Below are 219540 nucleotides of genomic sequence, written 5' to 3'. Positions count from 1 at the left end.
TCTTCAGGAAGGCCTTCGGCGACAGCTTGCCGGTCCGCTTCCAGTTCTTCAGGAGCGGGCCGACGGGACGCTCCCACTTCTTGGGCAGCCAGGCGGGTCCGAGGCGGGCGTCGCCGTGGAATTTTCCGGTGCACGGCTCGTGCGCCGCGCCGGCGGTGGCCGCCGGAGGCACGGGGGCGGCCGAGGCCGTGGCACTCGCGGCGGGTGCGGCCGTCATGGCGCCCGCGACGCCGAGCGCGGCAAGGACGGTACGAATCCGGATCATTCGGCTGTGGTCCACTCAACAACTCCCGGGGCATGTGTGTGCAGTCGACAGCAATCGCTCGCACAACGTATAGGAGTCGTGGCTCTCCGTTGTTCACCGTGGTCAACTCGCCGTGATGTGCGCCCCCGTTGGCCGATTCCCGGCGGTCTCCCCCCCCCTCTCCGCGCCGCCCCTCCCCGCCCGGTCGCCGCGCCGACGTGTGCGGCTCTTGTCCGCCGGCTCGTCCACACGGCACTGTGTGTCTGCCACATCCGTCACCACCGACGCACGAGGTGCAGGCATGACCAGCGGAACAGAGCGGGGCACGGGTTCGGAGAGCGGTCCCGGGCGGCGGCGGTTCATCGGTGCCCTGGTGGGGGCGGCGACCGCCGGAGCGCTTGCCTCCACCTCCGCCTGTGGCTCGCCGGGTCAGGCGAACCGGGAGCGTTCCGAGCTCACCCGCCGCAGTACCGCCTCCTCCGCGGCGCACCACCGGCGCCGCGAGGGACAGTTGTTCCTGGGGACGTACACCTCGCAGGCAGGGGGCGGCAAGGGCATCGGTCTGGCGACGTACGACGAAACGACGGGCCGCGTCAAGAGCACCGGCACGCTCACCGGCGTCCCCGACCCCTCCTATCTCGCGGTGCATCCGTCCGGCCGCACCCTCTACACCGTCAACGAGCGGGAGAAGGGCGGCGTGACCGCCATCGCGCTCTCCCACGACGGCGAGCACGACGTCCTCGGCACGCGCGACACCGGCGGCAACGGTCCTTGCCATCTCTCCGTGCATCCGAGCGGCCGTTGGCTGCTCAGCGCCAACTACGGGTCGGGCAGCGTGGCCGTCCATCCCGTCGAGGCGTCGGGCGCGCTCGGCGAGCGGACGGACCTGGTCACGCACTCCTCGCCACCGCCGGGCCCCGGCCAGCAGGGGCCGCACGCCCATCAGATCGTCACGAGCCCGGACGGCCGCCACGTCCTGGCCGTCGACCTCGGCAACGACACGCTCTACACGTACCGCCTCGACGAGAAGGCGGGCACGCTCCGCCGCGTGGCGCAGGCGAGCCTGCGGCCGGGCGCGGGCCCGCGCCATCTCACCTTCCACCCTTCGGGCCGCTTCGCGTACGTCGCCGACGAGCTCGACAACACGGTCGTCGTCTGCGCGTACGACCCCGCCACCGGCCGCCTCACACCCGGCGAGCCGCAGTCGACCGGCACGGGCGAGGGCACCAGTTATCCGGCGCAGATCGTGGTGACACGCGAGGGCCGCTTCGCCTTCCTCGCCAATCGCGGGCACAACAGCATCACGCGGTACGCGATCGAGGGCGACGGCGCGCGGCTGCGGCTCCTCGACACGGTGCCGGTCGGCGGGGACTTCCCTCGGCAGCTGTCGTTTTCCCCGTCCCAGCGGCTGCTGTTCGCCGCGAACCAGAAGTCGAGCTCGGTGAGCGTCTTCCGGGTCGACGCGGGCAGCGGCGCACTCCGCCTCGCGGGCAAGCCGTTCGCCTCCCCGATCGCGGTGTGCGCGCTGCCTCTCTGACGTCGCGTAGTCCCTGGCGGGTCAGTTGGACGTCAGACCGCCGTCCACGGCAAGCGCCGTCCCGGTGGAGAACGAAGCGCGGTCGCTGCACAGCCACAGGGCGGCCTGGGCGATCTCGACCGGGTCGGCCATGCGCTTCTGCATCTGCCGGGCGACGAAGGCCTGTTCCAGCTCCGGGTGCGCCTCGACGGCGTGGCTGATCATCTCCGTGCGTGTGGTGCCGACGACGAGCGTGTTGATGCGGATGTCGTGCGCGGCGTACTCGGCCGCGGCGGCCCGGGTCATGCCGAGCACCGCGTGCTTCGCGGCGACGTAGGGCACGGGTGCTCCGGTGGCCACCATCGCCGCCGTGCTGGCGGTGTTGACGATCGCGCCCTTGCCCGCTTCGAGCATGACGGGGATCTGCGAGCGCAGGCAGTTCCAGGTGCCGCGCACGTTGACGTCCATCGTCCGCTCGAAGACGTCCTGGTCGAGTTCGTGCAGCGGCAGCATCTGCGATCCGGCGTAGCCCGCGTTGTTGAAGGCCGCGTCCAGGGCGCCGAAGTGTTCGCGTGTCGCGTCGACGGCGCGCCGCACGTCCTCGGCGTTCGCGACGTCGCCGACGCTGACGGCCGCGCGGCCGCCCGAGTCGTTGATCTCCTGGGCGAGTTGCTTCAGTGTGTCCTCGCGGCGGGCCATCAGCAGGACGGCCGCGCCCTCGGCGGCGAAGAGCCGTGCGGCGGCCTCGCCGATCCCGCTCGAAGCCCCCGTGATCATGACGGCCTTGCCGGCCAGCATTCCATTCGTGTCGGTCATGCCGCGAGTAAAACCCGTACGGGGCCGGACCACACCCCTCGAAGATCATGAGATGCCCCACAGTTGCCGGGTTGCGGCAGGAGCGTTCCCTGCACACCCGCACGCGTGGCTGGATATCGCGCGAACCCTCCCCAAAGCCTTGGCCAGAGGCAGCACGGCCCGTACTTGACGATGTACTGTCACGCGCGAGCGAGCATCGGAACCGATCCCCCACGCACGCGAAAGGACAACGATGCAGCACTTCAGACGCCTTGTCACAGCCATCGCGGCCACGGCGGCCGCCCTGACCGCGGCGCCCGCCGCGAACGCCGTGTCCACGCATGACACGGTCGCGGCCGAGAACGCATCCGCCGTGGTGACACTCCGGTACGACGACAGCCAGGCCAGGGGCTGGGAGACGGCGATCGCCGCCGGAGTCGCCTCGTGGAACAACAACGTGGACAACGTCAAGCTGACCAAGGCCCAGCCCGGCACCCGGGCCGAGATCCAGATCGTCGCCACCAGCGGCTGGCCGCAGGCGACGATCGGCCCGGTCAGGCCGGGCGGCCGAGGCCGCGTCGAATTGGGCAGCCAGGCGGTCGGCCAGGGGTATGACAAGACCCGCATCGCAGCCCACGAGATCGGGCACAACCTGGGGCTGCCCGACACCAAGCCCGGCCCGTGCTCCCAGTTGATGTCGGGCTCCACCGGCGGCGTCAGCTGCAAGAACGCCGTGCCGAACGCGGCCGAGCAGGCGCGCGTCGAGGGCTTCTACGCCAACGGCGCCGCAACACGCGTACCGGCGAGCGGCCAGCTGGTGGTGGACGCGCCCTAGGGCCTGTGTCGGAGGTCCCGTAAATCCCCTGCGGTCCGGTGCCCGGCCGTGACACCCTCGGCCGGGCATCTGCGACGGGTGATACGGAGTCCTGGCTGGTGGAAGAGAACGGCGGACCGGAGGTGCGGCTTCTCGCGGCGGTGCGGGCCGGGGATGTGGAGAGGGTGCAGGACCTGCTCGGCGCAGGGGCGGATCCGGACGCCGTTGACGAGGACGGGCTGCCCGCGTTGTGCGTCGCGGTCGCGGCCTACGACGCGCCGGTCGCCCGCGCCCTCGTGGACGGTGGCGCCGCTCCGGACCGTGTGCTGCCCGACGGGACGACGCCGCTGTGGCGTGCGGTTGACGGTGGTTCACACGCGGTCTTCGAGGCCGTGCTCGGTGAGGAGACCTCGCTGTGGCTGTCGGCGTCCCGAGGCGCGGCGCTCATCGCTCTGGCCACGGACTGGTACGAGACAGGCGCCGCCGAGGTCTTGCGGCGCAGGACCGGTGCGACGGGGCCCGTCACCACCTCCCGGGTCGAGGACGACGAGTACGACTGGGTGGACGAGGTCGCACTCGGCGGTCTCGTCGTGCGCGCCGGGCACGGCGCCATCCTCAGCACCCTCGAGGTCGCCTGCCGCACTCCGGCCCCCGTCGACGAACTGATCGCCCGTGCCGTCCGGCAGCCGGACGGCAAGCACGTCGACTGGTCGGCGGTCCACTGGCTCCTCGTGCGGCGACGTGACGACGCGTCATGGTCAGCCGTTGTCGCCCACCGCCACCACCCGGACCCGGCCCACCGCAGGTTCGTCGCCGACTGTCTGCGGACGCGCTCGTTCTGCGACGTCGACCACCCTCAGTACGGAAAGCGCGAGACGGAGGTCCTCGCGGCCTGGTCCGCCGAGGAGACGGACAGCGGCGTTCTCGCCAAGGTGCTGGGCGCGTTCACGGAGTTCGAGCATCCCGGCCTGGAGGCCGCGGGGCTGCGCCACGTCGGGCACCCGGATGCGCGCGTGCGACGCGAAGTGCCGTACGCGTTCCTGACACACGGCGGCCCACTCTCCCCTGCGGGCCGGGAGGCCCTGCTCTCCCTCGTCCGCGACCCGGACACGGAAGTGCGGCTCAGGGCCTGCTGGGTGAGCGGGGGCGACGCGACGCTCCGCCCCGAGGTCACCCGGGCGCTGCTCCCCATGACCGAGGACCCGGACCCCGCCGTGCGCCGCCGGGCGACCGAGATCCTGGCCGCTTCCCCGGACCGCACACCGGCCGTCGCGGACGCGCTGACGGCGATGCTGGACGCCGACGACCAACTCGTCCGTCTGGAGGCCGCGTGGGGTCTCGCCCGCCGCGACGATCCGCGCACCGAGGAGGCGTACGAGCGCGTGGGTCCGCTCGGTCCGGGGTTCGAGCACGATCACCGGCCCGGTGAACTCCTGCACTACCGGTGGCGCAGGCAGGACGCCGGGGCGGGGGCCTCCGCTACGGCTTCGTGAAGACCACGTCCGCCGCCCGCGGCACGATCTCGACCTCGTCCCCGAGCGTCCACTCCGCGACACGCGACACCGTCGCCGCGGGCACCACGTCGCTGATGCCCTCGGCGGCCGGAATGTCATAGGTCGCGTGGGCGTCGTGCGGCAGGACCACACGGAAGCCGAGCTCCAGCGCGGTGCTCGCCGTCGCCCTGACGCACATCTCCGACATCACGCCGCAGACGGCGATTTCCCGCACGCCCGCGTCCCGCAGCAGCGATGCGAGCGGACTGTCCTCGAAGCCGTCGTCGACGGTCTTGCGCAGGACGACCTCGCCCCGGTCCGTGTCGGCGGGCAGGTGGATCTCCCAGCCGGGGGTGCCCGGCTCGTCGGAGGTGCCGGGCTCCCCGTCGTTCTGCAGCTGCACGACGACCGCGCCGCTCTCACGTGCACGCGCCAACAGGCCCCGCACGCGGTCCAGGAGGCGCTCCGCGTCGGGCACGGCTCCGTCGCCCCCGACGAACGCGGTCTGCATGTCGATGATGATCAGTGCCTGGACGGGTGCGATGGTCCCGTCGGGGGCGAGGGGCGAAGTGGAGTGCGTGGGCTTCGGCTGGTTCGTCACCCCGCCATCATCCCTACGAGACGTAAGACCTCAACTTGATTAATGTACGGGGGTATGAGCACGGACCTGACCGTTCTCCTCGTCGTCGCCGCCGTTCTGGCCGCCGCGACTCTGGCCGTCGCGGTCGCTCTGCTCGTACGACTCGTCCGGACCCGCCGCGCCCTGCGCAGAGCCGGCCTGCCCGTCGAGCGGCAGTGGGTGTTCTGGGCCGCGGTCGCCTACCTCGTGCTGCCGACCGACCTGGTGCCCGACCCCGTGTATCTGGACGACATCGGGGTGCTGCTGCTCGCGCTGCGGTCGATGCGGTCAGCCTCCGACGGGCCGCCCGCGCCGCGCGGTTGAGAGGCGTGCCTTCATGAGGAGGGCGTGCATGCACTCCGTCACCTGCGTGACGTCCTCCACGAGCTGGTGGAACGGGAGGCGTACGTCGGCCTGGCCGCGTGCGCGCTCCAGACGCAGGGAGATCCCGTGCCGGTCGAGGGCGAGCGGGCGGACCCGCACCACCCCTTGCAGGCTGTCCGGGCTGATGAGGCGGGTGAGCTGCTCGACGGCCTCCGGGTGGGCGTCGGCGAGATGCGTGAGCAGCCGCGACTCCGCCTCGGCCAGCGGATCGGGCACCGTCAGGGCGAACTCGTCGAGCTCCACGCCCTGACGCTCCCCGGTGGAGTCGTGCAGCACGGCGCACGTCGGCTCGAAGACGAGGTGCTCGCCGTCGTACCCCAGCGTCCCGGAGAGCCACAGCCGGGCGCGGATCCGGTCCCGCAGCGGCACCGGGGAGACGTCCGCGAACTCGATCAGGGTGGACGGTTCGCCGCGCGGCGCGCAGATGACGGCGGCGGCGAGCGCGCTGTCCTCGGGCGGTGACAGCAGAATCCTGCCATCCTCGGTCACCGTGTGCGCGCCCACGAGTTCGTCCCTGCCGATCTCCGTGGTCACCGCGCAGGACCACGCGGTGGCGAGCACGGAACGAGCGCGTGCCGCCGCTGTGGGCACGGTCGTGCTGCTGTGACGGACACCCATCCTCAACCTCCATTAGGTAAGCCTTGCCTAACTTATCGAAGATTGCTGAACAGGGCCAGTACGCGTCTCGGCCCCGCGCGGCGAACCACGCGGGGCCGAGAAACGTACGGAGAGGCGGGTGAACAGGAGGTCAGTGCCCCCTGGCGAGCCACTCCTCCAGATGCGGCGCCTCCGCGCCGACCGTCGTGCTGTCACCGTGTCCGGTGCGCACCACCGTCGCGGGCGGCAGCGTCAGGAGCCGCTCCTTGATGGACTTCACGATCGTCGGGAAGTCGCTGAACGAACGGCCCGTGGCACCCGGGCCGCCCGCGAACAGCGTGTCGCCGGTGAAGACCGTGCCGAGCGCGGGCGCGTGCAGGCTGACCGCGCCGTGGCAGTGGCCCGGCGTGTGCAGCACCTTCAGGACCGCGCCCGCGACGGCCAGTTCCTGTCCGTCGGAGAGCTCGCCGTCCGGGGCGCGGTCGGGGTGCGTCCGCTTCCACAGCTCCATGTCCGCCGGGTGCAGCAGGATCGGCGCGCCCGTGCGGGCCGCGAGCGCCGGCGCCGCGTCGATGTGGTCGTCGTGGGCGTGCGTGCAGACGATCGCGACCAGGCGCCGGTCTCCCACCGCGGCCGCGATGGCGTCCGCGTCGTGCGCGGCGTCGATGACGACGCACTCGTCGTCGTCGCCCACGATCCACACGTTGTTGTCGACGTCCCACGTGCCGCCGTCCAGGGAGAACGTCCCCGACGTGACGACGTGGTCGATGCGCACGCCGGACGCGTCGCTCTTGGTCTCGGCCGCCATCAGAACATCACCACCGAGCGGAGGACGTCGCCGTGGTGCATGCGCTCGAAGGCCTTCTCCACGTCTTCCAGGGCGATGGTCTCCGTGACGAACGCGTCCAGGTCCAGGCGGCCCTGCCGGTACAGGTCGATGAGCATCGGGAAGTCGCGGGACGGCAGGCAGTCGCCGTACCAGCTCGACTTGAGGGCCCCGCCCCGCCCGAACACGTCGAGCAGCGGCAGCTCGATCTTCATCTCCGGCGTCGGGACGCCGACCAGGACGACCGTGCCGGCCAGATCACGGGCGTAGAAGGCCTGCTCGTACGTCTCCGGGCGGCCGACCGCCTCGATGACGACGTCGGCTCCGTTGCCTCCGGTCAGCTCACGGATCGCCTCGACGGGGTCGGCGGAGCGGGAGTTGACGGTGTGCGTGGCGCCGAGGCCCTTCGCCGTCTCCAGCTTCTTGTCGTCGATGTCCACGGCGATGATCCGCGCGGCACCCGCGAGGCGGGCGCCCACGACCGCGGCATTGCCGACGCCGCCGCAGCCGATGACGGCGACCGAGTCGCCACGGCCCACGTTGCCGGTGTTGATGGCGGCGCCGATGCCCGCCATGACGCCGCAGCCGAGGAGACCGGCCGCGGCGGGCGACGCCTCCGGGTCCACCTTGGTGCACTGCCCGGCGGCGACGAGGGTCTTCTCGGCGAAGGCGCCGATGCCGAGCGCGGGCGACAGCTCGGTGCCGTCCGTCAGGGTCATCTTCTGCTTCGCGTTGTGCGTGTCGAAGCAGTACTGGGGGCGGCCGCGCAGACACGCACGGCACTGCCCGCACACCGCGCGCCAGTTCAGGATCACGAAGTCGCCGACCGCGACCTCGGTGACGCCCTCGCCGACCGACTCGACGACGCCGGCGGCCTCGTGCCCGAGCAGGAACGGGAAGTCGTCGTTGATGCCGCCCTCGCGGTAGTGCAGGTCGGTGTGGCAGACCCCGCACGCCTGGATCCTCACGACGGCCTCTCCCGGCCCCGGATCCGGGACGACGATCGTCTCGATCCGCACCGGCTCGCCCTTCGTGCGTGCGATCACGCCCTGCACCTGCTGCGCCATGACTTCAGCCCTTCTCTGTCTGCACGTCTTACCCCCACATCGTTACAGGTCGAACACGTCGGCACAGCACTCCCTCCGCTCCTTTCGGAGACCGCGGGCCCCGCGATCTAGGGTGTGGCCGTGCGCAACCTCGCCGCCCAGACCCTGCTGCCGGTCGACACGGCACTCGCCGTCGCCCTGCTCGTGCTGCTCCTGGCCGCCGCGACGGCGGCGGCCGTCTTCCGGCTCGCCCCCGACGGCTCGCGCGGCCGGGCGCGGGAGATCGTGGTCGCGGGCATCCGCGCCACCGCGCAGCTCGCCGCCGCGTCCCTCGTCATCGCCTGGGTCGTGCACCACACGGCCGCGCTCTACGCCTTCCTCCTCCTCATGTTCGCCGTGGCGACGCGCACCGCGGGCCGCCGCGTCACGCCGAATTCCACCTGGTGGTGGGCGGCGCTGCCCGTCGCGGGGCCCGTCGTCCCGGTCGTCGCCGGACTGACCCTCGCGGGCCTGCTCCCGGTACGAGGCGTCGCGATCATCCCCGTGACGGGCATCCTCATCGGCGGCGCGCTCACCGCGACGGTCCTCGCGGGCCGCCGCGCCCTCGACGAACTGCACACGCGGTACGGCGAGTTCGAGGCCGGCATCGCCCTCGGCCTGCCCGACCACGACGCACGCATCGAGGTCATCCGCCCCGCCGCGTCGGACGCGCTGCTGCCCGGCCTCGACCAGACCCGCACGGTGGGCCTGGTCACCCTGCCCGGCGCGTTCGTCGGCATGCTCCTGGGCGGCGCGTCCCCGGCGATGGCCGGAGCGGTGCAGCTCTTCGTGCTCATCGCCCTGATGGCGGTCCAGGCGAGCGCGGTGGCGCTGACGGTGGAACTGGTCGCGCGCGGCCGCCTGCACCGGGCCGCCCCGCCCTCTGCTCCCCCTGCTCCCGCTGCTCCCACGAGAGGAACCTCGCCGCGGCCGCGGTGACCCGCCCCGCCCTGCGCGACGCGTCCGCGGCGCGGTCCCGGTCCTCGGCTCCCCCGGCATCCGTCCCGGGCTCCGCGCGTCGACGCGCGTTCGTGCGCCTGCTCAGCCGGACGGTACGACGCGTCACGAACGCCACCCCCTCCGCAGCCCCCTCCGCACGCCCTTGCGCACTCCTTTCCGCAGGCACACGAACGCCGGGACCACACTGTCCGCGTCGGCGTCGTGCAGCAGATGCCGCATCTCGGCCGCCTCACCGTCCCGGATGCGCCGTTCCCGTTCGTCCTTCGCCAGGTCCAGTTCTGCGACGGTCGCCACGTCTCCCCCTCCAGCGGTACCCGAATACGCACTCCCCCAGGATTCGGAGCTCCGGGGGCCGGGGATTGGGCGGAGGCCGAAGCGTATGCTCCGGATCATGTCTGTCTACGAAGCGGTGGAAATCGAGAATCTGCAGGGCGGCGCCGCCGACCTGCGCCAGTACGAGGGCAAGGCCGTGCTGGTCGTCAACGTCGCCTCCAAGTGCGGGCTCACTCCGCAGTACGCGGGTCTGGAGCGCCTGCACGAGCAGTACGCGGCGCGTGGCTTCAGCGTGCTCGGCGTGCCCTGCAACCAGTTCATGGGCCAGGAGCCCGGCACCTCGGAGGAGATCGCCGAGTTCTGCTCGGCGACGTACGGCGTGACCTTCCCGATGACGGAGAAGGTCGACGTCAACGGCGAGAACCGGCATCCGCTGTACGCGCGGCTCGTCGACACGGCGGACGCGGAAGGGCACACGGGCGACATCCGCTGGAACTTCGAGAAGTTCCTCGTCGACCCGTCCGGCAACGTCGTCGCCCGCTTCTCCCCGCAGACCGAGCCCGACGCCCCCGAGCTCGTCGCCGCCGTCGAGAAGCACCTGCCCGCCTGACGAGGCCGACGCGTCGAGCGGGGCCCGCCTCCGGGGGCGAAGCACCACTTCCTCCCGGCGGCTCGGCCCCGCCCCGGACTCAGCGCCCCTTCCGCGCAAGCGAAGTGACGGCGCGACACCTCCGGCCGGAGCAGCGATACCTCCTACCGGTCCAAGCAGATCTGCGGACTCCGGGCAGCGCTCATACGGTGACTGAATGGTCATCAGGTACCTTTCGCGCCCCTCCTCCGTCCGCACCGCGGCCCTCGCCCTCGGTGCTCTGGTCCTCCTGTCCTCACCGGCCGCCGCGACCGAGGCCCCGGCCGAACCCGCGCCGCCGCGGCCCGTCCCGGCGTACTCCTCGACCCTCCTCGACCGGCCGGGCACCCAGGTCCGGCTCGGTCCGGGCGCCCCCGCCGTTCCCGGCAACGTGTCCGCGCTCGCGTGGGTGGTGGCCGACGCCCATACGGGCGAGGTGCTCGGCGCGCGGAACGCGCACCGCAGGCTGCCGCCCGCCTCGACGCTCAAGTCGCTCTTCGCCCTGGCGACGCTCCCCCGGCTCGACGCGGACGCACGGCACGTCGTCGCGCAGCACGAGCTCGACCAGGTCGGCGAGGGGAGCAGCATGGTGGGGGTCGCGGAGGGGCGCGCCTACCGGGTCGCCGACCTGTGGCGCGGCGTGTTCCTCAGCTCCGGGAACGACGCCGTGCACGTCCTCGCACGCCTCAACGGCGGTCTGGACAAGACCGTTCGGGAGATGCGCGCCAAGGCCCGTGAGCTGGGGGCGCGCGACACACACGTGGTGTCGCCCGACGGCTACGACGCCGCGGGGCAGGTCTCGTCGGCGTACGACCTGGCGGTCTTCGGCAGGGCGGGGCTCGCGGATCCGGAGTTCGCCCGGTACTGCTCGACCCGTGTCGCACAGTTTCCGGCGGGCGGCTGGTCGTATCCGATCCAGAACACCAACCGGCTGCTGACCGGCGCGGACGGTGTGGCGGCGTACCCGGGGCTGCTCGGCGTCAAGAACGGCTACACGAGCCATGCGGGCTCCACCCTCATCAGCGCGGCCCAGCGCGGTGGGCGCACGCTCGTCGTGACGGTGATGAACCCGCAGGCGGGCGGCGGGCGGGCGGTGTACGAGGAGGCCCGGTCGCTGCTCGACTGGGGGTTCGGGGCGGCAGGGAAGGTACAACCGGTGGGTTCGCTGGTGCCGCCGGAGGAGAGCGGGCCCGCTCCCAGCCCGGCGCACGCGGGCGGACAGGCCGCGTTGGCCGTGGGGCCCGACGACTCCGAATGGCCCGCGGTCCTGATGGTCGCCGCGGGCTCGGCCGTCCTGCTCGCGGGCTGCGTCATGGCCGTGCGGCGACGGAGGGCTACGGTGGCCCGACGCAGGGACGTGCGGCGCGTCGGCGACTGAGACATGCGGGGAGGTCGTGCGGTGAGTGATCTGCTGGGGGTGGCCGTACTCGGGGCGGGCCACATGGGCGCCGACCACGTACGGCGGATCGGCGGAACGGTGGGCGGAGCCCGCGTGGTGGCGGTCGCGGACCCGGACTCGGAGCGGGCCGAGGCGGCGGTGGCGGGGCGCGCGGGGGTGTCCGTGCACCGGGAGGCGCAGGACGCGCTGCGTGCGCCCGGGGTGGAGGCGGTCCTGGTGGCCTCGCCGGAGGCGGCGCACGAGGAGGCCCTGTTGGCGGCCTGCGCGCGCGGCCTCCCGATCCTCTGCGAAAAGCCGCTGACCCCCGATTCGGCCTCGGCCCTCCGGGTCGTGGGGGCGGAGGCGCGCCTCGGTCGCCGACTGATCCAGGTGGGGTTCATGCGCCGGTACGACGCCGAGTACGCGGCGCTGAAGGCGCTCCTCGACTCGCGTGACCTGGGGCGGCCCCTGCTGCTGCACTGCCGCCACCGGAACGTGTCCTCGCCCGCTCACTTCACGTCGTCGATGCTGATCAGCAGCTCCGTCTCCCATGAGATCGACGCGACGCGGTGGCTGCTGGGGCAGGAGATCACCGCGGTGACGGTGATGCGCCCCGCACCGTCGGCGGGTGCCCCGGAGGGTCTGCTCGATCCGCAACTGGTGCTCTTCGAGACGTCCGGAGGCGCGGTCGTCGACGTGGAGATCTTCGTCAACAGCGGATTCGGCTACGAGGTGCGGTGCGAGGCGGTCTGCGAGCGGGGCAGCGCGCAGATCGGGGACGCGCACACGATGGTCGTCAGGACGCCGGGGCGGGCGTACGAGGACGTGGCGCAGGACTATCTGGTGCGGTTCGCCGACGCGTACGACCGGGAGGTGCGGGCGTGGGTGGCCGCCGCCCGGCGGGGCAGGGCCACCGGGCCGAGCGCGTGGGACGGATACGCGGCGGCGGCCGTCGCCGAGGCAGGGGTGGCCGCGCTGCGGACGGGTGCGCGGGTGTGCGTGGAGATGGCCGAGCGGCCCGCGTTGTACGGCTGAGGAGTCGGCCCTTGCCTCGGTCGTCCTCAGACGCCGCCGAGGAGGCGTGAGAGTCCTTGGTCGAGTTCGAGGCTCTCCTCCTCGCCGCCCGCGGGCACGACGGCGTACGACCGCACGAGGAACCGGCGCAGCACGATCTTGTCGAACTGCACCAGGGCAAGCCCTTGGTGCGAGTGGAACTCCAGGACCGTCCGGGCCCGCCCGCACGGCCAGATGTGCACGTCGCCGCTGCCCGCGGGCGCGCTCATCCCCTCCTCCAGGAGCTCACGGGCGAAGATCCAGGTGACCTCCGCGCCGTCGAGCGACGCCTGCGAGGGGAAGACCATCTGGATGGCCAGGGGGTCCTCCGCGGAGTAGCGCAGGACGACGGGCAGAGCGCGTTCGCGACCCTCGGGGGTGATGAGACGGGCACGTGCGGGCTGTTCGAGGGTGACGGCCATGAGCGGGGCTCCACTTCTGGTTCTTCTGCGCTCGGTATGCGGTTGCGGGGACTCCTGTGCCCTTATGACCCCTGGCGAAGGGGTGTTATTACGCCAACTTGTCGAGATATGCATGTGACCTGCGTCACTCGTCTTCCTTCGCCCAGAACCCTCACGCCCGCCCGTGTGCCCACCACAGACGAATGCACGCGTGTCCGCGGGAAACATGCACCCCACCCGCCCCCGATGGAGGATGGCCTCATGCTGCTCGCCCGGCTCGCCCACGTGTCCAAGGAAGTGGCCGCCACCTCGGCGCGGTCCCGGAAGATCGCGCTGCTCGCCGAGTTGTTCCGGGCCGCCGAGCCGGACGACGTGCCGATCGCCATTCCCTATCTCTCGGGGCGGCTGCCCCAGGGGCGGCTCGGCATCGGATGGAGCACGCTGAAGCACGCGGTGCCGCCCGCCGACGAGCCCACGCTGACGGTGCGCGGTGTGGACGAGGCGCTGACGGCGATCGGGGCGGTCGGCGGCGCGGGGGCACAGGGGGAACGGAAACGGCTGGTCGGCGCGTTGATGGGCGCGGCCACCGAGGACGAACAGCGGTTCCTGATCGGCCTCCTGACCGGCGAGGTCCGTCAGGGTGCCCTGGACGCCGTGGCGGTCGAGGGGCTCGCCGTGGCCACGGAGATCCCGGCGGACGCGGTACGGCGTGCGGTGATGCTCGCCGGGTCCGTGAGCCCCGTCGCCCAGGCGCTGCTCGCGGACGGCGCGGAGGCCCTGGACGAGTTCCGGCTGACCGTGGGCCGTCCGATCCTGCCGATGCTCGCGCACAGCGCCGGTTCGGTCGCGGAGGGCATCGACAAGCTGGGGGCGTGCGCGGTCGAGGAGAAGCTGGACGGCATCCGCGTGCAGGTGCACAGGGACGGGGACGACGTACGCGTCTACACCCGCACCCTGGACGACATCACCGACCGCCTGCCCGAGCTGACCGCGGCCGCGCTCGGCCTGGAGGGCTCGCGCTTCATCCTGGACGGCGAGGTCATCGCGCTGGACGCGGACGGGCGGCCCCGGCCGTTCCAGGAGGTCGCGGGGCGTGTCGGGTCCCGCGTCGACGTGTCGGCGGCGGCGGCCGGGCTGCCGCTCTCCCCCGTCTTCTTCGACGCACTCTCCGTGTCCGGGCGGGACCTTCTCGACCTGCCGTTCGGTGAGCGCCACGCGGCACTGGCGGAGCTGGTGCCCGAGCCCATGCGCGTGCGGCGCACGCTCGTCACCGACCCGGACGACGAGCGGCAGCGCGGTGAGGCCCAGGAGTTCTTCGAGGCGACGCTGGGGCGCGGCCACGAGGGTGTCGTGCTGAAGGGGCTCGACGCTCCCTACAGCGCGGGGCGCCGGGGCGCGTCCTGGCTGAAGCTCAAGCCCGTGCACACTCTGGACCTGGTGGTGCTCGCCGCCGAGTGGGGGCACGGCCGCCGCACCGGGAAGCTGTCCAACCTGCATCTGGGCGCGCGGCGACCCGACGGCACGTTCGCCATGCTGGGCAAGACCTTCAAGGGCATGACGGACGCCATGCTCGCCTGGCAGACCGAGCACCTGCAGGGCCTCGCGGTCGAGGAGAACGGCTACGTGGTGAAGGTGCGCCCCGAACTCGTCGTGGAGATCGCCTACGACGGCCTCCAGAAATCCACGCGCTACCCGGCGGGCGTCACCCTCCGCTTCGCCAGGGTCCTGCGCTACCGCGAGGACAAGTCCCCGGAGGAGGCGGACACCGTGGAGACGGTGTTGCGGAACGCTCCGGGCGGAGCCTGACGACCCCACTGGATGGATTTTGCCAATCCTTGGCCCCGATAGGGTGACAGGCCGGGGGAGATCCATCCATTACGCAAGGGGAGAAGCTGTGCCCGCCTCACGCCTCAGCCGTACGCCGCTTCCTGGCATCGGCATCCGGTACGACCTCACGACCCGAGAACAGCAGCGCCTCTCGGTGATCGCGCACCGGGACGGAGCACGGACGCTGAGCGCCTACCGGTCCGACGACCCGGACGAGTGCGCGCTGTCGACGCGACTGAGCTCCGGCGAGGCCGACGCGCTCATCGACGCCCTCATGCCCTCGCACCACAGCCCGACCCTCCTGCACACCACGGACCTGGGCCTGGTCGCCGAGCGCGTCCTGCTCTCGGCGACCTCGCACTGGAACGGCCGGCTCCTCGGCGAGACCCGGATGCGGACCGAGACGGGCGTGTCGATCGTGGCCGTCCTGCGCAGGGCCGACGCCATTCCGTCGCCCGCGCCCGACTTCCGCCTCGCGGGCGGGGACACGCTGATCGTCATCGGCACACGCGAAGGCGTCGAGACCGCCGCGACGATACTCGGGCGGGAGTGACCGCATGCATTCCGCTGTCTTTCTGATCGAGTTCGGCGCGATCATCCTCGCCCTCGGCCTGCTCGGCCGGTTCGCGGGCCGCTTCCAGTTCTCGCCGATCCCGCTGTACCTGCTCGCCGGACTCGCGTTCGGCGAGGGCGGACTGCTGCCGCTGGGTGCCAGCGAGGAGTTCGTCGCCATCGGCGCCGAGATCGGCGTCATCCTCCTGCTGCTGATGCTCGGCCTCGAATACACGGCCAACGACCTGGTCAGCAACCTCAAGACGCAGTACCCGGCCGGTCTGGTCGACTGCACCCTCAACGCGCTGCCAGGCGCCATCGCCGCGCTGCTCATGGGCTGGGGCCCGGTCGCCGCCGTGGTGCTCGCCGGCGTCACCTGGATCTCGTCGTCCGGCGTCATCGCCAAGGTCCTCGGCGACCTCGGCCGCCTCGGCAACCGCGAGACGCCCGTCATCCTCAGCGTGCTGGTCCTCGAAGACCTGGCGATGGCCGTCTATCTGCCCATCATCACCGCCCTGCTGGCGGGCGTCGGCCTGGCGGCCGGCAGCCTCACCCTCGCGATCGCGCTGGGCGCCGCCGGAATCGTCCTCTTCATCGCGGTGCGCTACGGACGGCTCATCTCGCGGTTCGTCTCCAGCGACGACCCCGAGAAGCTGCTCCTGGTGGTGCTTGGTCTGACCATCCTCGTCGCGGGGATCGCGCAGCAGCTCCAGGTGTCCGCCGCCGTCGGCGCGTTCCTGGTCGGCATCGCGCTGTCCGGTGAGGTCGCCGAGGGTGCGCACTCGCTGCTCGCGCCGCTGCGCGACCTCTTCGCGGCCGTCTTCTTCGTCTTCTTCGGGCTGCACACCGATCCGTCGAGCATCCCGCCGGTGCTGCTGCCCGCGCTCGCGCTCGCCGTCGTCACCGCCCTGACGAAGATCGCCACCGGTTACTGGGCGGCCCGCAGGGCGGGCGTCTCGGTCAAGGGCCGCTGGCGTGCGGGCGGTGCGCTGGTGGCGCGCGGCGAGTTCTCGATCGTCATCGCGGGACTCGCGGTCGCGGCGGGCATCGAGCCCTCGCTCGGGCCGCTGGCCACGGCGTACGTCCTGATCCTCGTGATCGTCGGACCGCTGACCGCCCGCTACACGCAGCCCATCGCGGGATACGTGGGCGGCGTGCTGGCACGGCGTCGCACGCCGGCCGCCGAGTCCGTCCAGGTTCCCGCTCCCCGGGACACGGCCGAGGCCCTGGACGGGCAGGACGCGGCCGACCGTTCGTAGGGTCGGCCGACGCCTTGCCGCGACGGGCGGCACACGGGGGACTCCTCCGCGTGCCGCCCGAGGCGTCGACCGGCTACCAGCCGATGCATCTGGGCCGGAAGGCCGCGTCGGCGGGGCCCTCCCGGTCCAGCGCGTTCAGCACCCACTGCGCGACGACGGGGTCCTTCGTCGCCTGATCGTGCATGAACGGGTCCAAGGGGCACCGGTCCTGCAGCACCACGTTCGTGACGTATTCCCCGGGACCGTTCAACAGGGCGCTGGTGTACGGGACGACCACCTCGTCGTACCGCGTGGTGACGACCGTGTAGTCGGGCCCGGCCGGTGCCTCTGTCCCTTCGTTGAGCTCGGCGAGGAGCTCGGACCCTGTCATCTGGTCGAGGCAGGCCGGGCAGGCGATGTCGCCGAGCGGCTTCGCCAGGGGGTTCGACGTGCCGTGGTTGGACGGCACGATGCCGATCAGGTCGTCGACCTTGTCCGCGCCGTCGAGAAACTTCACGTAGTAGCGGGGCATCATGCCGCCCTGGCTGTGCCCGACGAGGTCGACCTTCGCCGCCCCCGTGGCGGCGCGGACGGCCTCGACGAAGTCCTTGAGCTCCGCGGCGGACCGCGGGACCGGAGCGGTCGCCATCTTCCCGTAGTTGAACGCGAAGACGCAGTAGCCCGCTCTCTTCAGCTTGGGCGAGAGCGTGGCCCAGTTCTCCGCCATCAGTTTGAACGTGCCGTTGACCAGGACGACGGGCTGCGGGTGCGCCGCGTCCGGCTTGCAGGACCAGTCGTTGGCGCCGCGGGGCGGGACATCCAGGACCGAGGCGGGCGCGGAGGCGGGGGCTGAGGAGGCGTGGGCCGGGGCGGCGAGCGCTGCGCAGGCGAGGACGAGGGCGGCCGCGCCGGTCAGCAGGGACCGTACGGCGTGACGGAGATGCATCGGCGTTCCCAACGGTGAAGGGGGAGATGGAGAGATCGGCGACGAACGTCGTTCGACAATGCCGACCGTTGGACGAGATCATTTTCGATGCGCACAGGCTGCGTCAAGGGGGTTACCGACCGGTACGTATTTTTCGTGCGCGGAACGAAACCTTCCGATCCCGGGGCGGCACAAGGGCAGTTCGGGCAGTTCACGGACTCGCCTCCCGCAGGCCCACCCCGGCCTGGCACGATGCTCTCCATGACCACTGGGCCGGCGTTCCGCCTCGCACGAGCCGCGATGTTCGCGGCCGTGTGCGTGGTGACCACGGCCCTCGGTCACACGGTCATGTCCGGTGCCACGCTGCCCTGGTGGGCCGTGGGGTACGCGTTCACCGCGACCGTCGCCGCCGCGTGGTGGCTGACGGGGCGCGAGCGCGGGGCGGCCGCCGTCATCGGCGCGACGGTCGCGGCGCAGCTCTGTCTGCACGAACTGTTCGGCCTGGCGCAACGGATGGCCGGTCCGTCGGGCGGGGGCGCGCCGGCCGGCACACGGGGTCACCCCGACGACGGCATGAACCACCTGAACCATCCGATGCCCATGAACGCGCCGTCATCCAGCGGCGGTTCGGGCGGATCCGGCTCGCCCGCTCCCTTTTCCGCGCACTCCGCCGCCATGCCCGACGACGGCCTGTCCCACTGGGTCATGTCCGTCTTCGGGCACAGCGGCTCCGGCATGTTCCTGGCCCACGTCGTCGCCGCGCTGATCTGCGCCCTGTGGCTGTGGCGCGGCGAGGCCGCCGTCTTCCGTACGGGACGTGCGCTCGCCGCGGCCGTGTTCGTGCCGCTGCGGCTCGTCCTCGCGGTCGTCGTCGCGGCCCTTCCGCCGACGCCGTCGCACGTCGCCACGCGTGTGCCCGTGCCGCGGCTGCGCGGGGTCCTTCTCCAGCACGTCGTATCGCGCAGAGGTCCACCGGTCCTTCCGGTCAGTTCCTGACACCGCCCGCACCCCTCGGTGCCGGTCGGATCTTCGGCGTCCGCGCCGTTCTCAGAACTCCCTTCACCGAAGGACCTTTTGTGATGACACCTGCCCTTTTGCGGTCCCGGCCCGGCACCGACCCGACCCGCGACGAGCTGACCACGCAGTGGGCGCTCGCGGCCCGTGACGGCGACGCCCACGCGTTCGAGCAGTTCGTGCGGGCCACGCGCCGCGACGTCTGGCGCTTCGTCGCCCATCTCAGCGGTGACCTGCACGGCGCCGACGACCTGACCCAGGAGACGTACCTCCGTGCCCTGACCGCACTGCCCGGCTTCGCCGCGCGGTCGAGCGCCCGCACCTGGCTGCTCGCCATCGCGCGCCGGGTCGTCGCCGACCGCTTCCGCTCGGCGGCGGCCCGGCCCCGCATCGCCGACACCGGCGACTGGCAGGCGGCCGCGGAACGTGCGCAGCCGCATGGCCTGCCGGGCTTCGACGAGGGCGTGGCCCTGCTCGACCTCCTGGAGACCCTGGACGCCCCGCGCCGCGAGGCGTTCGTCCTGACGCAGCTCGCCGGGCTGCCGTACGCGGACGCGGCGGATGCCGTCGGCTGCCCGATCGGCACGGTGCGGTCACGCGTGGCGCGGGCCAGGGAACGGGTGAGCGAGCTGCTGCTCGCGGCGGACGACGCGGCATAGCGGCCCGTGCCGCGACCGGGGCGCTCTCCACGGGCGGGCCCCGGTCGCGGCCCCCGAGCAGGGCGTTTAGCGTGGTGCGGGGGTGTCTGGAGGGCGTCGCCATGGACCGTGGACCCATACCCACGCCGGAACCCGCGCCGGAGTCCGCTCCGGTGACCAGCCCACCCGCGCACCGTGCCGGAGCATCCGTGCCGCACACGGGAGGCGGGCGGCACGAACACCGCTGGCTGATCCTCGCGGTGATCGGCATCGCCCAGCTCATGGTGGTGCTCGACGCGACGATCGTGAACATCGCGCTGCCCTCGGCCCAGAGGGACCTGGGCTTCTCCGACGGCAACCGCCAGTGGGTCGTCACCGCGTACGCGCTCGCCTTCGGCTCCCTGCTGCTGCTCGGCGGGCGCATCGCCGACCTGGTGGGCCGCAAGGTCGTCTTCCTCGCCGGGCTCGCCGGGTTCGCGGTGGCGTCCGCGCTCGGCGGCGCGGCGACGAGCTTCTCGATGCTGGTGGCCGCCCGTGCGCTGCAGGGCGTGTTCGGCGCGCTGCTCGCGCCCGCGGCCCTGTCGCTGCTCACGACGACGTTCACCGATCCGCGGGAGCGTGCCAAGGCGTTCGGCATCTACGGCGCGATCGCGGGTGCGGGCGGCGCGGTGGGACTGCTGCTCGGCGGCGTCCTCACCGAGTACCTGAACTGGCGCTGGTGCCTGTACGTGAACCTCGCGTTCGCCCTGGTCGCCATGGTCGGCGGCGCTCGGCTGCTGCACGCGGGCGCTCCCCCGGACCGGCCCAAGCTCGACGTGCCGGGCACGGTGCTGGTGTCGGCGGGTCTCTTCTGCATCGTGTACGGCTTCTCCAACGCCGAGACGCACGCCTGGAGTGATGTGTTGACCTGGGGGTTCCTGGTCGTCGGCGCGGTGCTCCTGGTGGCGTTCGCGTGGTGGCAGACGCGTGCCGCGCATCCCCTGCTGCCGTTGCGGGTCGTCCTCGACCGCGACCGCGGGGCGTCGTTCCTGGCGATGTTCATCTCGGGCGCCGGCATGTTCGGCGTGTTCCTGTTCCTGACGTACTACTTGCAGCAGATCCTCGCGTACACGCCCGTCAAGACGGGCCTGGCCTTCCTGCCCATGGTGGCGGTGATGGTGGTGGCCTCGGTGGTAACCACCAACAACCTGGTGCCGCGGGTGGGCGCGAAGCCGATCGTGCCGCTGGGCATGGGGCTCTCGGCGGCCGGTATGGCCTGGCTCACCGCCCTGGACGTGACCAGCGGTTACGCCGCGCACGTCCTGCCGCCGCTGCTGGTCGCCGGGCTCGGTCTCGGTCTGATCTTCGCGCCGGCGATGAGCATGGCGACGGCCGGTGTCGCGGCGCACGACGCGGGCGTGGCCTCGGCGATGGTCAACACCAGCCAGCAGGTGGGCGGTTCCATCGGCACGGCCCTGCTGAACACCCTCGCGACGACGGCCGCCTCGAACTACCTGGTGGGCAGGAAGCCGAGCCCCGAGGTGGAGGCGCAGGCGGCGATGCAGTCGTACTCGACCGCGTACTGGTGGTCGGCCCTCTTCTTCGCGATCGGCCTCGTCGTTACCGTGATCCTGTATCGCAGAGGGGCGCCGAGACCGACGGAGACGGGCGACGGCGCGGTCCACATGTAGGGCGGAGGCGCGATGGGTTCGGGCCCTGGCACGGAGCAGGCGGGCGGCGGGGTCGCCCTCGCCTCGGCCCGCGGCCGCTGGGTGCTGTTGTGCGCGGTGCTCGCGTCGGGCATGGCATTGCTGGACGGCACGGTCGTGAACGTCGCCCTCCCGACACTCGGCAAGGACCTCGGCGCGTCCCTCTCCGCCCTGCAATGGGTCGTCAACGCCTATATGCTCACGCTCTCCGCGCTGCTGCTCCTCGGCGGGGCGCTCGGCGACCGCATCGGGCGACGGCGCACGCTCGTGATCGGTGTGGTGTGGTTCGCGGCGGCCTCCGCGCTGTGCGGGCTCGCGCAGGACGCCGGGACGCTCATCGCGGCCCGTGCGCTCCAGGGCGTCGGCGGGGCGCTGCTGACGCCGGGTTCGCTGGCGCTGGTGCGCGCCTCGTACCGCCCGGACGACCAGGGCCGCGCGGTGGGCGCGTGGTCGGGGCTCGGCGGGGTGGCCGGGGCGGTCGGGCCGTTCCTTGGCGGCTGGCTCATCGACGGGCCCGGCTGGCGGTGGATCTTCCTGATCAACGTGCCGCTGGCGGCGCTGGTCCTCGTCGCGGTGCGGCACGTGCCGGAGAGCCGCGACGAGGCGGCGGCGCGGCAGCCGTTCGACGTGCCGGGCGCGTGCCTCGCCGCACTGTTCCTCGCGGGCGTCAGCTTCGCGCTGATCGGTGCGTCCGGGGACGCGTCGGCGGCCGGGGTGCTCCTGCCCGCGGTGCTCGGTCTCGCGGCCGGAGCGGTCTTCGTCCTGGTCGAACACCGCGTACGGAACCCGATGCTGCCGCTCGAACTGTTCCGCTCCCGGCTGTTCTCCGCGGCGAACGTGATGACGCTCTGCCTGTACGCGGCCATCGGCGGCATCCTGTTCATGCTGCCGGTGCAGTTGCAGACGACACTCGGCTACGACGCGTTGCAGGCGGGCACGGCGACGCTGCCGATCACCGTCCTGATGCTGCTCCTGTCCGCGTCGGCGGGCGACCTGGCACGGCGCCTCGGCCCGCGGCTCCCGCTCGTCGCGGGGCCGTTGGTGGCGGCCGCGGGGGTGCTCCTGATGCTGCGGGTACGGCCCGGCGCGGCGTACGTCACCGACGTCCTGCCCGCGGTGGTCGTCCTCGGCCTCGGCATGAGCCTCTTCGTGGCCCCGCTCACGGCGACCGTGCTGGCCTCGGTCGACGCGAGCCGCGCGGGGCTCGCCAGCGGCGTCAACAACACGGCGGCGCGCATCGCGCAGCTGCTGGTCGTCGCCGGGCTGCCGCTCGCGGTCGGCCTGTCGGGCACGGCGTACGCGGATCCGGACGCGATGAACGCGTCCTTCGGTGAGGCGGCGGTGGGCTGCGCGGCGCTGTTCGCCCTCGCGGCGGTCGCGGCCGCGGTGTTCGTCCGACCGGGCCGGACGGCGGCCTGGCACGAGGCGCAGGGCAGCGAGCCGCAGTGCAGGACGTGCTGCGGGGTCGAGGCTCCACCGCTGGAGCCCGGCGGGGAACGCGGACAACGGTGACGCTCCCGTGCACACGCGACCGGGCGGCGCGCCGGCGAAGGCGCACCGCCCGGTGCCTGGCGTCAGGGTCCCGCAGGTTCCGTCAGGTTCCGTCCCCGCGGGACACGGCTACGGATTTCAGTAGCTGTCGGCCATCCGCTTGAAGGCGGCCTTGGTCCCCGGCCCGGCGATCCCGTCGATCTCGCCCCGGTATTTCCAGTGCTTCTTCAGGTTGCGCTGCAACGCCTTGATCGTGTTGGGACCGACGACACCGTCGATGCGGTCGTTGTAGTCCCAGTGCTTCTCGAGGAAGCGCTGCATCGCCTTCCAGCTCTCGGTGCCGAGCTTTCCGTCGATGGAACCGTTGTAGCCGTACCCCCGCAGGCCGCCCTGGAGCTTCTTCGCCTGGGTGGTGCTCAGCCCGAGATTGTTCACCGCGAGCGGGGTGACCGCCTCGCTGCTCACCGTGGTCTTCGCGGCCGGCGCGTCCGCGGCGAAGGCGGCGCCCGCGCCCGCCACGCCACCGGCGGCGATGGCGACGGCAGCGGTGACGCTCACGAGCGTCCTCGTAGCAATGGTGGGTCGCATCCTGTTCCCCCTGGAGGTTGTTGACGTCGTGCGTGGAGTGACGCCGGCGGTGGTCGACCCGCCCGCGTCGGTGCACGGCCAGAAAGCTATCCCCGGGGCGCTCCCTCCTTCATCAACCCGCGAGTTGACATCGGCTCAACCGGGAGTTGACGGTCGTCTCCATCCACCGCGGTAGTGGCCACAGACGTACAACCACCGCGGTACCCGGCAGGTGATCGCTACGGTTCGGACCGCCGTACGAACAGCGTCACCGACACGGTCGCCTCGAACCCGTTGCTCCGCATCAGCGCCGCCGACGCCGTGTTGCGGGACTCGACGTCGGTGACGACGGCGCTCGCACCCGCCTCCGTGAGCGTCGCGCAGCAGGCCTTCACGAGGCGGCTCGCGATGCCCTTCCCCTGATACTCGGGAGCGCTCGCGATCCACTCCAGGTTGCCCCAGTCGGTGCGCTGGTCGAAGCCCATCGAGCCGAGGACGTATCCGGCGAGACGGTCTCCGGCGAGCGCGACCCAGCAGGCGGACGCCTCGCCGTCCATGTGCCGGGCGACGGCGGAGAGGGACCAGGAGGTGTACGGCTTCACCGAGGTGTCGTAGACGCGGCGGCCCAGCGCGAGCACGTCGGCCAGATGGGTGGCCCGCATCGGTTCGAGGACGATCTCCGGTTCGCGCTCCGGCGCGGTGGGGCTGGTCATGGGGCCTCCCAGGGGCGGTGCGGCGCCGGGGCCGCAGCTGCGTGCCTCCCCACGCTATGAGGCGGCGGGGGTGCGCGCATGCCGACGGCCACCCGAGCCGCGGCAGAGGCCCGTCTCCTGGGCGGCGAACGAAACGCCGACCGCGACGCGCCGGTCGGGCGCTCCCCCGCTCCTCGCGCGCCAACTCGCCCATGGATATGAGACTTTGATCGGTTGGACGTGTGTCCGAGGCACCCCTCCGGAACCCTTATCGTGGACGGCATGTCCGTTCCTGAGCTCATCCGCATCGTCTCCCGCTCCTCCCCCATGGCCCTCGCCCAGGTGGAGCGCGTCCGCACCGAACTCGCCGAACTGCACCCCGGCATCCGTACCGAGGTCGTGCCGGTCACCACCTCGGGGGACCGCTGGATGGGCGATCTCGCGGCGCTCGGCGGCAAGGGGGCGTTCACCAAGGAGGTCGACGCGGCGCTGCTCGCCGGTGAGGCGGACCTCGCGGTGCACTGCGTCAAGGACGTACCCGCGGACCGGCCGCTCCCCGCGGGCACCACGTTCGCGGCCTTCCTCAAGCGGGACGACATCAGGGACGCGCTCATCCACCCGGGCGGGCTCACCCTCGACGAGCTGCCCGCCGGCACCCGCATCGGCACGTCGTCGGTACGTCGCGTGGCACAACTGGCCGCTTCGCAACCGGAGTTGGAGTGCGTTCCGATGCGCGGAAACGCGGGCCGCCGCCTCGAGAAGCTCGCGGCCGGTGACGCCGACGCGCTGCTGCTCGCCCAGTCGGGCCTCGACCGCATCGGCCGCCCCGAGCTGGCCAGCGAGATCCTGCCGGTGGAGACGATGTGCCCGCCGATCGGTGCGGGCATCCTCGCCCTGCAGTGCCGTGAGGACGACACCGCGACCATCGACGCCGTGTCGGATCTCGGCGACAAGGACGCCTGGCGCGAGGCGACCGCGGAGCGCATGTTCCTGCACGTCCTGCAGGGGCACTGCAATTCGCCGATCGCCGGGTACGCACGTTCGGAGCGGGGCGGCGACCTGTCGCTGCGCGCCTGCGTGTTCACGCCCGACGGCAAGACGGTGCTGAACGCCCACGAGTGGGCGGGCCCGCTCGACCCCGCGACGCTCGGCACGTCCGTCGCCGTGGCGCTGCTCCGGCAGGGCGCGCGCGAGCTGATCGACGGCATCGCCCACTGAACGGCGCCGCCCACGGACGCGACGCCGCCCGACGGGTATGGCCCCGCCTCTCGCCGCGTATGCCCGCCGCGCGATGAGACGATGGACAACTCCGGGACGCGCCGCGGGTCCTCTGGACGGGCGATTCCATCGCGGGCGCCGAGGCCCCGGCGCTCGGCGTGCCCCTGTGGACCGGCGCCGTCCCCTTCAAGTCGATGGCTGCCGACGGCGGTGACGTCGTCGGCGAGGTGGCCGAGCGGCCCTGGTCCCGCTGGCGCTCATGGGCGGCCCTGGCCCTGGCCTGCGAGTGGGGCCTCTACGGTCTGCGCGCCACCACCCGCCCGACCCATCGGCATCCGTTTCCACGAGAACCTCGGCCGTCCCCCGGTGGACCGTGCGGTGCGACGCCGACGGCAACGTGCCTCCGCTCACGAACGTGCCTCCGCTCACGAAGGACGCGCCGCGGTGACGACTACGGCGCCGCGCCGGTGTTCTTCCGCTGGTTGGCGTTGGCGTTGGCGTTGAAGCGCGCCTTTTTCTGGCGGTTCCCGCACGTGTTCATGTCACACCATTTGCGGGTGCGGCTCTGACTGGTGTCGAAGAAGGCGGCGCGGCAGGTCGGTGACGCGCACAGGGCCAGTTTTCCGTCGCGTTCGCCCGCGATGACGCTGATCGCGTCAGCGGCGATCACGCTGAGGGCGTCCTCCACGCAGGATGTCGAGCCGAGCCGCCAGCGCCGCTCGCCCTCGGCCGTCAGAACGGCGGCGGCCCGTCCCTGGGCGCTGCGGTCGTTGATGACCTGAACGGCGGCCGCGGGGAGAGCTTCCTGGAGCGCGGCAGCCGTCGCGGCGGCGTGGATCGACTCCCTCAGCTCACGGGCGAGGTCGAGCTGGGCGGCGGTGCAGGAGTCCACGGCGAGGCCGCTCACCGCGAGCCAGTCGACGAGTCGGCGCGGCACGGGAATGCGCTCCACCGGGTCGCCCTGACGCTCCGTGAGGGTTGCCGTGAAGCTGGTGGCCAGCACCTTGCCGAGGCGGAAGGCGGGGAACTCAGCGCGCATGGAACCACCTTAGCGGGTTGCGGCACGGCTCCGAGTACTGCTAGAACCGGCTTAGCCGGTTCGCGTTGGAGCGCGGTCGGTCCGCGACGGCCAGGAGGTCTTATGTCCCGTCCCGCCACCGACGGCGTACGAGCGGACGTGCACGCGTTTCAAGCCCGCGCGACCGACGCCGAGCTCGACGACCTGCGCGCGCGGCTGGCCGCGGCGCGGCTCCCCGAGGCCGAGACGGTCCATGGCGCCGCACCCGGCCCGCGCCGCTGGGATCAGGGCGTTCCGCTCGCCGACCTCGTCGAAGTCGTCGACTACTGGCGCACCGAGTACGACTGGCGGGCATTCGAGGAGCGCCTCGACCGGATCGGCCAGTTCCGCACGACCGTCGACGGCCTGGGCATCCACTTCCTGCACCGCCGGTCCCCGCACACGGACGCCACTCCCCTGCTGATGACGCACGGCTGGCCGGGCAGCGTCGCCGAGTTCGTCGACGTGGTGGACGAACTGGCGGATCCGGGCGACGCGACCGCGCCGGCGTTCCACGTCGTGGTCCCGTCGCTCCCGGGCTTCGGTTACAGCGACAAGCCGGCCACCACCGGCTGGGGCACCGAGAAGATCGCCGCCGCGTGGGTGGAGCTGATGCGAAGGCTCGGCCACGACAGGTTCCTGGCCCACGGCGGTGACTGGGGCGGCAACATCACCACGGTCCTCGGCGGCAGGTTCCCGGCGCACGTCCTCGGCGTCCACACGCTGTTCGCGGAGGCGCCGCCCGGTCTGACGACGGAGGGGCTGACGGAGACCGAGCGCGCGTGGACGGAGGAGACCCGCGACTTCTGGCGTCACCGCGCGGCGTACGCGAAGCAGCAGGCGACCCGGCCGCAGACCGTCGGCTACGCGCTCGTCGACTCACCGGTCGGGCTCCTCGCCTGGATCCTCGACAAGTTCGCCGAATGGACGGACACCGAGGACAGCCCGTTCGAGACGCTTTCCCTGGACAGGGTCCTCGACGACGTCACCCTGTACTGGCTGACGCGGACCGGCGCGTCGGCGGCCCGCATCTATTACGAGAGCCACAACTCCCTCGACCCCGGACTCCGGGTGGACGTCCCGTCGGCCATCACGATGTATCCGCGCGACATCGAGAAGACGCCGCGCCCCTGGGCCCAGAAGCGGTACCGGAAGATCGTGCGGTGGAACGCGCCCGAACGCGGGGGTCACTTTCCGTCGTTGGAGATGCCCGAGTACTTCGTCGCGGACCTGCGGGCGGGTCTCGCGGCGGTACTGGCGGCATGTGACGGGTGACGTCCCGGCATCACCGCATGGTCAGGCCGCGCTCTTCTTGCCGCCGCGGCGGCCCGCGCGGGACAGAGCGTCGATGAGGTCGTCCCTGTTCATCTTGGAGCGGCCCTCGATGTTCTCATCCGTGGCTCGTTGGTAGAGCTCGGCCTTGCTCAGCTCCTGCAGCTCGCTCTTGGTCGCGGCCTTGCTCTTGGTCGCGGCTTTGTTGTCCTTACCGGTCTTGGCGCTCTTGCCGCTCCTGCCGTCCTTGCCGTCCTTGCCGCCCCGGGCGCGGTCGAGGCTGCCCTGAAGGACTTCCATCAGGTCGACGACGTTGGTGGCCTCCGGCGCCTCCTCGGCGGCCGTGATCTCCTGCCCCTCCGCCTTCGCGCGCACCAGCTCCCGCACCTTCTCCTGATACGTGTCGTGGTACTTGGCCGGCTCCCACGGCGCGTCCAACGCGTGGATCAGCTGGATCGCCATGTCCCGCTCCTTGCCCTTGCCCGCCCGCGCCGAGGGCAGCTCGGGGAGCTCGTGTCCCGGGTCGCGGACCTCGTCCGCCCAGTGCAGGGTCTGCAGCACGAGCACCTTGTCGTCGGCGCGCAGCGCGGTCAGATACTGCTTGCCGCGCATCACGAACGTCGCGATGCCCGCCTTGCCGACCTCCGCGAGCGCCTCCCTCAGCAGCCCGTACACCTTGGTGTGGTCCTTGCCGCGGGGAGCGATGTAGTACGTGCGGTCGAAGTAGACCGGATCGATCTCGTCCAGGTCGACGAAGTCGCTGATGTCGATGGTCCGTGACCGGCCCGGCGCCACCTCGTCCAGCTCGTCGGGCTCGATGACGACGTACTCGCCCTCGGCGGCCTCGTACCCCTTGACGATGTCGTCGGTCCGCACTTCCTTGCCGGTGCGTTCGTTGACGCGCCGGTTGCGGATCCGGTCGGAGGTGCCGCGCTGGAGCTGGTGGAAGTGGACCGTGTGGTTCTCGACGGCGGTGTACAGGCCGACCGGCACACTGACCAGCCCGAAGGTGATCACGCCGGTCCAGATCGCGCGTGCCATGTACGCCCACTCCCGTCGCCGTACCCAACTGATCCCTGCTGGCCCCGACTGATCACAACTGATCCCTGCCGGTCCCTACCGGTTCCTCGCGACCACGCTGGCACTCCCCGGCGCGTGCCGCGCGCTGGGCGCGTCCGAGCGGCGGAGACGGCGCGCGACGGGGGAACGTCGCAGCTAGTCGAGTTCTTCGCGGAGGCGTTCCGACTCCTCCGCGGCCTTCCGCGCCGCCTGTTCGGCCTCCGCCACGGCGTCCGCTGCCGCGCGGCCCCGCTTCTCGGCCTCTTTCTGCTCGCGCTCGGCGTCCTTCTGGTCCCGCCGGGCCCGCTGGAGCTCGTCCTCCGCGTCGGAGACCCGACGGCGGGCCTGATCGTGCCGGTCGCGTGCCTGCCGGAGCGAGGCGTCGGCCTCTTCTTGCTCGGCGCGCCGCTCTCCGAGCCGCCGATCCGCCGCTTCGGCCGCCTCGCGGGCCTCCCTGGCGCGCTTCTCCTGCTTCTGGCGGCGACGCTCGGCGAGTTCGTCCTTGAGTTCCTCCTCGGGGCCCGAGCGCTCGCGCGGCGTTCGTCTCACCGCGGTGGCCGCTGCCCGCGCCTTTGGTGCAGCGTCCGTGCCGGACGGGAAGTCCGAGGGCGGGGTGAGCGTGCTCTCCAGGCGGCCGGTCGCCCACTGGTCCGCTGCCTCCTCGTCCGCGAGTACCGCGCGCAGGGTGGATGCGACGTCCTGCTGCGCCGCGTCCGACAGCCGGTGGCCGGCGTCCCTGGCGAGCGTGGCGGCCTGCCGGGAGAGGGCAGAGACGACGCTGGTGCGCTGTCCGGACAGTTCCTTGATCTCCGCGGCGTCCAGGGTCCGGTACGCCTCGCGCAGTTCCCGCCCGAGCTCCAGGAACCGGCGGCTCTCGGTCGGCTGCGAGTGCAGCAGCAGGTTCGCCGCCCACGCCGCGAGGGTGGGGCGGCGGGCGGCACGGATCCGCCGGGCGTCCTCCGCGCGCCCGTCCGTCCTGGCCCGGGCGGCGAGTTCTTCGCGGCGGGAGACGAACTGGGGCGGCGCCGTGGCGTAGAGCTCGTCGAGAAGTCTCTCCACGTCGCGTTCCTGGCTGCTGTCCCGTCCATCCTTGCGCGGCATCAACTACAGAGTCCCCCGGACCGGGCGGTGACGCACGCCGAGCGGGCACGACGCCTGCGGATACGTCTCGTCGTGCACCGGAGTGACCATGTGGCAGACCGCCGCCCCATCGGCCGACTACTGTACGGGCACGGCCTGTTGCCCTCCGTGGTGACTCGAGGAGGAACCTGTGTCATCTCCCTGCGACCCCGAACACGCTCCTGTCGGAGATGTGGGCACGGCGCTCATGATGATCGACTCACGGCTCAAGACCATCCACGCCGGCAAGACCGAGGTCGACCCCGAACAGCAGGAGATGGTCCGGCAGTTCGCGGCCTCACTGGGTCCGAGAGGCGCCGACGACCTGCTGAACGGGGCCTGCACGCTCATCTACATGTTCATGTCGTGGCTGCGGAAGGCGCACGAGGACCACGGCAAGGACGTCATCGAGTACGTGGTGCCGACGCTCGTGGCGACGATGCGCATGATGCCCAAGAGCATTCCTTCCGAGGCGATCCCGACCATGGCCGGTCTGGTCATCGCCGCGGGCACCGGCCTGAGCCCCAACCTCTGGCGTCAGCAGTACGGGGACTGGACCGAGGCCGAGATGAACCCCCTGGAGGCCACGGCCTTCCTCCTCGCGGAGCACATCAACCGCATCACCGACGACCCCGACTTCGCCACCCGCATGGTCGCCGAAACCCTTGCGGGCGCGGACGAGGCGGCCGGTGTGACCGACACGTACGACGAGTACGACGAAGACTGAGACGGAAGAGAGACCACCGCGCAGGCCGCCGGCGCGTCACGCCTCCGGCGCCAGGTCCGGACGCAACCGGTGCCACACCGGGTGACGCAGGAGACCGGCCCGCGTGCGGGTCGTGTACCGCACCTCGGCGACCAGCCGCGGCAGCACCCACCTGGCGCCGGGTGCGGCGGGCGGGGGCGTGAAGGGGCAGTCGCCGACGGCGGCGACGTCCAACAGGCGGGCCATGTCGGCCCGTTCACGTTCGTTCCATCCCGTGCCCACGCTCCCCCGGTAGACCAGGACCCCGTCCACGTACTCACCCACGAGCACCGCCCCCGGCAGGCCGCCGAGCCGTCCCTGACCGGGCATCCAGCCACCGATGACGACATCCGCGGTGTGCACGTTCCTGACCTTGATCCAGGACGGGGAGCGCCTGCCGGGCTCGTACACGGAGTCGAGCCGTTTCAGCACCAGCCCTTCCAGACCCTGCGCTCGGGCGAGTTCGAGCGCCTGGCGGCAGTGTCCCGTCACCGCCGTGGGGACCGACCACTCCGGGCCCGACTCGACGAGACTCTTCAGGGTGTCGCGGCGCCGGGTGTACGGCAGCCGGGTCAGGGGGCGGCCCTCCAGGTGGAGGGCGTCGAAGAGGATCAGGTGCGCGGGGGTCCGCGCGGCGAGGCGGGCCGCCTTCGCCGGGGAGCCGGCGAGGCCCATCCGCGGCTGGAGACGTTCGAAGCTGGAGCGGCCCGCCTCGTCCAGCACGACGATCTCCCCGTCCAGCACGGCCGACACCTCGCCCAACGCCGCTGCCAGACCCCGGAGTTCCGGGTACGCCGTGGTGATGTCCGCGCCCGAGCGGGAGCGGATGACCATGGTGCGGTCCCCGGGCAGGTACACCAGCGCGCGCTGTCCGTCGTGTTTGGTCTCGGTGCTCCACAGGTGCTCGTCGGCCGGGGACGGCAGGGCTCCCGGCGTGGCGAGCATGGGGGCGATGCGCGGCAGGACGGTCATTGGGCGAGGGCCCACAGCTCGAGGTAGGCGCGCTGGATGAACGCACCGGACAGTGTGGGACCGGTGTTGGCCAGGGCCACCAGGGCCACGTCCGCCTGGGGGCTGAAGCCCGCGAAGGCGGTGAAGCCGCGGGTGCCTCCGGAGTGGTGGTAGAGGTCGCGGTCGGGGCGGCGCCTGATGTTCCAGACGAGGGCGATGCGTTCGTCGGTGCGGGGCAGCGCGATGCGGGGGCGGGTGACGTCGGCGACGGCGGTGCGCAGCGTGCCGGGGGCGGTGGCGGGCGCCGTGGACGGGTCGCGGAGGGCGTCGAGCGTGGTGAGGAGGTCGCGTGCGGTGGAGCGGACCATGCCCGCCGCGGGGAGGGCGGCCATCTGCCAGGCGGGGCGGGCCCTGCCGTGCCAGTAGCCGGTGGCCTGCGGCTGGTCCGTGGTGGTGCTGGTGTGCGTGAGGCGGAGTGGGTGCAGGACGCGGTCGGCAAGGAGCGTGGCGAAGTCGCCTGCGCCGGCGGCGCGGGTGAGGAGTTCGCCGAGGAGGCCGACGCCGAAGTTGGAGTAGCGGACGCGGGTGCCGGGGGCGGTTCGGGGCCGGGTGCGGGACAGGGCGCGGTGCATGTCCGTGGCGGAGTAGCCCGCGTACGGGTTGCTGAGCCAGGAAGGCACCGCCGTGCGCAGGAAGCCGGGCGGCAGCCGGGGCAGGCCGGAGGTGTGGGTGGCCAGGTGGAGGAGAGTGATGGGCGCGCCTCGCGGGCGGGGAGCCGCGGTGCGCGGCAGGAAGCGGGTGATCGGGTCGTCGTACGCGACCTCGCCGCGCGCCACCATCTCCGCCAGGAGGAGCGCGGTGAACGTCTTGGTGAGAGAGCCGATCTCGAACCGCGTGTCGGGGTCGGCGGGCGCTCCGCCGTCGCACGTGGTGGTGCCCGCGGCCAGCAGGGCGCGGTCGGGGCCGCGCCGAACGGCCAGGGCCACCGCGCTCGCGCCGGGTGCGGTGGCCCGCACGCCGTCGAGCATGCGTGCCGCCCAGGCGGGCTTTCCCGCCGCCGGCCCGGTCGTACGCGTCACCCGGTCGCCCCGCCCAGCGTCCGCGACACGGCGAGTGTTCCCGCGACCGCGGCGACGACGGCGGTGTGCTGGTGGTCGGTGAAGCGCTGCTCGGGATCGTCGTCGACGGGTTCCCCGTCGCGCGGCATCAGCCCGTCCGGGTGCTGGACCGCGGCGAACCGCTCCCAGTCCGCGGGCTCGCAGTACGGCTCCTCCAGGCAGCAGCCCACGATCAGCAGCTCGCCCACCAGGTCCCACTGTTCGATCTCGGCCCAGATGTCGATCCAGACCGGCAGCCAGGTGGTCACGTACGCGGCGAGGCCTGCGGGCAGACCGGAGGGTGTGCCGCCCCAGTCGGTGAGGTGGAAGACCGTGTGGGTGAGACAGTAGGCGGTCATCCAGTCGATGAGCCAGGGCTCCGGTGTCGCGCCCAGCCAAGTGGCGCGGGTCAACGTACCCCAGTCGTACGCGCGTTCCCCGCGGTCCAGCCCGACGATCCGGGCCGCGTTGGCCACCGCGAGCCGTCGGTTGGGAAGGTATTCGGAACTGCGGACGGAGCGCAGCGCGCTGGTGTGGCGGAGCAGCCGTTCCAGGGGTTCGTTGCGCAGGCCGCCGCGCACGAACGGTGCGTACGTCTCCAGCGGGTCGGTCATCATCGGGTAGCGCAGCAGCCGTTCGTACAGCATGTTGCCCTCGCCGAACTGTTTCCAGCAGAAGTCGAGGAGCTCGCCCGCCATGCGCTGCTCGGTACTGCCCGCGATGGACTCGCGCAACACGAGGGAGGCGGCGGCGGCGCTCTCCCCGAGGGGTTTGTAGACGCTGTTGGGGTCGCCGAGGTCGGCGGTGGTGTCGGGCGGCAGCGCGCCGAGCTCGCGGTGCGCGTGGAGCCAGGCGAGGGCCTGTGAGCCCACCTGGTGGGCCGTGCGCGTCACGGGCGCGGTCATACGTCCTCCAGTCCGAGCAGTCGCCGGGCGATCGCGACGTCGAGGGCGAGCCGTGGCCCGGCGCCGTACAGGCCGAGGTGTTCGACGAGAGGTGCCGGGTCGAGAGGCACGGGCACGCCTTCGGTGTGCAGCAGGACGAGCCAGCGCGCGATGCGGGCGGCGGTCGGGAAGTCGCGGCGGAGCGTGGCGCGGGTGACGCCACGGGCGAGGGCCAGCGGCGCGGCTCCGGTGCGGGCCGCGGAGTGGACGGGACTGTCGAGGCCGGGGAGGGCGAGCGGTGAGAGCTGGCCCATGCGGACGGACCAGTGCTGCCAGTCGGTGTCGGCAGGCCCGTCGGACGGGTGCGACGGTTCCGCGAGGACCGGGGCGCCCACGGGCTGCGGCGCGAGAGGCTCACCGCCCGGCTGCGTGTCGGTCCCTTCTGCGAACCGGGCGAGCAGGGCTGCCGTGGCCCAGTCGCGCCACGCCACGAGCCACGGTTCGGCGGGGCCTTCGGGCGGCGGGGCGGGGGTGCTCACCGCGGTCGGGAACAGCGCGAAGGACTGGGTGACGGCGGCGGCGTCCTGCGGGTGGAAGGTCGCCCCGCTCAGCACGTAGGGGGCGAAGCCGTCGGCTCCGACGACGCGGAGGGCGGCCAGCGCCGCCTTGGGGTCGACCGCGCGCTCGACGTGCTCCGCGAGCATGGCCGTGCCCCCGACGCCACGCAGGGCGTCGAGAGCACGGAGAGCCAGGTCAGCCGCTGACGCGGCGAACGCGGTCTGCGACTGATCAGGACTCACTTGCCTTTCGGCTCCTTCGGCTGCTTCGGCGAGAGAAGGATCAGCGCGAGGAGGGTGCCTTCCGCTCGCGGCGAGTAGATCGGTGCGTCGCTCAGAATCGCCTCTGGCTCCACCATGGCCGTACTGAGCGCCTCGGTGTCCGTCGGAGTGAAAAGAAGCGGTGTGTGCTGAGCAAGCATCAGTGCCTCCTCATAGATACGTCGTCACCCATTCCAGTGACGCCCACCCTCGGACCAGTCTAAGGCCATTAGCCCTATATGTCTGTTTTGCGAGCTCATGGGATCATCGCACGGGTCAACTTGCCCGCGGCTTACGGGAGTTCGTCCAGCAGAGCCAGGAAAGCGGCAGCCGGAGGTGACGGCGCGAAGCGGCTCCACACGAGGCGCTCCACCCGTACAGGCCCATCCCTGATCGGCACGCACCGCACCCCGTGCAGTTCCGCCGCGAACGGCGCGGGCAGCAGGGCGACGCCCAGGCCATGGCGGACCATCCGGGACATGAGCTCGACGCCGGACACCTCGAAGGCGACCTCGCGCGGCACCCCGGCAGCCGCGAACGCGTCGTCCGACTGGGAGCGTGCGGCGCTGCCCTCGGCGAAGTCCACGAACGTCTCGTCGGCGAGGCGGCGGAGGTCGGCCTCCTCCTCCCCGGCCAGCGGGTGGTCCGGCGCGACCACGGCGACGTGCTGCCCGTGCGCGAGTTCGCGGTCCCGGACTCCCTGCGGCCGGAATCCGGGCTGCACGCCGAGGAACGCCGCGTCGACGACGCCCTCGCGCACCTGCTCCACGAGCCGCTCGCTGGAGCCGGCCCGCAGCGCTATCCGCACGTGCGGATGGCGCAGGCGGTAGTCCCGCAGCACCGCCGGGAGATCGACGGCCGCCACCGTGGGAATCGACCCCACCGTCAGCTTGCCCCGCACCTCGCCGGTTGCCGCGGCCACCTCGGCGCGGGCCCGCTCGGCCGCCTCCAGGGCCTGGCGGGCGGAGGGCAGGAACGCCTCTCCCGCCCTGGTCAGCCACACCTTGCGGCTGGTCCGCTCGAACAGCCGGGCACCCAGCTCCTTCTCCAGCTTCGCGACTTGGTGACTGAGTGCGGACTGAACGACATGGCATCTCTCCGCCGCGCGGGTGAAGCTCGCGGTCTCCGCCACCGCGACGACGTACCGCATCTGCTGAAGGTCCATTGATCCATCGTGAAACACGATGGATCGGATGACAAACATGCGCTGGACCGATGGATCACGCGTCGGACATCCTGAAGTCAGTTCGGAGAAACCACTTCAGCCCACCTCGAACCACGGAGACAGCCATGCGCGTCATCGCCTTCGACCACCTCGTCCTGAACGTCGCCGACATCGAGCGCTCCCTCGCCTTCTACACCGGCCCGCTGGGGCTCGACCCGGTGCGGGTGGACGAGTGGCGGGCCGGCGAGGTCCCCTTCCCCTCCGTGCGGGTGAGTCCCACCACGATCATCGACCTCATCGAGGGGCCCGACGGCGAACCGGCGGGCTCCAACGTCGACCACATCTGCCTGGTCGTCGAGCCCCTCGACTGGCAAGAGGTCATCGATTCCGGGGAGTTCACCGTGGTGGACGGCCCCGGCAAGCGCTTCGGCGCCCGGGGCACCGCGCTCTCCCTCTATGTCAAGGACCCCGACGGCAACACGGTGGAGCTCCGCTGGTACCCGCAGGACTCCTGACCTGAAGGGATTCGCCCTCAGTTCCCGAAGGGGACGTCGTCCGTAGTGGCCATGCGGCGGGTCTCGCCGTGCGAGCGGACGAACTCCTGGATGTGGGCCAGTGCCTGCTTCGCGTCGGACTCGTCCTTGCCGCAGCCCCGCGCGCCGGAGACGCCGTCGGGGTAGCAGGAGGCCCGATGGCCGTAGATCAGGCCGTCGGCGTTGCCGCCGGACTCGTCCAGGAGGCGGCTGGTGGCCTCGCCGTCAGCGGCGGCCGTCGTCCAGCCGAAGACGCGGGCCAGTTCGCCGCGGTCCCGCGCCTGAGAGCCGAGGCGGACCTGTTCGGTCACCTTCCCGAGGACGGTCGGCAGGTTCAGGTTGAACAGCCCCTTGTCCATGACCCGTTGGTTGTGCGCGACGGCTCCGCCGAACTTGTCGTACTGCCCCCGTACGTCCTCGGAGTCACCGCTGATGTCCACGCCCTCCAGATCGGTGAGGCCGCGGCTGACGTCCTTCCAGCCGGTTCCGCCCGCGGTGCCGTAGAAGCCGTACAAGACCCGCACCCCGGCGCTCTCCAGCTTGGTGCGGGCCAGGTCGCGCAGGGCGGCCACCGAGCAGTGCCGCCACTTCGAGTCGCCGCCGGCGCAGTGGTCGGGGTTCTTGATGTCCAGCCAGACGAACCCGATGTTCTTGCCCGCGCGGCGCTGCTGCGCGATCCGGTCGAACATGTCCGACATGGTGTCGCCGGAACTCGTGGGGAGCCCGTCGTGATCGGCCCACCAGCCCTTCTTCCAGGCGGTGGCGTCGATCTCCACCGCGTTGGCGCCGTGGTCGAGTGCCTTGTCGACGCCGTCGACGGTCAGCACCCGGTGCGCGATCGCCCAGACCGGCCGCTTGTCCGCCGGGCCGGGGGCGGCGCTTGCCTGAGGTGCGGTCAAACCCATGACCAGGGCACCGCTCGCGGCGGTGAGCGTCGCCGTCCGGGCGGTCGAGCGGGTACGGGCTCCACGTATCACGGTTGTCTTCTCCGTCCGTTCCTGTGCTGCGCTCGTCCGGGCGCGGCCCAGGAAGGTGACGGCACCGCGGAATGAGCGTGCCGGACGCGTGTGTCCGCGTCCGGCCTCAGCTGCCGCACCTGCCCACACCGTCACATGCGAAACATTCGCTCCGGCCGAGGAGTTGCTCAGCCGTGGCGCTGGTTGTAGGAGCGTGTGACCTTGTCGTTCATGGCGCTGCCCCAGGCCCGCACGCGGGCCGCGACGGGGTGGGCCGTGGGCGCGGTGTCCTTGCCCTCCGTCAGCCGTTCGCGCCCGCCCGTGCCGTTGGGCAGCGCCCTGGCCGCCAGCGAGCTGACGCGCGTGGTCAGGCCCGGCGCCACACCGTGGACGATGTCCGCCGCCCGCGCCATGGGGGTCAGCACGAGCCTGACCCGTCGCCGCAGCACGGCACGGGTGATCCGGGCGGCCGCGCGCTGCGCGTTCATGGAGACGATCGGTGCCCCGGCGAGCGCGGAGAACCAGGTGTACTCGGCGGTGCGGTCGCCGCCGAACCGCGCGTGCAGGTGGGAGCCCGTCCTCATGAGGCCCGGGTAGACGGCCGTCACGCTCACGCCGTCCGCCGCCGCCTCGGCGTGCAACCCCTCGGCGAGAACGCCCGCCGCCGCCTTGGCGCAGGCGTACGGCAGCAGGTGGGGCACTCCCAGCAGGCCGCCCACGGACGAGATGATGCCGAGCCGCCCGCCGTGGGGGCTTTCGCGCAGGTACGGGAGGGCTTCCAGGGCAGCGTGCAGGGTTCCCTTGAACATGGTGTCCATGGCGCTCTGGAACTCCTCGGCGCCGATCGACTCCACCGGGGCGACCTGGATGACGCCCGCGTTGGCGATGACGACGTCGAGTCCGCCGCGCCGCTCGTACGTGCCGCGCATCAGGGACCGCACCTGGTCCTGGTCCCTGACGTCACAGACCACGATGTCGACGACGGCCCACGGATGGCGTCGGAGCAGCTTGGTCCGGGCCTGTTCGAGTTCCTCGCGGTCGCGTGCCGCGAGGGTGACGGCGCAGCCGCGGGCGGCGAGCTGGTCGGCGATCAGCAGTCCCAGGCCGCGCGAGCCGCCCGTGACGCACGCCGAGAGTCCGGCCGGCTCCTTCTCGGAGCGGAGGAGGGTGGGCATGGCGTCAGCCGGCCGGGTACGGGCTGTCGTTGAGCAGCTTGGCGAGGTGCACCGCGTTGACGGCGAGGCTGTGCGTGGTGTCCGCGACCTCCTCCGGGGTCTCCTCCAGGTCCTTGTAGTCGGTGCCGTGCTGTGCTTCGCCGACCCAGTAGGTGACGGCGTTGGGCGCCAGCGAGAACCCGATGTCGTTCAGACCCTGGAACACGTCGGCGCTGACCTTGTGGGCGCCGTCCTCGTTGCCGACGACAGCCACCGCGGCGACCTTGCCGTAGACGAGCGGGCGGCCCTGGTCATCGGTTTCCGACGACTCCATGTTGAGCCGTTCGAGGACGAGCTGGCAGACGCTGGAGGGGTGCCCCAGCCAGATGGGGGTGGCGATGAGCAGGATGTCGGCCTGGAGGACCTTCTCCCGCAGGGTCGGCCATTCGTCGCCGTCCCCCAGGTCGATGCCCATGCCGGAGAGCACGTTGTGGTCGGCCACGCGGACCGTCTCGGTCGTCACGCCGAGCTTTTCGAGCTCGCGCGTCACCTGGTCCGAGAGCAACTGGCTGCTGGAGGGCGTGGGGGACGAGTTCAGGGTGCAGACCAACGACAAGGCGCGCATCGCGATTCTTTCTACGAGGTGGTCCACCACGAAAGATGATGGACATCGAGCACGTGTTCTCTCCCAGGCTGCGCACACTGTCGTGCGTACCGCCACGGGACCGCCTCGGGAGCGGCGGTTTCCCCGAGTACCCCGGGCCTCTCGCCGTCACACACCCGTCACGCCCGGCCGCGCCGTTTTCCGTGTCGATGTCAGGGCAGCCGGAGTCCATGAATCACGATGGGGTAGTTCAAGCCGCTTCTGATGGAAATCCGGCCGTCGTCCCGCTGCTGTGCCTCTTCATGATCATGGGATTGGTGCAGGTGGTACGCCCGCAGCTCTTATGGAAGGTCAACAAGAACCTCCAGCGGGGCTGGGTGAAGGATCCCGACGCGACCGAACCCACCGCCAAGGGTTACGCGATGGAACGGGCGATCGGGGTGATCTTCCTGGCGGGCGTCGTGTGGATGCTGGTCACGCAGGTCTGACCCGGCACAGCGCGACGCGGGGCCCGACCGTGGGGATGATGAAGCCGAAGGGACATACCAGCACGGTCAACCTCAGAACGGTACAAAGATGAACAGCTATGAGACACCTGCCGACGAGCGTGTCGCCAGCGGCTCGGTGGCGGGCGCGCCCTGCTGGGTCAGTCTGACCACCCGCGATCTGCTCGCCGCGCAGGAGTTCTACCACGCCGTACTGGGGTGGGACTGGCGCGTCGGCAAGCTGGGCGATCAGTACAGGTTCGCGAGTGTGGGCGGGCTGCCCGTGGCGGGCGTCTCCGTCGTGGAGGCCATGGGGCACGCGGCCGTGGCGTGGACGCCCTTCTTCGCGACGGCCGACGCCAACGAGACCGTGGCCCGCAGCCAGGAGCGGGGCGGGACGACCGCCGTGGGGCCCATCTCCTTCCCGCCGGGACGGGCGGCGCTCCTGGCCGACCGTGACGGCGCGGCCTTCGGCGTCTGGGAGGGCCAGCTCATCAACAACTGGGAGCAGTGGCGCCGCGCGGCCCCGGTCTTCGTGGAGCTCTACACGCGCAACGCGTTCGACGCGGCGATCTTCTACGCGGAGGTCCTCGACTGGGCGTCCGAGGCAGGCTGCTGCGAGGTCCACTACGAGGACGAGAAGGTCGTGCTGCGCAATCAGGGCGACGTGGTGGCCCGCATTCACTCGGGTGCCGTGGAGTCCGCCCCCGATCCCGCGATCCGACCGCACTGGCAGGTCCACTTCACGGTCGCGGACGTGGCGGCCTGCGCCGAGGCGGCGCAGGCACACGGCGGGAAGGTCCTTCAGGGCGGCGCGGGGTCGACGGAGGCGATCCTCGCCGATCCCGACGGGGCGCGCTTCGTCGTCGCCGAGGCGTAGCGTCCGGGCGGAATGCCCACGATCCGTTTGAAGTGCCGGTTCAGGTGGGCCTGGTCGTAGAACCCGACCTCGGTCGCCACCGCCGCGGGCGGCCTGCCGTCGAGGATGAGCCGCCGGGCTCGCTCGACCTTGCGCGCCATCAGGTACTGGTGCGGGGCGATGCCGAAGGCCGCGCTGAACGCGCGCACCAGGTGCGTGGGGTGCGCACGCACTTCCCGTGCGGCCTCCGCCAGCGTCACGCCGCCCAGTACGTGCGCGTCGAGCAGTTCCCGCAGGTCGTGCGCCACTCCCCTGCCCGGCTCCGGGACCGACCCGCGGGCGCGGGGCCGCAGGTGTCCGCGGAGCCGCTCGCCGACGAAGGCCAGGCGGCTCTCCGCCTCCAGCTCGTCGCCGCGCCGCCCCAACGCCCCGTGCAACCGGCCGATACGTCGGCGCAGCAGCGGATCGGTGATGTCCGGGTCGTCCACCGCCGGGCCGATGAGGCTCTCGTCGAGCACGGGCGCGTCCAGGTACACCACGCGCTTGCGGAAGCCGTGCGCCGTGGCGGGTGAGCCGTTGTGCGGCACCTGCGGCGGCAACAGGGACACGGTGCCCCGCGGCGTGCCGCGCTCGCGCCGGTCCAGGTCGTAGCGGACCGCGCCGTCGTCGACGATGAGCAGCGTCCACACGTCGTGGACGTGCATCGGGTACGCGTGCTCGGTGAAGTGGGCGTGGAAGACCTCCACGACGCCCGGGACCTGCGGGCGCCACGCGGTGACCTGCTGCGACGACGGCACGCCAAGAACGTACAAGACGCACACGCCGTGCTGTCGGCAGCCTGGAGCGCATGACGACCGACACCACGCAGAACCGACACGCACCCGTCCGCTTCGACACCAAGATCGCCGTGGTGCTGCGCGAGGACCTGGAGACCTGGCAGCGGCTGAACGTCACCGCCTTCCTCGTCAGCGGCCTCGGCACCCGCAACCCCGAGGTCGTCGGCGAGCCGTACGAGGACGCCGACGGCACCCCGTACCTGCCGATGTTCCGCCAGCCGGTCATGGTCTTCGAGGCGACGAGGGAAGGGGTGACGGCGGCGCACCGCCGCGCCCTGAGCCGTGATCTGCCCCGGTCGGTCTTCACCTCCGACCTCTTCGCCACCGGCAACGACCGCGACAACCGCGCGGCGGTGCGGGCCGTGCCCGCGGACCGGCTGGACCTGGTGGGCCTGGCGGTGTACGGCCCCCGCAACGCCGTCGACAAGGTGCTGAAGGGCGCCCGTATGCACGGCTGAGACCGCGGCGCTACGTCTCCTTCCGTGCCCGGCGGCGCAGCGTCACACACGCGCCGAGGACGCATCCGACGGCGAGCACGATCAGCCCCCGCAGCCACACCTCCGCTTCGACCTGGGTCGCGAGGACCACGCAGGACAGGGCACCGAGCGCGGGCACGACGGCAGGGGCCCTGAAGTGATCGCGGTCGGCGGCGCCGCGGGCGGGGTGCTTGCGGCGCAGGACCAGTGCGGCCGTGTTCACGATGAAGAAGACGACCAGCAGCAGGAGCACCAGCGTGGAGGCGAGCGTGGCGACGTTGCCGGTCAGGGCGAGCAGCAGGGAGAGCGCCGTCGTGGCGGCGATCGCGGCCCACGGGGTACGGCGTCCGGGCAGGACGCGGGTCAGCGGGCGGGGCAGCAGGCCGTCGCGTGCCATGCCGAAGGTGAGACGGGAGGTCATGATGCCGGTGAGCAGCGCGCCGTTGGCCACCGCGACCAGGGCCACGACGCTGAACACGCGCGGCGGTACGCCGCCGGCCTCCTTGACGACCTCCAGCAGCGGGCCGCTGCTGTCCACCAGGGTCTGCGTGGGCACGGCCGCCGCGGCGACGCAGCCGACCAGGACGTACACCAGTCCGGCGGTGATCAGCGCGCCGAACAGGGCGCGGGGGTAGGAGCGGCGCGGGTCGCGGGTCTCCTCGGCCACGTTGACGGACGTCTCGAAGCCGACGAAGGAGTAGTAGCCGAGGACGGCGCCGCTCAGCACGGCGGCGGTGGGTCCGCTGCTCGCCGTACCGACGTCGGCGAGACGGCCGACGTCCCCGTCGCCGCGGAGCAGAACCCACGCGCCGAGCCCGATGACGAGGACGAGCCCGCCGACCTCGATGAGGGTGGCCACGGTGTTGGCCCGGGTGGACTCGCTGATGCCGCGCAGGTTGAGCAGCGCGAGGGCGCCCAGGAAGACGACCGCGACCAGGGCGATGGGCAGGGAGACGAACTCGGCCAGATAGTCCCCGGCGAATCCGCGCGCCAGCGCCCCCACCGACACCACACCGGCGGCGAGCATGCAGAAACCGGCGAGGAATCCGACGAAGGGACCGTAGGCGAGGGTGGCGTAATGGGAGGCACCGCCGGCCCGCGGGAAGCGTGTGGCCAGCTCCGCGTAGGACGCGGCGGTCAGCAGGGCGAGCCCCAGCGCCACTGCGAGCGGAAGCCACACCGCGGGGCCGGACTCCGCTGCGACCTGCCCCACCAGTACGTAGACCCCGGCGCCCAGGACGTCGCCGAGGATGAAGAAGTACAGGAGCGTGGTGGTGAGGGTCCGCCGGAGCGGGGTTCCGGGCTCCGTCGAGGTGTCTGGCTTGTCGTTCATGGCGCAACGTGTGCCCGCTGAACAGGCGAAACATCCGCGGTGCCGCCATTCGGCCGTGCCGGGGGCACACGGGTGTACGGGCCCGGGGAAATCCGGTCGCATCGAGGTTGATGCTCCGGATTTTTCTGGGTAGACGGGCGTTGTGAAACAGGAGTGTTTGGTGGGCGAGGCGGACCGCGGCCGGACGGCGGGTATGAGCGACCAGCGATCGTCGGTGGGCGAGTTCCTGTCGGTTTCCGCGGCCTTCGAGGAGAGCGGGGAGATCGGCGCCGCCCGTGACCTGGCCCGCAGTTTTCTTACCGATGTGCAGGCCGTGCACGGGCTGCCCGTCTCCGCAGGGGCGATGGGCACGGTGCAGTTGGTGGTCAGCGAGCTCGTGACCAACGCCCGCAAGTACGCGCCCGGTCCTTCGCTGCTGAGCCTGGACGTGCGGTCCGGCGCCGTCGAGGTGAGCGTGTGGGACAGCAGCACCGCGCTGCCCGCGGTCCTGCCGCCGGACCCGAGCCGCATCGGACAGCACGGCCTGGAGATCGTCATGGCCCTGTGCCGGAGCTTCACGGTGCACCGCGAGCCCGTGGGCAAGCGGATCACCGCGGTGATCGAGCTGGCGGAGAACTCCCCGCTCTGAGGCCCCGGCTACTCCTCGCCGTGGGTGCCCGGACTCCCCCAGTCGAGGCGCAGCACCGCGAGGTCGTCGGAGTGCCGTCCGGCGTTCAGCGCGTGCGTCTCCTCGATGAGGCGGTCGACGTGCTCGGCCGGGTCCGTCGTCGGCAGCTCCCCGATGAGGCCGAGCAGCCCGTCGACACCGAGCCGTTCGCCCGTGGCTCCGTTGTGTCCCTCGGTGAGTCCGTCCGTGTAGAGGGTCAGGGCGCCGGAGGCCGGGAGCGGGACCACCGTGGAGGGCCATCTGCGCAGTCCGGGGACGACGCCGAGGGCCATGCCGTGCGCGGCCGCCAGTTCCTGGGTGCCCGCCGCCGTGGTGAGCAGGGGTTCGTGGTGTCCCGCGAGGTGCAGCGTGGCGGTGGCGGCACGCTGGTCGAGGGTCAGGAGCGTGCACGTCGCGAACAGGTGCTGGCTGCCGCGCTCGGCGATCAGGATGCGCTCCATCAGGTGCAGCAGGTCGTTGCCGCGATGTCCGCCGAGCACGAGGGAGCGCCAGGCGATGCGCAGGAAGACACCCAGCGCCGCGGCGTCCGGCCCGTGTCCGCTGACGTCGCCCACGACGGCGTGCAGCAGTCCGTCGTCACCCTCCACCACGTCGAGGAAGTCCCCGCCGAGCAGCGCCCACGCGGCTCCGGGCAGGTAGCGCGAGGTGACCCTGACCGTGGAGGTGTCGAGGATGGGCTGGGGCAGCAGACCGCGCTCCAGGCGTGCGTTCTCCTCCGCCCGCAGCCGGGCGGCCTGGGCTTCGGCGTTCGTACGCTCGGTCTTGCTGCGGTAGACGGCGTAGCGCACCGTCCGGCGCAGCAGCTCCCCGTCGACCTTGCCCTTGACCAGGTAGTCCTGGGCGCCCGCGGCCATCGCGTTCGCGCCCGCCTGGGCCTCGGAGAGACCGGTGAGGACGATCACCGCGGTGTGCGGTGCCCGGCGCCGGACCGCGGTGACGGCGTCGATGCCCGAGACGTCGGGCAGGTGCAGGTCGAGCAGGACGCAGTCGATGGGGCTGCCGGCCAGCACGGCGTGTGCCTCGGCCAGTGTCGTGCGCGTGGTCAGCTCGAACCGCAGTCCCGTGTCGTGCAGCAGCTCCTCGACGAGCAGGGCGTCGCCCTGGTCGTCCTCGATCAGCAGGATGCGGTACATCTGCTCGTCGGGGACGGCTGCGACGGTTGAGGTCATGGTGCGTGCTCCGCGTCGGCGCGGGTGGCTTCCGGCAGGGTGGATGGGCCGATGGCTTCCGGGGGGTGGGGAGCCAGGGTGAAGATGAGCCGGGCGCCTTCGGTGTACTCGGGGTCCACGGCGATGGTGCCGCCGTGGAATTCGACGATCTTCTTGCACATCGCGAGGCCGATGCCGCTGCCGCTGTAGGCGTCCTTGGTGTGCAGCCGCTGGAAGATGACGAAGACCTTGTCGACGTAGTCCGGTTCGATGCCGATGCCGTTGTCCGTGACGGTGAACCGCCACAGGTCGTCCTCGCGCTCCGCCGTCACGCGGATCTCGGGCGGTGTCCCCGGCCGCCGGAACTTGACGGCGTTGCCGATGAGGTTCTGCCAGAGCATGCCCATCTGGGTGGGGTCGGCGATCAGCGTCGGCAGCGGGTCGTGGCTGATCGTCGCGCCGGCCTCCTCGATGGCGACGCTCAGTGTGGACAGGGTGCGGGTCAGCACCGTGTCGAGGTCGACGGTCTGCTGGGCGTTGTGCAGTCGCCCCACCCGGGAGAAGTCGAGCAGGTCGTTGATGAGGACCTGCATGCGGTTCGCCCCGTCGACCGCGAAGTCGATGTACTGGTCCGCCCGTGCGTCGAGCTTGCCCGCGTAACGCCGCTGGAGGAGCTGCGTGAAGCTGGAGACCTTGCGCAGCGGCTCCTGGAGGTCGTGGGAGGCCACGTACGCGAACTGCTCCAGCTCCGCGTTGGAGCGCTGCAGTTCCGCGGCCTGCGCGTCGAGGCGCAGGCGCGCCTCCTCGCTGAAGGCGAGTTCCCGCACGAGACGACGGCGCATGAAGTCGATCTCACCGCTGAGCCGGCGCAGGTCGGCGGGGCCCGTCGGCTTGATGGCGTGGTCGAAGTCACCGCCGGCGATGGTCCGCGCCTCGGCGCCGAGCTGCTCCAGCGGCCGGTTGATACCGCGCCGCAACCCTTCGAAAATGAGCGCGGCCAAGAGGACGATGAGCGCTCCGATGGAGACGAACACCCAGTTCCGCAGGGTGCTCGTGGCCATCAGGTCGTCCCTCGCCCGGGTCCGCTCGGCACGCAGCCGTTCCTGCTGGTCGTGCAGCGCTTCCCGCACCCGGTCGAAGGCCTTCTTGCCCTCCGCCGCCCTCTTGGTGGCCAGGGGCGAGGGTGCGCCGGGCGGCTCCGCGGCGACCGGCCTGGCGAACCTCTCCTGCCAGTGCTCGACGGCCTCCTGCACGACCGCCAGGTCCTTCCTGCCGTCGGAGTCGTCCTCCAGCAGGTCGGCGAGGCGGGACGCGTTCGCCTTCTGTTCGTCGAGGCCGCGCCGGTAGGGGGCGATGAACTCGGACGTGCCGGTGAGTCCGTATCCCCGGATCCCGGTCTCCTGGTCGAGGATGGCCGTCTCCAGGCGGATCGCGGTGGTCAGCGCGGGCGAACGGACATCGACGAGGTCCTTGCTGATGGTGGCGGTGCGCGCGAGGACCCACGCTCCCGTGGCCCCGAGCAGCGCCAGGATCGCCAGGGACAAGGCCACCCCGACTCGGAGCCATCTCCGTGTCGTCCACGTGGAGAGCGCTCCCACGCGCGGCCGCCCTTCTACGCCGGTCATCCTGCGGACTCCTCATCACGACAGCCGCGTCGAGGTTGCGGCCCGCATACTCTAAAGGCTGACAACACTTGTTGTCGCCAGCGGTCCCCGGGACCTAGAGTGCCTGACATGCCGGGCATGAACTTCGAGTTGCGAGCCACTCCGCAGGAGACGGCCGCCATCGCCGACTCGGCGGTCGGCGCCGTCGCGCAACGACTCGCCTGGCAACTCCTCGACGGACCCGAGCACCCGGCGGCGGACGACGCGGCGCAGCCGCTGCTCCTGCTGCACGTGCTGGACCAGCTCCAGCAGGCCACCGAGCGGCTCCAGCGGGAGGCCGCGGGGGCCGCGGCCGAAGCGGGCGCCGGCTATCCGCAGATCGGCGCCGCGTGCGGCATGACCCGGCAGGGCGCTCGGCGCCGCTGGCCGGGGCTTTTTCACCACTCCCCCGAGAAACGCACGGAGCGTTCCATGATGACGACCCCCGCCCGTCCCTTCGACGTCCTGCTCGTCGAAGACGACATCGCCGACGCGATGCTCATCGAGGAGGCACTCTCCGAGCGCGGGGCCCGCAACCTGGTTCAGGTCACCGACGGTGTCGCCGCCCTGGAGCACCTGCGCACCCCGGGCAGCCCGCGGCCCGATCTCATCGTCCTCGACCTGAACATGCCGCGCATGAACGGCCGGGACCTCCTGAAGGTCCTCAAGGCGGACGAGGACCTGCAGACCATCCCCGTGGTCGTCCTCACCACGTCCACCGCCCCGGAGGACGTGACCGGCGCGTACAGCAGCCACGCCAACGCGTACGTGACGAAGCCCGTCAACCTGGAGGAGTTCGAGACGGCCGTGCAGAGCATCGACGCCTTCTATCTCGACACCGCCACCCGGCCCCGCCCCTGACCGACCGACTGCGGTTCCTGACCGACTACGCTTCCGAGGAGGCCGGGCCGCCCGTCAGGTAGCGGGTGAGCATCGTGACGAGCTCGTCCTCGAACCGCGCCCGGTCCACGTCGCCCGGCCCCGCCATCACCTTGTGCACCACCATCTCCACCGTGGAGACCACCAGCCGGGCGGCGATGTCGACATCCGCGACCCGCACCTCCGGGTGGTTCCGCAGCAGCCTCTGGGCGTAGGCGATGCTGCGCATCTCGTTCCGGGCCACGCGCTCCAGCAATTCGGGGGCGCGTGGCCCCTGTTCCATCATCACGCGGAGCAACTGCGGGTCGTCCCGGTGGCTCTCGACGACATTGCCGACGTAGGAGCGCAGGATGCTCTCGACGGACTGCGTCCGCAGTCCGTCCCGGTCCGGCTGGGCCGCCTCGATGGCGGCCATCCCCGCGTCCAGGTGCCGGATCAGCAGCTCGACCAGGATCGCGTCCTTGTTCGGGTAGTACTGGTACAGCGATCCGATGGAGACCCGGGCCCGCTCCGCGATCCGGTTGGTGGTCCCCGCCGCGTACCCGTACTCGGCGAAAACGTGAGCAGCGGCGTCGAGGATGCGCTGCCGGGTCAGCTCCGCCCGGATCTGACGGGGCTGTTTACGTGGCTGTAGTCCACGTCGGTCGGACGACATCGCACCTCCTGCGAGGTCCCGTGAACGCGAGTAGCGTGGGACCTGAGTAATTGCTCACAATACTGGCATGAGCTGCGGCGATGCGGGGCGTTCCCCCGGAGCCGCACACCGTCGTCCGCCCGAGGAAGTCGCCATGACGCATGCCCCCGCACGCCCCCGACGGATCTCTCCGCAAGAGGTGCTCGAACGGCTCGGGCCACCCGACGCCATGATCAAGGAGAAGGTGAAGGACCGCGTCGACGACTATGTACGGCACTTCATCGCCCACTCGCCGTTCCTGACGATGGCGACGGCGGACGCGGCCGGACGCGCCGACTGCTCGCCGCGCGGCGACTACCCGGGCTTCGTGAAGGTCCTCGACGAACACACCCTCGCCCTCCCCGACCGCCCCGGCAACAAGATCGCCGACTCCTTCCGCAACCTCGCGGAGAACGACGGCGTCGGGCTCTGCTTCTTCGTCCCCGGCGTACGCGAGGTGCTGCGCGTCAACGGCAGCGGTTACGTCACCGACGAACCCGATGTGCTGACCCGGATGCGCATCGAGGCCAAGCGGCCGGACCTGGCGATCGTCGTCGAGGTGGCCGAGGTGTACTTCCACTGCGGGCGGGCGCTCGTCCGCTCGCGGCTGTGGGACCCGGCGAGCCAGGCGCTCGCCGAGGGCATGCCGTCGATCGGTGAGATGGCGGCCGCGCAGTTCGGCGTCGACGTGGACCCGAAGCTCCTGGAGGCGTCCCTGGAGGACGCCTACCGCAAGCTCTACTGACCACGCTCCCGGACCGCACGGACACACGCCCCCTCGCCCGCACAGACAGAGGAACCACCGATGCAGCACACCGTCGTCGAGCACATGGACCGGGTCACCGAAGACGTCGTCGCCCTCACCCTGCGCGCCACCGCGGGCGACCTCGCCCCCTGGGACCCCGGCGCCCACATCGACCTGTCCCTGCCCAACTGGCTCGACCGGCAGTACTCGTTGTGCGGGGACCCCGCCGAGCGGGACGCCTACCGCGTCGCCGTCCGGTACGACCCGCTCAGCCGGGGCGGCTCCGAGTACGTCCACCGCTTCCTGCGTCCGGGCCGCACCCTCCCGGTGTCCCTCCCCCGCAACCACTTCCCGCTCGTCCCCGCCCCGGGCTACCTCTTCCTCGCCGGCGGCATAGGCATCACGCCCCTGCTCCCCATGCTGCGCGCGGCGGTCACCGCCGGGATCCCCTCGACGCTTGTGTACGCGGGTCCTTCGCGGCACAGCATGCCCTTCGCCGACGAACTGCACCGCACCTACGGTGACGTGGTGCGGATCGTGGAGACCGGGCGGCACGGCAGACCGGACCTCCATGCCCTCGCGGCCACGCTGCCTCCCGGCACGCTGGTCTACTGCTGCGGACCCGCGACGATGCTGGCGGCGGCCGAAGCCGCGTTCCCCGCGGAGCGGTTGCACGCGGAACGCTTCCAGCCTGCGGTGCGGTCCTTCGGCCCCGACACGGCGTTCGAGGCGGTCTGCGCACGGTCCGGGGGCGCTGTCGCCGTACCGGCCGACGAGTCGCTGCTCGACGCCCTCGCCCACGCGGGACGCCCCCTGCCCGCGGGCTGCCGCGAAGGAATCTGCGGCAGCTGCGAAGTCACCGTCCTGGACGGTACGCCCGAGCACCGCGACGACATCGGAGCGCCCGAGGGCCGCATGTTCGCCTGCGTGTCACGCGCCGTGTCGCCCCGCCTCGTCCTCGACCTCTGAGGACACGTCACGGAACTGGCCGACGCGGGTTCACGGGCGGATTTTGCCCGGGAGGGCCGGGGAGGAGGGGTCGGAAACGTGTCCGCACACACTCCGGTGCCACCGCCCTCGTACTGCGACGACCTGGTGGAGGCCGACGTCCTGCCGCTGGAGGCGGGGCTGTCGCAGACCCTGCGGTGCAACATCGGGCACGACTTCAACCTGTTGATCTGGGTGGCCCAGCAGCCGAGGAGCGGTGACACCACGATCAAGAGGACATCGCCCGGCCGTGGCACGCCGCCCCTCCGCCACACCTGCTCCTCCAGCCCCGGCAGCCACTCCGCCTGCCCGTCGTCGACGGCGCCCCCGGCGTGACCCGCGAACAGGACGATCGTTGGCAAATCATGAACAATACGACGCGCGTACTGGCCGCTGTCGCCTTCACCGGCGCCGCCGCCCTGTCCTTCTCCGGTGTGGCGCAGGCCCAGGAATCCGACCGGCAGAACCCGCTGCCGGTGGGTGACGTGACGAAGGAGGTGATCGGCGTCTACAACCACAGCGTCGCCCCCGCCGTCCAGCAGCAGGTGCACGACACGCTGCACGGCGGAATGTAGCCGCCGGTCAGTCCGGTTCCGGCCTCTCCCGCACGACCTGTTCCCCTTCGATGAACACCATCCTGACCTCGGTGGCGTGGACCTGCGTGATCGGTACTTCGAAGGGGTTCCGGTCGACGACGATGATGTCGGCGAGCATGCCGGGTTCGATGCGTCCGACGCGGTGCGCCATGCCTTCCTGGCGGGCGGAGTTGACCGTGAACAGGTCGAACGCCTCCTCGAGGCCGATGGCCTGGGACGCACCGAACCGGTCGGTGCTTCCCCCGGGTTCCTGCCGGGTCACGAGCGTCTCCATGGCCGACCACGGGCTCACCGACGGCACGACGCACCAGTCCGAGCCCGCCACGACCAGGGCACGGGCGTCGAGCATCTCGCGCACGGGCCAGGCGCGTTCCACGGCTTCCCTGCCGACGGCCGCCGCGATGTCGGAGCAGATCGGCGACGGCCGCCACAGGTAGGGCGACACCTCGAAGGTCGCCCCGAGCCGTGTCGCACGCTCGATGTCCGGCTTCGACACGAACGTGCAGTGACCCACGTTGTGCATGCACGGGCCGTGGCCGTTCGCGGTGCGGGCCGCCTCGATGGCGTCGAGCGCCGCCCTGACCGCAGCGTCGCCGGCCGCGTGGAACTTGACCGTGATGCCCATCCGGTCGAACCGGGTCACGGCCTGGTCGAGGACGGCGGGCGCGACCACGAGCATTCCGTGCCGGCCCGCCTCGTCGCCCCGCCCGGCCACGGTGTCCGCGTACGGTTCGAGCATGGCGGCCGTGTGGCTGTCGGTCGGCACGCCGTCCAGGAAGATCTTCACGCAGTCGGGCGTGACGCGGTCGCTCGCGTAGAGGTTGCGGTGCGCGATCACGTCTTCGCACGTGGGGTCGTACGGCGACCACACGAGGCTGAGTCGTACGCGCTGCCGGACGGTGCCCCGCGCGGCGAGACGCGTGTAGGCGCGCAGTTCGGCCCGTGGCCCCGCGGTGAAGCCGACCGCGGCTTCGGTGAACGACGTGATCCCGTAGGAGAGCATCTCCCCGAGGGCCCACTCCAGCGCCGCCTCCACCTCGTCGTCGTCCGGTCTGGGCGCCGACGCCGCCAGCAGATCGGCGGCCGTCTCGCGCTGGATGCCGCTCGGACGGCCCGCCGCGTCCCGCTCGAAGATGCCGCCCGCCGGGTCGGGTGTGCCGGGACCGACGCCGGCGATCCGCAGCGCCGCGCTGTTCGCCCACGAGCTGTGCCCACTGGTGTCCTCCAGGAGAACCGGGTGGCCGGGCGCGACGGAGTCGAGCATCGTCCGGTCCGGGATGCCTCCGAGGGCGTACGCGTCCCACTGACCGCCCAGGACCCACGCACCGGGGGCGGTGCGGCGGACGTGCTCGGCCACGATGCGGAGGGTGGTGGCGAGGTCGGAGCCCTGCGGGATCTTGCAGCGGCGTTCGCGGACCCCGGCGTAGACCGGATGCACGTGGAGGTCATGCAGGCCGGGCAGCACGGTGTCCCCGGCCAGGTCGCGCACCCGCGTCTCAGGGCCGCGTCGGCGCAGGGCGTCGGCGCGGGTGCCGACCGTCTCGATGACACCGGCACGCACGGCGAGCCCCTCGGCCCAGCCCGACGCCGTCTTCACGTCCCCGCCCACGAGAATCAGATCCGCGTACGGCTCACCCATGGCACCCCACCTCCGGCTCAGCGGCGGTTGATGAATCCGGCGTCCACGGGCAGCGTGACGCCGGTGACGTAGCGGGCTTCGTCCGAGGCGAGCCACAGGACCGCGTTGGCCACGTCGTCCGGTTCGACGGTGTCCACGGGCAGCGCGTTCGGGGACCCCTCGGACAGGATCGGGTCCTGGGCGACGAACTCGGCCATGACCGGGTCGGCGACCATACGGGTGGCCACGCCGGTGGGGTGCACGGAGTTCACCCTGATGCTGTGCGGGGCGAGGTTGTTGGCGTACGTCCGCATCAGCCCGACCACACCGTGCTTGGACGCGGCATAGCCGAGGCCGCCGTTGCTGGCCCCGCCGATGCCGACAAGGCCCGCGGTGGAGCTGACGATGACGATCGAGCCGCCCCGGTCCGCGTCGATCATCGAAGGGACGGCCACCTCGATGGTGTGGAAGGTGCCGGTGAGGTTGATGTCGATGGCGTCGTGCCACGCCTGGACCCGGTCGTCCACCAGGAGCGGCGCGATTCCGGCGTTGGCGACGACGACGTCGATCTGCCCGAACGCGGCGAGCCCGGCGTCGTACGCCTCTTGGAGGGCGTCCCGGTCGCGCACGTCGGCCTGCCGGGCGACGACGCGGCGGCCCAGCGCCTCCACCTCCTCGACCGCTTCGGACAGTTCCTCCGGCGACGACAGCCGGTAGGGCACGGTGTCGACCGGCCGGCAGATGTCGACGATGACCAGGTCGGCGCCCTCCTCCGCCATCCGCTGGACGTAACTGCGGCCCAAACCGCCGGCCGCGCCGGTGACGAAGGCCGCCTTGCCCTCAAGACGCCCCATTCCGCGGGTCATGTCCGTGGTGTACCGCGCGGCGGTCGGCCTGGCCAGAGGGGCATGGGGAGCCGGGCCCGGACGGAGTGGGCGACGGCGGCTCCGCCGGTCGGGAGGAAGAGGGGGTGAGGAGGAAGAGGGGGAAGGTGACGGGGTTTCGGAGGGTGTTGGTTCGCCCGAAGGGGTCGGGGTGTCGGAGGGGGTGGGGGCGTGGGGGCCGGTGTGGGGCAGCCCGGCCGAGTGGGGCCGGAGTGGGAGGGGCCCGGGTCGGAGGGGCGGGGGCTCGTGCCGGGGGCGGAGGGGTGCGGGCAGACGACGTTGCGCTCGGTGTGCTTGGCCAGGATCCAGCGCCCGAGCAACTGGCCCACGTTGTCGAGCAGGGCGCCAGGAGCGGCGGGGGTGGTGTTGGTCCCCCGGACGTGGTGGTCGCCGATGCCGGTGAGTTCGGTGACGCCTTGGTAGGCGGGCCGTGGAACATCCACCGGTCCCGGTAGAGGTCCTCGGCGGTGATCGCGCAGGGCCGTTCGTCGACGTCCTGGCGCCGGCGGGCGGGGGCCCACCGGGGTATCCGTCGGCGACCTCCAGGACGGCTCGCGCGTACGTCCCGAACGCCACCCGCACGAGCCTCTCATCGGCCTCGGCCGTCACGACGACGTCGACCCGACTGGGAGGTCCGGCCACGAGCCGCTGTTCCAGTCGCACATCGTGCACGGCGACGACCCGCCGCCCGGGGTGGGCCCGTTCGATGGCCTGCGACATGTGATGCACGACGTTGGTCGCGGGAACGACGGGGTGCCGATCCGAGAGATCGGGCCATCCGGGCCGCGCTGCGGGATGAAGCAGTGGTCGAGGAGGTGGGGCATGGAGGCGGTGTCGATGGTCAGGGAGGTGGTCTCGGTGCGGGGGCGGGGACTGAAGGAGACCGCAAGAGCTGAACGTACGGGCCGAGCCCTGGCCGCCCGCGTCAGTCAGCGTTGCGCGGCGAGGAAGTCGCGGTACCAGGCGATGGTGTCGTCGAGCGTCGCGTCCAGGTCGATGGGCTTGAGGCCGAACGTCTCCTGGATCGCCGACGAGTCCATGACCTGCGGTTCGGTGTGCTGGTAGAACAACTCGGCGTAGGAGTCCATGAAGACCTGGTCGAACGGGCCGAACGGCACGGGCTCCTGCTTGATCACCGTGTTCAGCGGCTGCCCGACCTTCCTCTCGATCAGCCGGAAGACCTCCCGGGTGGTGAGGGCCGGCGCGGTGGGCAGGTGCCAGACGCGGCCGTCGCCGTCCGGGTGCTCGCCGAGAGTGGCGAGGCCGGCGGCTGCGTTGCGGATGTCGGTGTAGCTGTGCGGCAAGTCGATGTCGCCGAGGCCGTACACCTCGCCGCCGGTCAGGGCGCCGGGGAAGACGGCGCCGCCGAGGGTCGAGTTGAGGACCTGCGGTCCGACGAAGTCGGCCGAGCGGCCCAGGACGACACGGGCGCGGCCCCTTTGATGGGCTGCCAGGTACTTCTCGTCGAGCGCCGCACGCATCCTGCCCTTCTGGCCGGTGGCTCGCCACGCGGTGTCCTCGGTCATCACCCGGCCCTGGGTCTCGCCGTACGGATAGAGGGTGTCGAGTACGACCAGCCGGGCACCCTCGGCCTCCACGGCACCGAGCACCGCGTCCTGGATGCCGGGCATCACGTCGACCTGCAGGTGGTAGGCCACGTTCACGCAGTGGTAGACGACGGCGGCGCCCTTGATCACGGACCGGGCGCCGTCGAGAGTGCCGACGTCGCCCCGGACTCGGGTGACGCCCTCGGGAGCGGAGCCGCTGCCGGAGCGGTCGACGAGGCGGACGGCGTGCCCGCGACGGGCCAGCTCACCGGCGAGCGTCGAACCCGCCGGACCGGCGCCGAGGACTATGTGCAGGTCGGATGAGGTGATGGCAGACATGCTCCACGTCCCTTTCGGAGACCCCAATAAAGCCCTTAACTTCAGTTACACACTATAACTACCGCGATGGAGTAGTGCAATAACAAGTCGCGAACGCGACGGGCTGTAACATTCGGGGCCACAGGCAGGAGGCGGAAGAACCCTGGAGGCAGACCGCATGACATCCACACCTCGGGCCCGCACCCCAAGGGAGCGGTACCGCGACCAGACACGCGCGGAGATCAAGCAGATCGCCGTCGGCCAGCTCGCCGCGGGAGGCGTGGAGGGCGTGGCGCTGCTGCGTATCGCCAAGGAGATCGGCATGTCCGGGCCGGCCCTCTACCGCTACTTCGCCAGCCGCGACGACCTGCTCAGCGAGCTGGTCGTCGACGCCTACCAGGCGGTCGCGGCCGAGATCGGGGCCGTCGACATCTCGGCAGGCGGGCGGGCGGCACTGCACGCCCTGGCAACGGCCTTCCGCGACTGGGCCGTGGCACAGCCGCACCTCTACCTCCTCATCCAGGGCACCCCGGTCCCGGGCTTTCGCGCGCCGGACGAGACCGTGGCGCACGCGCGCGAAGTCCTGGGGCCGTTCCTCACCGTCTTCGCCGGGGGGCGGCCGTCGAACTCCGTCGAACCGCTGGTGGGCGAGTTCAACCGCTGGCTGCGCGACGACGCGGCGGTGGCGGCGTGGGTCGAGAAGTGGACCGGGCCGTCGTCCGGAGGCTCCGCGACGTCAACAGGGGCCGCAGAGTCCCCAGTGGCCGCCGGGTCCGAGGGATCATCGGAGTCCGCGGCGGCCGTCGCACTGACCGGCGCCATCACCGCCTGGCCCCAGTTGCACGGGACCGTCGGCCTGGAAGCGGCGGGTCAGTTCGCCGGCATGGGTCACCGGCCGACGACACTGCTCGCCGTGCAGGTCGACATGCTCGCCGACGCGTTCCAACTGGCCTAGACCCCCGCCTCGTAATCTGCCCGCCTCCGCCATGCGCAGCACCGGGCACCCTTTTTTTCCGGCGCGTCTCGACCGGCTTCGGAACGCGTCTTGACCGGCTGACAGAAGGGTCTCAGGGTTGAGAAACGAGCCGGGGAGGGGCGAGCAGGAGGGACGGGCCCGTGGAGCGGCGCGCCTTCGCGTCCACCCCCGCTCTCCCCTCCCCTCCCTTGGAGAGCCGTGTTGAACACCACACCGCCGAGCGACGCCACCTCGCCACAACCGCCCGGACCGGCGCACCGCATGGACCCGTCCGGTGGTTGCCCGCACGCGGACAACGCCCGGCTGCTCGCCCGCGGCGCGGTCGCCCCCGTGGTCCTGCCCGGCGAGGTGGAAGGCGTGGCGGTCCTCGGGCACGACGCTCTCCGGGAACTCCTCTCCCACCCCGATGTCGCCAAGAACGCCCTGCACTTCACGGCATTGCGATCGGGCGGAATACCGGACGGCTGGCCGCTCAAGACCTTCGCCACGGTGCAGGGCATGACCACGGCGGACGGCGCCGACCACCGGCGGCTGCGGTCACTGGTGAGCCGGGCGTTCACCGCGCGTCGCGTGGAGGAACTCGGCCCGCGCATAGCCGAGTTGACGTCTCAGTTGCTCGACGGCCTGGGCGAGGCGGCGGCCGGTGAGGGCGACGGGGTCGTGGACCTGCGCTCGCACTTCGCGCTGCCGCTGCCGATGGGCGTCATCTGTGAACTGCTCGGCGTGGACGCCGGGCACCACGACCGTCTGCACCATCTCTCCAACCAGATCGTCGCCACGGACATCGGCCCTGAACAGTCCCAGGCCGCCAACCGGGAGATGATGGACGTGCTGGCCGCCATCGTGGCCGCCCGTACCGAGGACCCACGCGACGACCTCACGTCCGCCCTGATCGCGGCCCGCGAGAAGGACGGCGACCGGCTCAGCCCGCTCGAGCTGATCGGCACCCTGATGCTCATGATCATCGCCGGGCACGAGACGACGCTGAACCTGATCACGAACGCGGTACGCGCCCTGTGCACGCACCGCGACCAGCTCGACCTGGTCATGTCGGGCCGGGCGAGCTGGCCGGACGTGGTCGAGGAGACGCTGCGCTGGGACAGCCCCGTAAGCTACTTCCCGTTCCGCTACCCGACCCGGGACCTGCCCCTTGCCGGCACCGTCATCCCCAAGGGCACCCCCGTGCTCGCCGGGTACTCCGCCGCGGGCCGCGACCCGAAGACCCACGGCCCCGACGCCGACGCCTTCTCCCTCACCCGCACCGCCGCCGCCCGCCACCTCTCCCTCGGCCACGGCGCGCACTACTGCCTGGGCGCCCCGCTGGCCCGTCTGGAGGCCACCGTCGCCCTCGAACAACTCTTCGCCCGCTTCCCCCGCCTGGACCTGGCGGTACCGGACGCCGAACTACCGCGCCACGCCTCATTCGTGGGCAACAGCGTGCGGCGACTGCCCGTACACCTGAACGGCTGACGGACAGCTGAACGACTGAACCAGGCCCCCTCAGGGGGCCGAAGCCAGCTCCCGCCCCACCGACAGAACCGCCTCCCGCAGGCTGCGGACTCGGCCCTGCGTCCCTTGAGCGGCATCGATCCACACCTGCAGCCCGTCCAACAGCTCATCCGACCGCGTCCTACGGGTCAAATCTCGCCGTTCTGCTGCGCCCAACGTGCCGCTCTCGTACGGGAGTTCGCGTCGCAGGAAGCTCCAGTCCACCCCCGGGGCCGTCCCGCGTCGGCGCCACGCCCCCGCGGGCGCCGCCCGCCCTCCTCCGACCTCGCCTCCCCCACTGGAGTCCCACATTCCGCGCCGTACCTCTACACAGTTCTCACGCTCCCCCTCTGGATTCCCGCCTCCATTACGCGTATGTGCAGGACATAGGCATATGCCAGAAGCACCACCGCATCGGGTGTTGCCAAATCCCTTACGGCCCACCCCCTGTTGTGCGAAAGTCATTAGCGGTCCACCACCCGTCAAGCTGGTCGCACCGCATCCGCAACGGAGTCGCACCGCACCTCAACGGAGCACCTCATGCCGTCCCATGTCTTCGCGGACCACGCAGCCGCCCAGCCGCCCGAGCGCGGCACGGTCGATGCGCTGATCTCGCAGACGCGTCGGCTCCGCGTCGACGTCGACGCCGTGCGGCGCGACGCCGTGGCGGACCGCGGGGACGCCGAGGGACGCTGGCAGCGCGCCCTGTGCGACCTGGCGGTCCATCAGCTCAACGACCTCGACGACCATCTGGCCCAGCTGCGGGACGGCCCGCCGCGGACGGGCGGGGAGCCCGCGGCGCCGGTCGTACCGGGGGACGTCCCGGGATCCGTCGGCGTGGGCCGTGTATCCGGCGAGCCGGACAGAGGCTCGTTGCTGAGCCGGGTGGGCAGCGCCGAGTGGAACCTCCTCACCGACGAGGCGACCTGGTCCCGCGAGCTCTACGACATCCTCGGCCGCGACCCCGCCGCTCCGCCGCTCTCCCTCGACGAGTTCCCTTCCCTCGTGCACCCGGACGACCAGCCACAGCTGACGGCGATGGTCACGGACTGCCTCATCGACGGCAAACCCATCGACGGCGAGTTCCGCGTCCTGCGCCCCGACGGCTGCGAACGCCAGGTGCACATGATGGGCGAGCCCGTGCTGGCAACCGACGGCTCCACCGCCTCCATGTGGGCGGTCCTGCGGGACGTCAGCGAACTGCGCCGCAGCCAGCGTGTCGTGCGCGAGAGCCGCGACTCCCTCCAGCGACACCACGACATCGCACAGACCGAGCACCGTCTCGCCGTCGCCCTGCAAGAAGCGGTTCTGCCGCCGTGGCGCGGCTCCCTGCGGCTGCCGCACGGCGGCCCGGGGGGGCTCGACCTCGCCGCCCAGTACCTCCCTTCCGCGACCAGCGCGCTCATCGGCGGCGACTGGTACGACGCGATGGAACTGCCCGGCGGCGAAGCCCTGTTGAGCGTCGGCGACCTCACCGGGCACGGCGTGGCCGTCACCGCCGGCATGGCGATGCTGCTCGGCACGCTGCGCGGCCTGGCCGTCGCCGGAGCGCGGCCCGGACACCTCGCGGAACCCGGCCGGATCATGGGCTGGCTGAACCAGTTGCTGGACGCCACGGCCCAGCCCGCCCTCGGCAGCGCCGTCTGCTGCCGCTTCGATCCCGCCACACACTTACTCACCTGGGCGCAGGCCGGGCACCCCGCCCCGCTGCTGTTCCGCGACGGGACAGGGCGCGCGCTCACGCCACCGCACGGCGTGCTCCTCGGCGCGACCTCCGGCGCGGCGTACGAGCAGGCCGATGAGCAACTGCGGCCCGGAGACCTGTTGCTGCTGCACACCGACGGCCTGGTGCCGCGGCGCGACAGGGACACGGCGACGGGTCTGTTGCTGTCCCTCGCATCCCGTTTCACCGGGGCGCGTACGGCGCAGGACTGCGTACGGACCGTCGTCGAGGAATTCGGCGAGGCACCTCGTGAGGACGACGCCTGCCTGTTGGTCGCGCGGGTCTGAACCGTCCAGCCGTGTCTGGACCGTCCGACCGTGTCTGGACCGTCCGTTCGTGTCTGGACCGCCCGACCGCGCGATGCCGCATGTGCTCCGGTGCGTTACGCCCTCGCGGTCCTCCCCCTGGCACTCTTCGCCTTCGGCAGGGCGAACTTGATCTCCTCGCGCAGGTCCTGGATCTTCGGGTAGCCCGCGTACTGCGCGGTCAGCCGGTACATCTCGCGCAGCCGGTCCCAGGTGCGGTGCGAGGAGTTCGCCCGCATCGACACCAGTGCCAGCCGCGCGTACCGGTCGGCCTGTTCGGGGTCGTCGGCGATGAAGCAGGCCGACGCCAGGGAGATGTAATCGAAGATCTGCGAACGGTCGCGGTTCTTCGCCCGCAGCTCGATCGCCTCCTTCGCGTGCCGCTGCGCGGCGTTCGCCGCGGACGCCTCGTGATCGGCGAGGGTGCGGTAGGCCAGGGCCTGCATGCCGTGCAGATCCGCCTCGTCGAACATCTGCATCCAGCTCGGCGGCGGCACGTCCCCCTTGTCGGACACGAAGAGGTCCTCGGCGAGACCGAGGGCGCGTCGCATCGCCTGTCCGCGCCCCATCGACGCATGTGCCCAGGCGTCGATGGTGTACAGCATCGCCCGTGTGCGGGGCAGGGCCTCCTCGCCCGCGCCCGACTTGGCGAGCTTCATCAGGTCGAGAGCGTCGTCGGGTTTGCCGAGGTGCACCATCTGGCGCGCGGCCCGCGACAGCGCCTCACCGGCGCGCGGACGGTCGCCGCCCTCGCGTGCGGCGTGCGCCGCAATGACGAAGTACTTCTGTGCCGTGGGCTCCAGACCGACGTCGTGCGACATCCATCCCGCCAGCACGGCGAGATTGGCGGCGACCCCCCACAGGCGCCGCTGGAGGTGATCGGGGTGACGGTAGGCGAGCATGCCGCCCACTTCGTTGAGCTGGCCCACCACGGCCTTGCGCTGCAGCCCGCCGCCGCGGGCCGCGTCCCAGGCGCGGAACACTTCGACGGAGCGCTCCAGTTCCTCGATCTCCTGGGACCCGATGGGAGCGGCCTCGTAGCGGTCGAGGCCCGCGGGGTCGACGTGCAAGGGATCATCGATACGGGGGGCGTCGGCCTTGAAGGCCGGATCGGCGTGCAGCCAGTCGTGCATGGCGCTGCTGAGTGCGGAGCCTGCGGCAAGCGCAGCGCCCGCGCCCACCAAGCCGCGTCGGTTGAGCATGAGGTCCATTCCCGTGAATTCGGTGAGGACCGCGGCCGTCCGCTCGGGCGCCCACGGCACGCCGTCGGGGTGCTCCACACTCCCGTCGCCACGCCGCTTCCCTGCGCGCCCGTGCCGGACCAGACCCAGATCCTCAGTGGTCACGACACGGCCGAGACGCTCGGTGAACAGAACAGCCAGCACCCGTGGCACCGGATCGCGCGGGATCTCTCCCATGTCGATCCACCGCCGCACCCGCGAGGTGTCGGTGGCCAGCTGGGGGTGGCCCATGGCCGCCGCCTGCCGGTTCACCAGTCTCGCGAGCTCCCCCTTCGACCAGCCGGCCAGGCCGAACAGGTCCGAAAGGCGGGTGTTGGGTTGTCCGTTCACGTCAAGCCCCCAGGTTCTCGGCTGAGTTGACAGTAACCGTCTGTCAGTTGCTGAGCGACTATTCGCCAGGGTTCGCCAGGGTGCGCCACATGGTGTGCCAGGGGACGGCGGGTGTCAGGTAGGAGTGCGCCACCCCGACCCGGTCGCCGCAAGGCACTCCCCAGGGTGCACCCGAAGCGATCGGGCCGGGAGGCGCACGCAACTCGCAGGCACACGAAGGGATCTGTATCGCCCATGTACGCAGCATCGTCCTCCGTGTCCGCCCCGCCCCGGCCGCTCCACCCGCGCCCTCCGGTCCACCGGAGCCGCGAGATGGCCCCGTCGTCGGGGAACGGTCCCTATCTGGAGCCGGTGCGCCCCGCGGGCGCGCCGCTGGGCGCCGGCCGCACGCCCCGCATGCCGGGGGCCGGCACGCAAACGCTCAGCGGGAGACTCGACTTGTCCGGCCCCCAGGGGGCGCAACTGCGCACCGCGATCGCTTCGGTGCACCGCATCTGCCCCGAGTTCAATCCGGTGCAGGTGCTCCGCAGAAGCGGCCGCACCGTGCTGCTCGTCGGCACGACGGGGCGCAGCACCGCCGTGGCCAAGTGTCTGCTGGACCACTCGCCCGGCTGGGCGGAGCGGATCAGGCACGAAATAGCGGTATACCGTTCGTTCGTCCGACACCGCCCGCCGGTCCGTGCGCCGCGGCTCATCGCGGCCGACCCGGACGACTGCACGCTGGTGATCGAGCGGATGCCCGGACGGGTGGCGGCGCTGCACCGGCATCCCATCGAGTCGCCGCCGCGTCCGGACATCCGGGCGGCGCTCGGTTCCATCTGCCGCCTCAACCAGTGGCGGCCGCCTGCCGAGATGTTCGGCAAGCCGATGGACTACGGCAAGCGCATCACCCGCTTCCACGAGCTCGGCCTGCTGACGGACCGCGACATGGGTGACCTGCAGAAGCTGCTGCACGGGATCGCGCACTCCGTCGCGCATCAGGGCAACGGCCACCAGTCGATGTGGCAGTTCTGCCACGGCGACGCCCTGCTGTCGAACATCCTCCTCTCGCCCCCGGGGCCCGTCCTCGTCGACTGGGAGCACGCCGGCTGGTACCTGCCGGGGTACGACCTGGCGACCCTGTGGTCGGTGCTCGGTGACGCCCCCGTGGCGCGGCGCGAGATCAGTCAGCTGGCGCAGTCGGCGGGCCCGGCGGCGCGTGACGCGTTCCTGGTCAACCTGATGCTGGTCCTGACCAGGGAGATCCGTACGTATGAGACAGCCGTGCAGCGTTCGATGCACGACGCGGCCCCGGCGGCACCGGGCCCGGCCCATCCCGGTGCTGCGCCGTCCGGCGAGGAACAGCGGCTGCTGCTGAGGCGGCTGCACGACGACTGCCAGCTGGCCCGCAGGGCCGTGCGTGCGGCGGTCGGCACTCGCTGACGGGGAAACAGGTCCGCGGTGCGCTTTGGACAGGGGCGCACCGCGGACCCTCGTATGCCATCCGTACCGCTGGGGCGCGGAGAACCACCCCGTGTCCACGTCGAACGAATCGTCCCGGGGCGACGTGAACACCAGGTACAGCTAGTGGGTTCCGGTCAGGGCCTCGACCGGGACGGCGGGTGTCGACCGGTAGTCGTCCCAGCCGCCCGTGTCGGGCACGGGCGTCGCGGTGCTCGGTCTGCCTGTACTTGGGCCGCAGCACGGATCGGAGTTGGATGAGCGGCCTTTGACCTGACAGGGACCCAAGCGGGTTTGCATCCATGGGACTTGACGGGTACTTAGGTCGCCTGTCGAACAGCATCGGCCTTGTGAGCAGCGAAAGTCGTCCCTAAGGTTGCGGCATGTCTGGAGCGCCGGATCATCTCCCCGCAGCCGTGCCGTCCTCGCCCGGTGAGGTGCTCGCCCTGCTGCGCACCGGCGCCGCGCAGACCCGCGCGGACATCGCCCGGATGACGGGCCTCGCACGGTCGACGGTCTCGCAGCGCGTGGACGCGCTCATCGCGCACGGCTTCCTGGCGGAGGAGGCCGACGGCGGCTCGGCGGGCGGCAGGCCGCCGCGCAGGCTCCGGCTGCGCACCCGCGAGCACGCGGTGGCGGGCGTCGACCTGGGCGCGTCGCACTGCCGGGTGGCGCTCATGGACATCGGCGGCGAGACGCTGGCGCTGCGCGAGGACCCGCTGTCCATCGCGGACGGGCCGCAGGCGGTCCTCGGCCACGTGGAGCGCACGCTGCGCACCCTGCTCGACGAGTCGGGGCGGGACGCGGGGGGCCTCAAGTCGATCGGGGTCGGCGTGCCGGGGCCCGTCGAGTTCTCCACGGGCCGACCGGTGGATCCGCCGATCATGCCGGGGTGGCACCAGTTCCCCATCCCGGAGTTCTTCGCCGACCGCTTCGGCCCGCGCGCCCTGGTCGACAACGACGTGAACGTGATGGCGCTGGCCGAGCAGCGCCGCGCCTTTCCGGACACCCGTTACCTCCTCTACATCAAGGTGGGAACGGGCATCGGCTGCGGCATCGTCGCCGACAGCAGGCTGCACCGGGGCGCGCAGGGCAGCGCGGGCGACATCGGGCACATCCGGGTCGGTGACGTCGAGGCTCCCTGCCGGTGCGGCAACACCGGCTGCCTGGAGGCGGTCGCGGGCGGCGCGGCGCTCGCCCGCAGGCTGTCGGCGCTCGGTCTCGATGCCACGTCGGGCAGCGATGTCGTACGTCTGGTCAAGTCCGGCAACCGTGACGCCGTGCGCATGGTCCGTGAGGCGGGCCGGGCGGTCGGTGAGGTGCTCGCTGGCCTGGTGAACTTCTTCAACCCGGACACGGTGGTCGTCGGCGGGGCGCTCGCCGCCGTCCACGACCAGCTCCTCGCGGGCGTCCGCGAGGCCGTCTACCGGCGCTCGCATCCGCTGGCCACGCATGTGCTGCGCATCGAGCCGAGCCGTACCGGGGAGAACGCGGCGGCCATCGGCGCCGGCATCCTCGCGGTCGAGCACGCGCTGGCGCCGCGGCAGGTGGACCGTGTCCTGTCGGGTGCGGTGCGCTGAACACTATCGGCCAACACCGTCGAATCCCCCTGACCGCACGGCGCCGGTGACCGTAGCGTCTGGGTATGTCCGCAACCGACGCAGAGCAGATCGACCGGGCCAATTCCTCCGACCGCACACCGGCCGTCTTCGTGCACGGCCTGTGGATGCTGGCGAGCAGCTGGGACCACTGGCTGCCGCACTTCGAGGCCGCCGGGTTCGCCCCGGTCGCCCTGACGTGGCCCGGCGAAGCGGCGACGACGACCGAGGCCAGGCAGTACCCCGAGACCATCGCGGGCCGGACGGTCGGGCAGGTCGCCGACCATCTGGCGGGGCTCATCGGCACGTTGGAGCGCAAGCCCGTGGTGATCGGGCACTCCGTCGGCGGGCTGCTCACGCAGATCCTCGCGGGTCGCGGCCTCTCGGCGGCTTCGGTGGCCATCGACCCGGCGCCGTTCCGCGGCGTCCTCGCGATGCCCCTGTCGACGGTGCGTTCGCTGATCCCGATGATCGCGAACCCCGCCGACCGCAAACGTGCCAAGCCGCTGACGTACGGGCAGTTCCGCTATGCCTACGCCAACGCCGTCAGCGAGGAGGAGGCCCGCTCCATCTACGAGCGGTATGCCGTGCCCGCGCCGTGCGCCCCGCCCATGCAGGCGGCGCTCGCCAACTTCAACCCCCGCACGGAGGTGAAGGTGGACTGCCGCAATCCGCAGCGCGGCCCGCTGCTCGTCATCTCGGGCGGCAAGGACAACGCGATTCCGTGGGCACTCGCCAACGGGGCGTACAAGCGGCAGAAGCGCAATCCGGGCGTCACGGAGATCGTCGAGCTGCACGGGCGGGACCATGCGCTGACGCTCGACAGCAGGTGGCGGGAGGTCGCGGACGTGGCGCTCGCGTTCGTGCGGCGGTTCGTCTGACGGCGCGTTCAGAACCGGCTCACCGCGCCACCGATCAGGGTCGTCACCGACTCCAGGTGGTCCGGCGGGGGTGACGTGTCCGTGGTCAGGGCGAGGGTGGCGTGCGGTGGGACGGGGATGCGGAGGTTCGTGGGCACGGGCGCGGAGTCCGCGAGGTACAGGTCGGCGCGGGCACAACCGAGCATCGTCGGGACGTGCCGGGCGACGAGCTCTCCGACTGCCCCCGGGGTGGCGGCCGCGGCGAGCGCCACGACGAGCGCGTGCAGGCGGTCGAGGCGGGCGCGGACCGTCGCCAGGGTCGCGTTGAGCGCGGCGCGGTCCCCGGTCGCGCGGAAGCGGAGGGTGCGCTCGCGTTCCCACCCGTTGACGCGGTCCTTGAGGGTGAGGAAGCGGTCGCCGGGGTCGATGCGGGCGGCGCGGAGGTGGACGGTCGGTGCGTGCAGCCACTGCGCGCGGGCGCCGAAGCAGCGGCACCTCAGCCGTACGCCGTCGTAGCCGTGGAGGGTGAGGGCCGCCGGTGTCGGATGGCCGGTGCGCGGCCACTGCCGGACGCACCGGCCGACGTCGTCGGCGGATTCGGAGACGAGGGCGCTCAGCGGGATGTCGTCCTCGACGCCGGGGAGCAGCCGGACGGCCGCGGGATTGGCTGCGAGGACCTGACTGTCGGCGGCGACGAGCAGCACGGGTTCGGTGTGCAGAGCGGCGGTCTTCCGGAATTCGCATGAACACGTCGCGGTCCAGGGCGATGGGTGCTTCGGACGGTTCCACAGAGCACTCCTTGGCCGAGCAACGCCGCCCGCCGGGTGGTGCCGGGTCAGGAGCGCAGGTACGCGTCCAGTCCACGGATCAGCTCGCCCACCCGTCCGCCACCGGCCGGTGCCGCCGGATAGCGTGCGAGTACGTCGACGACGGCCGGTGCCGCCCGGCGTGCCGCCCGCTCGATGTGTGCGGCTCCGACGGTCCGGTCATCACCGGCCGCGAGCTCGGCCGTGCGCGCCGCGTGGGCTGCCGCACCCAGGATGTGTTTGACCTGGGTGGCCTTGACCAGCGGATGCAGATAGGCGGCTCCCGCCGCGGCCGTCGCCGCACGCGCCGCCTCCCGCGCGGCCTCGGAGTCCGCCTCCTTGGCCGCCTTCAGCGCCGCCCAGGCGGTGTCGCGGAGCCGTTTCCCGCGCTCGCCGCCCCTGGCGAACTCCCACGCGGCGTCGATCGCGTCCCGGGGCCGCGCGTCGTCCGGCCGGTCGGCCTCGAAGACCGCGAGCACCTCCTGCGCGCAGGCCGCGGCGAACGCCGTGACCTCGCGTAGGTCCTGTCTGTCGAGCGCGACCTCCGCCGCGCCGGCCCTGTCCGCCGTTCCGCTCTCCCCTGCCATGCGTCCATCCTCGTCCGTCTCCCGCCTTCACACCGCCCTCCCCCCACTCAGCGGCCGGTGGCCCCGTCGATCTGCTCGCGCAGGATGTCCGCGTGGCCCGCGTGGCGGCCGGTCTCCTCGATCATGTGGACGAGGACCCACCGCATCGACGGCACCGGGCCCCGGCGACGGGCGCGGGGAGCGGGGAGGTGCAGATCCGGACAGGCGTCGATGATCACGTTCGCCCGCTCGACGGTCTTCCGGTAGTCGGCGCGCACGCCCTCGACCGTGTCCTCCGCGGACGGCCGCAGGGTCGCCTGCCAGTCGGCGGGCTCCTCACCGAGGAAGTAGAAGCGTTCGACGGACGCCAGGTGCTTCAGCAGTCCGAGGAGGCTCGTGCCCGACGGGACCCCTCCCGTGCGGACCTGCGGCTCCGGCACACCGTCGACCTTGTCGGTGATCGAGCTCCGCAGCTGGTCGAGGACGTTCCGGAGCGTCGCCTTCTCGTCGGCGCCCGCCGTCGCCGGTGCGTTGTGCGTGCGCATGGAGCCCTCACTCCGTTCCTGGGGCGGGCCGGAGGAGTCCGGCGGTGGACTGGATGAGGAGGACGTTGTCGACGACTGTCGCGGTCTCGCCCGAGGGGCCCGTGGCCCGGCGGTGTGGCGTCTCCGCCCGCAGTACGGGCCAGCGTGTCGGGTCGAGGCCCAGGTCGGTGGCGATCTCTTCCGGGGTCGGGGGGTGGACGTCGGGGTCCTGGTTCCAGGACCAGGGTGCCGTGGAGCCGTGGTCGACGATCAGGAGGAGTCCGCCGGGGCGCAGGGCGAGTGCGGCGGCGCGCAGGACGTGGGTGCGGAGCAGCGGGAACGGGGTGTGGAAGTACTGGGCGGAGACGAGGTCGAACCGGCCCGCCGGGAATCCTGCCGCGAGGTCGTGCTGTTCCGCGGTGATCCGCTCGGCGACGCCGAGGTCCCGTGCGTGCTCCCTCAGCCGCTCGACGGCCGTTCCGGAGATGTCGACGGCGGTGACCTGCCAGCCCCGCCGCGCCAGCCAGAGGGCGTCGCCTCCGGCACCGCAGCCGAGGTCCAGGGCGGTGCCCGGGATGAGTGGCGCGGCGGTCTCGGCGAGCACCGGGTTGACGCGGGTGCTCCGGTCGCGGGTGGAGCGGTAGTGGCGCTCCCAGAACTGCTGAGCGCTGTCGGCGGTGTTCTCGGTCGTGCTTTCGGAGGCGTCCATGCCGCCAGGTTCCGCAGCACCGTGCCGCTCCCGCAAGAAAAATTGCGGATCTGCGAAAGGGGCGGCGGGGGCCGCTGTCAGTGGTGGCTGGGAGGGTGGCCCGTATGGACAGTGACGACGAGCAGCTGCTGCGCGGCCGGGTCTACGGGCAGGATCACGAGCACCCGGGCCCGCGCCCGGGACAGTCCTATGCCGAGCTGGTGGGCGGCCCGTTGGACGGGTTGCTGCTCGACATCACCGGCTGGACGCGCGAAGAGGTCACCGCGGGTGTGGACCTCCCCACCGAGCTGGGGCGGTTCGGTGCCGGCGGCCGGTCGACGTACCGCCCGCGGCCGGGCGCTCGGGCCCGGTTCGAATGGGCCGGGGACATCAGATGACGGCAGTGTTCCGCGCGCACGGGCCCGCTCCGGAAAAATCCCGGGAAAGTCGTGGGGTCGCACTGTTAGCCTGATCCACATGGCACGAGGTATCTGGTCGCAGAAGGTCCGCTCCGCCCGCTGACGGCGGCGCCCTTCTCCCACCGAATCAGCGCTCGCCGTCCCGGTTCCCGCCGGGCGGCCGATCACCGCTGCCCGGCTCCACTGCGAGCTGCGGAGCACCCCGTGAACCCCATCCCTCTCTCCACCCCCTTCCACGTACGCGCCGAGGGCGTCACCGTCACCCGCGGGTCCCGCCGCGTCCTCGACGACGTCTCGGTCACTGTCTCCGCCCGGTCCCGCGTCGCCGTCGTCGGCGAGAACGGCCGGGGCAAGACGACGCTGCTGCACGTCCTCGCCGGGCTGATCACACCCGACGAGGGCGCCGTGCACCGCGCCGGCACGCTCGGGCTCGCCCGGCAGGAGCTGTCCGCGCGGGCCGGCGAGACCGTCTCCACCCTGACCTCGGAGGCACTGGCCGCTTCACTCGCGGCCCTCGCCGCGCTGGACGAGGCGACCCGCGCCATGGCCGACGGCGACCCCGCCGCCGACGACCGCTACGCCGCGGCGCTCGACATCGCCACGCGGCTCGACGCGTGGGACGCCGAACGCCGTGTCGACGTGGCCCTGGAAGCCCTCGGCGCCTGTACGGACCGGGAGCGGGAGTTGTCGACCCTGTCGGTCGGGCAGCGGTACCGCGTACGCCTCGCGTGCCTGCTCGGCGCGCGGCACGACATCCTGCTGCTCGACGAGCCGACCAACCACCTCGACGCCGGCGGGCTCGACTTCCTCACGCGCAGGCTGCGCGAGCACGACGGCGGCCTCGCCCTCGTCAGCCACGACCGGGCGCTGCTGCGCGATGTCGCGGACCGGTTCCTCGACCTCGACCCGACACGTGACGGCAAGGCCCGCTCGTACGCGGGCGGTTACGACGCCTGGCAGACGGCCCGGCGCCGGGAGCGCGAGCGCTGGGAGCAGGACCACGAGGAGCAGCAGGAGGAGCACCGACGGCTGCGGGACGCGGCGGCGCGGGCCCGCGACCGGCTGTCCACGGGCTGGCGTCCGGACAAGGGCACCGGGAAGCATCAGCGCCAGTCCCGGGCCCCGGGTGTCGTGCAAGCCCTGAAGCGGCAGCAGGACGCCCTGGAGGCACACCGGATCGACGTGCCGGAGCCGCCGCCGGAGTTCCGGTGGCCCGACCTCGGGGTCCGCCGCGGCACGGCCCAGCTGCGGGCGCACGGGGTCGCGGTCGACGGCCGCCTCGCGGGCCCCGTCGGCCTCACCCTCGACGGTGGCGACCGGCTGCTCGTGACGGGGCCGAACGGTGCCGGGAAGTCCACGCTGCTCGCGGTCCTTGCGGGCTCGCTCGCGCCGACGGAGGGTTACGTCTCCACGGCCGCCGGGGCCCGGGTCGTTCGGGTGACCCAGGAGACCGCCGGGCAGGACCCCGCGCTCTGCGCGCGTGAGGTGCACGCCCGTCACGTGGGGCGGCTCGTGGCCCGGGGTGTGCTCCGCGACGCCGACGTGGTGCCGCTCGGGTCGCTCGGCCTGCTGGACCGCGACGCGCTGCGCACGCCGGTCGGGCGGATGTCGCAGGGGCAGCGGCGCCGCCTGGACCTGGCGTTGGCGCTGTCCGGGCGGCCGGGGACGATCCTGCTCGACGAGCCGACCAACCATCTGTCGGCCGCGCTCGTGGACGCGTTGACGGATGCGCTCCGCGTCACCAGCGCCGCGGTCGTCGTCGCCACGCACGACCGGCAACTGCTCCGGGATCTCGCGGACTGGCCGCGTCTGGAGATCGGGAAGCCCCGGACCGCGATGGCGCACGTGTTCCGGTAGGGCGTGAGGGGCATGGACGGGACGCTCATTGGTCCATGCCACTGACGCATCGCAGGCGGTGCTGCCGCCGCCTGCGAAAACTTGTCCTGGCCTCGCCCTTGACCCATCAGGACCAGCGCTGACATGCGAAGTTCCGGCTCTTGGGCATGATTGACGGATCGTCGGGGAGCCGGTACCACTGACGCACGCCCGGCCCCGCACGCCCCGCCACGCTTCATCGGCCCAGGAGTCCCAGGAGGCTGCATTGCGAGGATCCGACACCGCCCGTACGCCGTCCGCGCGCAGACGCACCGTCAGGACGGTGGGCGCCCTCGCGTCGGCCGGCCTGCTGGTGCCGCTGCTCGGCGCGGCCCCGTCGCCGGGCGCACCCCGACAGGCCGCCGCCGACCGGCTGCAGGAAGCTTTCGCCGCGGCCGCCGACGAGTACCACGTGCCGCAGAGCGTGCTGCTCGGCGTCTCCTACCTGCAGTCCCGGTGGGACGCCCACGGCGGCGCGGCCAGCGTCACCGGGGGCTACGGCCCCATGCACCTCACCGACGCCCGCACCGCCCTGGCCTCGGCCCCGCACCACAGCGAGGGCACGGAGGACCCGCGCGGCGACACCTCGCGCCCGGCGCCCCCGCCGGCGGCCGAGATCCCCGAGGAGTCCGAACTCCCCGCCCGCCTCAAGACGCTGCCCCGCGCCGCCGAGCTGAGCGGCCGGTCCGCCGACGAGTTGCGCACCGACCCCGCGGCGAACGTCGAGGGCGGCGCCGCCCTGCTCGCGGCGGCGCAGCGCAAGCTCGGCAAGCCGCTGAGCGGCGACCCCGCCGACTGGTACGGCGCCGTGGCCCGCTTCTCCGGGGCGGACGACGAGGCCACCGCGGCCACGTACGCCAACGACGTGTTCGCCGTGATCCGTGACGGCGAACAGCGCACCACGGACGCCGGCCAGCGCGTGACGCTCGCGCCGGAGCCGGGGCTGCGGCCCGACGCGGCACAGCTGGAGCGCGCGGGCCTGCGCAAGGCGCCCAAGGGCGGGACGGAGTGCCCGAAGACCGTGTCGTGCGAGTGGATCCCGGCGCCGTACGAGGAATTCAAGGACCCGAACGGCAACCCGGACTACGGCAACCACGACCTGTCGAACCGGCCGAAGAGCCAGAGCATCGACACGATCGTCATCCACGACACCGAGGGCAGGTGGGAAGGCGTCCTGAAGATGGTGCAGGACCCGACGTACGTGTCGTGGCAGTACAGCCTGCGCTCCACCGACGGGCACATCGCGCAGCACGTGAAGGCCAAGGACGTCGCCTGGCACGCGGGCAACTGGTACGTGAACGCCAAGTCGATCGGCCTGGAGCACGAAGGTTTCCTCACCGCTCCCGACACCTGGTACACGGAGGCGATGTACCGTACGTCGGCGCGGCTGGTGAAGTACCTCGCGAAGAAGTACGACATCCCCCTGGACCGGCAGCACATCCTCGGCCACGACAACGTGCAGGGCACCGTGCCGTCGTCGATCCCGGGCATGCACACCGACCCGGGACCGTACTGGGACTGGCAGCACTACTTCACACTGCTCGGCAAGCCGTTCCACCGCACGGCGGGCACGGGCGGCGGCGTGGTGACGGTGGCGCCCGAGTACTCCAGGAACCGGCCCGAGTACACGGGTTGCGGCAAGCCCGGCGAGAAGTGCGTGCCGCACGGTTCGGCGGCGGTGCGCGTCCACACCGAGCCGCGCGACGACGCGCCGCTGATCAAGGACATCGGCAAGCGGCCCGGCGGTCAGCCCTCCACCATCGACGTGAACGACGTCGGCGCGCGGCTCTCCACCGGCCAGCAGTACGCGGTCGCCGAGCGCAAGGGCGACTGGACGGCCGTCTGGTACCTCGGCCAGAAGGCGTGGTTCAAGAACCCGCGGAAGCAGCCCACCGCGGTCGACGCCAAGGGACTCGTGGTCACGCCGAAGGCCGGGGCGAGCGAGGTCCCGGTGTACGGGCGCGCGTACCCCGAGAAGGAGGCCTACCCGGCCGGTGTGCCGGTGCAGAGCGTCACGCCGCTGCCGTACAAGATCCTCGCGGGCCAGAAGTACGTGGTCGGTGACAAGGTGCCGGGCGAGTACTTCTACTCCCCGACGTTCGACACCGCGCCGCACAAGGTGGTCCGCGGCAAGGACATGTACTACGTGATCCAGTACGGGCACCGGGTCGGCTATGTGCGGGCGGCCGACGTGCAGGTGGCCCCGTCGGGCAAGTAACGGCGTCGCGCACCGGTCGGGTCCGGGGCCGCCTGGGGGCGGTTCCGGGCCCGACGTACGATCTGGAGCGTTGCGTGGCGCGGGCGGGAACTCCGGAGGTGCACAGGTGGGCGAGCGGGCGATCGATCAGGTGCGTTCACGTGTCTCGGCGTACGCCGTCGCGACCGAGCGGGACGAACTCCTGCTGACCCGGCTCTCCGCCGCCTCCCCCGTCTTCGAACCCGGCCTCTGGCATCTGCCCGGCGGCGGCGTCGACCCGGGCGAGCAGCCGGAGGAGGCGCTCGCGCGCGAGCTGCGCGAGGAGACCGGGCTCGCACTCGTCTCCGCGCGTCTCGTGGACGCGCGGACGTACTCGGCGCGCAGGCTCGGGGTGAGCTGGCATCTGGTGGGGCTCTTCTACGTCGTCGAACTCGCGCCGGGTTCGGTGCAGGTCGCCGAGGTCGACGGCGCGACGTCAGACGTCGCCTGGATGCCCCTGTCCCGCCTGGACGAGTCGGTGCTGTCCCCGGCCGCGGTCGACGGACTCGGGATGATCGGCGCCCGGCTCTGACGGGGCCGTCTCGTACAGGTCCCTGCGGGCCTGGTTGCTGATGGCCAGGAGCAGCGCGACGATCAGCCAGTTGGCGACCATAGACGAGCCGCCCTGCGCGAGGAACGGCAGCGCCTTGCCGGTGAACGGCATCAGGCCGGTCACACCCGCCACGATGATGAACACCTGGAACGCGAGCACCAGGGACAGGCCGGCGGCGAGCAGCTTCCCGAACGGGTTGCCACAGGTGAGGGCGGTGCGCAGACCGCGCGAGACGAGCAGGGTGTAGAGCAGCAGTACCACCATCACCCCGGCGAGGCCGAGTTCCTCGCCGACGGTGGTGAGGATGAAGTCGCTGCGTCCGGCGAAGCCGATGAGTTCCGGGTGTCCCTGTCCCAGGCCGCTGCCCGTGACGCCGCCGCTGCCGAAGCTGAACAGCGCCTGGGCGGCCTGGTCCGAGATCAGGCCCGGTGGGCGCCGGTCGGCCGGCAGGTAGATGTCGAACGGGTGCAGCCAGGCCATCACCCGGCCCTTGACGTGCGGTTCGGTGGCGCCGACCGCGAAGGCGCCCACCAGGGTCATGGCGATCCCGCACGCCACCCAGTTGGTGCGTTCGGTCGCGATGTAGAGCATGGCGACGAACACACCGAAGAACAGCAGTGACGTACCCAGGTCGCGTTCGAAGACCAGCACCAGCAGGCTCAGGAGCCATACCGCGGCGATCGGGCCGATCTGCCGGCCGTGCGGCAGCGTCATGCCGAGCATGCGGCGGCCGGTGCAGGACAAGGCGTCGCGGTTGAGGACCAGGAAGCCCGCGAAGAACACCACGATGCTGATCTTCGCGAACTCGCCCGGCTGGAACGAGAGCGGGCCGAGGTGGACCCAGCGCTTGGCGCCGTAGGTGTCCCCGGGGAAGAACGCGGGCGCCATCAGCAGGACCATGGAGGCCGCCATGGTCACGTAGAGGTAGCGCTGCAACTGCCGGTAGTCCCGCAGCGCCCACAGCACGACGATCGTGGCGGCCACCGCCAGGACGGTCCACACGAGCTGTCCGCCGCTCGCGGGGGCCGAGTCGAAACGCGCGGCATACGCGGGGTCCAGGCGTTGGATCAGGACCAGGCCCAGGCCGGTGAGGAGGAACGCGAGCGGCAGGATCAGCGGGTCGGCGTGGGGCGCGAACCTGCGGACGGCCAGGTGGGCGGCAAGGGCCAGGCAGAGCTGGGAGACGGCGAACTGGGCGAGACGGGCGGGAGGACCGCCCGTCATGGCGAAGCCCGCGGAGGCGTAGCCGTATACGACGACGGCCAGGGCGAAGGCGAGCAGCAGCGCTTCGGTGCGGCGGGCGTCGAGGGCACGCGGACCGGCGCGGAGGGCGTTCAGTCCACGCACGGCACACCACCTCCCGCGACCTTGATCTTGTCCTTGCCGTGCCCCGGTATCTCGACGAGGTCGTCGCGCGGGATGGAGAAGCCCTTGGCCTTGCCGCCGCCGGCCGGGACGTGGAGGAGGATCAGCGTGTTGGCGTTGTAGCCGCCGATGTCGGAGCTCCCGGCGTGCAGTTTGCTCAGCACGTCCTCGGGGAGGTCCTCCCCGTTCTGGTCCTTCCGCGTGTCGAGGCCCATGAGCAGGATGTTCGTCGAGCCGTCCTGCGACTTGGGTGCGTCGTCGCCGAGTGCGGCCGAGGAGCCGATGCTGTCGATCTCGCGGTACAGGTACCAGGCCGCGGCGCCGCCGCAGAGCACCAGGACGCCGCTGAGGGCCAGCAGCGTGCGGCCGAGCCGGGCCCGGCGAGAGCGGCGGCGCGCGCGACGGCGTCGGGAGCGGGGGCTGACGGCTCGGTGCTGGGGCATGGGGACGATCCTGAACGCCCGTTCCTGAGCGGACCCTGAGGAAGCGGAAGGGGTCTTCAGGAACGGTGTTCACGGTCGCGGTGCGGAGTCCGCCGTCGGCAGCCGGAGGACGAGGCGCGCGCCGCGCCCGCTCTGCTCCACCCGCAGGGTTCCCCCGTGGGCGTGGGCGATCTCGCGCGCGATGGCGAGGCCGAGGCCCGTGCCGCCGCTGGCCCGGTTGCGGTCCGCCTCCAGCCGCGTGAACCGGTCGAAGACCTCCTCCGTCGCCTCCGGCGGAATGCCGGGCCCGTCGTCGGCGACTTCGAGCAGGGCCGTGCCGGTGGCCCGGTCCGTCGCCGTGCCGACCCGCACCTCGGAGTCGGCGAACCGCTGCGCGTTGTCCAGGAGGTTCGCGAGCAGCCGTTCCAGCTGTCCGGGATCGGCGCGCACGAGGACCGGGTCGTCGGCGGGTACGAGGAGCGCGGGGACCCGCGCGGAACGGCGCCGGGCGATCAGCTCGGCCGCGAGCAGCGACAGGTCGACGAGTTCCGCGTTCGGTGGCTGCCGCGCGTCGAGTCGGGCGAGGAGCAGCAGGTCGGCGGCGATGTGTTCCAGTCGTACGGTCGAGTCGAGTGCTCGGGTCAGCGAGGCGGCCGTGCCGGGGTCGGGCTTGTTGAGGAGGGCGAGTTCGAGTTCCGCGCGGGCCGCGGCGATGGGGTTGCGGAGTTCGTGGGAGGCGTCGGCGACGAACTGGCGCTGCCGGGTGACGGAGTGCTCGAGGCGTTCCAGGGTGTCGTTGACGGTCTCGGCGAGCCGGGTGATCTCGTCCTGGCCGCCCGGCGCGGGGACGCGGCGGCTGAGCCGGTCCGCGGAGACGGCGACGAGTTCTCTGCGCATGGTCTCGACGGGCCGCAGCGCGGCGCCGGTGACCGTCCAGGCGATGAGTCCGGTGAGCAGGGCGACCAGCGGGCCGCCGACGAGGACGGTGACGCCGAGGGCCCGTTGGGCGTCGGCCACGGCGTCGAGGACGGTCAGCGCGTAGACGTAGAGGTCGCCGTCGCCGCTCGGCGAGGGGGTGCGGACGACCGCGACGACGCTGGTGTGGCCGGCCAGGGCGGGGGCGGCGGCGAAGTCACGTACCGCCGAGTCCCGTCCCCCGGCGGGGCGGAACTCCGCGAGGACGGCGGCGCGGGCGGCGGGGTGCGGGGCGGTGCTGGCGAGCGGGCGGCCCTGGTCGTCGAGGACGAGCACGGCGTCCACGCCGCCGTCGGGTTCCGGCAGGTCGCCGTGCGGGCGCCCGTGTCCGGCCGCGATGTCCGCGGCGGCCTGGCGGGCGGCGAGTTCGGTGCGGGCGCCGGCGTTGTCGACCAGGTTGCCGCGCAGGATGACGTACAGCCAGCCGCCGCCGATGGCGAGGGCCACGACCATGGTGAGGACTGCGGCGGCGGTGGCCCGGCCTCGCAGGGTGCGGGGGATGCGGGGGCGGACGCCGGATTCCTTCCGGACCGCGCGGGCCGCACGAAATCTGTCAGGGCGCATCGGGGGCCAGCCGGTAGCCGATGCCCCGCACGGTGCGGATGGTGTGCCGGCCGAAGGGCGCGTCGACCTTCTTGCGCAGCGAGCTGACGTACACCTCGACGATGTTGGGGTCGAGGTCGGCCGGCGAGTCCCACACCTCGTCGAGGATGTCCTGCTTGGAGACGGTGCCGCCGTCCGCGGCCAGGAGGCAGCCGAGCACCTCGACCTCCCTGGCGGTCAGCTCGACGGTCTGCTCGCCCCGCTTGCAGAGCCGGGCGACGACGTCGAGGGTGAGGTCGCCGACCTGGAGGGTCGAGGGGCGCTCGCGTCCGGCGCGGCGGCCGAGGGCGCGCAGCCTGGCGAGGAGCACGAGGAGGGAGAACGGCTTGGTCAGGTAGTCGTCCGCGCCCGCGTCGAGCCCGTCGGCCTCGTCGTACTCGCTGTCCTTGGCTGTGAGGATGAGGACGAGAGCGTGCTGGTCGTGGATGCGCAGCCTGCGGCAGACGTCGAGGCCGCCGAGTCCCGGCAGCATCAGATCCAGCACGATCACTTCGTAGCCACCGGTCAGCGCGAGGTCGAGGCCGGTGTGCCCGTCGTGGGCGACGTCCACCCAGTGACCGTCCGACGAGATGGCCCGGCGCAGGGTGTCGGCGAGTGCGTGCTCGTCTTCGATGACCAGGATCTTCACGGTGCAAATATCACATACCGGAAGGCTGCGGAGCTGAAGGGACGTTCAGGCCGCTCAGGGGAAGAGCCGGGCCCCGCACCTGCCCAGGGGCCCAAAGGCCTCTGCATCAGGGACCTTTGGCGAGGCGATCGAGCGTGCCGGACTGTGACGATCAAGGTGTACCCGAAGATCATCCGTCCCGTGAGAAAGGGTGCCCCGATGACTTCCCTCCCGGACTCGGACAACCCGCTTGTCCACGGCTTCCTGCCGCACCGGCTCCCGGCTCTCCACCTCGCCGGAGGCTGGACGGATCTGGACGCGCTGGCCCACGCGACCGCCGCCGCACCGTGCCGGGAGGAGGCACGCCTCCTCGTGGCAGAGGCCTGCCGGGCATCCGCCCTGCCCTCGTTGCGTCACCGTGTCGCACGGCTGTCGGAACACCGTGCCAGAGCCGCGGCGACGCGACTGGCGGTGATCGTGGCGGCCTGCGGATGGACCGAGCTCGACCCGGCGTCCACCAAGGCCACGCGTGTGGCGAACGAGCAGTTCCTCGCCCTGTGGACGTCCCTCGCCCACCGCAGTGACTACTCCCGGCTCGTCGGGCTGCCCACCCTGGCGCTCTTCAACTGGGCGCCGCTGCGCAAACCGGGCCGGGCCGTGCCGGTCGACCAACTGGCCCGCACCGAATCCCTCGTGCCGATCGTGCGCTGGTCGGCCGCGGACCGGCCGCTGTCCCGCCTGGACCGGCTCATGCTGGCCACGGTGCGTCTGGAGGCCCACGGGGTCTGGCTGTTCCGGCTCGCCGAGACGCTGGCGGGCCGGTCCCCCGCCGACCGGTCCGTCTCCGTCGCGCTGCGCCGCATGACCCGCATCCAGCACGCCCTGCACGGCCAACTCCGTTCCTGCGCGGCCAGGTTGGTCCTCGCACCGGCGACCGGGCAGCAGTGCGCGGTGCTCGCCTCACTGGCCGCGCGGGAGGCGCTGGAACCGCCGGTGCTGCTCGCCGCGGACGCCGTTCTCGGCATGGGCGGCCGCATGGGAACCGGCAGCCGGTGCCAGCAGCGCCGGCATCTCGCCGCCCGGCACCGCGCGTGGCTGTCCACCCTCGACCGTCGCAGCGCGGCTGTCAGGACCCTGGCGCACCGGCGCGGGGCGGACGCGGACGCCTACCGCGACGCCCAGGAGTCGCTGGTCGCGCTGCGCTGCGCGTACGCGGGACTGGTACGGACGGCCGCGCAGCCCGCGGCGGCGGGCTGCGCGGGAGCGGCGCACCGCATGGCCGATGACGTGCGGCGGAACGGGCTGCCCGTCGACGGCGCGGCCTGACCTGCTGCGCCCGCCCCCGCACGAAGGCCCGCCGTCCGTCACTCCGGCCAGTCGGAGCCCTTGATGACCTCCACGAAGTCACCGCGCTCGAAGCCGGGGACGCAGTGGGCCAGCACATCCGCCTTGACGTTGCCGAAGGCGGTCCGCGGGCGGTCCTTGATGCCGTCGGCGAACGCGGCGACGATGCGGTTCTTGAAGTCCGGGCGCGGGTGCGCCGCGACCACGGTCGCGCGCTCCTCGTCCGTGACGGCGTCGTACCCGATCCCCAGGACGTCCAGTTCCACGCCGCGGGTCAACAGAGCGACCTCGGGCGCCATGTGGAGCGGGATCTCGGGGGTGGTGTGCAGGGCGATCGCCGTCCAGACGCGGTCCGCCCGCTCGTCCGTGATGCCGTGCCCGTGCAGGAAGCGGCGGGCCTCGTCCGCGCCGTCGATCTCGAAGCGCTGGTCGGTGCGGCGGAAGCGCTCGGTCAGCCCCAGGTCGTGGAACATCGCTCCCACGTAGAGCAGCTCCGGGTCGTAGCTCAGTCCCTGTTCCCGGCCCCGCAGCGACCCCCACAGGAACACGCGCCGGGAGTGGTCGAACAGCAGGGGTGCGGCGGCGTCGCGCACCAGCTCCGTCGCCTCCTTCGCCAGGGCGCTGTCCGGGATCCGGATGCCCGCGATCGTCTCGCTCATGAGGTGCGCCTTCCGTTGACTGCTCGGTGGATGACTCCACGCCGCCTGCTCAGTGGATGACTCCACCTTCGCCCGATGCCCTACCCTGGGGCCATGTCCGTACGGTCGGCAGAACCACAGATTGAGACATGACGCACCGCGTGGCCTTCCTGGTCTTCGACGGCGTGACGCTGCTCGACGTCAGCGGTCCCGTCGAAGTGCTGCACCAGGCGGGGCGGCTCGGCTTCCCCTACGAGACGGTGCTGGTCTCGCCCCGCGGCGGCGACGTCACGACGTCGTCGGGGCTCGCGCTGGCCGGATCGATCGCGGCGGCCGATGCGGGCTCCGCGGACATCGGCCCGCTGGACACCGTGGTGATCGCCGGTGCCGACCGGCTCGCGCTCCAGCCCCTCGACGACGGCGTACTGACAGCCGCCGACACCCTGGCCCGGCAGGCGGCGCGGGTCGCCTCGGTGTGCAGCGGCGCCTTCGTCCTCGCGGCGCTCGGCCTGCTCGACGGGCGCCGCGCGACCACGCACTGGCGGCACGCGGCGACACTCGCCCGCCGCCATCCCGAGGTCAGGGTGGAGCCGGACGCCCTCCACATCCGCGACGGCCGGTACGTCACCTCCGCGGGCATCAGCGCGGGCATCGACCTGGCCCTCGGCCTCGTGGAGGACGACCACGGGGCGGACGCCGCCCGGACGATCGCACGTGAACTGGTCGTCTTCATGCAGCGCCCCGGCGGCCAGTCGCAGTTCTCCACGGCCCTCGTGACCCCGCCCGCGCGCAACGACGTGCTCCGCTCGCTGACCGCGTCCGTGCTCGCCGACCCGGCAGGCGAGCACACCCTGCCCGCCATGGCCGCGTCCGCCGCCGTCAGCACCCGGCACCTCGCCCGGCTGTTCAGGAGCGAGTTGGACACCACGCCGGCCCGCTGGGTCGAACAAGTCCGCCTCGACCACGCCCAGCAGCTCCTCCTGGACGGGCACAGCGTCACGGCGGCCGCCCGGCGCAGCGGTCTCGGCAGCGACGAGACGCTCCGCCGTGCCTTCGCCCGCCACCTCGGCACGACACCGAGCGAGTACCGCAGCCGCTTCGCCTCCGCGCACGGACGAGACGCCTGAACAGCGCACCACGCAGGGTCAGTTCACGCGAGACCAAGAGGCGCAGCGCCACGAGGTGTCAGCCCTGCTGGAAGAGCTCCGCGGGCAGCGGCTTCAGGAGCGCGTACAGGTCGTCGGTGATCGGCCGGTCCCAGGCGGCGATGGTCACCAGGACGTTGTCGCTGCGGTCGAACTGCACGCACGAGATCCGGCTCTCGGAGAGCTTGAGACGGCGCACGATGAGGAGGTTGTCGCCCTGCATCACGGGCACGTCCTCGCTGGAGACGACCGTGACCTCCTCGTCGTTCTCCAGGGCGAGCAGCAGCTGGGCCACCTCGAAGGGAACCTCGCCCTCGGCGGTCTCGCGCGCGGGCGACCCCTCGGGGAGGTTGCCGATGATCATCGCGGGGCCGCGGCCGCCGAACAGGTCGTAGCGCAGGAAGACGCCCTGGCAGCTGCCGTCGGGGGCGGGCAGGAGGCCCGCGCCGAGATTGCCGGGCCAGTCACCGGGGTCCATGGCCAGGACATCGAAGTCCGGGCCCGCGGGAGTGGCGGAGCTGCGGCGGCGGAGGAAGGACATGCGCCCATGGTACGTGGCCTGCGGCGCGTTCCGGCGCGGGGGCGGCGGCACTCCGGAGCGCCGACGCCCTCCCCACCAGCCACGGTTCCCCTACGCCCCCGCGCTCTCCGGCGGCACCACCGCCACCGGGCACGCCGCGTGCAGCAGTACCGCGTGGGTGACCGAGCCGAGGATGCGGCCGGGGGCGAGCCGTCGGCGGTGGCGGCCGACCACCACCAGGTCGGCGGCGTGCGAGGCGTCCACCAGGTGGCGGGCCGCGTCACCCGGGACGATGAACAGGTCGACCGGTACGTCGGGGTGGCGTTCGCGGTACGGGGCGAGCAGGTCGTCGGCGAGGTTCGCGTAGTCCCTTTCCGTCTCCTCGTCGGCGACGGCCTTCATCACGAACTCACCGGCGGGCGTGGAGCTGAGCACCGGCCACGGGTACGCGACGACGACGTGCAGCCTCGCCCCACGTCGCCCGGCCTCCGCGAAGGCGAAGGCGACGGAGTGCTCGTCCGGTGCGGGCGCCGACAGGCCGAGGACCACGCGGGGCGGGGCCTCCGGCGCCTCGGGCTCGGCGGCGCGCGGCACGACCACCACGGGACAGGGCGCCTCGCGCGCGCAGGCCAGGCCGTTCGAGCCGAGCAGCAGGCTGGCGAAGCCGCCCCTGCCGCGGGAGCCGAGGACCAGCAGGCCGGCCCCGGCGCCGAGCCGCGGCAGTTCGCGTCCCGGGCTGCCGTCCACCGTGACGAACTCGAGGTCGGGCAGACCGGCCCGTCCCACGACGGACTCGCGGGCCCAGTCCACCACCGGGTCGCTCTCGCCGCGTTCGAGGACGGCGGCGAAGGGGCCGTCGACCAGGGGTACGTCGTATCCCCGTACGTGCACGATCCGCAGCGGCACGGCGCGCAGCGCGGCGGCGGCCAGCGCCCACTCCAGGGCGCGGCCGCTGCCGCGCGATCCGTCCACGGCCACGACGACGGGCCCACCGCCGTCCGGCTCGGTGCCGCTCACGGACTCACTGCTCACGCTGCCGACCGGTTCGCTGCTCATGGCTACAGCCTTGTGCAGTCCGGAGCGCGCGGCGAGAGTCGAAGGTCACGTGATCGGGGACCGAAGACCGTCGCGGCCGTGTGCCGTGCCGGGGCGCTACGTCAGGTCGAACTCGCCCTCCCGGGCGCCGTGGACGAAGGCGCCCCACTCCGCCGGGGTGAAGATCAGGGAAGGGCTCTCCGGGCGGCCGCTGTTGCGCATGGCGATGAAACCCTCGACGAAGGCGATCTCGACGTCTCCGCGCCCCTCGCTGCTCGATCGCCAGTCCGCCGTGCTGAGGTCGAGCTCCGGCTTGTCCCAGCCCGCGAGCGGATGCTGCTGAGTGGTGCTGTCGGCCACGTCCGTGCTCCTCCCGAATGCGTCGGTCCGGCCGTCAGCCTAGCTTTCGCTCCGGGCGCCGGACAGGCCGCGGCGGCAGCTCCTCGGTCGGTCCGGCGTCGGCGGGCTCCGTCAGCCGGTGGGCGGTTCGGCTCCGACGAGCCACATGGCGAAGAACTGCGAGCCGCCTCCGTAGGCGTGCCCAAGTGCCCTGCGGGCTCCGTCCACTTGGTGTTCTCCCGCCAGGCCTCGCACCTGTAGTGCCGCCTCGGCGAAGCGGATCATGCCGGAGGCGCCGATGGGGTTGGTGGACAGGACACCGCCCGACATGTTGACCGGCAGGTCGCCGTCCAGCTCCGTGACGCCGGATTCGGTGAGCTTCCAGCCCTCGCCCTCCTCGGCGAAGCCGAGGTTCTCCAGCCACATCGGCTCGTACCAGGAGAACGGCACGTACATCTCGACGGCGTCGATCTCCCTGCGCGGGTCCGCGATGCCGGCCTGCCGGTAGACGTCGGCCGCGCAGTCCTTGCCCGCCTGCGGTGACACGAAGTCCTTGCCCGCGAAGAGCGTCGGCTCGCTGCGCATCGCGCCGCCGTGCATCCAGGCGGGCGGCCGGGGCGCACGGGCCGCGCCCGCGCGGTCGGTGAGGATCATCGCGCAGGCGCCGTCGGACGACGGGCAGGTCTCCGAGTAGCGGATCGGGTCCCAGAGCATGGGCGAGGCCTGGACCTTCTCCAGGGTGATGTCCTGCTCGTGGAGGTGCGCGTACGGGTTCCTCAGGGCGTTGCGGCGGTCCTTGTAGGCGACGAGGGAGCCGACCGTGTCGGGTGCGCCGGTGCGCCGCATGTACGCGCGCACGTGCGGGGCGAAGAAGCCGCCGGCGCCCGCGAGCAGCGGCTGCTGGAAGGGCACGGGCAGCGAGAGGCCCCACATCGCGTTGGATTCCGACTGCTTTTCGAAGGCGAGGGTGAGGACCGTGCCGTGGACGCGTGCGGCGACGAGGTTCGCGGCGACGAGCGCCGTGGAGCCGCCGACGGAGCCCGCCGTGTGGACGCGGAGCATGGGTTTGCCGACGGCACCGAGCGCGTCGGCGAGGTACAGCTCCGGCATCATGACGCCCTCGAAGAAGTCGGGTGCCTTCCCGACGACGACGGCGTCGACGTCCGCCCAGGTCAACTCGGCGTCTAGCAGGGCGGCTTGGGCGGCTTCGCGGACCAGGCCCGCGATCGACACGTCACGGCGCGCGGCCACGTGTTTGGTCTGGCCGACCCCGACGACCGCCACGGGTTCCTTAGGCACGGGCCTCTCCTTCCAGGACGGCGACCAGGTTCTGCTGGAGGCAGGGGCCGGACGTGGCGTGGGCGACGGCCCGGTCCGAGGCGCCCCGGTGGATGCGCGCGGCGGCCTCGCCGATGCGGATGAGCCCGGCGGCCATCATGGGATTGGCGGCGAGGGCGCCGCCTGACGGGTTGACGGTGACGTCGTCGGCGAGGCGCAGGGCCCTGCGCAGGACGACTTCCTGCGAGGTGAAGGGGGCGTGCAACTCGGCCGTGTCGACGGGCCGTTCGAAGAGTCCGGCGCGTTCGGCGGCCAGGCGGGTGGAGGGCGAGTCGGTGAGGTCGCGGACGCCGAGGCCGTGCGCCTCGATGCGGTGGTCGATGCCGCGGATCCACGCGGGCCGCTCGCAGAGCTCCCTGGCGCGGTTCCCCGTGGCGAGGACGACGGCCGCCGCCCCGTCGCCGACCGGCGGGCAGTCGCCGGTGCGCAGGGGGCGTACGGCGTACTCGCCCTGCTCGACGGCGCCGCGCAGCTGCGCGTGCGGGTTGGTGGCGGCGGCCGTGCGGCTGCGGGACGCGACCGCGGCGAGTGCGGGCTCGTCGGTCTCGCCCGCGTCGATCAGTGCCTGCGCCTGCAGCGCGGCGAGGGCCACGGAGTCGGGCCAGAGGGGGGCGACGTAGTACGGGTCGAGCTGCCGGGTGAGCACGTCGCGCACGGAGCCGGGCGAGGACTTGCCGTAGGAGTAGACGAGCGCGGTGTCGGCCTCGCCGGTCCGCAGTTTCACCCAGGCCTCGTACAGCGCCCAGGCGCCGTCCGTCTCGACGTGCGACTCGGAGATCGGCGGCCAGGCGCCGACCCCGTCGAGCGCCATCGTGAAGGAGAAGGCGCGTCCCGCGAGGTAGTCCGAGGAGCCGGAGCAGGTGAAGCCGATGTCGCTGGTCTTCAGGCCGGTCGCGGCGAGGACTTCGTGCAGCACCGGCATGAGCATCTCGACCTCGGAGAGCTCGTCGGTGGTGCGCAGGTGGTCGCTCTGCCCGAAGGCGACGACGGCGACCTGCGGCTGGTCATGGGGCGCCATCTACACCAGCTCCTTGTACGTGTCGTAGTCGGCGTCGGGTTCGCCCGTGGGCCGGTAGTGGTCGGGGTAGCGGCCGCCCTCGGTCCAGACCGGTTCGACGCGCAGCCCCATGCGGACCTCGTCGTAGGGGATGCCCGCGATGCGGGCGTGCAGGGCCAGGTCGGCTCCGTCGAGGGCGATGTGCGCGTAGACGTAAGGGACTTCGATGTCGAGGTTCTTCGCCTTGATGTTGACGATGCAGTACGTCGTGACGGTGCCGCGCGGTCCGACCTCCACGCGCTCCGCCGTGGCGACCCCGCACGTGGGGCAGGCGCCGCGCGGCGGAACGTACACCTTGCGGCAGGACGGGCAGCGCTCGCCGACGGTCCGCCGTTCCGAGAGGGCGTTGATGTACGCCGACTGGGCACGGCCCGGCGAGTAGGTGTAGTCCAGCCGTGCGGCCGCGACGATGCCGGTGACCGGGTCGTCGAACACGCCGGTGTGCGGTGCGGACCCGGGCTCCGCCGCCTCCCCGTCGTACGCCTCGAAGCAGGCGATGTCCGTGATGGCGCCGACGCGTTCGGCGGCCCAGCGGACGCGGACCCGCATGCCGGTGCGCACGGCGTCGGGGCCCGGCACGTCCAGGGCGTGGAGCAGGGCGGTGTCGGCGCCGTCGAGCCTGACGAGGACCCAGGCGAACGGGGTGTCCAGGGGCTGGCCGCGGCGCGGTGCGTGGTTCCAGGCCCAGGTGGTGACGGTGCCGGTGGTGGCGACCTCGACGAGGTCGCGGATCTCCTCGGCGGTCACGGGGTCGTACTCGACGGGCGGGACGAGGGTGCGGCCGTCGCCGGTCCGCACGCCGAGCACGGTGCGTTCGCGCAGCCCGGTGAGGAAGGCGCTCTGCACGGGCCCGAGCGAGCGGGTGAAGGGGAACTCGACGACGAGAGGGGCACGCAGCACTTCTGGTGAGGGGACGGATGTCATGACGGGGACTCCGTTTCCGGGTGATGGGGCGCCCCGTCAGGGGCGCGGGGAACTGCGCGACCGGCGACAACAGGCCCGCAGCAGCGGAACGACCTACGCACGCCGGAAAACGGGCGCCCTCTTCTCCGCGAAGGCTCTGGAGCCCTCCTTCGCGTCGGCCGTGTCGAATACGGGCCACCCCCGTTTCAGCTCGGCCGCGAGACCGTCCGCCTCGGTCATCTCGGCGGTCTCGTACACCGACGCCTTCACCGCCTCCACGGCGAGCGGCCCGCACGCGTTGATCTGCTCGGCGATGACGAGGGCCTTCTGCAGGGCCGTGCCGTCCGGCACCACATGCCCGATGAGGCCGACGGACGCGGCCTCGGCCGCGGAGTAGGGCCGCCCGGTGAGCAGCATCTCCAGGGCGTGGGTACGAGGAATCTGCCGCGGCAGCCGTACGGTCGAGCCGCCGATGGGGAAGAGCCCCCGCTTCACTTCGAAGAGGCCGAACGTCGCCGACTCCCCCGCCACGCGGATGTCCGTGCCCTGCAGGATCTCCGTGCCGCCCGCCACGCAGTAGCCCTCGACGGCGGCGATGACGGGTTTGCGGGGGCGGTGGTGGCGGAGCATCGCCTTCCAGTGCAGATCCGGGTCGGCCTTGAGCCGGTCCCTGTGCCGCTCGCCCTCCATCCCTTTGCCGGCGAGGGCCTTGAGGTCCATGCCCGCGCAGAAGGAGCCGCCGGCGCCGGTGAGCACGATGGAGCGGATGCCGTCGTCCTCGTCGGCCTCGACCCACCCGTCGTACAGGCCGACGAGCATGGCGAGCGACAGCGCGTTCTTCGCTTCGGGCCGGTTCAGCGTGAGGATCAGCGTGGCGCCCTCGCGCCGCACGGAGAGGTGTTCCGTCCCGCGTTCCGATCCGTGTTCCGTCCCGCGTTCCGATCCGTTTTCCGACCCGCGTTCCGTCCCACCCATGCCGGTGCTCCCTCTGTCGGCGGCCGCCCGGGCGGCCGGTCTGTCGGCTGCGGACCTGGAACAGGTTGCAGTAGCCGGGGAGCCAGTTCAATAGTTTCCTGACACTCAGTCAGTTTTCTTCCGCGAGGGCCCTTCCCACTTATGGGGCCCTCTGCTCTGATGACCGCCAAGCGAGACGTCAGTGAGGACGCCGGGGTCAGGAGGAGTGCGGTGGAGTACAACCTTGCCGACCTGTTCGAGTCGGTCGTCGACGTGGTCCCCGACCGCGAGGCGCTCGTCTACATCGACCACCCCGGCACGGGCGCGGAACGCCGCCTCACCTACGCCGAGCTCGACGCGGCAGCCAACCGCGTCGCCCACCACCTGATCGACAGCGGTCTGCGCCCCGGCGAGCACCTGGGCCTGCACCTGTACAACGGCGTCGAGTACCTGCAGACGGTCCTCGGCTGCCTGAAGGCACGCCTCGTACCGGTCAACGTGAACTACCGGTACGTGGAGGAGGAGCTGGTCTACCTCTACCGTGACGCGGACCTCGCCGCGCTCGTCTTCGACGCCGAGTTCACCGAGCGGGTCGCGGCGGCGCTGCCGCGCACGGAGAAGCTGCGGCACCTGGTGCGGGTCGGCGAGCCGCCCGCCGACGTCCCCGCGCTCGACGTGGTGGCGTTCACCGACGCCGAGGCGGCGGGGTCGCCGGAGCGCGGGTTCGGGCCCCGCTCCGCCGACGACCTGTTCATCATCTACACGGGCGGCACGACGGGCATGCCCAAGGGCGTCATGTGGCGCCAGGAGGACCTGTTCTTCGCCGGGCTCTTCGGCGGGGAGCCCGCGGGCGAGCCGGTGAAGCGGCCCGAGGAACTCGCCGAGCGGGTCGCGGCGGGCGGGCCCGGCATCACCTTCTTCCCCGCGCCCCCGCTGATGCACGGCACGTCGACACTGACGTCGTTCATCGCCTTCAACTACGGGCAGCGCGTCGCCCTGCACCGCAAGTACGTCCCCGAGGAATTGCTCCGCACCATCGAGAAGGAGCGGGTGTCCAGCGTCTCTCTGGTCGGCGACGCGATGCTCAGGCCGCTCATCGACGCGCTGCGCGGGCCGCTGCGGGGCACCGACCTGTCCTCCCTGTTCAGCGTCTCCTCGTCCGGGGCGATCATGTCGGAGACCGTCCGCGCCCAGTTCCAGGAGCTCGCGCCGGACGTGCTGCTCCTGAACAACTTCGGGTCCTCCGAGTCGGGCTCCAACGGCAAGGCGACGGACGACTCGGGACCGGAGAAGGGCTTCCGGCTCGAGGTCAACGAGCGGACGCAGGTGGTGGACCTGGTCACGCACGAGCCGGTGCCGGTGGGCGTGCCGGGGCGTCTGGCGCAGCGCGGCCACGTGCCGCTCGGCTACTACAACGACGCGAGGAAAACGGCGGAGACCTTCTTCCAGCGGGACGGCGAGCGCTGGGTGCTGCTCGGCGACATGGCGACGGTGGACGAGGACGGCATCGTCACCGTGCTCGGCCGCGGCTCGCAGTGCATCAACACGGGTGGCGAGAAGGTGTACCCGGAGGAGGTCGAGCAGGCGCTCAAGTCGCACCCCGACGTGTACGACGCGCTGGTCGCCGGAGTCCCCGACGAGCGGTGGGGCAGCCATGTGGCCGCCGTCGTGCAACTCAGGGACGGAGCGGCCGGGCTGGACCTGGAGGCGGTGCAGACCCACTGCCGCGCCCTGCTCGCCGGCTACAAGATCCCACGCTCCGTGGTCTTCACGGACCACATCCAGCGCTCCCCCAGCGGCAAGGCGGATTACCGCTGGGCCAAGGCGGTGGCCGCCAGGGGCTAGCACGACGCGACGGCCTCCATCCGACCGGAGCTGTCGGGTGGAGGCCGTCGTCGTGGCGGAGGGGCAGGCCGCGGATCAGTCGGTGGTGAGCAGGCCCGCGCGGAGCTTGCCCACGACGCGGGACAGGAGCCGGGACACGTGCATCTGCGAGCAGCCCAGGGTGTCCGCGATCTGCTGCTGGGTCTGCTCCTCGACGAAGCGGAGGTGGATCAGGGTCCGGTCCCGTTCGTCGAGGTCCGCGATGAGCGGGGCCAGGGAGTGGAAGTTCTCGACGAGTTCGAAGGACTCCTCGTTGATGCCGATGAAGTCGGCCAGCATCGTGTCGGACTCGTCGTCCTGACCGTTGACCGCGGCGTTCAGGGAGACCGCGCTGTAGCCGTTGGACGCCTTCTGCGCCTCGGCGACCTCCGAGGGCTCCAGCTGCATCAGCTCCGCGAGCTCGGCGGTGGACGGCATGCGCCCGAGCCGGGTGCGCAGCTCCTCCGTGGCCTTGGAGAGTTCGATACGTGCTTCCTGGAGCCGGCGCGGCACGTGCACGGCCCACGAGGTGTCACGGAAGAACCGCTTGATCTCGCCTGTGATGTACGGAACGGCGAAGGAAGTGAACTCGACCTCGCGGGTGAGCTCGAACCGGTCGATCGCCTTGATCAGACCGATGGTGCCGACCTGGATGATGTCTTCCATCTCCTGCTGGCCGCGGTGCTTGAAGCGCGATGCCGCGTACTGCACCAGCGAGAGGTTCATCTCGATCAGCGCGTTGCGCACGTACTGGTACTCGTGCGTGCCCTCCTCGAGCTGCGTGAGGCGGTCGAAGAACCGCTTGCCGACCTCACGCGCGTCCCTCGGCGCGATGGAGGAGGGGTCCGTGTACGCGCGCTCGACGAGGTCCTCCCCGGCACGGTCGGCCGTGTCCTGCGTCTGCCCCTGCGTCACGGTAATCATGGCGTTCCGCTCCTTGTTCAGCTCGGCTGTTTACCCCCGCAGCGGCACGGTTACCCCGTCGATCGCGTCTCACGCGTACAGTTTTTCGAAGAATTCGGGCCGGGCCAGGGAGACAGGTCCAGGGCGGCGATGATGGTCTTGCCCCCGTCCCCCGTTTCGACCGTGACGCGGGAGCTGAGGCGCTGGACCATCAGCCAGCCGAAGCCGCCGGGACGTGCCGGGTCCGGGGGCACGTGGACCGGAATCTCCGCACTGCGGTCGCTCACGCAGATCAGCAGGGCGGTCCCCTGCACGCGGACGGCGAATCCGCTGAGCCCCCCGCCGTGCCGCATCGCGTTGGCCGTCAACTCGCTGACGACCAGCAGCGCGTCCTCGTGCACGCGCCGCGCCTGGGCGCGCGGCAGCCCCTGACTCACCGTCCGCAGTGCCGCGTCCACCTCGGCGCGGGCCTGAGCGCAGGTCGTCCGCACTGTGTCGGGCATCTCGGGAGCGCTCATGAAGCCTTGATCCTTTCCCTGCACACGTGCAAACGCGACCGCGTCGCACCGTTCCTTGTGTTCGCATGCCCGACCCCACTGCCCGCACACCCCCTGCATCCCACAAGGAGAAAACACATTCACAACAGTGAAACGGCGTTCCGTCCGTCCCCTCGCCCGCGGCCTGGCGCACCTCGTGAAAGGACCGGTCCATTCTCACCCGGCCACGGCATATGACAAGGTCGGGGCATGTCCCTCAACAGCATCGAACTCGCCAGACAGGACCGTGTGGCGGTCGTCACGTTGCGCCACGACATCGACCTCGAGAACGGAAGCGAGGTCACTGCCGCCTTCCAGCGCGCCCGGACCGAGAGCGGCACCGAGGCCACCCTGCTCGACCTGGCCGAGCTGACCTTCGCCGACAGCGCCCTGCTCAACCTGATCCTGCTGGCGCGCGCCGAGCACGAACAGGCGCAGCGTCCCTTCGTTCTCTGCGGCCCCTTGCACAGCGCCATCCGGCGGCTGTTCGAGATCACGGGTGTCATCGACATCATGGTCCTGGCCGACACGCACGAGGACGGTCTGCGGCAGCTGAACAAGCTCCTCGACGGCTGACGGAGAAAACGAAAGTGCACGGTCGATGTTTGACTCGGCGCTGAGCGGCCAGGCGGATCTCCAGCACATGATGTCGATGCCAAGGAGCGTGAGCGGATCATGACCGCCAACGAGAAGGCCAAGGCGAAGACCGAGCAGGCCAAGGGCGCCGCGAAGGAAGCGGCCGGTCGCGCTGTCGGGAACGAGCGCCTCACCGCGGAGGGCCGCGCCGATCAGATGAAGGGTGACGCGCGCCAGGCCAAGGAGAAGACCAAGGACATCGGCAAGCACTGACCGCAACACCGTTCGACGCCGTCGGGGCGGCCCCGCTGAAGGGGCCGCCCTTTCCGGCTGTCTGAGATCATGGAAGTCATGGACATCATCCACAGGAACAACGTCACCGTCACGGGCAACCCGCAAGGGCAGACGGTGGTGCTGGCCCACGGTTTCGGCTGTGACCAGAACATGTGGCGCCTGACGGTGCCCGCCCTGGAGCCGCACTACCGCGTGGTCCTGTTCGACTATGTGGGCGCGGGCCGGTCGGATCTCTCCGCGTTCTCCGCGGAGCGGTACGGCTCGTTGGACGGGTACGCCCAGGACGTGGTGGAGGTGTGCGAGCGGCTCGACCTGCGCGACGCCGTGTTCGTCGGCCACTCGGTGAGTTCCATGATCGGTGTCCTGGCCGCCAGGCAGGCGCCCGAGCGCATCAAGGCCCTCGTGATGGTCGCCCCGTCGCCCCGGTACATCGACGACGACGGCTACCGCGGCGGCTTCAGCGAGGAGGACATCGACGAACTCCTGGAGTCCCTGGAGGCGAACTACCTGGGATGGTCCGCGTCGATGGCGCCGCTCATCATGGGCAACCCCGAGCAGCCCGAGCTCGGCGAGGAGCTCAAGAACAGCTTCTGCGCCACCGACCCCGAGATGGCCCTGGTCTTCGCCAGGACCACCTTCCTCTCGGACGCGCGGGACGAGCTGCCGGGCGTGCGCGTCCCGACACTGGTCCTGGAGTGCTCGCAGGACGCGATCGCGCCCCGCGAGGTCGGCGCCTACGTGCACCGGACGGTTCCCTCGTCGCAGCTGGTCACCCTCGACGCGACCGGGCACTGCCCGCACCTGTCCGCGCCCGAGGCGACCAACGCGGCGATCACCGCGTTCCTGGCAGGCCTGGGGTGATGTGCCGCACGGGAACCGGCCCCGACGACGCCAACGAGGCCGACGGCGGTACCTCCTCGGACTCGATGTTCGCCGCCCTCCTGGAGGACAGCGCCGAGGAACTGTACGAGCACGCGCCGTGCGGGTATCTGTCCACGCTGATGGACGGCACCGTCGTCAAGATCAACGGCACGTTGCTCGACTGGCTGGGGCTCGACCGGGAAGCGGTCGTGGGCCGGCTGCGGTTCACGGACCTGCTGACCGTGGGCGGCAGGCTGTACCACGAGACGCACTTCGCTCCGCTGCTGCGCATGCGGGGCGAGATCAGCGGAGTGGCCCTCGACGTCAAGCAGACCGACGGCGGCCGCAGGCCGGTCCTGGTCTCCGCCGTCATCAAGTACGGCAGCACCGGCACACCGCTGCTGACCCGCCTCACCGTCTTCGACGCCACCGACCGCCGCGCCTACGAGGCGGAGCTGCTGCGCAGCCGCAAGGCCGCCGAGGAGTCCGCGCGGCAGGCCCGCGCCGACCGGGCACGGCTGCAGCAGGCACTCGCCGTGCTCCAGGAGTCGCTGCTGCCGTCGTCCCTGCCTCCGATCCCCGGCGTCGAGACGGCCACGTACTACCACACCGCCTCGCCCGACCAGCTCGGCGGCGACTTCTACGACGTCTTCCCGCTGGACGGCAAACGGTTCGGCTTCTTCCTCGGCGACGTGTGCGGAAAGGGCCCCCAGGCGGCCGCGGTCACCTCGCTGACCCGGTACACGCTGCGCGCCGCCGCCCTGCACGACCCGGCGCCCGTGGCCGCGCTGACCACCCTCAACCAGGTCCTGCACGACCGGTACTCGGGCGACGACCCGCGCTTCTGCACCGTCATCTTCGGCGTCCTGGACCCCGACCCCGTCTCCGGGTACGTCTCCGTGGAGCTGGCGTCGGGGGGCCACCCGCCTGCCCTCGTCCTGCGCGGCGGCGGCACGGCGGACTACCTCCCCACGCCGGGCGGCCTCCTCGTCGGCGCGCTGCCCGACCCGCAGTTCACGGCCGCGAGGACCACCCTCGCCCCCGGCGACACACTGCTGCTCTACACCGACGGCGTCACCGAGGCCCGCACCGGCGCCGACCGCTCCGACCTCTTCGGGGACGAGGCACTGCGGGCCTTCACCGCCGAGCACGCCGGCACCTCCGCGGGGGACGTCGTCGGCGCGCTCAGCGATCTGCTGGCGGGCCTCGGCGAAGGCCTCGACGACGACACCGCACTGCTCGCACTGGGAGCACCCGCACCCGCACCCACTCCTACGACGGACGACACGGCGACGAAAACCACACCATGAGCCCACTGAAGATCATCACCGGCGACTCCGCGACGGGTCCTGTCCTGGAGATCATCGGCGACCTCGACCACCACACCGCCCCGGAGCTGCGCGACAAGCTCCCCACGGTCGGCCTGCGCCCGGGTGGCCGTCTCGTCCTCGACCTCACCGCGATGCACTTCTGCGACTCCAGTGGCATCACCGCCCTGCTGGCCGCGCGCCACCACGCCCAGGCGGCGGGCGCGGACATCGCCCTCGCGGCGGTCCCGGCCAACACCCTGCGAATCCTGCGCATCGTCGGCCTCGACCAGATCTTCGCCCTGCACGACGACGTCGCGGCCGCCACGCGTCCCTGACGCTCCGCTCCCCCTGCGCGCCTCACGCCACCCAGCTCCCTGACGGCAGGACGCGTCCCAGGGCGACGGAGTGCGGCGCGTCGAGTCGCCGCTCGTGCCGCACGTGCGCGGCCCCGGCGGTCAGGACTCCCCCGCAGTACGGTGCCGAGCGCGCGACCGAGGAGGCGGGGGGGCGGCCCAGGGCACCGGGCCGCGCGGGCGCCGCGACGGCGGAGCCGCCCGTGAGCAGAGCGACGGTCGGCGCGCCGGTGGCGAGCACGCGGCGGGCGGGTGTGGCGTTGCGCACGTCGTCTCCCTCAGCGCCTGTGTCATGTCCGGGCCGGTCGTGTTCAGTCCTGCGCGAGGAAACCCGCGACGCGCCGCACGAACCACTCCGGGTCGTCCAGCCACGGGAAGTGCCCGGCGCGGGGCTGTACTTGGCGTACGCCGTGCGGGAAGAACCCGGCGACCTCCTCGGCGTGCGCGGGGTTCGGGCCGCCGTCCCACTCCCCCGCGAGCACGAGCACCGGCGCGGCCAGCTCCGTCAGGGCGGCGCGGGTGGCGGCCGGGTCGAACGCGCCGTCGCCGTGGAACGCGGCCGCCGCCTCCGCGTTCTTCTCCGACGCGCTCGCCGCGCGGTGCGCCTGCGCCGCCGCGTCCCAGCGTCCGTAGGCGAGGGGGGCGAGGGCGTCCGCCACCTCGGCGAAGCCGCGTCCGGCGGCGAGCGCGTCCAGCGCGGCCTCGGCGGCCGGGTACCAGGGCTCGTCCGCGCGCAGCGCCGCCGCCTCGCGGTGGTCCCGGTCGGTGACGGTGAGGCCGAGGGCCTGCGTGGCCGGGGCGACCAGGACGAGGGTGCGGACCCGCTTCGGGTGGCGGGCCGCGTACAGCGTGGCGATGTTGCCGGACGCGGAGTGCCCGAGCAGGTCGACCCGGTCGAGCCCGAGGTGCATGCGGAGCGCCTCGACGTCGTCGACGAGCCGGTCGCAGCGGTACGTCGCCGGGTCGTCCGGCACCGCGGAGTCGCCCGTGCCGCGCAGGTCGAGGAGGATCAGGTGCCGGTGCGCGGTGAGTCCGCCGAGGTCGCCGAGGTAGGCGGAGGCGCGCATGGGGCCGCCGGGCAGGCACAGCAGGGGCTCGCCGTCCCCCTTCTCGTGGTAGGCGAGCTCCGTCCCGTCGTACGCGCTGAATGTCGGCATGGGGATGATCATCACATCCCGTGCGCCGCCCGGGCAACGCTGTCGCGACGTGGCCCATGACGGTGGCCCATGCCGCCGCCCGTGGCCTCGCGCCGCAGCTCGAGCCGGTGTGCGAGATCCCTTGACGCCCACCGTCCGGCCTGGATTACTGAGCTCCACAGAAGATCGACGACCGAATGATCGGTCGCCCGTTAAGGACGGGAGCAGTCCCTATGACGCGTATGCCGCTACTGCTGGACGCGGCCGAACGGCTCGGCCCGCGCGAGCTCGCAGCCCTGCAGCTGGAGCGCCTCCAGGACACCTTGTTGCATGCGTACGAGAACGTCCCGTTCTACCGGGCGGCGTTCGACAAGGCGGGGCTGCGTCCCGACGACTGCCGCTCGCTCGCCGACCTGGCACGGTTCCCGTTCACGACCAAGGACGACCTGCGGGCCAACTACCCGTTCGGGATGTTCGCGGTGGAGCAGTCCGAGGTGCGCCGCCTGCACGCGTCGAGCGGCACGACGGGCCTGCCGACGGTGGTCGGGTACACGGAGCAGGACCTGTCCATGTGGGCGGACGTGGTGGCCCGTTCGCTACGCGCCGCGGGGGGCCGGCCCGGCGAGAAGGTCCATGTGGCGTACGGGTACGGACTGTTCACGGGCGGCCTGGGCGCACACTACGGAGCGGAGCGGCTGGGATGCACGGTGATCCCCGCGTCGGGCGGTATGACGGCGCGGCAGGTCCGGCTGATCCAGGACTTCCGCCCCGAGATCATCATGGTGACGCCCTCGTACATGCTCACGCTCCTGGAGGAGTTCGAGCGGCAGGGCGTCGACCCCCGTACGACGTCCCTGCGGGTCGGCATCTTCGGCGCGGAGCCGTGGACGGAGGAGATGCGGCGTGAGATCGAGGAGCGCTTCGCCATCGACGCCGTGGACATATACGGGCTCTCCGAGGTGATCGGCCCCGGTGTCGCGCAGGAGTGCGTGGAGACCAAGGACGGGCTGCACATCTGGGAGGACCACTTCTATCCGGAGGTCGTGGACCCGATCACGGGCGAGGTGCTGCCGGACGGTGAGCGGGGCGAGCTGGTGTTCACGTCGCTCACGAAGGAGGCCATGCCCGTCATCCGCTACCGGACACGGGACTTGACGCGACTGCTGCCCGGGACGGCACGGATCTTCCGGCGCATGGAGAAGGTGACGGGCCGCAGCGACGACATGGTGATCCTGCGGGGCGTCAACCTCTTCCCCACCCAGATCGAGGAGATCGTGCTGCGCACGGCGGGCATCGCCCCGCACTTTCAGCTACGGCTGACCCGCGAGGGCCGCATGGACGCACTGACGGTACGGGCCGAGGCGCGCGCGGACACGCCGACGGCGCGGCGCGAGACCGCGGCCCGCGAGATCGCGGCGGCGGTGAAGGACGGGATCGGCGTCTCGGTCGGTGTGGAGATCGTCGACCCGGAGACGCTGGAACGGTCGGTGGGCAAGTTCAAGCGGATCGTCGATCTGCGGGACTGACGCCTCCCGTCGTACGGCCCGTCAGGGCACGCCGTCCGTGGGAGGGCTGGGGTCGACCGCGGAGACGGCCAGGTCGGGCAGCGGCTCGGTCCGCGGCCCCGCGTGTGCGGGGCGGGCGGCGTGCGCCCGGCCCGCCTTGGTGATCGCGGCGTCGAGCTGCTTGCGCACGGCGTCGGGCAGGGCGCCCCCCTGGACGGTGCCGACCACGTCTCCCGCCAGCACGTGCAGCTTGGTGTTGGTGTTCTGCGAGGCGGTGACCAGCGCGTCCCAGGCGGCTTCGGGGCTCAGGTTGAACGTGGACATCAGGATGCCCCTGGCCAGGTCGATCGTGGGCCGGGTCTGCATGGCACGGCGCAGTTGGGCCACGACGATGTGCAGCTCCTGCTCGGATCGCTCGGGCTGACTCGCCTCGCGCACGACCGGGCCGGGCGCCTCCACGGCCTCCGGCTTCGGAGTCGACTCCGGATCCGGCTCCGGTTCTGGCTCCGGTTCGGGAGGCATGAACAGGCCACGGGTCCCGGTCAGTTCGAGCAGCCGGTCGACGACGGGACTGCTGTGGCGGATGACCACGGCCTTGCCCTCTTGCACCGCGTGCTGACGCAGACCGAGCAGGAGGTTCAGGCCCGAGCAGTCACAGAACTCCACTCCGCTCAGGTCCAGGTCGAGGCCGTGCGCGGCATTGGCGAGCGCGCGGTCCAGATCGATCCGGAGTCGTTGTCCGGTGTCGAGGTCGAGCTCCCCCCGCACCGCGAGGCTTCTCCTGCCGCCCGCAGCACTGCCGTCCCGCGGCGGCGAGGCCAGCGGAATTCGGCTGCCCTGACTGTGCTCGCCACCCTCGTTCCCGAAGGGCTGCCGAGTGGACGCGGGCTTCGGCATGGCCTCTCCTCACCTCGCTGCCTTCCGCTGTGCCCAGGCTGCCCGCCCAGGACCATGCACGTCAACTAATACATGAACTCTAGTACGTGTTTTTGAAAACGTGAATGCGAGGTACTAGAGTTGAGCCATGGATGGAGTGCCGGAGCCACACACTGGATGGACGTTTCTCACAAATCACGCGCGCGTGCTTGCTGCCATCGCCGACAACCACAACGCCCGCATCCGTGACATCGCCGCGCACTGCAGACTCACGGAGCGGGCTGTCCAGAAGATCATTGCCGACCTGGAGCAGGACGGCTACCTCTCCCACACCCGGGAGGGGCGCACGAACACGTACCAGATCGACCCCGCGAAGGTTCTGCGCCACCCCGCCGAATCCGGTCTGTCCGTCGCCTCGTTGCTGTCCGTGCTCGCCAGGGACGAGGCCGACCGGACCGGCTCGAGCCAGGACGGCGGACGGCACGCGGCCGCGACCTGACCCCGACCCGACCGACCACCGAACGGGTTCGGCCCAGCCCCTGCCGGACCCCCGACTCAGTCGGCGGCGAACCGGTCACGGAGCTCCCGCTTGAGGATCTTCCCACTGGCGTTGCGCGGCAGTTCATCCACGAAGAGAACCCTCTTGGGCACTTTGAAAGAAGCGAGTTTCCGGCGGACGTGCACGATGAGTTCGTCCTCCGTGACGTCCTGGTCGCCGCGTACGACGACGGCGGTGACCGCCTCGATCCAGCGGTCGTCCGGCAGCCCGATCACCGCCGCCTCCGCGACCCCCACGTGCTCGTACAGCACGTCCTCGACCTGCCGTGACGCGACCAGGACTCCGCCCGAATTGATGACGTCCTTCACGCGGTCGACGACGGTGAAGTACCCCTCCGCGTCCCGCACGGCGAGGTCCCCCGAGCGGAACCAGCCGTCACGGAACGCCTCAGCCGTCTCCTCCGGCTTGTCCCAGTAGCCTTCGCACAACTGCGGTGAGCGGTAGACGACTTCACCCTGCGTGCCGTCCGGCACCTCACGGCCGTCCTCGTCCACGACCCGCGCCTCGACGAAGAGCACGGGCCGTCCGCACGAGTCCATCCGCCCCTCGTGCTCGTCCGGCCCGAGGACGGTGGCGAGCGGACCGATCTCGCTCTGCCCGAAGCAGTTGTAGAACGCGAGCTCCGGCAGCCGGGCGCGCAGCCGCTCCAGAACCGGTACGGGCATGACCGACGCACCGTAGTAGGCCTTGCGCAGCGCCCGGAGGTCGCGGTCCGCGAAGCCGGGGTGCCGCGAGAGGCCGATCCACACGGTGGGCGGCGCGAAGAGGCTGTCGGCACGGCCGGCCTCCACGAGGTCGAAGATCCGCTCGGCGTCGGGCCCGTCGAGGATGGTGCTCTCCGCGCCGACGGCCAGGTACGGCATGAGGAACACGTGCATCTGCGCCGAGTGGTAGAGCGGCAGCGAGTGGACGGGTCTGTCCGTCTCCTCCAGGTCGAGAGCGGTGATCGCGCTGACGTACTCGTGGACCAGCGCCCGGTGCGAGAGCATCGCGCCCTTGGGGAGGGCGGTCGTCCCCGACGTGTAGAGCAACTGCGCCAGGTCGTCCCCCCGGGACCCGTCACCTTCGTACGCCGACGCGTGCGCCAGACGCGTGAGCAGTGAGTCGTCCGCGTCCCGCAGGGCCAGGAGCGGCACGCCGGACGGCAGGTGTCCCGCGAGGTCCGGGTCGGCGAGGACGAGGGAGCAGCCGGACTGCCGGACGATGTACGCGAGGTCGTCGCCGGTCAGGTTCTGGTTGACCGGCACGTGGACCAGGCCGGCCCGCGCGCAGGCGAGGAAGCCGATCAGGTAGGCGTCGGAGTTGTGGGCGTAGGCGCCGACGCGGTCCCCGTGGGCCAGGCCGCTGTCGCGCAGGACGCCTGCGGCGCGCGACACCGCGCCGTCGAGTTCCTCGTACGTCCAGGCTCGTTCGCCGTAGTGCAACGCCGTGCGTCGTGGTGTGCGGCGCGCGCTGCGCCTGAGGACTCCGTCGACCGTGTTGTCGCGTACACCCGTCATGGCGTGATCCTCGACCGGTGCACCGGTGAGGGTCAAGAGATCCGTTCCGCGCCGGGGGAAAGTGACCGACCGCTTGGTACGCTCAACCGCCCCTTCCCGAACTCCAGTTGGTCGGAACTTCAGGTGGTCTGAACTCCAGTTGGGAGGCATGATGCGCATCCGCACGAGACGCACGACAGCCGTGGGAGTCACCCTGCTGACGGCGTTGGCCCTGCTCCCGGCGTCCGGCGCGGGCGCCGCGCCCAAGGACACACGCGCCTCGGGCGGTGGCCTGCACGCCACCATCCGCTACACCGAGTACGGCATCCCGCACATACTCGCCGAGGACTACGCGAACCTCGGTTTCGGCACCGGCTGGGCCCAGGCCGCCGACCAGGTGTGCACGCTCGCCGACGGCTATCTGACCGTGCGCGGCGAGCGCTCGCGGCACTTCGGACCCGACGCCTCCCCCGGTTCCGCGCTGTCGTCGGCGTCCACGAACCTCGGCAGCGACCTGTACTTCCGCGGTGTGCGGGAGGCCGGGACCGTGGAGAAGCTCCTCGCGCAGCCCGCGCCCGCCGGGCCGAGCCGCCGCACGAAGGAGCTGATGCGGGGCTTCGCCGCGGGCTACAACGCCTGGCTGAAGCAGAACCGCATCACCGACCCGGCCTGCGCCAAGGCCGACTGGGTGCGTCCGATCACCGCGCTCGACGTGGCGCGGCAGGGCTTCGCCGTGCAGGTGCTCAGCGGGCAGGGCCGCGGGATCGACGGCATCACGTCCGCCGCACCGCCGTCCGCCCCGCGAGCGGGAGCGACCGCCCGGCGGACCGCGCCGGACCCGCGGCGCACCGCTGAGGCGGCCCGCGACCTGTTCTCGTCGCAGGACGCCGACATGGGTTCCAACGCCGTCGCGTTCAGCGGCGAGACCACGGCGAACGGGAGGGGCCTGCTGCTCGGCAACCCGCACTACCCCTGGCAGGGCGGCCGCCGCTTCTGGCAGTCGCAGCAGACCATACCCGGCGAACTCAACGTTTCCGGCGGTTCATTGCTCGGTACGAGCGTGGTCAACATCGGCTTCAACGGCGACGTGGCGTGGAGTCACACGGTCGCGACCGGCGTCACCCTGAACCTGCACCAGCTGACGCTGGACCCGGCCGACCCGACCGTCTACCTGGTGGACGGCAAGCGCAGGAAGATGGTGAAGCGCACGGTCACCGTGCCGGTCAAGGACGGCGCCCCGGTGACGCGCACCCAGTACTGGACCCGTTACGGCCCGGTCGTCACGGGCCTCGGCGCCCAGCTCCCGCTGCCCTGGTCCTCGACCACGGCGTACGCGCTCAACGACCCCAACGCGGTCAATCTGCGCGGCAGCGACACCGACCTCGGCTTCGGCAAGGCACGCTCGACCGCGGGCATCCTCAAGTCCCTGCGCGAGACGCAGGGGCTGCCCTGGGTGAACACCGTCGCCGCCGACCGGCACGGTCACTCGCTGCTCAGCCAGTCGCAAGTACTCCCCCGCATCACCGACGAACTCGCGGAACGGTGCAGTACGCCGCTCGGCAAGGTCACCTACCCGGCCTCGGGCGTCGCCGTCCTCGACGGGTCGCGCGGCGCGTGCGCGCTCGGCTCGGACAAGGACGCGGTGCAGCCCGGCATCTTCGGCCCGTCACGGATGCCGACCCTCGAGGACGCCCCGTACGCGGAGAACTCCAACGACAGCGCCTGGCTGACCAACGCCGACCACCCGATCACGGGCTACGAGCGGATCTTCGGCACGATCGGCACGCAGCGCTCGATGCGCACCCGCGGCGCCGTCGAAGACGTGGCGGCGATGGCCGAGAAGGGGGACCTCACCGTCCGGGACCTCCAGCGCCAGCAGTTCGCGAACCGTGTCCCCGCGGCCGACCTCGCCGCCGCCGACACGGCGAAGGCCTGTGCGGCACTGCCCGGTGGCACGGCAACGAGCAGCGACGGTCGGGCAGTTGACGTACACAGGGCCTGCGAGGCCCTGGCGCGCTGGGACCACCGGATGGACACCGACAGCCGCGGCGCGCTGCTCTTCGACCGGTTCTGGCGCAAGCTCACGGCGACCGTGCCCAACGCCCAGTTGTGGAAGGTGCCGTTCTCGGCCGCGGACCCGGTGCGCACCCCGCACACCCTCGACACCTCGCTGCCCGGCTTCCGCACCGCACTCGCCGACGCGGTGACCGAACTGACCGCGGCGGGTGCCGACGTGGGCGACCCGCTCGGCGCGCACCAGTACGTCGTGCGGGACGGCCGGCGCATCCCGGTCTCCGGCGGCACCGAGTCCCTCGGCGTGTGGAACAAGATCGAGGCGAACTGGGACAAGAAGGCGGGGTACACGGAGGTCGCCCACGGGTCGAGCCACATCCAGGCGGTCGGCTGGAACTCCGGCGGCTGCCCCGAGGCCCGCACGCTCCTGTCGTACTCCCAGTCCTCCAACCCGAACTCCCCGCACTACAGCGACCAGACGAAGCTGTACGGGAAGGAGCGCTGGGTGACGTCGCGCTTCTGCGAGCGGGACATCCTCCGCGATCCGGAGCTGGAGGTGGTGCGGGTGCGCGAGCGCCGCTGAGCCCCTGACGCACGGAGACGGGAAGGCCGGGAGGCCCGGGGGCGCGGCCTACACGGCGCGCTCCCGCCCCTCCCAGTACGGCTCCCGCAGACGCCGCTTGTACAGCTTGCCGTTGGGGTCGCGGGGCATCGTGTCGATGAAGTCGAGGCTCCTGGGGCGTTTGTAGCCGGCGAGGTGGTGCTCGCAGTGGGCGAGGATCTCGGCGGCCAGGGCGTCGTCGCCGGTCCGGTCCTCGGTGACCTCCACGACGGCCTTGACCTCCTCGCCCCAGGCGTCGTGGGGGATGCCGAAGGCGGCGGCGTCCGCGACGGCGGGGTGGGTGAGCAGCGCCGACTCGATCTCGGCGGGGTAGATGTTGACCCCGCCCGAGATGATCATGTCGATCTTCCGGTCACGCAGGAAGAGGTAGCCGTCCTCGTCGAGGAGGCCGAGGTCGCCGACGGTGAAGAAGTCCCCGATGCGGTTCTTCTTCGTCTTGGACTCGTCCTTGTGGTACGAGAATCCGCCGGTGGACATCTTCATGTAGACGGTGCCGAGCTCGCCGGGTCCGAGGCGGTTGCCGTCGTCGTCGAAGACCGCCAACTCGCTGATGGGCCAGGCCTTTCCGACCGTTCCCGGTTTCTTCAGCCAGTCCCGTGCGGTGGCGAAGGCCCCGCCCCCCTCGCTCGCCGCGTAGTACTCCTCGACGCACTCGCCCCACCAGTCGATCATCGCCCGTTTCACGTGGTCGGGGCAGGGCGCGGCGCCGTGGATGGCGTGCCGCATCGACGACACGTCGTACGCGGCGCGCGTGGCCTCCGGCAGCGCGAGCAGACGGTGGAACTGGGTCGGCACCATGTGCGTGTGCGTGCACTTGTGCACGTCGATGAGGCGGAGCATCTCCTCGGGCGTCCACTTGTCCATGAGGACCAGCGGGTGCCCGATGTGCAGGGCGGCGCCCGCGAACTGGAGTACCGCCGTGTGGTAGAGCGGCGAGCAGACCAGGTGGACGTTGCCGTCGAAGGGCTTGATCCCGAAGATGCCGAGGAAGCCGCCGAGGTAGGACTCCTCGGGGAGCTTGCCGGACAGGGGGCGGCGGATGCCGCGCGGGCGGCCGGTCGTGCCCGAGGTGTAGTTCATGACCCAGCCGAGTGTGCGGTCGGCCGGGGCGGACTCGGGGTGCCCGTCGAGGAGTTGGGCGTAGGGCCGGAAGCCGGGCACATCTCCGACGCCGTAGCGGTGGGTCGCGGGGAGGCCCGCCTCGTCGGCCGCAGCCACCGCGGAATCCGTGAACTTCTCGTGGGCGATGAGCACCTTGGCGCCGGAGTCGGCGACGATCCAGGCGATCTCGGGGCCGACCAGGTGGTGGTTGACGGGGACGAGGTAGAAGCCCGCCTGGGACGCGGCCAGGTACGCGGTGAGGAACTCCACGCCGTTGGGCAGCACGACGGCGAAGGCGTCCCCGCGTGCGAGGCCCGCGGCCCGCAGCCCGTGCACCAGTTGGTTGACGGCGCCGTGCAGTCGTCCCGCCGTCCACTCGGCGCCGTCGGGCGCCACGAGGACGGTGCGGCCGGGGTCGGCCGACGCCTGGGCCCAGAAGCCGTTGGGGGGTGCGCTTTCTTCCGGGGGCGTGTTCCCCTGCGGGGTCGTGTTCACGACTGGCCTTCCCTTCCCGCGATACGGATGACACGGTCGACGGCCCGTTCGAAGCCGCGCGTCAGATCGTCGAAGACGGCCTGGACGCTGCGTTCGCTGTTCATCCGGCCGACGATCTGCCCGACCGGCGTGCCGAGGAGCTCCCGCACCTCGTACTTCTGGATGCGCGAGACGGCCTCGGCGACCAGCAGCCCCTGCAGCGGCATCGGCAGCGTGCCGGGGCCCTGCGGGTCGTCCCAGGCGTCGGTCCACTCCGTGCGCAACTGGCGTGCGGGTTTGCCCGTGAGGGCGCGCGAGCGGACCGTGTCACCGGAACCGGCCGCGAGCAGCTTCCGGGTCAGCGCGGGCGAGTGGAGGTCGGCCTCCGTGGTGGTGAGCCACAGCGACCCGAGCCACACGCCCTGCGCGCCGAGCGCGAGCGCTGCCGCGATCTGCTGCCCGCTGCCGATGCCCCCGGCGGCGAGCACCGGCAGCGGCGCGACGGCGTCGACGGCCTCGGGCGTGAGCACCATGGACGCGATCTCACCGGTGTGGCCGCCCGCCTCGTACCCCTGCGCGACCACGATGTCGATGCCCGCGTCCGCGTGCTTGCGGGCGTGCCGGGCGCTGCCCGCGAGGGCCGCGACGAGGACGTCGTGGTCGTGGGCGCGACGGATCACGTCGGCGGGGGGTGAACCGAGCGCGTTGGCGAGGAGTTTGATCGGGTAGTCGAAGGCGACGTCCAGCTGGTCGCGGGCGACCTGCTCCATCCAGCCGGTGATGCGCCAACCCGATGCCTCGCCCTCCGCCAGCTCGGGCACGCCGTGCTTGGCGAGGGTGTCCCGCACGAACTGCCGGTGCCCCTCCGGGATCATCGCCTCGACGTCGGCCTCCGTGACGCCCTCGACCTTTTTTGCGGGCATGACGACATCGAGCCCGTAGGGCTTCCCTTCGACGTGCTCCTCGATCCAGTCGAGGTCCCTGGCCAGCTCGTCGGGTGCCGTGTAGCGGACCGCGCCGAGCACCCCGAACCCGCCCGCCCTGCTGATGGCGGCAGCCACCGCGGGGAACGGCGTGAAACCGAAGATGGCGTACTCGACTCCCAGTCTCCTGCTCAACTCCGTCTGCATGGGCGCAGGATGCCGCAGCGGCCCGGACGAGGGAAGAGATTTTCTGATGTGGTGTCAGGTCCATTCCTGATGAGGTGTCAGATCCACCCGGGTTCCCCGGGACCCGTCGGCCCCCTGGCCCCGAGCGCCGCGACAGCCGATCATGGACGGATGGCTGCCTTCTACCACGTGTGCTTCGCCGTCCCCGACCTCGAACAGGCCATGCGCGACTTCCAGCGCTCCGCAGGTGTCGAATGGAGCACGCCCGCCTCCGACAGACTCGGGGCGTGGGACTACCGGACCGTCTTCACCTCGGGCGGGGCGCCGTTCATCGAACTCATCGAGGGTGCTCCGGGCAGCCCGTGGCACACGGAGGACGGGGCCAGGTTCGATCACATCGGCTTCTGGTCGAGCGACATCCGCGAGGGCTCCCGGCGCCTGGAACGTGAGGGCTTCCCGGTGGACTTCTCGGGCTGCCCCCATGGCCGCCCGTTCGCCTACCACCGGATGGACAGCATCGGAGCGCGCGTCGAACTCGTCGACGTCAGCCGCCAGCAGGCGTTCCTCCAGGCGTGGCATCCGGGCGGGCCCCCGATGCCGGCCATCGTGGAGACGCCCGAATGAGAGACGCCCGAATGAGGGCCTTGTGACACGGGGTCCGAGCCGGCCTCTCGACACGCGGCCGGGACCGGCTCTTCCTACGATGGCCGTATGTCCCTCGATCTGTTCTCCGGCATTCCGGTCAGCGACTTCGCGTCGGCCCTGACGTGGTACGAACGCGTGCTGGGCGGTCCTCCCGCGTTTCTGCCGAACGACGTCGAAGCCGTCTGGCAGCTCGCGGAACACCGCTACCTGTACATCGAGCACCTCCCCGACCACGCGGGCCACGCCCGGCTCACCGTCTTCGTCGGCGACTTCGACGAGCGCGTCGCGCGGATCGCGGGCCGCGGTCTCGCCCCGACCAGGCGCGAGACGTACGCGAACGGCGTCCGCAAGGCGACGTACCGCGATCCCGACGGCAACGAGATCGGCCTCGGCGGCGCGCCGTAGTCCCTCATGGGCCTGCTCTCACTCCCTCTCGAGAACGACGACCGCGTTGTGCCCGCCGAAGCCGAACGAGTTGCTGACGGCGACGTCCGAGGACAGGGGCCGTGCGCGGTCGGCGACCACGTCGATGTCGAGGGCCGGGTCCGGGTCGGTCAGGCCGGCCGTGGGTGGGACGAGGTCCTCGCGGAGTGCGAGGACCGTCAGCGCGGCCTCGATCGCTCCGGCCGCGCCGAGCGTGTGACCCAGGCTGCCCTTGGTCGAGGTGACGGGCGGCCGGTGGGGAAAGACCCGGGCCAGGAGCGTCGCCTCCATCGCGTCGCCGCGCGGTGTCGACGTGCCGTGGGCGTTGACGTGGCCGACGTCGCCGGGGGCGACGCCCGCCTCGGCGAGCGCGGCCCGCAGGGCCCGCTCGGCGTGGTGCCCCTCGGGGTGCGGGGCCACGAGGTGGTGGGCGTCGCTGCTCGCGCCGTACCCGATGAGGCGGGCGAGCCGGGGCGCGGAGCGGGCGGCCGCGTGCTCGGGGCGCTCCAGGATGAGGGCGCCCGCGCCCTCGGCGATGACGAAGCCGTCACGGGCCCGGTCGAACGGGCGCGAGCAATGGTCGGACAGCGCGCGGAGCTGGGAGAAGCCGGTCACCATGAGGGGGGTGACGGCCGCGTCGGCCCCGACGACCACAGCGATGTCGCACTGGCCCGAGGCAAGCAGGTCGCGTGCCGTGCCGAGGGCGGTGGCTCCCGAGGCGCACGCGGTCGCGACGTTGAGGGTCGGGCCGGTCGCACCGAGGTGCAGGGCGATCGCGGCGCACACCATGTTGGGCAGGTAGCCCGTCAGGAAGTACGGGGAGACGCGCTCCGGACCGTCCGACGCGAAGCGCGCCGCGGCGGTCCGCTGGGTGTGCACCCCGCCGACCGAGCAGCCGGTGACGACGGCGACGCGGGTCGCGTCCCATGCGGTCGGGTCGAGTTTGGCGGCGTCCAAAGCCTGGGCGGCGGCCGCGAGCCCCATCCGGGCCCCGGGGTCGAGGTGCGCGGTACCGGGCTGCCGGGGGCGCAGCGCGTCCATGCCGTCGACGCGGCAGCTCAGCGAGACCGGCAGCTCCAGCAGTTCCGGATCGGGCCTGGCGGTCGCCCGCCCCGCCCGGACGGCGGCCCAGGTGCTGTCCGTGTCGTGCCCCGCCGCGGTGACCAGGCCGATGCCGGTCACCGTGGCGGCGGCGTCCCGCGTCATCCGGCGCAGCGCTGGTCGAGGCGGCGTTCGTCGACGCGGGCGGCGAACTCGGCGAAGGTGAGCTCCCGCAGCTCGTCCTCGGTGGTGTCGACACGCAGTTCGTCCTTGAGCGTGATGGCCATCTCGACGACCATCAGCGAGTCGACGAGCAGTTCGGTCATCCGCGCGTCGGGGCGCACGGCGGCCGGGTCGACGTCGAACCTGTCGACGAGCAGGCCGGTGATCAGAGCCGCGGTCGCGGGTGACGCTGAGGTACTCATGGCGGGCCTTTCCTGAACGGCGCCCGGATATCGGGTGCTGAGAAGATCGGGTGCTGGAAGATCGGGTGCTAGGAAGAGAGACCACCTCAATGGCATCTTTAGTCTTGCGGTGACCCATTTTCAGCTGAAAGTGGGATCTTGTGACCGAAACCCATGCGGGACCGTGGACCGACGCCCCGACCGGCCTGCTGAACGACGTCGGCAGCGAGCTCCTGGACGGCGTGCTGGGGTGGCTCGCCGACGACTACCTCCGCGTCGAGGTGCGGGGTCTGGAGAACATCCCGCGCTCGGGGCCCGCGCTCATCGTCGCCAACCACTCGGGTGCCTGGGGACTCGACGCGTTCGTCCTGCACAAGCTCCTGCGCAGGGAGCTGCGCAGGCCGGTGCTCTTCTACGCCTCCCCCGTGGTCTTCCGGCTGCCGGCCGTGGCCGCCTATGCCCGCAGACAAGGCGCCTTCACCGACGATCCGACGCTGGGCCGGGACCGGCTGGCCGCGGGGCATCTCGTCGCGCTGTTCCCCGAAGGGCTCGACGGGGTCGGCAAGTCCTTCTCGCAGCGCTACCGGCTGCGCCCCTTCAGCCCCGCTTTCGCGGCGACCGCGGTGCGGACCGGCGTACCGGTGGTGCCCGTGTCGGTCGTCGGCGCCGAGGAGACCCTGCCGAAACTCGGCGAGATCCGGACGCTGGCCCGCCGTTTCGGCCTGCCGTACTTCCCCCTCACCACACCGCTGCCGCTGCCTTTCAAGTGGTGGATCAGCATCGGCGAACCGATCCCCGCCCCGGCCTGCGCCGCGTCCTTCGCCGCCCGGGCGGCGGCCGCGCGACAGCTGTGCGACGAGGTGTGGTTCACGCTGCAGGGGATGGTCGATCGGGACCGGCGGCGCAGGACGACGCCGTTCCGGTAGAGGTCCGGTCAGCGGCAGAGCCCCAGGGGTCAGCTCGCCAGCCACTCGGCGGCACGGCGGGCATCGGCCGCCGCCCGGGTGCAGCGTTCCGCGTGGGCCAGGAGCGTCATGCGGCACTGTTCACCGAACGCGTCGTGGTTCCAGCCGGACTGACGTGCGCACTCGGTGAGTTTCCTGGCGTGCTCCTCAAGGCTGCAGGCGCCCGCCTCGGTGACCGCGGCGTAGTGCGCGGGGCTCTGTCCTGCGGTGGGTGTCGCGCACCCGTCGACCACGGGGCGGGCGGCCAGGTCGGCTGCCGCGTCCGCGTCGTCCGCGAGGGCGAGGCGGAGGGACGCGGCGGGCAGGTCGGCCGGGAGCGCGCCGGGGGTGAGGCGCGGGGCCAGGGCGACGGGTTCCGCGTGCCGGGTGAGGGCGCGGACGAGTTCGGCGGCGGTGAGGACGGCGAGTTCGGCGGCGGCGCACGGTCCCGGCGCCGCGCACAGGGAGGTCGACGGGTCGTGGCTGCCGTGGCGCTGCGCCTCGTCCAGGTCGCGCAGCCATGCGGTGGCGCACAGGATCTCGGTGCCCGCGTCGACCGTCATGCCGTGCCAGCTGAAGGGGGCGCGGACCTCGTGCAGGCCGGCGGCCAGCGGCGGGTAGCGGCGCAGGGCCTCGCCGACGGCTCGTTCGGCGCGGTCGGTGCCGGGCATCAGCGGCCGCACGGTCATCAGTGCGAGGGCCTGCGGCACGGTGTCGGCGAGGGCCCGGGTGAGGGTCTCGAGGACGTGCTCGACGACGGCGTCCCTGCTCTCACCTGTGGCTTCATCGGCGCCGTCGTCACGGACCGCCCCCGTGAGTCCGCCCGGGTGCACGGCATGGACGTACACGTCGAGACGCCGTCGCAGCGCGGAGGCACGGGCGGCGTACTCGGTGCCGTCCTCCGCCTGGGCCACCGCTTCGAGGATGGCGCTGATCAGGCTGTCGTCGGCGGCGGCGTCCCCGAGGACGATCCGCCGCGCGAGACGCGCCGTGCACGCGCACCAGTCGTCGCGGGCGACACTGCCGTCCGCGTGGCGCGCCGCGTGGATCTCGGCGGCCTCCCCCGCGACGGCCTCCCGCACCTCGGTGCGCACCGCGGCGAGGGAGACGGGCAGCGCCGCGTGCGGCGTCACCCGCAGGCGGCGCCCCTCCGCGGTGAGGGCGGTGACCGTGCCCCGGGCGCCGACTTCTTCGGCCCGGTCGATCAGGCTCCTGGCGTCGTCGGCGTCGAGCGGCATCAGGAAGGTGCCGAACGCGGTGCGCAGCCGGGTCGGCCGTCCGCCCGCGGTGCGCCGCAGCTGCGCCAGGACCTGCCGGGTCAGGCGCTGCCGGGTGAACGGTCCGAGTCCGAGGGCGCGTGCCGGGGCGTCGATCCAGGACACGCGCTGGGCCGCCAGCGCGGCACTGATCAGCGCGCTCTCCAGGGGCCAGGCCTTCGGCGGGCGGCGGGAAGCGGTCGTGGTGTCACTGGCGTTCATCGCCGGTCTCCCTCGGGGGTCTGCTGGCCCGCGGCGTCACTTGTCGCGCACCAGGTAGGGCTGGTTGCCGACGATCTCGCCGTCATAGCGGGTGATGAGCCGGTTCACGCGGTCGCGGTGCGGCACCTCGCCCCTGCGCAGGGTGTCGGCGTACGCCTGCGGGGCGTGCGAGAGCGGATAGTCGTACGTCTCGTCCAGCCAGGCGCACTCGACCCAGCTGTCCGGGGTGTCGTGCGCGGAGGCGGGTCCGCGCCCGTCGAGGCCGGGGATCACGTCGTGCTGGTTGACGAGGCTGACGATCCGCGTGGTGGGGTCGACGGGGCGCTTGGTGTCGATGGGCGAGCCGACGGTGACCACATGGGTGAGCCGGTACGTGGACACGAAGTCGAGGTCGCAGGCCAGGTTCATGGCGGTGATGCCGCCCAGACTGTGCCCGACGATCATCAGCTCGGCGCCCTCGGGCACGCCCGCGCGCACGAGCACCTGCCGGGCGGAGCGGCTGTATGTCGTGTCGGTGCGCAGCAGCGCGTCGAACGCCCCGACGAGGTCCTGCGGGGTGCTGTTGCTCAGCCGTCCGAAGCTGGTGCCGGGCAGCAGCAGGACGTACCGCGTGGCGCCGTCCGTGCAGTCGATCCGCCGCAGCAGCGCGAGCCCGTGGTTGCCGAGGGCGGAGATGTCGTCGATGTAGCGGACGATGTCGTTGCCGGAGCGGGCCAGGACGCGGGCCAGCATCGCGTCGGCCTCGCAGCGCTCGGCCCGCCCGGGGCCCGGGTTGAGGTGCCTGATCAGTACGGCGGGCAGGCCGAACAGCGGGTCGGTGGTGGGCACTCCGCCGGTGAGGGTGACCCAGGCGAAACTGTCGTTGGTCGGGTTCTCGTCGAGCAGTCCGGCCAGCGCGAGCAACTCCATGACCACGGGGCTGATGGTGGTCAGAGTGCGGGTGACGCCGAGCAGTTCCACCAACTCCCGGGCGGCGCGGAGCGCTTCGATCCTGCGGCCCGCGACGACGGCCTTGGTGAACCGCTTGGCGAGCGGCGCCGCCAGGCTCGGATGTTCACGGGCGGCGGCCTCGATGCGCATCGCGAAGGCGTCCACGGCCATGGCGACGCAGGCGGGCCGACGACGCGCCACGGCTCCCAGGGACCGGACGGTCTCGCCGACCAGGCCACCGTTGGCGGCGAGCCCGAGCCCCGCGGGGTTCGACATCGCGCGCGCCGCGGACAGCGTGGTGCCGAGGGCCCACGCGGGGCGCCGCAGCGCCTGCAGACCGACCCGCCAGCTCGCGCCCGCCGCGGTGAGCTCGGCGCCGGTCCTGCGGGCGGCGAGTGCGGCGTCCGCGAGCAGGATCGAGGCGGCGATGAGCAACTCGGGATCGGTCTGCTCGGGAGGAGCCTGCTCGGTACAGGCCCGGCCCGGCTGGTCCTGCGGTACGGGGTGCTGCTTCCGTACGGGTTCCGCACCCCGTACGGGCATCGCGTCGGCTGACCGGGCTGTCATCCCCGCCACCTCTTTCTGAGGGTCACTTCCAGCAGTAGACCTGCCCGCGTGCCGGTCGGCAGGCCCGCTGCCGCCGCTCAGGTGAATCACCGGGCGTGCGCGCGTGCCGGGGTCGACGGCCGCGACGTCCCGTACCAGCATCCCGGTGTGATCATCGGACAAGAGGGCGCGGGGCCGGCGCGGGCGCGATGGCTGCTGGTCGGCCTCGTCCTGACCGGGGGCTGCTGGTCGGCCGCCGGGCCCTCCGCCGCCGACGGCCCCACGGCCAACGGGCTCGCCCTGCAGGTCACGGTCAACACCCGCCCCGGTCTCGGCGCCCTCAACCCCGGTATCCGCACGGGAGCCGCCGTCGTGAAGTCGTACCGCCTGACCAACCGCGGCGGCGCCGACCTGCACGACGTACGGGTGCATGACCCCGCCATGCCCGGCGCCGCGATCCGCTGCCCCGGCGGTCTCGATCGCGTGCGGATGCTGGCGGGACTGCGTTCGGTGTACTGCACGGCGACCGCGCCCGCGCGCCCCGGGCCCTGGGTCGGCGACGTACGGGCGGTCGGACAGCAGCCCTACCTGCGCGCGATGGTGCAGGCGACGGCACGCTCGGGGTACGCCGGGGTCGGCGCGGCCCTCGGCCTGACGGAGACGGCACGCGTGACGGGACCCGACCGGGCGGAGGTCCATTACGTCGTGGCCAACCACGGCAACAAGCCCGTCCACGGCGTACGCGTCACGGACCCGGCGCTGCCCGCGGAGCGGATCGGCTGTGCGGGCTCGGCGCAGCCGGTCGTGGCCCATCTCGCCCCCGGCGCGCGGGCCACGTGCGTCGCCGTGGTGCGGCGCGCGCCGGGTACGTACGAGAGCCGGGGGCAGGCCGACGGCAGCGACCTGCTCCGTACGCTCGACGTCCGCGGTGGTGCCGTGGCGCCACCACGGCTGACGGCGCGTTCCTCGGCGCGGTTCACGCTTCGCGCGCCGCCTCCGCCCGCCGCTCCCGTGCCGCGGCCTCCCCGGCCCGCGCCCGTGCCACCGCGACGTCCGCCCGTCGGGCCGCCCCCGGAGCGACCGCCCGCCGCCCCACCGCTCCCCGGACCTCCCGTCATCGCTCTCCTCCCCCTGCCACCGCCTCCGCCGGGCATCGCCGCGCCGGTGCTCGGCCCCGTCGGCCCGGCGCCGCCACCCGGGGCGGGGCTGGCTCCGGGGGTGGTACCGCAGGGCGTGGTCCCGCCGGGAGGCTTCCCGCCGGGCGCGGTTCCCCCGGGGGCCGTGCCACCAGGAGGCTTCCCAGCGGGCGCGGTTCCCCCGGGCGCGCTTCCTCCGGGCGCCGTGCCACCGGGCGCCGTGCCACCCGGTGCCGTGCCACCGGGTGCGGACCCGCAGCAGGTTCAGCCGCCGAAGAAGAACGAGTCGCGCACCCGACCGCGCACCGAACGCCCTGCCGAACCCCGGCGCTCCCTGGCCGGCCGCTTCATCCGGCGGGACCGCACCCCTACCGGACTCGGCATGGTGTCCGCGCTGTTCCTCATCCTGCTCCCCGCAGCGATCGCGGCCGCCGTGTTCGGTTCGCGCAGACTCTGACCGTGCCCCAAGGAATCGGGACCGCCGATGATCGAGAGTTTCGCCATCGTCCTGGGTGTCGCCCTGCTCGCCGCGGCGGCCGTCCTGCTCAAACACAGGCTCTGGCCGCCGGGGCCGGACGAGGAACCACGCGAGGACGTCGCCGAGTACATCTCGATGATGGTCGGCGTCCTGTACGCCCTCGTCCTCGGCCTCTCCCTGGTGTCGGTGTGGGACGCCCGCGCGGGCGCCGAGGACAACACCGCCACCGAGGCCAGTGCCGCGCACCAGATCCACCTGCTCGCGGCGGGGCTGCCCGCCGGTCAGGCCGACCGGATGCGCGACGGGATCGAGTCGTACATCCGGCACGTCACCGACACGGAGTGGCCCGCCATGGCCGAGGGCGCGCCGCTCGGCACCACGGGCTGGCAGCTGCTCGACAAGGTGCGCGCGACGGGGCAGGTGCCGCCCGACGCCACACCGGCCCAACAGGCCACGGCGCAGGAGACGCTGGCCCAGTTGAGCGCCCTGGACGAGGCACGCCGCGGCCGTGAGGCCGACGCCGAGGAAAAGCTGTCACCGGTGCTCTGGTTCGGCCTGATCGTCGGCGGCGTCCTCACCATCGCCTTCATGTTCATGTTCGGCGTGCAGCGCAGCTTCATCCATGTCGTGATGGTGATGGGCCTGTCCGGCCTCATCACCTTCACCGTCCTCCTCATCTACCAGCTGGACAGCCCGTTCGACGGCTTGTTCGCCGTGGACGCGACCCCGTTCACGCGCTACTTCTGACCGGCTCCCGCGTCCGGTCCCAGCACCGCCATCGCCGCGTTGTGCCCGGGGACGCCGCTGACGCCGCCGCCGCGGACCGCGCCCGCGCCGCACAGCAGGACGTTGGCGTGCCGCGTCTCCACGCCCCAACGTCCCGTGCCCTCCTGGGCGTAGGGGAAGGAGAGGTCGCGGTGGAAGATGTTGCCGCCGGGCAGCCGGAGGTCCCGTTCGAGGTCCAGCGGTGTCTTCGCCTCGATGCACGGGCGGCCCTGCGCGTCGAGGGCGATGCAGTCGGCGATCGGCTCGGCGAGGTGTGCGTCGAGCTGGGCGAGGGTGGACTTCAGGAGTTCGGCGCGCGCGGTGTCGTGGTCGCCGGCGAAGAGGCGTGCCGGTGTGTGCAGACCGAAGAGGGTGAGGGTCTGGCAGCCGCGTTCGACGAGGTCGGGTCCGAGGATGGTGGGGTCGGTGAGCGAGTGGCAGTAGATCTCGGAGGGCGGCGCGGTGGGCAGCGCACCGCCGGCGGCTTCGGCGTAGGCGGCCCCCAACTCCTCGTACCCTTCGGCGATGTGGAAGGTCCCGGCGAAGGCGTCGCGCGGGTCGACGGAGGTGTCGCGGAGCCGCGGCAGCCGTTCCAGGAGCATGTTGACCTTGAACTGGGCGCCTTCGGCGGGCTCGGGCGCCTCGTCGCCGAGGAGCCCGGCGAGGGCCTCCGGTGAGGCGTTGACCAGGACGTGGCGTGCGGAGGCGGTGTGTTCGGCGGCCTCCGTCCGGTACGTCACCTCGGCGCTCCGTCCGTCCGTGTCGATCCGCGTGACCTCGCACCCCGTGCGCAGCCGCGCACCCGACATCCGCGCCGAGTCGGCGATGGCGGAGGTGAGGGCGCCCATGCCGCCGACGGGGACGTTCCAGTCGCCGGTGCCGCCGCCGATGACGTGGTAGAGGAAGCAGCAGTTCTGCCGCAGGGACGGGTCGTGGGCGTCGGCGAACGTGCCGATGAGGGCGTCGGTGAGGACGACGCCGCGCACCAGGTCGTCGGTGAAGCGCTCCTCGATCGCGGTGCCGATCGGCTCTTCGAAGAGGATGCGCCACGCGGTGTCGTCGTCGACACGGGCGCGCAGTTCGGCGCGGCTCGGCAGGGGTTCGGTGAGCGTGGGGAAGACGCGGCGGGCGACCTCGCCGGTCATGGCGTAGAACGCGCGCCAGGCGTCGTACTCGCGCTGTCCGCCGGTGAGCCGCGCGAAGGCCTGCCGGGTGCGGGCGTCGCCGCCGCCGACGAGGAGGCCCGTGGGGCGGCCGTCGCGCTCGGTCGGGGTGTAGGAGGACACGGTGCGGGTGCGCACCCTGAAGTCGAGGTCGAGGTCCCGGACGATCTTCTTGGGCAACAGGCTGACGAGGTACGAGTAGCGGGAGAGCCGCGCGTCGACCCCGGGGAAGGGGCGGCTGGAGACGGCGGCGCCCCCGGTTCCGGAGAGCCGCTCCAGGAGCAGCACGGATCGTCCGGCGCGGGCGAGATAGGCGGCGGCGACAAGACCGTTGTGGCCACCGCCGACGATGACGGCGTCGTACGCATCACGATCGGGCATGGCTCTTCCTAGCATCTTCCTGGCACGGGGTGGGCCGAGGCGTCGGGTGGGTCGAGCGTTGGCCGATACACGGCTGCGGCCGGACTGCGGGATCGGTGAGGCAGGGTCGGACGGCGTCGGATGCGTCGGGCTCGGCTCGGGGATTCGGCGCGCCGTTTCTGACATATGGTTCGAAGGGGACACCGGGGCCGCAGTCGTGCCGTCCCGTCCCCTCCTCACCTCTTCGTCGAGTCGCTCGAAAGGTCCCGCTCTCATGTCGTCCAGCCCGCCGCCCGAGACCGCCGAGCGCATCCTGCTGGTCGAGGACGACGATTTGATGCGTCGCGCCTTCGGGTCGGCCCTGGAGCGGTACGGGTACCGGGTGCGGACCGCGAGCGACGGTCTCGAAGGTCTGGAGCGCTTCCGCGAGGAGGACTTCGAGCTGCTCGTCCTCGACGTGATGCTGCCCGGCCTCGACGGCATCGGACTGTGCCGCAGGGTCCGTGAGACCAGCCTGGTGCCCGTGCTGATGATGTCGGCGCGCGGCGACGGGCTCGACGTGGTCGCCGGCCTCGAGGCCGGGGCCGACGACTACGTGGTCAAGCCGGTCGACACCTACGTCCTGGTCGCACGGATCCGTTCGCTCCTGCGCCGCGCGACGTATCCGCCGCTCGCGGCCACCCCCGGGACGGACCGGACGGCGTCGTCCGGCCCCGGCGTGCTGGAGTTCGGGGACCTGCGCATCGACATGGGCGGCATGGTCGTCACCGTCGGCGGCGCGCCGGTCGCCCTCACCCCCACCGAGCTGAAGGTGCTGCTGGAGTTCGCGGCCGAGCCGGGCATCGTCCTCGACCGGCACGCGCTGCTGCGCAACGTGTGGGACTACGGCTGGGACGCCGACACCCGCGTCGTCGACCTCTGCGTGCAGCGGCTCCGCAAGAAGATCGGCCGGGACCGCATCGAGACCGTCCGCGGTTTCGGCTACAAGCTCCGGCGCTGACGTGGCACGGGGTGTTCTCGACTCGCTCGGATCCGGCATGAGATCCCACAGGGTGCCCGTGCGGTGGAAGATCGCGGCCCTCGCGGCGGCCTGCGGCGGTCTGGTCGCGGCCACCGTGGGCGTCATGGTGCACGTGTGGACCCGGTGGGACATCCAGTCCCGCGCCGAGGCCGAGGCCGTCAACAGCCTGTACTCGGCGGTGGACACGTACCGCCGCGGCGACGTCCTCTCGGACGGCATCCAGGTCGACCCGCCCGGCCTGCCCACCGCCCTGCGCGAACCGCCCGACGGCGACCGGCACACAGCGTACGACGACCGCGTCGAGGGGAACGTCGGTCCCTCGATGTGGGCCGCCCAGCGGGTCGGCGGCCCCGGCAGCAAGGTCCTGGCGTTCCAGGTGAACATGGGCCCGCGGATGTACGACCTCCAGCGCCTCGACATGAGTATGGCGGTCGCCTCCCTGGCGGCCCTGGCCGTCGTGACACCCCTCGCGGTCCTCGGCTCCGGTGTCCTCGGCCGCAGGCTGCACCGCGTGTCGCAGACCGCGGGCCGCGTCTCCGCCGGGGACCTGGATGCCCGTACCGGCCCCACGAAGGGGCGCGACGAGATCTCCGACATCGCCGCCGCCGTCGACGCGATGGCGGACGGCCTGGCGCGGCGGCTGCACTCCGAGCGACGCTTCACGGCGGACGTCGCGCACGAACTGCGGACCCCGGTCGGCGGTCTGCTGGCCGCCGCCGATCTGCTGCCGGCCGGTGAGACCGAGGACGCGCTGCGGGCCCGCATCCGTGACCTCCGGGACCTGGTCGAGGATCTGCTGGAGATCTCCCGTCTCGACGCGGGCGCCGAACGACCGGCCCGTACGCCCGTCCCTCTCGACGCGGTGGTGCGGGAGGCCGTCGCGCGCACCGGCCTGCCCACGGAGGTCGTCACGACGGCGAAGCCGGTGGTACGGACCGACCCCCGTCGGCTCGAACGGATCGTCGGCAATCTCGTCGTCAACGCGCATCGGCACGGACGCGCACCCGTCGAGGTCACCGTCACCGAGCACACGGTCACGGTCCGGGACCACGGTCCCGGCTTCACCGCCGACCTGCTGCGGGAGGGGCCGCGCCGCTTCCGTACGGGCGCGCGGGAACGCGGCGGCGGCCACGGTCTGGGCCTGACCATCGCCCTGGGCCAGGCCCGGGTGCTCGGCGCGGAGCTGCGGCTCGGCGAGGCCGGGGACGGCGGCGCCGTCGCCGCGCTGCACCTGCCGCAGGACTGATACGCCGCGGCGCCGACGCGGATCAGCCGCTGATACGTCGCTCGCGGAGCCTTCGGGGTGTACGTCACGCAGACGCGTACGTCACGCCCCGAGAAGGAGTCCTCCATGACCGTCGACCAGGGTCCCGTCGGCCAGAGCCCCGCCGCCCGCGGTCCCGTCGCCGCGTCCGCCGGCGATCTGCACAAGACGTACGGCAGCGGCGAGAATCGTGTCCGCGCCCTCGATGGTGTCGACATCGCCTTCCGGCAGGGCGAGTTCACCGCGATCATGGGCCCGTCCGGCAGCGGCAAGTCGACGCTGATGCACTGCGTCGCGGGCCTGGACTCGTTCACGTCCGGATCCGTGCGCATCGGCACCACCGAGCTGGGCCGACTCGACGACAGGCAGCTGACCGAGCTGCGCCGGGACCGTATCGGTTTCGTCTTCCAGGCGTTCCACCTGTTGCCCACGTTGACCGCGCTGGAGAACATCACCCTGCCCCTGACCATCGCGGGGCGCCGGCCGGACCGGCGGTGGCTGGACCATGTGATCGCCATGGTCGGCCTGACCGGACGGCTGCACCACCGGCCAGGGGAACTCTCCGGGGGACAGCAGCAGCGCGTCGCCGTCGCCCGCGCGCTGGCGGCACGGCCGTCGATCGTCTTCGCCGACGAGCCGACGGGCAACCTCGATTCGCGCGCCGGTGCGGAGATCCTCGGCTTTCTGCGCGACTCGGTGCGCGAGCTCGGCCAGACCGTGGTCATGGTGACCCACGACCCCGTCGCCGCGGGTTACGCGGACCGTGCCGTGTTCCTCGCCGACGGGCGCATCGTCGACGAGATGGTGCGGCCGAGCGCGGAGCGGGTGCTCGACCGCATGAAGGACTTCGACGCGCGCGCGGTCACGGTCTGACGCGACGCACGTCCCGCTCCCCACTCCCGCAACTCCCCCAGGACCCATATCCCATGTTCCGCACAGCCCTGCGCAACGTCCTCGCGCACAAAGCGCGTCTGCTGATGACCGCGCTCGCCGTCGTCCTCGGTGTCGCGTTCGCCGCCGGCAGCCTCGTCTACAGCCAGACCCGGTCCGGCGCCGCCGCCGAACAGGCCGCGGCGGGCTACGACCGCATCGCCGTCAACGTCGGCGTCGACGCCGCACCCGACGGCGGGGCGCCGACCGGCCTCGACGAGCGGCTCGCGTCCCGGCTCGCCCGGGTCCCCGGCGTCGCGCACGCCGCGAACCGCGTCGACGGCTCCGCCGCCGTGGCCGACCGCACCGGCCGGCTGCTCGGCGACGACGACGCACACCGCGGCAGCAACTACGCGGCGAGCGGAGCGGACCGCACCGACGCCGCGTACCGCTTCACCGCCGGCCGCGGCCCCGCCCACGCCGACGAGATCGCCCTCGACGCGGCCACCGCGAGGCAGGGCGGCTACCGGGTGGGCGACCGGGTCCGCGTAGGCACGGGCCAAGCCGCCGCGACGTACCGTCTCAGCGGCCTCTTCCGCTCCGACGGACACCGCCTGACCGACGGCGGCACCCTCACCCTGTTCACGACACGGACCGCGCAGCGGCTCTTCGCGACGCCCGGTCGCGTACAGAGCATCGAGCTGACCGCGAGGAGCGGAACCTCGGCACCCGAACTCGCCGAGCGCGTCGAACGGTTGCTGCCGAAGGGGGCGAGCGCCGCGACCGGTGCGACGCTCGGCCGCATCCAGGCGAACCTCGCCTCCGGCGACCAGGACACCATGGGTCAGATCCTGCTCGGTTTCTCGCTGGTGGCACTGTTCGTGGCCGCGTTCCTGATCTCCAACACGTTCACCATGCTGATCGGACGCCGTACCCGCGAGCTGGCCCTGCTGCGTCTGCTCGGCGCCTCGGGCCGGCAGGTGCGCCGCGTCCTGCTCGCCGAGTCCGTCCTGGTCGGCTCCGCCGCCTCCGCGTTCGGCGTGGCCGTCGGCACCGGCGTCGCCGCCGCGCTGAACCAGCTCCTCGGCACGGCCGCCGGCCCGGCGGGCCCGCTCGTCCTGTCGCCCGCCACCCTGTTCGGCACCTTCCTGCTCGGCACGGCGACGACGGTCGTCGCCGCCTGGTTGCCCGCACGCCGGGCCATGGCCATCGCCCCCGTCGCGGCGCTCACCGGCAGCGAGAGCCCGGCGCCCGCGACCGCACGCTCCCCGCGCACGGCCGTCGGCGCCGTACTGACGGCGGTAGGTGTCCTGGTCGTGGTCTACGGGGCGTTGGGCGCGGGAATCGACGCACGCACCGTCATCGCACTCGGAACCCTCTTGGCCGTGATCGGGGTACTCGGTCTGATCCCGCTCCTTGCACGGCCGTTCGTCGCGGCGCTGCGTCCGCTGCTGCTGCGGCTCAGCCCGGTGCAGGGCGTCCTCGCCACGCGCAACACGACGCGCGATCCGCGCCGCACCGGTGCCACGGCCGCCGCGCTCACCGTCGCGCTGGCGCTCGCCTCCGGCCTGTCCGTCCTCGGCGCCTCCGCGAGCCACTACCTGGAGCGGGCCACTACGCACGACTTCACCGCGGACTATCTGGTCAAGCCGGCCGTGGACAGCGCGCGGCTGACTCCCGCCAACACGAAGGCGGCAGCCAGGACACCGGGCACGAGGGTCAGCGGACTCACCCAGTCCACCGCCTACCGACTCGACGGCCGTCCGGCGGTGTTGACCGGTGTGGACCCGGCCACCGTGAGCCGCCTGCTGCGCTACGACCTCACCAGCGGATCACTCGACACCCTCGCCCGAGGGCAGATCGCGGTCGCCGACTACAAGGCGAAGGAGGCGGGCTGGCACGTGGGCCAGACGTTGTCCGTGCGCCGCGGCGGCACGAGCGGCAAGGTCACCGTGGGCGCCGTCTACCGCGCCGACCCGCAGAGCAACCTGCTCCCCAGCATCACCGCGGCCGACTCCCTGGTCGCCCGCTACGACAAGACCCCGCACACCCACGTCATCCTGGTCGCCACGGACCGCACACACGGTGGTGCCGGCCCGGCGACGTACAGCGCGCTCACCCACGCCCTCGGCGACGACCCGGCCCTGTCCGTCCTCGACCGACGCGCCGTCGAGGCCGAGTACAGCGGCGACATCGGCGACCAGCTCACCGTCTTCTACGCCCTGCTCACCATGGCGGCCGTGATCGCCGGCCTCGGCGTCACCAACACGCTGGCCCTGTCGGTCCTGGAACGGCAGAAGGAGATCGGCACCCTGCGAGCGGTCGGCCTGACCCGCGCCCAGGTCACCCGCATGATCCGCTGGGAAGCCCTGCTCGTCGGCGCGCTCGGCGCGACCGTCGGAACGGTACTGGGCATCTTCCTGGGCTGGGCCCTGGGCCACACCCTCCAGGACACGGTCTCCGGCTACACCCTGGTACTCCCCTGGGCCCGCCTGGCCACCGCCATAGCACTGGCTCTGACAACCACGTTGCTCGCCTCCATATGGCCGGCCCACAAGGCGTCCCGGGTCCCCATCGCCGAGGCGACATCCGCGTCCTGAGGAGCAGCGGGTCGCCGTCGCCCTCGTACGAGGTGATCATGCGGCCCGCGCGTCCGGCCCATCGCGTCAGCCGTCCCGGCCTTGCCATGTGGTGATGCACGCTTCGTTGCCCTCCGGGTCGGCGAGCACCCAGAAGGCGGGAGCGCGGCTCGCGGACACGAGTCGGCCGCCGGCTTCCACCGCGGCCTCGATACGCCGACGCGCCTCGTCGTGCGGGACGCTGACGTCCATGTGGATGCGACTGCGCTGCGGACGTGCGCGGTCCATCTGCTGGAACCAGACGGCCGGCCCCTGCCGGACCGGGTCGACGAGCGGATCCTCCGGCCCATCGGCGCCCGCCTCGTCGACGTATCCCAACACCGCCTTCCAGAAGGGCCGAACCCCGGAGATGCTCAGGGCGTCGATCGCGATCTCCACGGCCTGGACCGAGCGCGGCGCCCCTGTCCCGATTCCGGGTTGCGGCAGGAACCCGGCCCGACCGACGGCGGCAGAGATTCGACGTGCGAGTTCGATGTCCCGGGTGGTGACCGCCGCGTGGTCCAGCGACTGGAGGGTGAGGACCGCCGCGTCGGGGCGGACATCGACCCGCAGATGGCGGTCGGCATCGTCGCCGCACACCGCGACAGCGTCCGCCGCCAGGCCGACCGCTTGAACCATCGTCCCGACCGGAACGGACGTCTGCAGCGTGCCCAGCAAGTAGCGCCACCCGTGCTCTTGGACCGCCTCCGACGCTTCCCGCCGACTCGGTATCCGCTCCATGACCGCATCCTCGCGGCGCCTCACCGCCCCCCGCCATCCCCCCTCTGCCGCGCCACAGCCACCCTCCGGTACACCTCCACCGCCTCCGCGCCCCGTCCCAGCTGTTCCAGGCAGTGGGCCTCGTCGTTGTGGCTGGCGAGGGTGTCGGGGTGGTCGGGGCCCAGGACTCGTTCTCGGGACGCTGCCACTCTGCGGTACTCCGTGAGCGCGTCGGTCCAGCGGCCGAGCCAGCCGAGGCCGACGGCGACCTCGCGGCGGCTGACGAGGGTGTCGGGGTGGTCGGGGCCGAGGACCCGTTCGCGGATGGCGCACACGTCGCGGGCTTCAGCGAGCGCCTCCTCCCAGCGGCCGAGGCGTCCGAGGTTGACGCCGAGTCCGTGGCGGGCCCGGAGCGTTTCGGGGTCGGCGGGGCCGTTGACGCGGGTGCGGTCGTCGATGAGGTGGCGGTAGAGGTCGAGGGCCTCGCCGCTGCGGCCGAGGCGACCGAGGCTGATGCCGACTTCGTAGCGGGCGGTGAGCGTGTCGGGATGGTCGGGGCCGAGGGCCCGTACGCGGGCTTCGGCGACCTCCCGGTACACCTGGAGCGCTTCCGGCCAGCGACCCAACTGACCCAGTGCGTAGGCGACTTCGTAGCGGGTGACCAGGGTGTCGGGGTGGGTGGGGCCCAGGACCCGCGCGCGGGCCTCCGCCACTTCCTCGGCGAGTCGGTAGGAGTCCTCCAGGCGGCCGAGGCGGCTCAGGTTGTACGCGAGGTTGTGGCGGCAGCGCAGCGTGTCCGGGTGGTCGGAGCCCGCCGTGCGCTCGCGGACGGCGAGCACCGACGTATACGTCTGGTGGGCCTCGAAGTGCCTGCCGAGCTGCCCCAGTACGTACGCCATCTCCTGACGCGCGGCGAGCGTGTCCGGGTGGTCGGGGCCGAGCGTGCGCTCCCGGCCCTGCGCGACACGGCTGTACTCGCGCAGGGCGTCGGACGCGCGGCCGGTGCGGCTGAGCGTGAAGCCGACCTCGTACCGGCTCGCGAGCGTGTCGGGGTGGTCGGGGCCCAGGGCGTGCTCGCGTTCGGCGGCGACCGAGCGGTGCACCTCGCCCGCCTCCGCCCAGCGGCCGAGCCGGCCGAGGCTCAGTCCGGCGTTGTGGCGGTTGGTGAGCGTGGCGACCAGTTCGGGGGGTGGCGTGGGGCGTTCGGTGGGGCGGGGGGTCGTGGCGCGACGCGCGTCGACCCGGGGGATCCATTCGCCGGTCAGGCCCGCGGCCGCGTCGGGCGGGGTGGTGCGCAGCACGGACGCGCCGCCGGCCTTGTGTCCCGTGGTCATGCCTCGGGTCCAGGACGGCAGGCGCGGTTCGCGGGAGCCCAGGGGGTCGGCGCGGCGGACGGGGGGCGTCGCGACCGTGGGGACGTACGTGAGCGACGTGCGTCCCGCGGCGATGCGGCGGCCCAGCTCGCGCGCGTCGTGCGGCCGGCCCGTCGGCTCCTTGGCGAGCAGGTCGAGGACGATGCGGTCGAAGTACGCGGGCAGCTCGTCGCGGTGTCTGCGGGGCGGCTCGGGCGTGGTGTCGCGGTGGCCGACCAGGACGGCCCAGGCGTCCTCCATGTCGAACGGCGGGGCTCCGGTGGCGATCTCGTACAGCACGCACCCGAAGGAGTAGAGGTCGCTGCGCTGGTCGACGGGGTCGCCGCTGATCTGCTCGGGCGACATGTAGTGCGGGGTGCCCATGGCGATGCCCGTGCCGGTGAGGCGGGAGGTGAAGCCGATGTCGGCGCCGAGGCGGGCTATGCCGAAGTCACAGATCTTCACCGTGCCGTCGGCGAGCCGCATGATGTTCGCGGGCTTCAGGTCGCGGTGCACGATGCCCTGTTCATGGGTGTAGGCGAGGGCGCCCGCGACCTGGTCGGCGATGTCCACGACGTCCTCGACGGGCAGGGGGTGCTGCTTGTTGTCCTCCATGAGCTGACTGAGGTTGCGCCCGTCGAGGAGCTCCATCACCAGGTACAGCACGCCGTCGTGCTCGCCGAAGTCGTGGACGACGGTGACACCCCGGTGCTGGAGCGCGGCCGCGACGCGGGCCTCGCGCCGGAAGCGCTCCCGCAGCACGCGCGTGAACGCCTGGTCGTGCTGGGGCCCCATCGGCTTGAGGCATTTGACCGCGACCTGCCGGCCCAGCGACTCGTCGCGGGCCCGCCAGACCTCGCCCATGCCGCCGCGCCCGATCAGATCCAGGAGCCGGTAGCGGCTCTGGATCAGCCTGGTGTCCGCCATCTCGTGTTGTCGCCCCCGTTGCGTCGCCGCGCCCTCCCCGCCCCGTCCAGTATGGCGTCCCGTCTGTCGAGTTTGTACGGGGCCGGGCGGCTGCCGGGGCCGAGTCGCGCCATGGCGCGCAGGATGTGTTTGGGCGGGAGTTGCCAGCGCACACGGTTGGGGACGGCGCGCAGGACGGTGCCGGTGAGGACGAGTCTGCGGGTCACCGCGGCGGGCGGCGGGGCCGCTCTGCCGTACAGCTCGTGGGCGTACGGCGGCAGGGAGGCGTACGCCAGGTTCGCCACACGCCTCCACAGCAGTTCACGCGCCGGAACGAGGAGTGCGTGCGTCGGCGGGCGCTGCAGGAAGTCGTCGACGGCACGCGCGTCGGGCCCGGCGGCGAGCCTCGGCCGCACCTCCTCGAAGTACGCGGCGAGTTCGGCCGTCGACGCCGGTACGTCCGCGGGGTCGAGGCCCACCAGGCGGGCGCTCTGCCGGTGCTCGTCGACGTATCGGTCGGCCAGCGCGTCGGTGAGGCGGAACCCCGAGCGGCGTACGACGTGGAGATAGGAGTCGATCTCGGCGCAGTGCACCCAGAGCAGCAGTTCGGGCTCGTCGACGCCGTACCGCTCCCCCGTCCCGGGGTCGGTGGCCCCGAGCATGGTGTGGATCTTCCGCACCCGGGCGCCCGCCTTCTCGGCCACCTCGGTCGTCCCGTAGGTGGTCGTGCCCACGAAGTTGGCGGTCCGCATGAGGCGGCCCCACGCGTCCTTGCGGAAGTCGGAGTTCTCCATGACGCCGCGGACCGCGCGGGGATGCAGGGCCTGGAGGTAGAGGGCCCTGATCCCGGCGACCCACATCATCGGGTCGGCGTGCGCCTGCCAGGTCACGGAGGACGGCCCGAACAGCCCGGGGTCGGGGTCGGGTGAGGGGTGGTCGGGCGCGGGTATGGACGTACGCGGATGTGCGCGCTCCGGCATGGTGCGACCAACTCCTGACGGGTGACGACCCGGCCGTACACATGACCGGGTGCCCTCATTCTCGCCCCGGCGGCGGCCCCGTCGAACCCCTCGGCGTGAGGGCAGGCGTCGGCACCTGGTGGGCGGCCACCCGTCGGCTCGCGAGCACGACCTCGACGATGCGGGTCCGGGTCGCCTCCGACACCCCGGGCTTGTTGTCGAAGGCCGGGGAGACGGCGCCGCGCGGGACGCCGGCCCGCGCCGCCACGTCCCGGATGGTCAGCCGCTGCTCGCCGCGCTCGGTCATGCGACGTCGATCCGATCCCTGTGCCGGATCACGTCCACCTCGTAGGCGGAATCTGGCAGCTCAGCGCCGCACCCGCGGCATCCCCAGCCCGATCCAGGAGATGATCTCGCGCTGGATCTCGTTGTTGCCGCCGCCGAAGGTGAAGATCACCGCCGAGCGGTAGCCGCGTTCCAGTTCGCCGTGGAGGACCGCGCCCGACGAGCCCTCCTTCAGGGAGCCGGCCGAGGCGACGACCTCCATCAGCCAGGCGTACGCGTCGCGGCGTGCTTCCGAGCCGTATACCTTCACCGCGGACGCGTCCTGCGGGGTGAGCGTGCCTTCCTGGACCGCGTTCACCATCCGCCAGTTGAGGAGCTTCATCGCGTCGAGCCGCGCGTGGGTCCTCGCGAGGCGGCCACGGACCCAGTTCAGGTCGATGACGCGGCGGCCGTCGGCCAGCTTGGTGTCCATCGCCCAGCGTTGGACGTTGTGGAGCGCGCGGATCGCCATCGTGCCGTGCGCGGCGAGCGTGACGCGTTCGTGGTTGAGCTGGTTCGTGATCAGACGCCAGCCCTTGTTCTCCTCGCCGACGCGACGGGAGACGGGGACGCGGACGTTCTCGTAGTAGCTGGCGGTCGTGTCGTGCGAGGCGAGGGTGTTGATGAGGGTGCAGGAGTAGCCCGGGTCGCTCGTGGGGACCAGGAGCATGGTGATCCCCTTGTGGAGCGGGACGCCCTCTTCGGGGGTGGCCGTACGGACCGCCAGCCAGACCCAGTCAGCCGTGTCGCCGTTGGTCGTCCAGATCTTCTGACCGTTGACCGTGTAGTGGCCGGTCTCCTCGTCGCCCTCCCGCACCGCCTTCGTCTTCAGCGACGCGAGATCCGTACCGGCGTCGGGTTCGCTGTAGCCGATGGCGAAGTCGAGTTCGCCGGAGAGGATCCGCGGCAGGAAGTACGCCTTCTGCTCGTCCGTGCCGAACTGCATGATCGTCGGCCCCACGGTGTTCAGCGCCATCAGCGGCAGCGGCACGCCCGCCTGCGCCGCCTCGTCGAAGAAGATGAACTGCTCCATGGGCGAGAGCCCACGCCCGCCGTACTCCTCGGGCCAGCCGACCCCCAGCCAGCCGTCCGCGCCCAGGCGGCGGACCGTCTCCCGGTAGAACCGCTTCTGCGCGGCGGGTTCGCCGTACCGCGCGTAGGAGTTGTCCGGTACCAGCTCGGCGAAGTACGCACGCAGCTCGGTGCGCAACTGCTGCTGCTCAGGCGTGTATTCGAGGTGCACTGCCCCTCCAGGCTCTACTGGATCGGCGCTCGGCGCGCTCGCTCCCGGACCCGACGGCGGACAGAGTAGAACCCGTTGCAGAAATAGGGAATGGGCCCGCGCAGGGCACGTAGCAGCAGCGGTGGCAGCAGCGCGCACTGCGCCGCCACCGCCAGCCAGAACAGGCCGGTGTGGTCCGTGCGTTCCGCCCACGCGTAGCCCTCTCCCCCCACGATCCCGCTCGCGAACGCGCCGATCCCGGCCGCCAGGCGCTGTCGGCCGAAGACGACCGCGGGCGAGCGGGGGGACAGCGCCAGCGCTTCGAGGTCGTTCTTCAGGAACAGGACGATCTCGCCGGCGCAGATGAGCAGCGCCCCGCCGAGGATGGCGGCCGGGTGGCCGAGGGCCAGCGCCGCCATGCCCGCGGCCAGTGCCGTGAAACCGATGCGCAGGGCGCGCGGGTAGGGCAGGTGGGCCGTCCAGTCCGACAGGAGGGGCTGGGTGACCACGAGGAGGAGGGCGTAGAGGGCGAGGACCAGACCGTAGAAGTACGTCGACGTCCTGCCCACCGCGTACAGCGCGAGGTAGTGCTGGAAGAACATGAAGACGTACACACTCAGAACGGTGATCGCGAAAGGGAGCAGGGCCGACGGCTTCTCGGCCGCCGACTGCGTGCTGTGGTCGTCCTCGGGAGGCGCTTCCGGCGTCGCCTGCGGCAGCAGCGCGTGCCCCGCCGTGATCAGGGCGAACAGCACGGCGACCGCCGTGAAGAGCCCCGCCGACGCCGTCAGGACGAAGGGGGCGGCCGCGATGGGGCCCAGTGCGATGCCCGCGTTGAGCGCCGAGCTGCTCGCGGAAAGGAGCGGGGCGCGCCGCTCCTCCCCCACCCCCGTGACCAGGTACGCCTTGTTGGCGGGCAGGTAAAGCGCGGCCCCGGCGGAGACGAGGAACAGGGCGGCGACCGCCCACGTCGGCCTGCTCAGCCCCGGCAGGAACGCCGCGAAACCCGCCGTGCGGATCACCAGGGCCAGCAGCATGGTGCGCTGCAGGCCGATGCGTTCGGCCAGGGCCGCCCCGACGACACCGCCCGAGAACTGCACGAACGAGGCGACGGCCAGCACCACGCCCACGGCGCCGAGCCCCATGCCCAGCCGTTCGTGCAGCAGCACCGACATGAAGGGCAGCACGGCGAAGCTGCCCAGGGGTATGAGGAACGAGCCGGCGAGGAGGAAGTACTGCGGGGCGGTGAAGTGAGTGAACTGTGCCAGGCGTGTCAGTGGCGATGACCGCATCCGTTTTGGTGCGGGTGTCGGTTTGTGGGGTGACGGGGTCATTCTCGGTCTTCGTCGGCCTCGACGGTCGGGCGTATGCTGCCGGCCGCGCTGAGCGCCCTGTGCAGGGCGAGTTCGGCGGTCTCGGCCTCGGCCAGCACGATTCCCGTGCATCCGCGCTGGTCGTTCAGGTGCTGCACGCGCCGCCCCGGGACGGCGGTCGGGTACCACTCGGGCGAGCCGGGGAACGCCGCCAGCCCGTCGAGGCCCGTCCAGCCGGTGAGGGTACCGGGACGGTCGGGGTAGACGAGCACGAAAGCCGTGGCCGGTCCGGGTGCGGACCCGGTCGTCACGGCGTCCAGGAGTGCGGGGCGGTGGCCGAGCGCGGTGTCGACCAAGGCGTCGTAGACGTTGGTGCCCAGGGCGCGGCACAGGGCCTCGCCGACGAGGGCGCCACCGATGCGGCGGTTGATCTCCACCAGCTCCGGGCCGTCCGCGGTGAGGACGAACTCCACGTGCGCGAAGCCGCTGTCGTGGCCCGCGGCGGACAGGACACGCCCCGCCCACTCCTCGATACGGCCGAGTTCGGCGAGCGGGAAGGCCACGGGGAACGCGGCGGCCTCCTCACGGACGGACGGCTCGGGCGACATCTGGCGGCTCAGGACTCCGAGCAGCTTCGTCTCACCCTGCCAGCCGAGCGTCTCCGCGCTGTAGACCGGTCCTGAGAAGAAGCGCTCGGCGAACAACTGCCCGTTGAAAGCGCGTCGGGACGCCTCGGCGAGTGCGGTGCGCAGCTGCCGCTCGTCCCGCACCGGCCATACGTTGCGGGAGGACGTGCCCGCGGAGTCCTTCAGGACGGCGGGCAGGCCGACCTCCCTGAGGATCTCGGCGGCCGAGGAAACCTGCGCCGGAACCGCCACGGCACGGCTCGCGCTCAGGCCCCGCTCGTGGAGGAGCGCCCGCACCCGGCTCTTGTCGCGCAGGAGCCGGACCGCGGTCGGGTCGGGTCCCGGCAGACCGAACTTGGCGGCCAGGTCGGCGCCGGGGACGCTCCACGTGTCGGTCGAGTTGATGAGCCCGCTCAGGTCGGGCACGGCCGACAGGGCGGCCGCGCAGGCCCCGGCGTCGTGGGTGTCGACGTCGACGATGTCGAGGGCCCCGGGGTCGAGGTGGGCGAGTTCGTGACGGTAGACGTCGCGGTCGCCGGTCAGCAGGCACAGGCGGTGCCCCGCGTCGGCCGCGGCCTCGACGAGGCGGCCCAGGCCGAAGGTGAGTGCTTCGAGTGCGGCGATGGTCACGGTGCCTGGTCCTCCTGGTGCGGTGCTCCGAGCGGGGCGCCCGAAAGCGTGAGCGGGTCCACGGGTCGTACGCGTGCGTCCGTCTCCCGTACGAGCCGCGCCTTCACCGGGGCGGGTACGGCTGCCCCGGTTCCCCCGGCCCGTACCTCGTAGCGCCGCCGGTTCCACTCCATCGCCGACCAGGGCGGCGTGAGGTCCGCGAGGTCGGTGATCTGGTGCGGTTTCAGCGTGCGCGGGTCGAGTGCCTCGCGGTGGCGGGCGAAGACGCGGTCGGTGTAGCGGTGTCCGGTGTCGGCGCCGATGACCAGGTGCGTGCGCTCGGGGTCACGCGCCGCCTCCCAGCCCGCGACCAGATGCGCCGCTCCGGTCGACAGACCGGCGAAGACGGCGTGGTCGCGCAGCAGTCCCACCGCGCCCGCCATGGCGTGCCGGAAGTCGAGCCAGTGGAGGGTGTCGTACAGGTCGTGGTGGACGTTGTCGAAGGGGATGGAGCTGCCGATCCCGGCGATGATCGCCTCGGGGTCACTGAACCGTTCGCTGCCGAACGTGACACTGCCGAAGGGCTGCACGCCCAGCAGGCGTACGTCGCGGTCGCGCCCGCGCAGCGCCTCGACGAGGCCACCGCTCGACGAGCCGGTGCCGACGGCCCCGACCACGGTCAGCGGTACGCCGGGCAGCGCGCGGTCGACGAGCGCGGCGAACTCCCGGTAGCCGGTGTAGTGGACGGCGTCGTGGTACTGCCGCATCCAGTGCATGCCGGGCCGCTCGGCCAGCAGCCGGCGCACCCGTCTGACCCTGCCCTCCTGGTCGAGCCGCAGGTCCTCCGAGGGCGGCATCTGGTCCACGGTGGCGCCGAGCACCTCCAGTTGGGCGCGCATCGTGGCGTCGACGGTGGTGGAGGCGACGATGTGGCAGTGCAGGCCGTAGCGGTGGCAGGCCATGGCCAGGGCGAGGGCGTAGATGCCGCTGGAGCTGTCGACGAGGGTCTGGCCCGGTTTCACGGTTCCGCGTTCGAGCAGGGTGCGGACCGCGCCGAGGGCGGCGTACACCTTGAGGGTCTCGAAGCGTGCGAGGACGACGTTGTCGGAGAGACGCAGCAGGTCCGGGGCCTTTATCGCGTCGGTGATGTGGTCGTGGACCCGGGCGGTCACGGTCGCCGTCACCGCCCGACCGAACGCAGGTAGCGGCCCAGGTTCTCGGCGCCCGCGACGTTGCGGGGGCCGCTCACGACATCGCCGTACGACATGACGTGGAAGCGGTTGTTCTTCACCGCCGGTACGGACTTCAGGCTCGGCAGCTTCTTGAGGTAGGCGATCTTGTCCTTCGCCGGCTGGTCGGCGTAGTCGACGATCACGATGACGTCGGGCTTGGCCTTGATGACCGGCTCCCAGCCCACCGTCGTCCACCCCTTGTCGAGGTCCCCGAAGACATTCGTGCCGCCGGCGGCGGTGATGATGTCGTCGGGTGCGGCGTGCCGGCCCGCCGTGAACGGCTGGTCGGTGCCGGAGTCGTAGACGAACACCTTGGCCGGGTCGCCCTTCGCGGGCCACGTCTTCTTCAGCGCGGCGACCCGCTCCTTGAGGTCGCCGACCAGTTCGTCGGCGCGCTTCTCGACACCGAAGATCTTCCCGAGGTTGTCCAGGTCCGTGTAGAGCGCCTGGAGCGGCGATGAGTCGACGCTCTTGTCGCCGTAGTCCCAGCAGGTCTCGGTGTGCAGGTAGCTGGCGACGTTCACCTTGTCCAGCAGGGCGGGGGTGATGCCGCGTTCCTCGCTGAACCCGGAGTTCCAGCCAGCGAGGACCCAGTCGGCCTTCGCGTCGACGACGATCTCGCGGGTGATGCGTTCGTTGCCGAGCCGGTCGACCTCGGCGTACTTCTCGCGCCAGGGCGATCCCTTGATGGACGGGTCGCCGAGCTTGTTCATGACGTAGCCGCGCATGCGGTCCGCGAGGCCGAGGGCGAACATCTTCTCCGCTCCGCTGACGTCGTACGCGATGGCGCGCCGCGGGCGGGTGTACGTGATGTCCTTGCCGCAGTTGGAGACGGTGACGGTGTCGGTGTCCTTCCCGGAACCGGTGCCGGGCTTGCCGCCCGCCGCCGATTCGACCTCGGCGCCGCAGCCGGTGAGCAGGAGCCCGGTGGTCAGCAACCCGGCTGCGAGGGCTCGGGGGAACGGTGGTCGGGTCACGTGTGGGGTCCTTCCGGGGACGGGGAAGCCGGTGCGGGGATGTCGGGGAGCGGCGGGGGCGGGGCGAGGTCGTAGAGGAGTTGGGGGAGGCCCGTACGCGGGTGCGGCACGACGACCGCGTCGACGCCGAACACCTTGCGCACCAGCTCCGGGGTGAGGACCTCGGCCGGGTCGCCGGCGGCGACCAGGCATCCCGCGCCGAGCACGGCGACGCGGTCGCAGACCTGCGCCGCGAGGTTCAGGTCGTGCAGGGCCGTGAACACGGTCAGCGCCGAGCCGCGCAGGAAGGACAGGAGCTCCACCTGGTGGCGGACGTCGAGGTGGTTCGTGGGCTCGTCGAGGACCAGCAGGCGGGGCTCCTGTACGAGAGCGCGCGCCACGAGGACGCGTTGGCGCTCGCCGCCGGAGAGGCTGAGGACGCTGCGGTCGGCGAGGTGGGCGACGTCGAGCCGGTCCATGGCCTCTCGGCACAGCTCACGTTCGCGGTCGGTCAGGGGGTGGTTGCCCTGTGCGTGCGGGGCGCGGCCCAGGGCGACCACTTCCTCGACGGTGAAGTCGAGTTCGGTGTGGCTCTCCTGGGTCAGCGCGGCGACGGAACGGGCGCTGTCGCGCAGTTTCAGCGACGTCAGGTCGGTGCCGTCGAGCAGCACGGCCCCTGACGTCGGCTTCAGCGCACGGTAGACGCAGCGCAGCGCGGTGGACTTGCCGCTGCCGTTGGGGCCGACGAGTCCGACGATCGAACCGGTGGCCACATCGAGGCTGAGTCGGTCGACGAGGGCGCGTCCAGCCGCCTCGACGGTCAGGGCGCGGAGGGAGAGAACCATCTACCGGCCTCCGAAGAGATAGCCGCGGCGGCGCATCAGGACGACGAACACCGGTACGCCGATCAGCGCGGTGATCACCCCGAGCGGCAGCTCCTCGGGGGCGAACGCGGTACGGGCCACGAGATCGACCCACACCATGAAGCAGGCGCCGGCCGGCGGCGCGACGGCGAGGACGCGCCGGTGCGTGGAGCCGACCCAGATCCGCACCACGTGCGGCAGGACGAGACCGACGAAGCCGATGGCGCCGCTGACCGCGACGATCAGCCCGGTGACGGCCGCGGTGAGCACGAACAGGCCGCGGCGCAGCGCGTCCGCGTCCACGCCCAGGCTGGCCGCGGTCTCGTCGCCGAGCGACAGGACGTCGAGCGACCGGCTGTGCCGCAGCAGTACGACGACCGCGACGAGGACCGCCGCCGTCACCAGGGGCAGGGACTCCCAGGTCGCGGAGCCGAGGCTGCCGAGCAGCCAGAACAGCACGGTCCGCGCGGCCTGCCCGTTCGGCGCGAGGAACACCAGCACGCTCATGAGCGCCTGGAAGCCGTACGCCAGCGCCACTCCGGTCAGCACCAGCCGCAGCGGCGTGAGCCCGAGAGGCCCGCGCGCGGCCAGGTACACGAGCACGGTCGCGCCGAGAGCTCCGAGGAAGGCGGCGGCCGAGAGGGCGTAGACCCCGAGGCCCGCGAAGATGCCGAACACGACGACGGCGGTGGCTCCCACCGAGGCGCCGGACGAGATGCCGAGCACGAACGGGTCCGCGAGGGCGTTGCGCACCAGCGCCTGGATGGCGACGCCCACGACGGAGAGCCCGGCGCCGACCACCGCGGCCAGCAGCACCCGTGGCGTGCGCACGTGCCAGACGATGGCGTACCCCGACGCGTCGTCCGCGTCGATGGTGCCTCCGGTGAGCGCGGCGGTGAGGAAGTGCACGACGTCACCGGGGGGTACGACGGTCGGTCCCAGCGCGATGCCGGCCAGGACGGAGACCACCAGCGTCACCGAGAGTGCCGTGAGCGTGGTCAACAGCCGCCCGCGGCCGACGGGTTGTCCGTCGGAGTCCTGGCGCGGTGTGCGCCGCGAGCCGGCGGCGCGGCTCGCGGGCGGCGTCGCGGATGTCGCCTCGGTCATGAGGCCGAGAGTTCAGGGCGGGTGCCGGTCACGATCAGCCGCTTCGAGTGGTTGTCGTACGGGCCGCCGTCGAAGTCGCCGTAACAGCGCACGTCGGTGAAGCCCGCCGCCTCGAAGAGGGCGCTCAGCTCGGCCGCGCTGTAGAGGAAGGAGGTGATCGACGCCGCGCGCGCCTCGCCGTCCCGGACCAGCGTCCAGTCGGTGCGCAGCCGGGTCCAGCTGTCCAGGACGGTGTCGCGCTGCAGTACGTACGCACCGCCGTCGAGGTCGACGACCTGGGGTCGGCCGATCCAGCCGGCGAGGACCTCCTTGCCCATCACGTCGACGAGCAGCCGTCCGCCCGGCACGAGCGAGTCGTGGGCGTTGCGCAGCACGCACTCGTTGTCCCGGGGGTCGTCGAAGTAGCCGAACGAGGTGAAGAGGTTGAGCACCACGTCGTACGTCTCCGGCTCGACGTACGTGAGCATGTCCCCTCGCACCAGCCGGACGTCGACGCCCGCCGCGTCGCACGCGGCGTCGGCGCGCTTCAGCATGGCGGGGCTGAGGTCGACCCCGGTGACCGCGCTCCCGGCGCGGGCCAGCGGCACGAGGTACAGGCCGGGGCCGCAGCACAGGTCGAGGACCCGGCTCCCGGCAGGGAAGCGGAGCAGCGAGGATCCGCCGACGAGGACCTCCACGTCCGCGCGCCTGCGCTCGGAGAACATGGTCTCGGCGAAGTCCGACCAGAAATCGTCGTCCTCGTACCAGTTCATGGGCCTGCTACCTCGTTCCAGTGCACGGATGCGCGTGACCGCGCGGGGTTCTGATGCACTGGTCGGACGGAGGTCCCTGTTGGTTCCCGGCCGATGCCGAGTTGTTCAGCCGAGCGTCGTCAGGAAGGCGTCGCACGCCTTCGCGCAGCGGCGGCAGGCTTCCGCGCAGTCCGCCGCTGCGGGGTGCAGGTCGCAGAGGGAAGCGCACTGGAGGCAGATCGCGCGGCACCACTCGACCTGCATGCGGACGCGTTGCTCGTCCTGGTCGCTCTGTTCGGCCAGGACGCGGGACGTCGCTTCGCACACGTCCGCGCAGGCGGTGTTGAGGCGGGGTGCCTCTCCCGGTCCGGCCGGGCCTTCGCGCACGAGGCACACGCGTGCGCAGTCGTCGCAAGCCTGCGCACAGGCGAAACGGTCCTCCAGGTAGCGGACGAGATCCTCGTGGCTACATTCCTCCGGTTCCTTCGTCGCTGGGGTTGCGGACGCGGTCATGGGCTCTTCGTATGCCGCGGCCGGCCTCGCCCGGGTGCCTGGCGGGGTTGTCGTGACGGTCACGGGGACCCCTCCCTTCGGTCCGGGACGAGTAGCCGTCGCGCGGTGAACGAAACCCGCGGCCGGGACAACTGCCCTGGTCCACAACCGAGTTGATCGACTACCGGAGGAGATCGAACTTTAGACAATGTCTCGGTTTGGTCTCGGTCCCGTTCGCGCTGAACGGCGACGCGCTCCGGACGCGTACTCACGTCTCGAAAGGCCGAGCGAGTCAGCGGCACCCCTTCAGGGGGCCCGACCGAGGAGATGCGATGAACAACATGACCGGAACCAAGGCGAGCAGCGGCACGGCGAGCGGCACGTACCGCCGGAAGGGCGTGCTGCTGGCGTCCTTCGCCGCGGCGGGAGCCCTGCTCCTGTCCGCGTGCGGCGGGGGCGACGAGGGCGGATCGGACGCCAAGAACGCGGGCGCGGAGGCGACGCGTGACACGTCCGGCTCCATGGAGCTCGCCCTCAAGTCCGGTACCGCGCGGCAGAACAAGGCTCCCGAGAACACCGGGGACTGGGCCAACCCGCCCGGAAAGCCCGCGTCCAAACCCGTGCAGCGGAAGTGGGTCCAGCTCTCGGCGGGCAGGGCGGGCGCCCTCGATCCGGTGGTCGTCAATGGTTCGGGCTTCACCCTGTACCGCTTCGACAACGACACCGCGTCGCCGTCCAAGTCCAACTGCAACGACGCCTGCGCCACCACGTGGCCGCCCGTTCTCGTGAACCCGGGCGGCAAGATCTTCGTCCAGGGTGTGGAACGGTCGCAGGTGGGCGTCATCACCCGTGACGACGGCACCCACCAGGTCACCATCGGCGGCTGGCCGGTCTACCGCTTCAGCAAGGACACCAAGCCGGGCGACACCAACGGGCAGGGTGTCGGCGGCACGTGGTTCGGCGTACAGCCCGACGGACAGAAGTCCGGCCAGGAACAGGAAGACGGGACCGCGACGGACGCTCCGACGCCCGACGCCTCCGCACCCGAAGACGGCGCACAGCAGGCGCCCGCCACCAGCGCCATCCTCTTCGACGACGCGAATTTCTCGGACGACGGCCCCGCCCAGGGCATCGCAGGTGAGGGCTGCCAGGATCTCGCGCGCCCCAAGGTGACCTCGTCGATCTCGCTCGACGGCTCGGCGAAGATCTGGTCGGGTCCGGGCTGCACCGGAGCGTCCAAGGTCATCAACGGTGACGTGGCCGACCTGGCCACCATCGGCTTCGACAACAGGATCAGCTCGGTGAAGTTCGGCTGACGCGCCGCCGCGCGAGCGGCCCATGGACCGGTGCCCGCCTCGACATCCCCCGGGGGCGGGCACCACTCATGTCCGGCGCCGCCCACGGCCCCGACGCGGAACCGGCTTCGTCCGGAAACCCGGCAGGCCCCGCCGCGACGGGGGAGACACGGCGGGGCCCACACATCGAGTGCCCGCTCAGCACGCGCTCACACCCGTGGAGGCGCGGCGAGTTGCGCGCTTCGCTCACTGACCGTCCTTCAGCTCGACGATTTTTCCGTCCTCGTCGAGCGTGTGCTTGTTCCAGTACTCGTCCCACTTGTCCCCGATGTGCTCCGGGACCTTGCCCTCCGGATAGCGGGCGTAGCCCTTCGGCGGGTCCTCGCCGTCGGGCTGGCACGCGGAGCCGCTGCTGCCCACGTGCAGGACCGGATACTCGCCGCCACCGCAGACCGCGTCCTCCATGGAACAGCCGGTCAGCACCGCGGCGGCTGCCGCACCCGCCAGCGCGAGTGCCACGACGGACCGCGCCGACCTCCTGCCGGATGCGCCGGCCGCCGGGCGAACTCGGATGCTGCTGTGCACAGTTGTCTTCCTCTCATCGGGTTGCGTGTCCAGCGTGCGTGGCCGAAGGGGACGAATCATGAGTACGCGTACTCAGTCGCCGCACCCGTCCGTACTCGATCACACCGAGCACCCCCACTCGCCTGAGCCACGCCGAGCCACTTTGGCTCATATGGGCGCCACACGGCGCCAGTTCTGTGCCATGCTGGCGCCACTGCACCGTCGTACGCATCCGAGGGGACGCACCATGCAGAACGACGCATCGACCCATCCCGAAGGCCCCGCCGCCTCTGACACCCCCGCAACTCCGGACGCCCCTGTGGCCGCCTTTCCCACGACTCGCGCCAAGGGCTGCCCGTTCGATCCGCCCGCAGAGCTGACCCGCCTGCGCGAGGAGCGACCGCTCACGCGCCTGCGGTACCCCGACGGCCATGTGGGCTGGTTGGCCACCGGTCACGCCGCGGTCCGCGCGATCCTGGGCGACGTACGTTTCAGCTCGCGCTACGAACTGGCGCACGTACCCTTCGACACGGGCTTCACCGGCGAACTGCCGCCCGCGCCCACGGGCGACATGACCGGCATCGACGCTCCCGAGCACACGCGCTACCGGCGGCTGCTCGCCGGCAAGTTCACCGTGCGCCGCATGCGGCTGCTCACGGAACGCGTGGAGCAGATCACCACCGAGCATCTGGACGCGATGGAGCGCCGGGGGCCGGTCGTCGACCTCATGGAGGCGTACGCGCGGCCCATCCCCGCGCTCATGATCTGCGAACTGCTCGGCGTGCCCTACGCCGACCAGGACATGTTCCAGCGACACGTCGCGACATCCATGACCTTGAGCTCCTCGGAGGAGGAGCGCGCGGCGGCCATGGTCGCGATAGACGAGTACATGCGGAAGCTGGTCATGGGGAAGCGCACCACGCCGACCGACGACCTTCTCGGCGACCTGACCACCAGCGACCTCACGGACGACGAACTCACCGGCATCGGCGGGTTCCTGCTCGGCGCGGGGCTCGACACCACGGCCAACATGATCGCGTTCGGCACGTTCGCCCTGCTGTCCAACCCGGACCAACTGGCTGCCCTGCGTGCGGAACCGGGCCTCGTCGATCAGGCCGTCGAAGAACTGATGCGGTATGCCACCATCGCCCAGACCGGACTGCGCGCGGCGCTGGAGGACGTGGAGGTGGAGGGCAGGCTCATCAGGAAGGGCGAGTCCGTCGCCCTGTCGATGGAGGCGGCGAACCGCGACCCGGCGAGGTTCCCCGACCCCGACAGGCTCGACCTGCGCCGCAAGGCCACCGGCCACCTCGGCTTCGGCCACGGCATCCACCAGTGCCTGGGCCAGCAGTTGGCCCGCGTCGAGATGCGGGTCGCCTTCCCGGCCCTGCTCACCCGCTTCCCCACCCTCCGCCTCGCCGCGGCACCGGAGGACGTCCCCCTGCGGGAGGGCATGAACATCTACGGTGTCCACGAACTCCCTGTGACCTGGGGCGAGGCAGGCGGCGCGTAGAGCGCGGCGATGGCGGCGGCGCGGTCGCGGAGGGATGCGCGCAGCCACTCCGGGGACAGCACTTCGGCGTGCGCGGCGAGCTCCCACAGCGCCCATTCGGCGTGCCGGGCGTCCTGGAACACCAGATCCAACCGCGGCCGGCCCGCGTCCTGCGCGTCCTCGCCGCGGACAGTGAGCGCCGTGGCCACCAGGTCCTCGCGACGCGCCGGGTCCACCCGCACCCGTACGAGGACCTGCTCACCGCCACCGTTGCGGAACTGTGTGTTGCGTTCCTGCCAGACGCGGTCCAGGTCGACCGTGTCCGGTCGCCGCGCGGGTTCGCCGAGTGCCTCGGCGGCCAGTACCCGGGACAGCCGGTAGGTGCGGTCGGCGCCGCCGCGCACGGCCAACAGGTACCCCTGGCCGCGCACGGTGACCAGGCCGATCGGGTCCACCGTGCGCCACTTCGCCGCCTGGCCCACGGCCGCGTAGTGGATACGCAACCTGTGCCCGGCGAACACCGCGCGCCGGACCTCGGCGACGATCGGCTCGGGCAGTTCCTCGCTGTCCACGCGGCGCGCGAGGAGGTCCGTCTCCGGGTCGACGAGGAGTCGCTGTGCCGCACCGGTCGCGGTGCCCCGAAGGTTCTCGGGCAGCGCGTCGAACACCTTGAGCATGGCCGAGGCGAGGGACGAGCCGAGGCCGAACAACTGGGCACCGCGCCGTGATCCGGCGATGAGCAGGGCGAGCGCTTCGTCGTGGTTCAGTCCGGTGAGTGCTGTCCGGAAGTCGGGCAGCAACGCGAACCCGCCGTTCCGGCCGCGCTCGGCGTAGACGGGGACGCCGGCCGCGGAGAGCGCCTCCATGTCGCGCAGCACGGTGCGGGCGGACACCTCGAGCTCGCGGGCGAGCGCGTCCGCCGTCATCCGACCGCGGCGGCGCAGGAGGAGCACCAGGGAAACCAACCGGTCGGCGCGCATGCGAAAACCCTAGCGAAATACATGACGAGGAATGTCATGTATTGCTGGAAGGCTCCGGGCCATGGAACGAAACGCAGTCAACCCAGTGACCTGGTCGACGGAGTTGGGCTTCAACCAGGGCGAGCTCGTCTCCGGACACACACGCACCCTGTACCTCTCGGGCCAGACCGCGATGAGCGGCGAGGGCAGACCCGAGCACGAGGGCGACATGGCGGCTCAGCTCGCGCTGAGCGTCGACAACGTCAAGGCCGTCCTCGCCGAGGCCGGCATGTCCCTCGCGGACCTCGTCCGCCTCAACGTCTACACGACCGACGTCGACCTGCTCTTCCAGCACTACGGCGTACTGGCGGGCCAACTCGCCACCGCCGGGGTCGCACCGGTCACCACGATGCTCGGGGTGACGCGCCTGGCGATCCCGGGCCAGTTGGTCGAGTTGGAAGGGACGGCGGTCGCCTGAGAGCGGGAGGGGGCGGGGGCGGACGGCTCAGCTGTCCGCCGTCGCCACCTTCAGGCCGAAGCCGATGAGGACGACGCCCGTCACACGGTCCAGGACCCTGCGCACCGTCGGCCTCTCGAAGAAGGCGCGGGCCGTGGCCAGCACCATGACGTATCCGCCCAGCCACACCAGCGTGAGGGCCGCGTGCAGGACCGCGAGCAGAGCCATGCCCAGGTGCGACGGAAGGGAGTGCGGGGCGAGAGTGGGCAGGAGGCCCGTGTAGAAGACGGCGATCTTCGGGTTGAGTACGTTGCTGACGAGGCCGGTGCGCCACGGGTTGCCGCGAGGCGTCGTGGCGTCCGGGGCGGCAGCGGCCGGTCGGCCGCCTCGGCGGCTCTGCCACAGGGCCTGCGCCCCGAGGAACAGGAGGTAACCCGCGCCGAGCAGCTTGACCACCGTGTAGGCGGTGGCCGACGCCGCGAGGACGGCGGCGAGACCCGCCACTGTCAGGACACCCCAGACCAGCAGTCCGGCGGTGATCCCGCCGACCGTGCGCAACCCGTCGTGCCAGCCCGCACCGACGGCTCGTTCGGTGACCACGGCCATGTCGGGGCCCGGCACCACGGTGAGGAGGGCGAGCACTCCCGCCGCCGCCATGATCTCCGTGAACATACGGGCAGTCTCGCATTCAGAGCCTGCCTTTGGCCCCCCGCCCCGACGCCCGGCTCGCGTCAGGAGAGCGTGTCCACCACGTCCCGTACCTGGCCCGCGACCGACTCCGGCAGCGGCGCGTAGTTCAGGCGCGACAGGTCCTTCTGGCCCACCTTGCTCGCCGTGTAGGTCAGGAACGACTTGAGCGCGGGCAGGGTCGTCTTCTGGTTGCCCTTGTCGCAGACGATCTCGTACGTGACCTGGACGATCGGGTACGCGTCCGGCGCCGAGGCGTCGTAGCGGAACTTGAGCTTCATGTCCTTGCCCTGGCCGGCGACCCGGGCCGCGGCGATGCCCTTCGACGCCGTCGCGGGCGTCGGCGCGACCGGGGCGGGCGCGCCCGTGTCGACGCTCACCGTCTTGATCTGGCGGGCGCGTGCGAAGGACAGCTCGAAGTACCCGATCGCTCCGACGCCGGACGTCACCTCCGATGCGACGCCGCTCGACCCGCTCGCGGACGCGCCGCCCCTCCCCTGCCAGGACTTGGCCACCGGGTGGGGCCAAACTGCCGGGGCCGCGCCCGCGAGGTAGGCCTGGAAGTTCTGCGTCGTGCCGGAGTCGTCCGACCGGTGCACGGGGCGGATCGGCATCGCGGGGAGCTCGGCGCCCGGGTTGAGGCGCCCGATCTCCGGGTCGTCCCAGTCGGTGATCTTCCGGTCGAAGATCTTCGCGAGGGTGGGGGCGTCGAGCACCAGGTCGTCGAGGCCCGGCACGTCGTAGCCGATCGCGATGGGGCCGCCGACCATGGGCAGGTCGATGGCGCGCCCACCCCGGCAGACGTCCTTGGAGCGCTCGACCTCGTCGGGCTTGAGCGCGCTGTCGGAGCCGCCGAACGCGGTCGCACCCCGCAGGAACTGCGCGCCGCCCGCACCGGACCCGATCGGGTTGTAGGCGATCCGCACCTTCGGGCACGCGCGCTGATAGTGCTTGATCCAGTACTTCATCGCGTTCTGCTGCGCGCTCGACCCGGTCCCCTGCACCTTGCCCGCGTCGGCGCAGTCGATCCCCGCGACGGCGGCGGCACCGGCCGCGGACCCCGCGTCACCGCCCCCGTCGTCACCGTCTCCCCCGAGGCCCGCGACACCGCATCCCGTCAGTGACAGCGACAGCAGAGCCGTCAGGGAGACCGCGGCGCGCGCTCCCCCTCGTTGGTGGTACGTACGTCCTGGACGTGGGCGTTGCAACGTTGTCCCCTCGGGGTACCGCGAAATTGGATCTCGACCTGACCCCAGATGCTCGCACCCGTCACCGAGCGGGTGGGTGACGCGGGGGCGAACATCGGGCGACATCGTGCGGTACGGAGGGAAAGGAGTGAGCGAGACGTCACAGCGGGCCGCCGCCGAGGAGCTGGCCGCCGTCCACCACGAGGGTCTCCCCCGTGATCCAGCGGGCACCTCCCCCGGCGAGGAAGGCGACGGCCTCCCCCAGGTCCTCGGGTTCGCCGATGCGGCCGAGCGGCGTGGCCGCGGCTACCTTCGCCTCGTTCTCCTCCCACAGCGCCTCGGCGAGCCTGGTGCGGACCACTCCCGGGGCGATGGCGTTGACGCGGACCTTGGGGGCGAGTTCCAGGGCGAGTTGCTTGGTGAGGTGGATGAGTGCGGCCTTGGAGACGTGGTAGATGCCGACGTCCTGGGCGACCGTGAGGCCGCCGATGGAGGCGGTGTTGACGACGGAGCCGCCGTGCTCGCCCATCCACGCCCTCACCGCGAGCGAGGTCCACAGGATCGGCGCCCACAGGTTGACGTCCATCGTCTTGGCGAAGCGCCCGTGGTCCTGGTCGATGACGGGGCCGTACGCGGGGTTCGTACCGGCGTTGTTGACGAGGATGTCGAGGCTGCCGTACGTCGCGACGGTGTGCTCGACACAGGCTCGCGCGGCGGCCTCGTCGGTGGCGTGGGCCCCGAACCCGCTTGCGCCGTCGCCGAGTCGAGCCGCCGCCTCCTTGGCGCGTTCCTCGCTGCGCGAGGTGACCACGACGTGCGCGCCGCGGTCGCGCAGCGCGGCGGCCGCCGCGAGACCGATGCCGCGGGAGGCGCCGGTGACGACGGCGACCTTCCCGGCCAGAGGGCCCCGGTCGTCACGCGGCGCGCTCACCGGCCACTCCGCTCGTTCTCCCGGCGGCGCAGTTCCCGCAGCGCGATGGCGCGCTTGTGGACTTCGTCGGGGCCGTCCGCGAGCCGCAGCGTGCGCAGGTGGGCGTACATGCCGGCGAGCGGGAAGTCGTCACTGACACCGCCGCCGCCGTGCACCTGGATGGCCCGGTCGACGACCTTGAGCGCGACCTGGGGTGCGGCGACCTTGATGGCGGCGATCTCCGTCCGCGCCTCCTTGTTGCCGACGGTGTCCATCAGGTGTGCGGCCCTGAGGGTGAGCAGGCGGGCCATGTCGATCTCGACGCGCGACTCGGCGATCCAGTCCTGGATGTTCGCCCGGTCGGCGAGCGGCGCGCCGAACGTCGTACGCGACTGGGCACGGTCGATCATGAGGTCCAGGGCGCGCTCCGCCATGCCGATCGTGCGCATGCAGTGGTGGATGCGTCCGGGGCCCAGCCGCGCCTGGCTGATCATGAAGCCGTCGCCCTCGCCCGCGAGGAGCGCGGTGGCGGGGACGCGTACGTCCTCGAAGAGCACCTCCGCGTGGCCTTCGCGGTCCTGGTAGCCGAAGACGGGCAGGTTGCGCAGGACGGTGACGCCGGGGGTGTCGAGCGGGACGACCATCATGCTCTGCTGGCGGTGGCTCGGGCCGTCCGGGTCGGTCTTGCCCATGACGATGAGCACCCGGCAGTTCTTGTGCAGGGCGTTGGAGGTCCACCACTTGCGGCCGTTGAGGACGTAGTCGTCGCCGTCGCGGACCATGCGCATCTCGATGTTGCGGGCGTCGGAGCTGGCGACGGCGGGCTCGGTCATGGCGAACGCGGAGGCGATCTCACCGGCGAGCAGCGGCTTCAGCCACTTCTCCTTGTGCTCTTCCGTGCCGAAGAGCGTGAGGACCTCCATGTTTCCGGTGTCCGGCGCGTTGCAGTTGGTGGCCTCGGGGGCGAGGTGCGCGCTGCGGCCCATGATCTCGGCCAGCGTCGCGTACTCCAGGTTGGTCAGGCCAGGACCCCACTCGGGGTGCGGGTGGAAGAGGTTCCACAGGCCCTGCTTCCGCGCCTCGGCCTTGAGCTCCTCCAGGACCGGCGTGCGGGTCGCCCGACTCCGCCATCTGGGCCTCGTACACCGCCTCCGCGGGGTAGACGTGCTCGTCCATGAAGGCGAGCAGCCGCTCCTGGTACTCCTTGGCCCTGTCGGTCACGTCGAACACGCGTCGTCCTCCAACGGTCTCGGGGCGGGCAGCGTATTTGAATCCGGGTTCAGGTTCAAGAGTATGGAGAACGCCGCCATCCGCGCGGGCACCCGCCTTGTACATTGAACTCAACGTCAAGTTCAAAGCGCGGACCACGGAGGTTCTGCCCATGCCGACACACGTCACCCTCGCCGAGTGGGAGCGCGTCGCGACGCGCGAGGTCCCGTCGGGCGACATCACGCTGCGCGTCTTCGACCACGGCGAGGGACGGCCGGGCGAACCCCCGGTGGTCCTGTGCCACGGCTTCCCCGAGCTGGCGTTCTCCTGGCGGCACCAGGTCTTCGCGCTGGCGAGTGCGGGGTACCGCGTCCTCGTCCCCGACATGCGGGGGTACGGCGGGAGCTCGCGGCCCGCCGACGTCGACGCGTACGACATCCTGACGCTCTGCGGCGACCTGGCCGCGGTCCTCGACGACGTGGGCGCGGACGACGCCGTCTTCGTGGGGCACGACTGGGGTGCCATGGTGGTGTGGCAGATGGCCCTGGCCCGCCCGGAGCGGGTGCGTGCGGTGGCCGGGATGAGCGTGCCGGTGGCGCGGCGCGCCCCGGCACCCCCGATCCCGATCCTGCGCAAGCGGCTCGGCGAGGACTTCTACATGGTCTGGTTCCAGGAGCCCGGCGCGGCGGACGCGGCCCTCGGCCGCAACGTGCGCAGGACGCTCGTGGCGAAGGAGATCTACTCCGCCCGCTGGGCCGAGCAGCACGACGAGCCGTCGTCGCCCCCGCCGTGGCTCAGCGAGGAGGAACTGGGCCACTACGTCGAGACGTTCGAGCGCACCGGGTTCACCGGCGGTCTCAACTACTACCGCAACCTCGACCGCAACTGGGAGCTCACCGAGCACCTCGCCGACCGCCGCGTCACCCAGCCCTCGCTGTTCCTCACCGGCTCCAAGGACCCCGTCGGCCAGTTCATGCCCGCCAAGGACCTCGACACCATGCTGACCGACCAGCGCGCCCACGTCGTACTCGAAGGCGGCGGCCACTGGATCCAGCAGCAGCGGCCCGACGAGGTGAATGCCGCTCTGCTCGACTTCCTCTCCGAGGTCGGCTGATAACATCCGCTGCCTCCGATACGTACAGGTTCGACCGACAGTGAATGGATCGCGGTGGCTGCCCAGGCCCCGGCCGCAGACGGCCAGAAGCAACCGATCACTCCCCGCAGCGCCCGTGGCGTCAGGACGCGCAACGCGCTGATCGCCGCCGCGCGCGAGGTGTTCGAGCGCGACGGGTACCTGGACGCCCGCATCACGGACATCTCCAAGGCGGCACACGTCGCCTCCGGGTCGTTCTACACGTATTTCAACAGCAAGGAAGAGATCTTCCGGGCACTGGTCGAGCAGGTGCAGGAGGAGATGCTCCACCCGCACCTGCGTGAGCGCACCGGCATCACCGACCCCCGGAAGCTCATCGACGCGTCGAACCGCGAATACCTGCGGGCGTACAGGAAGAACGCCCGGCTCATGGCCCTGTTCGAGCAAGTCGCCCAGGTCGACGAGCAGTTCATGGCGCTGCGCATCGAGCGGGGCAACGCGTTCGCCCGGCGCAACGCCAAGCTCATCCGCACCCTCCAGGAGAACGGCCAGGCCGACACCTCCCTGGACCCCCTGGTCACCGCGCACGCCCTCTCCGTCATGGTGAGCCGCATGGCCTACATGGTGTTCGTGCTCGGGCAGCGCATCCCGTACGAGCGGCTCGTCACGACGCTGAACACGATCTGGGAGAACGGGCTGCAACTGCGGGACGCCCAAGACTGAACCGGGAGCCGGGCCGGGTCGGTTCGGTTCGGCGATCCGATCCGGCTACCAGCCGCGCGCGGACTCCAGCAGGTGGTCCCTGACCAGGGCCACGTGCGGGTTGTCCGACGAGCCGGGGCGCTGGACCAGGTAACCCGTGTTGATGGGCGGGTCGTCCGGGTCGTTCAGCAGGACCAGGGCGCCGGACGCCAGTTCGTCGACGCACAGGTATCGGGGCAGCACAGTGAAACCGGCGCCGCCCGCGACGGCCGCCTTGACCGCGCGCAGGTCCGGCATGGTGACGGCGGGCTTGCAGACCAGGCGCCTGCCGAAGACGTGCCGCCAGTAGCGGCGGACGATGGGCAGGTCATCGGCGTACGCCACCAGAGGGACGCCGTGCAGCACCGCGGGACCGTCGACGGCGAGCCGCGGCGCCCCGCCGATCCGCTCCGCCCAGACCGGCGAGGCGACCAGGACGAACTCCTCGTCGGCGAGCGGCACCGAGGCCGGCGTCCGGCCGCGGGGGCGGGCCGTGGCGATCAGGAGGTCGTGCCGACCCGCGCGCATCTCCTCCAGGAGGTCGTCCGTGAGCCCGGTCGCGACCCGCAGCACCACTCCCTTCTCCACCAGCGGGGCGATCCGCGGCAGTACGCAGTGGGACAGGAGCTCCGCCGGTCCCGCCACGTGGACGGGCTCGGCGGAACTGTCGCTGCCGTGGCCCGCGACCTCGGCGAGCGCGTCCAGGGGCTCGACGATGCGGGCTGCCAGCTCGTCCGCGAAGGGGGCGGGCGCCGCGCCGCGCGGGAGCCGCTCGAACAGCTCCCGGTCGAGCCTGCGCTCCAGGGACCGGATCTGCGCGGTGACCGTGGGCTGCGACAGGCCCAGGAGACGTGCGGCCGCGGTGAAGGAACCGGAGCGGTAGACGGCGAGGAAGGTGCGGAGCTGGTTCAGGTCCAGGGAGGTGGTGACCTCGGCGTCGGCGCGGGCGGCAGCGCCACCATCGGTATCTCCATGTCCCATGCGCGTGAGCATAGGACGCACCGACGGCAGGGGCGAGGCGGGGGCGGTCACGGCGTCAGCGGGGCCACCCCGTCCGTGACGAAGCGGATGAACCCCTCCGGGTCCGGTTCGTCGGCGGTGGGCTGCAGGACGACCGTGTCGGCCCCCGCATCGGCGAGCCGCCGGACGGCGTCCGCCACGGCCTCGGCGTCCCCGGCGACACCGAGCCCCTCGATCCCGTCCCGCCCCTCGCCGCGGAGCTCGGCCCGCAGCCGGTTCTCCGCGTCGGGACCGGTCGCGGCGAGCAGGTAGACCACCACCGGATGGGCACCCTCCCGCCCTGCCGACTCCCGCCCCTCATCGACGAGTTGGCGTGCACGGCGTACGCCGTCCGGTGTCACGCTCGCGTCCAGGATGGTGCCGTCCGCCGCCTCCCCGGTGAGCCGCAGCGAGCGGGGTCCCCGCGCGCCCGCGTACACCGCGGGGGCGGACGCGGGCGGCCAGTCGAGCGCCACGTCGTCGAGATGGACGTACCGCCCGTGCGTCGTGACGCGCTCGCCCGCCAGCAGCGCCCGCATCGCGTCGAGGTGTTCGCGCAGGAGCGTGACCGGCGACTCGGCACGTGCGCCCACCTGCCCCATCCAGTCCTGCACGCCGTGCCCGACGCCGAGCAGGACGCGGTCGGGGAAGAGGCGGTGCAGTGTGGCCGCCTCCATGGTGGTGAGGGCGACGTTCCGCAGCGGCACGGGCAGCAGTCCCACCCCCACGCGCAGCCGTTCGGACCAGGCGAGGGCGGCGGACGCCGCGGCGATGCCGCTCTCCAGGAAGCAGTCCTCCCAGAGCCACAGCTCTGCGAGACCCGCGTCGTCGGCCGCGCGCACCATGCCGCGCAGGCGCTCGGGCGGAAGTTGAGGACGGAAGACCACACCCAGAGTCGTCATGCGGCTTTCCTATCCCGGCCGCCCGCCCGCGATCAACAGGGAATCCCTTCTCTTCCCCGGCCCTCCCGCGCCGCCCTTTCGGTAAGGGTTGTGCTGAACAAGACCCTTACCGGACGGTAGTGGTCATGAACCAGCCCAACGGACAACAACTCACCGTGTTCCGCAACGACGTTGCCCGCGTGCGCCGCGCCGCGGCGGCGGACGTGCCCGAGCTCGTACGTCTGCGGTCGCTGCTCTTCGAGACCCGCGACGAGGAGTACTTCAACCCCGCGTCGGTCGAGGACGACTGGCGCCGCAACCTCGCCTCGGTACTGGAGGAGCAGCTGACGGCCGACACCGCGCGCATCCTCGTCGTGGACGGCGCACACGGACTCGCGGCCTGCGGAATCGGCACCGTCGAGCAGTGGTTCCCCGGTCCGCACAGCGTCACCGGGCGGGTCGGCCACGTGATCGGCGTCGTCACGGACCCCGCGTACCGGCGGCGCGGGCACAGCCGGGCCATCATGCGGACGCTGCTCGACTGGTTCGACACGCGGGGCGCGTCCCGCGTCGACCTCTACGCCTCCGCACAGGGCGAGCCGCTGTACCGGGACCTGGGTTTCGTCGACCACCCCGACCCCGCGCTGTACTGGCGCCCAGCACATCGCTGAGCCGCGCGGGCCCAGTTGCCGAAAATATTCCGGACCTCACCCCTCCGCAGCATCATGGGAGTAAGCGAAACGGGGGTGCCGTCATGGCTGTTCGCTTCGGTTCGGGTACCGACCGCGTGCCGCCCTGGGCCTTCGCCGTCATCGGATTCGTCCTGGTGGTGGGGCTGTTCTTCGGGATACGGGGTGTCGCGTCGCCCGGCGGCGGGGCGCGGGGAGGCGGTGGCAGCTCCCCCGACGGCGGCATCAGTACGGGAACGAGCACCGGTGGCGGTGGCTCCTCCGACACGACGGGTGAGAGCGGGGGTACGGGTGGCGACGATACCGCCGGCGGGTCGTCGGGCGGCGGTTCGGACGGGGGGACGGGAGGTACGGGCGGGTCGTCCGGCGGGTCCTGGCAGACCGGGGGCTCGGAGGGGGACGGCGGCGGGGGTGGGGGCAGTGGAGGAGACGACGGCGGGGGCGGAAACCGTGGGGGCGGGACGCCGCCCGGCTGGCTGCCGTGGGGGCCCAAGTCCCCCAACACGGACGACAGGCCGGAGCCGGACAGCATGTACGACCTGCTGCAGCGTGGCGAGTGCCAACTGCCGTACGACAGCGCCACCGACCCCGAGAAGCAACCCCCCGACTCGGGGACCCCGCAGGCCTGGAAGGTCATCGAAGGGCTCGCCGGCATCTGCAAGGCCGCGCACGGCGAGCGGGCCGGCCTGGCCATCGCCACCCGCGCGGAGGCGGGGCTGCGCGCGGCGGGCTACCGGCCCGGCACCAGCGAGTACCTCTGCAAGGACGGCGACGCCTTCGCGGTCCTGCAGCGCTTCGTCGCGTACTACCGGCGGCATCCCTCCGAACAGGTGGTGCTCCGGTCCGCTCCGGCGGGGACCGCGGCCTGCGACAACAAGATCTCGGCCACGGAGCGCACTGTCGCGCCGGACGCGTCGGTCGGCTTCCACGGCACATGGCCCGACGTGCCCCGGATCGTGGAACTACGCGCCGCGGAGCTTGCGGAGCCCCTGACGCTGGAACCCTACGGGAGCGACAACGAGAGGACGAAGTGCTGCAAGGACGCGGGGTTCTCCGTCGACCTGCCGGGCCCCAACGGCTTCGGGGGCCACCGCCCGACGGTGATCGATGTGACGCTCGTGACGAAGAACGGCGTGCGGGTGACACGACGGGCGGCGTTCACGATCACCTGGGCCGAAGCGCCACAGCCTCCGTCGCCTTCCCTCTCGTCCAGGTCCCCGTCCCCATGACCGCCCCCGACCCGACACCCCCGGCCCCACCCCCGACTCCGCCTCCGTCCCCGCCCCCGGCGCCTGGGCCCCCTCCGGCCCCGGCACCCGCGCCCGCGCCCGCCCCGAACCCGGGTCCAGAACCCGCTCCCGACCCCGTGCCCAGCCCCTCCCCGACACCGAACCCCACCACCGCCCCACACTCCGCCCCCTCCGAGCCCCGTATCGGCTGGGTGGAGATCGTCGGTGCCGTCGGGTCCCTCGTCACGTTGCTCACCGCCGTCCTGTTCTACTTCGGCTGGGCGAGCACGGATGCCGAGACCAAGGCGCTCGGACTGCGTGACACCGTCTTCCACCTCTCCACCAGCGACTACCTGTTGCGCAGCGTCAGCGCCCTCTACCTCCCCGCCTGGCTCGCGGCCGGCATCGCGCTCGGCACGCTCGGGCTGCTCCGCTGGACCGCGGGCGAACCTGAACGGCTGGCCCGCGCCACCCGTGTGCTGCGGTACGCCTGGGCCGTCCCGCTCGCCCTCGTACCGCTGTATCCGCTCAGCCCCTGGCTGTTCGACCTGCTCCTGCCGCTCACGGCGATCGGTGGCCTCGCGCTCAACGCGTACGCCCGCACACGCGGACGCCGGGACCTGCGCCTGTGGGGGCTCACCCTCTTCATCTGCGTACTGTCCCTGTTCTGGGCCGTGTCGTCGTACGCGGCGATCGCGGGCCGGGGCCGCGCCGAGCTGACCGAGCGGACGCTCCGCGGCGAGTTCCCCGCGGTCGTCGTCTTCAGCGAGAAGGACCTGATGATCCGGGGCGGCGGCAGCTGTTTCCGGCACGTCACCGAGAAGGGGAGCCAGTACGCGTACGAGTACGGCGGGCTGCGCCTGTTCCACGTCTCCGGAGACCGCGTCTTCCTCGTGCCGCGCGACTGGAGCCCCGAGAACGGCACGCTGTACGTCCTCAAGGAAGGGGACGGCCGGCGCGTCGACCTGGTCAGCGGGGCGGACCGCCGGGCGAGGGAGTGCCTGGACTGAGGGGCCGCGCCGCTGAGGGGCCGGTGTGGCGCCGCGCCGCACGCCGGAGGATGATCGTTTCGTGAGTGGCAGCGACGCGGAGAGCAGGGACGATGCCGTCGGCAGCCCGTGGCGGAAGCGGTGGCGGTCCTCGCTGCGACCCACGGCCTGGGCCGTGCTCGCTCTTTCCACCGTCGTCCTCGTCCTCGCAGGGTGCGCCCGCGCGACGGTCCTGAACCGGGTCTTCTACCAGGCCGTGCTGGACGAACAGGGCGCGTACGAGCGGCTGTACGACGAGGTGCTCGTCGACCCCGCGACAGCACGCGTCACCCGTGACCTGCTCGGCCGGCTGCCCGTGCCCGAGGCGCAGGTGACGGCGAACCTGAAGAACGTGCTGCCGCCCGCCACTCTCCGCACCCTGGTGGACGAGCAGATCGGTCACGCCGTGGCGTACTTGCGCGGGCAGGAGCCGCGCCTGCGCCTCTCCGTGGACCTGCGGCCCGTCCTGACCAACGTCGGCAGCTTCGCGGAGATCTACCTCGGTGACCTGGTCGCCTCAGCCCAGGGGCGCGAGTCCCCCGACTTCGCCGCGTTCACGCGGGAGCTGACGGCCGCTCTGGACGACATCTCCCGCGGCCACCGCCCGGACAACCTGCCCGAGCTGCGTCTCGAACCCGCTGCGGCGCGGCAGGCGGCGCAGTGGCTCATGGGAGCCGTCCCGGAGGACCGACGCGCAGGCCTGCGTCCCCAGGTGGAGGCGTCGCTCGGCTCCGGGGACGTGGCCTCGGCGCTGGCCGCGGTCGGGCCGTACGCGCTCGGCGACCGGGTGCCCGGTTCCGTGTCGGACCTGTCGGCCCTCACGGACGACGGGCGCTGGAACGCCGTACCGGACCTGAAGGCCGCGGGCGTCGACCTGGGCGCGGCCGAGCAGGCCCGGTATTTCACCAGGCTGGCGCTGGGGTGGGTCCAGGGCATCGCCGGCGTGCTCGCCCTCGGCGCGGGCTGCGTACTGGCCTTCACCGGCTCGGCGTCCTGGGCGGTGCGGGTGCGCCGCGTCGGCACGGCACTGGCGGCGTCAGGTGCGCTGTCGGCCGTGGTCCTCGCCGTGGCGCGGTGGCAGATCGGGGACCTGATGATGCGTCCGCCGTCGAGCTGGCCGCCCTCCGTGGGCCGACTCCTGGACGACGTGCAGCACGGTGCCGCCGACGCCCTCCTCTCGGTGGGACTGATCACGTCGGCGCTCCCGTTGGCTGCGGGTCTCGCCCTGGCGGGGGCGCCGTGGGCGTACCAGAAGGTCGTGGCGCGGCGCGGGGCGCGGCTGACCGGGCGGCGGCGGAGCGCGGTTCTGGGCACGGCGGGCGGCGCCCTCGTGGCCGTCGCGATGATCGGCGCGGTGCTGGTCCCGCTCGCGGCGGGCAAGGACGCCCGCGAGCTCTGCCTCGGCTCGGAGTCGCTCTGCGACAGGCGTTACGACCAGGTCGCCTTCCTGGCCACGCACAACGCCATGTCGACGACCGCGGACCGGTTCATCGGCCCGCTCCAGGACCCGGACATCGTCGCCCAGTTGGATGCCGGGGCCCGCGGTCTCCTCATCGACACGCAGACGTGGGAGACCCCCGAGGAGGTGGCCGAACGGTTGCGGGAGGCGGACTTCCCGCCCGACATGAAGGAGCAGATCACCCGCCTGGCCGAGCGCGCCAACCCGCCGCGCCCCGGCATGTGGCTGTGCCACGCGGTGTGCCGGGCCGGGGCGATCCCCCTCGTGGAGACGTTGCGCGAGATCGGCACCTGGCTGGACGAGCACCCCGGTGAACTGGTCACCCTCATCGTCCAGGACGCCATCGACGGCGAACGGACACGGGAGGCGTTCCGCCGGGCGGGCCTCGAGCGGCTGCTGTTCACACCGGACGCCGACCCGAACCACCCGTGGCCCACACTGGGCGAGATGATCGACTCGGGCCGCCGCCTGGTCGTCTTCGCCGAACAGGCCGACGGGCCCGCGCCCTGGTACCGCAACTTCTACCGGTACGGCATGGAGACCCCGTTCTCGTACACCGCACCGGAACAGATGAACTGCGTCCCGCACCGCGGCGGGACCGGCAAGCGGCTGTTCCTGCTGAACCACTTCATCACCGACATGGGCGGCAGCCGTCTCGACGCCGCCGTCGTCAACAAACGCGACTTCATCCTGGACCGGGCCCGCCGCTGCGAGAAGGAACGCGGCCGGCCGGTCAACTTCGTCGCCGTCGACTTCGCGACGATCGGCGACGCGTCGGGCGCGGTCGACCGCCTCAACAGAGAGCGGCTGAACGACAGCGGCTGAACGCGAGAAGGCGCTCGGTCACGGGCGGTGCGGAGTGCGTCGTGGGTGATCGCGCCGCCGTAGCCGCGTGCACGGCGAGAACCGTGACGCAGTCGGTGAGTTGACGGGTGTCGTCTGGTCCGGCCGGTTCCGGAGGTGGAACGTCCCCGGCGTGGTGGCGGTTCATGTCTCGTGGTTCATGTCTCCGTAGCTTGCCTGGCCCCGGGGGCGGGCCGCCGGTCTGTTCGGGCCGTTCGCCACCGGGTACCGCCTTCCCTGCCGGCCCGTGGCCGAAGCGCATCGCGCACGTGTTCCACCTCACCCTCCGAATGCCGGACACGGCCCGGTCCGTCGGCGGAGCGCGCCGTAAGGTGATCGGTGCAGCTGGTTCGCCCCGTCCGCCAGGCGGGAGCGTCGCAAGAGGGAACCCGGTGGGAATCCGGGACTGCCCCGCAGCGGTGAGCGGGAACGACCGCCGTCACATGCACTGGGACCGACGCAAGGTCCTGGGAAGCGACGGCCAGTAGGAGGCCTCCCCGGAGGACGTGCCCGCGAGTCCGAAGACCTGCCCGCTGTCCGTGCCCGAACCGTTTCGTGCGCGGATATCCCGGTGACCTCGAGGGCGGGTCGGCGAACACATCTGACGGACGGCCGCGCCCGGCGCGCGGTCCCGGGCCGTCCGGTGCGTCACCCTTCGCGCTCTCGTCCCGTCCCCGGGATCTCAGGGATTCATCTCGCGAAGGAGATCTCCGTGACCACAAGGACCGCAGCCGCGGCAGCACGGGCCACCGTGTACGGCTACCCCCGCCAGGGCGCCCACCGCGAACTGAAGAAGGCCGTCGAGGGCTACTGGAAGGGCCGCGTCACCGCCGACGCCCTCCGCGCCGCCTCCGCCGACCTCCGTCGCGCCAACTGGCGTGAACTCACCGACGCCGGTATCGGCGAAGTCCCGACCGGCGACTTCTCGTACTACGACCACGTCCTGGACACCACCGTGATGGTGGGCGCGATCCCGGAGCGGCACCGCGCCGCCGTCGACGCGGACGCCCTCGACGGCTACTTCGCGATGGCGCGCGGCACGCAGGACGTGGCACCGCTGGAGATGACGAAGTGGTTCGACACCAACTACCACTACCTCGTTCCCGAGTTGGGGCCTGAAACCGTTTTCTCCGCCAACTCCTCCAAGCAGGTGACCGAGTTCGAGGAGGCCCGTGCGCTCGGGCTGACGGCGCGGCCCGTGCTCGTCGGGCCGGTCACGTACCTCCTGCTGGCCAAGCCCGCGCCCGGCGTCGCCGCCGACTTCGACCCGCTGACGCTGCTCGACCGGCTCCTTCCGGTGTACGCGGAGGTGCTCGCCGACCTGCGCGCGGCGGGCGCCGAATGGGTCCAGCTGGACGAGCCCGCCCTCGTCCAGGACCGCACGCCCGCCGACCTCAACGCGGCCGAGCGCGCCTACCGCGACCTCGGCGCCCTGACCGACCGGCCCAAGCTGCTCGTCGCGTCGTACTTCGACCGGCTCGGCGACGCGCTGCCCGTTCTCGCGAAGGCCCCGGTCGACGGGCTCGCCCTCGACTTCACGGAGGCTGCCGCCGGCAACCTCGAAGCGCTGGCCTCCGTGGGCGGGCTGCCCGGCAAGCGTCTGGTCGCCGGTGTCGTCAACGGCCGCAACATCTGGGTCAACGACCTGGAGAAGTCCCTGTCCACCCTTGGCACCCTGCTCGGTCTCGCCGAACGGGTCGACGTGGCCGCGTCCTGCTCCCTCCTGCACGTCCCCCTCGACACGGGGCTCGAACGGGACATCGAGCCACAGATCCTGCGGTGGCTCGCGTTCGCCCGCCAGAAGACCACCGAGATCGTGACGCTCGCCCGCGGTCTCGCCCGCGGCACCCACACGATCTCCACCCAACTCGCCGCGAACCGCGCCGACCTGGCCTCCCGAGCGGGCTCCCCCATCACGCGTGACCCGGCCGTGCGCGCCCGCACCGGCGCCGTCACGGACGCCGACGCGCGGCGCTCCCAGCCGTACGCGGAGCGAGCGGCCGCCCAGCGTGCCGCGCTCGGCCTGCCGCTGCTGCCGACGACGACCATCGGCTCGTTCCCGCAGACCGGTGAACTGCGCGCGGCCCGCGCCGACCTGCGTGCCGGACGGATCGACGGCGTCGGGTACGAGGAGCGCATCAGGGCCGAGATCCGGGAGGTGATCTCGTTCCAGGAGAAGACGGGCATCGACGTCCTGGTGCACGGTGAGCCGGAACGCAACGACATGGTGCAGTACTTCGCCGAACAGCTCACCGGTTACCTCGCCACACAGCACGGCTGGGTCCAGTCGTACGGCACCCGCTATGTGCGCCCGCCGATCCTCGCCGGAGACATCTCGCGCCCCGAGCCGATGACGGTGCGCTGGACGACGTACGCCCAGTCCCTCACCGATCGGCCCGTCAAGGGCATGCTCACCGGCCCGGTCACCATGCTCGCGTGGTCCTTCGTCCGCGACGACCAGCCGCTCGGCGACACCGCACGCCAGGTCGCCCTCGCCCTGCGCGACGAGGTCGGCGACCTGGAGGCGACCGGCACCTCGGTCATCCAGGTCGACGAGCCCGCCCTGCGCGAGACGCTGCCGCTGCGCGCCGCCGACCACCCCGCCTACCTGGCCTGGGCCACCGAGTCCTTCCGCCTCACCACCAGCGGGGTACGGCCGGACACCCAGATCCACACGCACATGTGCTACGCGGAGTTCGGTGACATCGTGCAGGCCATCGACGACCTCGACGCGGACGTCGTCAGCCTTGAGGCGGCCCGCTCGCACATGCAGGTGGCGCGCGAACTCGCCGCCCACGGCTACCCGCGCGAGGCGGGTCCGGGCGTGTACGACATCCACTCCCCGCGCGTCCCCGGCGCCGAGGAAGCCGCCGCCCTGCTGCGCAAGGGACTCGACGCCATCCCTGCCGAACGGCTCTGGGTCAACCCCGACTGCGGTCTGAAGACGCGCGGCTGGCCCGAGACCCGGGCATCACTGGAGAACCTGGTCGCGGCGGCCAGGACGGTCCGTGCGGAGATCGGGACGAGCGCGTCCTGACGCGTGTGCGGCGCTCCGGTTCGAACCGGGGCGCCGCACACATGTGCCCACCCGGCGGCCAGTGAGGCAGTCGGCCGTCATGTGCCGGAGGTGATGTACTCGGCGGTGTCCGATCCGTGGCGCGTATCGCCCGCTCGTCCCGCTTCCTGTTCTGTGCCGCGTTGCACTGTGCAAGGATGCGTTCACCGAGCAGTACTCGCGCCTCCCCCAAGGCCTCGCCCCATGAGACAAGTGCCCTCGCTCATGTTCGTCCTGTACGTGGCCTGCGCCGTGTGCAAGGCACACATCGCGCACCTCGAGTTCACCCCTCCCGGCGCGCATCCCGTGAGTATGCCGCGCTGGGACGCGATGGGCCGGGCCGCCTACGCCGCCTCGAGAAACCACTCGCTCTGGTGGTTCGCCGTGCAGAGCGACGCGTACACGAACGGCGCGGGTGAGAACGTTCTGGCCGACGACGCGGAACGTTACCGAAGAGCCTTCCGTTATCCGCGCACCTTCGCCCGCATCCACACGGCGGGCCTCAAAGGCGACGCGGGTTTCTGCGCCGGGTGCGACGTCCCCTACTGCGCCCGGCACTGGCGCCGGCAGGAGACGGTGGCCGGCGAAAGCACGACACTGTGCCCGCTGGGCCACCAGCGCTGACGCGTCCGCGGTCAGGCCCCTGCCGTCGCCTCCGCCCAGCCGAGCGGATGCGGCTCCCGGCCGTCCGCGTCCGGCACCGGCGGCTCACCGCCGGCTTCGTTGAACGCGGTCAACGCCGTGACCAGAGCCCCGCGTTGCCCGGGGTCGATGCGCTCGACGATCGCCGTGACCTCCTCCCTGCGCCGGGCGGTGACGGTCTCGACGGTCCGCCGCCCCTCGTCGGTGACCTGGAGCAACGTCTCACGGCGGTTGCGGGGATTGACCCGCCGGTCGGCCAGGCCCGCCGTGATGAGCCGGTCCACCATCCGCATGGCGGTCGACGGCGCCACCTGCAAGTGCTCGGCGAGCGTGACCAGTTTCGTGGCACCTCGCGTCGACAGGACGACGAGCATGCGGAACTGAGGGAGCGTCACGCGTTCCTCGACCTCCGCGAGGGACCGCGCCGACACGGCGACCAGCAGTCTCGACGCCGTCAGGACCGCTCGGGTCACCGCATCGACGCCTTCCGCGTCCTCAGGGCACTTCACGGGTTCGACCATGGCTCCTTTCTACCCCTTCCCGGCGGGTACCCGTCCGCCGACTGCGTGATCGAGCCGCAGGTTGAGACAGTGGAGGCCATGTGTTCGACGACTTCGAGCTGACGCGGTGCGAGGGCGACGGCGTGCGACTGCGGGTCAGACACGGCGGGAGCGGGCCCGCGGTGCTGCTCCTGCACGGCCATCCCCGCACACACGCGACCTGGCACCGTGTCGCCCCACTGCTGGTCGCGGCCGGGTACACGGTCGTCTGCCCGGACCTGCGGGGCTACGGAGGCTCCGAGAAGCCGCCGACCGACGATCGGCACCGCCCGTACTCCAAGCGCGCCATGGCGGGTGACTGCCTCGCGGTGATGCGCGGACTCGGACACGAGCGGTTCGCGGTGGTGGGGCACGACAGGGGCGCGTACGTGGCGACGCGTCTCACCCTGGACCACCCGGAGTCGGTGTCCGCCCTGAGCGTCCTCGACGCCGTTCCCATCGGCGAGGCACTGCGGCGCTGCGACGCGACGTTCGCCGCGAGCTGGTGGCACTGGTTCTTCCTCGGGCAGACCGACAAGCCCGCCGAACGCGTCATCAACGCCGACCCTGCGGCCTGGTACAAAGCCACCGCCGAGCACATGGGCGACGAGGCGTACGAGGACTACCGGCGCGCGATCCACGACCCGGCCACCGTGCACGCGATGTGCGAGGACTACCGGGCGGGGCTCGGTGTCGACCGGGAACACGACGACGCCGACCGGCGGGCCGGCCGGCGCATCGCGTGTCCTCTACAGGTGCTGTGGGCCACCCGCGACGACATGGTCGATCTCTACGGCGACGTGCTGGGCGTCTGGCGCGACTGGGCGGCGGGACCCCCGGTCGGGGGTCCCGTCGAGTCCGGACACCACATGGCGGAGGAGGCACCCGGTGAACTCGCCGCCGCCCTGGTCGAGTTCTGGAGCTGAATCCTGGCGCAGCCCCGGAAACGGGTGGCTAGTCCACCGTCAGCTCGGCGACCCCCGGGTGCTTCTTCGCCCCCTCCTCGCCTCGCACCGTCACCCGCACGTACCGCGCGAGCCGCGGGTCGTCCGCGTCGGCCCGGTGCCAGTTCCGCCCGTCGAGGGAGACCTCCACGCTGTGGTCGGCCGGTTCGGTGCCGCTCCATGCGGGCGTGACCTTCCTGACGCGCACCGGCTCGGTCAGGTCCGTGGTGAGCCGGCCGTTCGCGCCGTCCGGAACCCAGGCGGTCGCCGAGTTGCCGTCGAAGGCGGCGCCCGCGTACATGCCGGGCTGCTCGGAGGAGGCTTTGGCGGCGGTGCAGCGGGCCTTGTTGGTGGTGGGGATCAGGTCGGGGCGGCGGGTCTCAAGGACGACCGGGGCGCCCTTGCCGAGGGTCCGCTTGCCCTGCGGGGTGTCGAGCGCCATCGGTGCGCCGTCGGTGAGGCGGACGGTCGTGCGGCGGGCGCCGATCTCGATGTCGTACGTGCGCCCCTGCCAGGCGAGACCGCGCAGGGTGACGCCGCGGCCGAGCTGCGGGGGCAGCATCGGGTCGAGGCGGAGGCTGTTCTCCCGCATCCGCATGCCGGTCAGGCCGTTGGTGAAGGTCTGCAGGAAGCCGCCCTTGCCGGTGAGGAAGTCGTGCGCGGGCGAGCCCGACAGAGGATCCTCGGCGCCCGCCTTGTCGCCGCGGGCCTCCGAGAACTGCGCGAAGGGACCGCGGACGAACGGCCTGATGGAGCGCTCCAGGTAGGTGTACGTGGAGCAGCCGGGCTCACCGATCCCGGCGGCGTCGATGGCGTGCACCGAGTCCGTCATGGCCGGGCCGTCCGGGTCGGTGCGCTGCGCGTAGTAGTCGAGGGTGGCGGCCGCCGCGCCCTCGGGCATCTTCCACTCCAGCGGGTACATCAGGAGGACGGTGTCCGCCTGCTTGATGGTGCTGCCCTTGTAGCCGTCGTACTGCTGGAAGACCTTGCGCTTCTCGTCGTACGGGACGCGGATGCGGTCGGCGATGGTGTTCCACCGGGCGGGGGCGCGCTCGCCCGCGAGTTCGGCGGCGCGGGTGGCGTGGCGCAGGGCGGTGGCGGCGCCCGCGTTGGTGAAGACCGCGTCGTCGACGCCGTTGCTGTACTCGTCGGGCCCGGCCGTGTCCTTGATCGAGTAGCTGCCGTCCTTGTTCCGGCTGACGCGGCCCGCCCAGAACTCGGCGATGCCCTTCATGACCGGGTAGCCCCGCTTGCGCAGCCAGTCCGTGTCCTTGGTGGCGAGGTAGTACTGCCAGGTGGCGAGGGAGATGTCGGACTGGAGGTGGATCTGGGTGCGGCAGTGCGGCGGGTCGACGCTGTGGCACTCCTTGGCGAGGTTGCCCGAACTGCCGCTGTTCCAGGGGTAGAAGAGTCCTTCGTAGCCGAGCTTGCGTGCGTTCTCGCGGGCACCCGCCCGGGTGCGGTAGCGGTAGTCGACCACCGACTTGGCGAGTTCGGGTCGGGTGGCGAGCAGGCCCGGGTACATCCAGGTCTCGGCGTCCCAGAAGACGAGGCCGGCGTAGTTGTCGCTGGTCAGGCCCGCGGGTGCGATGCTGTCCGCGGCGCCCCTGCGGGTGTTGGCGAGCAGTCCGTACTGCGCGGACCGCACCCATGACTGCATGTCTCGCCGCCCGCGCACCCCGATGTCACCGCGCCAGAGCTCGGCCCAGGCGGCGGTGTGCGAGCGCAGCATGGTCCGCATGCCGCGATCGGCGGCGCGCCGCGAGGCGGCGGTGGCGTCCTCGCGGGGTGCGCGGGAGGTCAGGCCCGTGTCGATCCCGACGTACTTGGTGAAGTCGTAGGACTGACCGCGCCGGACCGGCAGGGCGATCCCCTGGCGTGCCGTCAGGTCCGCTGCTGGCCGCGCCTGTCGGGTTTTGGCGCCGCGCGCTCCGTGGTCGGCGCGGAGCGTGGAGGCGATGGCTCCGTCGATCTTCGTGCCGTCCGTGCGGAAGGCGACGTCCATGCTCGGTGCGGTCCGGGAGGCGTGCCGGTCTCCGCCGGACCGGTCGCCGCCGCCGGTCTGCTGGATGCGGCGGGCGCCGCGGCCGTCCAGCAGGTCGGTGACGGTCGCCTCACCGTTCCAGTGCGGCGTCATCCGCATCCGGACGGCACCGACGTGCGGGTCGGTGCGGTCGGCGAGCACTTCATGGACGAGGTCGGTGCGGCGTCCGTCGGCGGCCGTCCAGGTCAGCGACGTACGGACGACGCCGCAGTGCAGGAGGAGCGACTGGCGGTAGTCGGAGATGCGGCCGGCGGGCGTAGAAGAGTTGAAGGTATCGCTCCGCGCTCCGCCCGTGCTGACCGTGAGGCCGGTCCAGTTGGGCAGGGCGGCGACGGCCTGGCGGTCCTCGGCGGTCTTCTTGTTGTGCGCGTAGAGGCCGGACACGAAGGAGCCGTCGTAGCGCGGGGTGAACAGCGGCCATCCCGTCCTGGCCTCGCTCTCGGTGTATCCGGTGCCGTTGGGCGGTACGCGTTGTCCCAGGTAACCGTTGCCGACGAAGGCGTGATACGTGTCCTTGGCGTCGGCCCGGGTGGTGGTGTCGAGGGTCCATCCGTCATCCGTGCGGCAGTGCGCGCCGGGGGTGGTGGCGCCGTCCCGGCCCGTGCCGGTCGCGACCGAAGGCACCGAGGCGACGAGGGTTCCGGCCAGCAGCACCGCGGTCAGTCGGGCGGCGCGCGGCCGCGCACCATGGGAGTACGTCATTGTTCTCCGTCACTCTGGTTCGCCTTGCGAGGGTTCAGGGACCCTAAATTTCCTGAACGAGTCACGTCAATAGATGCGTGTTCCCGGTCAAGTCTCGAAGACATGGAGAACGTGTGGGGGCGCGCGTGGTCACGCCGTGTCGGCCGAGCCGGGGGTGCTCGCGTTCACCGGCGCGCGTTGCTGAGCCCGCGGCCCGGCCGGGCAGGTGAGGGGGTGCGGACTGGGCCATGAGGTCGGTCGGTGCGCGCAGGACCGCGGTGTCGCCGGTGGCGGTCCGCATCATCCGCTGCGTGCGACCACGCGACCTGCGGGCTGCGGGCTGCGGGCGGGGGTTGTCGGCCCACCACGCCGGGGCTCCGGACGCCCCGGCGGCTCGTACGAGCGTCTTCCGTCCGGGGGCTCGAGCCAAACCGCGACGGGAGGCCTTGTGGGCACAAGCCATGAACCGGATGGCTACGGGCGTTCGGCGGCCGGGAGTTCCACCGTGGTGACGACACGGGTCAGGGAGGGCTTGCGGGGCACGGACCCGAACCCGAAGCGGACCGGGGGTTCCACCGCGGTGAGCGCGCCCAGGTCCCGCCCGTCCCAGGAGGCGCGCGCCGAGGTGAGGGTGCGCAGGTCCCTGGCTGCGTACCACTCACGGCGTCCCCCGCCCGCGCTGCCGCGCGTCCGTACGCCCGGCATCAGCAGACGGGCGGGCACGTCACAGAGGGCGGCCCAGCCGGGGCTGCTCGCGAGGCGACCCGGGACCAGGCGCAGCAGGCACCCGAGCGCCGTGGAGCGCCCGGGCCGGAAGGCGAGCCGCAGCGGCCCCGCCGTCACGGTCCACTCCTGTCGCCCCTGCCCGGACTCGACGGTCACGGGCCAGATGACGATGTCGTCGAAGCGGTACGTGGCGGCGACGAACTCCGCGACCCGCAGCGACGGCGCGAGCAGCACGCGGCGGCCGTCGGCGTGCTCCACCATGACGTCGGCGAACGGCCCCATCGGGGACACCGGCCAGTGCCCTACGACCAGCCGCACGCCGGAGCCGGTGCCGAGGCCCGCGATCCATCCGTCGAAGCGCAGGAGGCCCCCGTTCCTCCGCGTCCTGCGGAGGAACGGGGGCCCGCACCGTGTTCGAATGCGCCTCCCGCCTAGCTCTGCGGCGGGTCCTGCTGGGACCGGTCCGAGCCGAACTGGTCCCGGAGCTTGTCCTGGGCGGTGTCGACCTGGCTGGAGTACTTGCCCTGGGTCCTGTCGTCGACGAAGTCGCCGGCCTTGTCGATTCCCTGCCCGGCCTTGTCCTCGTGCCCCTTGAGCATCTGCTTGAGCTTGTCCATGACCGACATGGGCTGTACCTGCCTCTCGACTCTTCGCTTTCCTCCCCTTCCCCTCCAGATTCAGGGCGCGACGCCGGATCCGCATCCTGTGGAGCCAACCAGATTCGAACACATGAACCACTCCCTCAGTCCGGATCCCCGGGAGGAGCGGCGGCAGGGACCGTGACGGCGAGATGGCCGCCCCGGTCCGGGCGCGGGTCGTCGACGGCCTTCAGACGGGTGGCCAAGTGGCCGATCACCCGGGCGGTGAGCGAGCCGTCCGGCGTGGCCGTGCCGTCCGGGGGCAGCCGGGCCTCGTCCCGGCTCGGGGGGCTGTCCCCGAAATAGCGAGCCATGTCCTTGTTGACGGCCCAGCAGGCGACCGAGACCTCGAACCGGCCGGGAGCGGTCGGGCGCACGCGGACGTGGGCGTGCAGGTCGAAGCCGTCTCCGCCGAGCGTGACCGTCGTGGACAGCTCCTGCCCGTCTGCGCACCGGTGCATCAGCTCGCGTACGGCCGGTTCCACGACCGCCCGCGCCATCGGTTGTGCGTAGACCATCCGATTCCCCCCTGACCGCTGAAGTGTCTCCGCGCGAGACTCTCGGCGGCCATGCCCATGCGTCAACTCCCCTTCCGATACGCGTAACTCCTCGTACGCGTGACCAGGAGATGTTGCGGGCATGACAAGGCTGCTCAAGCTGCCCGTCACCGTCCCGCCGTACCCGAGGAGAACCCCCCTTGAAGCTGAAGTCGAAGTCGAGGTCGAGGTCGAGGTCGAGTCGTGTGATCCGACGTGCCTCCCTGCCCGTCGGCGGCGCCCTCACCCTGGTCGTGGCCTTCGCCGGATCGGCCGTCGCCGCGCCGCCGCAGGCACTGCCCGCGAACGCCGACGGCACCGAGCAGACGTTCCAGCCCGCGTACGACTACGACGGTGACGGCTGTTATCCGACGCCCGCCATCGGACCCGACGGAACGGTGAACGGCGGGCTCAAGCCGAGCGGCGCCGTCAACGGGCAGTGCCATGACGCGAGCGACCTCGCCGACACCAACGGCTACTCCCGCACCAAGTGCAACAACGGCTGGTGCGCCGTCATGTACGGCCTCTACTTCGAAAAGGACCAGGCCGTGGCGGGCAGTGGCCTCGGCGGCCACCGGCACGACTGGGAGCACGTCGTCGTGTGGGTGAAGGACGGACGCGCCGAGTACGTCGCCACCTCGGCCCACGGCAAGTTCCGCGTCCACTCGCGCGACCAGATCCGCTGGGACGGCACGCATCCGAAGATCGTCTACCACAAGGACGGCATCGGGACGCACTGCTTCCGCGCCGCGACCGCGGGCGACGAGCCTCCCGAGAACCACCGCGGCGCCTGGCAGTTCCCCGCCCTCATCGGCTGGAACGGTTACCCGGCGGGGCTTCGGGACAAGCTGAGCGCCCACGACTTCGGCAGCGCCCATTTCGGGCTCAAGGACGCGAGCTTCCCCGGCCATCTGGCCGCGGCCCTCCCGGCGGGCGTGCCTTTTGACGTCAACGCCTGAGGCACCCTGAGCCGACCTGAGACGCATTGGGGCGTTTTGGGCGATACGAGTGCCGATCGTGGGCATGTGGATCACATGACTGACGTCGGCTTCCACGCCCGCAGGTACGGGCCTCCACCGCGCGAGGGCCGCCCGGCCCACGTGCTCGTCCACGGACTCGGGCTCTCGGGCCGCTACTTCGTGCCGCTCGCGCGCCGACTGGCCGCGGGCGGCGCGAGCGTCGTCGTGCCCGACCTCCCGGGCAACGGGCGCTCGCGGTCCGTCGTACGCCGTGCGCCCGACGTCGAACGGCTCGCGGACGCCCTGGCGCACGGCCTGGAGCGCGGTCTGCCGCCGGGGCCCGCTGTCCTGGTGGCGAACTCGGTCGGCTGCCAGGTGGTCGCTGCCCTCGCCGCCCGCCACCCCCACCTGGTGAGCCACCTCGTGCTGGTCGGCCCCGCGCTCGACCCGCGCGCCTCCGGTCTGCGGCAGTTCGGTCGGCTCGTCGCCGACGCCCCCAGGGAACCCCTCGCCCTGCTCGCGGTCGCCGGATTCGACTACCTGGTCACCGGACCCCTGCGCTGCGCGGCTTCCTTCCGTCACGCGCTGCGGGACGCGGCCGATGCATTCGAGGCGCACCTGGCCCGGGTCCGCGCACCCACCCTCGCCGTCCGTGGAGCGGGTGACACCATCGCCTCCGTCGCATGGACGCGGCGCGTGGCGGATCTCGTCGCCGACGGGTACGCGCAGGACATCCCCGGCGCCGCCCACGCGGCCCACTTCGGCGCGCCGGACGCCCTCGCCGCGCTGATCGAGAAGTTCACGGCGGGAGAACCCGGATGACGTCCCATCCCTCGCCCTGGCTCCGTCTGCTGCCCGGCATCTCACCCAAGCGCCGCGGCTTCGTCCTCGCCTGGTGGGGGTTCGCCCTGACCTTCGGCGGGATGCGCCTGCTGACCTGGCTCATCCACATCGACGTGGCAGGGATCGGCGACATGCAGGCCGGCGGGGTGCACATCCACCACTACGTGTGGGGAATCCTGCTGCTCGCGGCGGTGGGTGCGGCAGGCCTGACCGATCGTTCCGCGCGGGCACGCGCCTGGACAGGGCTCGCCTACGGAGTGGGCCTGGCCCTCGTCGTCGACGAGGCGGCGCTGCTGATCAGCCTGGAGGACGTGTACTGGGACACGCAAGGAGGGATCAGCGTCGCCCTGGCCATCGCCGTGATCGCCGTCGCCGGGAGCGTCCTCGCGGTCACACGGGGGCGCCGGGCGTCCAAGAACGACGCGCACGAGGAGGACGGCTGACCGACGGGGCTACTTCGGCTCCACATCGGTGTGGAGCATGTGGTGGTCCGAGTACGGCGTGGGCTGTACGCGGTGCTCGCGCGCGGCGAAGCCACGCAGGAAGACGTAGTCGAACTTGCTGTGCCAGTCGGTCGTCGGTTCGCACGGCCCCGTGGGCTCGGGGCGGCACTCGGAGTCCGTGTCCTCGGCCAGCTCCCAGAGGGGGCCGAGTTCGGGGGCGTCCGGCACCGCGTTGAAGTCGCCGAGGACGATCGCGCGGTCGTGCCGGGCGACCGCCTCGGCCAGTACGCCGACCTGGGCCGCCCGGAACGACTCCTGCTGCCGCTGGGCGAGATGCGTGTTGAAGACCCGCACGGACCGGCCGCCCACGGTGGTGGTGACGGCCAGGTACCCGCGGTCCTCGGAGCCACCGTCGGGATATTCCACGACGACCGGGTCCTTCATCGGCGCCGCCGAGAGGACGGCCTGGCCGAAGCCTCCCGGATTCCACGGCACTCCCCCGCAGCGGCCCCAGTCCTGGAGGACCGTCCCGTACCGGACGTGGTAATCGAGGCCGTAGAAGCTCCGCAGATAGTTCCTGATCCGCTCCACGTCCCGTACGCACGCCTCTTGCAGACCGATGACCTGGGGCGCGTACGTGGCGATGTCCGCCGCCCGGTCGATGTTGCTCACGTCGCAGGGATTGCAGATGTTCCACGTCATGACCCGGTTCGGCACGATCTCGCCGACCGCGTCGACCGGCAGCGACCTGACGAAGAGGGCACCGCTCGGGGCGCTGGGGCCGACGAGCAGCATGAACACCGCGAACATGGTGCCCGCCAGCACCCTCGTGCCCTTACGGAACACCCTCGCCCCCTCGCCCCGGCTACGCCCCGCAGTCCCTGCAGTGTGCATGCACGAGATTATGTGACGGCCTCGGAACACGACACGAAAGGACCCCCACATGTCCGGCGACCGGCTCATGCGCATCCACGGCCCCGAGTTCAAGGCCATGTCCGAACGGGTCCTGCGGGCCACGGAACTCACGTCCCGCCTGAACGTCCTGCCCTTCGAGGACGAGGAGGGCAAGGCAGCCCTGTTCGAGCAGGTCCTGGGCAAGCCCCTGCCCCCGCGAACCACGATCTACCCGCCCTTCTACACGGACCACGGCCTCAACCTGGACCTCGCGGAGCGCGTGTTCATCAACCAGAACTGCACGTTCCTGGATTACGCCGGTATCCGGATCGGTGAGCGCGTGATGATCGCCCCCAAGGTCACGTTCATCACCGTCGGCCACCCGGTCGACCCCGAGGAGCGCCGGAGCTGGCTCACGGGCGGGCCCATCGACGTGGCGGAGAACGTGTGGATCGGCGCCGGTGCCACGATCCTCCCCGGCGTCAGCATCGGCCGCGACGCCGTGATCGCCGCGGGCGCGGTCGTGGCCGACGACGTGCCACCGGCCAGCCTGGTCACCGGCAGCAAGGCGACCGTCAACCGCCAGTGGTGAGGCGGGGCGTGGCCCACCCCGGTGTGTCACGTCACCACGGCACCTCCCCCTCGTCGTCGAAGAAGCCTCCCGTCGGGCCGCCGTCGGGCAGGTTCGCCAGCCGGATCGCGATGGCCGCGCCCTGCTCCGGGGTGCGGACGCCGCGGAAACCGTTGAGGTCGGTCGCGCAGTAGCCGGGGCAGGCCGCGTTGATCAGGATGTTCGTGTCGCTCAACTCCTTGGCGTACTGGACCGTCACCGCGTTCAGGAACGTCTTCGACGGCGCGTAGGCGACGGAGATCGGGCCCGTGTCGCCTCCGGGGGCGGTCTGCCGGGTGAGGGAGCCGACGCCGCTGGACATGTTCACGATCCGCGGCGACGACGAGCGGCGCAGCAGCGGCAGCAGCGCGTTGGTCACGCGGATGACGCCGATCACGTTGGTCTCCACGGCCGCTCGCACGGTCGCGACGTCGACCGTGGTCGGCATCTGCGGCGCGCTGCCGGTGATCCCGGCGTTGTTGACGAGCACGTCGAGGCGTCCGGCACGGTTCTCGATCTGCTCGGCCGCGGCGGTCACGCTCGCGTCGTCGGTCACGTCGAGCGGTACGCCGAACGCGTCGACGCCTGCCGCCCGGAGTTTCGCGACGGCGGTCTCGCGGCGCTCCTCGTCCCGCGCGCCGACTCCGACCTGCCAGCCGAGGGCGCCGAGACCGGCCGCGATCTCGTACCCGATTCCCTTGTTCGCGCCGGTGACCAGCGCGATCGTCTGTTCGCTCGTGTTCTTTCCGTTCATGACGCCCATCCTGTGCGGGCGTGGTGGGAGGCGGCCAACACCGATCGGGTGGGCGGCGATACCTCACGGGTATCGATCCTGGCGGCGGCCCGTGGGCGCGAGGGGCGGGGCCGGTAGCATCGCTCCGTGGAGACCAGGGAGTTGCGGTATTTCGTCGCCGTAGCAGAGGAACTGCACTTCGGCAGGGCCGCTCAGCGGCTCGGGATCGCGCAGCCCCCGTTGTCGCGGGCGATCCACCGACTCGAACGGCGCCTCGACGCGGTGCTGCTGGAACGCACGAGCCGCGCGGTGACCCTGACCGAGGCCGGGTCGGTCCTCCTGCGGGAGGCCCGGGCGGCGCTGGACGCCGTCGAGGCCGCCGAACGCCGCACCCGCCGCGCCGCCCTCGCCGCGACCGGCCGCCCCGCCGTGGTCCTCGCCACGAAGGCGGGCGCGTCCAGCGAACTGCTGGCGAAACTGCTCGACGCCTACGCCGCGGAACCCGACGCCGTCGCCGTCGACCTGCTGCTCTGCGGGATCGGCGAGCAGGAGCCCATGCTGCGTGACGGCCGGGCCGACGTGGCCCTGCTGCACCAGCCGTTCGACGACACGGCCGGCTTCGACGTCGAGGAGCTCCACACCGAGGGGCAGATCGTGGTGCTGCCCGCCGGGCACCCCCTCGCCGCCCGCGAACAGGTGCGGGCGGCCGAGGTCGCCGGGCTGCCCGATCTGCCGCTGCCGCGCTGGCCCGGACGCGACGGCACATACCCGGACGGGCCGGGGCCGCGGGCCAGGGACCACGCGCAGCTGTTCCAGCTGATCGCGCTGGGCCGTGCCTGCTGGATCGCGCCTCAGTCGTGCAGGGCACAGCTCGGCGACGATCTCGCGGGCGTGCCGGTGGTGGACGCGCCGCAGGTCACGACGGTCATCGCGTGGCCGCCGCACAGCCGGTCCCGGGCCGTCGCGGGTCTCGTACGGACCGCGACACGGCTCTGAGGGGCGAAAATGGATCGACATACGTCCTCGTGAGGCGCTGGGATGACCCCGACCGCCCGCCGCAACGAGCGGGCCCAGCGCAGGAGTTGTTCTTGACGACCGGAAGAACCGCGGACCCCCGGCCGCCGATCGATGCCGCACTTGCCGGACGCCTCGTCGGCACGCAGTTCCCGCAGTGGTCCGCCCTGCCCCTGACACTGCTCGAACCGGCGGGCTCGGACCATGTGATCTACCGTCTGGGGGACGACCTGGCGGTCCGGTTGCCCCGCCACGACGGGGCGGTCGGGCAGGCCGCGAAGGAGTCGGTGTGGCTCCCCCGGCTCGCGCCGCACCTGCCGTTGGCGATCCCGGTACCGGTCGCGGTGGGCGAGCCCGACTTCGGCTATCCGTGGCCATGGGCCGTGTCCCGGTGGCTGGACGGCGAGGTGGCGACCGCGGAGTCGCTGGCCGACTCGTCCCGGGCCGCCGTCCAGCTCGCCGAATTCCTCACCGCCCTGCAGACGTTCGTACCGGACGGCTCCTCAGCAGACGGTGGCCTCGCGGGGGTCGGCGAGGATCTGGCCGGTGAGCCGCTGGCCGCACGGGACCGGGCGACACGGGCCGCCATCGCCGAGCTCGACGGCGTGTTCGACGCGACGGCCATGACCGAGCTGTGGGACGCGGCGCTCCACGCACCCGCGTGGGACCGCCCGCCCGTCTGGTTCCACGGCGACTTCCACACCGGCAACCTGCTGACCGTCGACGGCCGCCTCAGCGCGGTCATCGACTTCGGCGGCCTCGGCATCGGCGACCCGGCCTGCGACCTGATGATCGCCTACACCCTGATGTCCGCCGGGAGCCGAGCGGCCTTCCGTGCCGCGCTCGGCGTCGACGACGCCACCTGGACCAGGGGCCGCGGCTGGGCGCTGGCCACGGGCCTCAACGCGTACACCACGTACGCCGCCGTCAGCCCCGGGGTCGCCGCGCAGACCTCCCGGCAGATCACCGAGGCGCTGATCGGCTGAGCGGGTCCCGGCGGTCAGGCTCCGGGAAGGAAGAGGCAGAGCAGATGGCCGTGCGGGTCGCGGAGAACCCGTACGTGCTGCAACGGCTGGTGCCCCTCCACCGTCGCGCCCAGCGCGCAGGCGCGCTCGGTCTCCGCCGCCAGGTCGTCGACCTGGATGTCCAGGTGTGCCTGCATCTGCTGCGTACCGGGGAGCTGGGGCCACGTCGGGGGCGTGTGGTCGGGTTCCAGCTGGAAGCTGAGGCCGGGGCGTTCCGATTCGAGCGGTCGCAGGCGGACCCACTCCGGGCTGTGCTCGACCTCCTCCCAGCCCAGCAGGGCACGGTAGAAATCGGCCAGTGCGGGCGGGTCGGGCGTGCCGAGGACGTATGCGGCGAGAGTCATGGTCATCCCCCCACACTGCCCTCACCTCTCCCTCCCACACCACTGGCATACCGTCGACACATGGCGCAGGTCACAGGAACTCCGCCGGTGCGGCGGAGAGGGAGTGACCGTGAGGGAATCGGAGAAGGATCTGCGCGAACTGCGCGAACGCGTGAGAGCCGGCGAGCGTGACGCGTTCGCCGAGCTGTACGACCAGTACGCCCGGCAGGTCTACCGGCACGCGCTGTGGCTCACCGGTGACTGGTCGACCGCGGAGGACATCATGTCGGAGACATTCCTGGCGGCGTGGCGGGGGCGGGAACAGCTCCACGCGGACGAGGCCTCGCTGCGCCCCTGGCTGCTGGGCATCGCCACCCACAAGGCGGAGAACACACGGCGCGGTCTGCGCCGCCGCCTGGCGTTCCTGGCCCGCCAGCGGCAGCAGACCGTGGTCGCCGACTTCGCCCCGGAGCTCGCGGGACGCATCGACGACGCGCGGCGGCTGCACGCCGTACAGGCCGCGCTGGGCCGACTGAAGCGGCACGAGCGGGAAGTGCTGACGCTGTGCGTGTGGTCGGGTCTCGACTACCGGCAGACGGCCGAGGCGCTCGGCGTGCCCGTCGGCACGGTGCGGTCGCGGCTGTCCCGGGCACGGGCGGAGCTCGCCCGGTACGCGGACGAGGCGGCCGCCGGACGAGCGGCAGAAAGCAGGGAACCCCGCCTGGGCCGCGGAGAGATGACAGGTGACGCCGCGCTCGCGGCCCTGCCCGTGCGGGAGGAAACGGCATGAACCACTGGGACACCGACTCGACCGCTCTGAACTCCGCGTCCGAGGCCCGGCGTGCGGACGCCGACGTCGAGGAGCTCGCCCGGCTCCTGCCGCCCCCGGCCCCTCGGGGACTCCCGCACGAGCAGTACCTCCACCACAAGGAACGACTGATGCGAAGCATCGACCACGACCAGGCACAGGCCCAGGCGAACGCCGACCGCACCGGTGGGGCCCGCCTCGCCCGCCGCCTGCTGCGCCCCGCCCTCCTCGTGCCCGTCTCGGCCCTCGCCCTCGGCGGCATCCTGGCCACGGGCGTGGCCCTCACGACCGGTGACGACGCGCCGGCCACCGCGGCGACCGGCCGGCACGAGGCGCGGGGCATGCGGCCCGCGGCGGCGCTGCTCGACCGGATCTCCGACGCCGCGGGCAGAGGCGACGCGCTGCGGGTCAGGGACGACCAGTTCGCGTACACCAGGTCCAAGGTCGGCGGGGCGGACCTCAGCAGCGGCAAGGCGGTGGTCGGCCCGCTCAGGGACACCGAGTCCTGGGTGTCCCAGGAGCCGGGCCCGCTGCGCAAGCTGGGACTGACCCGCACTGCGGGAGAGACGCTGCCCATCAACGCCGAGCTGGGCGACACGCACGGCACACCGGCGGGCCTGGGCAGGCCCACCTACCACTGGCTCTCCACGCTGCCCACCGACCCCGACAAGCTCCTTGACTACCTGTACGCCAAGGTGCCGAAGTCCGATGAGGCGGAGCGCGACCAGGCCGTCTTCGACTGCATCGGCGGGCTCCTCGGCGGAGTGACGCCGCCCGAGACGGCCGCCGCGCTCTACCGGGCGGCCGCCAGGATCCCCGGTGTCACGAAGGTGCCCACGGCCAAGGACGTCACCGGCCGGACCGGCGTCGGCATCGCCCGCGACGACACGACGTTCGGCGCCCGCACCGAATGGGTTTTCGACGCCCGGGACCTCACGTTCCTCGGATCACGGAGCTACCTCGTGAAGGACACGGAGTACGGCAAGGCGGGAACACTCATGTCGGCCGAGGCCGTGCTCGACTTCGCGGTGGTCGACAAGGCGGGCCAGGCACCCGGCACGGCACGGCAGAGCTGAGCGACCCCGGAGTCCATGACATGAAGCCACACGTCGGCGTGATCGCGTCGTACGACTTCACACGCGAGGCGGAACTGCGCCGCTGGTTCCCGCCCGGGGTGGAGCACACGCTGACGCTCACCGGGCGGGTCCCCTATCGGGACAACCTGGAGCTCGTCTCCCGTCTGGGCAGTCCGGACCTGCTGGCGGAGCCGACCCGCGAGCTCGTCGAACACGGCGCGCGGGCCGTGGCGTATCTGTGCACGGCCTGCACCTTCGTCGGCGGAGTGGCGGGCGAGCGGGCACTCCGGAAAGCGATGACGGACCACGGCGCGCCCCGGGCGCTGACGACGAGCGGCGCGGTCACCGCCGCGCTCCGCGCCGTCGGCGCCCACCGCGTCGCCGTCGTACACCCCTACCAACACCCGGTCGACCGACGGCTCTCCGCCTACCTTGAAGCGTCCGGTTTCGACGTCGTGGCCCGCACACCGCTGGGCCTCGACAGGGTCGAGGACGTCTACGGGGTGGCGGAGCAGGACGTACTGGACAAGGTCCTGTCCGGCGACCATCCCGACGCGGACGCCGTCTTCGTCAGCTGCACGGCCCTGCCCACCTATGACGCCATCGCTCCCCTCGAAGAACGCACGGGCAAGCCGGTCATCAGCGCGAACCAGGCGACTGCCTGGGCGCTGCTGGAGGCGGTGGGCGAAGGGGCGCTGGGGCCGGGACAGCGGCTCGTCTCCCTGCCCGGGAGCGTGCGGCCTCCGTCGCCGCTGTGACGTGTTCAGCGTGAGGCGAGGCGCTCCAGCAGTGCCGCGCCGCGCTCCAGCAACACCCGTTCCTCGTCCGTGAGTTCGTCCTCGATGGCCTGTGCGAGCCAGCCGACCCTGCGGCCGCGTTCCGCCTCCAGCGCGGCGCGGCCCTCGTCCGTCAGCTCGACCAGTGACTTGCGGCCGTCCGTGGGGTGCGCCCTGCGCGTGATCAGGTTCTGCTCCATGAGCAGACCCACCGCTCGGGCCATCGACTGGGGGCGTACGCGCTGATCGGCGGCCAGGTCGCTGGTGGTCATGGCGCCGTCGCGGTCGAGTGCGCCGAGGACGGCGACCTGGCCCAGCGGGATCTGGTCCTCGTGCTGGACGCGCCGGGTGAGCTTGCCCATCGCGGTACGCAGTTCGGCGGCGATGGCGGCGGCCTCCGAGGGGCGCGCGGTCGGCGATGCGGGCGAGGTGGGCATAGGGCACTTTACCGCGCCTGGGGGCGGCGCCGCTGATCTGACCTGCACAGCTGTGCCGAGCGTGAGGGCGGAGTGGCGGACCGCGCAGAGGCACTGCACAGCAATGCTGTTCAGCGAAACTGAGCAGCATTGCTGTATGGTTTCGTTCTGTCGGGCTCAGCGCCAGCGTTGTCGCAGCCGGGCCCCGGCACACGACAACGGGGAGGAACTCCCATGTCCACCAAGGCAACCGGAACGGTCGACGCCGCCATCGAGACCGTCACCGCCCGCCGGATCATCGACAGCCGCGGCAATCCCACGGTCGAGGTCGACATCGTCCTGGCCGACGGGTCCCTGGGGCGCGCGGCCGTCCCCTCCGGCGCCTCCACCGGCGCCCGTGAGGCCGTGGAGCTGCGTGACGGCGACTCCGCGCGCTGGCACGGCAAGGGCGTCGACCGGGCCGTGGCGCACGTCAACGGGGAGATCGCGGCCTCCGTGCGCGGCCGGGACGCGGCGGACCAGGCGGGGCTCGACGCCGCGCTCGTCGCCCTCGACGGCACCCCCACGAAGTCCCGCCTCGGCGCCAACGCGATCCTCGGCGTCTCCCTCGCCGCCGCCAAAGCCGCCGCGGCGGCCCACCGCCTGCCCCTCTACCGCTACCTCGGCGGAGCCGACGCCCGGCTCCTGCCGCTGCCCATGATGAACATCGTCAACGGCGGCGCGCACGCCGACAATCCGCTGGATTTCCAGGAGTTCATGATTGCCCCTGTGGGTGCGGACACCTTCGCCGAAGCCGTGCGCATGGGCAGCGAGGTCTTTCACACCTTGCGCCGCGACCTCCTGGCCGCCGGGCACTCCACCGGCGTCGGCGACGAGGGCGGCTTCGCGCCCGCGCTGCGCACCGCCGAGGAAGCGCTCGACTTCGTGATGGCCGCCATCGAGCGCACGGGCTACCGCCCCGGCCCGGACATCGGCCTCGTCATGGATCCGGCGTCGTCGGAGTTCTTCCGCGACGGGGTGTACGACTACGCGGGCGAGGGGATACGCCGCACGCCGTCCGAGAACGTCGACTATCTGGCCAGGCTCATCGACGCCTACCCGGTCGTCTCCATCGAGGACCCGATGGCGGAGGACGACCTGGACGGCTGGCGCGAACTGACCGCCCGCGTCGGCGACCGCTGCCAGCTCACCGGCGACGACGTGTTCTGCACCAACGAGACGCTGCTGCGCGAGGGCATCCGCACGGGTGTCGGCAACTCGGTCCTGGTCAAGGTCAACCAGATCGGCACGCTGACCGAGGCACTCGCCGCGGTGACCACGGCCCAGCGGGCGGGCTGGACGGCCGTCATGTCACACCGCTCGGGCGAGACCGAGGACACGACCATCGCCGACCTGGCGGTGGCGACCGGCTGCGGCCAGATCAAGACCGGCTCGCTCTCCCGCTCCGACCGCACCGCCAAGTACAACCAACTCATCCGTATCGAGGAGGAGTTGGGCGACGCGGCACGGTACGCGGGCGGCTCTGCACTGAGTGGGGCCTGAGGGACCACGCCCACCAGGACGGACTTGCGGACCACGCCCCAGGACGGACTTGCGGGCCACCGCTCGGGAGCGGTGGCCCGCCAGGAGCCGTGGCCCACGGGGGTGCCGAAGTGCGCGGTCAGCTCACCAGCGCGGCGCGCAGCGCCTTCTTGTCGACCTTGCCGACCTTCGTCGTCGGCAGCCGGTCGAGCAGGACCGTCTTCCGGGGCGTGTACAGCTCCCCCAGCTCGGCGGTCACCGCCGCGCCGACCGCGTCCGGGTCGACCTCGGTGCCCTCCGCCGTGGCGAGGAAGATCTGCACGGCCTCGCCGTACTCCTCGTCCGGTACGCCGAGCGCCGCCGCGTTGCGCACGCCGGGCAGCGTGAGCAGGAAGTCCTCGAGGACCCGCGAGTAGACGTTGTCGCTGGTGCTGCCGGTGACGATGATGTCCTTGGCCCGGTCGACGAGATAGAGGTAGCCCTCCGCGTCGAGGTATCCCATGTCGCCGGTGCGCAGCCAGCCGTCGTGCAGCGCCTCCGCGGTGCGCTCCGGGTCCTCGTAGTAACCGAGCATCACCGTCTCCCCGCGCACGCACACCTCGCCGACCTGCCTGGCGGGCAGCGCCACCGTGCTGTTCTCGGCGCGGATCTCTATCTCGGTGTCGGTGATGGCGCGACCGCAGCTGCGCCAGAGTTCGGGCCGCCGGGCCGCCTCCGACGCGAGGTCCTCCGCGCCGAACGCGGATATGCCGAGCGCCTCCGACTGCCCGTAGCCCTGACTGAGCACGGGCCCGAAGACCTCGACGGCCTGCTGCAGGCGGCTGGGCGATGTCGCCGCGCCGCCGACGACGACGCGCCGCAGGTCGGGGAAGGCTCCCGGCGCGCAGTCCGGGTGGTCGAGAAGCGCGTACATCATGGGCGGTACGAACATCGTGGCCGTGATCCGCTCCTCACGCAGCACCCTGAGCGCCGCGCCCGCTTCGAACTCGGGGAGTACGACGAGGGGCGCCCCCGTCACCAGTGCCTGGAGCGAGGTCAGGTGGCCGCTGCCGTGTGTGAGCAGCGTGGAGACGAGCACGCGGTCCTCGGCCGGGGCCATGGGCGGGAAGAAGGTGGAGTTGCGCGGTGCGTCCTGCTGCGCTTCGTCGACCAGGCCCAGCAGCGCGGCGTACAACCGGTGGCTGTGTGCCGCGAGCTTCGGGCGGCCGAGTGTGCCGCCGGTGTAGAGGACGGTGACCGCCTCGTCCGCCGCCGGGGCGGGGATGCCCTCGGGGCGTGCCGTCGGGCACTCGGCCGCCAGGGCCAGGAGGTCCGCGCACTGAACTGCGCAGGGACCGAGGCTGAACAGGGCGGGGGCGTGGACGCTGCGGCCGGCCGCGTCGGCGGCGCGCTCCGCGAAGAGCGGATCCGTGACGACCGCGCGCGCCCGGGACTGCTCGACCAGCGCGGCGAGTTCGCCGGGTCCCGGCTCGGGCGGCAGGAACACGACGCGGCAGCCGATGAGATGCACGGCGAGCTGCACCAGTACGGAGTCCGCACGATTGGCCAGGAACAGACCCACGCCGTCGCCGGGCTCGAGACCCTGCCGCCGCAGCGCGTGCCCCAGACCGAACAGCCGCTCCCGAGCCTCTCTCCTGGTCAGCCTCTGCTCGCCCTGGACGAGCGCTTCGGCGCTGTCGTCCGTGTGCCAGTGCTCCAGGATGCGGTCCACGTAGGTCCGCGGCTCGGTTGTTTGCTGTGCGTTGTCGATCATGGACATATGCAAACATGCGAGCCGGGAACCCGTTCGGCGCAGGGGGTGGTTTCGGCCGGAAACAGTCGGAGTAACATGCCCGCTCCGGGGCGGCCGACGGCCGCCGTCGCGGGGGCGGTGCTTCATGTCGCCGACATCTCGCGCCCCTTGCGTCGAGTGCCGCGCATGTAGTGCGCTGATCCCCATGGGAAAGAGAAGCATCGCCGCAATGACCGCCGCTCTTGTCACGGGGTCCCTGCTGACAGGCTTATCGGGTACGAGTGCCAACGCCGACACCCCCGCGGACGCACGGTCGGCCCGCTCGGACCGGCTGTCCGGGGTCGACCTCGACACCGTGACCATCCCGCAGTTACAGGCCCGTATGGCGCGGGGTTCGCTGACCTCGTCGGCGCTGACCCGGGCGTATCTGCGGCGGATCGAGAAGGTCGATCCGAAGATCCACGCCGTGCTGCGCACCAGCCCGACGGCGCTGCGCGAGGCGGCCGCGAGCGACAAACGGCACCGGAGCGGCAGGACTCTCGGGCCGCTGGACGGTATCCCCGTCCTGCTCAAGGACAACGTGAACACGCGCGACATGCCGACCACGGCCGGTTCGCTCGCGCTCGCCGGAAAACCGCCCGGAACGGACGCCGCACTCGTGACCCGGCTCCGCGAGGCGGGGGCCGTGATCCTCGGCAAGACGAACCTGTCCGAGTGGGCCAACTTCCGGGCGGCCAAGCCGACATCGGGCTGGTCGGCGGTGGGCGGCCAGACCAACAATCCTTACGTTCTCGACCGCAATCCGTGCGGTTCGTCGTCCGGCTCCGCCGCCGCTCTTGCCGCCTCGCTGGCACAGGTGGCGATCGGCACCGAGACGGACGGCTCCATCGTCTGCCCGGCCGGCATGAACGGCGTCGTCGGCCACAAGCCCAGCCTCGGCGTGGTCAGCCGGTCGGGCGTGGTCCCGATCTCCGCCGAGCAGGACACCGCGGGGCCCATGGCACGCAACGTGACCGACACGGCACTCACGCTGTCCGTACTGAGCGAGGACAAGGACGGGTCCCGTGACGCCGCCCGCGACGGTCTCGGCGGCGGTCTCCATGGCGATCTCCGCGACGGTCTCCGCGGCAAGCGGATCGGCCTGTGGCGTCTCCCCTCGCTCGGGCCCGACGTGGACGCGCTGATGACGCGTACGGCGGAGAAGCTGCGCAAGGCCGGAGCGGTGGTCGTCGAGGTGACGCCCCCGTACCAGGCGCGGCTCGCCGAGCTCGAATTCCCCGCGCTGCTGAGCGAGTTCCACCGGGACATCGACGCGTACCTCGCGACGCGCGAGGGCCCGCGGAACCTCGCGGAACTCATCGAGTTCAACCGCGCGCACCCGCAGGAGCAGAGCTGCTTCGCCGGCCAGGAACTCTTCGAGCAGGCGCTCGCCGCGCCGCCCACGACCGACCCCGAGTACCGTGCGATGCGGGCCGAGTTGAAGGATCTCTCCCAGCGGTCCTTGGACGAGACCCTGTCCACCCACCGCCTCGACGCCATCGCCGCACCCACGAACCCGCCCGCCTGGACGACGGACTGCGCACGCGGCGACAACGACGTCATCCCCTCGTCCACCCCCGCGGCCGTCGCCGGATACCCCTCCCTCTCGGTTCCCGCCGGATCCGTGGGCGAACTCCCGGTCGGGCTGCTCCTGATGTCCGGCAACCACCGGGACGCCAAGCTGCTGGAACTGGGAGCGTCGGTGGAGGACCGGCTCAACGCCTGGCGGGCGCCGCACTATCTGCCGACGGTGGACACGGCGGGCACGGGGCGGTGACCGACGGCGGGCGCCCCGCAGCCCGTTGAGCCCCCTCACTCCCACCCACTCACAGCACGCCCAGGTCGCGAGCACGCAGCGCGGCCTGGGGTGCGGTCCCACAGGCCGCGGCGGGCGAGGATGCGGATGACGTGGTTCTTCACCGCGCCCTCACCGAGGTGCAGGACGCGCGGGGCGGTCTGGAGGGACTGACCGACTCGCGCGAGGTCCGCGAGAGACCACTTCAGGAACGCGCCGGGCGCGTCGGCGCGCGGCGCCCCGAGATGAGCTCCAACTGCGCGGAGACGGTGGTGAGATGGTGTCCCAGGCTGTCGTGGGTGTCGCCCCGCGCGAGGCGGACGCGTTCGCTCGCGCCTCAGCAGGTCCGACACGCGCTCCTGGACGCGATACCACTCGGGTGCCCCGACGGCCTTGATCGCGCAGGCCGCGGCCCGCGACGCCCGAAGGTGGTGGTCGGAGTCCGTGTCGGAAGGATCATGGTCTCCCCCGGGCCGTTGGTCGGGTCAGCGGCCACTTGTCGTTTATCGATATGGCCCACTAACCTACGGGCATATCGAAAAACGATAGGAAGGCTTGCAGTGAACACGCGACTCACGAGGACCCTGGCGTCAGTGACCTTCGCGCTGGCGGCACTCTGCGGACTCGCCTTCGCGGGCACGGCGGTCACGCACATGCTCGACGACGGCGCGGTCTGTGTGGAGACGGGCTTCTGGCAGAACGCGAAGCTCGCGTCGGACGAACCCCTGCCGATCCGCGAGGGCGTGGACGCGGCCGCCAGCGCCACCCGCCTCTGCCAGGACGACCCGTCCGTCGCGCAACGCGCCGCCGATCTCGGGAACGAACTGCCCTGGCTGCTGTTCGGCGCCCTGGCGCTACTGCTCTTCTCGCGGCTGCTCAACGCCGTCCTCGAGCAGGGGCCGTTCACCGACGCCGTGTCGCGCCGCCTCTCCGCCCTCGGCTGGCTGGTCACCGTGGGCACGCCCGTCGCCGGGCTCGTCGTCGGCTGGTCGCACTCCTGGCTCGTCGCGAGCATGGCGCCGATCGTGGGTTCGGAACCGACGGTCGCCGGACCCCAGGCCCTCATCCTCGCCGGTCTCGCCGCGGTGATCATGGGGAAGATCATGCGCGAGGGCGTCCGCATGCGGGAGGATCTCGAAGGGACCATCTGAGGCCGAACCCGAAGAGACCATCTGATGCCCGAAGACGAACTGCACTCGATCCGGATTCACCTGGACCGGCTCCTGGCGGAGCGCGGCATGACCCTCACCGAACTGTCGGAGAAGGTGGGAATCACCGTCGTCAATCTGTCCGTGCTCAAGAACGGGCGAGCCAAGGCCGTCCGCTTCTCGACCCTGTCGCGGATCTGTGAGGTCCTCCGATGCCAGCCGGGGGACCTGATCACCCACGATGCCGGCAAGGGGGACGAGGGGGAGGGCGGGCGGGCCTGAGCCGGGGCGGACATGGGGATGGAACAGGACCGTCCGGCACCCGTGCTCCCGCCGGTTCCACAGCTCGTTCGCCACGAAGTGCAGGACGTTGACCGTGACGACGGCCGGCGCGACGATCGCCACCGTGCGCGGGAACGCGGGCTGCAGGGACAGCGCGAGAACGATCGCCGTCACACCGTTCTGCTGGCCGAGCGCCAAGGACACCCTGTCGTAGGGGGCCAGGTTCCGGGCGATCAGCCCGCCGACGACCATCTGGGCGGCGAAGGCCGCCGCCCCCAGGGCGATCCCCGGCCCCGGCTCGACACCGTCGACCAGGAGCAGCCCGAGAGCGACCAGCGCCAGGTAGTACGCGGTGGTCAGCACCCGGCCGAGAACCGGCACCAGCAGGGGCGGCCGGTAGAACAGGCCGAGGACCGCCACGCCGAGCATCAGGCCGTACGCGGTGGCCGCCGCGAGGACACCGGCCAGCACCAGCAGGCAGACGGCCGTACGCGTCCCACCGCGCCACCCGCTCCCCACCGCCGCCCCCCGACGCGGCCGCAGCACGGACCAGGACAGTGCGGCCACGACGACCAGGGCGACGTTCCCCAGCATGGTCCAGGCGTACGCGTCCGGGGTGACGGGCAGCGCGGAGGCGTCCGCCCCGCCGTCCAGCGCGCTCAGCGCCACCGGTGCCAGATACGCCGTGAGCAGCACGGTGACCGGGTCGTCGAAGGACGACCAGACGGACAGCACGGCCTTGCCGCGCTCCGACATGCGGCTGCGCGAGCGCAGGGCCGCCACCGAGAGCGGGTCGATCTGGGCGACCGCGACCGCCAGGATCAGGTACGCCGGTTCCCCGACCGCGAGCCACAGCACCGGCATGATCAGCGCCGCCTTGGCGAGCACACCGACGGTGACCGCGAGCAGCAGCGTGCGCAGATCGCCGCGCGCCTCGGCGAGGCCGATGCCGGACGTCGAGCCGTACAGTCCGACGGCGAGCAGCAGCGACACGAGCACCGGGTAGGCCGCGGAGTCGGTCAGGTGGCCGGTCCCGGTGGCGGCGGAGAGCAGTCGGCAGGAACCGAGGACGGCGAGCATGACCCACAGGTGGTACGCCGCTCTCAACGTCCTCGCCATGACCCGCTCCCGTCCGGTCGGCTGCCTACGGCGACGAGCATCCCAGCAGTGTGGCGGCGCCGGGACCGAATGCTCGGGAGTTCAGCGGTTTCCGTCCGGTTCTGCGTCCCGTTCTTCGTCCGGGGTGGTCATCAGGTGCACCAGGTCGTTCATCCGGCGGTCGGCGCGGGCCACTTGACTCTGGTCGAGGGTGACGCCGAGCAGGAAGTGGTCCGCGGGACGGTGGACGTAGAAGAGGGCGCCCTCCTCGACGTCGAGGACGACCCGCGAGAGGCGGCCGGGCAGCACCGCGCGCAAGGACTGGTTGAGGCGTGCCACCACGTAGTGGAGGCGGTCGCCGAGCTCCGTGTAGCGGGTGCGGCGTTCGTCGCGGGTGAGGCTGCCGCCGAAGAAGCGGGACAGCTCCGGGTCGTTGAAGACGTCGGCGCTGAGCCGGCCGGTGCCCGGTGCGACGTATCCGGCGTAGTGCAGGGCGTCGGGCGACACCGCCTCGGCGCAGTGCTCCAACAACACGGGCTCCGTCGTCCCCCACTCCCCCTCCACCACCCGGTGCGGCTCCTTCGCCGTCGCGAGAGGCGTCCGCCCGATCACCGGCAGCGACGTCTCCGACTCGAAGCCGCCGGGGTTCATCAGGGGTAATCCGATCTCCCGGCGGAAGGCGCCCACCAGTTCGGCCATGGCCCGGTCACCCGCCTCCACCGTGCCGGCGCCCAGCGAGACGCCGGTCAGGCAGTCGTCGGCGCGGAAGTAGTAGTGGAAGACGGCGCCGTCCCCGACCTGGAGCACGCTGCGGATGAGCCTGCCGCTGTCGACGGAACGCAGTACGTGTTCCATTCGGCCGAGGACGTAGTGGAGTTGACGTCCCAGGCGCACGAACCGTTCGCGCCGCACATCCTGTTCCTTGCCGCCGGGGCCGCCGTACCCGCCGCCCTGCGCCTCGGGAAGCCGGTCGAGGATGTCCGCCGAATAGCCGAAGACGCCCCAGCGGTACTGCGCCACATGATGGAGCCCGGTCTCGCTGAGCGCGTTCGCGCACAGCTCCACGAACACGTCGCTGTCGTCGGTCACGTGCGACGCGCGGCGCACCTCCGGCGGCGCCCCGGTACCGGTCACGGTCCTGTCATCGCTCATCTCGCCCCCATGGCCCCGTCGTTGAGAACGTCCGGCCACCGTGCCAGCATCTGCTCGCACAGGGCCTGAACCAGCGGACTGCCGTGGCCCGGCAGCCGCCCCAGGGCGATCGTGGCCGCGCCGCCCCGGTCGTACGGCAGTCGCATCAGTGCGGGAGTGACCTCCGTGACCTCGGCCGCCCCGTGTCGTGTGCCGTTCGGGTCGTTGCACACCCGGCCGAGGACCTTCTCGCCCAGGCCCCGCTCGGTCAGCCACGCCATGAGCTCGGCGGTCTCCAGGTCGCTCGTCGGCCCCGCCCGGCCGACCAGGACGATGTGCTGGACCTGTCGGCACACTTCGAGCGTGACCGGGGTGCGGACGACACCGCAGTCGACGATCAGACAGCCCTGAAGGTCCATCAGCCGTTCCACCGCGGCACCGACGGTCTCCTGGAGCGTTCCGTTGGTCGGCAGGTGCTCGCCCGGCTTGTCGCCGGGGCCGAGCGGGAAGACGGCCATGTCCTGGCGGCGTGGGTCCCCGGTGTGCACGTGCCGCAGATAGCCGTGCACGGAGCGGTTGGCCAGCTCGATGGGGTCCTCGGCGAACCCGATGAGGCCGTCGACCCCGGCTTCGGATGTGGCGTTCCAGTACCGGGTCAGCTCGGTGAGACCGCCGCCGTCGGTGTCGGCGTCCATCAGGACCACCGTCTGCCCGACGCGGCCCACCGCGTCGTCGACGATCAGGCCCGCCGCGGCCGTCAGCAGCGTCGCGCCGCAGCCGCGGGTCGTGGAGAGCACCGCCACGGCGTGCGGGACGCCGATCGACCCCGTCCACTGATACGCCATCGGGTCCTCCTCGTTCCGTGCTGTCCGCTCAGTTCTCCGGTACGTCTCAGATCTTCGGTACGTCGAGTTCGATGCTGATCCGGTTGTCCGGACCCGCGTGGCCCCCGGCGTCCGCCCGCAGCCCCAGGTGCGCGGCCACGGTCTGCGTGAGGGGGTGGTCGGGGCCGAACTTCTCGAGCAGACCCCGGTGCGTCACCTCGTCCAGCTCCCGCGCCGCCCGTGAGTCGCCGGCGAAGACGAGCATGTTGGCGTGGCACAGGGACGCGGTGAGGATCAGCGGATGGTGCGGGTCCACATAAAGGTTCTCCTTGAGGCCGCGCAGGCCCCGCTCGCTGAGTTCGGCGGCGGTCTCGTCCTCCGCGTCGCGCAGCACCAGGGCGAGGTTGACCTCGCATATGCGGGTGAAGAGGTGGTCCTCGCCCCACTCGCGGAACGCCGCGAGGTTCTCCTCGGCCAGCGCGCGGGCCCCGTGGGGCCCGTCGATCCGGCCGAGGAACCGCAGGTCGGCCGCGAGACCCACACCCGCGATCAGGGCTTCCGGGTGGCGGGGGCCGCCGTACACGACGAAGGCGTCCCGCGCCCGCGCGTTGAGCATGCGGGCCGAGTCCACCTTCGCCTTCCGCGTCTGCGAGGACAGCGCCGGGGAGAGCGTGGCGATGTGCCGCAGCGTCGAGGCCAGCGAGCAGGCCGTGAGGAGCGTCGTCATGTGGGTCCAGCCGAGCTCCTCGTTCGTCTGGGTGAGGCGGTAGATCTCCTGGAGCCGGGTCAGCGAGTCGTCGTACCGGCCCATCTCACGCAGCCTGCCGGCCACGTGCACGGAGCTGCGCAGGGTCAGCTCATGCTGCTCGCCGAGGACCCGCACCCGCTGTTCGTGCACCTCCTGGTGCTGCTCCAGGGAGTCGTTCGGCAGGCCGACCATGTCCAGCGAGAGCCCGAGATTGCTGCCCGCCATGAGTGTGAAGTGGTTCTCCGGGCCGTACTTGGAGCACAGGATGTCCCGGGTCGACTGGTCCTCGGCGAGGGCGTCCTGGGGGCGGCCGAGGGCCCGCAGCTCGCCACCCCGTCCGAGCGCGCTGCGCAGCGTGAACTCGCCGTCCAGGTCCTGCAGCCTGCGCAGTTCCTCCAGCGCGGCGCCGTTGATCCGGTTGGCTTCCGGATACCGTCCGGCGTCGGTGTGGATGTTGGCCAGCTCGACGCGCAGGCGCAGCAGGAGCAGGAGGCGTTCGTCGTCGCCCGACGACGCGGTCCACGTCTCCTCCAGCCGCCGCGCGAGGGTGAACGCGGCTTCCAGGCACTGGGTGCGGCGCCGGTAGCGCACCTGGTTGACCAGCCAGCGGCGGACCTCGGGGCTGTCGTCCGTGACCGCGCCCGAGGCCTCGACGTGCAGGTCCAGTTCCGCGTAGCGCGGGTACATGTCCTGGTCGTCGACCCGGTCGTCCGGGGGTGCGTAGGCGGCGAGGACGCGGCGGACCCCGGCGGCGATCTCCGCCGCCTCGGCGGGCTCCAGCTCTCCGAGCTGTGCCGCGAGGATCATCCGGGACGCCGTGAGCCGCTTGCCGTCCTGGCCGCGGCGCGCCTGGGACCTGCTGAGCAGACCACGGGCCGCGAAGCCGAGCTGGTACCGGCCTTCCGCGCCCTCGGGCAGCCCGAGGAACTCCAGGGCGGCCGGGGACTCGAGCAGGTCCCAGCTCGCGCCTTCCGGCGACAGTGCCGTCAGCATCCGCAGCAGGTCGAGGGAGGCCGGGCGCTCCTTGCCCAGGTCCTCGACGACGCTCTGCCACACCGCGGAGGCGAACTCCTGGCCGACGGCCTGCCGGTTGCCGACCCCTTGCACGAACTCGGCGACCGCGGCCTCGGGCGGGCGTGCGGTGCTCTGCAGGTACGCGGCCATCTGGTCGAGGAGCTGCGGCAGCGTCTCCCCCAACCCCACCAGTTGGGCGGCGAGTTCCGGGGTCAGCTGGGGCGCCTTGCGCCGCAGGTACCGCACGGCCTCCTCGGCGGTCGGCGGCTCGATGCAGATGGGGTGGGCCAGCGTGCCCCACTCCGGGTTCTCGGACGTGATGAGCACGTGCACCTGGTTGCTGTTGAAGAGCAGGCTCTCGATCTCGTCGGGGTGGCGTGCGTCCTCGTAGACGAGGAGCAGCCGCTCGGGCCCGCCGTGCCGACCCTCCAGGAGCTCGCGCAGCGCGTCCACGGCCCGGGGCGACGAGCGCCGCGACGCGCCCAACTGCGCGCTCAGTGTCACCAGTTCGCGTACGACGCTCTCGGAGCTGTCGGCGGGCATCCACCACACGATGTCGTAATCGGCGCGGAACCGGTTGAGGTACTCGAGCGCGTAGGTCCGCTTGCCCACTCCGGGCGGGCCGTGCAGCACGACCGGTTTCCGCGCCGCCTGGCCGGGGGGCAGGGCGTTCCGTACCTCTTGCAGGCAGTCCTCCCGGCCGAGGAACTCGCCCTGGCGCAGCGGGGGGACGTGGGATATCTGGGGGTGCCTGCCGGGGAAACGCGGCCCGTGCCCGGAGCGGTCCGCCCACGGGACGCCGCGGCGGTCGCCGGGGAGGAAGTGCGTCAGGAGGGCGTTGCGCGCCGGGCCCTCCTCCAGCGTGTGCAGCCTGGGGCCCGGCCGGTCGCGGAACGGCGGATGTACTTCGACGTCCTCGAGCCACGCCACGTCGACCTTCGGCCGGCCGATGAGCCCGTCCGGATTCAGGTGGGCCATCAGACCGGTGAGGCGAGGGGAGCCGACCATGACGGACGACATCAGGACGAGGTAGGTGACGGTCGTGTCGCCGCGGCAGGCCCGTTCGCCGGAGCCGCGGTCGAACTCGCACATCACCCCGTTGGCGAAGAGCTCGGCGCGGATCCAGTCCGCCCACCGGCGCTCCTGCGGCTCGAACACGAGGCGTACGACGCGGGAGGCCGCCGGTACCTCTGCGAATGCCTCGACCAGGTTCTCGCGGACGTCGGCCGCGACGGGGGCGAAGCGCAGGTCGGCGTCGCCGGTGATCTCCCGGCCGAGACGTTCGTAGGCCTGTTTCTGCAGGGAGGGTTCGTAGTTCTGCAGGGCGAAGGGGATGAGGACTTCCTCGTACGCGACGTTCGGCAGGTGCGCCACCTCGACCTCACGCCAGTACTGCTCCTCACCGGTGAGCAGGATCGGGCTCGCCGCGCCCGCGAACTGGTCCCTGGCCCGGGAGCGGCGGCGCTCGGCCTGTTCGGGGTGGGAGCGGTCCACGCGCATCGGGACCGGCAGCACCCTGATGCGGCTCCCCGACTGTTCGCGCACCTGCCGGGCGACGGCGGCGGAGCCCTCGATGGACTGGTTGCTGAAGTTGAAGCCGACGACGACCACATCGGGCAGGAGCAGCGTGCAGAGGCTGGCGTTGTCCGAGTGGCCGGTGCGGCTGTCGATGAGCACGTAGTCGTAGTCGGCGGTGCGCAGGCTCTCCCTGAGGGCTTCGGCGAAGAGCCGTCCGCTCTGCTCCTGGTAGAAGCGGGCCCAGTCGAAGGTCGCGACACGCCGGCCGTAGAGGCCGTCCTGGCAGCCCGGTCCGAGGAAGTCGATCCTGCCGGTGGGGCGCGCGAAGCGGTAGGAGAGCGAGTCGGTGTGCATGCCCACCTGTGTGTGCCGCTCGAGCAGCTCCGCCAGTCTGGTGTCCTTCTCGGCGTCGGGGAGGTTCTCGGCCGCCAGTGCCTCGACGGCACGGCCGTAGTCCTGGACCATCTCCACCACGCCGGTGGAGTCGGTCAGTTCGGGGTTGCGCAGGAAGGGCCGCAGGTAGCGGTGGAGGCCGGGTGACTCGAGGTCCCAGTCGACGACGAGGACGCGGCGGCCCGCGTCGGCCAGCAGCCAGGCGACGTTGGCCAGTGCCATCGTCCGCCCGACCCCGCCTTTGTACGAGTAGAAGGTGACGACGGTCGCCTGGTTTCCACCGCGTATGGAACCGGACGGCTCGGCACTGCTCATCGATGTCGCTCCAGCGTGGGTGCGTCAGCTGTGAGGCCCCCGGAGGATGGGCCGCTCGTCGCTCTCCGGAGTGGAGAACCAGGAACGGTGAGGGGCTGCCTCCCACCATGCCTCGGCAGGGCGGGACGGTGGTGCGGCGTGCGTTGGCTGCCACGGTACCCGCACCGGAGCGAACTGCCTATCCAGGAATTTCCTGCCCGAGAGTGGACTTCTCGGCATTCCCGAAACCCCTGGGGAAGCAGTGAAGTACAGGTCTTCGGGCGTCATGACGGGAGGCGAGTGTCGGGCGCCGGTGAGGATTCGTTCGACGACGGCGCGCAGCACCTTCAGATAGCCGCCGCGGGCGTGTGGTGCGCCTACGAGTCCTCCGAGGCCGGACCGGGTGTAGTCGCCGACCGGCACGGACAGGGTGTCGGGTTCCTTGCGCGGCGGCAGCCCCTTGGTGTTCCACGGCACGAGCACCAGGGCGGGCGACCGCTCGCCGGTCTGGTGCTGGCCCCACAGCAGCCGCCGCCGGAACACCTCAAGATCCCGGACGGTGCCGGGTTCCTTGTAGTAGCGCTCGGTGAGCAGGACGAGGAGCGTGCGGCAGCGCATCGCGGGCGTCCAGTCCGGGCCTTCCGCCGCGTGGCCGCGGCAGGGTTCGGAGAGGAGACCCGAGTGGCCGGGCCCCGGTCCGAGGCGGCGGCGCATCTCGGTCTGGACGTCGGTGTGGAACTCGCGCAGCCAGGGGTCCGACGGCACGGGCAGGGCGTGGCTGATGTAGTAGTAGGGAGCGTCCGGACTGCGGTGCGCGGTCATGCGCTCCACCCCTCTCGGTCAAGGTGCGTGCGCAGCGCGCTGACGCCGTGCGTGAGCCGCTCCCGTACATGGTCGATGAGGTACCGGAGGTCGGCGCAGAAGCACGACGGGTTGTCGAAGCCGTTGTCGGGGCGGTGGCGGTGGGCGCGGAGCCCGCCTCCGCAGATGTCGACGACCGGGCAGGCCCTGCACTGTGCGCAGAGTCCGGTCAGTCCCGCGCGCTCGGCGGCGAATCCGGGGTCGGCGGCCGCGCGGTCGAAGTCGTGGGCGCCGATGTGGAGTACGGAGCGGGCGGCCCGTGCGCTCACCGTTTTGAGGATGTCGTTGTACTCGATGAGCCCGGACGGCTGGATGACCACGACGTCCGAGCCGTAGGGGCCCCACATCTCGCTGGTGCTGGTGCCGCCGAGGTGCAGGTCGAGCAGCGAGTCGAAGAGCCGCAGCGAGGTCTCGCGCCGCGGCGCGTCGAACCAGCGGTCGAACACGGCGGCCAGCCAGCGGCCGTAGGCCGCGTCGTCCGCGCCGGGCGGGCGGGGCGGCGGGAACTGCCAGGTGGCGTGCGGGAGCAGCAGGTCGACGGTGGGCGGTTCGTGCGTGAGGAGCGCCTCGTACGTCTCCACGGGGTCGGCCTCGATGTCCACGACGCACAGCAGACCGCCGTACAGCCGCCGGTAGCGCGGGGTGCGCAGCAGGGAGAGGGCGCGGGCCACTTCGGTGTACGTTCCCCGGCCCGCCCGGTCGGGGCGTCTGCGGTCGTGTGAGCGTGGGGTGCCGTCGACGCTGACGCCGACGGTGACGTCGTAGCGGCGGAAGATCTCCAGGAAGGTGCGGTCGATCCGGGAGGCGTTCGTCTGGACGAGCAGTTCGACCCGGGTGGTGAGGTCCTGGCAGTCGGCGCGCAGGCGGCGGGCGAAGCGCTCCAGGACCGCGGGCCCGGCGAGCAGGGGTTCACCTCCGTGCAGGACGACCTGGGCCCGTTCCGGGGTGTGCCTGCGGAGGTGGTCGGTGATGCGGCCGGAGAGTCTTCTCATCACCGCGGGGCCCATGACCAGGGGCTGGTCGGTCCAGCCGCGGTCGCGGTGCTCGTAGATGTAGCAGTCGGGGCAGCCGAAGTTGCAGCGGCTGTAGAGCTTCACCACGAACTGGGTGAACGTCGCCGCCGGTTCGCCGGGGGGCGGTGTGGCGCGGGGTGCGGTCTCACACCGCACTTTCCCACCTCGGGCGCTCGGGTCCCGCGGCGCGGCCGGTGTTGCGCAGCAGGGCTTCGACGAGGGCGGTGCGCGGGAGCCGGCTGAGGGTGAGGGCGTCGGGCGGGCCGCTGGGTGCGTGGTCCGCGGATAACGCGATGCCGTGTGTGGTGTGCTGTGCCGCGTCATGTGCCATAACGCAGGCTCCCCCCGACTGCTCGGCTCCGCGGAGCGCGGAGGCCGTCCAACATGCCACGGTCGAACGAAAGTGCCTCTGAAGGGGTTCGTGCGACTGCTGCTACAGTCCGGGGCTCGTGCATCCTCGGACTGGTCGTCCCCCCGCTCGCGAATGCGTCGGTGCGCTCACCGAGCGCTCCCCCCAGATGCCTGTGAGTATATCGGCCGAGGCCAAGTAAGCCTATCCTCTGGGGTGTTGAGGCAGCATGAACCGGCCTCGGAGGAGCCGCCGCCGAACGACCGGCCATCCGTTCCCACCGAGTCTGCGCGAATGTCCATCACGCCGGACCGTTGGCGGAAGTTTGTGAGGGGCGCGTGGATCCAGCCGCTTTCTTCTATACGAGTTGTGTACGTGCTGATGGCTGGCGTGCGCTGACGCGTTTCCATGCCGATCTGGAGTATCAGCTGCGGATCCAGGAGGGGTTCGGCGTCAGCGGTGTGCTCGGCGCGGTCGCGGAGCCGGATTCGGTCCGCGAGTCCGCCGTGACCAGGGCCGGTGTCATGATCGTGCTGTACTCACCGCGCTACTTCACCGATCGCGGCGCGGGACTCGAGTGGGCGGTCTTCGATGCCCGTATGCGCCATCACGAGGACATCCGGGGCGTCACGGCACGCGGCTGTCTGGTCCCCCTCTGCTGGAAACCCGTCGCCGACGACCAGCTTCCGGAGGGCGTACGCAGATCGGTGGAGGGGCCCGGAGCCTTCGACTGGCTGCGGCAGTACGGCCTGGAGTCCCTGGCTGCCCCCACCCATGCGGAGAACGAAGTACGGTATTACGCGCTGCTCGAACAATTGGCCAAAACCGTTGCCGAGGCGGGGCGTACGGAACTGGAACGACTGGACCCGGCCGATGCCCAGGAACTGGACCCGGCGTTCGGCAGCGAGAGCGGCGCGCAGACGGGGCAGACGGCCGACACGGGCAGCGTGCGGAACTGGGCGCGCTGGACCGAGATCCTCGACTCCGGGACGCTGCAGCGGCGCGCGCCGGGCTCGGTCGCCATCAGTTACGTCGGCGCCGACCAGCCCTGGGCCGACTGGATGTCGGAGGTGCTCGGCCAGCGGGGGCACGATGTCGTGCAGCGCCGCTGGCGTGCCAGCAGGGAGAGTCTCCAGGACGCGGTCGCGCAGGCGCGGGCCGCCGCCGAGCGCATGCTCGTCATCTTCTCGCGCAACTACTTCGCCGCCGGGAACACGAGCCCCACCGAGTGGGCGGACACGTTCGTCAACTCCCCCGGCCGGTCGTCGCAGGCCGTCCTGGTGCAGATCGACAAGGCTCCCCGGCCGCTGCTCGTCCGTGACGCGAACGTCGTCGTCCTGGCCGGCGCGGATCCCGCGGAGGCCGAGCACCTGATCGAGCAGGTGCTCCCGGAGACCCCGCAGCGGTCGGCGGATCGTGGGAGCGGCCGGTGAGCCCGTCACGGCGTCCGCCCCGGGAGCTGCCGCGGATCAACAACCTCCCGCCGCTGCCGGCCCCGTTCGTCGGCAGGGACGAGGAGATCGCGGACGCGCATCGGCTGCTCATGGACCACCGCGCGGTGCTGGTGCACGACCCGGAGGGCCGCCCGCACGGGTACGGGACCTCGCAGCTGGCCTTCTCCTACGCCCACCTCTTCACCCAGCACTACGAGTTGATGTGGGTCTTCGACTGCGCCCGGGAACCGGACCCGGTCCGGCTCGCCGCGCGGGTGGCCGAGGAGACGGAGCGGCTGCGGGAGCGGTTCGAGCGGGATCTGGGGCGGCCGCTGGACGGTCCGACGGCGGCCGACTGGCTCTACATCTTCGACAACGCGGCGGATCCGGACGGCCTGCGGGAGCACTTCCCGGAGGGCAACGCGCGCGTTCTGGTCACGTCGCGCGGAACCGGCGCGTGGCAGCAGAACGCCCGGCTGCTCGTGGGCCCGCTGCCCGGTGCCGACGTGGTGCGGCTCCTCATGGAGAACATGGGTCTGGACAACCGGCAGGCCGCCCGGCTCGCCGACACCTTCGACGGGCATCCGCGCCAGATCGTGCGCGCCGGCGAAGCGGTCCTGTCGGGCAAGGTCACCGTGGAACAGGTCGTCACCGTCACGGAGATAGCCCGCATGGTTCCCCCGCCGCCCGCGCGTCCGGAGCCCTCGCCCTCGCTTCCCCCGCCGCGGCGGGCCGATGTGCTCGACACGGGCCGCACGAGTCTGCGGTCCTGCCTGTTGCGCGCGACGGTGTGCGAGAACACCGGCAGTTACCTGCGCTGGATGGAGGCTCTGCGGTCGCGGCCGACGGCGACCGTGCTGCCCAAGACGGCGTCCGTGGGTGTGGAGCTCCTGTCGATGGCGGAGCGCGTCGATCTGCTGCTCGACACCGTGTTCGAGCAGGAGGACCCGGGGTTCGTCCGGGCGCTGGCCGACACGGTGTCGGAGGCGGCCGACGCAGCGGGGACCGGCCGTCAGATGGCCAGCAGCGTACGCAGACTGGCCGAGGAACTGGCGGACCTCTGGCACGGGACACCGCGGACGGCGTCGGTGGAGCCGGCCGAGACGCCCTCCTGCTTCTTCTTCACCAGCTGGCACAACCGGGAAGTCGACTTCGACGAGGCGCTCAGGTTCCACAACCTGCTGGAGAAGCGGGTGACGGCGAAGCTCGGCGGGCGGGTCACGAAGTCCGGCTTCTTCGACAAGCTGATGCAGCACGGGGCCACGTGGGAGCCGAAGATGATCGAGGCGATCCGCACGACGCGGCTGATGGTCCCTCTGATCACGGAGGGGTACTTCCAGCGGGACTGGTGCCGGCGCGAGTGGGCCGTCATGGTGCGGCGCATGGCGAAGCTCAACGCCGCCCCGGGCCAGGAGCCCATTGCCATCATGCCCGTGTTCTGGATCAGGCCCCTCTCGGACTGGCAGATGCCGGCCGACTTCGCGCCGTACCAGTACTGGGTCCACTCGGGGGGCAGGCCGGCGTACGAGGGGGACGTCTTCGATCTGGTGGCGGATGACAAGGAGCGGGAGCTGAACAGCTACGTCTCCACGCTCGCCCAGTCCATGGTCGCCCAGGCCGGCACCCACCTGCCGCATCTGGACAGGGAGCTGGTGAAGAAGCTGCCCCTGGCGTTCCGGGACGTCGCCGGGCCGTGACCGTGACCGGGCCTATCGTTCGCCCATGAGCACCGAACACCACGCCCCCGACTGTGTCTTCTGCAAGGTCGCAGCGGGGGCCGGACCGGCACGTGTCGTCACCGGAACGGCCGACACCCTGACCTTCCTCCCCCTCGAACCGGTCCACCCGGGACACGTCCTCGTCGTGCCCCGACGCCACGTCGCGGACATCTGGGACCTCGACGAGGCGACGGCGGCGGCCGTCGGGACGGCGGTGCTCAGGGCCGCGCACGCGGTCCGGGCGGTCCACCGCCCCGAGGGGCTGAACGTCATCCAGTCGTCCGGCGCGGTGGCCACCCAGTCGGTGTTCCACCTCCACGTCCACGTCGTACCGCGCTACACGGGCGACAGGATGCCGCGGCTGTGGCCCGAGCCGGCCCCGACGGACGCGGACCGCCTCGACGACTCGGTCCGCCGCCTGCGCGCGGCACTGGACGCCCCGCGGGACCCCTCCCTACAGCACGAATAGCAGTGCGAAGAACTGGGCCAGGGTGAGGCCGCCGTAGAACCCGGCGATGGTGAAGGACCCGGCGGCCTTCAGCACACCGGCCTTCTCCCTGCCCGGCGCCACGTCCATGGAGAACGGTTCGACCGTGTCCGCGGACGACGTGCTGCGCGCCCGCTCGTAGAGGCGCCTGAACAGCCGCTCCTGGTAAAGGAAGTAGCCGTCCAGGGCCCAGAAGGCGAGCACCGGCACGAAGCCGACCAGGGCGATGGCCCTCTTGTCGTTGCCGACGGCGTAGGCGAGCAGGGCGCCCGTGACCGTCAGCGACCACCCCTTGATGAGGAAGGAGTTGTTGCCCATGCGGGTCACGATCGTCTGGATCAGCTCCAGATGCCGCATCCGCCCCTCGTCCAGCCCCGCCGACATGTGTCCCCCCGGTGACAACTCGCCTTCCGCGGAGCTTAGTCAGTGATCGCGGCCGGGCCAACGCGGCCAGTCGAGGCGCCGGGCGAAGTGGACCCCGGCGGCCAGGACCGTGAGCACGGCGACGAGGCCGCCGCACACCATCACCGCGGACGGTGAGGTCCGGTCCAGGACGGCGCCTCCGGCCAGGGCGCCCAGGGAAAGGGACGCCTGGAAGGAGGCGGTGAACAGGACGGATGCGGCTTCCGGCGCGGCGGGGGCGGCCTTGATGAACCACGTCTGGGAACAGAGGGGTACGGCGCCGTAGGCCAGGCCCCACACGATGAGCAGTACCAGCGCCACGACCGGCCGGCGGCCCGCGACGGGCAGCAGCAGCGTCACCGCCGCGATCACCGAGGCCACGGCCCCGAAGACGGCCCGGGGGTGACGGCCGATCATCGTCCCGCCGAGGAAGTTGCCCGCGATTCCCGCCACGCCGTACGCCAGCAGCGCGACCGTGGTCAGGTGTGGTCCCGCGCCCGTGACGTCGTGCAGGAACGGGGCGACGTAGGTGTACGTCCCGAAGTGCGCGAGCACCACCAAGAACGTCAGCAGCAGGGCGAAGCGGGTGTTCACCTCCTTCACCAGTCCGGACAGCACCCTCAGGCCGGTCGTCGCGGTGGGCGGCAGAGGTGGCACGACGAGGAAGGTCAGGATCAGCACAGCGAGGGTGAACGCGCTCATCACGACGAAAGCGGTGCGCCAGCCGGCGGCGTTGCCGATGAACGTGCCGGCCGGCACGCCCAGTACGGAGCCGAGCGGTACGGCGGAGAAGATCACCGCCGTGGCACGCCGCACCGACCCGGACGGCACCAGGCGTTCGGCCAGACCGATGGCGATGGACCAGAACCCGCCGATGACCACGCCGACGAGGACGCGGGACACCAGCACGAGCCAGTAGCCGGGCGCCGCGGCGACGAGCAGGTTCGCGACGAGCAGCAGCGACATGAACAGACACAGCATCAGACGGCGGTCGACGCGCTCTGTCGCCGCGGTGGTCAGGGGCGCGCAGACGGCCGCGAGGAGGCCGGGCATGGTCATCATGAGTCCCGCGGTCCCGTCGGAGACCCCGAACCCGGAACCGATCTCGTCGAGGAGACCGATGGGCAGGATCTCCGTCGTGACGATGGAGAAGATTCCCATGGTCACGGCGGCCACCGCGAGCCACCGCGCCGAGGGAGACGGGCCCGGCGGCCCGTCTCCTCCGGAGGGGTTGAAGGCCGCGTCCGTGGTGTTCAGCGAGGTCATGGGTCCGTCCTGTGGAAGCCTGTGGTGACACGGCTGTCAGTTGAACAGGCTGTACACGGGCGGAGCTGGCGGTTCCCCGACGTCACCCTTGCCGGGCGACGGTCCTGTCGAAAGAACGCACGAATACATCGGACTTGCCGTTGGTGTCGCCCGGCACGATGTCGTCGGCCGTTGATGCGAAGACCACGTCGCGTCCGTCGGCGCTGACCGCGTCGACCTCCGCCGAGGCCGGGCGGTCCGAGACGGTCCTGTCGGTGTCCGTGCGCAGGTCGCGCAGCACCAGGGAGGGGCCGGTCGTGTCGTTCGGGGCGTACAGGAGGTGGTTGCCGGTCGGGTCGATGGCCACGCCCTTGACGTCCGGGACGCGTCGGGCCGTGCCCGTGCTCACGTCATGGACGTACGTGTCGGGGCCCGAGAGATAGACGACCTTGCCGCCGTCCTCGCTGACCTGGACGATCGTCGCTTCCTTGGCCGGGCCCTCGATCGGTCCCGAGATCGAGCCGTGGTCCCCGTCCCACAGGAAGACGTCCTTGGCCTTGCCGTCCTGGTAGGCGACGAAGCGGCCGTCGCCGCTGATGGACGGCCGGGACGGTGCGGTGTGGGCGAACCAGGCGAGTTCCTGCTTGGTGCCGGCCTGCCAGTCCCATACGTCGATGCGCTGGCTGGTCGACGGCCGGCCGATGGTGGCGACGTTGGCCATGGAGCGACCGTCGCCGCTCACCGACGGCTGACTGCAATTGAGGGCATCGCAGTTGAGACCGATCGAACTGCCCGCGGTCCACTGGGCCAGCTTGATCTTGGTGTCCCTGAACAACAGCACCCAGTAAGCGGCGTATTCGCCGTTGCCGCTGATCACCGGGGAGTCGATCGGGTGGCTGCCCACGTGCTTGATCTGCCCCGACGGCTTGTCGCGCAGGTACACCCGCTCGCTGCCCGCGGCGTTTCCGGGCGTCAGATTGGTCGCCGACGACGTGAAGACGGTGCGCCCTCCGTCGGTCGTGATCGCACCACCCGTGGAGTCGCCGTCCAACTGACTGCCGTCGGCCGCGACACTGATCCTCTCGACCCCGGCGTCGACTCCGACACGGCTGTCTCGCTCACCGCTCGCCGGGTCGGCAGAGGCGACTCCGGGCAGCACCGCGGTGAGCGCACCCATCACGACCGCCGCCCCCAAGGCACGCCGCACGCGTCTGACGCCCCGGTCCGTCCGTCTGTTCATTTGTTTCCCCCCACTCAGGAAGAGGTCCCGCCTACGGTTCCCCAACGGCCGTCAGGCCGCGACGAGTTCCCGCGCGCGGTCCGGCGTCCTGACCCCGGGCTTCTTGTTCGGCAGCGAGAGCCGGAAGACCTTCCGCCACGCGGAGAACACCTGCTTGGGCAGCGGCCCGGTGACGTACTCCAGCTCGTACTTCTCGAACAGCGCGCGCACCTTCACCGCGACCTCGGCGTACCGGTTGCTCGGAAGGTCCGGGAACAAGTGGTGCTCGATCTGGTGCGACAGGTTGCCGGTCATGAAGTGCATGGCCTTGCTGCCGCTGATGTTCGCCGAGCCCATCATCTGGCGCAGGTACCACTGGCCGCGCGTCTCGCCCTTGATCGACCGGCGCTCGAAGACCTGCACGCCCTCGGGGAAGTGCCCGCACATGATCACCGAGTGGGACCAGATGTTGCGGACCAGGTTCGCGGTGAACGTGGCGCCGAGCGTGGGGAGGAACGACGGGCCCGAGAGGAGCGGGTGGATCACGTAGTCCTTGAGCACCTGCTTGCGGATCTTGCGGCCCACGGCCTTGGCCCGCGCGCGGAACTCCGGGTTCTTGCGGCCGCGCTTGTTCAGGTTCTTGCCGAGCTCCAGGTCGTACGCGGCGATGCCGTACTCGAAGAAGCAGGCGTTGATGAAGTTCCACAGCGGCTGGCCGAGGTGGAGGGGGTGCCACTTCTGGTCCTCGTCCACGCGCATGATGCCGTATCCGAGGTCGTTGTCCTTGCCGATCACGTTGGTGTACGTGTGGTGCAGCTCGTTGTGCGAATGCTTCCACTGGTCGGACGGCGAGACGTGGTCCCACTCCCAGGTGGTGGAGTGGATCTTCGGGTCGCGCATCCAGTCCCACTGGCCGTGCAGGACGTTGTGGCCGATCTCCATGTTGTCCATGATCTTCGCCACGGACAGTCCCGCGGTGCCGAGCAGCCACGCGGGCGGGAAGCTGGAGAACAGCAGCACGCCCCGGCTGACCAGCTCGAGCTTGCGCTGTGCCGCGATGACCTTGCGGATGTAGGCGGCGTCCTTCTCGCCGCGTCCCGCGATCACCTCGTCGCGGATCGCGTCCAGTTCGCGGCCGAGCTCCTCGATCTGTGTCGCGGTCAGGTGGGCGGTGGGGTCGATGGCGGTCAAAGTGCTCCTACCGTTCGATGTCACAGGGGCCCGCCGCGGCGGACACGCAGGTCTGGATGAGGACGCCCGGCTCGGCCTCGGTGATCTCGCCGGTGCGCAGGTCACGGACGGCGCCCGTCTTGAGCGGCGTGACGCAGCCGAAGCAGATGCCCATACGGCACCCGGAGGGCATGAGCACGCCGGCCTCCTCGCCGACGTCGAGGAGCGGCGTGGCGCCGTCCGCGTCGACGGTCTTGCCGGTGGCGCTGAAGGTGACCTCGCCGCCGTCGCCGGTGACGACGACGCTCGGGCGGAAGCGTTCGGTGTGCAGGCGCTCGGGTACGCCGTGATCGGACCAGTGCTTCTCGGCGGCGTCGAGCAGGCCCGCGGGCCCGCAGGCCCAGGTCTCGCGCTCGGTCCAGTCGGGCACGAGTGCGTCGAGGCGGGCGATGTCGAGCATGCCGTCCGTGTCGGTGTGCACCTCGGTGAGCCGCAGCTTCTCGTCGCCGGCCCGGGCGTGCAGTTCGTCGCGGAAGATCACGTCTTGCGGTCGCGGCGCGCAGTGGACCATGACGACGTCGTCGAACTCGGTGTCGCGCAGCATGCCCATGACGGGCGTGATGCCGCTGCCGGCCGTCAGGTAGAGCACCTTGGCGGGCTTGGCCCGGGGCAGCACGAAGTCACCGGTCGGCTGGTCGAGCTGGATCAGGGTGCCCGGTCGGGCGCTGCGGACCAGATGGTTGCTGACCTTGCCGTCCGGGATCGCCTTCACGGTGATCGTGACGCGGCCGTCGCGGCGGTCCGTCGGGGAGGTGAGGGAGTAGGCGCGCCACAGGCGCACCCCGTCGACGTCGACCCCGATCCGCACGTACTGGCCGGCCGTGTGGCCGCGCCAGCCCCGTCCCGGTCTGATCACGAGGGTCGCGGCGTCGTCCGTCTCGGGGTGCACGGCCTCGATGCGCCCACGCAGGTCGGCGCCCGCGCGCAGCGGGCTGACCAGGTCGAGGTAGTCCGACGGCAGCAGCGGCGTCGTGACCATCTCCAGTAGCTTCCACGCCCTGCTGCGGAGGGCTGTACTCGTCATGACTTCAGCTTGCTGTGCTTCGAGGCGTAAAGTCCTGACCGCAGGACGTAAATCTGGTCGACTCATTTGTTCGCAGGGAACAAAAACGTGAGCCATGCAATCCAAAGGGTCAGCGAACTGGCCCTGGACGAGACGACGGTCACCGTACTTCGGGCCAGGCTGAGGACCACCGCCGACGAGATCGTCCAGGCGATCATCGACGAGGTCCCTCCCTACGCCAACGCACTCTCGGGCCGTATGGGAGCCACCATCCGGCGAGCCGTCCGCACCGCCCTGGGGCACTACCTGGACCTCGCGAGCGGGAACGCCACGGGCGGCGACGCCGGTGACGCGGCGTACGAGCTGGGCCGCGGCGAGGTGCGCGACGGCCGCTCGATGGACGCCCTCCTCGGTGCCTACCGCGTCGGCGCCCGCGTCGCCTGGCGCTGCCTGGCGGCGGGTGCCGTGCCCGCGGGTCTGCCCGCCGCCGAGGTCGCCAAGTTCGCCGAGCTGACCTTCGCCTACATCGACGAGCTCTCCGCCGCGAGCGCCGCGGGCCACGCCGACGAGCTGGCCGCCCGGGGCAGGGCCCACGAGCGCCATCTGGAACACCTGGCCCGAGACCTGCTCGCCGGCGCGAGCCCGGACGTGCTCCTCGCCTCGGCGCAACGGGCCGGGTGGCAGCCGCCGGGCTCGCTGACCGCGGTCCTGCTGCCCGCCGAGCAGGCCCGGCCGGCCTACCGCGCCCTCGACCCCAGCACCCTCGTCCTCGACGATCTGCCGGACGCCACGGGTGTTCTGCTCGTCCCCGACGCCGACCGGCCACGTCTCCTGCGGCAGCTGACCGAACGCACCGCCGTGATCGGCCCGGCCCGGCCGTGGACCCGCGCGTCCGCCTCGTACGCGCGAGCCGCACGCGCCCGTTCCCTCTCCTGCGGCATCCGCGACACCGAGGACCACCTGCCCGAGCTGGTGCTGAGTGCCGACGCGGACGCGTTCGCGGACCTGCGCACCCGGGCCCTGGCCCCGTTGCAGGCCCTGCCCGCCGCGACCGCGCGCCGTCTCGAGGAGACGTTGCGGGCGTGGCTGCTGCATCAGGGAAGGCGGGACGAGGTGGCGGCGGCGTTGTTCGTCCACCCTCAGACAGTCCGGTACCGGATGTCGCAGCTGCGGGAGCTGTTCCCGGATCTCCCGTCGCCGCAGCGGGTCCTCGAACTGACGCTGGCGGTCGGCCTCCGGGGCACCTGACGGGCAGGCCGCGCCCCAGCCCCGCGGCAGCGGCGAACCGAGCAGCCGATCGTCGGTGGGCCTCCGCGTCTGTTCGTGGAATATTCAACTAATGGGGCCGGTTACAGGCGACCAAGGAGGAACAATGACCTACTACGAGCACGGAACCGCGGCGGAGCGCTGGGAGCGCGCGCAGCTCTTCTTCGACGCCAAGGAGTACGCCACGGCGGCCCGCATCCTCGACACCCTGGCCGACGAGGCGCCGGAGCAGGTCGCCCCGCGTCTGCTGCTCGCCCGCGCCTACTACCACTCCGCCCAACTGGGCCGCGCCGAGGCCGCGTTGCGCAAGGTGATCGAGCTCGACCCGGTCGAGAGCTACGCCCGGCTCATGCTCGGACGCACACTGCAGCGGCAGAACCGCCCCGACGACGCGGCGCCCCACCTGCGCATGGCCGCCGCGCTGAACGGGGACTTCGCGGGAGCGTGAGGCGCCGCCCCTCCGACGTGAGGTCTTCGGCTCACACCCACAGGGCCTCGGCCGCGGCCATTCCCACAACCGCCGCGCCGAGGCCCGCCACCACGCTTCCCAGCGCGTTGGCCGCCGCGTGGAAGCGCGAACCGGTCTCGGCGAGCCGCAGCGTCTCGTACGAGAAGGTCGAGTACGTCGTCAGCGCCCCGCACAGCCCCGTGCCGAGGAGCAGCTGGACGTGCGGCGACGCGGCGCCCGCCATGACCGCACCCGTCAGGACGCCGAGGATCAGGCAGCCCGCGACGTTGACGGCGAGGATGCCCCAGGGGAAGTCGGTGCCGTACCGCTTCCGCACCGCCACGTCGGTGAGGTGGCGCAGGGGCGCGCCGATCATGCCGCCGACCAGCACGAGCAGCCAGTTCACGCCCGCCTCCCCGCCACCGTCCGGCGCGCCGCCACGCGGCGCGTCGCCCACGCCGCCCCCCACACCGCCGCGAGCGCCGCGACCGGTGTCAGGGCCAGGTAGGCCAGGCCCGTGCGGGCGTGGCCGACGCGGACGAGGCGTTCGATGTCCACCGCGTACGTCGAGAACGTGGTGAAGCCGCCGAGGAAACCCGTGCCGAGGAGCGGCCGCACCAAGGGGTGTGTCTGTCGTCGCACCTCCGTGACCAGCACCATGAGGACGCCGATCGCGGCGCAGCCCGCGGCGTTCACCACGAGGGTCGTCCAGGGGAACCCGCCGGGGGGTGTGGGCCACCACAGCGACAACGCGTACCGGGTCAGCGCCCCGGTTCCGCCGCCCGCCGCCACCGCCGCCAGGACCTTGGCCTCGTTCCGCGTCAACGTTCCTCCTACTCGCCGACGCCCGTCGCAGGGCGCACTCGTTCGCAAGTAGGGACCGTTGGCGGCGTCGTCGCCGCGGTTCGGGTACGGCGAGCCCCACCGCCGCGCGGCGCCGCCGGGCTGCCGGAAGATCACCGCTCCGTCCAGGTTAACCGGCGTGTTCGGCCGCCGCGTCGCCAGGTTCTCACCCCGCGTCGCGGAAGCAGCCGGCCAGGGCGTCCACCGTGTCCTCCAGGCGGTTCCCGCCCCGGTGCGCCGCCCGCTGCCGTTCGGCGCCGGTGCCGTGCGCCCGGAGCCGCGCCCAGGCGGCCCGGAACCAGGCGTCGTCCCCGTTGTCCCGCAACGCCGGGCGGACGTGCGCGTAGAGCCGCTCGGCCAGCACCGGAGCGGGTTCGAGCCGTCGGGTGCGCGCGTCCAGGCCGTGGCCGCGCAGGCCGTCACGGGCCGCCCGCCAGTACGCCGCCCGCAGCACCTCCGGCGCGGGGTTCACGACCGGCTCACCGGCGTGGACGGCGCGCAGCTCCGTCAGCGCCAACGCCCGCACCAACGCCGCGTACATGACCGTCTCCCCCGCGGTCGTCTGTGCGTCCGCCACCCGGATCTCCAGCGTCGGCACGTGCGCCGAGGGCCGCACGTCCCAGTACAGGCCCCCTTGGTCCATGACCGCCCCCGCCGCGTGCAGGTGGCCCAACAGTTCGTCGAAGTGCGCCACGGAGTCGAAGTACGGCGGTGGCCCCGCGACCGGCCAGCGCGCCCAGGACAGGGTCCGCCAGCTCGCGTAGCCGGTCCATCGACCGGCCCAGTACGGGGAGTTCGCGGTGAGGGACACGAGCACCGGCAGCCACGGCCGCAGCCGGTTGCTCACCTCCAGGGCCGTCGCCCGGTCGGCGATGCCGACGTGGACGTGGCAGGCCGCCGCGCACTGCTCGTCGTCCAGTGCGCGGAACGCCGCCAGGCTCTCGGCGTAGCGCGGCCCGCGGGTGAGCGGCAGCGGCCGCACCTCTCCCAGGACCGGTGCGCCGGACGACACGACCGTGAGCCCCCGCTCCCGCGCCGCGTCCGCGACGGCGCCGCGCATCGCGTTGATGTCGTCGGCGAGATCGGCCAGGCGGGTGTGCGGGCTCGTCCGCGCCTCCACCTGGAAACGGCTGATCTCGTCTCCCACCCGCTCTCTGCCGAGCCGCCGGGCGGCCAGGGCTGCCACCTGTGCGCCGTACGGCCGTACCTCGCGCGACGCCGGGTCGACGACGAGGTACTCCTCCTCCACCCCGAACGACATCCGCCCCTCGGCCCTCATGGACGGGAGCCTCTCACGGCGGACGGCACGACAGCAGGGCGCGAACCCGCCGAGCGGGGGCTGGGCATGTCTCGGAAGTCCCGACTGTCCCGCGACGCCCGACACAGGCCCTACTACGCGATCCCGCCGTCGCGGATCGCGCGCACCAGGCCCGTCACGAGGCTCGCCCGCTCGGCCATCGCCTCGACCACCACGTACTCGTGGTCGGCGTGTGCTCCGCCGCCGACCGCTCCGAGGCCGTCGAGGGTCGGCACGCCGAGCGCGGCCGTGAAGTTGCCGTCGCTGCCGCCGCCGACCGCCTTGCCCTCCAGGCCCGGGACGAGCCGCCTCGCCGCCGCGAAGAGCCCGGCCGCCGCCGATTCGGGCATCGGGGGGCGGCCGATGCCTCCCCTGACGGCGATCTCCGCCCCTTCGAGGCGGGGGGGCAGGGCGGCGAAGGCGGCTTCGATGCGTTCCTTCTCCTCGGGCGACTCGACGCGGACGTCGACGACGAGGGTCGCCTTCGCCGGGACCACGTTGTCCAGCGTGCCCGCGGACGCGACGGTCGGGGTGACGGTCGTGCCGGTGCGGGGGTCGCCGAGTGCCTCGACGGCGAGGACCTGGTGGGCCGCTTCGACCAGGGCGTTGACGCCCGTCTCTGGTTCGAGGCCGGCGTGCGACGCGCGGCCGGTGACGGTCACCTCGAACGTGCCGCAGCCCTTGCGGCCGGTCTTCACTCCCCCGCCGTCGGCGGCGCCCTCGAACACGAGGACCGCGCCGCAGGCGAGGGCGCGCTCCTCGATGAGGGCGCGGGACGAGCCGGAGCCGACCTCTTCGTCCGCCGTCACGAGGATCTCGACGCCCGAGAGGTCGTCGAGCGCCGCCAGTCCGTGCACGGCCTGCACCAGGCCGCCCAGCATGTCGAAGACGCCTGGGCCCGTCGCGTGTCCGTCCGCGACCCGGAACGGGCGGCGGGCGAGGGTGCCCAGGGGGAACACCGTGTCGTGGTGGCCGAGGATCAGGACGCGGGGAGCGCCGCCCCCGGACCAGTGGACGTGCGAGCCAGCCTCGCTCTCGACGAGGGCCGCTTTTCCGCCGAGGCGGGCCTCGATGACTGCGGCGACGGTTCTCGCCGACTCCGTCAGGGCGTCGCGGTCGCGCGACGGCGACTCGACCTCCACGAGTGTCCTGAGGTCTTCGATCATCGCGTCGACACTCACGTCGACCGGCTCGCGCATCGTCACGCCCGACAGGGTACGTGCGTCGTCACGCACCGCCCCTGGTGGGACCGGTGCGGCGCCCGGCGGAGCCGGACACCCGCGGCGGCCACGCGCGCGTGCAGCACTGCCGCGACGCCTTCCGCGTCCCCGCGGACGCGCGCACCCCGGTCATCATGATCGGCGCGGGCACGGGCCTCGCCCCCTTCCGCGGCGCCATCGCCGGCCGGGTGGGATTCCTGCACGACGGCGGGCAACGCGCGCCCGCGCTCTGCCACTTCGGCTGCGACCACCCCTACGTCGACCACCTGCACCGCACGGAATTCGAAGCGGCGGAGGCCTGGTGGCGGGGGCTCGTCGGCGGGGGCGGTCTGTGGAGGACGTCTATGTGAGCGCCTGCGAGGTCGATGACGAAGACCCCGCCCGGCCCCACGAGCAGCATGTCGACGTCAGCGCCGCGCGTGCCCGGCCGGCGCCGGTCCACGAGCAGCCGCCATCCGCGCTCCGTCAGGACGAGCAACTGGGCGGCGACGCGCTGCTCGCCCTCGCTCGCCGTCTCCCACCGGAGGGCCTGGCGGCGGGCCACCTGCCACTGCTCCCGCATCAGCCGCTCCTGGCGTCGCGCGTCCTGTGCCCGGCGCGACGCCGACCCGCCAGCCGTCATGCGAGTACCCCACTCGTACGCGGAGCAGCGATCATAAAACGATCCGCTACCGGTACGGCAGGGTGCGCGGGGCCCCTTCGGCCCCCGTGGCGTGCCTCAGCCCCGGTACGTCTCCAGGAGCCGGAGCCACACCTCGCTGATCGTCGGGTACGCCGGGACCGCGTGCCACAGGCGGCTCAGGGGGATCTCGCCCGCGATCGCCATCGTCGCCGAGTGGATCAGTTCGCCCACTCCTGGGCCGACGAAGGTGACGCCGAGCAGGATCTCGCGGTCCAGGTCGACGACCATCCGGGCCCGCCCCCGGTAACCGTCCGCGTAGAGGCCCGCTCCCGCCACTCCGGACATGTCGTAGTCGACGGCGCGGACGCGGTGGCCCGCCTCCTCGGCCTCGGCGAGGGTGAGGCCCGCGGAGGCGGCCTCGGGGTCGGTGAAGACGACCTGCGGGACGGCGGCGTGGTCGGCGGTGGCGGAGTGGGCGCCCCAGCGGTCGGTCTCCAGGAGCGGGACGCCCTGGGCGCGGGCGGCGATGGCGGCGCCCGCGATGCGCGCCTGGTACTTGCCCTGGTGGGTGAGGAGCGCCCGGTGGTTGGCGTCGCCGACCGCGTAGAGCCAGTCGCTGCCCTCGACGCGGAGGCTGTCGTCGACCTTGAGGTAGGTGCCGGGTTCCAGGCCGACGGTTTCGAGGCCGATGTCGTCGGTGCGCGGGGCACGTCCCGTGGCGAAGAGGATCTCGTCGGCCCGGAGGGTGGAGCCGTCGTCCAGGGTCGCCGTCACCACGCCGTCCTCGCGCCGCACCGCGGTGACCGAGACACCGCAGCGGACCTCGGCGCCCGCTTCGGCGAGGGCTTCCTGTACCAGCTCCCCGGCGAACGGCTCCATACGGGGCAGCAAACCCCCGCCGCGTACGAGGACCGTGACCTGTGACCCGAGTGCCTGCCACGCGGTCGCCATCTCGACGGCGACGACACCGCCGCCGACCACCAGGAGGCGGCCGGGCGCCTGGTCGGCGCTGGTGGCCTCACGGCTGGTCCACGGCTTGACGTCGGCGAGGCCCGGCAGGTCGGGCAGGGCCGCGCGGGTGCCGGTGCAGACGGCCACGGCGTGCCGGGCCCGCAGCGTGCGCGTGGTGCCGTCCGTGCCGGTGACCGTGACCTCGCGAGGGCCCGCGATGCGGCCGTGGCCCCGGTGCAGGTCGACGCCGACCCCCTCGAGCCAGCCGACCTGGCCGTCGTCCTTCCAATGCGAGGTGTAGTCGTCGCGGTGCGCCAGGACCGCGGAGACGTCCAGCGCGCCCTGCACGGAGTCGCGCAGGCCGGGGACGCGGCGGGCGTCGGCGCGGGCGATGACGGGGCGCAGCAGGGCCTTGCTGGGCATGCAGGCCCAGTAGGAGCACTCGCCCCCCACGAGCTCGCTCTCCACGATCGCGGCACTGAGTCCCGCGGCGCGGGCTCGGTCCGCCACGTTCTCGCCCACAGGGCCGGCTCCGATGACTACGACGTCGTACGTGATGGCATCCGTCATGAGGACAGTGTGTCGGCAGGTGTGCGCCGTGGCCACATGGGTACGCGCGCCGGACACGCCCCTGCGCGCGTGGCACCTGCCGCGCGCGCGACCAGGCGGAATACGTCCGCACGATCGGCCGTTGTGCGCAGCGGCCACGCCTCACAAGGGCCCCAAAAGGAAGTAGGGACACACCATGAGCACTGTGGAGCTCACCAAGGAGAACTTCGACCAGACGGTCACGGACAACGGATTCGTCCTGATCGACTTCTGGGCGGAGTGGTGCGGGCCCTGCAAGCAGTTCGCCCCCGTCTACGAGAAGGCGGCCGAGGCCAACCCCGACCTGGTCTTCGCCAAGGTCGACACGGAGGCCCAGCCGGAGCTGGCCCAGGCCTTCAACATCCAGTCCATCCCGACGCTGATGATCGTCCGCGACCAGGTCGCGGTGTTCGCCCAGCCGGGCGCGCTGCCCGAGGCCGCGCTCACGGACGTCATCGGGCAGGCCAGGAACCTGGACATGGACGAGGTCCGCCGCCAGGTCGCCGAGGAGCAGGCCAAGCAGCAGGGCCAGCAGCAGGAGCAGTAGGAACAGGTGGAGCAGTGGGAAACAGGCAGTAGGGGCTGGGGCTAGCTGGACTCGCGGTGCACGACGTCCGCTCCGAGGACGTCGTGCACCTCGGGTTCCGCGCCCGGGTCGCGCACCACGCGGTCGACCAGTTCGGCCAGGCCGCGGCCCGACGGCAGCTCTATGCGGACGGTGCTGAGGCGGGGGCGCAGCAGCCGGCCCAGCATCAGGTCGTCCGAGCCGAGCACGGCGATGTCCTCGGGTATGTCGATGCCGTCGTCCTGCAGCGCGCGCATCAGGAGCATCGCGTACTCGTCGTTGTAGGCGAAGACGGCGTCGATTCCCCGGGCGCGGCAGCGCGCGGCGAGCCGGGTGGCGGACGCCTCCTCGTAGGCGAGGGGCAGCTCGGTGACCGAGGCGCCCGCGGTGCGGGCCCGCTCCACGGTCCGGCGGACACCTTCCAGGCGGGGCCGCGAGAAGGGCTCCATGCCCGCTTCCTCGGGCACGACGACGCCGATGGTGCGTCGGCCGCGGGCCAGGAAGTGCAGGGCCGCCGCCTCGCCGACCCTGCGGCCGTCCATGAGCAGGGCGTGCGCGCCCTCGACGCGGTGCGGGCCGAGCGTGAAGACGGCCCTGGCGCCGGACCGCTTCAGGACGGTCACGCCGCGCGGGTTGAGTGCGGACGCGTCGGGCGCGAGGACGGCGACGGGGCGCAGCTCGGCCCAGGCGCGGGCCGCGTCCTCGCCGGTCAGGCCGAGGCTGGCGTACTGGACGACGGTGTAGTCGAACCTGCTGAGCGCCCATTGCAGTTCGTTGAAGAACCGGCTGAAGAGCGGGCCCATCGGGATCTCGGGCGTCGGCATGAGGACCATGCGGCTGTGTCCGGCGCGGAGGCTGCGGGCGGCTGCGTGCGGGACGTAGCCGAGTTCCCTGGCCGCTTCGTGGACGCGGCGGCGGGTGGGTTCGCTGATGCGGACGGCGCTGGTGTTGTTGAGGACGTACGAGACGGTGGCGCGGGAGACCCCCGCCAGGCGGGCGACGTCGGCGCTCGTCGGCACGGAGCGCTGTGCGGGCTGCTGCTTCGGTATCTGCACCATGGCAGGGCCAATCCTTGCAGACCGCGCCGGGGGCGCTTGAGGCGGGCGGCGGAGCCGACCGGTGCGGGCACGGGCGCGTGGCGCCGGTGCGTGGCGCGGGCTCCGGCGCGAACTCCCCTGCTCCCGCGCCGCGTTGACCCTGGGTTCCGTCCGCCCCTCAGAGCCGCGCGGCCGTCACCGTCCCGTTCGGCGTCGGCCACAGCACCCGGTTCTCCGTACGGATGCGGATGACGAGCCACACCGTATTGGCGAGGGTGAAGAGCAGGGCGGTGATCCAGGCGGTGTGGACGAGGGGCAGGGCGATGCCCTCGACGGCGACGATGAGGTAGTTGGGGTGCCGCATCCAGCGGTAGGGCCCGGTGGTGACCAGGGGCGCCGTGGGCACGACGAGGACGCGGGTGTTCCACTGGGGCCCGAGCGCCCGCATGCACCAGGCACGGCCTGCCTGTGCCAGGGCGAGGACGGCCAGGCACGGCCATCCGAGCGGTGGAGTGAAGGCGCGGTCGGCGAGGGCTGCCTCCGCGAGGATGCCGAGGAGAAGGCAGACGTGGAGGACGACCATCGGGGCGTAGTGGCGCCGCCCGTACTCGGTGCCGCCCCGGGCCGACGCCCATCGTGCGTTCCGGCGGGCGACCGCCAGTTCGACCAGGCGCACGGCGCTCACGGCGGCGATGAGCAGGAGCAGGCTCGCGGGGGGTGTCACGCGTCCGCGAGGTGGCCGAGGCGTTCGGTGAGCGCCCGGTACCTGCCGGCGCGGTCGGCTGCTTTTTCCAGGTGGGCGGCGATGTCCTCCTGGGCCCGCAAACCGACCGGGCCGAGTCCGGTGGCGTCGACGGCGCCGAGCATGCGGACGAACGGGACGGCGATGTCCTTGCAGTAGGTCTCCGGCGAGAGGATGCCCGACCTGGCCATGGAGCTGATCAGCCGCCCGAAGCCCGGCGCCCCGTGGCCCGGGGGACGGAGCGTCGTCAGGACTTTGGCCACGGCCTGGAGGGTTCGGTCGGGGTGCATCCGCATGCATGCCTGGAGGACGGTTCGGTAGAACAGCATGTGGCGGTTCTCGTCGTGGGCGATGCGCTGCATCAGCGCCGCACACACGGGTTCGTCGCACAGGCGACGGATCCCCTGGTAGCTGACGCGCGTTCCGAGTTCCTGGACCGTGACGTAGACGAGGGAGGCGATCAGGTCGCCGCGGTAGTCGATCTCGTATCCGTGCTGTACGTGCTGGGCGCGGTCGTCCTCCAGCACGATCGGATCGGCGCTGCGGGTGACGACGAGGTAGTCGCGGATCGCGGTGCCGTGCCGGGCCTCTTCGAGCGTCCAGCGGTTGACCCAGGTGCCCCAGGGCCCGTCCAGCGACAGCATCTCCCCGATGACCCGGTGGTAGCTGGGCAGATTCTCCTCGCTGAGCAGGTTGTGGAGCAGGCCGTCGCGTGCGGCCGGGTTCAGTTTCTGCTGGGAGGGGTCCCACGGTTCCCCTTCGAGGAAGCCGTCGTAGTCACGGCCCTGGCTCCATGGGATGTACTGGTGCGGATACCAGTCGACGGTGGCCCGGAAATGGTTGTCCAGGGCTTCGGTCACCACCGGTTCGAGGTCGATCAGGATGCGTACGTCTTCGGGGAGGGCGCGCATGGTCACCGTTCTTGTGTGCGGTCCGTCGGGGGCGGTGGGGTGGTCGGCGGGGTGGTCCTCTACCAGCTGAGGAGGACCAGTTCGATGGCGAAGCCCGGGCCCATGGCGGCGACCAGACCGGGGGCGTTCGGCGGAGGGGGCGTCTTCATCGCGGCGTGCAGGATGTCCAGGACGGAGACGGACGAGAGGTTGCCGCGTTCGGCCACGGACCGCCGGGTCAGTTCCAGGGCGCGCGGCGGCAGGTCGAGGGCCTGCTCCACGGCGGTGAAGACTTTCGGGCCGCCGCCGTGGACGATCCAGCTGACGATCTGGTCCGGCGTCAGAGCGTGCCGATCGAGGAGGCCGTGGACGGCCGTGGGCAGGTGCTCCTCCGTCAGGACGGGGACTTCCGGTGCCAGCAGGACCCGCAGGCCGTGGGAGCCGATGTCCCAGCCGAGGACGTCCTCGGTGTCGGGGAGCAACAGGCTGTGGGTGTCCACCAGTGCGGGTCCTGCGGGAGCGCCGTCCCGGTGGGCTCCGGTGGCCACGACGGCCGCGGCGCCGTCGCCGAAGAGGCTGCCGGCGACGACGTTGGCGATGGTGGCGTCCTTGAACTGGAAGACCAGGCTGGACAGTTCCACGGCGAGCAGGACGGCGACCTGGCCGGGGTGGGCGAGCAGATAGTCGTGCAGCCGGGCCAGGCCCACGGCGCCGCCCGCGCAGCCGCTGCCGAACAGCGGGACGCGCTTGACGTCGGGCCGCAGCCCGACCCGGTGGGCGAGGCGCGCCTCCAGCGAGGGCACGGCGAGGCCGGTGACGGTTGTGCTGATCACCGCGTCGACGTCCTGCGGACGGATGCCCGCGGCGCGCAGGGCGCCGGTGATCGCCCGCTCCCCCAGATCCAGGGCGACATCGAGCCACATACGGTTCTGTTCGGTGAAGTTCTCCTGGCGGGCGAGGTCGACCAGCTTCTCCAGGGGCAGCGACAGGGACCGGGTGTCGACGCCCGAACTCTGCGCGATCTTGCGGAGCACGAGAGCGCCCGCCTCCGACTCCAGCGCGGTGGTGCGGGCCAGGGTGGCGAGGATTTCGCGCTGCGGGTAGGTGTACGGCGGGAAGACGGTCTGGATCGCGGCCACCCGTGGGGCGGTGGGCGACGACGGTCCGCTGCGGTCATGTGGAGCCTGATGCATCTGGATCAGCCCCGCCTCTCTTGTCGGCTGCGACGATCCCGGGCCTGGGCCCGGTACAGGTAGGGGACCACCAGGTGAGGGGGCCCAGGGCCGCCATCACGGCGGGCACCAGCACGCCGCGCACCAGGACGGCGTCGACGAGCGCGCCGAGTGCGACACCGATGCCGATGAACTTGAGGAGCGCCACCTGCGAGGTGGCCATCGCGGCCGTCGAGATCGCGACGGCCGCGGCGGCGGACGTCATCAGGCGGCCGGTGCGGGCGATGCCCTCGACGACCGACGTGCGGTTGTCGCCGCCGCGGTCGAACTCCTCGCGGATGCGGCCGAGCAGGAAGACCTCGTAGTCGACCGACAGGGCCAGGGCGATGAACAGGACGAACAGGAGCATGGACGCGTCCAGCGTGCCCGTCGCGGTGAAGCCGCCGAGCAGGGCGGCGCCGCGGCCGTCCTGGAAGAGGACGACCAGCGCCCCGAGGATCGCGCCGAGGCTCACCGCGGCGACGGCCAGCGCCTTGAGGGGAGCGACGAGCGTACGGGTGAAGGCGCTCAGCAGGAGCATCAGCCCTGCTCCCAGCAGGAGCAGGCAGGTGGGCAGGGCGTCGAGGACGCGGCGCGCGGTGTCGGTGACCTCCGCGGCCCGCCCGCCCACGAGGACGCTTCCCGGTGCGGAGGTGTCCCGTACCTGCCGCACCGCGGTCTGCGCCGCGCGGGTGTCGGGGGCGGCGGACGTGGCCGCCAGGAGCACCGCCCCCTCGCCCTCCGGCGAGGAACGCGTCGTGGACGCAACGCGGACGGCGGTGATGCCCCGGATGCGGGCCAGCCGCTCACCGTGGGCCGGGGCACCCGCGACCGCGCCCGGCCCGGTCGTCACCACGGTGAGGATCCGCTCGGGTGGTGCGGTGAATTCGGCGCGCACCCGCTGTGCCGCCGCGGCGGAGGACGCGGGCAGGGTGCGGTCGTCCACGATGCCGAGGCGGACATGGGTGAACGGCACGGCGAGCAGGGCCAGGAGCAGGAGCGCCAGCCCTCCGGCGAGCAGCGGCCGTGCGGTGACGGTGGTGGCCGTGCTGCGCCAGAAGCGGCTTCCTTCGCCGATACGGGTACGGCGCCACCGGGCCAGCGGATCGAAGGCCTGCGCCCGGGGGCCGAGGACGCGCAGGCAGGCGGGCAGCACCGTCAGGGCGACCAGGGCCGCGAGCACGGCGACCGTCATACCGGCCAGGGCCAGGGCGCGCAGCATCGGCACCGGCACGGCCAGGGCGGTGGCCAGGCAGACGGTGACGGCGGCGGCCGAGAACGCCACCGAACGGCCACTGGTGCGCCGGGCGGCTGCCGGCGCCGTGTGCAGGTCCGCGCCGCGCGCTCTCCTCCCGTACCCGGGCGAGCAGGAAGAGGCTGTAGTCGACGGCAAGGCCGAAGCCGATCGCGGAGGCGGCGCTCACCGCGACCCGCGAGAGGTCGACGGCCTGCGCGAGCAGGCCGAGGATGGGGACGGCGCAGCCGATGGTGAGCGCGGCCACGACCACGGGCAGGAGTGCGGAGACCACGGATCCGTAGGCGAGGACCAGCACGACGAACAGCACGGGCGCGGCCAGGAGTTCGGCCCTCCGCAGGTCTCGTTCGACGCTCTCGTCGATCGCCCGGTTGGCCCATGTCGCGCCGCTGGGCTCCACGTCGGCCGCCGGGGCGGCCGCGCGGGCCGCGGCCACCACGCGGGGTGCCGCCTCCTTGCGTTCCTTGTCCGTCCCCTTCAGGCGTACCAGGACCAGCAGGGTCCGTCCGTCCTTCGAGCGGAGCCAGGTGTTCTTCGTGGTCCGCGCGGACCATGCGGCCTGCACGTCGCCCTGCCGGTCGAGTGTCCGCACCACCGCCGCGGTGGCGTCCCGGCCCGCCGCGCGGCCGGCGCCGGTGGGCGGGGAGACGGCGAGGACGAGGTCGGGTGAGGGTACGCCGAACCGTTCGGCCTGCCGGGCGGCGCGTTCGGCCTCGGTGCCCGTGGCGACCGCGCCGCCCGTGCTCAGCGCCGAGAAGGCGGCCGGGGCCAGCACCCCCGCGCACACCGCTGCCAGGAGGGCGCACACCAGCACCAGCCGGGCCCGCCGCACCGCACGCCGCTCGTCCGCGGACGTGTGAGCGGCTCTCACCAGTCGGCAGCGGTGAAGAGCAGGACCGCGTTCTGGCCGCCGAACCCGAAGGAACAGCTGACGGCCGCGGTGCCGGGCACGGGCCGCGGCCGGCCCGCGACGATGTCGAGCTTGTGATCGCCGTCCTGGCCCTGGAAGTTCGCCACCGGCGGGACCTGCCCGTGCCGCAGGGCGAGGACCGTGTACGCCGCCTGAATGGCCCCGGCCGCGCCCAGCGCGTGTCCGATGACGCCTTTGGCCGCGGTGACCGGCGGCCCGTCGGCACCGAAGACGCGGGTGAAGGCCGTGGCCTCGGCGGCGTCGTTCAGCGGGGTCGAGGTGCCGTGCGCCTGGACGTGGGCGATGTCGTCCGGTCCGCATCCCGCGTCCGTGAGCGCCGCGCGGACAGCGCGGACCGCGCCGTCCCCTCGCGGATGCGGGGCCACGGGATGGTGTGCGTCGGCCCCGGCGCCGTACCCCCGCAGCAGTGCCTGGACGGGGGCCCCGCGGGACCGGGCCGAGCGGGCGCGTTCAAGGACGAGGATGCCGGCGCCCTCGCCGAGGACGAAGCCGTCGCGGCCCGCGTCGAACGGGCGGCTGGCGAGGGCGGGTTCCTCCCTGCGCCGGGAGAGCGCCCGCATCCGGGTGAAGCAGGTGGCCGTCATGCGGGAGCGGGCGGATTCACTGCCGCCCGCCAGCACGATGTCACACGTCCCCGACCGCAGCAGGTCCCGGGCGACTCCGATCGCGGTGGCACCCGAGGCACAGGCGCTGGCGGTGGTGAAATTGGGTCCCGCGGCGCCCAGATCGATCCCGACCTCGCCGGCGGCCATGCTGGGAACGCTGCGCGGGAGAGCGAGCGGTGAGACGCGGTCCGGCCGCCCCGCGCCGAGATGCCCGAACTCGCCGACGTAGGTGCTCAGGCTGTTCGATCCCACGCCCAGCACGACGCCCACGCGTTCGGCGTCCCACGTACGGGGGTCGAGGCCCGCGTCGGCGACGGCGCGCCGGGCGGCGACGAGCGCGAACTGGATGAAGCGGTCCATACGGCGTGCGGGCGCGCGGCCGATTTCCGTGTCGGCGTCGAAGTCGGCCACCCGGCAGGAGAAGTCGACGGGAAGCCCCGCCAGTTCGGGGTCCGCGGCGGCCAGGGAGCGGCCCTCGCACAGAGCCGTCCAGTTCGCCTCCGCCGTATGGCCGGCGGGGGTCACCAGACCGAGGCCGGTGACCGCGATGTCAGGCCACATGCTCGAAGGCCGCGGCTGCCTCACCGAGCGTGGAGGCCGGTCGGAGGTCCAGCGCGTCCTCGGGCAGGACGATGCCGAACTCCTCCTCCGCCGCGACCACCAGCTCCATCAGCCACAGCGAGTCCAGGCCGAGGCTCTCGAAGGTCGTCGAGGGGGACAACTGGTCGGACCCCACCTCGACGTCGAGGCGGTCGGTCAGCAGCGCCACCAGCTCCGCGGGGAGTTCCGACTGCTGCGCGCTCCGCGCCGACGGCTCGTCGATCCGTGTCATGACTTCACCCTTTTCAGTCGCTTTTCGCCACCTTGACAGGACAGATCAAGACAATCCATCAACCCGGTTGATCTCCACTCATTTGCGGCAGCGCCGTCCAGCCGTACGCGCCGTTCCGCCGCAAGCTACTCGCCGGTTAACGTTCGGGCACCCGTCGTCGAGCGAAGGTGTCCCCCACATGACTGCCGACCGTGCCGAAGGTCTGGCGCGCACCGCCCGCGCGCTGGCCGACGGAGAGGTGACCTCGCGTGCGCTGACCGAGCGGACGCTGGCCCGGATCGAGGCGGCGCAGCCCGTCCTGAACGCCTTCAGGCGGGTGCGGACCGAGGCCGCGCTCGCCGAGGCGGACGCCGCCGACCGGGAACTCGCCGCGGGCGGGGCCGGTCCCGGGCGGCCGTTGCTCGGGGTGCCGCTCGCGGTGAAGGACGACATGGACGTGACGGGTGAGCCGACCGCGTTCGGGTGCAGGGGCGACTTTCCGCCGGCGACGGCGGACTCGGAGGCGGTGCGGCGGCTTCGGGCCGCGGGGGCCGTGATCGTCGGCAAGACCAACACGTGCGAGCTGGGGCAGTGGCCGTTCACGGAAGGGCCGGGTTTTGGTGACACCCGCAACCCGTGGCACACCGGGCATACGCCGGGCGGGTCGTCGGGCGGCTCGGCGGCCGCCGTCGCGGCCGGGCTCGTGCCCGCCGCGCTGGGCTCGGACGGCGCGGGCTCGGTGCGGATCCCGGCCGCCTGGACCCACCTCGTGGGGATCAAGCCGCAGCGCGGGCGGATATCGACCTGGCCGTGGCCGGAGGCGTTCCACGGCATCACCGTCAACGGCCCGCTGGCCAGGACGGTCGCGGACGCGGCGCTGCTCCTCGACGCGGCGAGCGGCAGCCACGCGGGCGACCTCCACCGGCCGCCCGCCATCCGGGCCGCGGAGGCGGCGACCCGCGATCCGGGACGGCTGCGGATCGCGCTGTCGCTGCGGATGCCGTTCACGGCGACGCCCAAGCAGCTGCATCCCGTGGTGCGCGACCGCGTCGTCGCCCTCGCCGAGCGGCTCGCCGCGCTGGGCCACGACGTCGCCGCGGCCGACCCGCGCTACGGCCAGGTCGGCCTGGCGTTCGTGCCGCGTGCGACGGCGGGCATCGCCGAGTGGGCCGAGCGGGTGCCCGACGTCTCCCTCCTGGACCGGCGTACGCGGGAAGCGGCTCGCCTGGGGCGGCTGTTGGGCGGCGCCCCGTTGCGCCTCGCACGCCGCGCGGAGGCCGTGCTGCACCGTCGGGTGGGGGCGATCTTCTCGACGTACGACGTGGTGCTCGCCCCGACGACCGCCACGCCGCCGCCCCGCATCGGCGCGCTCGCCGCGATGAATGGCCTGCAGACCGACCGGGCCATGATCGCCGCCTGCCCCTACGCGTGGCCGTGGAACGTCCTCGGCTGGCCGGGCGTCAACGTGCCCGCGGGACACACGCCGGGCGGTCTGCCCGTCGGCGCCCAGCTCCTCGGGCCCGCCGGGAGTGAACCGCTTCTGATCTCCCTTGCCGCGCAGGTGGAGGCGGACCGGCGGTGGCACGAGCGGTGGCCCGCGCCGGTGCCGGACGCGGCGGCCTCCTGAGGCGCGGTACCGCGCCTAGCGGCACCCACCGCACGGTGACGCGTGTTCTACGGTGACCCGTGTGACTGCCTTCACCGATGACCCGCACCTGTCCGCGACGCCCGGCCGTTCGGGCGCCACCGCGACCACCGAGGTCGAGCCGCGCGACGTGGGCCGGGTCCGCACGGAGTACGCGCCCGAGTGCGACGGCGACCCCGACCCGGGGGAGATCGTCTGGACGTGGGTGCCCTACGAGGAGAACGACGGGCGCGGCAAGGACCGTCCGGTCCTCGTGGTCGCCCGCGAGGCGTCGGGGACGCTGCTCGCCGTGCCGCTGTCGAGCAAGCGGCACGACGGCAGGGAGTGGGTGCCGATCGGCAGCGGGCCGTGGGACCGGGGAGGGCGCGACTCCTGGGTGGACGTCGACCGGGTGCTGCGGGTGCATGAGCGCGGGATGCGGCGCGAGGCGTGCGCGCTGGACCGCATGCGGTTCAACCTCGTCGTGCTCCGGCTGAAGGAGCGTCACGGCTGGCGCTGAGCCCCGGCTCCGCTCAGCTCGGCGAACTCCGTCTCGAACGCGCCGCGCGTCACCGCGCCCCTCGTGCGGTCGAGCACCCCGAACACGACGTGCGTGAACTGCCCGGCGAACCGGCCGCCTTCGCCGAGCAGCCCCCGGAAGGCGCCCGCCACGTGCGCGGGATCGTTCATGAAGACGCCGCAGCCCCAGGCGCCGAGCACCAGGCGGTGGTAGCCGCACGCGGCCGCCGTCTCCAGGACGCGTTCGGCGCGCGCGGACAGGGCCCGCGCGATGCCGGGCGCGCGTTCCGGTGCCGTGCGGCGGATCACCCCGGCGTTGGGTGCCGCGGAGGTGAGGAAGCCGACGGTGTACGGCTCGTCGAGGAGCCGCCCGCGGTCGTCGCGGAAGACGGGCACACCCGGTGAGTGGATCACGCGGTCGGTGTAGAACGGATCGCGGTCGGCGCGGTGGTGGGCGTAGAACCCGGGGACTTCGAGCAGGCAGGTGTACAGCGCGGAGGCGCGGCACAGCGCCTCCTCCTGCGCCTGGGCGCCGTTCAGATAGCCCCCGCCGGGGTTGCGCGCCGAGGAGAAGTTCAGCACCGCGAGCCGGGAGGAACCCGAGGGCTCGTCGGCCGTCAGTCGGCGGGCCGCCTCCAGGCTGCTCTCGCCGGTGACCTCGAAGCGCGTGTGCTCCACGCGTTCGCGGGGCGGCACCTCCACCGGCTCCGGCCCGAACATGCGCGTGCCTGCGCGTGCGGCGGCCACCGCGTCGGCGATGACCGTCTCGCGGCCGCCGTGCGTCACGTACGCCCCCGTCGCGATGATCCGCTCCGTCTCCTGCGCCTGTCCGCGCAGCCGGGCGCTCATGTCCACGCCCCCGTGTCGTTCATGAACGCATGGTGAGCCGTGTGCGTCGGGCGGCGCAACAGAAATACCCGGTACGTGAACGGCCTGAGGGGCACTCTTGTGCGAACGCCCTCAAGGGTTTTGGGTGTGACGAGCAGCATCGGATGGAAGGATCCCCGCATGCCTGAGGGAGACTGTGGGAAACACCGCGCGGCGGGCCGCACAACGGCGCGTGACACGGTGTCGGAAGCCGAAGTGGAAGCGCTGGTCCGTGGCATCTGCTTCAAGACCGGGCCACCCCGCACCGTCGGGGTCGAACTGGAATGGCTCGTCCACGAACCGGGCCTGCCCCACCTGCCCGTACCCGCCGCCCGCCTCGAAGCGGCCTACGCCGCACTGCGGGCCCTGCCCCTGCACTCGTCCGTCACCGTCGAACCCGGCGGCCAGCTGGAGCTCAGCTCGCTTCCCGCCGACTCGCTGACGGAGTGCATCTCGGCCATGCAGGCCGATCTCGACGTCGTACGCGACGCGTTACGTCCCCACCGCCTCACCCTCAGCGGGGTCGGCGCCGACCCGTGGCGTCCGCCGTCGCGGATCCTGCGCGAGCCCCGCTACGACGCGCTGGAGTCGTGCCTCGACCGCGGCGGTCCCGCCGGACGCCGCATGATGTGCTCGACGGCGTCCGTGCAGATCTGCCTCGACGCCGGGTACGAGGAGCCGGGCCCGCTCGGCTACGCGCGCCGCTGGCGGCTTGCCCATCTGCTCGGGCCCGTCCTCGTCGCCGCGTTCGCCAACTCACCGCTGCAGGACGGCCGCCCCACCGGCTGGCGCTCGACCCGGCAGGCCGTGTGGGCGGGCATCGAACCCGGCAGATCCGCCGCCCCGCCGCTGGACGGGGAGCCGCGCGAGACCTGGACCAGACACGCTCTGGACGCGCCGGTCATGTGCGTCAGGAGAGAGCCCGGCGAAGGCCCGTGGAGCGTTCCGGAGGGGATGAGTTTCCGGGCGTGGGCCCGCGCGGGCGCCTCCCGCAGACCCACCCGGGAGGACCTCGTCTACCACCTGACCACGCTGTTCCCTCCGGTGCGCCCGCGCGGCCACCTGGAGCTGCGCATGGTCGACGCGCAACCCGGTGAGGACGGCTGGGTCGTGCCGCTCGCCGTGACCACCGCCCTGTTCGACGATCCCGGGGCGGCCGAGACCGCCTACCGCGCCGTGAAACCGCTGGCCGAGCGGTACGGGCCGCCCGGTTCGACCGCGGCGCCGCACAATCCGCTCTGGCTGGACGCGGCACGCCACGGCCTCGCCGACCCCGAACTGCGCGAGGCGGCCGCCACGTGCTTCGCCGCCGCCGTCGACGCGCTGCCCCGGCTCGGCGCCGGGGTGTCCGTGCGGGACGCCGTGGCGACGTACGCCGCGCAGTACGTCGCGCACGGCCGCTGCCCCGCCGACGACCTGCTCGACGCGGTGCGCGACGACCCCGTCCCCCACGACGCCCCCCACGACACACCTGGGAAGGATGTCCGCCGATGACCGGCTCCACCACCGACCCGGAAACGACCGACCCGGAGGCCCTGCGGGAGCGCGCCTTGGCCGCGCTCCTCGCCGCCCGGGAGCGCACGACCCTCCTCACCTCCTGCGTGGAGGACACCGAACTGACCGCGCAGCACTCGCCGTTGATGTCGCCGCTGGTCTGGGACCTGGCGCACATCGGCAACCAGGAGGAGCAGTGGCTGCTGCGGGCGGTCGCGGGCCGGGAGGCCATGCGGCCCGAGATCGATCCGCTGTACGACGCCTTCGAGCATCCCCGCGCCGAACGCCCGAGCCTGCCGCTGCTGGCGCCCGCGGAGGCCCGCGGTTACGCGGCCGAGGTGCGGGGGCGCGCGCTCGACGTGCTGGAGAGAACCCCGTTCCGCGGCACGCCGCTCACCGACGCGGGTTTCGCGTTCGGGATGATCGCGCAGCACGAGCAGCAGCACGACGAGACGATGCTCATCACGCACCAGCTGCGGTCGGGGCAGACCGCGCTGACCGCGCCGGACCCGCCCTCCTGCGAGCCGTTCACGGGACCGGCCGAAGTCCTCGTGCCCGGTGGCCCGTTCACGATGGGGACGTCCACGGAGCCGTGGGCCCTCGACAACGAACGTCCGGCGCACCACCGTCTCGTCCCGCCGTTCTTCATCGACACGACCCCGGTGACGAACGGCGCGTACCGGCGCTTCATCGAGGACGGCGGATACGAACGGATGCATTGGTGGGACCCGGCGGGCTGGGCGATGGTCCGCCGCCACAACCTGTGCGCGCCGCTGTTCTGGCGGCGCGAGGGCGGTCAGTGGCTGCGGCGGCGCTTCGGGACGGTCGAGCCGGTGCCGGACGACGAGCCGGTGCTGCACGTCAGCTGGTACGAGGCCGACGCGTACGCGCGCTGGGCGGGCCGGCGCCTGCCCAGCGAGGAGGAGTGGGAGAAGGCCGCGCGGTACGACCCGGTGACCGACCGGTCGACGCGCTACCCGTGGGGCGACGCGGACCCCACACCCGAGCGCGCCAACCTGGGGCAGCGGCACCTGCGTCCCGCACCCGCGGGAAGCTATCCGGCGGGGGAATCGCCGCTCGGTGTACGCCAGTTGATCGGTGACGTGTGGGAGTGGACGTCCGGCGACTTCCTGCCCTATCCGGGCTTCGCCGCCTTCCCCTACCGCGAGTACTCGGACGTCTTCTTCGGCGGCGACTACAAGGTGCTGCGCGGCGGCGCGTTCTCCGTCGACGAGGTGGCCTGCCGCGGCACGTTCCGCAACTGGGACCACCCGGTGCGGCGGCAGATCTTCGCCGGATTCCGCACCGCGCGGGACGCGGGACCCACCGAGACGCCGCTGCCGGGGTCTGCCTGATGTGCCGTCACCTTGCGTACCTGGGGCCGCCGGAGCCGCTCGGGAGTGTCCTGGTGGCGCCCGCGCACAGCCTGTTCCGGCAGTCCTGGGAGCCCCGGATGCAGCGCCACGGGACCGTCAACGCCGACGGTTTCGGTGTGGGCTGGTACGCCGAGGGGGACCCCGTGCCCGCCCGCTACCGCCGCTCCGGGCCCATCTGGGGCGACGGCTCGTTCGCCGATCTGGCGCGGGTCGTGCGCTCCGGGGCCGTACTCGGCGCGGTGCGCGACGCGACGCTCTCGGGCGCGGACGGCGAGGCCGCGGCGGCGCCCTTCGCCGCCGGACCGTGGCTGTTCAGCCACAACGGCGCGCTGACCGGCTGGCCCCGCTCCCTCGCCGCGCTCGCACAGGGCCTGCCCCCCGCCGAGCTGCTCTCGATGGAGGCGCGCTGCGACTCCGCGCTGGTGTGGGCGCTCGTCCTGAACCGGCTGCGCCGCGGCGACGAGGAGGCGCAGGCCCTCGCGGACACCGTCCTGGAAGTCGCCGAGGCCGCGCCAGGCTCGCGCCTCAACCTCCTGCTCACCAATGGCGACACGATCGCCGCGACCGCCTGGGGCGACACCCTCTGGTACCTCGCGGAACCCGGCCGCCGCACCGTCGTGGCCTCCGAGCCCTACGACGACGACCCGCACTGGCGCGAGGTGCCCGACCGCACCCTGCTCGCCGCAAGCCGCACCGACGTACTGCTGACCCCGCTCAAGGAGCCCCCCGCGTGAGTCCGTTCCTGCTGACCCGCACCCTGCCCGAGGACGCCACCGGCGCCGCGCTGCGCGCCGACGTCCTCCAGGGCCTCACCCGCACCCCGAAGACACTGCCGCCCAAGTGGTTCTACGACGCGCGCGGCAGCGCCCTCTTCGAGGAGATCACCACTCTGCCCGAGTACTACCCGACCCGCGCCGAACGCGAGATCCTCGTCGCCCGCGCCGACCGGATCGCCGAGATCACACAGGCGCGGACGCTGATCGAGCTGGGCTCGGGCTCCTCGGAGAAGACCCGCCACCTCATCGACGCCATGGCGTACCTGCGCACCTACGTCCCCGTCGACGTGAGCGAGAGCGCGCTGACCGGAGCCGCGAACACCCTGCTCGCGCAGCGGCCCTCGCTCGACGTGCACGCCCTGATCGCCGACTTCACCCGCGGCCTCGCGCTGCCCGGCACCCCCGGGCCGCGCCTGGTCGCGTTCCTCGGCGGCACGATCGGCAACCTGCTGCCCGCCGAACGCGCCGCGTTCCTCGCCTCCGTGCACGACCTGCTCTCCCCCGGCGACGCGCTGCTCCTCGGCACGGACCTGGTCAAGGACGAGTCGGCCCTCGTCTCCGCGTACGACGACGGGACGGGCGTGACCGCCGCGTTCAACAAGAACGTCCTGACGGTCATCAACCGCGAGCTGGCCGGGGACTTCGACCCGGACGCGTTCGAGCACGTGGCCGTCTGGGACCGCGAGCACGAGTGGATCGAGATGCGGCTGCGCTCCACGGCCGACCAGACGGTGAAGATCCACGCGCTCGACCTCGCGGTCGACTTCGCCGCGGGTGAGGAGATGCGCACGGAGATCTCGGCGAAGTTCCGCGAGGACGGCGTACGTGCCGAACTGGCCGCCGCCGGTCTCGAACTGGCGCACTGGTGGACGGACGAGAGGGGGCGCTTCGCGCTGTCGCTGAGCACGGTGGCGTAACTCCCGCCCGGCTCCACCGCATTCACTGGACGTCGGTGGTCACAGGCCGCCGACGTCCAGGGCCCTGGTGATCCGGGCCGACGCCTTGCGGGCCTCGGTCGCCGGGTCGCCACCCATCAGGACCTTCGTCATGTACCCCTTGATCGGGTTGTCGGCCTCGACCTCCGCCCAGCGCGGGGAGTTGGGGGTCGCCCGGCCGTTCGCCGCGCCGACAGCCATCGCCGCCGCGCCCTCCTGGTCGGCGACCGCCGGCGCCAGCTTCGCCTTGTTCGGGACGTAGTTCATGGTCCGCGCCAACTCGGTCTGCCACTTCTTGCCCGCGAGGGCCTCGATCACCTTGACGGCGCCCTTGTGGTCGTCGCTGTGCTCGGGCACGACGAGGTCGGAGCCGCCGGTGAAGACGGCGGCGGGCTTGCCGGCCTTCTTGCCCGGGACGGGGAAGTAGCCGAGCTTGCCCTTGAGCTCGGGGTTCTTCTCCTCGATGGCGCGGGCCGCGCCGGGCACCGCGACGATCTGCGCGACATTGCCGTCCGCGAACACGCCGGTCTGTGGCGGGTGTTCCTCGTCGGCGTCGCGCGGGCCCCGGCCGAGCGCCTGCAACTGCCGGTAGAACTCCATGCCGCGCAGCGCCTCGGGCGTGTGCAGGGTGCCGCGCCAGTCGCCGGAGGACTCCTTGGTCTCCTTGGCGAGCTCGCCGCCCTCGTCCCAGATGAAACCGGAGAGGGTGTACCAGTCCTGGCCCGCGAGGTAGATGCCCTGGTTGCCGCCGGTGTTGAGCTTCTCCGTGGCCTCCAGCCACTCCGCGCGGGTGCGGGGCGGCGTCTTGATGCCGGCCGCGGCGAACAGGTCCTTGTTGTAGATGACGACGCGGTTGGCGGCGTACCAGGGGATGCCGTACTGGGCGCCGCGGTAGCGGCCCGGTTCGGCGAGGCCCGGCAGCCAGTCGTCCATGCCGAGGTCGCGTGCGGACTCCAGGGTCAGGTCGTACAGGCCGCCCTCGTCGACGTACTGCGCGACCTGGGTGTTGCCGACCTCGATGACCTCGGGTCCTTCGCCGCCCTCCTCCTTGAGCGCCTTCTTCACCTTGGCGCCGATGCCGGTCCATTCCTGGATGCGGATGTCCAGGTCGATGTCGTCGTGCTCCTTCTCGAAGTCCGACGTGAAGCGCTCGATGAACTCCGGCGAAGCGCTGTCCTTCATCAGCCAGACCGTGACGGTCCTGGAGTCGTCACCGCCCGGCAGCATGCCGCACCCGGCGACCAGGACGGTGGAGGAGAGGGCGAGCGCCAGGGACACGGCGGCGCGGTGGTGCGGTCTCACGTGGGTCACTTTCTGCCTGCGGACAGGGGAAGGTCAGCCCGACGCGGGGGGTGAGCAGCGCTGCTCGAACGGGTACTGGCTGGATTTTGGTCCGTACCAATGAACTGGTCAAGGGGGTACGCCGTGCCGCCGTCGTCTCGCGCCACGGGAGCGACTGGGGCACGGTGGAGTGACGGCACTTACCGGCGCCGTACGGCACCCTGCCGTACGGCCCCACCCGACGGCCCGGAGGAACATCCTCATGTCGAACCACACGTACCGTGTCACCGAGATCGTCGGCACCTCTCACGAGGGCGTCGACCAGGCGATCCGCAACGGCATCGCGCGGGCCTCGCAGACGCTCCGCTCGCTGGACTGGTTCGAGGTCACGCAGGTGCGCGGCCACATCCTGGACGGCGAGATCCAGCACTACCAGGTCGGCCTGAAGGTGGGCTTCCGGCTGGAGGACGACGCGGAGGTCTGAACCCAGTCGTCCTCAGGTACGGCCCTCGCGTTCCTGGGCGTCCTTCAGCGCCTCCGGCGTGTTCGCCCAGGTCACCCGGACGACGGTGAAACCGGCGCGCTCCGCCTCGGCGCAGACCAGCTCGTCGTCGTCCACCAGCATGCGGACCGTCCGTTTGCGGGCGATCTCTTGGAGGGTCTCCAGTTTGGTGCGGCGTGCGGGGCGCCTGTCGTTGTTGCGGCGCATCCAGATCCGTCCCTCCGGCAGCCCCTGGCGTGCCAGCCAGTCCACCGTGTCGGCACGGCAGCGCTCAGGGCGGCCGGTCAGATAGACGACCTCGCACTCCGCCGTGCTCGCGAGGGCCAGCTCGACGCCGCGGGCCAGCGGCGGGTCCTGAGGCGCCGCGGCGAAGAACGCGTCCCAGTCGCGGGGCCTGCGCTCCAGGAAACGCTGCCGGTGCCCGGTGTCCGCCAGGGTGCCGTCCAGGTCGAACACGGCCAGGGGCCTGGCGCCGTCCTTGCGGGATCTGCTGTCTTCCGTCACGTCGACAGCGTAGAAGCGTCCCACGGCGATCCGCGAGGCGGGCCGCCGGGAATCCTGGCGAGCCGCGCGCGTTGAACCCTGTGTGAGCTCAGTGATCGCGGCAACCCGGTTCTCCGTCCTCGACCGATCGCGCACCCGGGAGGGGCACGACGGCCCCGAGGCCCTGCGCGACACCGTGCGCCTGGCGCGGGACGTCGAGGCGCTCGGATTCCATCGCTTCTGGGTCTCCGAGCACCACGGGGTGCCCGGCGTCGCGGGCTCGGCGCCCACCGTCCTCGCGTCGGCCGTCGCCGCGGCCACCCGCACCATCCGGGTCGGCACCGGTGGCGTGATGCTGCCGAACCATCAGTCCCTGGTGGTGGCCGAGCAGTTCGGGGTGCTCGAATCGCTCTTCCCCGGGCGGATCGACATGGGGCTCGGCCGGTCGGTCGGCTTCACCGACGGGGTACGCAAGGCACTGGGCCGCGACAAG

The 219540-nt window shown here is 72.0% G+C and carries 216 protein-coding genes, 4 pseudogenes and 1 riboswitch (2 of these 221 cut by a window edge); of the genes and pseudogenes, 99 read left to right on the top strand and 121 right to left on the bottom strand.

Features of this window, described 5'->3' with window-relative positions; translation table 11 throughout:
- Window positions 1-265: the beginning of a TNT domain-containing protein gene (locus tag DEJ47_RS35635; protein ID WP_150176106.1), read on the bottom strand. It extends 419 nt beyond the left edge of the window; 265 of the gene's 684 nt are visible here — the first part of the coding sequence; the start codon lies at window positions 263-265; the stop codon falls past the left edge of the window.
- A gap of 280 nt (window positions 266-545) precedes the next feature.
- Between DEJ47_RS35635 and DEJ47_RS35630 the strand changes: the two genes are divergently transcribed.
- A complete protein-coding gene (locus DEJ47_RS35630; protein WP_150175241.1) occupies window positions 546-1781 on the top strand; it encodes a lactonase family protein in 1236 nt (411 codons plus the stop codon).
- A gap of 21 nt (window positions 1782-1802) precedes the next feature.
- Here DEJ47_RS35630 and DEJ47_RS35625 read toward each other — a convergent pair whose 3' ends face one another.
- Window positions 1803-2576, bottom strand: a complete 774-nt coding sequence (locus DEJ47_RS35625; protein ID WP_223828646.1) for an SDR family NAD(P)-dependent oxidoreductase — start codon at window positions 2574-2576, stop codon at window positions 1803-1805.
- A 232-nt stretch (window positions 2577-2808) separates the two neighbouring features.
- Here DEJ47_RS35625 and DEJ47_RS35620 point away from each other — a divergent pair, with 232 nt between their 5' ends.
- Window positions 2809-3390, top strand: a complete 582-nt coding sequence (locus DEJ47_RS35620) for a snapalysin family zinc-dependent metalloprotease (RefSeq protein ID WP_150175240.1) — start codon at window positions 2809-2811, stop codon at window positions 3388-3390.
- 98 nt (window positions 3391-3488) lie between these two features.
- Complete coding sequence (locus tag DEJ47_RS35615; RefSeq protein ID WP_223828645.1) at window positions 3489-4862, top strand: HEAT repeat domain-containing protein; 1374 nt, start codon at window positions 3489-3491, stop codon at window positions 4860-4862.
- Here DEJ47_RS35615 and DEJ47_RS35610 read toward each other — a convergent pair.
- Window positions 4849-5463 (bottom strand): isochorismatase family protein, encoded by a 615-nt coding sequence (locus tag DEJ47_RS35610; RefSeq protein ID WP_223828644.1) that lies wholly within the window; start codon window positions 5461-5463, stop codon window positions 4849-4851. The two genes, DEJ47_RS35615 and DEJ47_RS35610, sit on opposite strands and share 14 nt — an antisense overlap.
- Window positions 5464-5517: 54 nt before the next feature.
- Between DEJ47_RS35610 and DEJ47_RS35605 the strand changes: the two genes are divergently transcribed.
- Window positions 5518-5805 (top strand): YkvA family protein, encoded by a 288-nt coding sequence (locus DEJ47_RS35605; RefSeq protein ID WP_150175239.1) that lies wholly within the window; start codon window positions 5518-5520, stop codon window positions 5803-5805.
- Here DEJ47_RS35605 and DEJ47_RS35600 read toward each other — a convergent pair.
- From DEJ47_RS35600 to DEJ47_RS35590, 3 genes are all read right to left on the bottom strand, one after another.
- On the bottom strand, window positions 5770-6483 hold the full coding sequence (locus DEJ47_RS35600) for a DUF2470 domain-containing protein (RefSeq protein WP_150175238.1): 714 nt from the start codon (window positions 6481-6483) through the stop codon (window positions 5770-5772). The genes DEJ47_RS35605 and DEJ47_RS35600 overlap by 36 nt on opposite strands.
- Window positions 6484-6613: 130 nt before the next feature.
- Window positions 6614-7270 (bottom strand): MBL fold metallo-hydrolase, encoded by a 657-nt coding sequence (locus DEJ47_RS35595; protein WP_150175237.1) that lies wholly within the window; start codon window positions 7268-7270, stop codon window positions 6614-6616.
- Complete coding sequence (locus DEJ47_RS35590) at window positions 7270-8355, bottom strand: S-(hydroxymethyl)mycothiol dehydrogenase (protein ID WP_150175236.1); 1086 nt, start codon at window positions 8353-8355, stop codon at window positions 7270-7272. Before DEJ47_RS35590 ends, DEJ47_RS35595 begins: the two co-directional genes overlap by 1 nt.
- Before the next feature lie 120 nt (window positions 8356-8475).
- Here DEJ47_RS35590 and DEJ47_RS35585 point away from each other — a divergent pair, with 120 nt between their 5' ends.
- Entirely contained in the window at window positions 8476-9312 is an 837-nt protein-coding gene (locus tag DEJ47_RS35585; RefSeq protein WP_150175235.1) for an ABC transporter permease, read from the top strand.
- 123 nt (window positions 9313-9435) lie between these two features.
- Here DEJ47_RS35585 and DEJ47_RS35580 read toward each other — a convergent pair whose 3' ends face one another.
- Entirely contained in the window at window positions 9436-9627 is a 192-nt protein-coding gene (locus tag DEJ47_RS35580) for a hypothetical protein (protein ID WP_150175234.1), read from the bottom strand.
- Between the two features lie 97 nt (window positions 9628-9724).
- Here DEJ47_RS35580 and DEJ47_RS35575 point away from each other — a divergent pair, with 97 nt between their 5' ends.
- The 3 genes from DEJ47_RS35575 (at window position 9725) to DEJ47_RS35565 (ending at window position 12647) form a co-directional block, all read left to right on the top strand.
- Entirely contained in the window at window positions 9725-10216 is a 492-nt protein-coding gene (locus DEJ47_RS35575) for a glutathione peroxidase (RefSeq protein WP_150175233.1), read from the top strand.
- 196 nt (window positions 10217-10412) lie between these two features.
- On the top strand, window positions 10413-11612 hold the full coding sequence (locus tag DEJ47_RS35570) for a D-alanyl-D-alanine carboxypeptidase family protein (RefSeq protein ID WP_150175232.1): 1200 nt from the start codon (window positions 10413-10415) through the stop codon (window positions 11610-11612).
- A 21-nt stretch (window positions 11613-11633) separates the two neighbouring features.
- Window positions 11634-12647 carry a Gfo/Idh/MocA family protein gene (locus DEJ47_RS35565; RefSeq protein ID WP_150175231.1) on the top strand — a complete coding sequence of 338 codons (1014 nt, stop codon included), beginning with the start codon at window positions 11634-11636 and terminating at the stop codon, window positions 12645-12647.
- 26 nt (window positions 12648-12673) lie between these two features.
- Here DEJ47_RS35565 and DEJ47_RS35560 read toward each other — a convergent pair whose 3' ends face one another.
- Window positions 12674-13087, bottom strand: coding sequence for an SsgA family sporulation/cell division regulator (locus DEJ47_RS35560; RefSeq protein ID WP_150175230.1), 414 nt, complete (start codon window positions 13085-13087; stop codon window positions 12674-12676).
- A gap of 240 nt (window positions 13088-13327) precedes the next feature.
- Here DEJ47_RS35560 and DEJ47_RS35555 point away from each other — a divergent pair, with 240 nt between their 5' ends.
- The 3 genes from DEJ47_RS35555 (at window position 13328) to DEJ47_RS35545 (ending at window position 16704) form a co-directional block, all read left to right on the top strand.
- Entirely contained in the window at window positions 13328-14872 is a 1545-nt protein-coding gene (locus DEJ47_RS35555; protein ID WP_150176102.1) for an ATP-dependent DNA ligase, read from the top strand.
- Between the two features lie 88 nt (window positions 14873-14960).
- The gene (locus DEJ47_RS35550) at window positions 14961-15446 is read left to right on the top strand and encodes a cation:proton antiporter regulatory subunit (RefSeq protein ID WP_150175229.1); all 486 of its coding nucleotides are present in this window, start codon (window positions 14961-14963) and stop codon (window positions 15444-15446) included.
- Window positions 15447-15450: 4 nt separating this feature from the next.
- On the top strand, window positions 15451-16704 hold the full coding sequence (locus DEJ47_RS35545; RefSeq protein WP_223828643.1) for a cation:proton antiporter: 1254 nt from the start codon (window positions 15451-15453) through the stop codon (window positions 16702-16704).
- Window positions 16705-16777: 73 nt separating this feature from the next.
- Here the strand turns inward: DEJ47_RS35545 and DEJ47_RS35540 are convergent, their stop codons facing one another.
- A complete protein-coding gene (locus DEJ47_RS35540; protein WP_150175228.1) occupies window positions 16778-17629 on the bottom strand; it encodes an alpha/beta fold hydrolase in 852 nt (283 codons plus the stop codon).
- 240 nt (window positions 17630-17869) lie between these two features.
- On the opposite strand from DEJ47_RS35540, the gene DEJ47_RS35535 reads away from it, so the two are divergent.
- The 4 genes from DEJ47_RS35535 (at window position 17870) to DEJ47_RS35520 (ending at window position 22460) form a co-directional block, all read left to right on the top strand.
- Window positions 17870-18604: a hypothetical protein gene (locus DEJ47_RS35535; protein ID WP_150175227.1), complete on the top strand. Its 735-nt coding sequence runs from the start codon at window positions 17870-17872 to the stop codon at window positions 18602-18604.
- Between the two features lie 83 nt (window positions 18605-18687).
- Entirely contained in the window at window positions 18688-19281 is a 594-nt protein-coding gene (locus DEJ47_RS35530; RefSeq protein WP_150175226.1) for a sigma-70 family RNA polymerase sigma factor, read from the top strand.
- A gap of 101 nt (window positions 19282-19382) precedes the next feature.
- Entirely contained in the window at window positions 19383-20930 is a 1548-nt protein-coding gene (locus DEJ47_RS35525; RefSeq protein WP_150175225.1) for an MFS transporter, read from the top strand.
- Window positions 20931-20942: 12 nt separating this feature from the next.
- Window positions 20943-22460 (top strand): DHA2 family efflux MFS transporter permease subunit, encoded by a 1518-nt coding sequence (locus DEJ47_RS35520; RefSeq protein ID WP_150175224.1) that lies wholly within the window; start codon window positions 20943-20945, stop codon window positions 22458-22460.
- 117 nt (window positions 22461-22577) lie between these two features.
- Here the strand turns inward: DEJ47_RS35520 and DEJ47_RS35515 are convergent, their stop codons facing one another.
- A complete protein-coding gene (locus tag DEJ47_RS35515; RefSeq protein WP_150175223.1) occupies window positions 22578-23027 on the bottom strand; it encodes a peptidoglycan-binding domain-containing protein in 450 nt (149 codons plus the stop codon).
- A 218-nt stretch (window positions 23028-23245) separates the two neighbouring features.
- A complete protein-coding gene (locus DEJ47_RS35510; protein WP_150175222.1) occupies window positions 23246-23719 on the bottom strand; it encodes a GNAT family N-acetyltransferase in 474 nt (157 codons plus the stop codon).
- 261 nt (window positions 23720-23980) lie between these two features.
- Here DEJ47_RS35510 and hemC point away from each other — a divergent pair, with 261 nt between their 5' ends.
- Window positions 23981-24916, top strand: a complete 936-nt coding sequence (hemC, locus tag DEJ47_RS35505) for a hydroxymethylbilane synthase (RefSeq protein WP_150175221.1) — start codon at window positions 23981-23983, stop codon at window positions 24914-24916.
- Window positions 24917-25367: 451 nt separating this feature from the next.
- Here the strand turns inward: hemC and DEJ47_RS35500 are convergent, their stop codons facing one another.
- A complete protein-coding gene (locus DEJ47_RS35500; protein ID WP_150175220.1) occupies window positions 25368-25955 on the bottom strand; it encodes a CGNR zinc finger domain-containing protein in 588 nt (195 codons plus the stop codon).
- A gap of 102 nt (window positions 25956-26057) precedes the next feature.
- On the opposite strand from DEJ47_RS35500, the gene DEJ47_RS35495 reads away from it, so the two are divergent.
- The gene (locus DEJ47_RS35495; protein ID WP_150175219.1) at window positions 26058-27248 is read left to right on the top strand and encodes an epoxide hydrolase family protein; all 1191 of its coding nucleotides are present in this window, start codon (window positions 26058-26060) and stop codon (window positions 27246-27248) included.
- Between the two features lie 21 nt (window positions 27249-27269).
- On the opposite strand, the gene DEJ47_RS35490 is transcribed toward DEJ47_RS35495, so the two are convergent.
- Window positions 27270-28286 (bottom strand): Ku protein, encoded by a 1017-nt coding sequence (locus tag DEJ47_RS35490; protein ID WP_150175218.1) that lies wholly within the window; start codon window positions 28284-28286, stop codon window positions 27270-27272.
- A 174-nt stretch (window positions 28287-28460) separates the two neighbouring features.
- Window positions 28461-29405 carry a hypothetical protein gene (locus tag DEJ47_RS35485; protein WP_150175217.1) on the bottom strand — a complete coding sequence of 315 codons (945 nt, stop codon included), beginning with the start codon at window positions 29403-29405 and terminating at the stop codon, window positions 28461-28463.
- Between the two features lie 169 nt (window positions 29406-29574).
- On the opposite strand from DEJ47_RS35485, the gene DEJ47_RS35480 reads away from it, so the two are divergent.
- Window positions 29575-30150, top strand: coding sequence for a hypothetical protein (locus DEJ47_RS35480; RefSeq protein WP_150175216.1), 576 nt, complete (start codon window positions 29575-29577; stop codon window positions 30148-30150).
- A gap of 36 nt (window positions 30151-30186) precedes the next feature.
- On the opposite strand, the gene ligD is transcribed toward DEJ47_RS35480, so the two are convergent.
- The 6 genes from ligD to DEJ47_RS35450 form a co-directional block, all read right to left on the bottom strand.
- Window positions 30187-31140, bottom strand: a complete 954-nt coding sequence (gene ligD, locus DEJ47_RS35475; RefSeq protein ID WP_150175215.1) for a non-homologous end-joining DNA ligase — start codon at window positions 31138-31140, stop codon at window positions 30187-30189.
- Window positions 31137-32198: a serine hydrolase domain-containing protein gene (locus tag DEJ47_RS35470; protein ID WP_223828641.1), complete on the bottom strand. Its 1062-nt coding sequence runs from the start codon at window positions 32196-32198 to the stop codon at window positions 31137-31139. Before DEJ47_RS35470 ends, ligD begins: the two co-directional genes overlap by 4 nt.
- Complete coding sequence (locus DEJ47_RS35465; RefSeq protein WP_150175214.1) at window positions 32195-33121, bottom strand: DUF6895 family protein; 927 nt, start codon at window positions 33119-33121, stop codon at window positions 32195-32197. The genes DEJ47_RS35470 and DEJ47_RS35465 overlap by 4 nt, the downstream gene beginning before the upstream one ends.
- A complete protein-coding gene (locus tag DEJ47_RS35460) occupies window positions 33118-33900 on the bottom strand; it encodes a hypothetical protein (RefSeq protein ID WP_150175213.1) in 783 nt (260 codons plus the stop codon). Before DEJ47_RS35460 ends, DEJ47_RS35465 begins: the two co-directional genes overlap by 4 nt.
- Window positions 33897-34079: a hypothetical protein gene (locus tag DEJ47_RS35455; protein WP_150175212.1), complete on the bottom strand. Its 183-nt coding sequence runs from the start codon at window positions 34077-34079 to the stop codon at window positions 33897-33899. Before DEJ47_RS35455 ends, DEJ47_RS35460 begins: the two co-directional genes overlap by 4 nt.
- A gap of 131 nt (window positions 34080-34210) precedes the next feature.
- On the bottom strand, window positions 34211-35083 hold the full coding sequence (locus tag DEJ47_RS35450) for a LysR family transcriptional regulator (RefSeq protein ID WP_150175211.1): 873 nt from the start codon (window positions 35081-35083) through the stop codon (window positions 34211-34213).
- 125 nt (window positions 35084-35208) lie between these two features.
- Between DEJ47_RS35450 and DEJ47_RS35445 the strand changes: the two genes are divergently transcribed.
- Window positions 35209-35598, top strand: a complete 390-nt coding sequence (locus DEJ47_RS35445; RefSeq protein WP_150175210.1) for a VOC family protein — start codon at window positions 35209-35211, stop codon at window positions 35596-35598.
- A 17-nt stretch (window positions 35599-35615) separates the two neighbouring features.
- On the opposite strand, the gene DEJ47_RS35440 is transcribed toward DEJ47_RS35445, so the two are convergent.
- The 3 genes from DEJ47_RS35440 to DEJ47_RS35430 all read right to left on the bottom strand — a co-directional run bounded on the left by DEJ47_RS35440 (window position 35616) and on the right by DEJ47_RS35430 (window position 38351).
- Window positions 35616-36593 (bottom strand): phospholipase, encoded by a 978-nt coding sequence (locus DEJ47_RS35440; protein ID WP_223828640.1) that lies wholly within the window; start codon window positions 36591-36593, stop codon window positions 35616-35618.
- Window positions 36594-36760: 167 nt separating this feature from the next.
- Window positions 36761-37747 (bottom strand): SDR family NAD(P)-dependent oxidoreductase, encoded by a 987-nt coding sequence (locus DEJ47_RS35435; RefSeq protein WP_150175209.1) that lies wholly within the window; start codon window positions 37745-37747, stop codon window positions 36761-36763.
- A 4-nt stretch (window positions 37748-37751) separates the two neighbouring features.
- Window positions 37752-38351: a flavodoxin family protein gene (locus tag DEJ47_RS35430; RefSeq protein ID WP_150175208.1), complete on the bottom strand. Its 600-nt coding sequence runs from the start codon at window positions 38349-38351 to the stop codon at window positions 37752-37754.
- 35 nt (window positions 38352-38386) lie between these two features.
- Here DEJ47_RS35430 and DEJ47_RS37245 point away from each other — a divergent pair, with 35 nt between their 5' ends.
- Complete coding sequence (locus DEJ47_RS37245) at window positions 38387-38818, top strand: DUF6199 family natural product biosynthesis protein (protein WP_223828639.1); 432 nt, start codon at window positions 38387-38389, stop codon at window positions 38816-38818.
- A gap of 88 nt (window positions 38819-38906) precedes the next feature.
- On the top strand, window positions 38907-39695 hold the full coding sequence (locus DEJ47_RS35420; RefSeq protein ID WP_150175207.1) for a VOC family protein: 789 nt from the start codon (window positions 38907-38909) through the stop codon (window positions 39693-39695).
- Here DEJ47_RS35420 and DEJ47_RS35415 read toward each other — a convergent pair.
- On the bottom strand, window positions 39620-40471 hold the full coding sequence (locus tag DEJ47_RS35415; RefSeq protein WP_150175206.1) for a helix-turn-helix domain-containing protein: 852 nt from the start codon (window positions 40469-40471) through the stop codon (window positions 39620-39622). The two genes, DEJ47_RS35420 and DEJ47_RS35415, sit on opposite strands and share 76 nt — an antisense overlap.
- A gap of 50 nt (window positions 40472-40521) precedes the next feature.
- Between DEJ47_RS35415 and DEJ47_RS35410 the strand changes: the two genes are divergently transcribed.
- A complete protein-coding gene (locus DEJ47_RS35410; protein ID WP_150175205.1) occupies window positions 40522-40968 on the top strand; it encodes a DUF2000 domain-containing protein in 447 nt (148 codons plus the stop codon).
- A gap of 10 nt (window positions 40969-40978) precedes the next feature.
- Here the strand turns inward: DEJ47_RS35410 and DEJ47_RS35405 are convergent, their stop codons facing one another.
- Window positions 40979-42319, bottom strand: coding sequence for an APC family permease (locus DEJ47_RS35405; protein ID WP_150175204.1), 1341 nt, complete (start codon window positions 42317-42319; stop codon window positions 40979-40981).
- Window positions 42320-42512: 193 nt separating this feature from the next.
- Here DEJ47_RS35405 and DEJ47_RS35400 point away from each other — a divergent pair, with 193 nt between their 5' ends.
- Window positions 42513-42947 (top strand): ATP-binding protein, encoded by a 435-nt coding sequence (locus tag DEJ47_RS35400; protein ID WP_150175203.1) that lies wholly within the window; start codon window positions 42513-42515, stop codon window positions 42945-42947.
- An 8-nt stretch (window positions 42948-42955) separates the two neighbouring features.
- Here DEJ47_RS35400 and DEJ47_RS35395 read toward each other — a convergent pair whose 3' ends face one another.
- Both DEJ47_RS35395 and DEJ47_RS35390 read right to left on the bottom strand, forming a co-directional pair.
- Window positions 42956-44155 carry a PP2C family protein-serine/threonine phosphatase gene (locus tag DEJ47_RS35395; protein WP_150175202.1) on the bottom strand — a complete coding sequence of 400 codons (1200 nt, stop codon included), beginning with the start codon at window positions 44153-44155 and terminating at the stop codon, window positions 42956-42958.
- A complete protein-coding gene (locus DEJ47_RS35390; protein WP_150175201.1) occupies window positions 44152-45759 on the bottom strand; it encodes a sensor histidine kinase in 1608 nt (535 codons plus the stop codon). Before DEJ47_RS35390 ends, DEJ47_RS35395 begins: the two co-directional genes overlap by 4 nt.
- 108 nt (window positions 45760-45867) lie before the next feature.
- Here DEJ47_RS35390 and DEJ47_RS35385 point away from each other — a divergent pair, with 108 nt between their 5' ends.
- On the top strand, window positions 45868-46638 hold the full coding sequence (locus DEJ47_RS35385) for a response regulator (protein ID WP_190415719.1): 771 nt from the start codon (window positions 45868-45870) through the stop codon (window positions 46636-46638).
- Window positions 46639-46663: 25 nt separating this feature from the next.
- Here the strand turns inward: DEJ47_RS35385 and DEJ47_RS35380 are convergent, their stop codons facing one another.
- Entirely contained in the window at window positions 46664-47311 is a 648-nt protein-coding gene (locus DEJ47_RS35380) for a TetR/AcrR family transcriptional regulator (RefSeq protein WP_150175200.1), read from the bottom strand.
- Window positions 47312-47444: 133 nt separating this feature from the next.
- Between DEJ47_RS35380 and DEJ47_RS35375 the strand changes: the two genes are divergently transcribed.
- The 4 genes from DEJ47_RS35375 to DEJ47_RS35360 all read left to right on the top strand — a co-directional run bounded on the left by DEJ47_RS35375 (window position 47445) and on the right by DEJ47_RS35360 (window position 49636).
- Window positions 47445-48074: an MSMEG_1061 family FMN-dependent PPOX-type flavoprotein gene (locus DEJ47_RS35375; protein WP_150175199.1), complete on the top strand. Its 630-nt coding sequence runs from the start codon at window positions 47445-47447 to the stop codon at window positions 48072-48074.
- Between the two features lie 60 nt (window positions 48075-48134).
- Entirely contained in the window at window positions 48135-49043 is a 909-nt protein-coding gene (locus tag DEJ47_RS35370) for a PDR/VanB family oxidoreductase (RefSeq protein ID WP_150175198.1), read from the top strand.
- Between the two features lie 78 nt (window positions 49044-49121).
- Entirely contained in the window at window positions 49122-49397 is a 276-nt protein-coding gene (locus DEJ47_RS35365; RefSeq protein ID WP_150175197.1) for a hypothetical protein, read from the top strand.
- Between the two features lie 29 nt (window positions 49398-49426).
- Complete coding sequence (locus tag DEJ47_RS35360) at window positions 49427-49636, top strand: hypothetical protein (protein WP_150175196.1); 210 nt, start codon at window positions 49427-49429, stop codon at window positions 49634-49636.
- 7 nt (window positions 49637-49643) lie between these two features.
- Here DEJ47_RS35360 and DEJ47_RS35355 read toward each other — a convergent pair whose 3' ends face one another.
- The 3 genes from DEJ47_RS35355 to DEJ47_RS35345 form a co-directional block, all read right to left on the bottom strand.
- Window positions 49644-51296: an amidohydrolase gene (locus DEJ47_RS35355; protein ID WP_150175195.1), complete on the bottom strand. Its 1653-nt coding sequence runs from the start codon at window positions 51294-51296 to the stop codon at window positions 49644-49646.
- 17 nt (window positions 51297-51313) lie between these two features.
- Window positions 51314-52141 (bottom strand): mycofactocin-coupled SDR family oxidoreductase, encoded by an 828-nt coding sequence (locus tag DEJ47_RS35350; protein WP_223828638.1) that lies wholly within the window; start codon window positions 52139-52141, stop codon window positions 51314-51316.
- 947 nt (window positions 52142-53088) lie between these two features.
- A complete protein-coding gene (locus DEJ47_RS35345; RefSeq protein WP_150175194.1) occupies window positions 53089-54045 on the bottom strand; it encodes an NAD-dependent epimerase/dehydratase family protein in 957 nt (318 codons plus the stop codon).
- A gap of 157 nt (window positions 54046-54202) precedes the next feature.
- Between DEJ47_RS35345 and DEJ47_RS35340 the strand changes: the two genes are divergently transcribed.
- The 3 genes from DEJ47_RS35340 to DEJ47_RS35325 all read left to right on the top strand — a co-directional run bounded on the left by DEJ47_RS35340 (window position 54203) and on the right by DEJ47_RS35325 (window position 58498).
- Entirely contained in the window at window positions 54203-54979 is a 777-nt protein-coding gene (locus DEJ47_RS35340) for a TetR/AcrR family transcriptional regulator (protein ID WP_150175193.1), read from the top strand.
- Window positions 54980-55261: 282 nt separating this feature from the next.
- Window positions 55262-56470 carry a cytochrome P450 family protein gene (locus DEJ47_RS35335; RefSeq protein ID WP_150176096.1) on the top strand — a complete coding sequence of 403 codons (1209 nt, stop codon included), beginning with the start codon at window positions 55262-55264 and terminating at the stop codon, window positions 56468-56470.
- Between the two features lie 558 nt (window positions 56471-57028).
- Window positions 57029-58498: a PP2C family protein-serine/threonine phosphatase gene (locus tag DEJ47_RS35325; protein ID WP_150175191.1), complete on the top strand. Its 1470-nt coding sequence runs from the start codon at window positions 57029-57031 to the stop codon at window positions 58496-58498.
- A 95-nt stretch (window positions 58499-58593) separates the two neighbouring features.
- Here the strand turns inward: DEJ47_RS35325 and DEJ47_RS35320 are convergent, their stop codons facing one another.
- Entirely contained in the window at window positions 58594-60087 is a 1494-nt protein-coding gene (locus DEJ47_RS35320) for a hypothetical protein (protein WP_150175190.1), read from the bottom strand.
- A gap of 234 nt (window positions 60088-60321) precedes the next feature.
- Here DEJ47_RS35320 and DEJ47_RS35315 point away from each other — a divergent pair, with 234 nt between their 5' ends.
- The 3 genes from DEJ47_RS35315 to DEJ47_RS35305 all read left to right on the top strand — a co-directional run bounded on the left by DEJ47_RS35315 (window position 60322) and on the right by DEJ47_RS35305 (window position 64006).
- Entirely contained in the window at window positions 60322-61509 is a 1188-nt protein-coding gene (locus DEJ47_RS35315) for an aminoglycoside phosphotransferase family protein (protein ID WP_150175189.1), read from the top strand.
- Window positions 61510-61910: 401 nt separating this feature from the next.
- Window positions 61911-63107: an ROK family transcriptional regulator gene (locus DEJ47_RS35310; RefSeq protein ID WP_150175188.1), complete on the top strand. Its 1197-nt coding sequence runs from the start codon at window positions 61911-61913 to the stop codon at window positions 63105-63107.
- Between the two features lie 65 nt (window positions 63108-63172).
- Entirely contained in the window at window positions 63173-64006 is an 834-nt protein-coding gene (locus DEJ47_RS35305; protein WP_150175187.1) for an alpha/beta hydrolase, read from the top strand.
- 8 nt (window positions 64007-64014) lie between these two features.
- Here the strand turns inward: DEJ47_RS35305 and DEJ47_RS35300 are convergent, their stop codons facing one another.
- The 4 genes from DEJ47_RS35300 to DEJ47_RS35285 form a co-directional block, all read right to left on the bottom strand.
- Window positions 64015-64689, bottom strand: a complete 675-nt coding sequence (locus DEJ47_RS35300) for a hypothetical protein (RefSeq protein ID WP_150175186.1) — start codon at window positions 64687-64689, stop codon at window positions 64015-64017.
- 131 nt (window positions 64690-64820) lie between these two features.
- Window positions 64821-65378 (bottom strand): putative immunity protein, encoded by a 558-nt coding sequence (locus tag DEJ47_RS35295; protein WP_150175185.1) that lies wholly within the window; start codon window positions 65376-65378, stop codon window positions 64821-64823.
- A gap of 47 nt (window positions 65379-65425) precedes the next feature.
- Entirely contained in the window at window positions 65426-65902 is a 477-nt protein-coding gene (locus DEJ47_RS35290) for a DinB family protein (protein ID WP_150175184.1), read from the bottom strand.
- A 7-nt stretch (window positions 65903-65909) separates the two neighbouring features.
- A complete protein-coding gene (locus tag DEJ47_RS35285; RefSeq protein ID WP_150175183.1) occupies window positions 65910-66590 on the bottom strand; it encodes a class I SAM-dependent methyltransferase in 681 nt (226 codons plus the stop codon).
- A 104-nt stretch (window positions 66591-66694) separates the two neighbouring features.
- On the opposite strand from DEJ47_RS35285, the gene DEJ47_RS35280 reads away from it, so the two are divergent.
- The 4 genes from DEJ47_RS35280 (at window position 66695) to DEJ47_RS35265 (ending at window position 71631) form a co-directional block, all read left to right on the top strand.
- On the top strand, window positions 66695-66967 hold the full coding sequence (locus DEJ47_RS35280; RefSeq protein WP_150175182.1) for a hypothetical protein: 273 nt from the start codon (window positions 66695-66697) through the stop codon (window positions 66965-66967).
- Window positions 66968-67192: 225 nt separating this feature from the next.
- Window positions 67193-68845, top strand: a complete 1653-nt coding sequence (locus DEJ47_RS35275; RefSeq protein WP_223828637.1) for an ATP-binding cassette domain-containing protein — start codon at window positions 67193-67195, stop codon at window positions 68843-68845.
- A 244-nt stretch (window positions 68846-69089) separates the two neighbouring features.
- Window positions 69090-71081, top strand: a complete 1992-nt coding sequence (locus DEJ47_RS35270; RefSeq protein ID WP_190415717.1) for an N-acetylmuramoyl-L-alanine amidase — start codon at window positions 69090-69092, stop codon at window positions 71079-71081.
- Between the two features lie 106 nt (window positions 71082-71187).
- The gene (locus DEJ47_RS35265; protein ID WP_223828636.1) at window positions 71188-71631 is read left to right on the top strand and encodes an NUDIX hydrolase; all 444 of its coding nucleotides are present in this window, start codon (window positions 71188-71190) and stop codon (window positions 71629-71631) included.
- On the opposite strand, the gene DEJ47_RS35260 is transcribed toward DEJ47_RS35265, so the two are convergent.
- The 4 genes from DEJ47_RS35260 to DEJ47_RS35245 form a co-directional block, all read right to left on the bottom strand.
- On the bottom strand, window positions 71536-72999 hold the full coding sequence (locus DEJ47_RS35260) for an FtsW/RodA/SpoVE family cell cycle protein (protein WP_223828635.1): 1464 nt from the start codon (window positions 72997-72999) through the stop codon (window positions 71536-71538). The genes DEJ47_RS35265 and DEJ47_RS35260 overlap by 96 nt on opposite strands.
- Window positions 72987-73460, bottom strand: a complete 474-nt coding sequence (locus DEJ47_RS35255; RefSeq protein WP_150175179.1) for an LCP family protein — start codon at window positions 73458-73460, stop codon at window positions 72987-72989. The genes DEJ47_RS35260 and DEJ47_RS35255 overlap by 13 nt, the downstream gene beginning before the upstream one ends.
- Before the next feature lie 69 nt (window positions 73461-73529).
- Window positions 73530-74978 (bottom strand): ATP-binding protein, encoded by a 1449-nt coding sequence (locus DEJ47_RS35250; RefSeq protein ID WP_150175178.1) that lies wholly within the window; start codon window positions 74976-74978, stop codon window positions 73530-73532.
- Entirely contained in the window at window positions 74968-75645 is a 678-nt protein-coding gene (locus DEJ47_RS35245; protein ID WP_150175177.1) for a response regulator transcription factor, read from the bottom strand. Before DEJ47_RS35245 ends, DEJ47_RS35250 begins: the two co-directional genes overlap by 11 nt.
- A gap of 198 nt (window positions 75646-75843) precedes the next feature.
- On the opposite strand from DEJ47_RS35245, the gene DEJ47_RS35240 reads away from it, so the two are divergent.
- On the top strand, window positions 75844-76950 hold the full coding sequence (locus tag DEJ47_RS35240; protein WP_150175176.1) for a hypothetical protein: 1107 nt from the start codon (window positions 75844-75846) through the stop codon (window positions 76948-76950).
- A gap of 38 nt (window positions 76951-76988) precedes the next feature.
- Here DEJ47_RS35240 and DEJ47_RS35235 read toward each other — a convergent pair whose 3' ends face one another.
- Window positions 76989-77627, bottom strand: coding sequence for an HD domain-containing protein (locus DEJ47_RS35235; RefSeq protein ID WP_150175175.1), 639 nt, complete (start codon window positions 77625-77627; stop codon window positions 76989-76991).
- A 128-nt stretch (window positions 77628-77755) separates the two neighbouring features.
- Between DEJ47_RS35235 and DEJ47_RS35230 the strand changes: the two genes are divergently transcribed.
- Window positions 77756-78733 (top strand): GlxA family transcriptional regulator, encoded by a 978-nt coding sequence (locus tag DEJ47_RS35230; RefSeq protein ID WP_150175174.1) that lies wholly within the window; start codon window positions 77756-77758, stop codon window positions 78731-78733.
- A 58-nt stretch (window positions 78734-78791) separates the two neighbouring features.
- On the opposite strand, the gene DEJ47_RS35225 is transcribed toward DEJ47_RS35230, so the two are convergent.
- The 7 genes from DEJ47_RS35225 to DEJ47_RS35195 form a co-directional block, all read right to left on the bottom strand.
- On the bottom strand, window positions 78792-79292 hold the full coding sequence (locus tag DEJ47_RS35225) for a hypothetical protein (RefSeq protein WP_150175173.1): 501 nt from the start codon (window positions 79290-79292) through the stop codon (window positions 78792-78794).
- Window positions 79293-79382: 90 nt separating this feature from the next.
- Window positions 79383-80327, bottom strand: a complete 945-nt coding sequence (locus DEJ47_RS35220) for a universal stress protein (RefSeq protein WP_150175172.1) — start codon at window positions 80325-80327, stop codon at window positions 79383-79385.
- A 96-nt stretch (window positions 80328-80423) separates the two neighbouring features.
- Window positions 80424-80666 (bottom strand): DUF397 domain-containing protein, encoded by a 243-nt coding sequence (locus DEJ47_RS35215; protein ID WP_150175171.1) that lies wholly within the window; start codon window positions 80664-80666, stop codon window positions 80424-80426.
- A 111-nt stretch (window positions 80667-80777) separates the two neighbouring features.
- Window positions 80778-81944, bottom strand: a complete 1167-nt coding sequence (locus DEJ47_RS35210) for a thiolase domain-containing protein (protein WP_150175170.1) — start codon at window positions 81942-81944, stop codon at window positions 80778-80780.
- Window positions 81937-83001, bottom strand: a complete 1065-nt coding sequence (locus DEJ47_RS35205) for a thiolase domain-containing protein (RefSeq protein ID WP_150175169.1) — start codon at window positions 82999-83001, stop codon at window positions 81937-81939. The genes DEJ47_RS35210 and DEJ47_RS35205 overlap by 8 nt, the downstream gene beginning before the upstream one ends.
- Window positions 83002-83964 carry a Zn-ribbon domain-containing OB-fold protein gene (locus DEJ47_RS35200; RefSeq protein WP_150175168.1) on the bottom strand — a complete coding sequence of 321 codons (963 nt, stop codon included), beginning with the start codon at window positions 83962-83964 and terminating at the stop codon, window positions 83002-83004. It abuts the gene before it with no gap.
- Window positions 83965-84057: 93 nt separating this feature from the next.
- The gene (locus tag DEJ47_RS35195; protein ID WP_223828634.1) at window positions 84058-84918 is read right to left on the bottom strand and encodes a crotonase/enoyl-CoA hydratase family protein; all 861 of its coding nucleotides are present in this window, start codon (window positions 84916-84918) and stop codon (window positions 84058-84060) included.
- Between the two features lie 210 nt (window positions 84919-85128).
- On the opposite strand from DEJ47_RS35195, the gene DEJ47_RS35190 reads away from it, so the two are divergent.
- Entirely contained in the window at window positions 85129-86742 is a 1614-nt protein-coding gene (locus tag DEJ47_RS35190) for an acyl-CoA synthetase (RefSeq protein ID WP_150175167.1), read from the top strand.
- A 75-nt stretch (window positions 86743-86817) separates the two neighbouring features.
- Here DEJ47_RS35190 and DEJ47_RS35185 read toward each other — a convergent pair whose 3' ends face one another.
- Together DEJ47_RS35185 and DEJ47_RS35180 are read right to left on the bottom strand one after the other, a co-directional pair.
- Window positions 86818-87684 carry a SigB/SigF/SigG family RNA polymerase sigma factor gene (locus DEJ47_RS35185; RefSeq protein WP_150175166.1) on the bottom strand — a complete coding sequence of 289 codons (867 nt, stop codon included), beginning with the start codon at window positions 87682-87684 and terminating at the stop codon, window positions 86818-86820.
- 50 nt (window positions 87685-87734) lie between these two features.
- Window positions 87735-88181 carry an ATP-binding protein gene (locus DEJ47_RS35180; RefSeq protein WP_150175165.1) on the bottom strand — a complete coding sequence of 149 codons (447 nt, stop codon included), beginning with the start codon at window positions 88179-88181 and terminating at the stop codon, window positions 87735-87737.
- A 228-nt stretch (window positions 88182-88409) separates the two neighbouring features.
- Here DEJ47_RS35180 and DEJ47_RS35175 point away from each other — a divergent pair, with 228 nt between their 5' ends.
- The 5 genes from DEJ47_RS35175 to DEJ47_RS35155 all read left to right on the top strand — a co-directional run bounded on the left by DEJ47_RS35175 (window position 88410) and on the right by DEJ47_RS35155 (window position 91575).
- A complete protein-coding gene (locus DEJ47_RS35175) occupies window positions 88410-88775 on the top strand; it encodes an STAS domain-containing protein (RefSeq protein ID WP_150175164.1) in 366 nt (121 codons plus the stop codon).
- Window positions 88776-88874: 99 nt separating this feature from the next.
- Window positions 88875-89048 carry a CsbD family protein gene (locus DEJ47_RS35170; RefSeq protein ID WP_150175163.1) on the top strand — a complete coding sequence of 58 codons (174 nt, stop codon included), beginning with the start codon at window positions 88875-88877 and terminating at the stop codon, window positions 89046-89048.
- A gap of 78 nt (window positions 89049-89126) precedes the next feature.
- The gene (locus DEJ47_RS35165) at window positions 89127-89930 is read left to right on the top strand and encodes an alpha/beta fold hydrolase (RefSeq protein ID WP_150175162.1); all 804 of its coding nucleotides are present in this window, start codon (window positions 89127-89129) and stop codon (window positions 89928-89930) included.
- Window positions 89930-91240, top strand: a complete 1311-nt coding sequence (locus DEJ47_RS35160) for a PP2C family protein-serine/threonine phosphatase (protein WP_150175161.1) — start codon at window positions 89930-89932, stop codon at window positions 91238-91240. The genes DEJ47_RS35165 and DEJ47_RS35160 overlap by 1 nt, the downstream gene beginning before the upstream one ends.
- Window positions 91237-91575 (top strand): STAS domain-containing protein, encoded by a 339-nt coding sequence (locus DEJ47_RS35155; RefSeq protein WP_150175160.1) that lies wholly within the window; start codon window positions 91237-91239, stop codon window positions 91573-91575. The genes DEJ47_RS35160 and DEJ47_RS35155 overlap by 4 nt, the downstream gene beginning before the upstream one ends.
- Before the next feature lie 22 nt (window positions 91576-91597).
- Here DEJ47_RS35155 and DEJ47_RS35150 read toward each other — a convergent pair whose 3' ends face one another.
- Both DEJ47_RS35150 and DEJ47_RS35145 read right to left on the bottom strand, forming a co-directional pair.
- Window positions 91598-91861: a hypothetical protein gene (locus DEJ47_RS35150; RefSeq protein WP_150175159.1), complete on the bottom strand. Its 264-nt coding sequence runs from the start codon at window positions 91859-91861 to the stop codon at window positions 91598-91600.
- A 43-nt stretch (window positions 91862-91904) separates the two neighbouring features.
- Window positions 91905-92750, bottom strand: a complete 846-nt coding sequence (locus DEJ47_RS35145) for an alpha/beta fold hydrolase (RefSeq protein ID WP_150175158.1) — start codon at window positions 92748-92750, stop codon at window positions 91905-91907.
- Between the two features lie 221 nt (window positions 92751-92971).
- On the opposite strand from DEJ47_RS35145, the gene paaK reads away from it, so the two are divergent.
- Window positions 92972-94255 (top strand): phenylacetate--CoA ligase PaaK, encoded by a 1284-nt coding sequence (paaK, locus tag DEJ47_RS35140; RefSeq protein ID WP_150176092.1) that lies wholly within the window; start codon window positions 92972-92974, stop codon window positions 94253-94255.
- Between the two features lie 21 nt (window positions 94256-94276).
- Here the strand turns inward: paaK and DEJ47_RS35135 are convergent, their stop codons facing one another.
- The gene (locus tag DEJ47_RS35135; protein ID WP_150175157.1) at window positions 94277-95131 is read right to left on the bottom strand and encodes an ANTAR domain-containing protein; all 855 of its coding nucleotides are present in this window, start codon (window positions 95129-95131) and stop codon (window positions 94277-94279) included.
- A 127-nt stretch (window positions 95132-95258) separates the two neighbouring features.
- Here DEJ47_RS35135 and DEJ47_RS35130 point away from each other — a divergent pair, with 127 nt between their 5' ends.
- Window positions 95259-95609: a helix-turn-helix transcriptional regulator gene (locus DEJ47_RS35130; protein WP_150175156.1), complete on the top strand. Its 351-nt coding sequence runs from the start codon at window positions 95259-95261 to the stop codon at window positions 95607-95609.
- Window positions 95610-95665: 56 nt separating this feature from the next.
- On the opposite strand, the gene DEJ47_RS35125 is transcribed toward DEJ47_RS35130, so the two are convergent.
- Window positions 95666-97168: an acyl-CoA synthetase gene (locus tag DEJ47_RS35125; RefSeq protein ID WP_150175155.1), complete on the bottom strand. Its 1503-nt coding sequence runs from the start codon at window positions 97166-97168 to the stop codon at window positions 95666-95668.
- A 151-nt stretch (window positions 97169-97319) separates the two neighbouring features.
- Here DEJ47_RS35125 and DEJ47_RS35120 point away from each other — a divergent pair, with 151 nt between their 5' ends.
- Entirely contained in the window at window positions 97320-99743 is a 2424-nt protein-coding gene (locus tag DEJ47_RS35120; protein ID WP_150176091.1) for a penicillin acylase family protein, read from the top strand.
- Window positions 99744-99791: 48 nt separating this feature from the next.
- Here DEJ47_RS35120 and DEJ47_RS35115 read toward each other — a convergent pair whose 3' ends face one another.
- Together DEJ47_RS35115 and DEJ47_RS35110 are read right to left on the bottom strand one after the other, a co-directional pair.
- Window positions 99792-101378: an acyl-CoA synthetase gene (locus tag DEJ47_RS35115; RefSeq protein ID WP_150175154.1), complete on the bottom strand. Its 1587-nt coding sequence runs from the start codon at window positions 101376-101378 to the stop codon at window positions 99792-99794.
- Complete coding sequence (locus DEJ47_RS35110) at window positions 101375-102487, bottom strand: nitronate monooxygenase (RefSeq protein WP_150175153.1); 1113 nt, start codon at window positions 102485-102487, stop codon at window positions 101375-101377. Before DEJ47_RS35110 ends, DEJ47_RS35115 begins: the two co-directional genes overlap by 4 nt.
- A 150-nt stretch (window positions 102488-102637) precedes the next feature.
- On the opposite strand from DEJ47_RS35110, the gene DEJ47_RS35105 reads away from it, so the two are divergent.
- Window positions 102638-103090 (top strand): VOC family protein, encoded by a 453-nt coding sequence (locus DEJ47_RS35105; protein WP_150175152.1) that lies wholly within the window; start codon window positions 102638-102640, stop codon window positions 103088-103090.
- Window positions 103091-103177: 87 nt separating this feature from the next.
- Window positions 103178-103516 carry a VOC family protein gene (locus tag DEJ47_RS35100; protein ID WP_150175151.1) on the top strand — a complete coding sequence of 113 codons (339 nt, stop codon included), beginning with the start codon at window positions 103178-103180 and terminating at the stop codon, window positions 103514-103516.
- A gap of 18 nt (window positions 103517-103534) precedes the next feature.
- Here the strand turns inward: DEJ47_RS35100 and DEJ47_RS35095 are convergent, their stop codons facing one another.
- Window positions 103535-104740 (bottom strand): beta-ketoacyl-[acyl-carrier-protein] synthase family protein, encoded by a 1206-nt coding sequence (locus tag DEJ47_RS35095; protein WP_150175150.1) that lies wholly within the window; start codon window positions 104738-104740, stop codon window positions 103535-103537.
- Window positions 104737-105000 carry an acyl carrier protein gene (locus DEJ47_RS35090; protein WP_190415715.1) on the bottom strand — a complete coding sequence of 88 codons (264 nt, stop codon included), beginning with the start codon at window positions 104998-105000 and terminating at the stop codon, window positions 104737-104739. The genes DEJ47_RS35095 and DEJ47_RS35090 overlap by 4 nt, the downstream gene beginning before the upstream one ends.
- Window positions 105001-105140: 140 nt before the next feature.
- Here DEJ47_RS35090 and DEJ47_RS35085 point away from each other — a divergent pair, with 140 nt between their 5' ends.
- A complete protein-coding gene (locus DEJ47_RS35085) occupies window positions 105141-105905 on the top strand; it encodes a 1-acyl-sn-glycerol-3-phosphate acyltransferase (protein ID WP_150175148.1) in 765 nt (254 codons plus the stop codon).
- Between the two features lie 29 nt (window positions 105906-105934).
- Here the strand turns inward: DEJ47_RS35085 and DEJ47_RS35080 are convergent, their stop codons facing one another.
- The gene (locus tag DEJ47_RS35080; protein ID WP_150175147.1) at window positions 105935-107401 is read right to left on the bottom strand and encodes a hypothetical protein; all 1467 of its coding nucleotides are present in this window, start codon (window positions 107399-107401) and stop codon (window positions 105935-105937) included.
- 36 nt (window positions 107402-107437) lie between these two features.
- Window positions 107438-108898 (bottom strand): lipase family protein, encoded by a 1461-nt coding sequence (locus tag DEJ47_RS35075; RefSeq protein WP_150175146.1) that lies wholly within the window; start codon window positions 108896-108898, stop codon window positions 107438-107440.
- Window positions 108899-109045: 147 nt separating this feature from the next.
- Between DEJ47_RS35075 and DEJ47_RS35070 the strand changes: the two genes are divergently transcribed.
- On the top strand, window positions 109046-110470 hold the full coding sequence (locus DEJ47_RS35070) for a hypothetical protein (RefSeq protein WP_150175145.1): 1425 nt from the start codon (window positions 109046-109048) through the stop codon (window positions 110468-110470).
- A gap of 27 nt (window positions 110471-110497) precedes the next feature.
- Window positions 110498-111238 (top strand): DUF4239 domain-containing protein, encoded by a 741-nt coding sequence (locus DEJ47_RS35065; protein ID WP_150175144.1) that lies wholly within the window; start codon window positions 110498-110500, stop codon window positions 111236-111238.
- Here the strand turns inward: DEJ47_RS35065 and DEJ47_RS35060 are convergent.
- Entirely contained in the window at window positions 111229-112800 is a 1572-nt protein-coding gene (locus tag DEJ47_RS35060; protein ID WP_223828633.1) for a phytoene desaturase family protein, read from the bottom strand. The two genes, DEJ47_RS35065 and DEJ47_RS35060, sit on opposite strands and share 10 nt — an antisense overlap.
- A 253-nt stretch (window positions 112801-113053) precedes the next feature.
- Between DEJ47_RS35060 and cseB the strand changes: the two genes are divergently transcribed.
- The 4 genes from cseB (at window position 113054) to DEJ47_RS35040 (ending at window position 118534) form a co-directional block, all read left to right on the top strand.
- The gene (gene cseB, locus DEJ47_RS35055) at window positions 113054-113779 is read left to right on the top strand and encodes a two-component system response regulator CseB (protein WP_150175142.1); all 726 of its coding nucleotides are present in this window, start codon (window positions 113054-113056) and stop codon (window positions 113777-113779) included.
- 37 nt (window positions 113780-113816) lie between these two features.
- Window positions 113817-115046, top strand: coding sequence for a sensor histidine kinase (locus DEJ47_RS35050; protein WP_150175141.1), 1230 nt, complete (start codon window positions 113817-113819; stop codon window positions 115044-115046).
- Window positions 115047-115151: 105 nt separating this feature from the next.
- Entirely contained in the window at window positions 115152-115937 is a 786-nt protein-coding gene (locus DEJ47_RS35045; RefSeq protein WP_150175140.1) for an ABC transporter ATP-binding protein, read from the top strand.
- A gap of 53 nt (window positions 115938-115990) precedes the next feature.
- On the top strand, window positions 115991-118534 hold the full coding sequence (locus DEJ47_RS35040; RefSeq protein WP_150175139.1) for an FtsX-like permease family protein: 2544 nt from the start codon (window positions 115991-115993) through the stop codon (window positions 118532-118534).
- 66 nt (window positions 118535-118600) lie between these two features.
- Here DEJ47_RS35040 and DEJ47_RS35035 read toward each other — a convergent pair whose 3' ends face one another.
- The 13 genes and pseudogenes from DEJ47_RS35035 to DEJ47_RS34975 all read right to left on the bottom strand — a co-directional run bounded on the left by DEJ47_RS35035 (window position 118601) and on the right by DEJ47_RS34975 (window position 131985).
- A complete protein-coding gene (locus DEJ47_RS35035; RefSeq protein WP_150175138.1) occupies window positions 118601-119293 on the bottom strand; it encodes a VOC family protein in 693 nt (230 codons plus the stop codon).
- Between the two features lie 20 nt (window positions 119294-119313).
- Window positions 119314-121551, bottom strand: a complete 2238-nt coding sequence (locus tag DEJ47_RS35030) for a serine/threonine-protein kinase (protein WP_150175137.1) — start codon at window positions 121549-121551, stop codon at window positions 119314-119316.
- Window positions 121533-122510, bottom strand: coding sequence for an oxygenase MpaB family protein (locus DEJ47_RS35025; protein ID WP_150175136.1), 978 nt, complete (start codon window positions 122508-122510; stop codon window positions 121533-121535). The genes DEJ47_RS35030 and DEJ47_RS35025 overlap by 19 nt, the downstream gene beginning before the upstream one ends.
- Before the next feature lie 157 nt (window positions 122511-122667).
- A pseudogene (locus DEJ47_RS37240) lies at window positions 122668-122796 on the bottom strand (LacI family DNA-binding transcriptional regulator); the annotation flags it as partial.
- Between the two features lie 60 nt (window positions 122797-122856).
- Complete coding sequence (locus DEJ47_RS35015; protein WP_150175134.1) at window positions 122857-124056, bottom strand: acyl-CoA dehydrogenase family protein; 1200 nt, start codon at window positions 124054-124056, stop codon at window positions 122857-122859.
- 14 nt (window positions 124057-124070) lie between these two features.
- Window positions 124071-125327, bottom strand: a complete 1257-nt coding sequence (locus tag DEJ47_RS35010) for an MFS transporter (RefSeq protein WP_150175133.1) — start codon at window positions 125325-125327, stop codon at window positions 124071-124073.
- A 38-nt stretch (window positions 125328-125365) separates the two neighbouring features.
- Window positions 125366-126604 carry an ATP-grasp domain-containing protein gene (locus DEJ47_RS35005; RefSeq protein ID WP_150175132.1) on the bottom strand — a complete coding sequence of 413 codons (1239 nt, stop codon included), beginning with the start codon at window positions 126602-126604 and terminating at the stop codon, window positions 125366-125368.
- Window positions 126601-127767, bottom strand: a complete 1167-nt coding sequence (locus DEJ47_RS35000; protein ID WP_150175131.1) for a pyridoxal-phosphate dependent enzyme — start codon at window positions 127765-127767, stop codon at window positions 126601-126603. The genes DEJ47_RS35005 and DEJ47_RS35000 overlap by 4 nt, the downstream gene beginning before the upstream one ends.
- Window positions 127764-128792 (bottom strand): ABC transporter substrate-binding protein, encoded by a 1029-nt coding sequence (locus tag DEJ47_RS34995; protein WP_190415713.1) that lies wholly within the window; start codon window positions 128790-128792, stop codon window positions 127764-127766. Before DEJ47_RS34995 ends, DEJ47_RS35000 begins: the two co-directional genes overlap by 4 nt.
- Window positions 128789-129616, bottom strand: coding sequence for an ABC transporter ATP-binding protein (locus tag DEJ47_RS34990; RefSeq protein ID WP_150175130.1), 828 nt, complete (start codon window positions 129614-129616; stop codon window positions 128789-128791). Before DEJ47_RS34990 ends, DEJ47_RS34995 begins: the two co-directional genes overlap by 4 nt.
- Window positions 129617-130741, bottom strand: a complete 1125-nt coding sequence (locus DEJ47_RS34985) for a FecCD family ABC transporter permease (protein WP_150175129.1) — start codon at window positions 130739-130741, stop codon at window positions 129617-129619.
- Window positions 130738-131493, bottom strand: a complete 756-nt coding sequence (locus tag DEJ47_RS34980) for a class I SAM-dependent methyltransferase (RefSeq protein ID WP_150175128.1) — start codon at window positions 131491-131493, stop codon at window positions 130738-130740. Before DEJ47_RS34980 ends, DEJ47_RS34985 begins: the two co-directional genes overlap by 4 nt.
- A gap of 105 nt (window positions 131494-131598) precedes the next feature.
- The gene (locus tag DEJ47_RS34975; RefSeq protein ID WP_150175127.1) at window positions 131599-131985 is read right to left on the bottom strand and encodes a ferredoxin; all 387 of its coding nucleotides are present in this window, start codon (window positions 131983-131985) and stop codon (window positions 131599-131601) included.
- 311 nt (window positions 131986-132296) lie between these two features.
- On the opposite strand from DEJ47_RS34975, the gene DEJ47_RS34970 reads away from it, so the two are divergent.
- Window positions 132297-133280: a hypothetical protein gene (locus DEJ47_RS34970; RefSeq protein WP_223828632.1), complete on the top strand. Its 984-nt coding sequence runs from the start codon at window positions 132297-132299 to the stop codon at window positions 133278-133280.
- 225 nt (window positions 133281-133505) lie between these two features.
- Here DEJ47_RS34970 and DEJ47_RS34965 read toward each other — a convergent pair whose 3' ends face one another.
- The gene (locus DEJ47_RS34965) at window positions 133506-133778 is read right to left on the bottom strand and encodes an SCO0607 family lipoprotein (protein ID WP_190415711.1); all 273 of its coding nucleotides are present in this window, start codon (window positions 133776-133778) and stop codon (window positions 133506-133508) included.
- Between the two features lie 292 nt (window positions 133779-134070).
- Here DEJ47_RS34965 and DEJ47_RS34960 point away from each other — a divergent pair, with 292 nt between their 5' ends.
- Complete coding sequence (locus DEJ47_RS34960; protein WP_150175126.1) at window positions 134071-135336, top strand: cytochrome P450; 1266 nt, start codon at window positions 134071-134073, stop codon at window positions 135334-135336.
- Here the strand turns inward: DEJ47_RS34960 and DEJ47_RS34955 are convergent.
- Entirely contained in the window at window positions 135285-136295 is a 1011-nt protein-coding gene (locus DEJ47_RS34955; protein WP_150175125.1) for a helix-turn-helix transcriptional regulator, read from the bottom strand. The two genes, DEJ47_RS34960 and DEJ47_RS34955, sit on opposite strands and share 52 nt — an antisense overlap.
- A 61-nt stretch (window positions 136296-136356) precedes the next feature.
- Here DEJ47_RS34955 and DEJ47_RS34950 point away from each other — a divergent pair, with 61 nt between their 5' ends.
- Entirely contained in the window at window positions 136357-136752 is a 396-nt protein-coding gene (locus tag DEJ47_RS34950; RefSeq protein ID WP_150175124.1) for a RidA family protein, read from the top strand.
- Between the two features lie 27 nt (window positions 136753-136779).
- On the opposite strand, the gene DEJ47_RS34945 is transcribed toward DEJ47_RS34950, so the two are convergent.
- From DEJ47_RS34945 to DEJ47_RS34930, 4 genes and pseudogenes are all read right to left on the bottom strand, one after another.
- Window positions 136780-137403: a LysE family translocator gene (locus DEJ47_RS34945; protein WP_150175123.1), complete on the bottom strand. Its 624-nt coding sequence runs from the start codon at window positions 137401-137403 to the stop codon at window positions 136780-136782.
- 59 nt (window positions 137404-137462) lie between these two features.
- A complete protein-coding gene (gene pstS / locus DEJ47_RS34940) occupies window positions 137463-138626 on the bottom strand; it encodes a phosphate ABC transporter substrate-binding protein PstS (protein WP_223828631.1) in 1164 nt (387 codons plus the stop codon).
- 139 nt (window positions 138627-138765) lie between these two features.
- Window positions 138766-139536 carry an SDR family oxidoreductase gene (locus tag DEJ47_RS34935; RefSeq protein ID WP_223828630.1) on the bottom strand — a complete coding sequence of 257 codons (771 nt, stop codon included), beginning with the start codon at window positions 139534-139536 and terminating at the stop codon, window positions 138766-138768.
- Window positions 139533-140691: pseudogene (locus DEJ47_RS34930) on the bottom strand (acyl-CoA dehydrogenase family protein). Before DEJ47_RS34930 ends, DEJ47_RS34935 begins: the two are co-directional and overlap by 4 nt.
- Window positions 140692-140896: 205 nt before the next feature.
- Here DEJ47_RS34930 and DEJ47_RS34925 point away from each other — a divergent pair.
- Window positions 140897-141838, top strand: a complete 942-nt coding sequence (locus DEJ47_RS34925) for an alpha/beta fold hydrolase (protein ID WP_150175121.1) — start codon at window positions 140897-140899, stop codon at window positions 141836-141838.
- 54 nt (window positions 141839-141892) lie between these two features.
- Window positions 141893-142540 carry a TetR/AcrR family transcriptional regulator gene (locus DEJ47_RS34920; RefSeq protein WP_150175120.1) on the top strand — a complete coding sequence of 216 codons (648 nt, stop codon included), beginning with the start codon at window positions 141893-141895 and terminating at the stop codon, window positions 142538-142540.
- A gap of 45 nt (window positions 142541-142585) precedes the next feature.
- Here the strand turns inward: DEJ47_RS34920 and DEJ47_RS34915 are convergent, their stop codons facing one another.
- Window positions 142586-143539, bottom strand: a complete 954-nt coding sequence (locus DEJ47_RS34915) for a LysR family transcriptional regulator (protein WP_150175119.1) — start codon at window positions 143537-143539, stop codon at window positions 142586-142588.
- A gap of 47 nt (window positions 143540-143586) precedes the next feature.
- Window positions 143587-144459: an LLM class flavin-dependent oxidoreductase gene (locus DEJ47_RS34910; RefSeq protein ID WP_150175118.1), complete on the bottom strand. Its 873-nt coding sequence runs from the start codon at window positions 144457-144459 to the stop codon at window positions 143587-143589.
- 125 nt (window positions 144460-144584) lie between these two features.
- Here DEJ47_RS34910 and DEJ47_RS34905 point away from each other — a divergent pair, with 125 nt between their 5' ends.
- The 6 genes from DEJ47_RS34905 to DEJ47_RS34880 all read left to right on the top strand — a co-directional run bounded on the left by DEJ47_RS34905 (window position 144585) and on the right by DEJ47_RS34880 (window position 153365).
- Complete coding sequence (locus DEJ47_RS34905) at window positions 144585-145109, top strand: GNAT family N-acetyltransferase (RefSeq protein ID WP_150175117.1); 525 nt, start codon at window positions 144585-144587, stop codon at window positions 145107-145109.
- A gap of 83 nt (window positions 145110-145192) precedes the next feature.
- Window positions 145193-146356, top strand: coding sequence for a hypothetical protein (locus tag DEJ47_RS34900; protein WP_150175116.1), 1164 nt, complete (start codon window positions 145193-145195; stop codon window positions 146354-146356).
- Window positions 146357-146493: 137 nt separating this feature from the next.
- Window positions 146494-147366, top strand: a complete 873-nt coding sequence (locus tag DEJ47_RS34895) for a hypothetical protein (protein WP_150175115.1) — start codon at window positions 146494-146496, stop codon at window positions 147364-147366.
- Between the two features lie 61 nt (window positions 147367-147427).
- Window positions 147428-149668: a hypothetical protein gene (locus DEJ47_RS34890; RefSeq protein WP_223828629.1), complete on the top strand. Its 2241-nt coding sequence runs from the start codon at window positions 147428-147430 to the stop codon at window positions 149666-149668.
- Window positions 149669-150015: 347 nt separating this feature from the next.
- A riboswitch (cobalamin riboswitch) is annotated at window positions 150016-150235 on the top strand.
- 163 nt (window positions 150236-150398) lie between these two features.
- A complete protein-coding gene (metE, locus tag DEJ47_RS34885) occupies window positions 150399-152723 on the top strand; it encodes a 5-methyltetrahydropteroyltriglutamate--homocysteine S-methyltransferase (RefSeq protein WP_150175114.1) in 2325 nt (774 codons plus the stop codon).
- A 222-nt stretch (window positions 152724-152945) separates the two neighbouring features.
- Window positions 152946-153365 carry a hypothetical protein gene (locus DEJ47_RS34880; protein ID WP_150175113.1) on the top strand — a complete coding sequence of 140 codons (420 nt, stop codon included), beginning with the start codon at window positions 152946-152948 and terminating at the stop codon, window positions 153363-153365.
- An 11-nt stretch (window positions 153366-153376) separates the two neighbouring features.
- Here DEJ47_RS34880 and DEJ47_RS34875 read toward each other — a convergent pair whose 3' ends face one another.
- Window positions 153377-153904 carry a MarR family winged helix-turn-helix transcriptional regulator gene (locus DEJ47_RS34875; RefSeq protein ID WP_150175112.1) on the bottom strand — a complete coding sequence of 176 codons (528 nt, stop codon included), beginning with the start codon at window positions 153902-153904 and terminating at the stop codon, window positions 153377-153379.
- An 80-nt stretch (window positions 153905-153984) separates the two neighbouring features.
- Between DEJ47_RS34875 and DEJ47_RS34870 the strand changes: the two genes are divergently transcribed.
- Window positions 153985-154848 carry an alpha/beta fold hydrolase gene (locus DEJ47_RS34870; protein ID WP_150175111.1) on the top strand — a complete coding sequence of 288 codons (864 nt, stop codon included), beginning with the start codon at window positions 153985-153987 and terminating at the stop codon, window positions 154846-154848.
- Between the two features lie 28 nt (window positions 154849-154876).
- Here the strand turns inward: DEJ47_RS34870 and DEJ47_RS34865 are convergent, their stop codons facing one another.
- The 4 genes from DEJ47_RS34865 to DEJ47_RS34850 all read right to left on the bottom strand — a co-directional run bounded on the left by DEJ47_RS34865 (window position 154877) and on the right by DEJ47_RS34850 (window position 159473).
- Window positions 154877-157612 (bottom strand): discoidin domain-containing protein, encoded by a 2736-nt coding sequence (locus DEJ47_RS34865; RefSeq protein ID WP_150175110.1) that lies wholly within the window; start codon window positions 157610-157612, stop codon window positions 154877-154879.
- Between the two features lie 453 nt (window positions 157613-158065).
- Entirely contained in the window at window positions 158066-158635 is a 570-nt protein-coding gene (locus tag DEJ47_RS34860) for a hypothetical protein (RefSeq protein WP_223828628.1), read from the bottom strand.
- A gap of 113 nt (window positions 158636-158748) precedes the next feature.
- A complete protein-coding gene (locus DEJ47_RS34855) occupies window positions 158749-158943 on the bottom strand; it encodes an antitoxin (protein WP_150175109.1) in 195 nt (64 codons plus the stop codon).
- 116 nt (window positions 158944-159059) lie between these two features.
- Complete coding sequence (locus tag DEJ47_RS34850; protein WP_150175108.1) at window positions 159060-159473, bottom strand: hypothetical protein; 414 nt, start codon at window positions 159471-159473, stop codon at window positions 159060-159062.
- Between the two features lie 224 nt (window positions 159474-159697).
- Between DEJ47_RS34850 and DEJ47_RS34845 the strand changes: the two genes are divergently transcribed.
- The 3 genes from DEJ47_RS34845 to DEJ47_RS34835 all read left to right on the top strand — a co-directional run bounded on the left by DEJ47_RS34845 (window position 159698) and on the right by DEJ47_RS34835 (window position 161736).
- Complete coding sequence (locus DEJ47_RS34845; protein WP_223828627.1) at window positions 159698-160450, top strand: NPP1 family protein; 753 nt, start codon at window positions 159698-159700, stop codon at window positions 160448-160450.
- A 75-nt stretch (window positions 160451-160525) separates the two neighbouring features.
- Window positions 160526-161272, top strand: a complete 747-nt coding sequence (locus DEJ47_RS34840) for an alpha/beta fold hydrolase (protein WP_150176083.1) — start codon at window positions 160526-160528, stop codon at window positions 161270-161272.
- Window positions 161269-161736 (top strand): hypothetical protein, encoded by a 468-nt coding sequence (locus DEJ47_RS34835; RefSeq protein ID WP_150175107.1) that lies wholly within the window; start codon window positions 161269-161271, stop codon window positions 161734-161736. Before DEJ47_RS34840 ends, DEJ47_RS34835 begins: the two co-directional genes overlap by 4 nt.
- A 9-nt stretch (window positions 161737-161745) precedes the next feature.
- On the opposite strand, the gene DEJ47_RS34830 is transcribed toward DEJ47_RS34835, so the two are convergent.
- Complete coding sequence (locus tag DEJ47_RS34830) at window positions 161746-162546, bottom strand: endonuclease/exonuclease/phosphatase family protein (RefSeq protein WP_223828789.1); 801 nt, start codon at window positions 162544-162546, stop codon at window positions 161746-161748.
- 133 nt (window positions 162547-162679) lie between these two features.
- Here DEJ47_RS34830 and DEJ47_RS34825 point away from each other — a divergent pair, with 133 nt between their 5' ends.
- On the top strand, window positions 162680-163222 hold the full coding sequence (locus DEJ47_RS34825; protein WP_190415709.1) for a sugar O-acetyltransferase: 543 nt from the start codon (window positions 162680-162682) through the stop codon (window positions 163220-163222).
- Between the two features lie 31 nt (window positions 163223-163253).
- Here the strand turns inward: DEJ47_RS34825 and DEJ47_RS34820 are convergent, their stop codons facing one another.
- Window positions 163254-163994, bottom strand: a complete 741-nt coding sequence (locus DEJ47_RS34820) for an SDR family oxidoreductase (protein ID WP_150175105.1) — start codon at window positions 163992-163994, stop codon at window positions 163254-163256.
- 126 nt (window positions 163995-164120) lie between these two features.
- Here DEJ47_RS34820 and DEJ47_RS34815 point away from each other — a divergent pair, with 126 nt between their 5' ends.
- Both DEJ47_RS34815 and DEJ47_RS34810 read left to right on the top strand, forming a co-directional pair.
- Window positions 164121-164969 (top strand): LysR family transcriptional regulator, encoded by an 849-nt coding sequence (locus DEJ47_RS34815; RefSeq protein ID WP_150175104.1) that lies wholly within the window; start codon window positions 164121-164123, stop codon window positions 164967-164969.
- 92 nt (window positions 164970-165061) lie between these two features.
- Entirely contained in the window at window positions 165062-165973 is a 912-nt protein-coding gene (locus DEJ47_RS34810) for an aminoglycoside phosphotransferase family protein (protein ID WP_150175103.1), read from the top strand.
- A 14-nt stretch (window positions 165974-165987) separates the two neighbouring features.
- On the opposite strand, the gene DEJ47_RS34805 is transcribed toward DEJ47_RS34810, so the two are convergent.
- Complete coding sequence (locus tag DEJ47_RS34805; RefSeq protein ID WP_150175102.1) at window positions 165988-166362, bottom strand: VOC family protein; 375 nt, start codon at window positions 166360-166362, stop codon at window positions 165988-165990.
- A 133-nt stretch (window positions 166363-166495) separates the two neighbouring features.
- On the opposite strand from DEJ47_RS34805, the gene DEJ47_RS34800 reads away from it, so the two are divergent.
- From DEJ47_RS34800 to DEJ47_RS34790, 3 genes are read left to right on the top strand one after another with little or no spacing between them, the layout of a single operon-like run.
- Window positions 166496-167125: an RNA polymerase sigma factor gene (locus DEJ47_RS34800; RefSeq protein ID WP_150176081.1), complete on the top strand. Its 630-nt coding sequence runs from the start codon at window positions 166496-166498 to the stop codon at window positions 167123-167125.
- Window positions 167122-168219 (top strand): CU044_5270 family protein, encoded by a 1098-nt coding sequence (locus tag DEJ47_RS34795; RefSeq protein ID WP_150175101.1) that lies wholly within the window; start codon window positions 167122-167124, stop codon window positions 168217-168219. Before DEJ47_RS34800 ends, DEJ47_RS34795 begins: the two co-directional genes overlap by 4 nt.
- A gap of 20 nt (window positions 168220-168239) precedes the next feature.
- Window positions 168240-168977 (top strand): Asp/Glu racemase, encoded by a 738-nt coding sequence (locus DEJ47_RS34790; RefSeq protein ID WP_150175100.1) that lies wholly within the window; start codon window positions 168240-168242, stop codon window positions 168975-168977.
- 5 nt (window positions 168978-168982) lie between these two features.
- Here the strand turns inward: DEJ47_RS34790 and DEJ47_RS34785 are convergent, their stop codons facing one another.
- On the bottom strand, window positions 168983-169432 hold the full coding sequence (locus tag DEJ47_RS34785; protein WP_150175099.1) for a MarR family winged helix-turn-helix transcriptional regulator: 450 nt from the start codon (window positions 169430-169432) through the stop codon (window positions 168983-168985).
- Between the two features lie 213 nt (window positions 169433-169645).
- Here DEJ47_RS34785 and eno point away from each other — a divergent pair, with 213 nt between their 5' ends.
- Entirely contained in the window at window positions 169646-170953 is a 1308-nt protein-coding gene (eno, locus tag DEJ47_RS34780; RefSeq protein WP_150175098.1) for a phosphopyruvate hydratase, read from the top strand.
- Window positions 170954-171071: 118 nt separating this feature from the next.
- Here eno and DEJ47_RS34775 read toward each other — a convergent pair whose 3' ends face one another.
- Window positions 171072-172685 (bottom strand): class I adenylate-forming enzyme family protein, encoded by a 1614-nt coding sequence (locus DEJ47_RS34775; protein WP_223828626.1) that lies wholly within the window; start codon window positions 172683-172685, stop codon window positions 171072-171074.
- A gap of 184 nt (window positions 172686-172869) precedes the next feature.
- Between DEJ47_RS34775 and DEJ47_RS34770 the strand changes: the two genes are divergently transcribed.
- Window positions 172870-174480 carry an amidase gene (locus DEJ47_RS34770; RefSeq protein WP_150175096.1) on the top strand — a complete coding sequence of 537 codons (1611 nt, stop codon included), beginning with the start codon at window positions 172870-172872 and terminating at the stop codon, window positions 174478-174480.
- Window positions 174481-174703: 223 nt separating this feature from the next.
- Here the strand turns inward: DEJ47_RS34770 and DEJ47_RS37740 are convergent.
- Window positions 174704-174814 (bottom strand): annotated as a pseudogene (locus tag DEJ47_RS37740) (hypothetical protein); the annotation flags it as partial.
- A 142-nt stretch (window positions 174815-174956) separates the two neighbouring features.
- Between DEJ47_RS37740 and DEJ47_RS37555 the strand changes: the two are divergent.
- The 3 genes from DEJ47_RS37555 (at window position 174957) to DEJ47_RS34750 (ending at window position 176934) form a co-directional block, all read left to right on the top strand.
- Window positions 174957-175649 (top strand): DUF2975 domain-containing protein, encoded by a 693-nt coding sequence (locus DEJ47_RS37555; RefSeq protein WP_202456469.1) that lies wholly within the window; start codon window positions 174957-174959, stop codon window positions 175647-175649.
- A 24-nt stretch (window positions 175650-175673) separates the two neighbouring features.
- Window positions 175674-175928, top strand: coding sequence for a helix-turn-helix domain-containing protein (locus DEJ47_RS34755; RefSeq protein WP_150175094.1), 255 nt, complete (start codon window positions 175674-175676; stop codon window positions 175926-175928).
- Between the two features lie 592 nt (window positions 175929-176520).
- On the top strand, window positions 176521-176934 hold the full coding sequence (locus DEJ47_RS34750; RefSeq protein WP_150175093.1) for a hypothetical protein: 414 nt from the start codon (window positions 176521-176523) through the stop codon (window positions 176932-176934).
- A gap of 194 nt (window positions 176935-177128) precedes the next feature.
- Here DEJ47_RS34750 and DEJ47_RS34745 read toward each other — a convergent pair whose 3' ends face one another.
- The 6 genes from DEJ47_RS34745 to DEJ47_RS37235 are packed head-to-tail and all read right to left on the bottom strand — an operon-like array spanning window position 177129 to window position 185153.
- Window positions 177129-178178 carry a hypothetical protein gene (locus DEJ47_RS34745; protein WP_150175092.1) on the bottom strand — a complete coding sequence of 350 codons (1050 nt, stop codon included), beginning with the start codon at window positions 178176-178178 and terminating at the stop codon, window positions 177129-177131.
- On the bottom strand, window positions 178175-179002 hold the full coding sequence (locus DEJ47_RS34740; RefSeq protein WP_150175091.1) for a hypothetical protein: 828 nt from the start codon (window positions 179000-179002) through the stop codon (window positions 178175-178177). The genes DEJ47_RS34745 and DEJ47_RS34740 overlap by 4 nt, the downstream gene beginning before the upstream one ends.
- Window positions 179003-179048: 46 nt before the next feature.
- On the bottom strand, window positions 179049-182969 hold the full coding sequence (fxsT, locus tag DEJ47_RS34735; protein WP_150175090.1) for an FxSxx-COOH system tetratricopeptide repeat protein: 3921 nt from the start codon (window positions 182967-182969) through the stop codon (window positions 179049-179051).
- 24 nt (window positions 182970-182993) lie between these two features.
- Entirely contained in the window at window positions 182994-183770 is a 777-nt protein-coding gene (locus DEJ47_RS34730; protein ID WP_150175089.1) for a hypothetical protein, read from the bottom strand.
- Window positions 183767-184978: an FxsB family cyclophane-forming radical SAM/SPASM peptide maturase gene (locus DEJ47_RS34725; RefSeq protein WP_223828625.1), complete on the bottom strand. Its 1212-nt coding sequence runs from the start codon at window positions 184976-184978 to the stop codon at window positions 183767-183769. Before DEJ47_RS34725 ends, DEJ47_RS34730 begins: the two co-directional genes overlap by 4 nt.
- The gene (locus tag DEJ47_RS37235) at window positions 184968-185153 is read right to left on the bottom strand and encodes a hypothetical protein (protein ID WP_223828624.1); all 186 of its coding nucleotides are present in this window, start codon (window positions 185151-185153) and stop codon (window positions 184968-184970) included. The genes DEJ47_RS34725 and DEJ47_RS37235 overlap by 11 nt, the downstream gene beginning before the upstream one ends.
- Before the next feature lie 356 nt (window positions 185154-185509).
- On the opposite strand from DEJ47_RS37235, the gene DEJ47_RS34720 reads away from it, so the two are divergent.
- Genes DEJ47_RS34720 through DEJ47_RS34710 form a run of 3 tightly spaced genes read left to right on the top strand, consistent with a single transcriptional unit; the run spans window position 185510 to window position 188791 of the window.
- Entirely contained in the window at window positions 185510-186604 is a 1095-nt protein-coding gene (locus tag DEJ47_RS34720; RefSeq protein WP_150175087.1) for a toll/interleukin-1 receptor domain-containing protein, read from the top strand.
- Window positions 186601-188301, top strand: coding sequence for a TIR domain-containing protein (locus DEJ47_RS34715; protein WP_150175086.1), 1701 nt, complete (start codon window positions 186601-186603; stop codon window positions 188299-188301). The genes DEJ47_RS34720 and DEJ47_RS34715 overlap by 4 nt, the downstream gene beginning before the upstream one ends.
- Window positions 188302-188326: 25 nt before the next feature.
- Window positions 188327-188791: an HIT family protein gene (locus DEJ47_RS34710; protein ID WP_150175085.1), complete on the top strand. Its 465-nt coding sequence runs from the start codon at window positions 188327-188329 to the stop codon at window positions 188789-188791.
- Here the strand turns inward: DEJ47_RS34710 and DEJ47_RS34705 are convergent.
- The 5 genes from DEJ47_RS34705 to DEJ47_RS34685 form a co-directional block, all read right to left on the bottom strand.
- Entirely contained in the window at window positions 188777-189193 is a 417-nt protein-coding gene (locus tag DEJ47_RS34705; RefSeq protein WP_150175084.1) for a hypothetical protein, read from the bottom strand. The two genes, DEJ47_RS34710 and DEJ47_RS34705, sit on opposite strands and share 15 nt — an antisense overlap.
- Window positions 189194-189232: 39 nt before the next feature.
- Window positions 189233-190477, bottom strand: a complete 1245-nt coding sequence (locus DEJ47_RS34700; protein WP_150175083.1) for an MFS transporter — start codon at window positions 190475-190477, stop codon at window positions 189233-189235.
- An 82-nt stretch (window positions 190478-190559) separates the two neighbouring features.
- Entirely contained in the window at window positions 190560-191696 is a 1137-nt protein-coding gene (locus tag DEJ47_RS34695; protein WP_223828623.1) for a WD40 repeat domain-containing protein, read from the bottom strand.
- Window positions 191697-191747: 51 nt separating this feature from the next.
- The gene (locus tag DEJ47_RS34690) at window positions 191748-192866 is read right to left on the bottom strand and encodes a fatty acid desaturase family protein (RefSeq protein WP_150175082.1); all 1119 of its coding nucleotides are present in this window, start codon (window positions 192864-192866) and stop codon (window positions 191748-191750) included.
- Between the two features lie 7 nt (window positions 192867-192873).
- Window positions 192874-193929 (bottom strand): ferredoxin reductase, encoded by a 1056-nt coding sequence (locus DEJ47_RS34685; RefSeq protein ID WP_150175081.1) that lies wholly within the window; start codon window positions 193927-193929, stop codon window positions 192874-192876.
- Window positions 193930-194016: 87 nt separating this feature from the next.
- Here DEJ47_RS34685 and DEJ47_RS34680 point away from each other — a divergent pair, with 87 nt between their 5' ends.
- Together DEJ47_RS34680 and DEJ47_RS34675 are read left to right on the top strand one after the other, a co-directional pair.
- Window positions 194017-195156, top strand: coding sequence for a helix-turn-helix domain-containing protein (locus DEJ47_RS34680; RefSeq protein ID WP_150175080.1), 1140 nt, complete (start codon window positions 194017-194019; stop codon window positions 195154-195156).
- 124 nt (window positions 195157-195280) lie between these two features.
- Window positions 195281-195622: a tetratricopeptide repeat protein gene (locus DEJ47_RS34675; RefSeq protein WP_223828622.1), complete on the top strand. Its 342-nt coding sequence runs from the start codon at window positions 195281-195283 to the stop codon at window positions 195620-195622.
- Between the two features lie 31 nt (window positions 195623-195653).
- Here the strand turns inward: DEJ47_RS34675 and crcB are convergent, their stop codons facing one another.
- The 4 genes from crcB to DEJ47_RS34655 all read right to left on the bottom strand — a co-directional run bounded on the left by crcB (window position 195654) and on the right by DEJ47_RS34655 (window position 198961).
- Window positions 195654-196028: a fluoride efflux transporter CrcB gene (gene crcB / locus DEJ47_RS34670; protein WP_150175078.1), complete on the bottom strand. Its 375-nt coding sequence runs from the start codon at window positions 196026-196028 to the stop codon at window positions 195654-195656.
- On the bottom strand, window positions 196025-196447 hold the full coding sequence (locus DEJ47_RS34665) for a FluC/FEX family fluoride channel (RefSeq protein WP_223828621.1): 423 nt from the start codon (window positions 196445-196447) through the stop codon (window positions 196025-196027). The genes crcB and DEJ47_RS34665 overlap by 4 nt, the downstream gene beginning before the upstream one ends.
- Window positions 196448-196631: 184 nt before the next feature.
- A complete protein-coding gene (locus DEJ47_RS34660) occupies window positions 196632-197744 on the bottom strand; it encodes a glutamate--cysteine ligase (RefSeq protein ID WP_150175077.1) in 1113 nt (370 codons plus the stop codon).
- 113 nt (window positions 197745-197857) lie between these two features.
- Window positions 197858-198961 (bottom strand): M20 family metallopeptidase, encoded by a 1104-nt coding sequence (locus DEJ47_RS34655; protein ID WP_150176078.1) that lies wholly within the window; start codon window positions 198959-198961, stop codon window positions 197858-197860.
- Window positions 198962-199014: 53 nt separating this feature from the next.
- On the opposite strand from DEJ47_RS34655, the gene DEJ47_RS34650 reads away from it, so the two are divergent.
- Window positions 199015-199332 carry a hypothetical protein gene (locus tag DEJ47_RS34650; RefSeq protein ID WP_150175076.1) on the top strand — a complete coding sequence of 106 codons (318 nt, stop codon included), beginning with the start codon at window positions 199015-199017 and terminating at the stop codon, window positions 199330-199332.
- Here DEJ47_RS34650 and DEJ47_RS34645 read toward each other — a convergent pair.
- Together DEJ47_RS34645 and DEJ47_RS34640 are read right to left on the bottom strand one after the other, a co-directional pair.
- Window positions 199236-199544, bottom strand: coding sequence for a nuclease-related domain-containing protein (locus DEJ47_RS34645; protein ID WP_223828787.1), 309 nt, complete (start codon window positions 199542-199544; stop codon window positions 199236-199238). The genes DEJ47_RS34650 and DEJ47_RS34645 overlap by 97 nt on opposite strands.
- Window positions 199545-199700: 156 nt before the next feature.
- Window positions 199701-201125, bottom strand: coding sequence for a dihydrolipoyl dehydrogenase family protein (locus tag DEJ47_RS34640; protein WP_150175075.1), 1425 nt, complete (start codon window positions 201123-201125; stop codon window positions 199701-199703).
- Window positions 201126-201300: 175 nt separating this feature from the next.
- Here DEJ47_RS34640 and trxA point away from each other — a divergent pair, with 175 nt between their 5' ends.
- Entirely contained in the window at window positions 201301-201690 is a 390-nt protein-coding gene (gene trxA / locus DEJ47_RS34635; RefSeq protein WP_150175074.1) for a thioredoxin, read from the top strand.
- Between the two features lie 41 nt (window positions 201691-201731).
- Here trxA and DEJ47_RS34630 read toward each other — a convergent pair whose 3' ends face one another.
- From DEJ47_RS34630 to DEJ47_RS34595, 8 genes and pseudogenes are all read right to left on the bottom strand, one after another.
- Window positions 201732-202766: a LacI family DNA-binding transcriptional regulator gene (locus tag DEJ47_RS34630; protein ID WP_150175073.1), complete on the bottom strand. Its 1035-nt coding sequence runs from the start codon at window positions 202764-202766 to the stop codon at window positions 201732-201734.
- 157 nt (window positions 202767-202923) lie between these two features.
- On the bottom strand, window positions 202924-203469 hold the full coding sequence (locus DEJ47_RS34625) for an isoprenylcysteine carboxyl methyltransferase family protein (RefSeq protein ID WP_150175072.1): 546 nt from the start codon (window positions 203467-203469) through the stop codon (window positions 202924-202926).
- Entirely contained in the window at window positions 203466-204398 is a 933-nt protein-coding gene (locus DEJ47_RS34620) for an acyl-ACP desaturase (protein ID WP_150176077.1), read from the bottom strand. Before DEJ47_RS34620 ends, DEJ47_RS34625 begins: the two co-directional genes overlap by 4 nt.
- 59 nt (window positions 204399-204457) lie before the next feature.
- Window positions 204458-205570: a type III polyketide synthase gene (locus tag DEJ47_RS34615; protein WP_150175071.1), complete on the bottom strand. Its 1113-nt coding sequence runs from the start codon at window positions 205568-205570 to the stop codon at window positions 204458-204460.
- Window positions 205551-206441, bottom strand: a complete 891-nt coding sequence (locus DEJ47_RS37735; RefSeq protein ID WP_362640685.1) for an MMPL family transporter — start codon at window positions 206439-206441, stop codon at window positions 205551-205553. The genes DEJ47_RS34615 and DEJ47_RS37735 overlap by 20 nt, the downstream gene beginning before the upstream one ends.
- Window positions 206442-206666: 225 nt before the next feature.
- Window positions 206667-207408: pseudogene (locus DEJ47_RS37730) on the bottom strand (MMPL family transporter); the annotation flags it as partial.
- 302 nt (window positions 207409-207710) lie between these two features.
- Complete coding sequence (locus DEJ47_RS34600; protein WP_150175068.1) at window positions 207711-208940, bottom strand: beta-ketoacyl-[acyl-carrier-protein] synthase family protein; 1230 nt, start codon at window positions 208938-208940, stop codon at window positions 207711-207713.
- Entirely contained in the window at window positions 208930-209211 is a 282-nt protein-coding gene (locus tag DEJ47_RS34595; protein ID WP_150175067.1) for an acyl carrier protein, read from the bottom strand. Before DEJ47_RS34595 ends, DEJ47_RS34600 begins: the two co-directional genes overlap by 11 nt.
- Window positions 209212-209389: 178 nt before the next feature.
- Between DEJ47_RS34595 and DEJ47_RS34590 the strand changes: the two genes are divergently transcribed.
- Together DEJ47_RS34590 and DEJ47_RS34585 are read left to right on the top strand one after the other, a co-directional pair.
- Window positions 209390-210817, top strand: coding sequence for an amidase (locus DEJ47_RS34590; protein ID WP_150175066.1), 1428 nt, complete (start codon window positions 209390-209392; stop codon window positions 210815-210817).
- A 61-nt stretch (window positions 210818-210878) separates the two neighbouring features.
- Window positions 210879-211334: a type II toxin-antitoxin system PemK/MazF family toxin gene (locus tag DEJ47_RS34585; RefSeq protein WP_150175065.1), complete on the top strand. Its 456-nt coding sequence runs from the start codon at window positions 210879-210881 to the stop codon at window positions 211332-211334.
- Here DEJ47_RS34585 and DEJ47_RS34580 read toward each other — a convergent pair.
- A complete protein-coding gene (locus DEJ47_RS34580) occupies window positions 211319-212182 on the bottom strand; it encodes a TIGR02452 family protein (RefSeq protein WP_150175064.1) in 864 nt (287 codons plus the stop codon). The two genes, DEJ47_RS34585 and DEJ47_RS34580, sit on opposite strands and share 16 nt — an antisense overlap.
- A 159-nt stretch (window positions 212183-212341) precedes the next feature.
- Here DEJ47_RS34580 and egtA point away from each other — a divergent pair, with 159 nt between their 5' ends.
- From egtA to egtD, 4 genes are read left to right on the top strand one after another with little or no spacing between them, the layout of a single operon-like run.
- On the top strand, window positions 212342-213694 hold the full coding sequence (gene egtA, locus DEJ47_RS34575) for an ergothioneine biosynthesis glutamate--cysteine ligase EgtA (RefSeq protein ID WP_150175063.1): 1353 nt from the start codon (window positions 212342-212344) through the stop codon (window positions 213692-213694).
- Window positions 213691-215049 carry an ergothioneine biosynthesis protein EgtB gene (gene egtB / locus DEJ47_RS34570; RefSeq protein ID WP_150175062.1) on the top strand — a complete coding sequence of 453 codons (1359 nt, stop codon included), beginning with the start codon at window positions 213691-213693 and terminating at the stop codon, window positions 215047-215049. The genes egtA and egtB overlap by 4 nt, the downstream gene beginning before the upstream one ends.
- Complete coding sequence (egtC, locus tag DEJ47_RS34565; RefSeq protein WP_150175061.1) at window positions 215049-215804, top strand: ergothioneine biosynthesis protein EgtC; 756 nt, start codon at window positions 215049-215051, stop codon at window positions 215802-215804. Before egtB ends, egtC begins: the two co-directional genes overlap by 1 nt.
- Window positions 215801-216763, top strand: a complete 963-nt coding sequence (egtD, locus tag DEJ47_RS34560; protein WP_150175060.1) for an L-histidine N(alpha)-methyltransferase — start codon at window positions 215801-215803, stop codon at window positions 216761-216763. Before egtC ends, egtD begins: the two co-directional genes overlap by 4 nt.
- A gap of 39 nt (window positions 216764-216802) precedes the next feature.
- Here egtD and DEJ47_RS34555 read toward each other — a convergent pair whose 3' ends face one another.
- Entirely contained in the window at window positions 216803-218008 is a 1206-nt protein-coding gene (locus DEJ47_RS34555; protein ID WP_150176076.1) for an extracellular solute-binding protein, read from the bottom strand.
- A gap of 316 nt (window positions 218009-218324) precedes the next feature.
- On the opposite strand from DEJ47_RS34555, the gene DEJ47_RS34550 reads away from it, so the two are divergent.
- Window positions 218325-218546 carry a dodecin gene (locus DEJ47_RS34550; protein ID WP_150175059.1) on the top strand — a complete coding sequence of 74 codons (222 nt, stop codon included), beginning with the start codon at window positions 218325-218327 and terminating at the stop codon, window positions 218544-218546.
- Between the two features lie 12 nt (window positions 218547-218558).
- On the opposite strand, the gene DEJ47_RS34545 is transcribed toward DEJ47_RS34550, so the two are convergent.
- Entirely contained in the window at window positions 218559-219068 is a 510-nt protein-coding gene (locus DEJ47_RS34545) for an HAD family acid phosphatase (RefSeq protein ID WP_150175058.1), read from the bottom strand.
- Between the two features lie 82 nt (window positions 219069-219150).
- Between DEJ47_RS34545 and DEJ47_RS34540 the strand changes: the two genes are divergently transcribed.
- On the top strand, window positions 219151-219540 hold the 5' portion of the coding sequence (locus DEJ47_RS34540; RefSeq protein WP_150175057.1) for an LLM class flavin-dependent oxidoreductase. The gene runs 627 nt beyond the window's last position; the window shows 390 of its 1017 coding nt (coding positions 1-390); the start codon lies at window positions 219151-219153; the stop codon falls past the right edge of the window.

Origin of the sequence: Streptomyces venezuelae (assembly GCF_008642355.1) — a bacterium.
Taxonomy (GTDB): Bacteria; Actinomycetota; Actinomycetes; order Streptomycetales; family Streptomycetaceae; genus Streptomyces; species Streptomyces venezuelae_B.
This window is presented reverse-complemented; position numbering and strand designations above follow the sequence as displayed.

What these genes read in the sequence shown, in the direction of transcription:
- DEJ47_RS35630 (WP_150175241.1), top strand. Translation starts at nt 546, where the DNA reads ATGACCAGCGGAACAGAGCGGGGCACGGGTTCGGAGAGCGGTCCCGGG.
- DEJ47_RS35625 (WP_223828646.1), bottom strand. Translation starts at nt 2,576, where the DNA reads ATGACCGACACGAATGGAATGCTGGCCGGCAAGGCCGTCATGATCACG.
- DEJ47_RS35620 (WP_150175240.1), top strand. Translation starts at nt 2,809, where the DNA reads ATGCAGCACTTCAGACGCCTTGTCACAGCCATCGCGGCCACGGCGGCC.
- DEJ47_RS35605 (WP_150175239.1), top strand. Translation starts at nt 5,518, where the DNA reads ATGAGCACGGACCTGACCGTTCTCCTCGTCGTCGCCGCCGTTCTGGCC.
- DEJ47_RS35600 (WP_150175238.1), bottom strand. Translation starts at nt 6,483, where the DNA reads ATGGGTGTCCGTCACAGCAGCACGACCGTGCCCACAGCGGCGGCACGC.
- DEJ47_RS35595 (WP_150175237.1), bottom strand. Translation starts at nt 7,270, where the DNA reads ATGGCGGCCGAGACCAAGAGCGACGCGTCCGGCGTGCGCATCGACCAC.
- DEJ47_RS35590 (WP_150175236.1), bottom strand. Translation starts at nt 8,355, where the DNA reads ATGGCGCAGCAGGTGCAGGGCGTGATCGCACGCACGAAGGGCGAGCCG.
- DEJ47_RS35575 (WP_150175233.1), top strand. Translation starts at nt 9,725, where the DNA reads ATGTCTGTCTACGAAGCGGTGGAAATCGAGAATCTGCAGGGCGGCGCC.
- DEJ47_RS35570 (WP_150175232.1), top strand. Translation starts at nt 10,413, where the DNA reads ATGGTCATCAGGTACCTTTCGCGCCCCTCCTCCGTCCGCACCGCGGCC.
- DEJ47_RS35560 (WP_150175230.1), bottom strand. Translation starts at nt 13,087, where the DNA reads ATGGCCGTCACCCTCGAACAGCCCGCACGTGCCCGTCTCATCACCCCC.
- DEJ47_RS35555 (WP_150176102.1), top strand. Translation starts at nt 13,328, where the DNA reads ATGCTGCTCGCCCGGCTCGCCCACGTGTCCAAGGAAGTGGCCGCCACC.
- DEJ47_RS35545 (WP_223828643.1), top strand. Translation starts at nt 15,451, where the DNA reads ATGCATTCCGCTGTCTTTCTGATCGAGTTCGGCGCGATCATCCTCGCC.
- DEJ47_RS35540 (WP_150175228.1), bottom strand. Translation starts at nt 17,629, where the DNA reads ATGCATCTCCGTCACGCCGTACGGTCCCTGCTGACCGGCGCGGCCGCC.
- DEJ47_RS35535 (WP_150175227.1), top strand. Translation starts at nt 17,870, where the DNA reads ATGACCACTGGGCCGGCGTTCCGCCTCGCACGAGCCGCGATGTTCGCG.
- DEJ47_RS35530 (WP_150175226.1), top strand. Translation starts at nt 18,688, where the DNA reads ATGACACCTGCCCTTTTGCGGTCCCGGCCCGGCACCGACCCGACCCGC.
- DEJ47_RS35525 (WP_150175225.1), top strand. Translation starts at nt 19,383, where the DNA reads ATGGACCGTGGACCCATACCCACGCCGGAACCCGCGCCGGAGTCCGCT.
- DEJ47_RS35520 (WP_150175224.1), top strand. Translation starts at nt 20,943, where the DNA reads ATGGGTTCGGGCCCTGGCACGGAGCAGGCGGGCGGCGGGGTCGCCCTC.
- DEJ47_RS35515 (WP_150175223.1), bottom strand. Translation starts at nt 23,027, where the DNA reads ATGCGACCCACCATTGCTACGAGGACGCTCGTGAGCGTCACCGCTGCC.
- DEJ47_RS35510 (WP_150175222.1), bottom strand. Translation starts at nt 23,719, where the DNA reads ATGACCAGCCCCACCGCGCCGGAGCGCGAACCGGAGATCGTCCTCGAA.
- hemC (WP_150175221.1), top strand. Translation starts at nt 23,981, where the DNA reads ATGTCCGTTCCTGAGCTCATCCGCATCGTCTCCCGCTCCTCCCCCATG.
- DEJ47_RS35500 (WP_150175220.1), bottom strand. Translation starts at nt 25,955, where the DNA reads ATGCGCGCTGAGTTCCCCGCCTTCCGCCTCGGCAAGGTGCTGGCCACC.
- DEJ47_RS35495 (WP_150175219.1), top strand. Translation starts at nt 26,058, where the DNA reads ATGTCCCGTCCCGCCACCGACGGCGTACGAGCGGACGTGCACGCGTTT.
- DEJ47_RS35490 (WP_150175218.1), bottom strand. Translation starts at nt 28,286, where the DNA reads ATGGCACGCGCGATCTGGACCGGCGTGATCACCTTCGGGCTGGTCAGT.
- DEJ47_RS35485 (WP_150175217.1), bottom strand. Translation starts at nt 29,405, where the DNA reads ATGCCGCGCAAGGATGGACGGGACAGCAGCCAGGAACGCGACGTGGAG.
- ligD (WP_150175215.1), bottom strand. Translation starts at nt 31,140, where the DNA reads ATGACCGTCCTGCCGCGCATCGCCCCCATGCTCGCCACGCCGGGAGCC.
- DEJ47_RS35465 (WP_150175214.1), bottom strand. Translation starts at nt 33,121, where the DNA reads ATGACCGCGCCCGTGACGCGCACGGCCCACCAGGTGGGCTCACAGGCC.
- DEJ47_RS35455 (WP_150175212.1), bottom strand. Translation starts at nt 34,079, where the DNA reads ATGCTTGCTCAGCACACACCGCTTCTTTTCACTCCGACGGACACCGAG.
- DEJ47_RS35450 (WP_150175211.1), bottom strand. Translation starts at nt 35,083, where the DNA reads ATGGACCTTCAGCAGATGCGGTACGTCGTCGCGGTGGCGGAGACCGCG.
- DEJ47_RS35445 (WP_150175210.1), top strand. Translation starts at nt 35,209, where the DNA reads ATGCGCGTCATCGCCTTCGACCACCTCGTCCTGAACGTCGCCGACATC.
- DEJ47_RS35435 (WP_150175209.1), bottom strand. Translation starts at nt 37,747, where the DNA reads ATGCCCACCCTCCTCCGCTCCGAGAAGGAGCCGGCCGGACTCTCGGCG.
- DEJ47_RS35430 (WP_150175208.1), bottom strand. Translation starts at nt 38,351, where the DNA reads ATGCGCGCCTTGTCGTTGGTCTGCACCCTGAACTCGTCCCCCACGCCC.
- DEJ47_RS37245 (WP_223828639.1), top strand. Translation starts at nt 38,387, where the DNA reads ATGATGGACATCGAGCACGTGTTCTCTCCCAGGCTGCGCACACTGTCG.
- DEJ47_RS35420 (WP_150175207.1), top strand. Translation starts at nt 38,907, where the DNA reads ATGAACAGCTATGAGACACCTGCCGACGAGCGTGTCGCCAGCGGCTCG.
- DEJ47_RS35410 (WP_150175205.1), top strand. Translation starts at nt 40,522, where the DNA reads ATGACGACCGACACCACGCAGAACCGACACGCACCCGTCCGCTTCGAC.
- DEJ47_RS35405 (WP_150175204.1), bottom strand. Translation starts at nt 42,319, where the DNA reads ATGAACGACAAGCCAGACACCTCGACGGAGCCCGGAACCCCGCTCCGG.
- DEJ47_RS35400 (WP_150175203.1), top strand. Translation starts at nt 42,513, where the DNA reads ATGAGCGACCAGCGATCGTCGGTGGGCGAGTTCCTGTCGGTTTCCGCG.
- DEJ47_RS35395 (WP_150175202.1), bottom strand. Translation starts at nt 44,155, where the DNA reads ATGACCTCAACCGTCGCAGCCGTCCCCGACGAGCAGATGTACCGCATC.
- DEJ47_RS35390 (WP_150175201.1), bottom strand. Translation starts at nt 45,759, where the DNA reads ATGACCGGCGTAGAAGGGCGGCCGCGCGTGGGAGCGCTCTCCACGTGG.
- DEJ47_RS35385 (WP_190415719.1), top strand. Translation starts at nt 45,868, where the DNA reads ATGCCGGGCATGAACTTCGAGTTGCGAGCCACTCCGCAGGAGACGGCC.
- DEJ47_RS35380 (WP_150175200.1), bottom strand. Translation starts at nt 47,311, where the DNA reads ATGTCGTCCGACCGACGTGGACTACAGCCACGTAAACAGCCCCGTCAG.
- DEJ47_RS35375 (WP_150175199.1), top strand. Translation starts at nt 47,445, where the DNA reads ATGACGCATGCCCCCGCACGCCCCCGACGGATCTCTCCGCAAGAGGTG.
- DEJ47_RS35370 (WP_150175198.1), top strand. Translation starts at nt 48,135, where the DNA reads ATGCAGCACACCGTCGTCGAGCACATGGACCGGGTCACCGAAGACGTC.
- DEJ47_RS35360 (WP_150175196.1), top strand. Translation starts at nt 49,427, where the DNA reads ATGAACAATACGACGCGCGTACTGGCCGCTGTCGCCTTCACCGGCGCC.
- DEJ47_RS35355 (WP_150175195.1), bottom strand. Translation starts at nt 51,296, where the DNA reads ATGGGTGAGCCGTACGCGGATCTGATTCTCGTGGGCGGGGACGTGAAG.
- DEJ47_RS35350 (WP_223828638.1), bottom strand. Translation starts at nt 52,141, where the DNA reads ATGACCCGCGGAATGGGGCGTCTTGAGGGCAAGGCGGCCTTCGTCACC.
- DEJ47_RS35345 (WP_150175194.1), bottom strand. Translation starts at nt 54,045, where the DNA reads ATGTCTGCCATCACCTCATCCGACCTGCACATAGTCCTCGGCGCCGGT.
- DEJ47_RS35340 (WP_150175193.1), top strand. Translation starts at nt 54,203, where the DNA reads ATGACATCCACACCTCGGGCCCGCACCCCAAGGGAGCGGTACCGCGAC.
- DEJ47_RS35335 (WP_150176096.1), top strand. Translation starts at nt 55,262, where the DNA reads ATGGACCCGTCCGGTGGTTGCCCGCACGCGGACAACGCCCGGCTGCTC.
- DEJ47_RS35325 (WP_150175191.1), top strand. Translation starts at nt 57,029, where the DNA reads ATGCCGTCCCATGTCTTCGCGGACCACGCAGCCGCCCAGCCGCCCGAG.
- DEJ47_RS35315 (WP_150175189.1), top strand. Translation starts at nt 60,322, where the DNA reads ATGTACGCAGCATCGTCCTCCGTGTCCGCCCCGCCCCGGCCGCTCCAC.
- DEJ47_RS35310 (WP_150175188.1), top strand. Translation starts at nt 61,911, where the DNA reads ATGTCTGGAGCGCCGGATCATCTCCCCGCAGCCGTGCCGTCCTCGCCC.
- DEJ47_RS35305 (WP_150175187.1), top strand. Translation starts at nt 63,173, where the DNA reads ATGTCCGCAACCGACGCAGAGCAGATCGACCGGGCCAATTCCTCCGAC.
- DEJ47_RS35295 (WP_150175185.1), bottom strand. Translation starts at nt 65,378, where the DNA reads ATGGCAGGGGAGAGCGGAACGGCGGACAGGGCCGGCGCGGCGGAGGTC.
- DEJ47_RS35290 (WP_150175184.1), bottom strand. Translation starts at nt 65,902, where the DNA reads ATGCGCACGCACAACGCACCGGCGACGGCGGGCGCCGACGAGAAGGCG.
- DEJ47_RS35285 (WP_150175183.1), bottom strand. Translation starts at nt 66,590, where the DNA reads ATGGACGCCTCCGAAAGCACGACCGAGAACACCGCCGACAGCGCTCAG.
- DEJ47_RS35280 (WP_150175182.1), top strand. Translation starts at nt 66,695, where the DNA reads ATGGACAGTGACGACGAGCAGCTGCTGCGCGGCCGGGTCTACGGGCAG.
- DEJ47_RS35255 (WP_150175179.1), bottom strand. Translation starts at nt 73,460, where the DNA reads ATGCCCCAGCACCGAGCCGTCAGCCCCCGCTCCCGACGCCGTCGCGCG.
- DEJ47_RS35250 (WP_150175178.1), bottom strand. Translation starts at nt 74,978, where the DNA reads ATGCGCCCTGACAGATTTCGTGCGGCCCGCGCGGTCCGGAAGGAATCC.
- DEJ47_RS35240 (WP_150175176.1), top strand. Translation starts at nt 75,844, where the DNA reads ATGACTTCCCTCCCGGACTCGGACAACCCGCTTGTCCACGGCTTCCTG.
- DEJ47_RS35235 (WP_150175175.1), bottom strand. Translation starts at nt 77,627, where the DNA reads ATGAGCGAGACGATCGCGGGCATCCGGATCCCGGACAGCGCCCTGGCG.
- DEJ47_RS35230 (WP_150175174.1), top strand. Translation starts at nt 77,756, where the DNA reads ATGACGCACCGCGTGGCCTTCCTGGTCTTCGACGGCGTGACGCTGCTC.
- DEJ47_RS35225 (WP_150175173.1), bottom strand. Translation starts at nt 79,292, where the DNA reads ATGTCCTTCCTCCGCCGCCGCAGCTCCGCCACTCCCGCGGGCCCGGAC.
- DEJ47_RS35220 (WP_150175172.1), bottom strand. Translation starts at nt 80,327, where the DNA reads ATGAGCAGCGAACCGGTCGGCAGCGTGAGCAGTGAGTCCGTGAGCGGC.
- DEJ47_RS35205 (WP_150175169.1), bottom strand. Translation starts at nt 83,001, where the DNA reads ATGGCGCCCCATGACCAGCCGCAGGTCGCCGTCGTCGCCTTCGGGCAG.
- DEJ47_RS35200 (WP_150175168.1), bottom strand. Translation starts at nt 83,964, where the DNA reads ATGACATCCGTCCCCTCACCAGAAGTGCTGCGTGCCCCTCTCGTCGTC.
- DEJ47_RS35195 (WP_223828634.1), bottom strand. Translation starts at nt 84,918, where the DNA reads ATGGGTGGGACGGAACGCGGGTCGGAAAACGGATCGGAACGCGGGACG.
- DEJ47_RS35185 (WP_150175166.1), bottom strand. Translation starts at nt 87,684, where the DNA reads ATGATTACCGTGACGCAGGGGCAGACGCAGGACACGGCCGACCGTGCC.
- DEJ47_RS35180 (WP_150175165.1), bottom strand. Translation starts at nt 88,181, where the DNA reads ATGAGCGCTCCCGAGATGCCCGACACAGTGCGGACGACCTGCGCTCAG.
- DEJ47_RS35175 (WP_150175164.1), top strand. Translation starts at nt 88,410, where the DNA reads ATGTCCCTCAACAGCATCGAACTCGCCAGACAGGACCGTGTGGCGGTC.
- DEJ47_RS35170 (WP_150175163.1), top strand. Translation starts at nt 88,875, where the DNA reads ATGACCGCCAACGAGAAGGCCAAGGCGAAGACCGAGCAGGCCAAGGGC.
- DEJ47_RS35165 (WP_150175162.1), top strand. Translation starts at nt 89,127, where the DNA reads ATGGACATCATCCACAGGAACAACGTCACCGTCACGGGCAACCCGCAA.
- DEJ47_RS35160 (WP_150175161.1), top strand. Translation starts at nt 89,930, where the DNA reads ATGTGCCGCACGGGAACCGGCCCCGACGACGCCAACGAGGCCGACGGC.
- DEJ47_RS35155 (WP_150175160.1), top strand. Translation starts at nt 91,237, where the DNA reads ATGAGCCCACTGAAGATCATCACCGGCGACTCCGCGACGGGTCCTGTC.
- DEJ47_RS35145 (WP_150175158.1), bottom strand. Translation starts at nt 92,750, where the DNA reads ATGCCGACATTCAGCGCGTACGACGGGACGGAGCTCGCCTACCACGAG.
- paaK (WP_150176092.1), top strand. Translation starts at nt 92,972, where the DNA reads ATGCCGCTACTGCTGGACGCGGCCGAACGGCTCGGCCCGCGCGAGCTC.
- DEJ47_RS35135 (WP_150175157.1), bottom strand. Translation starts at nt 95,131, where the DNA reads ATGCCGAAGCCCGCGTCCACTCGGCAGCCCTTCGGGAACGAGGGTGGC.
- DEJ47_RS35130 (WP_150175156.1), top strand. Translation starts at nt 95,259, where the DNA reads ATGGATGGAGTGCCGGAGCCACACACTGGATGGACGTTTCTCACAAAT.
- DEJ47_RS35125 (WP_150175155.1), bottom strand. Translation starts at nt 97,168, where the DNA reads ATGACGGGTGTACGCGACAACACGGTCGACGGAGTCCTCAGGCGCAGC.
- DEJ47_RS35120 (WP_150176091.1), top strand. Translation starts at nt 97,320, where the DNA reads ATGCGCATCCGCACGAGACGCACGACAGCCGTGGGAGTCACCCTGCTG.
- DEJ47_RS35110 (WP_150175153.1), bottom strand. Translation starts at nt 102,487, where the DNA reads ATGCAGACGGAGTTGAGCAGGAGACTGGGAGTCGAGTACGCCATCTTC.
- DEJ47_RS35105 (WP_150175152.1), top strand. Translation starts at nt 102,638, where the DNA reads ATGGCTGCCTTCTACCACGTGTGCTTCGCCGTCCCCGACCTCGAACAG.
- DEJ47_RS35100 (WP_150175151.1), top strand. Translation starts at nt 103,178, where the DNA reads ATGTCCCTCGATCTGTTCTCCGGCATTCCGGTCAGCGACTTCGCGTCG.
- DEJ47_RS35095 (WP_150175150.1), bottom strand. Translation starts at nt 104,740, where the DNA reads ATGACGCGGGACGCCGCCGCCACGGTGACCGGCATCGGCCTGGTCACC.
- DEJ47_RS35090 (WP_190415715.1), bottom strand. Translation starts at nt 105,000, where the DNA reads ATGAGTACCTCAGCGTCACCCGCGACCGCGGCTCTGATCACCGGCCTG.
- DEJ47_RS35080 (WP_150175147.1), bottom strand. Translation starts at nt 107,401, where the DNA reads ATGAACGCCAGTGACACCACGACCGCTTCCCGCCGCCCGCCGAAGGCC.
- DEJ47_RS35075 (WP_150175146.1), bottom strand. Translation starts at nt 108,898, where the DNA reads ATGACAGCCCGGTCAGCCGACGCGATGCCCGTACGGGGTGCGGAACCC.
- DEJ47_RS35065 (WP_150175144.1), top strand. Translation starts at nt 110,498, where the DNA reads ATGATCGAGAGTTTCGCCATCGTCCTGGGTGTCGCCCTGCTCGCCGCG.
- DEJ47_RS35060 (WP_223828633.1), bottom strand. Translation starts at nt 112,800, where the DNA reads ATGCCCGATCGTGATGCGTACGACGCCGTCATCGTCGGCGGTGGCCAC.
- cseB (WP_150175142.1), top strand. Translation starts at nt 113,054, where the DNA reads ATGTCGTCCAGCCCGCCGCCCGAGACCGCCGAGCGCATCCTGCTGGTC.
- DEJ47_RS35050 (WP_150175141.1), top strand. Translation starts at nt 113,817, where the DNA reads ATGAGATCCCACAGGGTGCCCGTGCGGTGGAAGATCGCGGCCCTCGCG.
- DEJ47_RS35045 (WP_150175140.1), top strand. Translation starts at nt 115,152, where the DNA reads ATGACCGTCGACCAGGGTCCCGTCGGCCAGAGCCCCGCCGCCCGCGGT.
- DEJ47_RS35040 (WP_150175139.1), top strand. Translation starts at nt 115,991, where the DNA reads ATGTTCCGCACAGCCCTGCGCAACGTCCTCGCGCACAAAGCGCGTCTG.
- DEJ47_RS35035 (WP_150175138.1), bottom strand. Translation starts at nt 119,293, where the DNA reads ATGGAGCGGATACCGAGTCGGCGGGAAGCGTCGGAGGCGGTCCAAGAG.
- DEJ47_RS35030 (WP_150175137.1), bottom strand. Translation starts at nt 121,551, where the DNA reads ATGGCGGACACCAGGCTGATCCAGAGCCGCTACCGGCTCCTGGATCTG.
- DEJ47_RS35025 (WP_150175136.1), bottom strand. Translation starts at nt 122,510, where the DNA reads ATGCCGGAGCGCGCACATCCGCGTACGTCCATACCCGCGCCCGACCAC.
- DEJ47_RS35010 (WP_150175133.1), bottom strand. Translation starts at nt 125,327, where the DNA reads ATGCGGTCATCGCCACTGACACGCCTGGCACAGTTCACTCACTTCACC.
- DEJ47_RS34990 (WP_150175130.1), bottom strand. Translation starts at nt 129,616, where the DNA reads ATGGTTCTCTCCCTCCGCGCCCTGACCGTCGAGGCGGCTGGACGCGCC.
- DEJ47_RS34985 (WP_150175129.1), bottom strand. Translation starts at nt 130,741, where the DNA reads ATGACCGAGGCGACATCCGCGACGCCGCCCGCGAGCCGCGCCGCCGGC.
- DEJ47_RS34980 (WP_150175128.1), bottom strand. Translation starts at nt 131,493, where the DNA reads ATGAACTGGTACGAGGACGACGATTTCTGGTCGGACTTCGCCGAGACC.
- DEJ47_RS34975 (WP_150175127.1), bottom strand. Translation starts at nt 131,985, where the DNA reads ATGACCGCGTCCGCAACCCCAGCGACGAAGGAACCGGAGGAATGTAGC.
- DEJ47_RS34970 (WP_223828632.1), top strand. Translation starts at nt 132,297, where the DNA reads ATGAACAACATGACCGGAACCAAGGCGAGCAGCGGCACGGCGAGCGGC.
- DEJ47_RS34960 (WP_150175126.1), top strand. Translation starts at nt 134,071, where the DNA reads ATGCAGAACGACGCATCGACCCATCCCGAAGGCCCCGCCGCCTCTGAC.
- DEJ47_RS34955 (WP_150175125.1), bottom strand. Translation starts at nt 136,295, where the DNA reads ATGCGCGCCGACCGGTTGGTTTCCCTGGTGCTCCTCCTGCGCCGCCGC.
- DEJ47_RS34950 (WP_150175124.1), top strand. Translation starts at nt 136,357, where the DNA reads ATGGAACGAAACGCAGTCAACCCAGTGACCTGGTCGACGGAGTTGGGC.
- DEJ47_RS34945 (WP_150175123.1), bottom strand. Translation starts at nt 137,403, where the DNA reads ATGTTCACGGAGATCATGGCGGCGGCGGGAGTGCTCGCCCTCCTCACC.
- DEJ47_RS34925 (WP_150175121.1), top strand. Translation starts at nt 140,897, where the DNA reads ATGCCGACACACGTCACCCTCGCCGAGTGGGAGCGCGTCGCGACGCGC.
- DEJ47_RS34915 (WP_150175119.1), bottom strand. Translation starts at nt 143,539, where the DNA reads ATGGGACATGGAGATACCGATGGTGGCGCTGCCGCCCGCGCCGACGCC.
- DEJ47_RS34910 (WP_150175118.1), bottom strand. Translation starts at nt 144,459, where the DNA reads ATGACGACTCTGGGTGTGGTCTTCCGTCCTCAACTTCCGCCCGAGCGC.
- DEJ47_RS34905 (WP_150175117.1), top strand. Translation starts at nt 144,585, where the DNA reads ATGAACCAGCCCAACGGACAACAACTCACCGTGTTCCGCAACGACGTT.
- DEJ47_RS34900 (WP_150175116.1), top strand. Translation starts at nt 145,193, where the DNA reads ATGGCTGTTCGCTTCGGTTCGGGTACCGACCGCGTGCCGCCCTGGGCC.
- DEJ47_RS34880 (WP_150175113.1), top strand. Translation starts at nt 152,946, where the DNA reads ATGAGACAAGTGCCCTCGCTCATGTTCGTCCTGTACGTGGCCTGCGCC.
- DEJ47_RS34875 (WP_150175112.1), bottom strand. Translation starts at nt 153,904, where the DNA reads ATGGTCGAACCCGTGAAGTGCCCTGAGGACGCGGAAGGCGTCGATGCG.
- DEJ47_RS34865 (WP_150175110.1), bottom strand. Translation starts at nt 157,612, where the DNA reads ATGACGTACTCCCATGGTGCGCGGCCGCGCGCCGCCCGACTGACCGCG.
- DEJ47_RS34855 (WP_150175109.1), bottom strand. Translation starts at nt 158,943, where the DNA reads ATGTCGGTCATGGACAAGCTCAAGCAGATGCTCAAGGGGCACGAGGAC.
- DEJ47_RS34850 (WP_150175108.1), bottom strand. Translation starts at nt 159,473, where the DNA reads ATGGTCTACGCACAACCGATGGCGCGGGCGGTCGTGGAACCGGCCGTA.
- DEJ47_RS34840 (WP_150176083.1), top strand. Translation starts at nt 160,526, where the DNA reads ATGACTGACGTCGGCTTCCACGCCCGCAGGTACGGGCCTCCACCGCGC.
- DEJ47_RS34835 (WP_150175107.1), top strand. Translation starts at nt 161,269, where the DNA reads ATGACGTCCCATCCCTCGCCCTGGCTCCGTCTGCTGCCCGGCATCTCA.
- DEJ47_RS34830 (WP_223828789.1), bottom strand. Translation starts at nt 162,546, where the DNA reads ATGTTCGCGGTGTTCATGCTGCTCGTCGGCCCCAGCGCCCCGAGCGGT.
- DEJ47_RS34825 (WP_190415709.1), top strand. Translation starts at nt 162,680, where the DNA reads ATGTCCGGCGACCGGCTCATGCGCATCCACGGCCCCGAGTTCAAGGCC.
- DEJ47_RS34820 (WP_150175105.1), bottom strand. Translation starts at nt 163,994, where the DNA reads ATGAACGGAAAGAACACGAGCGAACAGACGATCGCGCTGGTCACCGGC.
- DEJ47_RS34805 (WP_150175102.1), bottom strand. Translation starts at nt 166,362, where the DNA reads ATGACCATGACTCTCGCCGCATACGTCCTCGGCACGCCCGACCCGCCC.
- DEJ47_RS34795 (WP_150175101.1), top strand. Translation starts at nt 167,122, where the DNA reads ATGAACCACTGGGACACCGACTCGACCGCTCTGAACTCCGCGTCCGAG.
- DEJ47_RS34790 (WP_150175100.1), top strand. Translation starts at nt 168,240, where the DNA reads ATGAAGCCACACGTCGGCGTGATCGCGTCGTACGACTTCACACGCGAG.
- DEJ47_RS34785 (WP_150175099.1), bottom strand. Translation starts at nt 169,432, where the DNA reads ATGCCCACCTCGCCCGCATCGCCGACCGCGCGCCCCTCGGAGGCCGCC.
- eno (WP_150175098.1), top strand. Translation starts at nt 169,646, where the DNA reads ATGTCCACCAAGGCAACCGGAACGGTCGACGCCGCCATCGAGACCGTC.
- DEJ47_RS34775 (WP_223828626.1), bottom strand. Translation starts at nt 172,685, where the DNA reads ATGATCGACAACGCACAGCAAACAACCGAGCCGCGGACCTACGTGGAC.
- DEJ47_RS34770 (WP_150175096.1), top strand. Translation starts at nt 172,870, where the DNA reads ATGGGAAAGAGAAGCATCGCCGCAATGACCGCCGCTCTTGTCACGGGG.
- DEJ47_RS37555 (WP_202456469.1), top strand. Translation starts at nt 174,957, where the DNA reads ATGGTCTCCCCCGGGCCGTTGGTCGGGTCAGCGGCCACTTGTCGTTTA.
- DEJ47_RS34755 (WP_150175094.1), top strand. Translation starts at nt 175,674, where the DNA reads ATGCCCGAAGACGAACTGCACTCGATCCGGATTCACCTGGACCGGCTC.
- DEJ47_RS34750 (WP_150175093.1), top strand. Translation starts at nt 176,521, where the DNA reads ATGGTCCAGGCGTACGCGTCCGGGGTGACGGGCAGCGCGGAGGCGTCC.
- DEJ47_RS34745 (WP_150175092.1), bottom strand. Translation starts at nt 178,178, where the DNA reads ATGAGCGATGACAGGACCGTGACCGGTACCGGGGCGCCGCCGGAGGTG.
- DEJ47_RS34740 (WP_150175091.1), bottom strand. Translation starts at nt 179,002, where the DNA reads ATGGCGTATCAGTGGACGGGGTCGATCGGCGTCCCGCACGCCGTGGCG.
- fxsT (WP_150175090.1), bottom strand. Translation starts at nt 182,969, where the DNA reads ATGAGCAGTGCCGAGCCGTCCGGTTCCATACGCGGTGGAAACCAGGCG.
- DEJ47_RS34730 (WP_150175089.1), bottom strand. Translation starts at nt 183,770, where the DNA reads ATGACCGCGCACCGCAGTCCGGACGCTCCCTACTACTACATCAGCCAC.
- DEJ47_RS37235 (WP_223828624.1), bottom strand. Translation starts at nt 185,153, where the DNA reads ATGGCACATGACGCGGCACAGCACACCACACACGGCATCGCGTTATCC.
- DEJ47_RS34710 (WP_150175085.1), top strand. Translation starts at nt 188,327, where the DNA reads ATGAGCACCGAACACCACGCCCCCGACTGTGTCTTCTGCAAGGTCGCA.
- DEJ47_RS34705 (WP_150175084.1), bottom strand. Translation starts at nt 189,193, where the DNA reads ATGTCGGCGGGGCTGGACGAGGGGCGGATGCGGCATCTGGAGCTGATC.
- DEJ47_RS34700 (WP_150175083.1), bottom strand. Translation starts at nt 190,477, where the DNA reads ATGACCTCGCTGAACACCACGGACGCGGCCTTCAACCCCTCCGGAGGA.
- DEJ47_RS34695 (WP_223828623.1), bottom strand. Translation starts at nt 191,696, where the DNA reads ATGAACAGACGGACGGACCGGGGCGTCAGACGCGTGCGGCGTGCCTTG.
- DEJ47_RS34685 (WP_150175081.1), bottom strand. Translation starts at nt 193,929, where the DNA reads ATGACGAGTACAGCCCTCCGCAGCAGGGCGTGGAAGCTACTGGAGATG.
- DEJ47_RS34675 (WP_223828622.1), top strand. Translation starts at nt 195,281, where the DNA reads ATGACCTACTACGAGCACGGAACCGCGGCGGAGCGCTGGGAGCGCGCG.
- DEJ47_RS34660 (WP_150175077.1), bottom strand. Translation starts at nt 197,744, where the DNA reads ATGAGGGCCGAGGGGCGGATGTCGTTCGGGGTGGAGGAGGAGTACCTC.
- DEJ47_RS34655 (WP_150176078.1), bottom strand. Translation starts at nt 198,961, where the DNA reads ATGCGCGAGCCGGTCGACGTGAGTGTCGACGCGATGATCGAAGACCTC.
- DEJ47_RS34645 (WP_223828787.1), bottom strand. Translation starts at nt 199,544, where the DNA reads ATGCGGGAGCAGTGGCAGGTGGCCCGCCGCCAGGCCCTCCGGTGGGAG.
- DEJ47_RS34640 (WP_150175075.1), bottom strand. Translation starts at nt 201,125, where the DNA reads ATGACGGATGCCATCACGTACGACGTCGTAGTCATCGGAGCCGGCCCT.
- trxA (WP_150175074.1), top strand. Translation starts at nt 201,301, where the DNA reads ATGAGCACTGTGGAGCTCACCAAGGAGAACTTCGACCAGACGGTCACG.
- DEJ47_RS34630 (WP_150175073.1), bottom strand. Translation starts at nt 202,766, where the DNA reads ATGGTGCAGATACCGAAGCAGCAGCCCGCACAGCGCTCCGTGCCGACG.
- DEJ47_RS34620 (WP_150176077.1), bottom strand. Translation starts at nt 204,398, where the DNA reads ATGCGCGCCCTCCCCGAAGACGTACGCATCCTGATCGACCTCGAACCG.
- DEJ47_RS34615 (WP_150175071.1), bottom strand. Translation starts at nt 205,570, where the DNA reads ATGCATCAGGCTCCACATGACCGCAGCGGACCGTCGTCGCCCACCGCC.
- DEJ47_RS34600 (WP_150175068.1), bottom strand. Translation starts at nt 208,940, where the DNA reads ATGTGGCCTGACATCGCGGTCACCGGCCTCGGTCTGGTGACCCCCGCC.
- DEJ47_RS34595 (WP_150175067.1), bottom strand. Translation starts at nt 209,211, where the DNA reads ATGACACGGATCGACGAGCCGTCGGCGCGGAGCGCGCAGCAGTCGGAA.
- DEJ47_RS34590 (WP_150175066.1), top strand. Translation starts at nt 209,390, where the DNA reads ATGACTGCCGACCGTGCCGAAGGTCTGGCGCGCACCGCCCGCGCGCTG.
- DEJ47_RS34580 (WP_150175064.1), bottom strand. Translation starts at nt 212,182, where the DNA reads ATGAGCGCCCGGCTGCGCGGACAGGCGCAGGAGACGGAGCGGATCATC.
- egtA (WP_150175063.1), top strand. Translation starts at nt 212,342, where the DNA reads ATGCCTGAGGGAGACTGTGGGAAACACCGCGCGGCGGGCCGCACAACG.
- egtB (WP_150175062.1), top strand. Translation starts at nt 213,691, where the DNA reads ATGACCGGCTCCACCACCGACCCGGAAACGACCGACCCGGAGGCCCTG.
- egtC (WP_150175061.1), top strand. Translation starts at nt 215,049, where the DNA reads ATGTGCCGTCACCTTGCGTACCTGGGGCCGCCGGAGCCGCTCGGGAGT.
- DEJ47_RS34555 (WP_150176076.1), bottom strand. Translation starts at nt 218,008, where the DNA reads ATGCTGCCGGGCGGTGACGACTCCAGGACCGTCACGGTCTGGCTGATG.
- DEJ47_RS34550 (WP_150175059.1), top strand. Translation starts at nt 218,325, where the DNA reads ATGTCGAACCACACGTACCGTGTCACCGAGATCGTCGGCACCTCTCAC.